182 protein-coding genes, 2 pseudogenes, 1 CRISPR repeat array and 1 riboswitch (1 of these 186 cut by a window edge) are annotated in these 230,686 nt (G+C 73.6%); of the genes and pseudogenes, 117 read left to right on the forward strand and 67 right to left on the reverse strand.

Annotated elements, in window-relative coordinates; genetic code table 11:
* Positions 1-141: 141 nt before the first annotated feature.
* From ACFY2K_RS03995 to ACFY2K_RS04020, 6 genes are all read left to right on the forward strand, one after another.
* Complete coding sequence (locus tag ACFY2K_RS03995) at positions 142-495, forward strand: hypothetical protein (protein ID WP_387709457.1); 354 nt, start codon at positions 142-144, stop codon at positions 493-495.
* Between the two features lie 149 nt (positions 496-644).
* Positions 645-1,961 (forward strand): helix-turn-helix domain-containing protein, encoded by a 1,317-nt coding sequence (locus ACFY2K_RS04000; protein WP_387709459.1) that lies wholly within the window; start codon positions 645-647, stop codon positions 1,959-1,961.
* Between the two features lie 103 nt (positions 1,962-2,064).
* Positions 2,065-2,271 carry a hypothetical protein gene (locus tag ACFY2K_RS04005; protein ID WP_387709461.1) on the forward strand — a complete coding sequence of 69 codons (207 nt, stop codon included), beginning with the start codon at positions 2,065-2,067 and terminating at the stop codon, positions 2,269-2,271.
* Positions 2,272-2,281: 10 nt separating this feature from the next.
* Positions 2,282-3,322 (forward strand): UDP-N-acetylmuramate dehydrogenase, encoded by a 1,041-nt coding sequence (locus ACFY2K_RS04010; protein ID WP_387709463.1) that lies wholly within the window; start codon positions 2,282-2,284, stop codon positions 3,320-3,322.
* A gap of 176 nt (positions 3,323-3,498) precedes the next feature.
* On the forward strand, positions 3,499-4,065 hold the full coding sequence (locus ACFY2K_RS04015) for a hypothetical protein (protein ID WP_387709464.1): 567 nt from the start codon (positions 3,499-3,501) through the stop codon (positions 4,063-4,065).
* A gap of 50 nt (positions 4,066-4,115) precedes the next feature.
* Positions 4,116-4,886, forward strand: a complete 771-nt coding sequence (locus ACFY2K_RS04020) for a hypothetical protein (RefSeq protein WP_387709466.1) — start codon at positions 4,116-4,118, stop codon at positions 4,884-4,886.
* A 437-nt stretch (positions 4,887-5,323) separates the two neighbouring features.
* On the opposite strand, the gene ACFY2K_RS04025 is transcribed toward ACFY2K_RS04020, so the two are convergent.
* The gene (locus ACFY2K_RS04025; RefSeq protein ID WP_387709468.1) at positions 5,324-6,691 is read right to left on the reverse strand and encodes a tyrosine-type recombinase/integrase; all 1,368 of its coding nucleotides are present in this window, start codon (positions 6,689-6,691) and stop codon (positions 5,324-5,326) included.
* A gap of 261 nt (positions 6,692-6,952) precedes the next feature.
* On the opposite strand from ACFY2K_RS04025, the gene ACFY2K_RS04030 reads away from it, so the two are divergent.
* The 5 genes from ACFY2K_RS04030 to ACFY2K_RS04050 all read left to right on the forward strand — a co-directional run bounded on the left by ACFY2K_RS04030 (position 6,953) and on the right by ACFY2K_RS04050 (position 14,395).
* A complete protein-coding gene (locus ACFY2K_RS04030; protein WP_387709470.1) occupies positions 6,953-10,234 on the forward strand; it encodes an AAA domain-containing protein in 3,282 nt (1,093 codons plus the stop codon).
* A gap of 1,277 nt (positions 10,235-11,511) precedes the next feature.
* Positions 11,512-11,727, forward strand: coding sequence for a hypothetical protein (locus ACFY2K_RS04035; protein WP_387709472.1), 216 nt, complete (start codon positions 11,512-11,514; stop codon positions 11,725-11,727).
* An 86-nt stretch (positions 11,728-11,813) separates the two neighbouring features.
* Positions 11,814-12,923, forward strand: a complete 1,110-nt coding sequence (locus ACFY2K_RS04040) for a helix-turn-helix domain-containing protein (RefSeq protein ID WP_387709474.1) — start codon at positions 11,814-11,816, stop codon at positions 12,921-12,923.
* Positions 12,920-13,357, forward strand: a complete 438-nt coding sequence (locus tag ACFY2K_RS04045) for a hypothetical protein (protein WP_387709476.1) — start codon at positions 12,920-12,922, stop codon at positions 13,355-13,357. Before ACFY2K_RS04040 ends, ACFY2K_RS04045 begins: the two co-directional genes overlap by 4 nt.
* 204 nt (positions 13,358-13,561) lie before the next feature.
* The gene (locus ACFY2K_RS04050; protein WP_387709711.1) at positions 13,562-14,395 is read left to right on the forward strand and encodes an SAM-dependent methyltransferase; all 834 of its coding nucleotides are present in this window, start codon (positions 13,562-13,564) and stop codon (positions 14,393-14,395) included.
* Here ACFY2K_RS04050 and ACFY2K_RS04055 read toward each other — a convergent pair.
* Complete coding sequence (locus ACFY2K_RS04055; protein ID WP_387709478.1) at positions 14,392-15,351, reverse strand: helix-turn-helix domain-containing protein; 960 nt, start codon at positions 15,349-15,351, stop codon at positions 14,392-14,394. The two genes, ACFY2K_RS04050 and ACFY2K_RS04055, sit on opposite strands and share 4 nt — an antisense overlap.
* Before the next feature lie 86 nt (positions 15,352-15,437).
* Positions 15,438-15,683 carry a DUF397 domain-containing protein gene (locus ACFY2K_RS04060; RefSeq protein WP_387709480.1) on the reverse strand — a complete coding sequence of 82 codons (246 nt, stop codon included), beginning with the start codon at positions 15,681-15,683 and terminating at the stop codon, positions 15,438-15,440.
* A gap of 67 nt (positions 15,684-15,750) precedes the next feature.
* Here ACFY2K_RS04060 and ACFY2K_RS04065 point away from each other — a divergent pair, with 67 nt between their 5' ends.
* Together ACFY2K_RS04065 and ACFY2K_RS04070 are read left to right on the forward strand one after the other, a co-directional pair.
* Positions 15,751-16,344 (forward strand): hypothetical protein, encoded by a 594-nt coding sequence (locus tag ACFY2K_RS04065; RefSeq protein ID WP_387709482.1) that lies wholly within the window; start codon positions 15,751-15,753, stop codon positions 16,342-16,344.
* A 194-nt stretch (positions 16,345-16,538) separates the two neighbouring features.
* Positions 16,539-17,222, forward strand: a complete 684-nt coding sequence (locus ACFY2K_RS04070) for a DUF1524 domain-containing protein (protein ID WP_387709713.1) — start codon at positions 16,539-16,541, stop codon at positions 17,220-17,222.
* Between the two features lie 876 nt (positions 17,223-18,098).
* Here ACFY2K_RS04070 and ACFY2K_RS04075 read toward each other — a convergent pair.
* The 4 genes from ACFY2K_RS04075 to ACFY2K_RS04090 are packed head-to-tail and all read right to left on the reverse strand — an operon-like array spanning position 18,099 to position 20,962.
* The gene (locus ACFY2K_RS04075) at positions 18,099-18,731 is read right to left on the reverse strand and encodes an SMI1/KNR4 family protein (RefSeq protein ID WP_387709484.1); all 633 of its coding nucleotides are present in this window, start codon (positions 18,729-18,731) and stop codon (positions 18,099-18,101) included.
* Between the two features lie 5 nt (positions 18,732-18,736).
* Complete coding sequence (locus ACFY2K_RS04080; RefSeq protein ID WP_387709486.1) at positions 18,737-19,555, reverse strand: hypothetical protein; 819 nt, start codon at positions 19,553-19,555, stop codon at positions 18,737-18,739.
* 19 nt (positions 19,556-19,574) lie between these two features.
* Positions 19,575-20,231: a hypothetical protein gene (locus ACFY2K_RS04085; RefSeq protein ID WP_387709488.1), complete on the reverse strand. Its 657-nt coding sequence runs from the start codon at positions 20,229-20,231 to the stop codon at positions 19,575-19,577.
* On the reverse strand, positions 20,228-20,962 hold the full coding sequence (locus tag ACFY2K_RS04090) for a hypothetical protein (RefSeq protein ID WP_387709490.1): 735 nt from the start codon (positions 20,960-20,962) through the stop codon (positions 20,228-20,230). Before ACFY2K_RS04090 ends, ACFY2K_RS04085 begins: the two co-directional genes overlap by 4 nt.
* Before the next feature lie 389 nt (positions 20,963-21,351).
* On the opposite strand from ACFY2K_RS04090, the gene ACFY2K_RS04095 reads away from it, so the two are divergent.
* The 9 genes from ACFY2K_RS04095 (at position 21,352) to cas2 (ending at position 31,193) form a co-directional block, all read left to right on the forward strand.
* Entirely contained in the window at positions 21,352-21,474 is a 123-nt protein-coding gene (locus ACFY2K_RS04095) for a hypothetical protein (RefSeq protein ID WP_387709491.1), read from the forward strand.
* Between the two features lie 1,564 nt (positions 21,475-23,038).
* The gene (cas6, locus tag ACFY2K_RS04100; RefSeq protein ID WP_387709493.1) at positions 23,039-23,830 is read left to right on the forward strand and encodes a CRISPR-associated endoribonuclease Cas6; all 792 of its coding nucleotides are present in this window, start codon (positions 23,039-23,041) and stop codon (positions 23,828-23,830) included.
* 86 nt (positions 23,831-23,916) lie between these two features.
* The gene (locus ACFY2K_RS04105) at positions 23,917-25,260 is read left to right on the forward strand and encodes a hypothetical protein (RefSeq protein ID WP_387709495.1); all 1,344 of its coding nucleotides are present in this window, start codon (positions 23,917-23,919) and stop codon (positions 25,258-25,260) included.
* Positions 25,261-26,322 (forward strand): type I-B CRISPR-associated protein Cas7/Cst2/DevR, encoded by a 1,062-nt coding sequence (gene cas7i, locus ACFY2K_RS04110; RefSeq protein WP_387709497.1) that lies wholly within the window; start codon positions 25,261-25,263, stop codon positions 26,320-26,322.
* Positions 26,319-27,050 (forward strand): CRISPR-associated protein Cas5, encoded by a 732-nt coding sequence (gene cas5 / locus ACFY2K_RS04115; RefSeq protein WP_387709499.1) that lies wholly within the window; start codon positions 26,319-26,321, stop codon positions 27,048-27,050. The genes cas7i and cas5 overlap by 4 nt, the downstream gene beginning before the upstream one ends.
* Positions 27,032-29,425: a CRISPR-associated helicase Cas3' gene (gene cas3 / locus ACFY2K_RS04120; RefSeq protein ID WP_387709500.1), complete on the forward strand. Its 2,394-nt coding sequence runs from the start codon at positions 27,032-27,034 to the stop codon at positions 29,423-29,425. The genes cas5 and cas3 overlap by 19 nt, the downstream gene beginning before the upstream one ends.
* Complete coding sequence (locus tag ACFY2K_RS04125) at positions 29,422-29,943, forward strand: CRISPR-associated protein Cas4 (RefSeq protein WP_387709502.1); 522 nt, start codon at positions 29,422-29,424, stop codon at positions 29,941-29,943. Before cas3 ends, ACFY2K_RS04125 begins: the two co-directional genes overlap by 4 nt.
* Complete coding sequence (gene cas1b / locus ACFY2K_RS04130; protein WP_387709503.1) at positions 29,943-30,923, forward strand: type I-B CRISPR-associated endonuclease Cas1b; 981 nt, start codon at positions 29,943-29,945, stop codon at positions 30,921-30,923. The genes ACFY2K_RS04125 and cas1b overlap by 1 nt, the downstream gene beginning before the upstream one ends.
* A gap of 6 nt (positions 30,924-30,929) precedes the next feature.
* On the forward strand, positions 30,930-31,193 hold the full coding sequence (cas2, locus tag ACFY2K_RS04135) for a CRISPR-associated endonuclease Cas2 (protein WP_387709505.1): 264 nt from the start codon (positions 30,930-30,932) through the stop codon (positions 31,191-31,193).
* A gap of 89 nt (positions 31,194-31,282) precedes the next feature.
* Positions 31,283-31,570: a CRISPR direct-repeat array (repeat unit 29 nt; unit sequence GGTGTGATCAGCCCTGGAGGGCTTGCATC).
* A 1,269-nt stretch (positions 31,571-32,839) separates the two neighbouring features.
* Here the strand turns inward: cas2 and ACFY2K_RS04140 are convergent.
* The 3 genes from ACFY2K_RS04140 to ACFY2K_RS04150 form a co-directional block, all read right to left on the reverse strand.
* On the reverse strand, positions 32,840-33,952 hold the full coding sequence (locus ACFY2K_RS04140) for a serine hydrolase domain-containing protein (RefSeq protein ID WP_380532900.1): 1,113 nt from the start codon (positions 33,950-33,952) through the stop codon (positions 32,840-32,842).
* 123 nt (positions 33,953-34,075) lie between these two features.
* Positions 34,076-35,242 carry a serine hydrolase domain-containing protein gene (locus ACFY2K_RS04145; protein WP_380639457.1) on the reverse strand — a complete coding sequence of 389 codons (1,167 nt, stop codon included), beginning with the start codon at positions 35,240-35,242 and terminating at the stop codon, positions 34,076-34,078.
* Between the two features lie 237 nt (positions 35,243-35,479).
* The gene (locus ACFY2K_RS04150) at positions 35,480-36,106 is read right to left on the reverse strand and encodes a TetR/AcrR family transcriptional regulator (protein ID WP_380532898.1); all 627 of its coding nucleotides are present in this window, start codon (positions 36,104-36,106) and stop codon (positions 35,480-35,482) included.
* 297 nt (positions 36,107-36,403) lie between these two features.
* Here ACFY2K_RS04150 and ACFY2K_RS04155 point away from each other — a divergent pair, with 297 nt between their 5' ends.
* Positions 36,404-36,904 (forward strand): PaaI family thioesterase, encoded by a 501-nt coding sequence (locus ACFY2K_RS04155; RefSeq protein ID WP_375887157.1) that lies wholly within the window; start codon positions 36,404-36,406, stop codon positions 36,902-36,904.
* A gap of 103 nt (positions 36,905-37,007) precedes the next feature.
* On the opposite strand, the gene ACFY2K_RS04160 is transcribed toward ACFY2K_RS04155, so the two are convergent.
* On the reverse strand, positions 37,008-37,589 hold the full coding sequence (locus tag ACFY2K_RS04160) for a TetR/AcrR family transcriptional regulator (protein ID WP_380523220.1): 582 nt from the start codon (positions 37,587-37,589) through the stop codon (positions 37,008-37,010).
* 185 nt (positions 37,590-37,774) lie between these two features.
* Positions 37,775-41,632, reverse strand: coding sequence for a type I polyketide synthase (locus tag ACFY2K_RS04165; RefSeq protein WP_387709507.1), 3,858 nt, complete (start codon positions 41,630-41,632; stop codon positions 37,775-37,777).
* 290 nt (positions 41,633-41,922) lie between these two features.
* Between ACFY2K_RS04165 and ACFY2K_RS04170 the strand changes: the two genes are divergently transcribed.
* The 23 genes from ACFY2K_RS04170 (at position 41,923) to ACFY2K_RS04280 (ending at position 66,904) form a co-directional block, all read left to right on the forward strand.
* A complete protein-coding gene (locus ACFY2K_RS04170) occupies positions 41,923-42,738 on the forward strand; it encodes an alpha/beta fold hydrolase (RefSeq protein ID WP_387709509.1) in 816 nt (271 codons plus the stop codon).
* A gap of 64 nt (positions 42,739-42,802) precedes the next feature.
* Positions 42,803-43,627: an oxidoreductase gene (locus ACFY2K_RS04175; RefSeq protein ID WP_380396542.1), complete on the forward strand. Its 825-nt coding sequence runs from the start codon at positions 42,803-42,805 to the stop codon at positions 43,625-43,627.
* Positions 43,628-43,656: 29 nt separating this feature from the next.
* The gene (locus ACFY2K_RS04180) at positions 43,657-44,895 is read left to right on the forward strand and encodes an MFS transporter (protein WP_380523217.1); all 1,239 of its coding nucleotides are present in this window, start codon (positions 43,657-43,659) and stop codon (positions 44,893-44,895) included.
* Positions 44,896-45,056: 161 nt separating this feature from the next.
* Entirely contained in the window at positions 45,057-45,539 is a 483-nt protein-coding gene (locus ACFY2K_RS04185) for a PPOX class F420-dependent oxidoreductase (RefSeq protein WP_375887171.1), read from the forward strand.
* A 34-nt stretch (positions 45,540-45,573) separates the two neighbouring features.
* Positions 45,574-46,719 carry an FAD-dependent monooxygenase gene (locus ACFY2K_RS04190; protein WP_375887173.1) on the forward strand — a complete coding sequence of 382 codons (1,146 nt, stop codon included), beginning with the start codon at positions 45,574-45,576 and terminating at the stop codon, positions 46,717-46,719.
* A 28-nt stretch (positions 46,720-46,747) separates the two neighbouring features.
* Positions 46,748-47,845, forward strand: a complete 1,098-nt coding sequence (locus tag ACFY2K_RS04195; RefSeq protein WP_380523215.1) for a phenazine biosynthesis protein — start codon at positions 46,748-46,750, stop codon at positions 47,843-47,845.
* Positions 47,846-49,198 carry an aldehyde dehydrogenase family protein gene (locus tag ACFY2K_RS04200; RefSeq protein WP_380586653.1) on the forward strand — a complete coding sequence of 451 codons (1,353 nt, stop codon included), beginning with the start codon at positions 47,846-47,848 and terminating at the stop codon, positions 49,196-49,198.
* A 41-nt stretch (positions 49,199-49,239) separates the two neighbouring features.
* Positions 49,240-50,442 carry an acyltransferase family protein gene (locus ACFY2K_RS04205; protein ID WP_380586656.1) on the forward strand — a complete coding sequence of 401 codons (1,203 nt, stop codon included), beginning with the start codon at positions 49,240-49,242 and terminating at the stop codon, positions 50,440-50,442.
* Positions 50,443-50,594: 152 nt separating this feature from the next.
* Entirely contained in the window at positions 50,595-51,110 is a 516-nt protein-coding gene (locus ACFY2K_RS04210) for a hypothetical protein (protein ID WP_380586659.1), read from the forward strand.
* A 46-nt stretch (positions 51,111-51,156) separates the two neighbouring features.
* On the forward strand, positions 51,157-52,389 hold the full coding sequence (locus tag ACFY2K_RS04215) for a 3-deoxy-7-phosphoheptulonate synthase (protein ID WP_380523211.1): 1,233 nt from the start codon (positions 51,157-51,159) through the stop codon (positions 52,387-52,389).
* A 131-nt stretch (positions 52,390-52,520) separates the two neighbouring features.
* On the forward strand, positions 52,521-53,051 hold the full coding sequence (locus ACFY2K_RS04220) for a hypothetical protein (protein ID WP_375887188.1): 531 nt from the start codon (positions 52,521-52,523) through the stop codon (positions 53,049-53,051).
* A complete protein-coding gene (locus ACFY2K_RS04225; RefSeq protein ID WP_387709513.1) occupies positions 53,038-54,741 on the forward strand; it encodes a GH3 auxin-responsive promoter family protein in 1,704 nt (567 codons plus the stop codon). The genes ACFY2K_RS04220 and ACFY2K_RS04225 overlap by 14 nt, the downstream gene beginning before the upstream one ends.
* 51 nt (positions 54,742-54,792) lie before the next feature.
* The gene (locus ACFY2K_RS04230; protein WP_375887194.1) at positions 54,793-55,650 is read left to right on the forward strand and encodes a class I SAM-dependent methyltransferase; all 858 of its coding nucleotides are present in this window, start codon (positions 54,793-54,795) and stop codon (positions 55,648-55,650) included.
* A 1-nt stretch (position 55,651) separates the two neighbouring features.
* Positions 55,652-57,097, forward strand: a complete 1,446-nt coding sequence (locus tag ACFY2K_RS04235; protein ID WP_387709515.1) for an FAD-dependent oxidoreductase — start codon at positions 55,652-55,654, stop codon at positions 57,095-57,097.
* Complete coding sequence (locus ACFY2K_RS04240; RefSeq protein WP_387709517.1) at positions 57,094-58,251, forward strand: hypothetical protein; 1,158 nt, start codon at positions 57,094-57,096, stop codon at positions 58,249-58,251. Before ACFY2K_RS04235 ends, ACFY2K_RS04240 begins: the two co-directional genes overlap by 4 nt.
* A gap of 32 nt (positions 58,252-58,283) precedes the next feature.
* Positions 58,284-59,003 carry a DUF6182 family protein gene (locus tag ACFY2K_RS04245; protein ID WP_375887202.1) on the forward strand — a complete coding sequence of 240 codons (720 nt, stop codon included), beginning with the start codon at positions 58,284-58,286 and terminating at the stop codon, positions 59,001-59,003.
* On the forward strand, positions 58,996-59,652 hold the full coding sequence (locus tag ACFY2K_RS04250; RefSeq protein WP_375887204.1) for a LysR substrate-binding domain-containing protein: 657 nt from the start codon (positions 58,996-58,998) through the stop codon (positions 59,650-59,652). Before ACFY2K_RS04245 ends, ACFY2K_RS04250 begins: the two co-directional genes overlap by 8 nt.
* A complete protein-coding gene (locus ACFY2K_RS04255) occupies positions 59,649-60,479 on the forward strand; it encodes an alpha/beta fold hydrolase (RefSeq protein ID WP_375887207.1) in 831 nt (276 codons plus the stop codon). Before ACFY2K_RS04250 ends, ACFY2K_RS04255 begins: the two co-directional genes overlap by 4 nt.
* A complete protein-coding gene (locus tag ACFY2K_RS04260) occupies positions 60,473-61,327 on the forward strand; it encodes a class I SAM-dependent methyltransferase (RefSeq protein WP_375887209.1) in 855 nt (284 codons plus the stop codon). Before ACFY2K_RS04255 ends, ACFY2K_RS04260 begins: the two co-directional genes overlap by 7 nt.
* A 45-nt stretch (positions 61,328-61,372) precedes the next feature.
* Positions 61,373-62,725: a cytochrome P450 gene (locus tag ACFY2K_RS04265; protein ID WP_387709520.1), complete on the forward strand. Its 1,353-nt coding sequence runs from the start codon at positions 61,373-61,375 to the stop codon at positions 62,723-62,725.
* Positions 62,726-62,760: 35 nt separating this feature from the next.
* Entirely contained in the window at positions 62,761-64,587 is a 1,827-nt protein-coding gene (locus ACFY2K_RS04270) for an AMP-dependent synthetase/ligase (protein WP_380523204.1), read from the forward strand.
* Between the two features lie 181 nt (positions 64,588-64,768).
* Positions 64,769-66,157, forward strand: coding sequence for an MFS transporter (locus ACFY2K_RS04275; RefSeq protein WP_387709715.1), 1,389 nt, complete (start codon positions 64,769-64,771; stop codon positions 66,155-66,157).
* Positions 66,158-66,244: 87 nt separating this feature from the next.
* Positions 66,245-66,904 (forward strand): LuxR C-terminal-related transcriptional regulator, encoded by a 660-nt coding sequence (locus ACFY2K_RS04280; RefSeq protein WP_375887218.1) that lies wholly within the window; start codon positions 66,245-66,247, stop codon positions 66,902-66,904.
* Here the strand turns inward: ACFY2K_RS04280 and ACFY2K_RS04285 are convergent.
* The 3 genes from ACFY2K_RS04285 to ACFY2K_RS04295 form a co-directional block, all read right to left on the reverse strand.
* Positions 66,858-68,414 (reverse strand): long-chain fatty acid--CoA ligase, encoded by a 1,557-nt coding sequence (locus tag ACFY2K_RS04285; RefSeq protein WP_380586670.1) that lies wholly within the window; start codon positions 68,412-68,414, stop codon positions 66,858-66,860. The genes ACFY2K_RS04280 and ACFY2K_RS04285 overlap by 47 nt on opposite strands.
* The gene (gene hemA, locus ACFY2K_RS04290) at positions 68,411-69,658 is read right to left on the reverse strand and encodes a 5-aminolevulinate synthase (protein WP_380523202.1); all 1,248 of its coding nucleotides are present in this window, start codon (positions 69,656-69,658) and stop codon (positions 68,411-68,413) included. The genes ACFY2K_RS04285 and hemA overlap by 4 nt, the downstream gene beginning before the upstream one ends.
* A gap of 86 nt (positions 69,659-69,744) precedes the next feature.
* A complete protein-coding gene (locus ACFY2K_RS04295; RefSeq protein ID WP_380523201.1) occupies positions 69,745-71,328 on the reverse strand; it encodes a class I adenylate-forming enzyme family protein in 1,584 nt (527 codons plus the stop codon).
* A gap of 567 nt (positions 71,329-71,895) precedes the next feature.
* Between ACFY2K_RS04295 and ACFY2K_RS04300 the strand changes: the two genes are divergently transcribed.
* The 11 genes from ACFY2K_RS04300 (at position 71,896) to ACFY2K_RS04350 (ending at position 85,572) form a co-directional block, all read left to right on the forward strand.
* Positions 71,896-73,236, forward strand: coding sequence for a KamA family radical SAM protein (locus ACFY2K_RS04300; protein ID WP_375887229.1), 1,341 nt, complete (start codon positions 71,896-71,898; stop codon positions 73,234-73,236).
* Positions 73,229-74,944, forward strand: coding sequence for a class I adenylate-forming enzyme family protein (locus ACFY2K_RS04305; protein ID WP_380523200.1), 1,716 nt, complete (start codon positions 73,229-73,231; stop codon positions 74,942-74,944). The genes ACFY2K_RS04300 and ACFY2K_RS04305 overlap by 8 nt, the downstream gene beginning before the upstream one ends.
* A 108-nt stretch (positions 74,945-75,052) precedes the next feature.
* Entirely contained in the window at positions 75,053-76,927 is a 1,875-nt protein-coding gene (locus ACFY2K_RS04310; protein WP_380523198.1) for an FAD/NAD(P)-binding protein, read from the forward strand.
* A gap of 103 nt (positions 76,928-77,030) precedes the next feature.
* Positions 77,031-78,485 carry an adenylosuccinate lyase family protein gene (locus ACFY2K_RS04315; protein WP_387709524.1) on the forward strand — a complete coding sequence of 485 codons (1,455 nt, stop codon included), beginning with the start codon at positions 77,031-77,033 and terminating at the stop codon, positions 78,483-78,485.
* A 10-nt stretch (positions 78,486-78,495) separates the two neighbouring features.
* Positions 78,496-79,764 carry an MFS transporter gene (locus ACFY2K_RS04320; protein WP_387709526.1) on the forward strand — a complete coding sequence of 423 codons (1,269 nt, stop codon included), beginning with the start codon at positions 78,496-78,498 and terminating at the stop codon, positions 79,762-79,764.
* A gap of 69 nt (positions 79,765-79,833) precedes the next feature.
* Complete coding sequence (locus ACFY2K_RS04325; RefSeq protein ID WP_387709528.1) at positions 79,834-81,381, forward strand: amino acid adenylation domain-containing protein; 1,548 nt, start codon at positions 79,834-79,836, stop codon at positions 81,379-81,381.
* Between the two features lie 16 nt (positions 81,382-81,397).
* Complete coding sequence (locus ACFY2K_RS04330; RefSeq protein ID WP_360237721.1) at positions 81,398-81,631, forward strand: phosphopantetheine-binding protein; 234 nt, start codon at positions 81,398-81,400, stop codon at positions 81,629-81,631.
* The gene (locus ACFY2K_RS04335) at positions 81,628-82,947 is read left to right on the forward strand and encodes a flavin monoamine oxidase family protein (RefSeq protein WP_387709530.1); all 1,320 of its coding nucleotides are present in this window, start codon (positions 81,628-81,630) and stop codon (positions 82,945-82,947) included. The genes ACFY2K_RS04330 and ACFY2K_RS04335 overlap by 4 nt, the downstream gene beginning before the upstream one ends.
* Positions 82,948-83,057: 110 nt before the next feature.
* A complete protein-coding gene (gene paaI, locus ACFY2K_RS04340) occupies positions 83,058-83,528 on the forward strand; it encodes a hydroxyphenylacetyl-CoA thioesterase PaaI (protein WP_380396569.1) in 471 nt (156 codons plus the stop codon).
* Positions 83,525-84,253: a TIGR03086 family metal-binding protein gene (locus ACFY2K_RS04345; protein ID WP_380523193.1), complete on the forward strand. Its 729-nt coding sequence runs from the start codon at positions 83,525-83,527 to the stop codon at positions 84,251-84,253. The genes paaI and ACFY2K_RS04345 overlap by 4 nt, the downstream gene beginning before the upstream one ends.
* On the forward strand, positions 84,250-85,572 hold the full coding sequence (locus ACFY2K_RS04350; protein WP_387709533.1) for an MFS transporter: 1,323 nt from the start codon (positions 84,250-84,252) through the stop codon (positions 85,570-85,572). The genes ACFY2K_RS04345 and ACFY2K_RS04350 overlap by 4 nt, the downstream gene beginning before the upstream one ends.
* Here the strand turns inward: ACFY2K_RS04350 and ACFY2K_RS04355 are convergent.
* A complete protein-coding gene (locus ACFY2K_RS04355) occupies positions 85,533-86,498 on the reverse strand; it encodes a LysR family transcriptional regulator (protein ID WP_375887250.1) in 966 nt (321 codons plus the stop codon). The two genes, ACFY2K_RS04350 and ACFY2K_RS04355, sit on opposite strands and share 40 nt — an antisense overlap.
* 406 nt (positions 86,499-86,904) lie before the next feature.
* Between ACFY2K_RS04355 and ACFY2K_RS04360 the strand changes: the two are divergent.
* The 3 genes and pseudogenes from ACFY2K_RS04360 to ACFY2K_RS04370 all read left to right on the forward strand — a co-directional run.
* Positions 86,905-98,198: pseudogene (locus tag ACFY2K_RS04360) on the forward strand (type I polyketide synthase); the annotation flags it as partial.
* 366 nt (positions 98,199-98,564) lie between these two features.
* Entirely contained in the window at positions 98,565-103,094 is a 4,530-nt protein-coding gene (locus ACFY2K_RS04365; protein WP_387709717.1) for an amino acid adenylation domain-containing protein, read from the forward strand.
* Positions 103,091-104,269 (forward strand): acyl-CoA dehydrogenase family protein, encoded by a 1,179-nt coding sequence (locus ACFY2K_RS04370; protein WP_380523188.1) that lies wholly within the window; start codon positions 103,091-103,093, stop codon positions 104,267-104,269. Before ACFY2K_RS04365 ends, ACFY2K_RS04370 begins: the two co-directional genes overlap by 4 nt.
* A gap of 70 nt (positions 104,270-104,339) precedes the next feature.
* Here the strand turns inward: ACFY2K_RS04370 and ACFY2K_RS04375 are convergent, their stop codons facing one another.
* Positions 104,340-104,918, reverse strand: coding sequence for a TetR/AcrR family transcriptional regulator (locus ACFY2K_RS04375; protein ID WP_375887262.1), 579 nt, complete (start codon positions 104,916-104,918; stop codon positions 104,340-104,342).
* Between the two features lie 88 nt (positions 104,919-105,006).
* On the opposite strand from ACFY2K_RS04375, the gene ACFY2K_RS04380 reads away from it, so the two are divergent.
* Positions 105,007-105,453 carry an anthrone oxygenase family protein gene (locus tag ACFY2K_RS04380; RefSeq protein WP_380586694.1) on the forward strand — a complete coding sequence of 149 codons (447 nt, stop codon included), beginning with the start codon at positions 105,007-105,009 and terminating at the stop codon, positions 105,451-105,453.
* Positions 105,454-105,516: 63 nt separating this feature from the next.
* Positions 105,517-105,957 carry a DUF4267 domain-containing protein gene (locus ACFY2K_RS04385; RefSeq protein WP_380523186.1) on the forward strand — a complete coding sequence of 147 codons (441 nt, stop codon included), beginning with the start codon at positions 105,517-105,519 and terminating at the stop codon, positions 105,955-105,957.
* Between the two features lie 75 nt (positions 105,958-106,032).
* On the opposite strand, the gene ACFY2K_RS04390 is transcribed toward ACFY2K_RS04385, so the two are convergent.
* The 9 genes from ACFY2K_RS04390 to ACFY2K_RS04430 all read right to left on the reverse strand — a co-directional run bounded on the left by ACFY2K_RS04390 (position 106,033) and on the right by ACFY2K_RS04430 (position 115,543).
* Positions 106,033-106,572, reverse strand: a complete 540-nt coding sequence (locus ACFY2K_RS04390; RefSeq protein WP_380523185.1) for a cysteine hydrolase family protein — start codon at positions 106,570-106,572, stop codon at positions 106,033-106,035.
* 44 nt (positions 106,573-106,616) lie between these two features.
* The gene (locus tag ACFY2K_RS04395; protein WP_380639487.1) at positions 106,617-107,645 is read right to left on the reverse strand and encodes a 3-oxoacyl-[acyl-carrier-protein] synthase III C-terminal domain-containing protein; all 1,029 of its coding nucleotides are present in this window, start codon (positions 107,643-107,645) and stop codon (positions 106,617-106,619) included.
* A gap of 50 nt (positions 107,646-107,695) precedes the next feature.
* Positions 107,696-109,336 (reverse strand): FAD-dependent monooxygenase, encoded by a 1,641-nt coding sequence (locus tag ACFY2K_RS04400; protein ID WP_380639489.1) that lies wholly within the window; start codon positions 109,334-109,336, stop codon positions 107,696-107,698.
* Positions 109,337-109,438: 102 nt separating this feature from the next.
* Positions 109,439-110,446, reverse strand: a complete 1,008-nt coding sequence (locus ACFY2K_RS04405; protein WP_375887277.1) for a 3-oxoacyl-ACP synthase III family protein — start codon at positions 110,444-110,446, stop codon at positions 109,439-109,441.
* A 223-nt stretch (positions 110,447-110,669) separates the two neighbouring features.
* Entirely contained in the window at positions 110,670-111,137 is a 468-nt protein-coding gene (locus ACFY2K_RS04410) for a MarR family winged helix-turn-helix transcriptional regulator (RefSeq protein WP_375887278.1), read from the reverse strand.
* Between the two features lie 67 nt (positions 111,138-111,204).
* Positions 111,205-111,690: a MarR family winged helix-turn-helix transcriptional regulator gene (locus ACFY2K_RS04415; protein ID WP_375887281.1), complete on the reverse strand. Its 486-nt coding sequence runs from the start codon at positions 111,688-111,690 to the stop codon at positions 111,205-111,207.
* A 102-nt stretch (positions 111,691-111,792) separates the two neighbouring features.
* Positions 111,793-112,764 (reverse strand): aldo/keto reductase, encoded by a 972-nt coding sequence (locus tag ACFY2K_RS04420; protein ID WP_387709538.1) that lies wholly within the window; start codon positions 112,762-112,764, stop codon positions 111,793-111,795.
* Between the two features lie 95 nt (positions 112,765-112,859).
* Positions 112,860-113,810, reverse strand: coding sequence for an aldo/keto reductase (locus tag ACFY2K_RS04425; RefSeq protein WP_375887286.1), 951 nt, complete (start codon positions 113,808-113,810; stop codon positions 112,860-112,862).
* Positions 113,811-113,980: 170 nt separating this feature from the next.
* On the reverse strand, positions 113,981-115,543 hold the full coding sequence (locus ACFY2K_RS04430) for an MFS transporter (protein WP_375887288.1): 1,563 nt from the start codon (positions 115,541-115,543) through the stop codon (positions 113,981-113,983).
* Between the two features lie 313 nt (positions 115,544-115,856).
* Here ACFY2K_RS04430 and ACFY2K_RS04435 point away from each other — a divergent pair, with 313 nt between their 5' ends.
* From ACFY2K_RS04435 to ACFY2K_RS04505, 15 genes are all read left to right on the forward strand, one after another.
* Positions 115,857-116,651, forward strand: a complete 795-nt coding sequence (locus ACFY2K_RS04435) for an AfsA-related hotdog domain-containing protein (protein WP_380586705.1) — start codon at positions 115,857-115,859, stop codon at positions 116,649-116,651.
* A 79-nt stretch (positions 116,652-116,730) separates the two neighbouring features.
* Complete coding sequence (locus ACFY2K_RS04440) at positions 116,731-117,420, forward strand: HAD family hydrolase (RefSeq protein ID WP_375887293.1); 690 nt, start codon at positions 116,731-116,733, stop codon at positions 117,418-117,420.
* Between the two features lie 283 nt (positions 117,421-117,703).
* Complete coding sequence (locus tag ACFY2K_RS04445) at positions 117,704-118,687, forward strand: zinc-binding alcohol dehydrogenase family protein (protein WP_380396587.1); 984 nt, start codon at positions 117,704-117,706, stop codon at positions 118,685-118,687.
* A gap of 376 nt (positions 118,688-119,063) precedes the next feature.
* A complete protein-coding gene (locus ACFY2K_RS04450) occupies positions 119,064-119,318 on the forward strand; it encodes a hypothetical protein (protein ID WP_375887298.1) in 255 nt (84 codons plus the stop codon).
* An 80-nt stretch (positions 119,319-119,398) separates the two neighbouring features.
* Positions 119,399-120,754: an LLM class flavin-dependent oxidoreductase gene (locus tag ACFY2K_RS04455; RefSeq protein ID WP_375887300.1), complete on the forward strand. Its 1,356-nt coding sequence runs from the start codon at positions 119,399-119,401 to the stop codon at positions 120,752-120,754.
* Between the two features lie 41 nt (positions 120,755-120,795).
* Complete coding sequence (locus tag ACFY2K_RS04460) at positions 120,796-121,965, forward strand: pyridoxal phosphate-dependent aminotransferase (protein WP_375887303.1); 1,170 nt, start codon at positions 120,796-120,798, stop codon at positions 121,963-121,965.
* Positions 121,955-122,920, forward strand: coding sequence for a 3-methyl-2-oxobutanoate hydroxymethyltransferase (locus ACFY2K_RS04465; RefSeq protein ID WP_380523180.1), 966 nt, complete (start codon positions 121,955-121,957; stop codon positions 122,918-122,920). The genes ACFY2K_RS04460 and ACFY2K_RS04465 overlap by 11 nt, the downstream gene beginning before the upstream one ends.
* Complete coding sequence (gene ectB / locus ACFY2K_RS04470) at positions 122,917-124,218, forward strand: diaminobutyrate--2-oxoglutarate transaminase (RefSeq protein WP_380523179.1); 1,302 nt, start codon at positions 122,917-122,919, stop codon at positions 124,216-124,218. The genes ACFY2K_RS04465 and ectB overlap by 4 nt, the downstream gene beginning before the upstream one ends.
* Positions 124,215-125,216 (forward strand): diiron oxygenase, encoded by a 1,002-nt coding sequence (locus tag ACFY2K_RS04475; protein ID WP_375887310.1) that lies wholly within the window; start codon positions 124,215-124,217, stop codon positions 125,214-125,216. Before ectB ends, ACFY2K_RS04475 begins: the two co-directional genes overlap by 4 nt.
* On the forward strand, positions 125,216-126,457 hold the full coding sequence (locus ACFY2K_RS04480) for an MFS transporter (RefSeq protein WP_380396591.1): 1,242 nt from the start codon (positions 125,216-125,218) through the stop codon (positions 126,455-126,457). Before ACFY2K_RS04475 ends, ACFY2K_RS04480 begins: the two co-directional genes overlap by 1 nt.
* Before the next feature lie 26 nt (positions 126,458-126,483).
* The gene (locus ACFY2K_RS04485; RefSeq protein WP_380523178.1) at positions 126,484-127,356 is read left to right on the forward strand and encodes an NAD(P)-dependent oxidoreductase; all 873 of its coding nucleotides are present in this window, start codon (positions 126,484-126,486) and stop codon (positions 127,354-127,356) included.
* Complete coding sequence (locus ACFY2K_RS04490; protein WP_380396593.1) at positions 127,353-128,666, forward strand: ATP-grasp domain-containing protein; 1,314 nt, start codon at positions 127,353-127,355, stop codon at positions 128,664-128,666. The genes ACFY2K_RS04485 and ACFY2K_RS04490 overlap by 4 nt, the downstream gene beginning before the upstream one ends.
* Complete coding sequence (locus tag ACFY2K_RS04495; RefSeq protein ID WP_375887320.1) at positions 128,663-129,151, forward strand: flavin reductase family protein; 489 nt, start codon at positions 128,663-128,665, stop codon at positions 129,149-129,151. The genes ACFY2K_RS04490 and ACFY2K_RS04495 overlap by 4 nt, the downstream gene beginning before the upstream one ends.
* A 98-nt stretch (positions 129,152-129,249) precedes the next feature.
* Positions 129,250-130,497 carry an acetyl-CoA carboxylase biotin carboxylase subunit family protein gene (locus ACFY2K_RS04500; RefSeq protein WP_387709545.1) on the forward strand — a complete coding sequence of 416 codons (1,248 nt, stop codon included), beginning with the start codon at positions 129,250-129,252 and terminating at the stop codon, positions 130,495-130,497.
* 6 nt (positions 130,498-130,503) lie between these two features.
* Positions 130,504-131,538, forward strand: a complete 1,035-nt coding sequence (locus tag ACFY2K_RS04505) for a ketopantoate reductase family protein (RefSeq protein ID WP_380523176.1) — start codon at positions 130,504-130,506, stop codon at positions 131,536-131,538.
* Positions 131,539-131,578: 40 nt separating this feature from the next.
* On the opposite strand, the gene ACFY2K_RS04510 is transcribed toward ACFY2K_RS04505, so the two are convergent.
* Positions 131,579-134,875: a BTAD domain-containing putative transcriptional regulator gene (locus tag ACFY2K_RS04510; RefSeq protein ID WP_387709547.1), complete on the reverse strand. Its 3,297-nt coding sequence runs from the start codon at positions 134,873-134,875 to the stop codon at positions 131,579-131,581.
* 457 nt (positions 134,876-135,332) lie between these two features.
* On the opposite strand from ACFY2K_RS04510, the gene ACFY2K_RS04515 reads away from it, so the two are divergent.
* The 3 genes from ACFY2K_RS04515 to ACFY2K_RS04525 are packed head-to-tail and all read left to right on the forward strand — an operon-like array spanning position 135,333 to position 138,263.
* A complete protein-coding gene (locus ACFY2K_RS04515; protein ID WP_387709719.1) occupies positions 135,333-136,724 on the forward strand; it encodes a diacylglycerol/lipid kinase family protein in 1,392 nt (463 codons plus the stop codon).
* Positions 136,721-137,266 (forward strand): phosphatase PAP2 family protein, encoded by a 546-nt coding sequence (locus ACFY2K_RS04520; protein WP_380586718.1) that lies wholly within the window; start codon positions 136,721-136,723, stop codon positions 137,264-137,266. Before ACFY2K_RS04515 ends, ACFY2K_RS04520 begins: the two co-directional genes overlap by 4 nt.
* 34 nt (positions 137,267-137,300) lie before the next feature.
* The gene (locus ACFY2K_RS04525) at positions 137,301-138,263 is read left to right on the forward strand and encodes an aldo/keto reductase (protein WP_387709549.1); all 963 of its coding nucleotides are present in this window, start codon (positions 137,301-137,303) and stop codon (positions 138,261-138,263) included.
* Positions 138,264-138,316: 53 nt separating this feature from the next.
* On the opposite strand, the gene ACFY2K_RS04530 is transcribed toward ACFY2K_RS04525, so the two are convergent.
* Positions 138,317-138,868: a hypothetical protein gene (locus ACFY2K_RS04530; RefSeq protein ID WP_387709551.1), complete on the reverse strand. Its 552-nt coding sequence runs from the start codon at positions 138,866-138,868 to the stop codon at positions 138,317-138,319.
* A gap of 278 nt (positions 138,869-139,146) precedes the next feature.
* Between ACFY2K_RS04530 and ACFY2K_RS04535 the strand changes: the two genes are divergently transcribed.
* From ACFY2K_RS04535 to ACFY2K_RS04560, 6 genes are all read left to right on the forward strand, one after another.
* Entirely contained in the window at positions 139,147-139,914 is a 768-nt protein-coding gene (locus ACFY2K_RS04535; protein WP_380526373.1) for an ABC transporter ATP-binding protein, read from the forward strand.
* Positions 139,899-141,845, forward strand: coding sequence for a hypothetical protein (locus ACFY2K_RS04540; protein ID WP_380590206.1), 1,947 nt, complete (start codon positions 139,899-139,901; stop codon positions 141,843-141,845). The genes ACFY2K_RS04535 and ACFY2K_RS04540 overlap by 16 nt, the downstream gene beginning before the upstream one ends.
* 133 nt (positions 141,846-141,978) lie before the next feature.
* Positions 141,979-143,295, forward strand: a complete 1,317-nt coding sequence (locus tag ACFY2K_RS04545) for a sensor histidine kinase (protein WP_387709554.1) — start codon at positions 141,979-141,981, stop codon at positions 143,293-143,295.
* Positions 143,259-143,915 carry a LuxR C-terminal-related transcriptional regulator gene (locus ACFY2K_RS04550; protein ID WP_380526367.1) on the forward strand — a complete coding sequence of 219 codons (657 nt, stop codon included), beginning with the start codon at positions 143,259-143,261 and terminating at the stop codon, positions 143,913-143,915. The genes ACFY2K_RS04545 and ACFY2K_RS04550 overlap by 37 nt, the downstream gene beginning before the upstream one ends.
* A gap of 106 nt (positions 143,916-144,021) precedes the next feature.
* Positions 144,022-144,465 (forward strand): ArsR/SmtB family transcription factor, encoded by a 444-nt coding sequence (locus ACFY2K_RS04555; protein WP_380526365.1) that lies wholly within the window; start codon positions 144,022-144,024, stop codon positions 144,463-144,465.
* 351 nt (positions 144,466-144,816) lie between these two features.
* On the forward strand, positions 144,817-145,047 hold the full coding sequence (locus ACFY2K_RS04560) for a hypothetical protein (RefSeq protein WP_387709556.1): 231 nt from the start codon (positions 144,817-144,819) through the stop codon (positions 145,045-145,047).
* A gap of 1 nt (position 145,048) precedes the next feature.
* On the opposite strand, the gene ACFY2K_RS04565 is transcribed toward ACFY2K_RS04560, so the two are convergent.
* From ACFY2K_RS04565 to ACFY2K_RS04610, 10 genes and pseudogenes are all read right to left on the reverse strand, one after another.
* Entirely contained in the window at positions 145,049-145,579 is a 531-nt protein-coding gene (locus ACFY2K_RS04565) for a nucleoside deaminase (protein WP_387709721.1), read from the reverse strand.
* A gap of 33 nt (positions 145,580-145,612) precedes the next feature.
* Positions 145,613-145,678 (reverse strand): annotated as a pseudogene (locus ACFY2K_RS04570) (twin-arginine translocation signal domain-containing protein); the annotation flags it as partial.
* Positions 145,679-145,729: 51 nt separating this feature from the next.
* Positions 145,730-147,145, reverse strand: coding sequence for a nitrate/sulfonate/bicarbonate ABC transporter ATP-binding protein (locus tag ACFY2K_RS04575; RefSeq protein ID WP_380590328.1), 1,416 nt, complete (start codon positions 147,143-147,145; stop codon positions 145,730-145,732).
* A gap of 11 nt (positions 147,146-147,156) precedes the next feature.
* A complete protein-coding gene (locus ACFY2K_RS04580; RefSeq protein WP_387709558.1) occupies positions 147,157-148,935 on the reverse strand; it encodes an ABC transporter permease in 1,779 nt (592 codons plus the stop codon).
* Between the two features lie 99 nt (positions 148,936-149,034).
* Positions 149,035-149,400: a glyoxalase gene (locus ACFY2K_RS04585; RefSeq protein WP_375894320.1), complete on the reverse strand. Its 366-nt coding sequence runs from the start codon at positions 149,398-149,400 to the stop codon at positions 149,035-149,037.
* A complete protein-coding gene (locus ACFY2K_RS04590; protein ID WP_380526357.1) occupies positions 149,397-149,879 on the reverse strand; it encodes a hypothetical protein in 483 nt (160 codons plus the stop codon). The genes ACFY2K_RS04585 and ACFY2K_RS04590 overlap by 4 nt, the downstream gene beginning before the upstream one ends.
* Positions 149,880-149,967: 88 nt before the next feature.
* Positions 149,968-150,381 (reverse strand): winged helix-turn-helix domain-containing protein, encoded by a 414-nt coding sequence (locus ACFY2K_RS04595; RefSeq protein ID WP_380526355.1) that lies wholly within the window; start codon positions 150,379-150,381, stop codon positions 149,968-149,970.
* A 35-nt stretch (positions 150,382-150,416) separates the two neighbouring features.
* Complete coding sequence (locus tag ACFY2K_RS04600; protein ID WP_380526354.1) at positions 150,417-150,677, reverse strand: hypothetical protein; 261 nt, start codon at positions 150,675-150,677, stop codon at positions 150,417-150,419.
* Between the two features lie 70 nt (positions 150,678-150,747).
* A complete protein-coding gene (locus ACFY2K_RS04605; protein WP_380526352.1) occupies positions 150,748-151,089 on the reverse strand; it encodes a hypothetical protein in 342 nt (113 codons plus the stop codon).
* A gap of 103 nt (positions 151,090-151,192) precedes the next feature.
* Positions 151,193-152,842 carry an NRAMP family divalent metal transporter gene (locus tag ACFY2K_RS04610; protein ID WP_387709562.1) on the reverse strand — a complete coding sequence of 550 codons (1,650 nt, stop codon included), beginning with the start codon at positions 152,840-152,842 and terminating at the stop codon, positions 151,193-151,195.
* Positions 152,843-153,203: 361 nt separating this feature from the next.
* Positions 153,204-153,381, reverse strand: a riboswitch (M-box (ykoK) riboswitch).
* A gap of 178 nt (positions 153,382-153,559) precedes the next feature.
* On the opposite strand from ACFY2K_RS04610, the gene ACFY2K_RS04615 reads away from it, so the two are divergent.
* Entirely contained in the window at positions 153,560-154,885 is a 1,326-nt protein-coding gene (locus ACFY2K_RS04615; protein WP_387709563.1) for a YhgE/Pip domain-containing protein, read from the forward strand.
* Between the two features lie 6 nt (positions 154,886-154,891).
* On the opposite strand, the gene ACFY2K_RS04620 is transcribed toward ACFY2K_RS04615, so the two are convergent.
* The 6 genes from ACFY2K_RS04620 to ACFY2K_RS04645 form a co-directional block, all read right to left on the reverse strand.
* Positions 154,892-157,210: an FdhF/YdeP family oxidoreductase gene (locus ACFY2K_RS04620; RefSeq protein WP_387709565.1), complete on the reverse strand. Its 2,319-nt coding sequence runs from the start codon at positions 157,208-157,210 to the stop codon at positions 154,892-154,894.
* 153 nt (positions 157,211-157,363) lie between these two features.
* Positions 157,364-158,281, reverse strand: coding sequence for a LysR family transcriptional regulator (locus ACFY2K_RS04625; RefSeq protein ID WP_387709567.1), 918 nt, complete (start codon positions 158,279-158,281; stop codon positions 157,364-157,366).
* On the reverse strand, positions 158,282-159,151 hold the full coding sequence (fdhD, locus tag ACFY2K_RS04630) for a formate dehydrogenase accessory sulfurtransferase FdhD (protein WP_380590226.1): 870 nt from the start codon (positions 159,149-159,151) through the stop codon (positions 158,282-158,284).
* Between the two features lie 59 nt (positions 159,152-159,210).
* On the reverse strand, positions 159,211-160,449 hold the full coding sequence (locus ACFY2K_RS04635) for an MFS transporter (RefSeq protein WP_387709569.1): 1,239 nt from the start codon (positions 160,447-160,449) through the stop codon (positions 159,211-159,213).
* A gap of 157 nt (positions 160,450-160,606) precedes the next feature.
* Positions 160,607-161,074, reverse strand: coding sequence for a GreA/GreB family elongation factor (locus ACFY2K_RS04640; protein WP_387709571.1), 468 nt, complete (start codon positions 161,072-161,074; stop codon positions 160,607-160,609).
* Positions 161,075-161,235: 161 nt separating this feature from the next.
* Positions 161,236-163,371 (reverse strand): UvrD-helicase domain-containing protein, encoded by a 2,136-nt coding sequence (locus tag ACFY2K_RS04645; RefSeq protein ID WP_387709723.1) that lies wholly within the window; start codon positions 163,369-163,371, stop codon positions 161,236-161,238.
* Positions 163,372-163,596: 225 nt separating this feature from the next.
* Between ACFY2K_RS04645 and ACFY2K_RS04650 the strand changes: the two genes are divergently transcribed.
* Positions 163,597-165,039: a glyceraldehyde-3-phosphate dehydrogenase gene (locus ACFY2K_RS04650; RefSeq protein ID WP_380396634.1), complete on the forward strand. Its 1,443-nt coding sequence runs from the start codon at positions 163,597-163,599 to the stop codon at positions 165,037-165,039.
* A 78-nt stretch (positions 165,040-165,117) separates the two neighbouring features.
* Here the strand turns inward: ACFY2K_RS04650 and ACFY2K_RS04655 are convergent, their stop codons facing one another.
* Both ACFY2K_RS04655 and ACFY2K_RS04660 read right to left on the reverse strand, forming a co-directional pair.
* Positions 165,118-165,663, reverse strand: coding sequence for a hypothetical protein (locus tag ACFY2K_RS04655; protein WP_375894283.1), 546 nt, complete (start codon positions 165,661-165,663; stop codon positions 165,118-165,120).
* A 411-nt stretch (positions 165,664-166,074) separates the two neighbouring features.
* Complete coding sequence (locus ACFY2K_RS04660) at positions 166,075-166,389, reverse strand: hypothetical protein (RefSeq protein ID WP_387709573.1); 315 nt, start codon at positions 166,387-166,389, stop codon at positions 166,075-166,077.
* A 222-nt stretch (positions 166,390-166,611) separates the two neighbouring features.
* Here ACFY2K_RS04660 and ACFY2K_RS04665 point away from each other — a divergent pair, with 222 nt between their 5' ends.
* From ACFY2K_RS04665 to ACFY2K_RS04675, 3 genes are read left to right on the forward strand one after another with little or no spacing between them, the layout of a single operon-like run.
* A complete protein-coding gene (locus ACFY2K_RS04665) occupies positions 166,612-167,664 on the forward strand; it encodes a hypothetical protein (protein ID WP_387709575.1) in 1,053 nt (350 codons plus the stop codon).
* Between the two features lie 54 nt (positions 167,665-167,718).
* Entirely contained in the window at positions 167,719-169,590 is a 1,872-nt protein-coding gene (locus ACFY2K_RS04670; protein ID WP_380526334.1) for an HSP90 family protein, read from the forward strand.
* Positions 169,590-172,523 (forward strand): hypothetical protein, encoded by a 2,934-nt coding sequence (locus ACFY2K_RS04675; protein WP_380526333.1) that lies wholly within the window; start codon positions 169,590-169,592, stop codon positions 172,521-172,523. The genes ACFY2K_RS04670 and ACFY2K_RS04675 overlap by 1 nt, the downstream gene beginning before the upstream one ends.
* Before the next feature lie 73 nt (positions 172,524-172,596).
* Here ACFY2K_RS04675 and ACFY2K_RS04680 read toward each other — a convergent pair whose 3' ends face one another.
* Positions 172,597-173,907: a carbohydrate-binding protein gene (locus ACFY2K_RS04680; protein ID WP_380524229.1), complete on the reverse strand. Its 1,311-nt coding sequence runs from the start codon at positions 173,905-173,907 to the stop codon at positions 172,597-172,599.
* A gap of 385 nt (positions 173,908-174,292) precedes the next feature.
* Between ACFY2K_RS04680 and ACFY2K_RS04685 the strand changes: the two genes are divergently transcribed.
* The 5 genes from ACFY2K_RS04685 (at position 174,293) to ACFY2K_RS04705 (ending at position 178,166) form a co-directional block, all read left to right on the forward strand.
* Positions 174,293-174,493: a hypothetical protein gene (locus ACFY2K_RS04685; protein WP_375894266.1), complete on the forward strand. Its 201-nt coding sequence runs from the start codon at positions 174,293-174,295 to the stop codon at positions 174,491-174,493.
* Between the two features lie 93 nt (positions 174,494-174,586).
* Positions 174,587-175,114 (forward strand): MauE/DoxX family redox-associated membrane protein, encoded by a 528-nt coding sequence (locus ACFY2K_RS04690; protein WP_375894263.1) that lies wholly within the window; start codon positions 174,587-174,589, stop codon positions 175,112-175,114.
* A 63-nt stretch (positions 175,115-175,177) separates the two neighbouring features.
* The gene (locus tag ACFY2K_RS04695) at positions 175,178-175,735 is read left to right on the forward strand and encodes a TlpA family protein disulfide reductase (protein ID WP_380524233.1); all 558 of its coding nucleotides are present in this window, start codon (positions 175,178-175,180) and stop codon (positions 175,733-175,735) included.
* Positions 175,732-177,633 (forward strand): ABC transporter ATP-binding protein, encoded by a 1,902-nt coding sequence (locus ACFY2K_RS04700; protein WP_387709578.1) that lies wholly within the window; start codon positions 175,732-175,734, stop codon positions 177,631-177,633. Before ACFY2K_RS04695 ends, ACFY2K_RS04700 begins: the two co-directional genes overlap by 4 nt.
* 17 nt (positions 177,634-177,650) lie before the next feature.
* Complete coding sequence (locus tag ACFY2K_RS04705) at positions 177,651-178,166, forward strand: S26 family signal peptidase (RefSeq protein WP_387709579.1); 516 nt, start codon at positions 177,651-177,653, stop codon at positions 178,164-178,166.
* Positions 178,167-178,218: 52 nt separating this feature from the next.
* On the opposite strand, the gene ACFY2K_RS04710 is transcribed toward ACFY2K_RS04705, so the two are convergent.
* Positions 178,219-179,115, reverse strand: coding sequence for a LysR family transcriptional regulator (locus ACFY2K_RS04710; protein WP_380524237.1), 897 nt, complete (start codon positions 179,113-179,115; stop codon positions 178,219-178,221).
* A gap of 126 nt (positions 179,116-179,241) precedes the next feature.
* Here ACFY2K_RS04710 and ACFY2K_RS04715 point away from each other — a divergent pair, with 126 nt between their 5' ends.
* The 8 genes from ACFY2K_RS04715 (at position 179,242) to ACFY2K_RS04750 (ending at position 187,478) form a co-directional block, all read left to right on the forward strand.
* On the forward strand, positions 179,242-180,219 hold the full coding sequence (locus tag ACFY2K_RS04715; RefSeq protein ID WP_380524239.1) for a DMT family transporter: 978 nt from the start codon (positions 179,242-179,244) through the stop codon (positions 180,217-180,219).
* A gap of 114 nt (positions 180,220-180,333) precedes the next feature.
* The gene (locus ACFY2K_RS04720; RefSeq protein WP_375894246.1) at positions 180,334-181,290 is read left to right on the forward strand and encodes a GNAT family N-acetyltransferase; all 957 of its coding nucleotides are present in this window, start codon (positions 180,334-180,336) and stop codon (positions 181,288-181,290) included.
* Entirely contained in the window at positions 181,283-182,071 is a 789-nt protein-coding gene (locus tag ACFY2K_RS04725; protein WP_380642767.1) for an aminotransferase class IV, read from the forward strand. Before ACFY2K_RS04720 ends, ACFY2K_RS04725 begins: the two co-directional genes overlap by 8 nt.
* A 249-nt stretch (positions 182,072-182,320) precedes the next feature.
* Entirely contained in the window at positions 182,321-182,794 is a 474-nt protein-coding gene (locus ACFY2K_RS04730) for a hypothetical protein (RefSeq protein WP_375894240.1), read from the forward strand.
* On the forward strand, positions 182,791-184,404 hold the full coding sequence (locus tag ACFY2K_RS04735; protein WP_380524245.1) for a multicopper oxidase family protein: 1,614 nt from the start codon (positions 182,791-182,793) through the stop codon (positions 184,402-184,404). The genes ACFY2K_RS04730 and ACFY2K_RS04735 overlap by 4 nt, the downstream gene beginning before the upstream one ends.
* Positions 184,405-184,571: 167 nt before the next feature.
* Positions 184,572-185,930, forward strand: coding sequence for a DUF2252 domain-containing protein (locus tag ACFY2K_RS04740; protein ID WP_387709582.1), 1,359 nt, complete (start codon positions 184,572-184,574; stop codon positions 185,928-185,930).
* A 129-nt stretch (positions 185,931-186,059) separates the two neighbouring features.
* Entirely contained in the window at positions 186,060-186,977 is a 918-nt protein-coding gene (locus tag ACFY2K_RS04745; RefSeq protein WP_380524248.1) for a DUF6891 domain-containing protein, read from the forward strand.
* Positions 186,978-187,019: 42 nt separating this feature from the next.
* On the forward strand, positions 187,020-187,478 hold the full coding sequence (locus ACFY2K_RS04750; RefSeq protein ID WP_375894226.1) for a hypothetical protein: 459 nt from the start codon (positions 187,020-187,022) through the stop codon (positions 187,476-187,478).
* A gap of 54 nt (positions 187,479-187,532) precedes the next feature.
* Here ACFY2K_RS04750 and ACFY2K_RS04755 read toward each other — a convergent pair whose 3' ends face one another.
* Both ACFY2K_RS04755 and ACFY2K_RS04760 read right to left on the reverse strand, forming a co-directional pair.
* Entirely contained in the window at positions 187,533-188,444 is a 912-nt protein-coding gene (locus ACFY2K_RS04755) for a diacylglycerol kinase (protein WP_375894223.1), read from the reverse strand.
* Complete coding sequence (locus ACFY2K_RS04760) at positions 188,441-190,063, reverse strand: FAD-binding oxidoreductase (RefSeq protein ID WP_387709585.1); 1,623 nt, start codon at positions 190,061-190,063, stop codon at positions 188,441-188,443. Before ACFY2K_RS04760 ends, ACFY2K_RS04755 begins: the two co-directional genes overlap by 4 nt.
* A gap of 20 nt (positions 190,064-190,083) precedes the next feature.
* Here ACFY2K_RS04760 and ACFY2K_RS04765 point away from each other — a divergent pair, with 20 nt between their 5' ends.
* Together ACFY2K_RS04765 and ACFY2K_RS04770 are read left to right on the forward strand one after the other, a co-directional pair.
* Positions 190,084-190,746, forward strand: coding sequence for a TetR/AcrR family transcriptional regulator (locus ACFY2K_RS04765; RefSeq protein ID WP_387709587.1), 663 nt, complete (start codon positions 190,084-190,086; stop codon positions 190,744-190,746).
* Positions 190,743-192,302, forward strand: a complete 1,560-nt coding sequence (locus tag ACFY2K_RS04770; RefSeq protein WP_387709589.1) for a glycerol-3-phosphate dehydrogenase/oxidase — start codon at positions 190,743-190,745, stop codon at positions 192,300-192,302. Before ACFY2K_RS04765 ends, ACFY2K_RS04770 begins: the two co-directional genes overlap by 4 nt.
* 34 nt (positions 192,303-192,336) lie before the next feature.
* On the opposite strand, the gene ACFY2K_RS04775 is transcribed toward ACFY2K_RS04770, so the two are convergent.
* Positions 192,337-192,753, reverse strand: a complete 417-nt coding sequence (locus tag ACFY2K_RS04775) for a hypothetical protein (RefSeq protein WP_387709591.1) — start codon at positions 192,751-192,753, stop codon at positions 192,337-192,339.
* Between the two features lie 84 nt (positions 192,754-192,837).
* A complete protein-coding gene (locus ACFY2K_RS04780) occupies positions 192,838-193,131 on the reverse strand; it encodes a hypothetical protein (protein ID WP_375894208.1) in 294 nt (97 codons plus the stop codon).
* A 435-nt stretch (positions 193,132-193,566) separates the two neighbouring features.
* On the opposite strand from ACFY2K_RS04780, the gene ACFY2K_RS04785 reads away from it, so the two are divergent.
* Positions 193,567-194,142 carry a TerD family protein gene (locus ACFY2K_RS04785; RefSeq protein WP_375894205.1) on the forward strand — a complete coding sequence of 192 codons (576 nt, stop codon included), beginning with the start codon at positions 193,567-193,569 and terminating at the stop codon, positions 194,140-194,142.
* 50 nt (positions 194,143-194,192) lie between these two features.
* On the opposite strand, the gene ACFY2K_RS04790 is transcribed toward ACFY2K_RS04785, so the two are convergent.
* Positions 194,193-195,449, reverse strand: coding sequence for an FAD-dependent monooxygenase (locus ACFY2K_RS04790; protein ID WP_380590316.1), 1,257 nt, complete (start codon positions 195,447-195,449; stop codon positions 194,193-194,195).
* A gap of 229 nt (positions 195,450-195,678) precedes the next feature.
* On the opposite strand from ACFY2K_RS04790, the gene ACFY2K_RS04795 reads away from it, so the two are divergent.
* The 3 genes from ACFY2K_RS04795 (at position 195,679) to ACFY2K_RS04805 (ending at position 199,312) form a co-directional block, all read left to right on the forward strand.
* Positions 195,679-197,721, forward strand: coding sequence for an FAD-dependent oxidoreductase (locus ACFY2K_RS04795; protein WP_387709594.1), 2,043 nt, complete (start codon positions 195,679-195,681; stop codon positions 197,719-197,721).
* 176 nt (positions 197,722-197,897) lie between these two features.
* Positions 197,898-198,635: a hypothetical protein gene (locus ACFY2K_RS04800; RefSeq protein WP_387709596.1), complete on the forward strand. Its 738-nt coding sequence runs from the start codon at positions 197,898-197,900 to the stop codon at positions 198,633-198,635.
* 188 nt (positions 198,636-198,823) lie between these two features.
* Positions 198,824-199,312 (forward strand): hypothetical protein, encoded by a 489-nt coding sequence (locus ACFY2K_RS04805; protein ID WP_387709598.1) that lies wholly within the window; start codon positions 198,824-198,826, stop codon positions 199,310-199,312.
* A gap of 79 nt (positions 199,313-199,391) precedes the next feature.
* Here ACFY2K_RS04805 and ACFY2K_RS04810 read toward each other — a convergent pair whose 3' ends face one another.
* Positions 199,392-199,778, reverse strand: a complete 387-nt coding sequence (locus ACFY2K_RS04810) for an HGxxPAAW family protein (RefSeq protein WP_387709599.1) — start codon at positions 199,776-199,778, stop codon at positions 199,392-199,394.
* Positions 199,779-199,878: 100 nt separating this feature from the next.
* Here ACFY2K_RS04810 and ACFY2K_RS04815 point away from each other — a divergent pair, with 100 nt between their 5' ends.
* A complete protein-coding gene (locus ACFY2K_RS04815) occupies positions 199,879-200,364 on the forward strand; it encodes a MarR family transcriptional regulator (RefSeq protein ID WP_380642660.1) in 486 nt (161 codons plus the stop codon).
* A gap of 88 nt (positions 200,365-200,452) precedes the next feature.
* Here the strand turns inward: ACFY2K_RS04815 and ACFY2K_RS04820 are convergent, their stop codons facing one another.
* The 7 genes from ACFY2K_RS04820 to ACFY2K_RS04850 all read right to left on the reverse strand — a co-directional run bounded on the left by ACFY2K_RS04820 (position 200,453) and on the right by ACFY2K_RS04850 (position 215,620).
* Positions 200,453-201,697, reverse strand: a complete 1,245-nt coding sequence (locus tag ACFY2K_RS04820) for an alpha/beta hydrolase family protein (protein WP_380642662.1) — start codon at positions 201,695-201,697, stop codon at positions 200,453-200,455.
* Positions 201,698-201,898: 201 nt separating this feature from the next.
* Positions 201,899-202,261 carry a hypothetical protein gene (locus tag ACFY2K_RS04825; RefSeq protein WP_375895463.1) on the reverse strand — a complete coding sequence of 121 codons (363 nt, stop codon included), beginning with the start codon at positions 202,259-202,261 and terminating at the stop codon, positions 201,899-201,901.
* A 187-nt stretch (positions 202,262-202,448) separates the two neighbouring features.
* On the reverse strand, positions 202,449-202,757 hold the full coding sequence (locus ACFY2K_RS04830) for a hypothetical protein (protein WP_387709602.1): 309 nt from the start codon (positions 202,755-202,757) through the stop codon (positions 202,449-202,451).
* A gap of 399 nt (positions 202,758-203,156) precedes the next feature.
* The gene (locus ACFY2K_RS04835) at positions 203,157-203,522 is read right to left on the reverse strand and encodes a hypothetical protein (protein WP_387709604.1); all 366 of its coding nucleotides are present in this window, start codon (positions 203,520-203,522) and stop codon (positions 203,157-203,159) included.
* An 80-nt stretch (positions 203,523-203,602) separates the two neighbouring features.
* Positions 203,603-204,037, reverse strand: coding sequence for a hypothetical protein (locus tag ACFY2K_RS04840; protein ID WP_387709606.1), 435 nt, complete (start codon positions 204,035-204,037; stop codon positions 203,603-203,605).
* Positions 204,038-204,137: 100 nt separating this feature from the next.
* Entirely contained in the window at positions 204,138-212,006 is a 7,869-nt protein-coding gene (locus tag ACFY2K_RS04845) for a ricin-type beta-trefoil lectin domain protein (protein ID WP_387709608.1), read from the reverse strand.
* A gap of 377 nt (positions 212,007-212,383) precedes the next feature.
* Positions 212,384-215,620, reverse strand: a complete 3,237-nt coding sequence (locus tag ACFY2K_RS04850; RefSeq protein WP_387709610.1) for a putative bifunctional diguanylate cyclase/phosphodiesterase — start codon at positions 215,618-215,620, stop codon at positions 212,384-212,386.
* Positions 215,621-215,875: 255 nt separating this feature from the next.
* Between ACFY2K_RS04850 and ACFY2K_RS04855 the strand changes: the two genes are divergently transcribed.
* The 3 genes from ACFY2K_RS04855 (at position 215,876) to ACFY2K_RS04865 (ending at position 221,667) form a co-directional block, all read left to right on the forward strand.
* Complete coding sequence (locus ACFY2K_RS04855; protein WP_380530790.1) at positions 215,876-219,130, forward strand: amino acid adenylation domain-containing protein; 3,255 nt, start codon at positions 215,876-215,878, stop codon at positions 219,128-219,130.
* The gene (locus ACFY2K_RS04860; protein WP_387709612.1) at positions 219,127-219,975 is read left to right on the forward strand and encodes a leucyl/phenylalanyl-tRNA--protein transferase; all 849 of its coding nucleotides are present in this window, start codon (positions 219,127-219,129) and stop codon (positions 219,973-219,975) included. Before ACFY2K_RS04855 ends, ACFY2K_RS04860 begins: the two co-directional genes overlap by 4 nt.
* Positions 219,976-220,053: 78 nt before the next feature.
* The gene (locus ACFY2K_RS04865) at positions 220,054-221,667 is read left to right on the forward strand and encodes a hypothetical protein (protein ID WP_387709614.1); all 1,614 of its coding nucleotides are present in this window, start codon (positions 220,054-220,056) and stop codon (positions 221,665-221,667) included.
* Positions 221,668-221,751: 84 nt separating this feature from the next.
* On the opposite strand, the gene ACFY2K_RS04870 is transcribed toward ACFY2K_RS04865, so the two are convergent.
* On the reverse strand, positions 221,752-222,981 hold the full coding sequence (locus ACFY2K_RS04870) for a serine hydrolase domain-containing protein (protein ID WP_380530793.1): 1,230 nt from the start codon (positions 222,979-222,981) through the stop codon (positions 221,752-221,754).
* Positions 222,982-223,252: 271 nt separating this feature from the next.
* Between ACFY2K_RS04870 and ACFY2K_RS04875 the strand changes: the two genes are divergently transcribed.
* Positions 223,253-223,996 carry a helix-turn-helix domain-containing protein gene (locus ACFY2K_RS04875; protein ID WP_387709616.1) on the forward strand — a complete coding sequence of 248 codons (744 nt, stop codon included), beginning with the start codon at positions 223,253-223,255 and terminating at the stop codon, positions 223,994-223,996.
* 3 nt (positions 223,997-223,999) lie between these two features.
* Here ACFY2K_RS04875 and ACFY2K_RS04880 read toward each other — a convergent pair whose 3' ends face one another.
* Both ACFY2K_RS04880 and ACFY2K_RS04885 read right to left on the reverse strand, forming a co-directional pair.
* Positions 224,000-224,209 (reverse strand): cold-shock protein, encoded by a 210-nt coding sequence (locus ACFY2K_RS04880; RefSeq protein WP_380642717.1) that lies wholly within the window; start codon positions 224,207-224,209, stop codon positions 224,000-224,002.
* Positions 224,210-224,487: 278 nt separating this feature from the next.
* On the reverse strand, positions 224,488-225,543 hold the full coding sequence (locus ACFY2K_RS04885) for a helix-turn-helix transcriptional regulator (RefSeq protein ID WP_380530784.1): 1,056 nt from the start codon (positions 225,541-225,543) through the stop codon (positions 224,488-224,490).
* Positions 225,544-225,818: 275 nt separating this feature from the next.
* Here ACFY2K_RS04885 and ACFY2K_RS04890 point away from each other — a divergent pair, with 275 nt between their 5' ends.
* Positions 225,819-227,105, forward strand: a complete 1,287-nt coding sequence (locus tag ACFY2K_RS04890) for a thioester domain-containing protein (protein WP_387709618.1) — start codon at positions 225,819-225,821, stop codon at positions 227,103-227,105.
* Between the two features lie 72 nt (positions 227,106-227,177).
* Here the strand turns inward: ACFY2K_RS04890 and ACFY2K_RS04895 are convergent, their stop codons facing one another.
* The gene (locus ACFY2K_RS04895; RefSeq protein ID WP_380587040.1) at positions 227,178-228,275 is read right to left on the reverse strand and encodes a trypsin-like serine peptidase; all 1,098 of its coding nucleotides are present in this window, start codon (positions 228,273-228,275) and stop codon (positions 227,178-227,180) included.
* A gap of 146 nt (positions 228,276-228,421) precedes the next feature.
* Here ACFY2K_RS04895 and ACFY2K_RS04900 point away from each other — a divergent pair, with 146 nt between their 5' ends.
* The gene (locus tag ACFY2K_RS04900) at positions 228,422-229,180 is read left to right on the forward strand and encodes a serine hydrolase (RefSeq protein WP_380523093.1); all 759 of its coding nucleotides are present in this window, start codon (positions 228,422-228,424) and stop codon (positions 229,178-229,180) included.
* 102 nt (positions 229,181-229,282) lie between these two features.
* Here the strand turns inward: ACFY2K_RS04900 and ACFY2K_RS04905 are convergent, their stop codons facing one another.
* Together ACFY2K_RS04905 and ACFY2K_RS04910 are read right to left on the reverse strand one after the other, a co-directional pair.
* Positions 229,283-229,702, reverse strand: coding sequence for a DUF2690 domain-containing protein (locus ACFY2K_RS04905; RefSeq protein ID WP_380523094.1), 420 nt, complete (start codon positions 229,700-229,702; stop codon positions 229,283-229,285).
* A 231-nt stretch (positions 229,703-229,933) separates the two neighbouring features.
* Positions 229,934-230,686, reverse strand: partial view of an FAD-dependent monooxygenase gene (locus ACFY2K_RS04910; protein ID WP_380587038.1) — the 3' portion only. The gene runs 381 nt beyond the window's last position; only the last 753 of its 1,134 coding nucleotides appear in the window; the start codon falls outside the window, past its right edge — the gene reads right to left on this strand; it ends in the stop codon at positions 229,934-229,936.

Consider the following 230,686-nt stretch of genomic DNA (forward strand, 5'->3'; position numbering starts at 1 on the left):
ACGCCCTCCCCGCCGCGGGCCGGGGGGCGCGCGGGCCCCCCCGCCGGGGCCGCCCCCGGCCCCCGCCGGGGGGGGGGGGGCGCCGCGCCCCCCCCCCGGCTCCACCCGTAAGGGCTCTTCGACCGCAACCAGGGGGACATCGTGCAGTACAGCAATCCGCAGCCCGAGCCCGACGAGGACCCGGCGCCGGCCGTCGCCGACCCCGCGACCGGGGAGGTGAGGGTCCTCGCCCGCCTGTGCGACACCTGCATCTACCGCCCGGGCAACCTGATGAACCTCGCCCCCGGCCGTGTGCGGCAGCTGGCCGCCGAGGCCCTCGCCGCCAACGGGCACATCGTCTGCCACTCGACCCTGCCCGCCCTCGCCCCGCCCGGCACGAAGGGCGCGGTCTGCCGCGGCTTCGCCAACGCCCACGGCAGCGCGATCTTCGCGCTGCGCGTCGGTGCCGCCTTCGGCCGCATCGTCGAGATGCCGCCGCCGGCCAAGCGGGCGTGAATCAGCCGGGCTGCCTGATGCCCGTGCACAACCGCGGTACACCAGGGGAGGGTTCGCAAGCCCGATCTGCCGAGAGGGCGTACAGGTACGCCGACCACTCGATACGGTGGCGTTCCGTAGCGGAACGGATACTGAACCCGGGGGCCAGTGTGAAGCCCAGCAGCATCACGTTCGGGAAGTTCATCGCGCTGCGCCGCACGGCGAAAGGCTGGACGCAACTGCGCCTGGCCCACGAGCTGAACCGCAGCGAGGACTGGATGTCCCAAGTCGAACGCGACATCCAACAGGTCAAGGACCTCGCGCTGCTGCGGCGCCTCGCCGAGGTGCTGGGCGGCGATATCGGCGAGCTGATGGCCCTGCCGCAGCCCGCTGCCGATCGGCCGAGATCCCGCGCCCGCAAGCCGGCCTCGGCTACGCTGGCGAGCACTTGCGCTGCCGAGGAGGACGATGTGCGACGCCGCCCGTTTCTGACCCTGGCGGCTACCGCCCTCTTCGCCTCTGCCACCGGCCAGGAGGCCGCGCACGCCGAGGAGAAGGCCCCACTCGGCGGGCTGGAGGACCTCCTGCTGTACGGAGCGGGCCGGATTCCGGCGCCCCGCAGCGAACCAACCCACGAGACGCTCGCCGCATCGCTCCTGACGTCCCGTCGCGAGTTCAAGGCAGCCCAGTACGACGCGCTCGCCGAAGCACTGCCGAGCCGAATCGCCGCCGCCCAACTGGTCGGCACCACCGAGGAGCGGGCCCGCAACGTCGCCCAGCTCTACAACATCGCGGTCCGGCTGTGCATCAAGATCGGCGACAACAACCTGGTGGCCATCACCGCCGACCGCGCGCTCACCGCCGCACGGGCCGGCGGCGACCCCCTCGTGGTCGCCGAGGCCCAGAGGATGGTCTCCAGCTCCTGGCGCCGCCAGGGCAGCCTGGCCCGCGCAACCGACATCGTCGTGATCGCCGCCGAGGAACTGCTCGCCGACAACACGGTGCCCGAGACCGCCCGACTGGCCCTCCGCGGAGACCTGTACGCCACCGCCGCCTACACCGCCGCCAAGTCCGGCGACCGCGCCTACGCGCACGCCCTGATCCGGGAAGCCGCGGACAGCGCCGCAGCCGCCGGCCGAACCTCCGGCCTGGTGGACGGCATCCAGGGCGTCGCCCTGCACGAGCTGTCCGTGCACTACGAACTCGGCGACGCCGGAAAGGCGATCGAACTGGCCTCCACGATCGACCCGGCCGCCCTACCGACCGCCGAGCGGCAGGCCCGCTTCTTCACCGACGTCGCCCGCGCGTTCGACCAGTGGGGCAAGCCCGAACAGTGCTTCAAGGCCCTGCTGGCCGCCGAGGAGGCCGCTCCACAGGAGATCCACCGAGGCGCCGTCCGGGGCCTGGCCGGCGGCCTGCTGAGGCACGACCGAAAGCTGCCCGGCGTCCGGGACTTCGCCGCCCGAGCAGGCGTGCAGATTGCCTGACCCGCAGCCGCACTACGGCCCGTAGCCCGACTACGGATCCGGCCCCCGGCCCGGCAGTTCACTGGGAACGTCCGCACCTCCCACCCGCTGCCGAAGGCCTCCCATGCCCCAGCACAGCACCCCCCTGAACGCCGCCCGCAGCCGGCACGCCGCCGCTCCGCACGGACGGTTCGACACCCTCCTCACCGGCCTGTGGGCCGCCCTGCACCTGCCGGTCATCGTGCTTCTCGCCTTCGCCGTTGACCACCAGGCCAGCACCGCCGCCCAGCCGCCCACGGCCGCCGCCGAGCCCGCCCAGCTCGCACCCTAGGAGAGCCCCCGTGCCCCGTCGCACCCTGGCCTCCCTCACCACCCTGCGCCTCGGCGGCCCCACCGGCGACACCCTGACCATCTCCGACCCCAGCCACTGGCCGGACCTCGTCCACACCATCAACCGCCGAGGCCACGAAACCCCCCTGACCCTCGGCCACGGCAGCAACGTCATCGCCTCGGACGCCGGACACCCCGGCACCGTCGCCGTCATCAACACCCGCGGCATCACCGCCGAGCGGGTGGACGACACCACGGTCGCCGTCACCGTGAACGCCGGCCACCCACTCACCGACCTCACCGCCTGGGCCGTCACCGAACACCTCGCAGGAATCGAATGCCTGGCCGGCATACCCGGAACCGCCGGGGCCGCCCCCGTCCAGAACGCCGGAGCGTACGGGCAGCAGATCTCCGACACCCTGCACCACCTGCACGCCTGGGACTGGCACGCCGGCCGCATGCGGACCATCCCCGCCCAGGAATGCCAACTGGGCCACCGCCACAGCCGCTTCAAGCAGGAACCCGGCCGCTGGACCATCCTGTCCACGACCCTCCACCTCACCCGCACCGACACCGCCGCACCCATCACCAGCCGACACCTCGCACGCGAACTCGGCATCCCGGTCGGCACCCGGCCCCCGCTCGCCGAGACCACCGCGGCCGTCCTCGCCAACCGCCACCACCGCGGGCTCCTCCTCCACCCGGACAGCCCCGACGCCCGGCAGATCGGCTCCGCCTTCCTCGACCCGCCCGTCACACCCGAACAGGCCGCCCGCTGGTCCGCAGCCGGCTGCCCCGTCCACACCGACCGCGACGGCCACTGGCGAGTAAGCGCCGGCTGGCTGCTCGAACTCATCGGCTGCCACCCGGGATACCGGATCACCGAGGGCATCCACTGCTCGCGGCGGCGCACCCTGGCCCTCACAGCCCGCGGCGAGACCACAGCCACGACCTTCGCCCAGGTCCTCGCCGACCTGGCGGCGCAGGTCGACGCCAACACCGGGATCAACCTGCGCCCTGAACCCGTCCGCGTCGGCCACTGGCCCACGTAGGACCCGCACCCGGCGGCACAGAGCCAGCGCGACGATCCAACCGCCCATCCTGCCAACCGACTTGGTGTGCCCATCCAGCGGGGGGTTGGAGAGGTTGGGTGGTGGTGGGGCTGCCAGCAGCCCCACCACCACCCAACCCGCTGCAGGGACCGAACCCTGTGTGACCGAAGGCCGCCATGCCCACACCACAACCGCAGCCCGCCACCGCCGAAACCGTCACGGCCGCCCGCGACCGACACCGCCAAGCCGCCGCCGACACCAACCTCGGCCCCACCGCCCGCCGCTACCACCAGCACGCCGCCTGCGGCTACCACTGGGCACTCCAAGCCCTCGACACCCCGACCGCCCGCCGCCACCTCGGCTACGCCCACGCCTACGCCGAACAGGCCGCCAACCACGCCCCGGCCACCACCAAGTGGACGCTCACCCTTCCCGGCCCGTTCTGCGACTGGCTGACCGAGAACGCGCTGCTGCCCGGCGACTTCACCGGCAACGAGCCCGCCGACCGGGTCCTGCTCGCCTACCGCGCCGGCATCCCGCACCGCATCGACGCCTCCAGCTGGAGCCTGACGATCCCGGCCCACGACCCGATGGCGATGCACGAACTCACCCAGCTCGCCCTGCGTTTCGTGCAGCACTGCTCGGACGACAACCCCCACACGCCCGCCCAGGCCCGCGCGGCAACCGCACTCACCGAGCGGGTCGCAGCCCTCGCCAACCGCATGCTCCACGCGACCAACTGACGCCCGGCCGTGCCGACACCGGCCCGGCCACGACCTCGCCCAGGACCACCATGCCGAACCCCCGACCGATCCTCGCGCCAACAGGACCCGCCCCCTACCGGCGCACCGACCCGGCCCGCGCCTACCAACAAGCGCTCCACCGCGAGGCCGAAGCCCAACAAGCCCTCGCCGTCACCGCCTACGAACTCCTCGCCGCCCAAGCCCGCACCCACGTCCCCGAGACCGCCGCCATCGAGTTCGAACCCACCCCCACCTCCGACCGCATCCGCGCCCTATGGGCCAACCCCCGCGACCACCGCTACCCGACCCCGCCGCTGCTGTGGCGGCGCGCCCCCACCCTGTCCTCCGAACCGCCCTGGCTGAGGAAAGCGGAACGACTGCTACCCACCGTGCTGCTCGGGGCGCACCTGCCCGCCACCGAGCTGGCCGGCCACCGGTGCCTCCTCAACCTTCCAGCCCCGGACGTGGCCGCAGCCCTTGCCTCCCGCACCCGCCGAGCCTTCCCGCAGGCGACCGCACTCCTGCTCAGCCTCGACGCCCGCCCGCGCAGCATCACCGTCCAAGTCGCCAACATCGTCGGCCCCGACGGCACCTCCCTGCATGCGATCCCCAACGAACACGCCTGGGCAGCGCCACCCGCCCAGGCGTGGTGGCGGCACAACAAAGGCCACGTCATCCGAGCGGTCCGCCACCTCTGGGCGCACCCCGACCACCGGGCCCGCCACTTCCAGGCCCAGGGCCACCACTCCCTGATGTGGAACCAGGGCCTGCAAGCACTCGTTCTACCCCCCATCCCGGCCCTCCCCGGACTGCACCCCTGACGGCCAGACGGGCCCGTAGGAGTCCTCTACGGGCCCGTACGCCGGCACCTTCGGCCAGGAGAATAGGGAGCGCTGCCCAACGGCTACACGGCGGTGTCCCTCGGTCTGCCCGGCACCGATCCTCGCGCGCTGCCACCACGGTGGCACGATGACGAGGGGCACGGACCAGCCCCTCGGGCAGGACGCCGGAACGCTGGTCGAGGACGCGTAGGCGCGCGCTCGGGAACGAGCTCTGCGGCGGGCAAGACGAACAGGGCGATGCTTTTAATCCGTAGGCCTGCCGATTTCATTCGGAGACCGCATTTCGGTCCGACGCCCTTTGTGACCTGGGCTTTCTTCCGCTTGCGGGGGTGCGACAGGGCGCGCGACTTGTTTTCGATGGGTCGTGAGTGGGTCGATCGTGGGGCATTGAGATTGAATGACGGACCGTCAAGTTCTTACGATGAGCTACGGATTGCTCTGTTGATCGAGGCTCCCGGATGGGCCTTCGTGCGCCGCTTGCGGGGCGTGGACTGGTATCGGATGCCGCGGGAGAGCTTTCGGGCCGCATCGATGACCACTCGGGCCGTAGCCTCGGCGCTGAGATGGGCCGTCTCGGGGAGGACCGACGTGTACGTGTCGGCGGTGGTCATGATCGTGGAATGTCCCAACTGGGCCTGGACAACCTTGAGGTCGGACCCACCGGTCAAGGCGAGACTTGCCGCACCATGACGCAGGTCATGGAGCCGGACAGGTGGAAGGCCACTCCTGCGCACCATATTCTGGAAGACGTGGCCGATGTAGTCCGGGCGCAGCGGACGTCCGCACGTGTCGGTGAATATGAAGTCGGACTCATTCCAGTCAGTTCCCGCTGCGAGTTTCTCCTCCTTTTGCTGATTACGGTGTGCGTTCAGCGCGTGGATGGTGCTTCTGTCGAGAGCGATCGTTCGCTCGCCGGCCCGTGTCTTGACGGGGCAGACCTCGAGCCGTCCGTTCTCCCGCTGTTGTAGTTGCCGGGCGACCGTGAGGGTGTGGCCCGAGGCGTCGAAGTCCGACCAGCGAAGCCCCGCGCCCTCCCCGCGGCGGAGACCGCGTAGGGCGTACAGGTGGTACAGGGCGTACAGCCGGTGATCGCTTGCGAACGCGAGGAACGCGGCGGTCTGGACGGGCGTCCACACGGCAACAGGCGGGCGCTCGCCCGTCCGCCTCCACTCCGCGACCCGGTTGTCCGTCCAAACGACCGGGTATGGTCGAGGCGCCCGCGGTAGGTCCAGGTAGCGAGCAGGGTTGGTGGCCAGCACGTCGCTGCGCACCGCGAGGTTCAGAGCAGCACGCAGTGTCGCCTGGACGCGGCGCAACGTGCCGGCGCTGACCGGCCTGCCGGTGCTCTGGTGTCGACGGACGATGGTGCTGAATGCCCGCTGGATCTTGTCGCTGTTCAGCTCGCAAAGCAGCTCGCGGCCGAGCAGCGGCACGAGGTACTGCTCCAAGTGCTGGCGGTAGCCGCGGGCGGTCGACGGTCGCAGATGCGGTTCGACGATGACGTACCAACGCTGCAGCCACTGCCCAGTCGTGAGGAGCCCACCTTCGCGGACGAGGTCCCCGTCTTGCAGTCGCCTGAGCGCCCGTTCGGCATCAGCCCGCGTGCGATAGCCGCCCCGACGCAGCCGGGAGCGGCGGTCATCGACGGCCGCTTGCCTCGGCATCGCGAGATACCAGGAGCCGTGGCCACGGCGGCCAAGGTAGGGGCAGAGGCTTCCGAGCTGCCGACCAGTGTGAGGATCCCGGCATCCGCATCGCTTGTAGATCGTTCCAGCGCCGCGCATGACGTCCTCCTTCGGGATTGTGGGTGGACGCATAGCCAGTGTGGACCTTCGCTCTCTGTGATGGTCTGCGCCCGGGCGTTGATCAGCGGGACCGTCGATGATTTGTGCGGCGTCGGAAGGTTCGGCGGCCTTCAGGGCCCCGCCCGCAGGATGAAGGGCCTCGAATCTTCGCAATGCTCCTACGACGAACCGTCCCCGGTGGTAGGACATAGGCGATCGAGGACACGCTCTGGGGGGACTGTGGGCTGGCGCGAGGAAACGTTGACGGCGCTCGAGTCCTGGCTCGCGATGGAGGGCGGCACTGGCCGGAAGCCCTACTGGCGGATTCTGGGCCGCGCCGTCGCCGCCGGCCCCGGCGAGTACGCCGTCGATATCCGCGGCCTCACCATCAACGCCGACCAGCTCCAAGCCGACAGCCTCCGCCTCGCAGGGCCGGACGAGAACACGGTCGAGGACGGCCACCCGGTCCTGGACGTCACCCACGACGGCACCGCCCTGCGTATTCGTGTGCCTGACTTCGCCGACCCCGAAGACCCGTGCCTGTGGCTCCACCAGCAACCCGCGACGTTCCTCATCAAGTCCCTGCGCGACGGCATCGCCGGCATCACCGACGACGGCCTGGCCGGCTTGCTGGCCCGCGGTGAACCCGGCGGGCGACTCTCAGCGCACGGGTTGCCCGCAGGCACTCTCCTGCCGGCCCAGGACCTCGCCTACCGTGCCTGCGTCGGTACCGGCCTGTGGCTCGTCTGGGGGCCGCCCGGCACGGGCAAGACCTCGGTCCTCAAGCGTGCCATCAGTGACCTGATCGTCACCGGAAAACGCGTGCTCCTGGTATCGGCGACGAACATCGCCGTCGATAACGCTCTCCTTGGCGTCGTGAAGGAACAGCGCCACTCTCCCGGGCAGCTCGTCCGCGTCGGCCCACCCCACCTGAAACAGATCGCCGACGACCCCCAGGTCTGCCTGCCCCTCATGGTGCGGGCGAAGCTCACCGCCATCGATGAGCAGCGCGAAGCCGTCGCCGCTGAACTCAGCGCTCAACAGCAGCGGGCCCGACAACTCGCGGTGCTCACCACGCGCCTCGCTGACTTCGACGCCGATCACTACATCCGGCAGCGTCGGCGTCTGGACGACCCGGCTCTGGCGGTGGAGCACCTCACCGCGCAACTCGCTACGTGGTCCGATCAGCACCGCGATCTGCAGCCCGTCCTCGCGCAGGCCGCGGACCGGGCCGAACAAGCCCGGAACCACCGCGACAGCGCCGCCGAGCACCGCGCGGCCTGGGCCCAAGTCGCCGCCTTGGAAGCCGAAGCTGTGGACGTTGAAGCGGCCGCCACCAGCGCCGAAGCTCGCGCTCTCCTCGCGCACCAGGAGCTGGCCGAGACACAGCAGGCCCTCGACGACCTCGAAGCCAAGAAGGGCCTGGCCAAACTCGCGGCGCGTTCCGCCATCGCCGCCGCGGAGAAGCACCGCGACGCCACTCTCGCACGCCACCAAGGCACCTTCGACAAAGCCCGGCAAGCCCGTGCCCTCGCCGACCGCCACCGCCTCCAGACCCACGCCACCGTCACCCGGCTCAGCCGGCAGATCCCGCTCACCCGGGACGCCCTGGCCGCCATCGACACCGAGCTGCACCAAGCCGACAACGCGTTGCGCCAGACCCGCGACGCCGAGGAGGATGCGGCCGCCCGGATCGTCCACCTCGACGAACAACTGCGCCTGACCCTCGCCGCATCCGAGGACGTCAAGAAGGCCGAACGCCGAGGACATCCGGCTACCCACCGCGAAGCCCAGGCCCTACAGTCCCAGGTCGCCGCGGACACCACCCGCCACCCCGCGCTGATCAAGCAGCACCGCGAACTCCACGAGCAGTACGAACGCCTGGCCCGCGACGCGCAAGGCCAGATCATCCGCGAGGCCCGCCTCGTCGCCACCACCCTCGCCAGATTCCGCACCAACCCGACCGTCTTCGAAGGCCCCTACGACGTCGTCCTCGTCGACGAGGTCGGCGCCGCCACCCTGCCCGAAGTACTCCTCGCCGTCGCCAAGGCCAAGACCACCGCGGTCCTCCTCGGCGACTTCATGCAGCTCGGCCCCGTGCTCCCCGAAGCCCTCAAAAGCAGCCAGCGCCCCGACATCCGACGCTGGCTCCTCACCGAGGTGTTCGACCACTGCCGCATCGACACCCCGGCCGCCGCCCGCGCCAACCCCGGATGCATCAGCCTCGACGTCCAGCACCGCTTCGGCCCCGACGTCATGGGCCTGGCCAACACCCTCGCCTACGACGGCCTGCTCACAGGCGGGCCCACCGTCCGCGCCCGAGCACGCGCCAAGGCACAGGACGACGCGGAAATCGTCATCGTCGACACCGACGGACTCGGAGGCCTCGCGCAGATCCACCGCCTCGGCCCCTCCAGCGGATGGTGGCCCGCCGGCCTCCTCCTCGCCCGAACCCTCGTGGAACTCCACCGCGCCGACGGAGACACCACCGGTATCGTCACCCCCTACGGAGCACAAGCGGAAGCCACGCTCGCAGCCCTGCGGGACATCGAAGGCGACTCCGGACTCCTCGCCGAAGTCGGCACCGCCCACCGCTTCCAAGGCCGTGAGTTCCCCGTCGTCATCTTCGACCTCGTCGAGGAGCAACACAGCCGCGGAATGTGGATGGCCCAGGCCTCACGGCGCCCAGGCAGCGGAGACTGGGCCAACAACGGCGTCCGCCTGTTCAACGTTGCCACCACCCGAGTGCAGAACCGCCTCTACCTCATCGGCAGTCGCAGCCGCATCATGGCTGCACCCTACGACACTGCCCTCGGGGCCGTCCGAGGGCTCGTCGAGGCAGGCGCAGTCCGCACCATCCGAGCCGCCAGCCTCGTCACCCCGCTCGCAGCCGAGGCCCCCGGGCTCGGCCCGGTCGGTGCCCGCCTCGCGGACATCCTCAGCCGGCACGTGGAGATCGCCGACGTCCAGGACGAGGTCGCCTTCTACAAGACCTTCGCCAACCACATCGCCGAGGCCAAGCACTCCCTCTGGATTTGGACCCCATGGGTCGCAAAGCGCGTACGGAGCCTGCTCCCCGCCCTGGAGGACGCCGTACGACGAGGCGTGCAGGTCACCGTATTCGTCCGGGACCAGAGCGACCAGAACCAGCAGAGGTTCACCGAGTACCTCGACCAACTCAAGGCCGTCACCCCCTCAGTGATCCCCGTCAACGTCATGCACCAGAAGATCGTCGTCATCGACGAGCAGACCGTGCTCCTCGGAAGTCTCAACGCCCTCTCCCAGAGCCACTCCCGCGAGATCATGCTGACCGTGCGAGGTACCCACTTCGCCCGCAAGATCCTCGAGCACGAGCACGCCGAGGACTTCGCCCGGCCTCCGAGATGCGCCGGCTGCCAGGGAGACCAGCTCGACCTCAGGCGAGGCAAGGCCGGCTGGTACTGGCGCTGCTACGACAGGGCGTGTCCCGCCCGCAAGGGCGACCGAGGGTGGACCGTGCCAGTGCAGCTCTCAACGGCCAGGCCCAAACGCGGAAGTCGCTGAACACAAGGCTCGCCGGCTGTCGCCGTCGGGGCATAGTCCTGGGCACCGCAGTAGTCCGCCTCTGGCGCCGTGCACTCACCGGGCCCCTGGCCAGCCAGGGTCATGGGTGGCCCAGGCACAGGGAGTTCGAGTGCAGCCGGCACTGCGACGGTCTCGTCCTGCTTGTCACTCGCTGGCCGGCTGCGGGTGGCCCTCAGCATGCTGCCGGGCCAGCTGACCCCTGCTGAGCGCAGACTGGCCCAAGCGCCGGGCGCATGGCGGCCGCGGCCATGCCGAAGCGGCTGACGGGCGGGGTTGTCAGTACCCCCAGCTAGGCTCGCAGGCCGAGACCGATAAGGGAGCTAGGTGTTCGGCAGCTCACTGACTTTCGACATGGTGCAGGACCCCTGTGTGCGGGCCACCGTCCACACGGACAAGGGCAAGAACGCCGCCGTCCGCAGCACGCCGAACGGCTCTCAGCCGCGGATCCGGGCCGCGGCGGCGATCAACGTACCGTTCTACGCGGGCGAGGCCGTCGAGTGGACCCGGCATCTCCTCCAGGCACCCGATGGCATCGCGCTGCTTCACCAGGCGCCGGACCATGCGGCACCGGGCCCGGGCTGCTGGGAGCACGATGAGGCCAAGGCCGCCGCAGACCCGTGGCGCACCGGGTCCCTGGAGCCGGCCGCCGCCACCGCGAGTGGCGGCGAGAAGGGCGAGGAGCGGGTTGGGCGATGGGAGTGCCGCAGGCTGGTCTACCGCTTCTACCCCAGGTGTCCGGTCCAGCCCTATGCCGGTGGGCGTGAGGCTGGCGGGGAGTGGGACAGAGACCGGATTCGTGTAGGGGTGCGAGGCTCCTCGGGGTACTGGTCGAAGCTTCCAAGTGGAAGACGGCGATCCACTAATTCCCATGCGGGAATCGCCGTTCACTCGAACGGGTTAATCGCACGCCGTCTTCGGTGTCGAAATCCGATCGGTTCCACTCGGCTCAAAGGGGGCAAAGTGGCGGAAATTCGGCCTTCTGTCGGATGCGGCGACCGCTTTGACGCGACCAGTGACCGACCTTGACCGTCCCCATGATGAGTGTGCAATTCGCATTGGACTGAGGGCAGTTGGCCAAACCCACGACCTGGACGCAACGGAGGGCGGGAACGTGTAGCGTCGCTCCTGTGAGCCGAAAGGCGCACAAAATCACAAGCGGAAAAGCGCCTCGGCGCGGGTCTGAACCACCCGCACCGAGGCCCTAGCGAGGAGTGCAAATGCAGCACCGCGCAATCACGGGGCGATGGAAGCGCCCCGTGATCATTCCCGACGCTATCAGCTGGTCGGCCGCCCGAGGCGGCTTCGTTTCCTGGGAGGTCACGGTCTCCCTGGGGGCGGCAGTGGCCTCGCTGACGGCCGTGTGCGTTGCGGTCGGAGCGGTGACGAAGCCCTGGGATGGGGTCGTCCTCGGTGGCTTCATTGCCGCGGCGAGCCGCACCAGGCTGGTCTACCGCCGCGTCCGTCTCCTCTGAGACAGCTCCTGGGGCCGGCGGGCGCTCCGCCGGCTCCAGGAGCCAGCGCCGCCGTCAGCGGCGGCCCTTTTCAGCGTGCCGCACCGGTGTCGATTCACCCGGAGCGGCGGGAGAAACTCGGGCAGGGACAGATGATCACATGGGAGTCGGTGCCGTGCGCGGTGTGCGAGCAGCCGTTCCGCAGGAGGGTCGGACGGCCGGGCCGCCCCCGCGTCTACTGCGGGCGCAGATGCCGACGCCTGAACCAGCAGGTTCGGGACGCGGCCAGGCGAGAGCCGAGGAAGATCGAACAGTGGGCCAGCCGGATCGCGGAGGACATGCTCGCGCTGGCCGGCGACCTGGTGGAGGCAGAGCAGGAACAGGCCCAGCTGGCGGTGCGCCTGCGGCTCGCACGGGACCTGGCCGCCAACGCGCAACACTTCATTGCCGCGGCCGTCCACGACGCCCGCACGGCGGGCCACTCCTGGAAGGCAGTGGGCGAGGCCGCAGGGGTGAGCGCCGACACCGCCCGCGCGCGGTGGGCCGAAGGAAAGGTCCTCCAGCAGCTTCAACGCCGGGAGCTGCGGCGGCCACCGGCCCCCCGCGCGGTGTCACCGACACCAGATGCACCAGGCGTACTGCGAGCACGCGCCACCCGGCGTGAACAGCTCGCGTCTGCACTGGCGACGCTCCACCGCCGCAGCGACGTCACTGTTCAGCGGGCGGCCGAGCTTGCCTGCTGCTCGCCGTCCTACGTGTCGCGAGTGCTCCTGGGTGAGCGCGTACCGTCCTGGCCGTTCGTCCACATGCTGGTGACGATCCTCGGCGGGAATCCGGCCGAGATCCGGCTGCTGTGGGAGGGCGCACACGGGCTGGCCCCGTCAGGCAGGCTCGCCGTCGGCGACGCCGCCGACCAGGTACTGGCTGCGCTGCGCGGACTCCACCTGGCAGCCGGCGAGCCGGACTTGCGTGACGAGGCCTACCGGGCGGTGCTGCGCGGAGATGTCGTACCCGCGTGGCCAGTGGTGAGCGCCATGGTCATCGCCCTCGGCGGACAGCCTGCCGATGTCCGTTCCGTATGGGAGAACCTCCACTACGCCGCACTGGCGTCGGCCCTCGACGACGCCTTGCCCTCTCACAGCACAGGCCGCCTCCCGCAGCAGGGGGAAGCCGGACACGTGCCCGACATGGGCGGGGACGGAGGAAACGGGCCGTGAACCTGGCGATCGGATACGCTGCCTTCGCCCAGCGCCATCGAACCCCATACCGGCGGTACGCGGCGTCACGGCTGAACAGTGACACACTCGGGGACCTGGTGGCCGAGCGCGTGCTGGACATCCTGTCCTGGCAATGGCCACAGGTGGTGGGAAGTGAGAGCCCAGCCGCCGAGGCGTGGGCGGTACTGCGACAGGAAGTCATGACCGCGCTGGGTCTGCACAGCAACTGCCCCGATGTGCTGCACCGCACCCTGTCGGCCGCCGCCGCCGACGCAGCGCTTCTGCACTACCGCCTCGGCATGAGGCTCACGGAAGCCGGCGTTCTCATGGGAACACCCGCTTCCTCGGTAGCTGCGCACCTCCTAGTGGCCGAGCGCGCCCTCCCGCCTTCCATCGCCGCCAGCCTCACGGCCTGCCACAGCCATTGGCCGTGATTCATTTCTCTCGCACGAGTCGGGGGTGGCGCGAGGTTTCGCACCTACGCCACCCCTTCGCTCATGTGCGCCCCTCTACTGCGCCATGGGTTCCACCGATCGAGTTCCTGACGGTCCATGACCTGGCGGATCTCCAACCTGGCTCTCTACGATGGCACTTCGACCGCCGGCTTCACGCTGGCCGCAGGCCGAAGGGGGCGCCGTATGGACAGTGAGAGAAAATACGAGGCACGCGATTTCGATCCCGACGAGCCCAGCGTCGCCAGGATGTACGACTACCTGCTCGGCGGCGTCCACCACTACCCCGCGGACCGGGCAGGCGTCGAACAACTGCTGATGATCGCACCCAGCACGGAAGCCGTCGCCAAGATCAACCGGGCCTTCCTCGGCCGGATCGTCCGCACGCTGGTGGAGGACTACGGCGTACGGCAGTTCCTGGACCACGGGTCGGGACTGCCGACGCAGCAGAACGTCCACCAGATCGCGCAGGCGATCCACCCCGACTGCAGGGTCGTCTACATCGACAACGACCCCATGGTGCTGGGAGCGGGCCGATCGCTGCTAGCCGAGAACGACAGGACGGCCGTGGTCCACGCGGACATGCGCGACACCGACGGGATCTTCTCCCACCCGGAGGTGGAACGACTCATCAAGCCCGGAGTCAAGACCGCAGCGCTCTTCGTCTCGGTGCTGCACTGCATCCGGGACGACAGCGACCCGAGCCCCGCCGAACTTGTCCGCTCCGTAGCGGACAGGCTTCCGCAGGACGCGGACAGCTACATGGTGATATCGCAACTCGTCAGCGACCGCCGCTACGTCAGGGACGGCATCACCCAGCTCATGGCGGAGCTGACCCACAACACCTGGGGACAGGTGCGCACGGCAGAGGAGGTACTGGCCTACTTCGACGGCATGGACATCCTGAATCCGGGCGTCGTGGAGGTCTCCAACTGGCGGCCCGCACAGACCGGACTGCGGCCCATCCAGAAGACCGACGAGTGGATCGAGTACGGCGGAGTGGCACATATCCGGCGCTAGCCGACGGGTGACCACCGACAGTCGAATGACACTTCGCCGCCGGCCCAGCCAATGGCCTTCTCAATGAGGCCAAGGCTGGCCCGGCGGTCCGCGACCTGCATCTTCAACCGGTCGAGCATGTACCGGTACGACTCGACCTCGGAGTCCTTGCTCACGTAGGAGGCGCCGTTCTGTATCTGCTCCACGTATACCACCTCCGCGGGCCCGGAAGGGTCGAAGCTTAGGTAGGTGAAGGCAGAACGTGGAGGGGTGACCCCGGATTCAATCGGCAGGATACGGACGTTGACCTGGTCGTCGGCCAGCTGCGCTTCGCGCAGACGGTGCAACTGGCCGAGCAGGACCTCCGCGCCGCCGATCCTGCGGTACAGCACGCTCTCATCCAGAAGAACGAGCAGCGCCGGCGGCTTCTCGCTACGCAGGATCCGCTGACGCTCCATTCGCTGCTGAACAAGGCGAGGAATGTCCTGCAGCTGGTTGGAGAGCTTCTTGTACCGTCCTCCGCGGATGATGGCTTCGGCGTATTCCGGGGTCTGCAGCAGGCCCGGCACCACCACCCCTTCCCAGATCTGGATGCGCGCCGCAGCGCCCTCGAGCCCGATCAGGCGCCGGAACCATCCAGGAGTCACGTCCGAGTACTCGCCGGCCCACGGTGCGGCGTCGACGTGCCGCAGCAGTTCCTCGATGTCGGCGATCTCGTCAGGGTCCTGCACTCCGTAGTACCTGACCAGCGACCACACGTCGGCGGCCGTCGGTGTGCACTCTCCCCTCTCCATCCGACTGATCTTCGAGACGGAGGCCCTAATCACAGGGGCGATCTCACGGATGGTCAACCCGTGGGCGTCGCGTTGGCGGCGCAGGTAGTTGCCGAGCACCTTGGCAGCAGCGGCTGGCGGAGCGCCGCCCAGACGGCGGTTCGGCGGATCCGGCAGGCTGCGGACGACCGGGTCGGCGGACATGCGGGACTCCCAGGAAAGCGACAACTCCGGTCACTATCCCACGCGTCGGGTTCCCGCATGCCCGCTGTTCTAAAATCGGACCGGCCTCACGCTCCAGCGGGGATCAGGTGATCGAAGGCGCCGGACTTGACGCCCTGGGCGAACGCCACGGCCTCCGCACCGGTGAAGACGAGCGCCGGCCCGCCGGGGAAGCGGGAGTTGCGGATGGCCAGGCCGCCCCCCGGGAGGGGCGCCAGCTCCACGCAGTCTCCCTGCTCCATGCTTTGCGGCGCCTTCACCCACACCGTGGGGATCGAGTCGCCGGGGACACCGTTGTCGAAGATTTCAGGCATGTCTGAGCTCCGTTCAGCCATGATATGAATAGCCCACAAATCGCCTCAGTGGGACGGAAGTTGGGCCATGCAATCCCATCTGCAATTGCATGCCGGGCGGGCTGGCGAAATACTAGTGGCGGACGAATCGAACGCGGTGTCCTCCGAACGGGTGCAGTTCAGTGGCGCCGAACGCGGGTTGGGTTCAGTCCCGCGGGGGAATGCCACCACGGGACGGCGGGAGAGGGCACTGATGAGCGAAACCCGCGAAGGCGACGGGCGCCTGTTCGACCTGGGGCTGGAAGCTGGGCTCGGCACCCCCTTATTCACAGCCTGCCGGATCCGCCACGAGCCCACTTCTCTGGTAGACCTGCGCAGATTCACTCGCCAAACTCTGGGGTTCTGGGGCCTGGGCGCCATCAGCGACGACACGGCCAGCGTCGCCACTGAACTTGCCCATCGCCTCGTTCCCGAACCGGGATTCCCCTTCGGCGCCACCACAGGTTGGGTCAGCCTGACCATCCTCGGAGGCCCCAACGCCACCCTGCTGTGCGTGGCAAGCGGCACACCAGGCAACCCGCCGTCGGCACCCCACTCCCACTCCGGCCGCATCCTCACCGCGCTCACCCGCAGCTGGGTGCACGCAACCGACGCCACCTGGGCCCGACTCCCGCTGCGGTGATCAACCCGAACCGCATCGAGCGACATGCCCGACACCACCAGCACTGCCAACGGACGACGGCTCACCGTCCACGGCATCCCGGCCTTGAAGCCCGCACTGCCGTCCGCACCAGGGTCAACGCTGAGCACGGCACGCCTACCCACAGGTGATGGTTCGTCTGCCGAGCGGTCCGAGCGGGTAAGCCCTACCGCATGATCACTTCTGTCTGGTGGCGCCGCAGCGCCACCACCGTCGCTGTCGTCGCGCTCGCCCTGATCCCCGCCGCCGCCCCGGCCACAGCCGCCACGGCCACCGCAACGCCGGCCCCGGCCGTCGCACCGCACCGTGCGCTGCCCGAACCGCCGCCCGCCGAGCAGGCCCGCGCCGAACTCGACCAGCTCATCGTCGAGGCCCCGCACAGCATGGACGGCTACTCCCGCACAAAGTTCCCGCACTGGATCACGCAGTACGGCACCTGCGACACCCGCGAGGTCGTCCTCAAGCGCGACGGCCAGGACGTCGTCCAAGACGATCAGTGCAGGGCCGTGGCCGGCACCTGGGTCAGCCCCTACGACGACAAGATCCTCACCAGCGCGTCCCAGGTCGACATCGACCACCTGGTGCCGCTTGCATCTTCGTGGAGGTCGGGCGCCGACACCTGGACCACCGACAAGCGCCGCGCCTTCGCCAACGACCTGACCCACAGCCAGCTGATTGCGGTCTCCGCCGCCTCCAACCGGGCCAAGGGCGACAAAGGCCCCGACGCCTGGCGACCCCCGTCCATCGCCTACTGGTGTACCTACAGTCGCGCCTGGACCGACATCAAGTACACCTACGGCCTCAGCGCCACCGAGACGGAGAAGAGCGCGCTGGCCGAGATGCTCGACACCTGCGCGTAGCAGTACCTGGCAGGCCCGTCCCGCGAGTCGACGGGCCTGCCACCTCAAAACGAGGGTATGGCGCAGCAGGGACCGGCCCGTTGAACGGGCGGTCGGGGACATGCTGCCGACGGCCGGCCACGGCGCTATCAACGCGGCCCAGCCCCGTCATATTCACGGGCACAGGTCTCAGTTGTGGAGCCCGCAGGAACCACAGAACAGGCGACCACAATCTGGTGCACCGGCGCGGATTCCAGAGGTACGTGGACTTGCGCCGGGGACTGTCATCCGAGGCCTGGAATTTGACTTCCCACTTAGTCGCCCAGCGCGATATTAACCACCCTCTGCCAATCTCCGGGCCGCAGATGCAAAAGGCTGGAGCAACACATTCCGGAATTGAGAGTGGCGTCACGCAACCGGGAGAGGGGAGTGGGTCGCCGGATCGGCCCGGACCGCGTGCTGCGCGCGGCCGACAAGGCCGGCAAAGCACGCTGCCGGCCGCAGGGAACTGCGCAGGCCGATCAGAGCGTCGACGCTCAGACACCTCACGAGGAGAACCTCCAGCTCGCGGCCGTCGATCAGGGGCCCGCCCTCGGCCTGTCAGCTCACATGATCACGCCGCCCGCTCCGACCGGGTTCCCGCAAAGCCCGTCGGCAGAACCCGGGACTGGCCTCTGCCCGCTGGCACCACCCGTCCCTCCGCACGCCCCCGTGGCACCTAGCAGCCGTCTATGCCTGCACCGCCGACCGCGCCCCGCGATGCCCTCCCCGCGCGGCGGCCCTACCGGCCTGTGGCGAGGTCCCCAGCCGGCGGCACCAAGGCCACGGATACACGTCGTGGGGCCGTCGGCGTTTGTGCCGGTGGCCCCACGACAGAACTGCTGGAAAGCTGCCCGACTACTCTGCGACTCCCAGCCGGAGAGTGCCGCCGTCAGGAAGACTGTGAATCTTCTGGGCGATCGGACCCCTGATCCGCATCGCCTCGCCCGCCTCCCGGACCACGATGTTTTCGAAGGAGTAGTCGCCGCCGGCAACGAAGAACTGGAGCGGCACCAGACGCTGGTCGGGAGCGAGGGCACCGTTCTGCTTCTGGAACTCGTAAGCGAAGGACGCGGTGGCGTTCACATCCGGGTCGCTCAGCAGCCACGCGGCCCAGTCGTGCAGACTTGCCCCAAGGTCCTCCGCCTCTGCGGTCTCGGGGTCGAATGCGACAACTCGCTCGCCGCCAACGATCGCGAACTGGGTGCCGAACAGATCCTGACCGAAGCAGAAAACATCGTCGGCCAGGCCCTCGTACGTGCTCTTCCACAGATCGTCCGAGTTCCACGACAGGAGGTCGGGCCCCAGCCCTTCCTCGCCGACCCGGAAGACCTGGACGCCGGCGTTGAACACGAAGAAACCGTTCATCCGGCCGAGCAGGACCCCGAGCTCGTGCAGCGGCCCGGCCTCGCGGCCGAAGTCGAGCTCAATAGCCGGGCCCATCGGGCCGCGGGCACGGCCGATCAACTGGTCCAGTGGGCTGTCGGACATCCGTTTCACTCCGCTGTTTGTGCTTCTGGGCCGATCGGCCTGGTCAGGTAATGGTCGCGCACCTTGTCGGTGACGACCAAACGAAGGGTCGGCTGGAGAACGGGCGCATCCGGAAGGGCGTCCCACTTGGCGAAAGGCCACCAGCGACTGTGCGCGGCCAGCATCATCCGCTCGCCGTGCTCGACCTCGCCGCGGGTCGCGTACCAGCCCGCCATCCACAGACAGATGGAGTACTGCTCGGGCTCCACCCCCGTGTCGGAGAGCAGTTGGTGCGCCCTTGCGAAGTCGTTCGTCTCACACAGAGCCTCCCACACCAGCCGCCGCTGCTTCCCCTCGAGGTCAAGGTAGTTCCGGTCAAGGAGCCCGGCCCCGATGACACCCTCGGGCGGCCGGACCGGGCCGCCCCAGTCACTGTGGCAAGGGAGAAGGGGCTCCGCGCCCTGCCGGGGCAGCTCCTGGGAAGTCCACTCAAGGTCCCTCCGCAGGTGGCGGCCGTCCGGGATGCGCTCAACACACGCTGCCAGCCGCGGTGCAGCCGGCTTATCCGCGTACACCTGGCCCGCGAGAAGCGCCGACCGGAACGGTACGGATTGATCACACAGCTCTCCTCCGAGCGGGCCATCGCTCTCGATCAGGGCCTGGGTCAGGCCGGCGGCCTGCGCGAACTCCCCTGTCCAGAAGAGCACCTGCACGGCCGCTGCCGCGGCCTCCCACACCGGCCCCCGGGCGCCGCCCTTCCTGGACGCAATCTCCAGCAGATCCGGAAGGTCAGCGACGAAGTTTCCCTTCCTTGCATCGGAAATAATCTTCTCGCTCTTATTCACGGCAGCCTCCAGCCTTCATCTAGATCACTTTTATTCTTACGCGCGTTCCGTCTTTCAATAGCTGTAGCGCGTTCCCCATCGTAGAGCCTGATCCGCCGTTGTCGGGGCCGTCGATATGCTTCACGCTAGCTCCGGTGCCACCTTCCTTGAACATGGCCGGAGGGTACTCATCACGCTGAGTCCCGCGACTGGTTCGAATTCCGCGCAGCGAGTCCTTGCGATTCTGCTTGGCGTTCGGCCGGTCGATCGTCATGACAGAAGGCAGCGGAGGGCCGGAGGTGTATGAATGCCCGCGCCAGATCATGCCCTTCTGGGCTTCCGCGATATGTTTCGCGGACTCCGGATACTTGGAGCTGTCAATCAAGTACTCAACATCGAAGTCACCCTTCACACCGACCGCCGAGGCGAGCTTGGTCCTCGCATCGTGCTGCTCCTTGAGTCGGAGCTGCGACCCCTCGCCGCCCTTCCCGGGATTCTTGGCGATCTTCTCAGCCAGCTCTATGATGTTGCGCTTGTGCGCCGCGTCGGCCGCAGCCACATTCTTCGCCACCTGCTTGGTGCCATGAGCGGCGTGGTGGTACATGTCGCTGACCGCCGCCGCGGCCTCCTTGCTGATCGTGACGCCGATCTTCTTGGCCGCGTCTTCCAGTGCCTTCGTTATCGGGTGGTGGCTCAACCGAAACTCACCGCCGCGGTCGCCGCCGTGAAGTCCTTGGCGTGACCTCGAACCGCATCCCCGTGACCCGTCATCTTGTCAGCCAGGGCCATAAGCTCGAGAGGGTTGATAGAGAACCCTTCGCCGGTGTCACTAACCAGATCCCCATCCACTCCGGCCAATGCCCTCTTCACGCCCGCGAAGACCAAGCCCTTGACGGCCTTCTCCACCTCTTTCTGGAGCGGCTCCGTGGCCTTGGTGATGAGGATCGCAATTATCTGCTCCTCAGCTTCCTTGATCATCTTACTGACAGCCCTTCGGGTTGCCGCCACGACAGCCGCATCAACGGCCGTCGCGAGGCCGAACGTCGCGACAGCCGCCACCGCCCCGGCCACCGCCTCGGCAGCAAGCACACCGAGCTCCGCGATCACTGCAAGCTTCATCGCGACAACGGCATCCGCAGCGACGTCAAGGGCGGTCGCTGATCCGTTGCATACAGCGACCAGCTCATGCAGGTGACCCTGAGTCATCTTCGACCAGCGGGCCACCATGTGCTCATACGACTTTGCCTGGTAATGCTGCGCCATGTCCTGGAGAGTGGCGGTCGCCGCAGCATGCGTGTGGTCGACGTTGGACGCGAACTTCCGAACATGGCCGGCGAACTCCCGCACCTTGTCCTCGTTGACGCTAGGCCACGGCAGCCCCAGCAGGTCCATGACCCAGACCAGCTCGCCCGGCAACTCGATAGCCATGATTCCCCCCTGAGAGCGACGCGCACGCAAAATCATGCCACGCTTACGCTGCGCTAACGGCATGTGCTGGCCTGCCCGCATTGCGGCGAGCGGCGCTACCGACGTCGGGGGCCGACATGGGGCAGTCTTCGACGGGCTCCTCTCGCACCTGGTCGAAAGCGCTGTGGCGGCCCCTGGCGCACACCTGCAGCCGATGCCTGCCAGCGCCGGTGAAGCTTAGGTTCGGCAGAGCGGCGATTGGGCCGTGGGACGAGACACCGAAGCCGATCTGATCGACCTCGGCAAGAGTCTGGTTCAAGCCCTCCAGGGCTGATGAGCACTTGAGGAGGACGGCGCCGCAGCCGCCGTTTGAGGCGGTGTTGCAAGCCGTCCAGGGCTGATGAGCACTCGTGCTGCACGAACCCTCGGGGCTGCTCGACTCGCCGTTGCAAGCCCTCCAGGGGCTGATGAGCACGATCCCGATGTGGGCGATCCGGGACGACAGCACCGTGTTGCAAGCCCTCCAGGGCTGATGAGCATCGGCGTGGCCCGGGGACTGCAGGGCCGGGACCTGTCCGGGTTGCAAGCCCTCCAGGGCTGATGAGCACTGGGCCTCCCTGACCGGTCGTCCACCATTCCTAACAGTTGCAAGCCCTAAAGGGCTGATGAGCACGCACCTGGACGCCGCCGAGGGCCTGCTCGGCCGGGCGTTGTAAGCCATCCAGGGCTGATGAGCACCACCGACTTCACCCAGCGTCGGGCCCGCGCAGGCCTGTTGCGAGCCCTCCAGGGCTGATGACCACAAGACGTCTACGACGGGCCGGTTCGGATCCTCGAAGGCAATCAGTTGCAAGCCCTCCAGGGCTGATGACCACCCCGGGAGCGAGGCGCCGAACGGGGCCGAGTAGCCGTTGCAAGCCCTCCGGGGCTGATGACCACGCGCGATCGCGGTCAGGCCGCCGTCCAGCGCCTGCGGTTGCCAGCCCTCCAGGGCTGATGAGCACGAGCCGGTGGACCGGACCGCCGGCGGCTGGCTGACGTTGCAAGCCCTCCAGGGCTGATGAGCATGCGGCCGCCTCGGCGCCCCCTACGCGAGCGTCATGGCGTTGCAAGCCCTCCAGGGGTGATGAGCACGACCGCGGTCGCGGCGTCGTGCTGGCAGCCGTGTTGCAAGTCCTCCAGGGCTGATGAGCACCCCGAAGGGCCGCATCAGTGGGGGTCTGGTCGCCGCGTTGCAAGCCCTCCAAGGCTGATGAGCACCGGCCTGGTCGACCATCGGGGCGCCGGTCCCGCTCTGTTGTAAGCCCTCCAGGGCTGATGAGCACGCGTGCACCACGCGTCGGCGTCGGGCTTCGAGGCGTGTTGCAAGCCCTCCAGAGCTGATGGGCACCGGAGACAAGCCCGCGCTGTCGCATGTGGTCATCACGTTGTAAGCCCTCCAGAGCTGATGAGCACAAGCCGAATCGGACATCACCGTCGCCGCCTCCGCCGGTTGCAAGCCCTCCAGAGCTGATGAGCACCGGCGTCGACCGCCGGCTCGACGGCGGCCGGTCCCACGTTGCAAGCCCTCCAGGGCTGATGAGCACCCAGGAGTGGCAGAACATCCGGGCCTCGCACCTCGGTTGCAAGCCCTCCAGAGCTGATGAGCACGTGTCGCCGGAGGAGGTGACGGTCAGGGTGTCGCGTTGCAAGCCCTCCAGAGCTGATGAGCACCCTGGGCCTGGACTCCCTGGTCCGCTCCGTCCTCACGTTGCAAGCCCTCCAGAGCTGATGAGCACGCGCTCTGTCAGTTCGATCGCGAGCGACGGACTCAATGTTGCAAGCCCTCCAGAGCTGATGAGCACCCGAGAGTAAAGCACCAGGTCGCCAGGTGTGGCGAGTGGCCGTGTGGTGGCTGTTCTGCAGCGACTGGCAGGTACTGCATCGTCGCAGGTCAGAGCGTTTGCCGAGAACCTTGCCCGTGGGTGCAGGCTGTTCTTGGCCTTGGTCCAGTGTCGCAGTGTGGTGGCGCACTTCGAATGTCTGTGCCGAGCGGGCCGCGATGACGGAAACGAGTCTCGAATGTGTAGCACATAGAGCCAATTATCGGCGCAATTAGTGAGAAAGCAGATGATTCTTCTCTGTGTCCAACTAGGTTTCTCTGGCGTGATGTTGGGCGAGTGCGGTGATCATTTTGAGTCCCTGGAGGGCGCGGTGCGGGTGAGAGTGGATGTCTCGCCGGATACGTCGAGCGTGCGCTGGGAGGACCTGCACGGGGCCGCGCGCGGAGTGGTGTATCAGTTGCTGAGCGGCCAGGACGAGGCCCTCGCCCAGGCCCTGCACGACAGCGGGTGGCAGGGGAAGCCGCTGAGGCCGGTGGGGGTGGCGGGGCCGCTGTTCGTGGGTGCGCCGCATCGCAAGGGTGTCTACACCACGTCGCGTGAGGGGTCGGTGTGGTTCGGGTCACCGGTCCCGGAGATCACCTCGGTGCTAGTGCGCGCACTCGCCTCGTGCGAGGAACTGGCCTGGGGCAAGACGCGGTTGAGGGTGAAGGGCCTGGCGATGGACATGGACGCCGTGGTGCCGGCGGGGGAGGGGCTGGTGGAGCTGGAGACGGTGACGCCGGTGGTGCTGAAACATGAGAGCCGGAACCTGTTGCCGGGCGACGAGCACTACCTGGACCGGTTGCAGCACAACCTGGCACACAAGGCGGATCTGCTGGGTCTTCCGGCGCCACGTGGTGTTCGGGTGCTGGAGGCCGGTCCGCGGCGGCGGTTCACCGTCCGAGGGGCGCCGCGGATCGGTGCCCGGGTGCGGATCGCGATGGAGGCCGACGGCCGGTTCGCGAACGCGCTCCGATCGTGGGGACTGGGCCTGGACACGATTCAGGGGTTCGGATGGGTGAGGTGAGCCCCCTTGCGGTGACGGGCCATCCGTTGCAGCGGGCCGGGGCATGGGCGGTCGCCGTCCTCGCCGGCCGCAACGATCCGAGACGGGTGAGCAAGGCCGACCTGGAGGCCGTGTCGGCCACCGTGGTGACGGACGTGGTCGCGGCGGCCACCGCATCCAAGGACTCCAGCCGCTACGACTGGTGGAAGGTGCTCTTCGCGCTGTACCCCAACTCGAAGGCGACGCACAGCAAGCGGACCTCTGACCCGAACGTGCTGAGGCCCGACGTCGAGAACCTGTTCGCCCGGGACCACCCCGAGGGGGGACGGGCGCTGCCCTGCACGTTCTGCGGCGCCGAGGCGACGGTGGTGTGGGCGAAGTCGAACCTGCCGCTGTTCGACACCAGCAAGGCCCTGAACTCGCTGCCGCCCGGTGTCGCCGGCTGGCCGGTGTGCCGGGGGTGCCGGATTGCGATGTGGTCCCTGCCCTACGGTGCCTGGGTCACTGCCGGCTCCGCGACCGTGCTGTCCTGCGAGAACGACACCGCGCAGCGGGACTTCGCCCGGCGCAACGTGCGGCGTGCCCGCCTCGTGATGCACGCCGGCTTCACCGGCATGCAGGCGACGGCCCGGCCCGAGACGGTGGTCCTGGCGGCCCTGCGGGACGCGACCGAGGGCCTGTGCGCGACCACGCTGTGGAGCTTCAAGAACGACAACCAGGACCCCTGGTTGCGCGTCACCCGCACCCGCCGCGCCGTACCCGCGTTCCTGGCCACCGTGGACGGCAACGCGCCGCTGCGCCGCGGCTGGCACCTGCTGCGGCGGTCCCTGACCCGCTGCGACACCCAGGGCCGGATCGTCGCGGGCGGGGCGGGTGAGGCGGCGCGGTTGTTGTTCGAGGCCGAGGACGGCCGGAGCAGGCCGCTGCTGGGGCAGCTGCACCGTCTCCTCGCGGACACCGACGGCGCCTGGAGCGCCGGTGACCGTGAGGCGCTAGCCCGGCTCGCTTTCACCTATGCCGAGGAGGTCTTCGGAATGGAAACGGATCTGGAACCGGTGGCGACGCTGATCGCCGACTGGATCGCGAGGGGCACCAGTCCGCGCGGGCGGCTGGCGGAGTACCGCAACGCCGCGCTCAACGACTACAAGCTCGGCACGCTCCTGGTCCAGGCCTACACGCGTCTTCAACTGGACGGCAGCAAGACGCCGCTGGCGGGACCGGATCTGTGGAAGCCGCTGATCCAGCGCCAGCCGCGCGCCTGGGAGCAGCGGATGCTGCTGTTCGCGCAGGTGTCGGTGTTGCTGCAGCAGCGCGGTGTCGCGATCGGCGCCAAGGAGGCGGACCCGCGGCAGGAACGTGAGATCGAGGAGCTCGCGGAGCGGCCGGCGTTCGCCGGTGACGGCGAGGACGAGTACGACGGCTACGGCGACTACGAGATGGGGCAGGCGTAAATGGCTTACCTGGCAGGCATGATGGTGCTCTCGGTGAACGCGGGCGCGCCGAACAACGGGCGGGGCGAGGAGACGATGTCCCGCGTGAAGTTCGCGCGGATCAGGGGCCGCAAGCACCCGTACGTGTCCGCGCAGGCGGCGCGCCGCTGGATCCGGGAGACGATGGTCGAGCGCGGCTCGGTGCCCTCCCCGGTCACCCGGGTCGGCAAGGCCCAGGGCAAGGCGCAGAAGGCCAACACCCAGGCCGACCCCGTCCGCTTCGCCGACGACGACCTGTTCGGCTACATGCGCACCGGCGCGAAGAAGGACGACGCCGCGACGACGCTGCGCGACAGCCCGTTCATGCTCGGCACCCTGATGTCCGTGGAACCGGTCTTCCCGACCGAGGACTTCGGCGTGATGTCCCGCGGGGTGACCGAGCCCGTCCTGCACGGACACGAGTTCTACACCGCTGACCTGGCGGCGCCCTTCCTGCTGGACGTCCCGCGGATCGGCACCTTCACCCTGCCCGGAGCGGACGGCGTGGGCCGGCCGAACTACCTCACCCCGGAGCAGGCCCTCCAGGTGGCCGAGGCCGCGGCCCGCGGGGCCTCGACCGTCCACTTCCGCGACCAGCCAGCCGTGCGGCTGCCGCTGGAGGAGCGGCGCAGGCGCGCCGCGCTGCTGCCGGAGGCGCTCGCTCACCTGAGCGGCGGCGCGAAGCAGGCCCTGCACTACGGCGACCGTGTCCCCTCGCTGATGGTCCTGGCCCCGTTCCAGGGTGGCATCAACCCGCTGGGCAACGTCATCGGCGCCGACCCCGACAGCGGGGTGCGGGTGCGCGGAGACGTACTCGTCAAGGAACTCGACGCCTGGGCAGGCGAATGGCAGGCCCCCGTACGCATCGGATGGCGCCCCGGATTCCGTGACCAGGCCCGCGAGGACTTCGAGAAGCAGTGCGCGCGCGAGCTGGCGGATGGCACCATCGTCATCGACCACCCCCGCACGATCCTGCTCCAGCTGGCGGCCGACCTGCGCGAAGGACGGCTGGACGGCTGGTTCGACGACCCGGCGCAGGCATGACGTCGGCGCCGAACACGGTCCCGCCGGCCACGAGAGGGCCGGTCGAGGCCCTGCGGGCCACGTTCCACGCACCCGTCGCCTCGTTCAGGGACCCGCTGTTCCCCGGGATCACCCGCATCCTGCCGGTACCGCCGCCCTCCACCGTCCGCGGCATGCTCGCCGCCGCCACCGGCGCGCCCGCCGAACGCCTCGCTCTGGGAATGGCCGCGTGGGCGGACGGCCACGGTGTCGACACCGAGACCTACCACCCCATCGCCGCCGACGGCAGCAACCCCGCCGCCGGCGGCCGGGTCCAGGCCGGGAAAGGAGGAACGACCGCCAAGGACCGGCCCTTCCTCGCCGACGTCCACCTGACCCTGTGGATCCCCGAACCGGACGCCACCCGCCTCACCCAGGCGCTACGCCGGCCCCGCCACGGCCTGCGCCTGGGCCGCTCCCAGGACCTCGTCCACCTCACGGGGATCGCGCACGTCCTGCTCGTGCCCGCCGAGCGGGCGGTCGTCGGCCACGCGCTCGCCCCTCTCGACGGGCACGACCTGCCCGCCGCCCACACCCACCGCCTCGCCGACACCGTCTCCACCGACCGACTCACCACCACCTGGTCCGACTACCTGTGGTGCGACGAACCCACCACCACCGCGGCCTCCGTCCGCCACGCCTACCGCGAAGCACCCATCGACCCGGCCCTGCACGAGGACACCCAAGCCGTATGGCTCCTGACCCCCTGACCCCACCACCACGACGACGCGCCCTCACCGACCTGCGCGCCAAGTCCCTGCCCCGCGAGGACCCCGAACGCCTCACCGCCCACCTGCGCACCGTCCACGACACCGTCGCCCAGCTCGAAGCGCGCATCGCCACCGCCGGCATCATCACCACGGAGCCCCTCTTCTGGGCCCAGGTGCGCGCCGCGGCACTCCTGCACGACGCGGGAAAGATCGCCGAGAGCTTCCAACGACAGCTCGAACCCGGCGCCGAACCGTGGGGAGAGCGCCACGAAGTCCTCTCCCTCGCCTACGTCGACCTCCTGGCTCCGGCCGCGGCATGGAGCGCCCAGGAACGGCTGCTGATCGCCACCCTCGTCGCCGCCCACCACCGGCCGCTCCACGCCGCGTCCTCCCTCGGCGGCGGCAAGCCCGCCCTGGCCCGCCTCTACAACACCAGCACCCGCTGGGACCAGGCATTCGGCCGCACACCCGGCCCCGACAGCACGCCACAGGTGCCGCGCGGCCTGCACCAGGAACTCCTCGCCTGGCTGGCCGGGTTCCTCTGGACCGAACCGGTGCCGCCCGTCCCGGGCGACCCTACGGTCGCCGACCGCGCCCGCCTCCTCCTCGACGAAGTCCTCACCGCCTGGAGAGAACCCGCCAAAGCCCACACCGGCCTGATCGCCGTCCTCGCCCAGGGCGCGCTCACCCTCGCCGACCACGCCGGCTCCGCCCACGTGGACCTCCAGACCCACATGCCGTTGCCCCTGGACTACCTCGCCCGCCTGCCGTACACACCGCACCGCCACCAGCGGCAGGCCGCCGACACCAACGGGCACCTGGTCCTCATCGCCCCCACCGGCAGCGGCAAGACCGAAGCCGGACTCGCCTGGGCAGCCCGCCAGCTCGCCACCATGCCCGGGCTGCCCCGCCTCGTGTGGACCCTGCCCTACCGGGCTTCCCTCAACGCCGCCCGCAACCGCTTCGAGCGCACCCTCCAACCAGCCGCCGGCCAACAGCGCCCCGACATCGGACTCCTCCACGGAGCCCTCGCCCGCACCCTCCTCACCGAAGCCCTCGAAGACGACTGCTGCGGCCCCACCAACGCCGACGCCCGCAAGGCCCGCGCCCGCGCAGGCGCCATGCGCCTGTTCACCCAACGCCTACGCGTCGCCACCCCCCACCAACTCCTCGCCGCCGCCATCGCCGGCCCCACCCACTCCTCCGTCCTCCTCGAACAGGCCAACGCCCTCTTCGTCCTCGACGAACTCCACGCCTACGACCCCGAAACCTTCGGCCGCCTCTGCGCAGCCATGCGCCTGTGGGAACAACTCGGCAGCAGCATCGCCGTCCTGTCCGCCACCCTCGCCCCACCCCTGCTCGCCATCGTCGAGGACAGCCTCCACCAGCCAGTCACCTGCCACCGAGCCGCACCCGGCACCGCCCCCGTCCGACACCACCTCGTCATCGACGACCTGCCCCTCACCGACCCCGACAGCCTCGAACACCTCGAAACCTGGCTCAGCGAGGGCTACAGCGTCCTGGTCGTCACCAACACCGTCGCCACCGCCCAGCACCTGTTCACCACGCTCGCCGACCACGCCCGCCACACACGACCCGACGACCCCGATACGGCACTACTGCTCCACTCCCGCTTCAAGAACCAGGACCGCGACACCATCGAGACCCGCCTGCTGGCCCGCCACCCCGAACGCCAGCCCGGCGAAGCGCGTCACCGCGGCGGCCTCGTCGTCTCCACCCAGACAGTCGAAGTGTCCCTGCAACTGGACTTCGACCGCGGCGCGGTCGACAACGCGCCCATCGAGGCCGTCGCCCAGCGCGCCGGACGCGTCAACCGCCGAGGCCTCCACCCCGACGGCGCCGTCGAGTTCCGCGTCCACCGCACCGACAGCCACCGCCCCTACGACCCCGGCGCCGTCGACGCCGCCTGGTCCGCCCTCACTACCCTGGTCGCCGAAGGCGCCACCACCCTCAGCGAACAGGACATCGACCGCCTCCTCGAACTCGCCTACGACACCGACTGGGGCCGTGAATGGGAAACCAGGGCCCGGCAAGCCCGCGACGGCTTCACCACCGAGTTCCTCACCTTCACCGACCCCTTCCACGACCGCACCGAGCACGCCAAGACCCTCGGTGAACGCTTCGACACCGTCGAAGTCCTCCACCGCGACGACGAAGACGAATACCGCCGCCTCGCCGTCGGCAAGAACGCCGACCCCCTCCTCGCCGCCGGCCTGCTCATCCCCCTGCCCTACAGCCAGTTGAAGCAGTACAACGCCACCTTCGACCGCGCCCTTGGTATCCACCTCATCGACGGCCAGTACGACCCCGTCCTCGGCCTTCGCCCACCCACCGAGCCGGAGACCATCCTGTGAAACCCATCCCCACCAACCCGCCCGACGACGACCAGGGCCTCGGCGGCGTCCACATCAAGTACCTCCGCCACTGCCCACGCCAACTCTGGCTCTACACACGCGGCTACCGGCCCGAGGGCCGCAGCGACCTCGTCGCCTTCGGGGAGGTCGTCAGCGAGACAACCTTCACCCGCCGCCGGGACGTCGACCTCGGCGAAGCCCGCATCGACTGGGTCACCGCCGGCGCCGTCGTCCACGAAACCAAGTCCTCCCGCACCCCCTCACCCGCCCACGACGCCCAAGTCCGCCACTACTGCCTGCTCCTCGACCGACGGGGCGTCAACGTCCGCGGCGGCATCGTCCACTACCCCCTCATCCGCCGCACCACCGACATCCCCTGGAACGAGCAGGCACGAGAGGAAGCCGAGACAGCCGAGGACGAAGCCCGCGCCGTCATCGCCGCCGCCACCGCCCCCGACCGCCAGACCCGCGCCGCCTGCCGCGGCTGCTCCTACCTCGACTACTGCTGGGGAACCTGATGCCCGCCGCCGGCCGCACCTACTGGCTCACCGAACCCTGCCGCATCCGCCGCGAAGACAACAGCATCCGCATCGAACGACCCGACGGCAGCCCCGTCCGCATCCCCATCACCGACATCCGCGACCTCGTCACCTTCGACCACGTCGACCTCAACACCTCCGTCCTCTCCCTCCTCAGCCGCCACGGCGTCACCGTCCACGTCCTCGACCACTACGGCAACCACGCCGGACACTTCGCACCCGCCGAAGCCATGGCCTCCGCCACCGTCGTCCGCCGACAAGTCGAGATCACCGGCGACCCCGCACAACGCCTCCCCATCGCCCGCGCACTCCTCCTCGCCACCGCCGAGAACCTGAACTGGGCCCTCGACACCGACCTCCTCGACCCGGCACTCAAAACCCTGCGCACCGCCCTGCCGGACTGCCACGAAACCGACGAACTCATGGGACAAGAAGGCAACTTCCGCCGCACCGCCTGGGCCGCCCTCGACACCCTCCTCCCCGCCTGGCTCCGCCTCAACGGACGCACCCGCCGACCACCCACCAACGCCGGCAACGCCTTCATCAGCTACCTCAACGCCCTCGTCTACGCACGCGTCCTCACCGCCCTGCGCAGCACCCCGCTCCACCCCGCCATCGGCTTCCTGCACAGTGACACCGACCGCCGCCGCAACACCCTCGCCCTCGACCTCGCCGAACCCTTCAAACCCCTGTTCGCCGAACGCCTCCTGCGGCGCGCCGCCAGCCAGAAACACCTCAAACCCAGCGACTTCGAGACCGAGGTCGGCCGCGCCGCCCTCAGCACGGACGGCCGCAAGAAGATCGCCGCCCTCGTCCGCGACGAACTCGCCACGACGGTGTACCACCGCACGCTCAAGCGGCAGGTCAGCTACGAGGAACTCATCCACCTCGAAGCGCTCAAACTCGTCCGGCTCTGCCTGGAGGACACCCCGTACAAGCCCTTCCGGCCCTGGTGGTAACCGCCCATGTTCGTCATCCTGGTCTACGACACCGCCGCCGAACGCAACCCCAAGGTCCTGAAAACCTGCCGCAAGTACCTTCACTGGACCCAGCGCAGCGTCTTCCACGGAGAACTCACCGCAGCCCAGTACCGCGCCCTCACCCACACCCTCAACACCGTCATCGACCCCACCTACGACAGCATCGTCACCTACACCGCCCGCTCCCCGGACATGATCGACACCACCACCCTCGGCGCCACCCCCGGCGGGCCGGGCGACATCCTCTGACCAGTGCCACTGCAGTACTGGCCAGTTGCCGCACCCTCAAGATCCACGATGACGCTCACAGCAAGCGTGACCTGGGACTTTACCCTCGGGGTGTGATCAGCCCTGGAGGGCTTGCATCCGGTCCTGGGCCTGATGAAGTGCGGGAAGATCTGGTGGTGTGATCAGCCCTGGAGGGCTTGCATCGCAGGTCACATCCCCGGCTTCGTCACCGACCACCGCGGTGTGATCAGCCCTGGAGGGCTTGCATCGACAACGGGGCACGATGAACGAGGGTCGGGGTCTGGTCTTGATCAGCCCTGGAGGGTTTACAACTGCAGGTCGATGGTGGCGCCCTGGCCGACCGCTGGCGTCGTGATCAGCCCTGGAGGGTTTACAACAGAATCTGGTAGGTGCGGGCCCACCGGCAGGAGTTGCGGTCGTGTCAGGCAGGGCAACAAGGGCTTCGGTCGTGATCCGCCCTGGAGGGCTTGCAACAAGGTCTCGAAGCGGGCCGACTCGGAGAGCGCGTCGGCCGTGATCAACTCTGGAGGGCTTGCAACTGGTCCTGGCGGCCCGCTTGACGGCCATATGGCGGCGAATTGCCATCAGTCCTGGAGGGATTGCAACTTGTAGGCGTAGGTGTTGCCTTCAATCGCGAGCATGCCGCGATCAGCCCTGGAGGGCTGGCAACGCTATCTGCTCCTCGGTAAGGCCGAGTTCCAGCAGCGGTCGTGATCAGCCTTGGAGGGCTTGCAACCTGCCCCGTGGTCCGGCCAGCGGACGTACGAGTACTGCGGTGATCAGCCCTGGAGGGCTCGCAACACCACCAGAGACAGCTCCTGGAGATCAGGGGTGCTGGCCATGATCAGCCCTGGAGGGCTCGCAACCCGCGCACGCTGCCCCCTGGAACTGTCCTGACTACCGCCGTGATCAGCCCTGGAGGGCTCGCAACACCGACATCCAAGCGAAGAGGGGATTGCTGAGGCAAGCCGTGAGCCGACGGCAGCCAAAGGGAGACTTGGGGGACTTGCTGGGGACCACGCGTCGTTCACCACCGCCTTTGAGGTGCCTTTCGGTGAACGAACAGAGCGGGCTGTCTACGGTCTGACGTGCAGCGATGGCTATCCCCGGGCGACTGGGGGTCAAGGGGTCGCAGGTTCAAATCCTGTCGTCCCGACAGTGATGTCGGAGCCCCGCTGACTGGACGGAAGTCCGGGTCGGCGGGGCTTTTGCCGTTTCCGGTGTGCTGGAGGTCGTGGCGGCGCAGGTGTTCGAAGCCGAGCGTGACCACTGCTTCGTTCCAGTGCGTCGCGTTCGGCAGGGCGGCGGTGGTGATCCGTCCGCCCGCGGTCCGGTGAACGGGCGCGGCATCGGGGTGGGAGTGTGAGGAACCCGGGCGCCATAGACGTTCGCGCGGGAGCCCCCGTCGGGGCTCCCGCGCGGCCTGCCTCGTTGGTCCGGTGGGTCGGAGCCAGCCTCTGTGGGCGGCTTTGATCCCGGCTTCGAAGCGGCTGGCGGCGCCCAGGCGTTCCATGATCGAGGCCATGTGGCGGCCGATGGCGCGTGAGGAGACGCCGAGGCGCTGGCCCGCCGCGTCGTCGGTGATGCCGGAGCTGATCACCGGCAACTGGTGAACCGGGCGGCCGGGGGAGTTAGGCCGGGGTGGGTCAGTGGCAGAGGGCTGTGTCCAGGGCGGTGGACATGTGGTGGGCGGCGTCGTCGGAGGGGACGGTGGTGACGGTGATGTTGGCGGCGCGGCCGTCGTCGGTGACGGCGCCGCGGGAGCGGTAGCCGACGATGGTGCCGCCGTGGCCCCAGGCCAGGCCGCCGCAGGAGAGGGGGCGGCTCTGGAGGCCGAGGCCGTAGCGGACGCCCGGGCCGAGGGGGTCGGCGGGGACGGTGGTGCGCATCTGGGCGAGTTGGGCCGGGGGGAGGAGGCGGCCGGCGAGGAGGGCGGTGAAGAAGGTGTTGAGGTCGGTGTTGGTGGAGACGATCGCTCCGGCCGCCCAGGCCATGGAGGTGTCCATGTCGGTGTAGTCGACCGGGGGCGCGTCCGGCAGGCTGAGGTAGCCGTGGGGGTGGGCCTCGTGGACGGTGGTGTCGCCGGGGGTGGGGAAGTAGGTGTGGCGCAGGCCGATGCGGTCGATGACGCGCTTGGTGATCTCCTCGCCGACGGGTCGTCCGGTGACCTTCTGGACGAGGAGCCCGGCGACCAGGTAGTTGGTGTTGTTGTACTCGAAGCTGGTGCCCGGAGCGAAGTGGGCCTTCTGGGCGAGGGCGCCGTCGAGGAGCTCGCGGGGCTCGAAGTAGCGGAACTGGATGGGGATGAAGTCCGCGAGGGCCGGGGCGGCCATGTACTCGGGCAGGCCGCTGGTGTGCTGGAGCAACTGCCGGACGGTGATGGTGTGTCCGTCGATGCCGTCGCCGCGGAGCAGGCCCGGGAGGTAGGTCTCGACGGGCTCGTCGAGGCCGATCTTCCCCTCGGCGACGAGTTGGAGGACGACGACGGCGGTGAAGGTCTTGGTGTTGCTGCCGGCGCGGATCTGGCCGTCGACGGGGGGCTTGGCGCCGGTGGCGAGGTTGCCGACGCCGGCGGTGTAGGTGCGGGTGCGGCCGTCGCGGCCCTTGACGGAGGCGAGTGCGGCGGGCAGGCCGTCGTCCTTGACCAGGGCGTTGAGGCTCTGCTGGACGGTGTCCGGCTTGCCGCTCGCGAAGGCCGCGCTGGGTGCCAGCGCGCCGGCCGCCAGGGCGCCGGCGGCCACGGCCGTCACGACCGCGATCGTCCGGTGCCGGCCGGGTCGGTGTCGGCCGGGTCGACGGGAAGGTGGGACGTGGCTGTGCTGGATGTGCTCGTTCACTGGGGAACTCCTCTGCCGAAGGGGGGAATTGCCGGGTGTGCGAGGTCAGCGGCAGAGGGCCGCGTCGACCGTGGCCTCGATGTGCTTCCCGGCCTCGTCGCCCGGGATCGCCGTCACCGCGATGTTGAAGGCGCGGCCGTCGTCGGTGACGCCCCCGGAGGTCCGGTAGCCGGGGATGGTGCCGCCGTGGCCCCAGGCGAGGCCGCCGCAGGGGAGCGGCTTGCTCTGGAGGCCCAGGCCGTAGCGGACGCCCGGGCCGAGGAGTTCGGCGGGGACGGTGGTGCGCATCTGGGCGAGCTGGGCCGCGGGCAGGAGGCGGCCGCCGAGGAGTGCGGAGAAGAACGAGTTGAGGTCGGTGTTGGTGGAGACGATCGCCCCGGCCGCCCAACCCCAGGACGGGTCCAGCTCCGTGTAGTCGCGGAGCGAGCCGTCGGCCTCCCGGTTGTAGCCCTGGGGGTGGGCCTCGTGGACGGTGGTGTCGCCGGGGGTGGGGAAGTAGGTGTGGCGCAGGCCGATGCGGTCGATGACGCGCTTGGTGACCTCCTCGCCGAGCGGCCGCCCGGTGACCTTCTGGATGATCAGGCCGGCCAGCAGGTAGTTGGTGTTGCAGTACTCCCAGCTGGAGCCCGGGGCGAAGTGGGCCTTCTGGGCCAGGGCCGCGTCGAGGAGCTCGCGCGGTTCGTAGTACCGCTTCGGGCTGGTGAGGATGGCGCCCTTGTCCACGTACTCGGGCAGGCCGCTGGTGTGCTGGAGCAGCTGGCGGACGGTGATGGTGTGTCCGTCGATGCCGTCGCCGCGCACCAGGCCCGGGAGGTAGGTCTCGACGGGCTCGTCGAGGCCGACCTTGCCCTCGGCGACGAGTTGGAGGACGACGACGGCGGTGAAGGTCTTGGTGTTGCTGGCGGCGCGCACCTGGCCGTCGACGGGGGGCTTGGCGCCGGTGGCGAGGTTGCCGACGCCGGCGGTGTAGGTGCGGGTGCGGCCGTCGCGGCCCTTGACGGAGGCGAGTGCGGCGGGCAGGCCGTCGTCCTTGACCAGCGAGTTCAGGCTCTGCTGGACGGTGTCCGGCCTGCCGCCCGCGAAGGCCGCGTTCGGTGCCAGTGCGCCGGCCGCCAGGACACCGGCGGCCACGGCGGTCACGACCGCCGCCGCCCGGTGCCGGCCGGGTCGGCGGGAGCGCTGGACGCGGCTGTGCGGTGTGTTCTCGTACACGGAGGAACCCCTCTGAACGGACCGTGCCGGTGATTTCCGGCCTGGGTCAAGAGGACCATTCAGAGGTGGGGGAGTTCGTCCGCGCCCAGGACGAGACCGAACCCGGGAGTCGGCTCCGGGAGGCGCCCCCGGGCAGGACCGTGCTCCTGGCCCGGGGCGGGGACCGGACCACCCGCCGCGATCGGCGGGGGTGGGCCGGCGGCGGTGGATCAGCGGGGGCGGATCAGCCGGGACGGATCAGTGGGCGTCGGTGAGGATGCTGGGGAGGACCGTGTCCAGGACGCGCTGGAGTTCGAGCCTCAGGTCCGTACCCTTGAGGTCGTCGCGGCGCAGTCGGAACAGGGCGCCGAGGTAGGCGTCGCGCAGGAGGTGGCCGACCTGGAGGGGGTCGGTGCCGGGGCGGATCCGGCCCTTGGCGAGGCCGGCCCGGATCACGTCCGCGAACACCTCGGCGGTGTAGGGGTGTTCGGTGATCGGCAGGCCTGCCCGGACCCAGCACATCAGCATGACCTGGTTGAGTTCGGCCGGCTCCTCGTCGTTGATGTCGACGAGGGCCGTCATGCACCGTGCGAGGGCTCTACTGACGTCCACTTCCGCGAGCGCCTCCTGCTGGAGCTTGTCCTCCAGCCGCTCTCTGCGGCGGTTGCTCCAGGTGGTGATGAGCTCTTCCTTGTGCTGGAAGTGGTTGAAGAAGGTGCCCCGGGCGACGTCGGCGCGTTCGGTGATGTCGTCGATCGTGGTCTGCTCGAACCCCTTCTCGGCGAAGAGGCTCAGGGCGGCCGAGAAGATACGTTCCCTCATCCGCTGCTTGTTGCGCTCCCGGCGGCCCGTCGGGACAAGTGCGACGGAGGCTTCGTCGGCCATGCGTTCTCCTGTGGGGTGAGGGTGTCAGTTCCTGAGGTCCTGCTCCACGGGTGGGGAGCTCCTCGGTCACCGGTACGGCATCCGAACGAGCCCGCGGAGGGCTGGGTCGGCCCTTGCATAACTTATACTAGGATTTAAGTTTAGAGTCACATGCCAGGTTCATGTCGGTCGGGGCCGCGGCGCCGCACACTTTCTGACGGCGAGACGTCAATCACAGTGCAGCGATGGACAGATGGGGCAAACTACAGTCCTACGAGCGACCCTTTCCCGACCCCATCGCCGATCGGAGCCGCACCCATGGGTGAGCAGACCCAGACGCAGACCATGCCGCGCACGGCGGCGATCCCGCCTGAGGTCCTCAGCCGTTTCGCCGACGGCGGCGTGGACCTGGAGGCGATGTTCGCCTCCGGGCACCTCGGCAACCGCATGGGCATCGTGCTGGTCGAGGCCACCGCCGACCGGGTGGTGGCCACCATGCCGGTCGAGGGCAACACCCAGCCCTACGGCCTGCTGCACGGCGGCGCCTCGGCCGTCCTGGCGGAACACGTGGGCTCGATCGGTGCGACCCTCCACGCCGGCCCCGAGCGGGTGGCGGTCGGGGTGGAGCTGAGCTGCACCCACCACCGGGGGATGCGCGAGGGGGTGGTCACCGGCACGGCGACTCCCGTCCACCGCGGCCGCAGCACGGCGACCTACGAGGTCGTCATCACCGACGACCAGGGCCGCCGGGTCTGCACCTCGCGGCTGACCTGTCTGATCCGGGACGTGGCCCCGCGCGGGACGGGCGCGTCGGACTGACGGTCCGTCACCTCGGATCCACCGACTTCGAAGGCGCCGCCCGGCGATCGGGCGGCGCCTTCGGCGTCGTGGGTGGGCCCATCGGTGAGTCGTGCGCAGACGGCTACCTCGCGCGGCCGGCGACGGGGCTGTCGTGGACGATGCTGGGCAGCAGGAAGTCCACGATGCGCTGCAGCTCCGCGGCCAGGCCGTCGTCCTTCAGGTCGCCGCGGCACCACCGGAACAGCGCGCCCAGGTAGGCGTCCCGCAGGAGGTACCCCACCTGCATCGGGTCCACGCCGGACCTGATCCTGCCCTCCGCCAGTCCGGCCCGGATCACGTCGGCGAACACCTCGGCCGTGCGCGGCGGTTCGGTGATCGGCAGGCCCGCCCGCACCCACGAGGTGAGCATGACCCGGTTGAACTCCGGCTCCTCCTCCTCGTTGATCTCGACGAGTGCCGTCATGCAGCGCCCGAGGGCGACGCACAGCTCGTCGTTCGAGGGCGTCCTCTGGCGCATCTTCTCCTCGAATCGCGATTGGCGCTGGCTGCTCCAGGTGGTGACGAGCTCTTCCTTGTGCTGGAAGTGGTTGAAGAACGTGCCGCGCGCGACGTCGGCGCGCTCCGTGATGTCGTCGACCTTCGTCTGCTCGAAGCCCTTCTCGGCGAAGAGGCTCAGGGCGGCGGAGAAGATTCGTTCCCTCATCCGCTGCTTGTTGCGTTCGCGGCGGCCCGTGGCAACGGGCGCAAGAGGGGGTTCAGCAGCATACATACGTTCTCCAGCGACAAGGGAGTGGACCTTGTAACCATCTGTAGCGCGGCCCGTACGGCCGGGCCCGGTCCTCCTCTGCGGAGTTATACCAGAAGTTAACTTTGATGCGTAGTATTCGTTTAAACCTCAGTCGATTCCAGTAGCCGACCGATGGTCTCCTGACCGAGCAGGCGCCCCACGGGCAGGTCGATGCCCATGGCGGTCCGGATGCGCTGCCGCAGCCGGACGGCGGTGATGGAGTCGAGGCCCAGCTCGCGCAACGGCCGTCGGCGGTCGATGCGTTCGGGGGTGGTGCCGAGCAGCGCCGCGGCGTGCGTCAGCACGGCCGCCTCGCGGTCGGCGGCCGGCGCGGGGGCAGGAACGGTGGCGGGGACGGAGGCGGCCTCAGCTGCCGATGCGGTCGCGGTCGCGGGCGCATGCCCGGGCCCGGCCTCCGGTGCCACCGTGCCGGTCAGCCGCAGGAGTTGGACCCCGTGCAGCTCCGCCAGCACGTGGTCCCCGTCGTCCGTGTGCAGCACGACGTCCGCGCGGACGACGGAGTCGCCGGACGCCGTGCCCTCCGCCACCGGCCGGAGCGCGGCCGAGCTCCACACCGGCTTCGCCAGGGCGGTCGCGTCACCGTGCACCGTCACGGCGTCGATGCCGACGGCCAGGTAGCTGTGGCTCGTGCCGTCCGGACCGCCGCGGGGCAGCACGGCGAGCAGCGGCTGCAGCGGCACCTCCCAGGCCGCGGGGTGCCCGGGGGCCGGCAGGTGCATCCGGGCCACCGCGAGGCCCGGGCGCCGCCAGAGCCGGCGGACGCCCGCGAGTTCGTCGGGGACGTCGTAGCCGTACCCCCGGACCTCGTCGTAGAAGTCCGGCCCGGGCAGGTACTCGCCGCACTGCGCCAGCAGCGCGTCCAGGCTCCGGGGCGAGGCGCCGCCCCCGGGCGGGGAGGAGGTGACGCGGGCCGTCAGGCAGGTCAGGGCCGGTTCGCCGGCCGATCCCGGGCCGACGACCTGGACGGTCGCGAGGTGGTCGGCGCCCTCGGGCCGCAGCCGGACCCGCAGGGTGGCGCCGAGTGCCTGTCTGCGGTCGACCAGCTCCCCGGTCAGGGTGACGTCCACCAGGCGGTGCTGCCCGCCGAGTTCGGAGCGCGCCGCGCTCAGCACGGCGTCGACGTACAGCATCGGCGGGACGACGGCCGTGCCGCGGAACGACACCCCCAACGCCTCGATGTCCAGCGGCCGTTCGTAGGTGAAGCCGGTGGCCGCCGGGAGGGCGGCCGGGTCCCGCAGGTGCTCGTCGTCCCAGGGGTAGCGGGGCAGCGGCACGGGGCGGACCGCGCCCCGGAACCACCGGGTGAAGTCGAGGCCGGCGCCGGCGGCGTGCAGGCGGCCGGCCGCGCGGGCGAGTTCGGCGCCCTCGTGCTCCCTGCGGCGCAGCGAGGCGACGGTGAAGGCCGGGGCGCCGAGCGCCTCCAGGGTCTCCTCCACGGCCGAGGTCAGCAGCGGGTGCGGGCTGATCTCCAGGAAGACGCTCTCGTCCTGCTTCGCCAGCCGCGCCACGGCACCGGCGAACCGCACCGGGCGGCGCAGGTTGTCCATCCAGTACCCGGCGTCGAGGGCCGTCCCGGGGACGGGCTCGGCGCGCACGGTGGAGTGCAGCGGCAGCGAGGTGCCGCGCGGGGCGAGGTCGGCGAGGGCGTCGAGCAGTTCGGACCGCAGCGGGTCCATGTCGGGGGAGTGGGAGGCCACGCTGACGTTGACGAACCGGGCCAGTCGGCCGCGCTCCGTCAGGCCCTCGGCGAGCCTGGTGAGGTGCTGCGGATCCCCGGCGAGGACGGTGGAGTGCGGCGAGTTCTCCACCGCGACGCACAGCGCGTCGGGGTAGCGGGCGGCGATCCGCTCGGCCTCGTCCGGGGACAGGTCGGTGGCCAGCATCCGCCCCCGGCCGCCGAGTCGGGCCATCAGCCGGCTGCGGCGGCAGATGACGGCGGCGGCGTCGCGCACCGACAGGGCGCCGGTGATCACGGCTGCGGCCGCCTCGCCCATGCTGTGCCCGACGCATGCGGAGGGGCTGACGCCGAGGTCCTGCCAGAGGGCGGCCAGCGACACCTCCATCGCCCACAGGGCCGGCTGGACGACGTCGATGTAGGTGGGGAACTCCTCCTGCTCGCGGTTCAGCAGCTCGACGACGGACCAGCCCAGTTCGGCCCGGACCGCCGCGTCGCACTCGGCCATGCGCTCGCGGAAGGCGGGGAAGTCCGCCAGCAGCCGGCGCCCCATGCCCGGCCACTGCGCGCCCTGCCCGGGCAGGACGAACACCGTCCGCCGCTGCGGGCCGAAGCCGGCCTCGCCGCGTCCGCCGTCGGCGATCTCCTCGCCGGCCGCCAGTGCCTCCAGCCGGTCGGCGAGCTGCTCGTGGCTGTCGCCGATCGCCCACATCCGGTACGGGTGGTGGTCGCGGCGCAGCGCGGCCGCGGCGCAGACGTCGCGCAGGGGCTCCCGGTGGCCCGCGCCGCCGGGCCGCAGGTGGCGGGCGTAGGCGGTCGCGAGCCGTTCCAGGGACCGCTGGGAGCGGGCGCTGAACACCAGCAGTTCGGGGCGCCCGTCCGTCGCGGCGTCCGCACCGGAGGCCGAGGCGACCGAGGCGGCCGAAGCGACCGAGGCGTCCGCCGCGGCGGCCTCGGCGGGGTAAGGGCTCAGGACGACATGGGCGTTGGTCCCCGACAGGCCGAAGGAGCTGACCCCGAGGTAGGTGTCGTCGCCGTCCCCGAGGGGTTCGTTCTCGGTGACCACGCGGACCGGGGAGTCCGGGGCGGCGATCAGCGGGTGCGGACTGTTCAGATGGAGCGAGGCCGGGATGACGCCGTGGCGGGCGATCAGGACGGTCTTGATCAGCCCCGCCATGCCGGCGGCCGCCTCGGCGTGGCCGATGTTGCTCTTCACCGAGCCGGTCCGCAGCGGCCGCCCCGGGGCGCGGGCCGGGCCGGCCGCCGCGGCCAGCGCGGACAGTTCCACCGTGTCGCCGACGGCGGTGCCGGTGCCGTGCGCCTCCACGTAGCCGAGGCGGGCCGGGGATATCCCGGCGCTGCGGCAGGCCTCGCGGACCATCTCGACCTGGCCCGGGACGGAGGGCTTGACCAGCAGTCCGCTGCTGCGCCCGTCGTTGTTCACCGCGCTGCCGGCCAGCACCGCCAGGACCGGGTCGCCGTCGCGCCGGGCGTCCGCGAGGCGCTTGAGCAGCACCACGCCGACGCCGTCGCTGCGCACGAAGCCGTCGGCGTCGGCGTCGCCGAAGGCGCAGTGCCCCTCCGGCGAGAGCATGCCCGCCTGCGAGTAGGCGACGGCGTCCCGGGGGGAGAGGACGATGTTGGCGCCGCCGACGACGGCGAGATCGCTCTCCCCGGTGAGCAGGCTCTGCCGGGCCATGTGCACCGCGACCAGGGAGGAGGAGCAGGCGGTGTCCAGCACGATGCTGGGGCCGCGCAGGTCCAGCGCGTAGGAGATGCGCCCGGAGGCCATCGAGCGCAGCTGGCTGCCGACGGTGCGCCAGATGTCCTGGTCGGTCAGCGGCCGGTGCTCGTCGCCGTACTCGGCGGTGGCCTGGCCGACGAAGACGCCGGTCCGGCTGCCGGCCAGGGCGGAGGGGCGGATGCCGGCGTCCTCCAGCGCCTCCCAGACGACCTGGAGCAGGACGCGGTGCTGGGGGTCGATGGCGCGGGCCTCGGCGGGCGAGATGCCGAAGAAGCCGGGGTCGAAGGCGAAGGGGTCGTCGATGAACCCGCCCTTCGCGGAGATGGACTTGCCCGGGGTGGCCGGGTCGGGGGAGTGGTGGGCGGCCGCGTCGTACCTGTCGCCGGGAATCGCCGTGACGCTGTCGGCATTGCCGATCAGGTGCTCCCAGAACTCGTCGGCGTTCGAGGCGCCGGGGAACCTGCATCCCAGGCCGATGACGGCGATCGAGCGGTCGGACGCTACTTCGGGCTGATCCATGGGGCGTACCTGCCTTCATGTACGAGCGAAGCATCGGTGCTACAGAAGTGATAGTCGTTCAATCATTGATGCAAGGTCAAGATTGAACCCGCGCCGCCTAGTTGCATCGCTGGCCACCGAATGGGCCCCTCACCTGCGCCGCTCCGCCGTCGGGCGGTCGCGCGGCGCCTCCGGGTGTGGTCCAGATCGCTCGCTTACTTGGCTTTCAGTAAAAAGTGATACTTGCATCCAACCTCGACTCATGGTCCCATCTTGTCCGGTAGTCGACCAATCCTGAGGAGGCACCTGACATGCCGAGCACGGGGATACGGATCAGCGGCGGCGACGCCGAGGTGGCGTACAGCATCGAAGGCAGCGGGCCGGCCCTGGTCCTGGTGCACGGCACCGGAACCCGCGGAGCCGCCTGGGCCCAGCAGGTCGAGGAGCTGAGGGGGAAGTTCACCGTCGTCACCCCGGACCTGTCCGGCTCCGGTGACACGGTCGACCACGGCGGGCCGCTGACCCTGGGCGACCTGGTCGCGGAGGTGCTGGCGGTGGCCGACCACGCCGGCCTGGACACCTTCCACCTCGCCGGCCACTCCCTCGGCGCCGTGGTGGCGCTGCGCCTCGCGGCCGAGCACCCCGAGCGGGTGCGCTCGGTCGTCTCGCACGCCGGCTGGGCGTACACCGACGAGCGGATGACGGCCGACTTCCGCTACTCGCTCGACCTGCTGCGCACCGACGCGGAGTTGGGCACCGCGCTGGTCCCGCAGATGTTCCCGCTGGCCACCCTCGGCCCCTGCTACTGGGAGGCGACGAACGAGGCGGAGCACGGGAAGCTCGTCCGGCAGATCGCCGACAACTTCCAGCCCGGCACCGCGCGGCAGTTCGAGGTCGGCCTCACCGTCGACCTGCGTCCGCTGCTCGGCGCCGTCGTCGCGCCGGCGCTGGTGTTCGCCAGCGTGCACGACCGCGTCTGCGGAGCCAACCAGCAGCTGCTGCTGCGCGAGGGCATACCCGGTGCCGTCTACGCGGAGATCGAGACCGGCCACAACGCGCTGGCGGAGGACCCCGAGGGGTTCGCCGCGGTGCTCGGCCCGTTCCTCGCGCAGCACACCGGCACCTGAGAACCACACCCGCTGGTCCCGGCCCGTCGGGCCGCCGCAACACACCGATAGTTGGAGGAAGTTCATGTCCGTTTGGCTGATCACCGGCAGCTCCCGTGGCCTCGGCCTGCACATCGCCCGGGAGGCGCTGGCCAGCGGTCACCAGGTCGTCGCGACGGCGCGTGACACGGAGGTCGTGCGTGCGGCGCTCGGCGACGCCGGCGGCGAGGTGCTGTACCTGCCGCTCGACGTGACCGACGAGCAGCAGGCGCAGGAGGTCGCGCGGGCCGCGTACGAGCGCTTCGGCCGGATCGACGTCCTGGTGAACAACGCCGGCCGGGGGCTGCTCGGCGCCGTCGAGGAGGCCTCGGACGCCGAGGCGCGCGCGGTCTACGACATCAACGTCTTCGGCCTGCTCGCCGTCACCCGGGCGGTGCTGCCGTACATGCGCCGGGAGCGGTCCGGCCGGATCCTCAACATCAGCTCCGTCGGCGGGTTCACGGCCGGCTCGGGCTGGGGCATCTACAACAGCACCAAGTTCGCCGTCGAGGGCCTCAGCGAGGCCCTGCGGGCCGACCTCGCCCCGCTCGGCATCCACGTCACGATCATCGAGCCCGGGGTCTTCCGCACCGACTTCCTGGACGCCTCCTCGCTGCACAGCACCACCCCGATCGACGACTACGCGCAGACCGTCGGCAAGACCCGCGACTGGGCGGTGGACAACAACCACCAGCAGCCCGGTGACCCGGTCAAGGCCGCCCGCGCGATCGTCACCGTGGCCGCGTCGGACGCGCCCCCGGTGCGCCTGCCGCTCGGCGCGGACTGCGTCGCCCGGGTCGAGAGCAAGCTCGAGACCGTCGCCAAGGAGCTCGACACCTGGCGGGAGCTCGCGCTGGACACCGCCATCTGATCAACCGTCTCCGGAGAAGGAGGACCCCGATGAGCTCGGCGAGTTCGGCGGGGCGGGTGGACCCTCGGGTCTGGCTGCTCGCGCTGGGAACGTTCGCAACCGGTACCGACCTGTTCATCGTCGCCGGCCTGCTGCCGGCGGTGGGGCGGGACCTGCACCTCTCGACGGCACTCGCGGGCCAGACGTCCACCGCGTTCGCCGCCACCTACGCGGTGGGAGCGCCGATCCTGGCCGGGCTCACCGCCAAGTTCCGGCGCAAGCCGCTGCTCATCGGGGTCATGCTCGTCTTCGGACTCGGCAACCTCCTGTCGGCCGTCTCGGCCAACTTCACCGTGCTGCTGATCAGCCGGGTGATCACCGGCGCGGGCGCCGCCCTGTACTCGGCCAACGCCTCCGCGGTGGCCGCCCGGATCAGCCCGCCCGAGGTGCGCGGCCGGGCGCTGGCCATCGTCTACGCGGGCATGACCAGCGCCATCGCCTTCGGGGTGCCGATCGGCAACTGGATCGGCGAACTCTCTTCCTGGCGCTGGGCGTTCGGCCTGGTCGCGGTGCTCGCGGCCGTGACCGTGGCCGGCATCCAGTTCTTCCTGCCGGACGTGCCCACCGGCCCCGGCGCCACCGTCCGGGAGCGGATGGCCGCGATCCGGATCCCGCAGGCCCCCACGCACCTGCTGGTGACGGCGCTGTGGACGGCGGGCACGTTCACCGTCTACACCTACCTCGGCTCCATCCTGGAGCAGGTCACCGGGCTGTCGGCCGGCCAGCAGTCCTGGGTCCTGCTGCTCTTCGGCGTCGGCAGCTTCGGCGGGGTCTTCGTCGGGGGCCGGCTGGCCGACCGCTTCGGCTCGGTCGTCGGCCTCTCGATCACCATCACCGCGCTGGGCCTCTGGCTCGTGGTGCTCACCCCGACCCTCCAGTGGCCGCTGGTCGCGGCGCTCGCCGTCGGCGTGTGGGGCCTGGTGCACTGGCCCAGCTTCCCGCTGCTGCTGCACCGGGCCCTGGGCATCGGCGGGGACCGCGGCGACATGCTCCTGGCGCTGAACAACAGCGCCGTCTACGTGGGCCAGATGACCGCCGCCGCGGTCGGCGGACTGCTCGCCGACGCGGACATGCTCCGCTGGAACCCCCTGGCCGGCGCCGGCTTCGAGCTGCTGGCCGGCCTCGCCCTCGTCGTCAGCGTGGGAGCGCTGCGCCGCAACCGCAAGCGCCCGCAGCCGGTGGCCGCGCCCACGGACGCGGAGGAGTCCAGCCCCGCGCTGCGGGGCTGAACCGCGCCGCGCGGCATCGTCCACGGCCGTACCGCCGTCCACCGCCGTCCATCACCTCCAGTACCTCCAGCACCGTCCACCGCCGTACCACCGGCGGCCGGGCGCCGACGAAGGAAGCGCGTCCCGAACGAAGGAACCCCATCCCGCAGGAAGGACACAGCATGTCTTCTCACCAGGAGATGGAAGTCGAGACGGGTCACCGCCTCGCCCCGGAGGTCCGCGCCCTCGCGGACGGACCCAACTTCGCCGCCCTGACCACCCTGATGCGCGACGGAACCCCGCAGACCCAGGTCGTCTGGGTCTCCACCCGGGGTGAGTACCTCGCCCTCAACAGCGAGGTGGGGCGGCAGAAGGTGCGCAACCTGCGCCGCGACCCGCGGGCCACCGTCACCATCTGGCAGCAGGACGACCCGCTGAACTTCGCCGAGATCCGCGGCCGGGTGGTCGAGGAGGTCCTCGGCACCGAGGCCCGCGAGCACATCGACGAGCTGTCCCGCAAGTACCTGGGCGGCCCCTTCGCCGAGGAGTTCATCGCCTCGGACCGCGTGCTGCTGCTCGTCGCCCCCGACCGGCAGCTCGTCCGCGACCACGCGCGCTGGGTGGCGGGCCTGCCCCAGCCCCAGCAACAGCAACAGCACCAGTGACCGCTAACCGTCCACCCATGCGTGAGGAGTCACAGTGAAGCGCCGCATCCTGATCATCGGAGGGGGCATCGGCGGTCTCGCCGCCGGAGCCGCACTCGGACAGCAGGGCATCGACACCACCGTCGTCGAGATCCAGTCGGAGAACCTCGTCGCCGGCGTCGGCATCAACATCCCGGGCAACGCGCTGCGGGCCCTGAGGCAGCTCGGCCTGCTCGACGAGGTCCTCGGCCACGGCTTCACCTTCGACCGCGTCGACTTCCACGACTCCGCCTCCCGGCTGCTGCTCGCGCTGCGGTCGAAGCTCGGGGTCGACGGCGTGCCCGCCAACTGCGCCATCCAGCGCAAGGACCTGGCCCGGATCCTGGAGAAGGCCTGCGTCGACGTGGGCACGGTGATCCGCTACGGCACCTCGGTGGAGAAGATGAGCACCACCGCCGACGGCGGGGTCGAGACCGTCCTCACCGACGGCAGCACCGAGCACTACGACCTGGTGGTCGCGTTCGACGGGATCCGCTCCTCCTTCCGCAAGGCGGCCCTCGGCATCGAGCCCCGGTTCACCGGCTACTCGGTGTGGCGGGTGGCCCTCGAACGGCACCCCGAGGTCACCCGGAACATGTACTTCCAGGGCATGGGCACCAAGGCAGGGCTCTTCCCGCTCAATACGGATGTCATGTACCTGTTGCACGTGACGCCCGAGCCGGGCAACCCGCGCCACGCGCGGGAGGACTTCCACGGCCACCTCACCCAGCGGCTGGCCGGCTACACCGGCCTGATCGGCGAACTGCGCGACCGCATCAAGCCGGACGACGACATCGTGTACGCGCCGATCGAGGAGGTGCTCCTCCCGCTGCCCTGGTACCAGGACGGGCTGCTGCTGCTCGGCGACGCCGCCCACGCGATGGCGCCGCACCGCACCCAGGGCGCGGCCATGGCCATCGAGGACGCCGCCGTGCTCGGCGAGACGCTCGGCCGGGACGGCGACCTGCGCGAGCTGCTGGCCGAGTTCCAGGACCGCCGCTTCGTCCGCGCCAAGATCGCCCAGGACGCCTCCCGCAACATCCTCCTGTCCGAGATGAACACCACCGACCAGGCGTCCCTGGACCGGCAGCTCGACTTCATCCGGAACGGCCTGGAAGCCGTCGCCCACCAGGTGGACGACGCGCTCAACCAGCCGATCTGACGCCGCACCGCTCCGAAGGGACGAACGCGTGACCAGCACCCCCGCCCCCCTGCCCGACCCGCACCGCCCACCCCTCGGGGCGGCCGACTTCGACGCCCACGTCCGCGCCCTGATGGCCTGGCACTTCGACGACCGCACCGGCTCGCCGTTCTGGCTCGCCCGCCGCGCGGACCTGGGCTTCGACCCGCGCACCGATGTCGCCGGCGCGGCCGACCTGCTCCGCTTCCCCGACGTCAGCCGCGAACTGCGCACCGTCCCGGCGGCCGACCTGATACCCCGGGGCGCCGCACCGGGCCAGGTCTTCCGGGTCTACGAGTCCGGCGGCACCACCGGCGCCCCCAAGCGGATCGTCGACGGCAACTACCGCTCCCGGATGGGCGCCTGGACCAGGCGGCTGCTGACCGAGCACGGCGTGCCCGCGACCGGCGACTGGCTGCACCTGGGCCCCACCGGCCCGCACGTGGTGGCCTTCGACACCTCCCGCTACGCCGAGCCCGCCGGCGGCCTGTGCTACACCGTCGACCTCGACCCGCGCTGGGTCAAGCGCCTGCTCGGCTCCGGCCGGCAGCAGGAGGCCGACGACTACATCGACCACCTCCTCGACCAGGCCCGCGAGGTCCTGCTGAGCCAGCCGGTGCGGGTGCTGAGCACCACGCCCCCGCTGATCGAGGCCATCTGCGCCCGGCCGGAGCTGCACGAACTGGTGGCCTCCCGGGTCGGGGCGATCATCTGGGCCGGCACCTCGTTCAGCCCGGAGAGCCTGCGCGTGGTGCGGGAGGACTTCTTCCCCGACGCCCGCCTGGTGGGGATCTACGGGAACAGCCTGATGGGCGTGGCCCCGCAGCGGGTCCGGACGCCCGAGGACGTCCACGCCTGCGTCTTCGAGCCCTTCGCCGAGACCACCCGCCTGGACCTGGTGGACGAGGACGGCGAGCCGGTCGGCTACGGCGAGCGCGGCCGGGTCAGACTGCACCTGGTCAGCGAGGAGATGTTCCTGCCCAACGTGCTGGAGCGGGACACCGCCGTGCGGGTCCGGCCGACCTCGGACGGCGGCGTCGACGGCCTCGCGGAGGTGACCAGCGTGGCGACCTTCGAGGACGCCGACGTCGTCGAGGGGGTGTACTGAGTGCTCGTCATCGACCCGCTGGTCGCCGGTGAGCACCGGCCGAGCGCCGACCGCACCGTCCTGACCGACGTGCACGGCGAACCGCTCGCGGACGTCGGCCTCGCCCCCCGGCTCGCCGCCCAGGCCGCCGTCAACCGGCTGCGCCGCGACGCCGACGGCCTGCCCCCCGAGCCGGAGGTGTTCCGTACGGCCGCGCGGCTGTTCGCCACCGCCGAACTGGACGGCGAGAGCGCCGACGCGTACGTGCGCCACACCGTGCGCGGCACCGGCCTGGCCTCCACCACCGTCCGGCGCGGCCTGGCGGACATGGCCGCCGAGATCGAGGAACTGCCCGCCACCACCGCGGCGGAGCTGCCCGCCGCCCGGCTGACGCCGACCCACCGCGTCCACCGGGCGCCGGCGGGCCGGCTCTTCACCGCCGTGATGGCCAGCAACCACCCGCTGCCGCACGCCACTTGGGTGCAGCCGCTGCACCACGGCTACAGCGTCGTCGTGCGGCCCGGCAGCCGCGACCCGTTCACCCCGCGCCGGCTGGCGGCCGCCCTGCTGGCGGCCGGGCTGGCGCCGGAGAAGCTGGCCCTGCTGCCCAGCCCGCACGCCGTCGGCTCGTTCCTGCTGAACGCCGCCGACCGCGGCATCATCTACGGCAACGAGCAGGCGGTGAGCGACTGGAGCGACCGCGCCCGGGTCGCCACCCGCGGCCCGGGGCGCTCCCGGGCCCTGCTGGACCTGCCGCTGACCGACGCCCTGCTGGACCACCTGGCCACCAGTGCGGCCTTCGACGGCGGGACCCGCTGCACCAACCTCTCGGCCGTCCTGACCAGCAACGACGTCCACGACACCGCGGCCGCCCTGGCCGGACGGCTGGCGCACCTGCCGGTGCTGCCCGCCGCCGACCCGGAGAGCGTGCTGCTCGTCGTCGGGCGCGAGCGCGCCGACGGGCTGCGCCGGCAGATGGCCAAGCTGGCCACCGAACTCACCGACCACAGCACGCCGTTGTACGGTGAGGACTTCCTGGTCGACCTCGGCGACGGCTCCTTCCTGCCGCGCCCCGTGGTCCTCGCCGCCGACCGCGCGGACCACCCGGCCGTCGGCACCGAGCTGGCCTTCCCGTTCGTCGTGGTCGCCCCCTGGAGCCCGGCCGACGGCATCGCCCCGCTGCGGCCCTCGCTGGTGCTCAACCTGCTGACCGAGAACGCCGCGATCACCGGACAGGCGCTGCTCGACCCGGCCGTCCGGAAGATCACCGACGGCGCCGTCCTCCCCTGGGAGCTGGTGCCGGGCATGCCGCACGACGGCAACTACACCGAGTTCCTGCTGGACGCCAAGGGCGTAGTCACACCGGCCGGGTGACCCGGTCGCCGTCCCCCACCCCACCGTCGGGAGTCTTCACCATGTCCAGTCCGACCGGGACACCCGTGCCCGCGTCCGCGCGCTTCGCACGGCTGCCCTCCCTGACCGGCATGCGGTTCTTCGCCGCGTTCATGGTCTTCCTCTTCCACTCGACCCTGCCGCCGTACACGCCGTTCACGGGCGGCACCGCCGTATCCGTCACGCACGCCGTCAGCAAGGCGGGCTGGCTGGGCGTCGGGTTCTTCTTCGTCCTCAGCGGCTTCGTGCTGACCTGGTCGGCCCGCCCGGGGGACAGGCCCCGGCAGTTCTGGCGGCGCCGGTTCATGAAGATCTACCCGAACCACGTGGTGACCTTCTTCATCGCGCTGGCGCTGTTCGCCTACATGAAGGCCACCTGGACGGCGGGGATCTCCAACCTCTTCCTGCTGCACACCTGGATCCCGGACGCCAAGGTCTTCCAGAGCATCAACCCGCCCGCCTGGTCGCTCTCCGTCGAGGCCGTCTTCTACCTGTGCTTCCCGCTGCTGCACCGGGCGATCCAGCGGATCCGGCCGGAGCGGCTGTGGCTGTGGGTGGGCATCCTGGCCGCCGCCGTGGTCGCCGTCCCCGCCGTCGCGTACGCGGTCCTGCCGGACTCCCCGGCCATGCCGCTGAAGTTCGAGGCCTCGGTGTGGCAGTACTGGTTCGTGTGGCAGCTGCCGCCGTTCCGGATCCTGGAGTTCGCGGTGGGCATCCTGATGGCCCGGATCGTCATGACCGGCCGCTGGATCAAGTTCCCGGTCCTGCCGGCGCTGGCGCTGGTCGCCGTCGCCTACGTGGTCGAGCTGAAGTGGGTGCCGTGGCTGTACGCGATGAGCGCGGTGACGCTGATCCCGGTCGCCCTGCTGATCGCCGCGATGGCCAGCACCGACATCGCGGGCCGGCCCTCGTTCCTGCGCAAGCGGGTCTTCGTCTGGCTCGGTGAGGTCTCGTTCGCCTTCTACCTGGTCCACGACATCACCGTGCACGTCTTCGTCGACCGCTTCGGCCTCAGCGCGTCGCACAGCGCCCCGGTCGCGGCCGGGATCCTCGCCAGTGAAGTGCTGATCAGCGTCTTCTTCTCCTGGCTGCTGTTCATCGGCGTCGAGCAGCCGCTGATGAAGCGCTTCGCGCGCGGCCGTCCGGCGCAGCCGAGCGGCGCCGCAGGCGGTGCCGGCAGCGCCGAGCCCGACGGCCGGCCGGCCGAAGCGGTGCGGACGCACTGACGCCCGCGCCACCCCCCTGAACCGGGGTGGTCGCGCCACGCCCCCCGGCGCGGCCACCCCCTCCCTTCCCCGCCCTTCCCTTCCCCTCGCCCCGGCGCGACCGCAGGACGCTCCCCCCTCCGGCAGACCGACAACAGCCCAGGAGACCGATGATGAGCCCCCTCCAGCCGACCGCCGAACTGAGCGCCAGCACCCGGATGCTGCTGGCCTGCGACGGTTCCACCACCCTGCTCCTGCAAGCCCTCACCGGCCACGACCTGTCGATCCGGGTCGACGCCCAGGGCGACACCCCGGCCGGCCGCCTCCCGGACGGCATCCGCTCCGCGCTCGGACTCGCGGACTCCGCCGTCGTCCTGGAGCGCCGCTCCTGCCTGGTGACCCCCGAGCAGGAGGTGGTCAGCATCAACCGGGTGGTGTTCGACGGGGCCGCCCGCAGCCGGATGGGCGTGCCCGACGCGCTCACCCCGATCGGCCTCCAGCTCCGCGACCAGCAGGTGCACCAGCACCGCGAACAGCTGTCCACCGGACTCATGCGCTGGCGGGACAGCCTCACCGAGCAGTGGGTGGACTCCGCCTTCAAGGAGTACGTCATCCACTACGCCGCCGGCGGACAGGCCTACGTGCACGAGCAGTTCAACCCGCACATGGTCCAGCTCGCGAACGACTGAGACCCGTCACCGCCTGATCGCCCTTCACCACAGCGAAGGAACTGTCATGCCCCAGGCTCTCGCGACCGCCGAACAGGCGGCCCGCACCCCGCACTCGCACGCCGGAGACCAGACCGGCTGGCGCTTCTACCGGGCGGCCCAGCAGCCGTCCTGGGCCGATCCGGCCCGGCGCGACGAGGTCTGCGCCGACCTCTCCGGCCGTCCCGTCCTCACCCGGCTGCCCGACCTGCTCCAGCTGCGCCGCGAGCTGGCCGGCGTCGCGGCCGGCGACGCCCACGTGCTCCAGGCCGGCGACTGCGCGGAGGACTTCGCGGAGTGCACGGCCGAGCACGCGGTCCGCAAGGAGCGCGCCCTCGTGCGCCTCGCCGACACCGTCGCGGTCTCGACCGGGATCCCGGTCGTCCGGATCGGCCGGATCGCGGGCCAGTTCGCCAAGCCCCGGTCCGCGCCCACCGAGGACGTCGACGGCCGCCCGCTGCCGGCCTTCCGCGGCCACATCGTCAACTCCGAGGCCCCGGACGCGGCGGCCCGCAGACACGACCCCGAGCGCATGCTGCGCGCCTACCGGGCCGCCAAGACGGTGGCCGACGCCATCGAGGGGCGGCACGACCGCAGTCCGGCGATCGGACGGCGCACCTGGATCAGCCACGAAGCCCTGGTGATGGACTACGAGACGGCCCTGGTGCGGTTCGACGAGTCCGCGGGCGGCTGGTTCCTGGGCTCCACCCACCTCCCGTGGATCGGCGAGCGCACCCGGCACAGCGAGGGCGCGCACGTGCGCCTGCTGGCCGACGTGATGAACCCGGTGGCCTGCAAGGTGAGCGGCAAGGCCGAGGTGCAGGACCTGCTCGACGTGGTCGGGCGCCTCGACCCCGAGCGCGAGCCCGGCCGGCTGACGCTGATCTCCCGGTTCGGCAAGGACGACGTGCGCACCCGCCTGCCGGCCCTCGCCCAGGCCGTCAAGAACGCCGGACACCCCGTCGTCTGGCTCTGCGACCCGATGCACGGCAACACCTACAAGGCCTCGAACGGCATCAAGACCCGGCGCCTGGACGACGTCTGCGACGAGATCCGGGGCTTCGTCTCCGCCCTGCGCGGCGTCGGGATCCGCCCCGGCGGCCTGCACCTGGAGACCGCCGCCGACGACGTCACCGAGTGCGTGGGCGCGAACGTGCCGGACGAGGCGGCCCTGACGGCGCGCTACACCAGCCTCTGCGACCCCCGGCTCAACCCGGTGCAGGCCTCCCTGGCCGTCGACGCCTTCCTGTCGGCCCTGTAGCGAGGAGGACTCCCATCGACTTCGACGGCGGGCACCCGCCCTTCTGCGTCCTCCTCGGCCCCGACTACTCGGGCAAGTCCTCGGCCCTCGACCGACTCGCCCGGACCGAGCCCCGGTGGCAGTTCCTCTCCGTGGACGACACCCGGCTCGCCCCCGAGCACGAGCTCATCGGCCGGCTGCGCCGCAACGTCGTCAAGGACGTGGCGCCGCACCCGGGCGTCTGGTCCCCGGACTTCTTCGCCACGCTCGTGCAGACCGCCGTCGTCCACCTGCGCGACCAACTGCTGCGCGCCGACGCCGGGACCCCCGTCGTCGTCGACTCCTACTACTACAAGCTGCTGGCCAAGTGCCGCCTCGCCGGAGCGGGGGACAGCCCCCTGCTCGACTGGTGGCGCACCTTCCCCCGGCCGATCCGGGTGGTCTACCTCGACGTGCCGCCCGGGACGACCTGGGAGCGCAGCCGGCAGGGCGCCGACCTCAACGTCCTGGAGCACTACGGCCCGCAGCCGGACCCGGCCGGCTTCCGGCGGTACCAGAGCGACCTGGCCAAGGTCATGCGGGACGAGATCCAGGACCTGCCGGTCACCGTCATCGAGGAACTGGACCGCCCGGAGCTCACCGCGGCCGCGATCCGGGAGGTGGTCACCTATGAGTTCTGCTGAGGCCTGGTCCGACCCCGTCCGGCTGCGGCGCTACCGCGAGCGGGTGTTCGCCGAACGGCGGGGCCTGCGGGCCGCGTTCACCGACCCGGCCGGGAGCCAGCGGCAGGTGCTGACCGACCTGCTGGAGTTCAACGCGGGCACGGAGTACGGGAAGCGGCACGGCTTCGCCCGGATCCGCACCCTCGACGAGTACCGCGGGGCCGTCCCGGTGCAGACCTACGCCGACCTCGAACCGTGGATCGAACGGGCCGCGGCCGGCGAGCGGAACGTCCTGACCGCCGACCACCCCGCCGTGTTCTTCACCAGCAGCGGCAGCACCGGCGCCCACAAGAAGATCCCGGTCACCCCCCGCTTCATGCGCACCACCTTCTTCCCCTTCTACTACGCCGCGTGGGCGCCGCTCATCGAGCACTTCCCGGAGGTCCTGGAGTCCCCCGGGGCGGTGCTGAACCTCAAGCACGACCCCGTCGCGGCCCCGCCCACCACGGCCTCCGGGCGCCCCCACGTCGGCGCCAGCCAGGTCGACTTCGGGACCGCCTTCGGGGAGCCGCTGTCCGCGGAGCCCGGCACCGGCGCCCCCTGGGCGACCCTCCCGGTGCCCGTCGCGGCGGACCGGCACGCGGAGAAGATGTACCTGCGGCTGCGCCTCGCGGTCGAGAGCGACGTCCGCTGCGTCATCGGCATCAACCCGGCGATGGTCGCCGCCCTGCCGTACCAGCTGAACCTGTGGTGGCCCCGGATCGTCCGGGAGGTCCGGGACGGCACCCTCGGCGGCCTGCCGCACCGCGCCCCCGACCCCGCCCGGGCCGCCGAACTGGAGCGCCTAGCTGAGCGGCACGGCACCGTGCGCCCGTGCCACGTCTGGCCCCGGATGCGCGCCCTGTTCTGCTGGACCACCGGGGTGGCCTCGCTGTACCTCCCGCGGCTGCGCGAGGAGTACGGCCCCGGCGTGGTGGCCCTGCCCGCCCCCGTGGCCGCCTCCGAGGGCCCGGTGGGCGTCGCCCTCGACCGGCACGGCCGGGCGGGCAGCCTGGTGGCGAACGCCGCGGTGTACGAGTTCGCCGACGCCGACCGGGACCTCGGCCCCGACACCGCCACCCTCCGGCCGCACGAACTGGAGCCGGACCGCGACTACCACGTGGTGTTCAGCCACGTCGGCGGGCTCTACCGGTACGCGGTGGGCGACGTCGTCCGGGTCGTCGACCACCAGGACGGCGTGCCGCGCCTGGAGTACGCCGGCCGGGCGAACCGCTCCGACCACGCCGGTGAGCGGCTGCGCGACGCCCAGGTGACCAGGGCGCTGCACGGCGCGCTGGACGCCACCGGCCTCGAACTGCGCAACGTCGCCTGCCGGGTCGCCGGAGCCCCGCACCGCTCCCCGGGCTACGAGTTCGCCGTCGCCCCGCGCACCCCGTGGCGCCCGGAGGAGTCCGAGCGCTTCACCGACCTCCTCGACCGGGCCCTCCAGCGGCAGTCGGCCGACTACCGCACGGCGCGCGGCCGGGGCCGGCTGGCCGCCCCGACCCTCCTGGGGCTCGACCCCGACGCCTTCCTGCGCGACTGGCAGGCCCGGGTCGAGAGCGGCATCCGCCCCACCCAGGTCAAGGACCGGCTGTTCAGACAGGACCCGCAGGAGTGGGCCCGGCTGACCGGACAGGGCCCCGAAGGACACGGCACAGCAGCCCCCTGAGCCGGCGACGAGCCGCCGCGGGCCTGCGCACCCACCAACCGGAGGACCGACATGACCGCTTCACTGGACGCCGTCGAACGCACCGCGCTCCTCACCGCCGCCCTGCGCGCCGCCGAGAGCAAGCGCCCGGACCGGCTGTACGAGGACCCGTACGCCGCCGCCCTCGCCGGGGACATCGGTCCCGAACTGCTCGCCGAGGTGATCCGCGCGACCTTCCCGCCGGGCCGCGAGCGCACCATCCCGAGCACCCCCGACTACAACGCGATCCGCACCCGGTTCTTCGACGACTACCTCCGGGCGGCGGCCGAGGACCAGGACACCACCCAGATCGTGCTGGCCCCGGCCGGCATGGACTCCCGCGCCTACCGGCTGGACTGGCCCGAGCGGGTGCGCTGGTTCGAGGTCGACCGGCCGGCCGTGCTCGCCCACAAGGCCGAGCGGCTCGGGGCGACCGAGCCGCGCACCGACCACCGGACGGTCGCCGTCGACCTCACCGAGCCCGACTGGGAGGCCCGCCTGGAGGCCGCCGGGTACGACCCCGCCGTCCCCTCCACCTGGCTGCTCGAAGGGCTCCTCTACTACGTCCCCGCGCCCGACGCCCACCGCGTCCTGGAGCGGGTGGCCGCGATCTCGGCCCCCGGCAGCCGGATCGCCGCCGACATCGTCAACGCGGCCGCCCTGACCCTGCCCCACATGCGCGGCCTGCTCGACGTGTTCAGCGGCTGGGGCTGCCCCTGGCTGTTCGGCACGGACGAGCCGGAGGAGCTCTTCGACCGGCACGGCTTCGACGTGCGGGCGACCCAGCCCGGCGAGGCGGGCGCCGACTTCGGGCGCTGGCCCGACCCGGTGCCGCCGCGCAGCGAGCGCGACGTGCGGCGGGTCTTCTTCGTCCACGGGCGGCGGCGCTGACATGCCGACCGCAGTGATCGTCGGCGGAAGCGTCGCCGGGCTGGCGAGCGCGCTCGCCCTGTCCGGGACCGGGTACCGCGTGCTGGTCCTGGAGCGCGCCCCGGGACCGCCGCAGTGGTCCACCGCGGATCCCGGCTCCGGGTGGCGGCGCCCGACCGCGCCCCAGGGCCTCCAGTCGCACACCCTCACCTCGCTCGGCGTCCGCGTCCTGCGCGAACGCGCACCGCGGCTGCTGGCCGACGCCGGGGCCGCGGGCGCGACGGTCCTCGACCTCACCCGGGCGCTGCCCGCCGACGCCGCCGACAGCGCCCCGGAGCCCGGCGACGGCGACCTGGTCGCGCTCGGCTGCCGCCGCTCCACCCTGGAGCTGCTGCTGCACCGGACGGTCAGCGACACGCCCGACGTCACCGTCCGGCACGACACCACCGTCACCGGCCTCGAACTCCACCCCGGGCACCGGGGCGTGGCGGCCGTCGTCACCGGCGCGGGCGAGCGGGTGCGCGCCGACATCGTGGTGGACGCGACCGGGCGCCGGGCGCTGTCCCGCCGCTGGCTGCACGACGCCGGCATCCCGGTGACCGCCGACCGCACCAGCGCGTCCGGGCTGGTCGGCCACACCCGCTTCTACCGGCTGCGGGGCCGTGCCCTGCCGGGGCCGCTCAACCGCGGCCACGGCGTCGGGGACGTCTACGACCACTACGCGGGCGTGCTGCACCCCGGCGACGACGGCACCTTCTCCATCGCCCTCGGCTCCCTGCCGGGCGACCGCGTCCTCCAGGCCGGCCTGCGCACCCGCACCGGGTTCACCGCGGCCGCCCGCGCCACCCCGGGCCTCGCCCCCTGGCTGGAGGACGGCGTCAGCTCCCCGATCTCGCCGGTACGGGTCATCTCCAGCCCGCCCAACACCCTGCGCGGGGCGGCCGGCCCGCGGCAGGTCCCCGTCCCGGGCCTCTTCCAGGTCGGCGACGCCGCCTGCATCACCAACCCGCTCTTCGGCCGCGGCATGTCGCTCGCCCTCGACCACGCCTTCCGGCTCGCCGACCTGCTGGCCGAGCAGCCCGACGTCGACGCCGCGCAGCGCCTGGCCGTCGCCCGGATGACCCACGAGCTGTTCCTACCCTGGTACGAGCAGGCCGCCGGGGCCGACCGGCTGCGCAGCGCCCGCTGGCAGGCCGCCGTCGACGGCCGCCCCGCCGTGCCGGTGCCGCCCACCGGCGGGCTGCCCTCCGGCGCGGAGATCGCCGCCGCGGCCCGCACCGACGGCACGGTCTGGCGGGGGCTCACCCGGATGCTGATGACCCTGCGCACGCCCGCGCAGCTGTTCGCCGACGACAAGTTCCTGGCCCGGGTCCGGCAGGCGGCCCCCGCCGGCCCCGCGCCGACCCCGCCGCCCGGCCGGGACGAGCTCCTGCGCCGGGTCACCGCGACAGAAGGGACTCGCGCATGACGACGACCCTCCCGGTGGCGGGCCCCCGCCCGCGACCGGACGCGGCGGACCGCCCCCGGGTGCTCCTCGCGCCCGTCACCATCACCCCGTCCAAGCCGCTCACGCCGAGCCACCTCAAGGGGCTGCTGTGGACGGACGTGATGTACCGGGCCACCCGCCCCCTCGCGGACGTCGCCTACCGCTACAGCCACACCACCTACCACGCCACCGAACAGACCCTGGGCTTCTGGGAGTTCCTCGACCGCAGCCGGGGCGCCACCGACTACGGCGACCTCACCGAGGAGCGGATCGGCGAGCTGTACGTCGCCTTCCGCGCGGCCGAGCGCGCCCCCGCGCAGGCCCTGCTCCCGTACGCCGAGGCGGTCGAACGCGGCTGGGTGCACCCGGTGGGCACCCGCGTCCTCCAGCTGTGGTCCGGGCACTACGCGGCCCTCGGCCTGCACGACCCGGGACTGCTGCGGCACCAGCCGCCCGGCCTGGGCCTGGACGCCGTCCTCGACCGGCTCACCGCGCTCGGCATGTGCCTGGACCAGCGCGAGGTCGGCGGCCCCGTCTACCTGGACCTCACCCGCTTCGGACTGCCGCTGCGCCGGCTGGTCACCGCGGACGGGCGGCCGAACTACCTGGCCTGCGCCCTGCGGGAACTCATCCCGCTCGCCCCGGACTTCGACGAGCTGGTGCTCCTCTACGACCACGAACTCGACTCCGACTACCAGCAGTTGGAGCGGGTGCTGAGCGAGTTCGGCCCGCGCGTGCGGCGGGTGCCGGTCGGCCGGGTGCCCATCGAGGGCCGGATCCGCTCCGCGCGGCAGGGCGGCTGGCGGGGGCTGCACGCCGGGACGCTGATCGACGCCGCCCGCGCCGAGCACCACGAGGACGCCGTACGCCTGGGCATGCGGCTGTACTTCATCGCCGTGCTCGGCCCCGGCCGGCAGCAGTCGTTCCGCTCCGACCTGCTGGCGCAGTGCCTCCGGCGGGCCGAACGCCTGCTGGAGGAGGCCGGTCCGGAGGCGGACGCCGCGGCGCTCCGGGAGCAGCTGGTACAGCACCGGAAGGACCACGTGTACGTCAACCCCTACCGGCTGACCTCCCACCTCCTCGGCAGGCGCCGCGCCGCGCCCGCCGAGGACCTGCTGCAGGCGGTGTTCCTGTGAGCGCCGGGGCCGCCTCCACCACGCAGGACTGCTTGCGCGAACAGGAGGCGATGCGGATCCGCGCGGCCCGTCCCGACCTCGCCGCCCGGCACGACCTGACCTCGTACGACGGCCTGACCGCCGCCCGCGGCGACATCACCGCGGAGGGCGACACGGGCAGTTCGGTCGTGGTGGTGCTCAAGGCCTTCGACCTGGCCCGGTGGGTGCGCGACACCTGCGTCTTCGCCCTCGGCGTCGAACCCCGGCAGGCGGCGGACTGGCGGACCTCCTTCACCCGCACCGTCTTCCTCGCCGGCAACCCGGAGCAGTTGCGCGAGCGGTTCCGCTTCGCGCACACCGCCGCCGACGGCTCCGCGGCCTGGACCGCGCCCGGGCCCGCCGCCCGGACCTCCGCGCTGCGCAGGCTGCTCAAGGCCTTCGACGCGCCCGCCCGGCTGCCGGACCGGCCGGACACCCTGGTCGAGATCCCCGGCGGGCCCCACCCGCCGGGCCGGCCGCGGGCCCGCCGCGACCTGTACGTCGCCACCGCGGAGTGCACCATCTCGGAGGCCCTGGTGCACGTCAACCACGTGCTGGCGGAAGCCGTCCTGGACGGCCACATCGCGCCCGGCGACCACCTGGTGGTGCACCAGGTGCCCCGGATCGTCGGGGCCCCCGCGCACCTGGTCACCGTGCGCGTGACCACCGAGAAGCACCTTCCCGGACGGCTCAAGGCGGCCGCCGGACTGACCGAGGAGGCACGCGTTGCCTGAGCAGACCCCCACCCCCGAGCGGATCCCGACGGCCGGGAACCCCCCGACCGTCCGGTTCGGCTACCACGGCTCCACCGAGGTGGTGGACCGCATCGTCCGGCTCGCCGGCCGTGAGCGGGCCGACGTGCGGCTGGTCGAGTACGACATCGCCGACCCGTTCCGCGGCGTCCGGGCGGGCGAACTCGACGTGATGATCGTGAAGTTCGGCATCCACGAACCCGACCTGGTCACCAGCCGGGTGCTCACCGAGGACGCCCGCGCGGTGGTCGTCGGCTCCGGGCACCCGCTGGCCGGCCGGGCGTCGGTCTCCATCGAGGAGCTCGCCGACTACGACGCCTTCGCCCCGCCCGGGGACTTCCCCGCGTACGTGTGGGACGACGTGGTACCGGCGCGCACGCCCGCCGGGCGGCCCATCCGCCGGGTGCGCCGGGTGCGCACCGTCCCGGAGATGATGCGCACGGTCGCCGCCGGCGACGCCGTGCACATCTCGCTGGTCTCGCTCGCCGACCTCGCGCCGCCCGGCATCGCGGTGGTGCCGATCCACGACCTGCCGCCCGCCCCGGTCACCCTGGCGTGGGTCCGCGGCGCCGAGGTCCACGACCACGTGCGGGAGTTCATCACCACGGCCGAGGCGGAGGCCTCCCGGTGACCGTGACCGCCCCCCGGACACCCGCCACCCGTAGGCCCGGCGCCCGCACGCCCGTCGTCCTGCTGCACGCGCTCTCCCTGCACGCCTCGATGTGGGCGGCCCAGGAGCGCGCCCTGCGCGCCCTGGGGCGCACCGTCCTGGCCGTCGACCAGCGCGGTTTCGGATCGGCCCCGCTCGGCGACGCCCCGCCCTCGCTCGACGTGGTCGCCGACGACCTGGCCCGCACGCTCGACGGGCACGGCCTGGACCGGGTCGTCCTGGCCGGATCGTCCATGGGCGGCTACGCGGCGATGGCGTTCCTGCGCCGCCACCCCGACCGGGTCGCCGGGCTCGCCCTGCTCTCCGCCCGCGCCACCGCCGACGACCCCGAGGACGCCGCCCAGCGGCTCCGCTTCGCGGAACTGGTCCAGGACCCGGCCCACCGGCCCGTGCTGGTGGAGCGGGTCACCCCGCTGCTGCTCGCCGACTCCACCTGCGCCGAGCGCCCCGACCTGCTCGCCCGGGTCCTCGCCGACGCGCGCGCCGCCGACCCCGCCGCGCTGGCCTGGGCCCAGCGGGCGATCGCGGCCCGCCCCGACTCCACCGACGTCCTGCGGGCGGCCCGGGTGCCCGCCCTGGTGATCGCCGGCGCGCAGGACGCCCTGGTCGCCCCGGAGGAGTCCCGGTACGTCGCGGACGCGCTGCCGCAGGGGCGCCTGATCACCCTCACCCGCACGGGCCACCTCCAGCCTCTGGAGGCCCCCGAGGCGGTCACCGACGCCCTCCGCGGCCTGCTGGCCGAGGTCGACGCCACGGCGGACGCCCGGAGCGGGGCCCGGGCGTGCTGACCGAGGACCACGAGGCCTGGGGGCACACCTCCTCGACCGGCCTCGGCTTCACCCACCACGCCATCGTCGACGCGCACTTCCGCGCCTGCGAGGAGACCTATCTGGACCTGCTCGGCCGGGCCGGCCTGCGCCCCGGACAGCACGTCCTGGACGCGGGCTGCGGCCCCGGCGACTTCCTGCCGCACCTCGCCGCGCTGGTCGGCGCAGGCGGCCGGATCACGGCCGTCGACCTGGCCGAGGAGAACGCCGCGCTCGCCGCCGAGCGCGCGGCCGCCTGGCGGCTGCCCTGCCCCACCGAGGTCCGCACGGCGGACCTGCTGGACCTGCCCTTCCCGGACGACGGCTTCGACGCCGTCTGGTGCGCCAACACCGTCCAGTACCTCGACGACGACGAACTCGACCGGGCGCTCGCGGAGCTGATCCGGGTCGTCCGCCCCGGCGGCACCGTCGCGGTCAAGGACCTGGACGCCCACCTGATCACCGCCCGGCCCGCCGACCCCTACCTGTTCACCGACTTCTTCCGCGCCGCGGGCGCGCGCCCCGGCTACGCCCGGCAACTCCTGCGCACCCGCGAGCTCCAGCGGCACCTCAGGAGCGCCGGGCTCACCGGGGTGCGCGGGCGGACCGTCCTGATCGAGCACCACGCCCCCCTGGCCCCCGCCGCCCAGGACTTCTACAAGGCCGCGTGCGCGCAACTGGCCGGGCAGGCCCTGGCCCTCGGCCTCGACGACGGGTGGCGGCGGTTCGCCGACCCGGCCGACCCCGCCCACCCGCTGGACGACCCCGACGGCTACGTCAGCGAGGGCAACGTGCTCGCCGTCGGCACCGTGCCCGGCGCTTCCCACTGACCGCGGAACCCGCCGCCCAGGCAACGACGAGGAGCCCGTAGCACCATGCCAGCGACCACCACCGCCCCCTGCCCGCCGGCCCCCGGCCGGGTACCCGTCCTGGGCCACGTGCCCGCACTGCTGCGCCGGCCGCTGTCCTTCTTCGAGTCCACCAGGACCGGGGACCCGCTGGTGCGGGTCGGGTTCGGGCCCGTCGGCCTGTACCTGGCCAACGACCCGGCCCTGGTGCACCGCATCCAGGTCGACACCGCGGCCTTCGAACGCGGCCGCTTCTTCGACGTCCTGGCCGGGCACTTCGGGAACCCGCCGATCGCCTCCGACGGCGCGGGCCACCGGCACCAGCGGCGCACCCTCCAGCCCGCGTTCAGCCGCACCAGCGTGCGCGACCACACCGGGGCCATCGTCGAGGAGGCGCAGCGGCGCTTCGGCGCCTGGCGGCCCGGCACGCCGGTCCGGGCGGACGAGGAGGTCTCCGACTTCGTCGCCGCCGTGGTGCTGCGCTCCCTGTTCGGCGCGGACCTCGCCCCGGCCGTGGTGCGCGACATCCGGCACACCCTCAGCCTGATCTCGGGCAAGCTGCTCGCCGGGACCGTCTTCCCCGAGGCCCTGACGACCCTGCCGACCCCCGCCAACCGGCGCTTCCAGGCCGCCATGGGCCGCTTCCACGCCGTCATCGACGCGCTGATCCGGGACCGGCGGGCCAACCCCGGCCCGGTGCCCGACGTGCTCGACATCCTGCTGAAGGCGACCCACCCGGACACCGGCCGCCCCTTCACCGACCACGAGATCCGCGGCGAGGCCCTGATCCTGGTCTTCGCCGGCCTGGAGACCACCAGCACCACGCTGACCTGGGCGGTCTTCGAGACGGCCGTCCGGCCCGAGGTCCAGCAGCGGCTGCACGACGAGGCCGCCCGCGTCCTGGACGGTCGGCCGCTCGGCTACGACCGGGTCAGGGAGCTCTCGTACACCCGCAAGGTCGTGGACGAGACGCTGCGGCTGCACGCGCCGATGCTCTCCACCCGGCGCGCCCGGCACGACGTCGTCCTCGCCGGAACCCTCGTCCCGGCCGGCGCGGAGGTCGGCTACAGCCCGCGCGCCGTGCACCGCAACCCGGCCGTCTACCCGGACCCGCACCGCTTCGACCCGGAGCGCGCCGCGGCCGACCCCGAGCAGGCCCCGCCGCCCGGCGCCTACGTCCCCTGGGGCGTCGGAGCGCACCGCTGCATCGGGGAGCACCTCGCCGCGACCACGATGACCGTCGCCCTGGCCACCCTCGCCGCCCGCTGGCAGCTGCGCATCGCGCCCGGCGCCCGGATCCGGATGGCGACGAGCTCCCTGCCGTACCCGCGCAGCCTCCCCCTGGTGGTGCGCGCGCGCGGCCGCGACGGTGCCGAGTGACCCAGGAACGACCCCCGCAACCGAAGGAGCCCGCCGTGGCATCGGCGACACCGCCCCGACCGTCCGTCGACACCGGGGACCTGACGATCACCCGGCTGCTGCGCCGCAACGCCCGCGCCTTCCCCGGCCGTCCCGCGCTCACCGGCGGCACCGGCCCCGACGCCACCACCCGGACCTGGTCGCAGCTGCGCGCCGAGACCGCCGCGCTCGCCCACGGCCTTGCCGGGCTCGGCCTGTCCCGCGGCGAGCGGGTGCTGATCGCGATGTCCAAGCGGCCCGAGCACTGGATCACCGACCTGGCCGCCGTCCACCTCGGCGCGCTGGCCTGCACCCCCTACGACACGCTGAGCACCGAACAGCTGCGCTTCGTGGCCCGGCACAGCGCGGCCACCGTCGTGGTCCTGGAGGGCGCCGAGCAACTGCGGCGCTGGCAGCCGGTGCTGACGGAAATGCAGGGGCTGCGCGCGGTCGTGCTGGTGGAGCCGGCGGCCGTCCCCGCGGGTGACCCGCGGTACGTCACGTACGCCGAGCTGACCCGCGAACTGCCCGACGAGCGCGCCTTCGACGAGCTGACCGACACCGCGACGCCCGACACGCCCCTGACCGTCGTCTACACCTCGGGCACCACCGGCGACCCCAAGGGCGTGGTGCTCTCGCACCGCAACGTCATCCACGAGTCGATGATGCAGGACCGCCTCGTCCCCGTGCCCGCGCACCCGCGCACGATCGCCCACCTGCCGCTGGCGCACATCGCCGAGCGGGTGCTGGGCATCTACATGCCGATCTGTAACGCGGGCCACGTCACCATCTGCGACGACCCGGCCCAACTGGCCTCCGCCCTGCGGGCGGTGCGCCCGCACGCGCTCTTCGGCGTGCCGCGGGTGTGGGAGAAGCTGGCGGTCGCGGCGCGCGCCCGGCTCGCGGCGCTGCCGCCCGCGGAGGCCGCGGCCGTCGACGAGGCGCGGGAGACCGCCGTCGAGGTGTACCGGCTGCGGTCGGCCGGGCGGTCGGTCCCGAACGAACTTGCTTCCCAGTATGAAAAGTTGGACGATGTCGTGCTGCAGCCGCTGCGAGCCGCCATCGGGCTCGACGACTGTCACCGCGCCCTCAGCGGCGCGGCGCCCATTCCCACCGCCGTGCTCGAGTTCCTGGCCGGGCTCGGGCTCTCCGTCTACGAGGTGTGGGGGCTCAGCGAAACCACTGGGGCCGCCACCGTCAGTACGCCGGAGGTCTTCGCGCTCGGCGCGGTCGGCCGTCCGGGGCCCGGTATCGAGATCCGGACCGGTGCCGACGGCGAGCTGTTCCTGCGCGGCCCCGTGGTGTGCGCGGGCTACCTGCGCGCCGACGGCGGCCTCGACCCCGCCACCGACGCCGACGGCTGGCTGCCCACGGGCGACGTCGGCGCCGTGGACGACCGCGGCCTGGTCACCATCACCGACCGCAAGAAGGAGCTGATCATCACCGCAGGGGGCAAGAACATCGCCCCGACCAGACTGGAATCCCTGCTGCGCGCCCACCCGTTGATCGGCCAGGCCGCCGCCATCGGCGACCGCCGACGGTACGTCACCGCGCTGCTCGTCCTGGACGAGGACGCCCTGCCCACCTGGGCGCGGGCCAACGGGGTCGACGCGGCGGAGCTGGCCGACCCGGCCCGCCACCCGGCCGTCCGGGCCGCCCTCGACCAGGCCGTCGCCGAGGCCAACGCCGTCCTCGCCCGGGTCGAACAGATCAAGAAGTACCGCCTGCTGCCCGGCCCGTGGACGCCGGAGAGCGGTGAGCTGACGCCGAAGCTCAGCCTGCGCCGGACGGCGATAGCCGAGCTGCACGCGGACGCCATCGAGTCGATGTACGGCGCGGACTGACCCGGCTCCGCCCCCGCCCGACCGGCCGAGCACCCGAGCACCTGACCACCCGTCCGACCCCGACCCTTCCTTCCCCGCGTCCCAGAACCCCGACTCTCGATAAGGAGCCACCCCTGTGTCCGACGGGATCCGTCCCCACAACAGGGTCGCCCTACTCGCCGTGACCTGCATCGGGCAGTTCATGGTCCTCCTCAACAACACCATCACCAGCGCGGCGCTGCCGGACATGCAGAAGCGCCTGGACACGACCCTGACCGGGCTGCAGTGGATCGTGAACGCCTATGTGCTCGCGGTGGCGATGCTGCTGCTGGCCGGCGGCGTCTTCGCGGACCGCTTCGGCGGCAAGCGCGTCTTCCTGGGCGGCATGGCGGTGTTCACGCTCGCCTCGCTGGCGTGCTGCCTGTCCGCCTCGGTCGGCTGGCTGCTGGCCGCCCGCATCCTCCAGGGCATCGGGGCCGCGGCGCTCAGCCCCGCCAGCCTCGCGCTGCTCGCCTCCGGCTACCCCGCACCGGGGGACCGGGTGAAGGCGATCGGCCAGTGGGCCACGTTCAGCGGGATCGGCCTCGCGGTCGGGCCCGCGGCCGGCGGCCTGCTGGTGCAGGCCTTCGACTGGCGTGCCATCTTCCTGATCAACATCCCCATCGGCGTGGTGACGCTGATCGTGGGCGCGCGTATCCTTCCGGACCGGCGCAACCCCGAAGCGCCCCCGCTCGACGTGCCCGGCCAGGTGCTGGCGCTCCTGGTCGTCGGCACGCTGGCCTTCGGACTCACCGAGGCCGGTGACAAGGGCTGGACGGCGCCGCTGATCCTGTCCTGCTTCGCCGCGTCGGTCGTCCTGCTGGTGCTGTTCCTGGTCGTCGAGGCCCGCTCGGCCAGGCCGATGCTGCCGCTGCGCCTGTTCCGGCTGCGGCTGTTCACCGTCTCCAACGCGGCGATGATCGTGGTCGGCTTCGGTCTGATGGGCTCGGGCTTCTTCTTCACCCAGTTCTTCGCCACCGTGCAGGGCCACTCGGTGCTGCGCTCGGCGATGGAGACGCTGCCGTGCACGCTCGCGATGGTGGTGTGCAGCCCGTACGCCGCCCGGATCGCCGCGCGGTTCGGCTTCCGCAGCGTCGTCACCGTGGGCCTGGTCCTGGCCGGGGCCGGGCTGGTGACGATGGCCGCCGTGCACACGGACACGCCGTACCTGAACGTGTGGTGGCGCCTGGCGGTCACCGGTGTCGGCTTCGGCCTCACCATGTCCCCGCTGACCGGGGCGGCCATCTCCTCGGTCAGTGTCCAGGAGGGCGGCCTCGCCTCGGGGATCAGCAGCACCACGCGGCAGATCGGCGCGGTCTTCGGGGTCGCGGTGCTCGGCGCCATCGTGCGCACGCGCCAGGAGCACGGTGCCTCCTACAGCAGCGGTCTGAACACCGCGTTCCTCACCGCCGGGGTCGTCACCCTGGTGAGCGCCGTGTTCACCGGCCTCTGGCTGGTGCGGCAGCAGGCCCCCGCGGCCGTCGTCCCGCAGAGCGTCCCGACGGCCGCTCCCCGGCCCGAGGGCGAGCCGGTGCTGACCGACCGGTCCTGACAAGCAAGGAGGGTGGCCGCCCCGTCCGGGGCGGCCACCCTCGCACGACCCGAGGCCCCACCCTCGTACGCACAGGAGAAGGAGATCATGCACCTTCCGACGCTTCCGTCCTCGCCGGGCCTCACCGTGGCCCTGGCGGTCCGCAAGGACATCCACCGCTACGGGCTCGAAGGGATGCTGCACTCCCTGGAGTCGATCGCGAGCATCTTCAGCTACCCGACCGTCGCCGACGCCGCGGAGGCGGCGCCGAAGCTGTCGCCGGACCTCCTGCTCACCTCCGCGGCCGAGCTGGCGGAGGCCCCGGACGCGGCGCCGGCCCGGCGGCTGCGCGACCACGACGTGCGGCTGGTGGTCCTGGTCGGCCCCGAGGAGCGGATGACCCCGGCCTGGGCCCCGCACGTGCACGGCTTCGTGGACCGGTCGGCCCTCCACCTCAGCCTGCTGCGGGAGGCGGTCGCCGACGTGTCCGCCGGGCGCTTCCACGTGTCGGCGAGCCTGGCGCGGCGCCTGCTGGTGCCCGCCGACCCCGGCCCCGCGGTCGCGCTGACGGCGCGGGAGACCCAGGTCCTGGAACTGGTCGCGGGCGGCCTGAGCAACAAGCAGGCCGCCCGCGCACTGGGCATCTCGGAGAACGGTGTCAAGCGGCTGATGGGGAACATCCTCGCCAAGCTCAACAGCCCCAACCGCACCCTCGCCGTGGTCAGGGCGATGGAACTCGGCCTGCTGGCGAAGCCAGCAGCAGCGTGACCAGCTCGCGCTTGAGGACCTTGCCGCTGGGGCCGAGCGGCAGCCGCTCGACGAACTCCACCCGGCGCGGCCGCTTGTAGCCGGTCAACTCCCGGCGGGCCAACTCGTCGAGTCCGTCCACGAGTTCGGGGTCGGTGCCGAAGCCGTCCCGGCGCACCACGACGGCGCAGACCTGTTCGCCGCGGGCCGGATCGGGGACACCCACCACCGCGATCTGCTCGACGCCCGGGTGGCGCAGCAGCACGTCCTCGACCTCGCGCGGGTAGACGTTGTAGCCGCCCTGGATGATCACGTCCTTCTTCCGGTCCACCAGCGTGAGGTAGCCGTCCGGTGCCAGGCGCCCGAGGTCCCCGGACCGGAACCAGCCGTCCACCAGCACCTCGGCGGTGGCCTTCGGCAGGCCGAGGTAGCCGGCCATCACGTTGTGGCCCCGGACGACGACCTCGCCCACCTCGCCCACGGGCAGCAGTTCGACGCGGCCCTCCAGGTCGGCGCGGGCGACGGCCACCTCCACACCGGTGACCGGCAGCCCGACGGTGCCGGGCCGCGGCGGCGTCCCCGGGTGGTTGTACGAGACGCAGGGCGAGGTCTCGGTCAGGCCGTACCCCTCGTACACCTCGCAGCCGAGGACGGTCCGCACCTGGTTGAGGACGGGCACGGCCAGGGCGGATCCGCCGCTGTAGGCGCGCCGCAGCCGGTGCGCGGGCGCGCCCGCGGCCACCGCCTCCAGCAGCGCGTGGTACATGGTCGGCACGCCCATGAAGACGGTGCAGCCGTGGCGCGCCATCTCCTGGAGGGCCTGCTCGGCGGCGAACCGGGGCGCCAGGACGAGGGTGGCGCCGGCCAGGAAGCAGGTGCCCATGACGCAGACCTGCCCGAAGGTGTGCGACAGCGGCAGGCACCCGTAGAGCACGTCGTCGTCCTGGACCCCGAACGGGGAGACGGCGGTCACCTCGATGTTGGTGACGACGTTGCGGTGGGTGAGCATCGCGCCCTTGGGGCGGCCCGTGGTGCCCGAGGTGTAGAGGATCGCCGCCAGGTCGTCCGGGGCGACCGCCACGTGCCCGTCGACCGGCTGCCCCGGGTGGGGGGCGTCCAGGTCGATCCCGCCGGAGCGGTCGTCCGCCACGGTGAACAGCGCGATCCCGGCGGCCGAGGCGGCCGGCCCGCCCTGCCCGACGACGGTGCCCTCGCAGACCAGGGCGCGCGCGTCGCAGTCCTTGAGGACGAACTCCACCTCGGCGGTGCGGGACTGCGCGTTCATCGGCACCACGACCGCGCCCAGGGCCAGGACCCCGTAGTACGCGGCCGGGAAGCGGGGGGAGTTGGGCAGGAGCAGGACCACCCGGTCGCCGGGGCCGACGCCGTGGTGGCGCAGCACCGCGGCGTACTGGCGGGCCCGGTCCCACAGCTGCCCGTAGGTGACGACGGTGTCGTCCTGGACCAGGGCCGGACGGTCCGGCCGCCGTGCCGCCGTATCGGCGAGCACGGCGGCCAGGGAGCGGGTCACACAAGCTCCTTCGCGGTGGTGTGCCCGGCCGCGCGGTCGGAGGCGGTGGCGATCCCCAGCTCCTGCCAGATGCCCGCCAGGGCCTCGGCGAACTTCTCCACGTCGGCCTCCGTGTGGGTCGCCGACGGGGCGATCCGCAGGAGCTCCTCGCCCGCCCGGACGCTGGGGGCGTTGATGGCCTGGACGTACAGCTTGTGCCGGTCCAGGAGGAGCGCCGAGGCCTCCTTGCACAGGGCGTCGTCGCCGACCAGCGCCGAGACGATGTGCGAGTCGGGCGACAGGAACGGCACGTCGGCCTCCTGGAGCAGCCGGTGCAGCAGCTGGGCGTTGCGGGCCAGGCTCTCCCGCTCGGCGTCGGAGCCGCGCAGGTGGCGCACCGCGGCCAGGGCGCCTGCCGCGGTCGCGGGCGGCAGCGAGGTGGTGAAGACGAACGCCCGCGACATCGTGCGCACCGCGTCGACCAGGTCCTGCGGCCCGGCGATGTAGCCGCCGGCGGTGCCGAGGCCCTTGGCGAGGGTGCCCATGATGACGTCGAACCGGTGGGCGATGCCCTCACGGGCGGCGATGCCCGCGCCCTCGGGGCCGTACATGCCGATGGCGTGCACCTCGTCGAGGAAGGTGGTCGCGCCGTACTGCTCGGCCAGGTCGGCGATCTCGGCGAGCGGCGCCACGTCACCGGACATGGAGTACACCGACTCCAGCACGATCAGCTTGGGCGCCTCCGGGTCGGTCTCCGCGAGGAGTTCGGCCAGGTGCGCGACGTCGTTGTGGCGGAAGATGCGCTTCTGGGCGCCGCTGCGCCGCAGGCCGTCGATCATCGACGCGTGGTTCAGCTCGTCGGAGAAGACGACGGTGCCCTTGGGGTTGCCCGCGATCACCGCGAGCGCGCCGTCGTTGGCGGTGTAGCCGGAGGCGAAGAGCAGCGCCGCGTCCTTGCGGTGCCAGTCCGCGAGTTCGCGCTCCAGCTCCACGTGGCGGTGGTTGGTGCCGCCGATGTTGCGGGAGCCGCCGGAGCCGGCGCCGAACCGGGCCACGGCGTCGTGGACGGCGGCCAGGACGGAGGGGTGCTGTCCCATCCCGAGGTAGTCGTTGCTGCACCAGACGGTGATCTCGTTCTCCTCGTCCGCGGTGCGGGCGATCGCGCTGGGGAAGTTGCCGGCGCGGCGGCCGATCTCCAGGAAGGTGCGGGTGCGGCGCTGCTCCTCGGTGAGCTGCTGGGTGAAGTAGTCGAGGTGCCGGGGCATGGGAGTTCCTCTCGTTCGACACGACGTGAAAGTGGCTTGATCAGTACGGGGGTTGACCGGTACGGGAGTCGGGCCGGCGCGGTGCCTCAGGCGGTGGCGGCGGCGCTGTACTCGCGCAGCCGCGCCTTGTCGGGCTTGCCGGTCGGGTTCATGGGGAGTTCGTCGAGCACCAGGACCAGCTCGGGGGCCAGGGCCGGCGAGAGGTCGGCGCTGATGTGCTTGCGCACCGTCTCGGGGTCGACGGGCGTGCCGGGGCGGCAGGTCAGGGCGGCGTGGAGGTGCTCGGTGCCGTCGGCGTCGCGCACTCCGTAGACGGCCGCGAGGGCGACGCCGGGGACGGTCAGCAACTCGCGTTCGACCACGGCCGGGTAGATCTTCACCCCGTCGACCTTGACCACGTCGGAGACCCGGTCGAGCAGGTGGAGGTGGCCGCGGTCGTCGCGGTAGCCGATGTCGCCGGTGCGGTACCAGCCGTCGCGCAGCACGCCGGCGTCCAGGGCCGGGTCGAGGTAGCCGTCCATGAGCTGCGGGGAGCGCATCCGGATCTCGCCGACCTGGCCGTCGGCCAGCCGCACCCCGGTGTCCGGGTCCCACACCTCCAGCTCGACCTCGGGGAAGACCCGGCCGACCGTGGCGGCCAGGCCGGCGTCGGCGTGCCCGGCCGGGTCGAGGTAGCTGATCCGGCCGCTCTCCGTGGTGCCGTAGAGCTGCAGCAGGATCGGGCCGAACACCTCGTGCGCGGCGGCGAGGCGGCTGGGCGCCGCCGACGTCCCGCTGTAGCTCAGGCTCCGCAGGCCGGCCAGTCCGGCCGACCAGGCGTCGCGGTGGCCCAGGTCGTCGATGTGGTCGAGCAGCCGGTACAGCTGGGTGGTGGCCATGAAGGTGCGGGTGACGCGGTGCTCGACGACGGCGCGCACCACCTGCCGCGCGTCGAACTCCGGCAGCAGCACGACGCTGCCGCCCACCGCCAGGGCGCCGTCGACCAGGAGCCCGGCGCTGTGGCTCAGCGGGGTGCTGAACAGCGCCGTGATCTCGGGGGCCTCCGCGGGGGTGTCGACCGCGATCCGCACGGTGCCCTCCCAGGACCGCAGCGACTTGCGGATCCCCTTGGGGCGACCGGTGCTGCCGCTGGTGAACATGATGACCGCCAGGTCGTCGGGCTCCCCGCACGCCGGGGCGACGGCCCCGGGGTCGTCGGTGGGCGCCGTCCCGGCGGACCCGTCCTGTCCGGGGCCGACCAGGACCGCGCCGGAGCGCTCGGCCAGTTCGGCGGCCCGCGCCGCGCTGGTCCGGTCGGCGTACAGCACGCTCGCCCCGGTGTCCCGCACGATGCCGAGCTGGTCGGCGAGCGGCAGCATGGCCGTGCTGGTGCCCGGGTTGGTGGAGCGCAGGTAGCAGACCGCGGCGCCGGCCAGGTGGGCGGCGTGCCGCACGCCGAGCATGTCCGGGCTGTTGGGCGCGGTGAGCACGGCGACCACGGTGCCGCGCCCGACGCCGTTCGCCCGCAGGGTGCGGTAGGTGCCGGTGACGGCCCGCAGGTAGTCCGCCGCGGTCAGTTCCGTACCCGGGTAGCGCAGCACCACCTTGTCGGGGTGCGCCGCCAGCGCCTCCAGCACCTCGGGCACGTAGCCGCCCGCGTCCGACCACCAGGCCCCGCCCGCAGTCACCATGCCGCCCTCTCCTCACCGCCCCGCCGAACCCGGCGGCCAGCCGTTGACCTGACACCTGGAGTCTTCTGGTCGCCGACGGCGCGGAACAGGCGTGTTCGGGCAGGTCGGTGGTGCGCCCGGGCGGGCTGTACTACGGGGGTACCCGAACGGGTAGGCCACCCGGTGGCGGCGGCCGCACTGTCCGTCAGGAGCTCCCCGGGAGGGCGGGAGTGGGCGAATGTGAACAGTATGTGCTGTCGCTCACGGAGGGGGGAGCGGCGCAGAACCGCTGACCTGCAACGATCTGGTGGGCTGATGGATCGATTCGGGAATCGTGCTTGATCGCCGCTCCCGGACGGCGCAGGATCAATCCCGGCAAGGCACCGAGCTGTGCCGTGACACGGGGGATTGAGCGAGCCGTATCTCCTCGGCTCCGAGCGACTTTCACTCACTTTCCTGACGGGATTTCCGACGGGCGGCTTCGGGCCGCTCCTTCCCATGTCACGACCGCGCCGGTTTTTCCCACTACACCGATGTTGCGGGGGAAGTGTGTTGCAACAGCCTTACTCATATCGGTACAGAGCCCTGGTGGAGCCCGACTGGCGGAGGATCCCCGGTTGGCGCGAGGTGACCGAGCAGGAGTGGCACGATCCGCAGTGGCAGCGTGTGCACTGCGTGAAGAACGTCCGCCAGCTCCGGGCGGCCTACGGCGACCTGCTGTCCGAGGAGTTCTACCTCGACGTGGAGCGCGACCAGGCGGAGCGGGCGACCATGTCGCTGCTGCTGCCGCCGTACGTGCTCAGCATGATGGTGCCGCACGCCGAACCGGACGCCGAGAGCATGTACGCGGACCCGGTGCGCCGGCACATGCTGCCGGTGTTCTCCGACCGGGACCCGGAGTGGCCCTCGCACCCCTACGCCTCGCGGGACTCGCTGCACGAGGCGGAGATGTGGGTGGTCGAGGGACTGACCCACCGTTACCCGACCAAGGTGCTGGCCGAGTTGGTCTCCACCTGCCCCCAGTACTGCGGGCACTGCACCCGGATGGACCTGGTCGGCAACTCGACGCCGCAGATCCTCAAGTTGAAGTTCACGGTCAAGCAGGCCGACCGCCACGACGCCATGCTGGACTACCTGCGCCGGACGCCGTCCGTCCGCGACGTGGTGGTCTCCGGCGGCGACGTGGCCAACGTGCCGTGGCCCCGGCTGGAGTCCTTCGTCTCGGCGCTGCTGGAGCTGGACCACATCCGGGACATCCGGCTGGCCTCCAAGGCGCTGATGGACCTGCCGCAGCACTGGCTCAGCGACGACGCCCAGCGCACCATGGGCCGACTGGCCGCCACCGCGCGCGAGCGCGGCGTCAGCCTGGCCGTGCACACCCACACCAACTCCGCGCAGCAGGTGACCCCGCTGAACGCGCGGGCCGCCCGGAGCATGCTCGACCTCGGTGTGCGCGACGTGCGCAACCAGGGCGTCATGCTGCGCGGGGTCAACGACACCCCCGAGTCGCTGCTCGACCTGTGCTTCGCGCTGCTCGACGGCGCCGGGGTGATGCCGTACTACTTCTACCTCTGCGACATGATCCCGAACGCCGAGCACTGGCGCCTCGCCCTGTGGGAGACCCAGGCGTTGCAGCAGGCGGTCATGGGGTACCTGCCGGGCTTCGCCACGCCCCGGCTGGTCTGCGACGTGCCGTTCGTCGGCAAGCGCTGGGTGCACCAGACCGAGCACTACGACCGTGAGCGCGGCATCTCGTACTGGTCCAAGAACTACGTGACCTCACTGGAACAGGACGACCCGTACGCGCTCGCCAAGTCGTACGAGTACTACGACCCGATCCAGACCCTCGGCGAGGCGGGGCGCGAGTGGTGGCGCTCCCACGTCGCAGTGTCGGAAACCGTCCCGAGCACCAGGAGCTCCCATGAGTGACCTCAGCCCCATCGCGCCGCTCCCGGTGCGGCAGAAGTTCCTGGTCGATCCCGACCTGGGGGCCGGCAACTTCCTGGAGTACGCCCTCAAGTACAACCCGAACACCGACGTGCCGCTGGTCTACAGCCACCGGACGGACGAGCGCGGGCAGGTCGCGCTGCGCGGGTACAGCCTGAACGAGCTGGCGGCCATCCGCGACCAGTACGCCCGCTGGTACTGGGCGAACGGCGTGCGGCCCGGCGAGCCGGTCGCGCTCTACATCGCCGAGGGCCTCCAGCCGATCCTGCACTTCCTGGCGCTCACCGCGCTCGGCGCCGTCCCGGCGCTGGTCAACGACGCGATGCCGATCGCGACGGCCAAGCGCTACCTGGACCACGTCGGCGTGGTCGGCCTGGTCGCGGACGACCCGCGGCTGATCTCGGCGGCCTACAAGCCCGGGCAGCCGCGGCCCCGGTTCATCGTGCCGTCCGCGGAGATCCGCGCGCACGACCCCGAGTCGGGCACGCTCCCGGACGTCTACCCGTTCCGGCACGCCGCCGAGGACGTGGTGGGGCTGATCCACTCCTCCGGCACCACCGGCACCCCCAAGTCCACCATGGTGGCCCACCGCCAGTTCTGGGTCGGCAAGGAGACGCGCATGGTGCGCTTCCCGGCCGAGCCGTACGACCGGCTGCTGTCGCTGATGCCGCACACCCACGCCGGCGGTCTCAGCTACCTGCTCACCACGATCCTGCTGGGCCTGCCCACCCTGACCATGGGCGACTGGCGGCGCACCGCGGTGGAGCCGGTGATGAAGGCCTTCCAGCCCACCATGGTCGCCTCGTTCGCCCGCACCTTCGTCGAACTCGCCACCGGCGAGGCCCCGGTGGAGGCCGCCGCCAAGGTGCACACCTGGTTCAACACCGGCGACTCGGCGCACTTCGGCCACATCCGCCGGCTGGTGCGGCTCGGTGAGCGGCCCTCCGGCCTGATCCAGCCCTGGCTGCTCCCCGAGGGCGCCGCCGGCCAGGCGGTGCTGCCCGGCTCCCGGTTCGTCGACGGCCTGGGCTCCTCCGAGATGGGCATGGCGCTGTTCGGGCAGGTCACCACCCCGGAGACGCCCCGCGACGACCGCTGCGTCGGCCTGCCGGTCGAGGTGGTCGAGCACGCCGCCGTCCTGGACGACGACGGCAACGAGGTGCCGGACGGCACGGTCGGCTACCTCGCGGTCAAGACCCCGTCCCGCACCCCCGGTTACTGGAACGACCCGGAGCTGACCAGCAGCTTCGAGCTGGCCGGCTACTGGCTGACCGGCGACATCGCCCGCCGCACCGAGGACGGCCGGTTCTACCACCTGGACCGCACGGTCGACGTGATCAACACCGCCGCGGGCCCGGTCTACAGCCTCCCGCTGGAGGAGGTGCTGATCGCCGACTGCGAGGACCTGGTGATGGACTGTTCGGTCATCGGCGTGCCCGGCGCGCTCGGTGACGGCCAGCAGCCGATCGCCGTGGTCCGGCTCCAGCAGGGCGCGCTCGGCACCGACCCGGCCAGGATCCTCGACGCGGCGAACAAGGCCATGGCGGCGGCCGGCCTGGCCGAGCTGGCCGCGGTCTTCGTGGCCGAGCAGGAGGGCGACTTCCCGACCGGCCCCACCGGCAAGGTGCTCAAGCGCGAGCTGCGCACCCGCTACGCCACCGCGCTGACGGCCGATGCCGCCCAGCAGTAGTCCGGCTCCACCTCCACTCCTTCACGGCTACCAGGAAGAGCTATGTCAGGAGAGAAGCAGACACGTGTGATCGGCGTCATCGGTGCCGGTCCCCGGGGGCTCTCCGTCGTGGAACGGTTAACCGTCAACGCGACGGAGGGCGGCCACCCGGTCGTGATCCACGTGGTGGATCCGTTCGTCGGCAGCGGCGGTCGGGTCTGGGACATCACGCAGCCGACCGAACTGCTGATGAACACGGTGGCGTCGCAGGTCACCATGTTCACCGACCCGAGCGTCACCTGCGAAGGCCCGATACGTCCGGGACCGAGCCTGTACGAGTGGGCGAAGCTGGACATCGAGCTGGCGCCCCTGGAGTACCCGGGGTGGGTGAGCGAGGAGGCCGCGGAGCTCGGCCCGGACTCCTACCCCTCCCGGGCCTTCTACGGCCACTACCTGGTCTGGGTGCTCGACCGCCTGATCAGCACGGCCCCCGACCACGTCTCGATCCGGCTGCACCGCAACACCGCGGTCAGCCTGACCGAGGCCGAGGACGGTTCGCAGATCGTCACCCTGGACGACGGCAGCGGACTGCTGCTGGACAGCGTCGTCCTGGCCCAGGGGCACCTGGACATGCCGCCGAGCGCGGGCGAACTGGGCCTGGAGGGCTACGCCCGGGCCCAGGGCCTCGGCTACCTGCCGCCGACCAACCCGGCCGAGGCGGACCTGGACTTCGTCGCCCCCGGCCAGCCGGTCGCGCTGCGGGGACTGGGGCTCAACTTCTTCGACTACCTGACGCTGCTGACCGCCGGCCGCGGCGGCACCTTCGTCCGGGAGGGCGAGCGGCTGCGCTACCGCCCGTCCGGCCGGGAGCCGTTGATGTACGCCGGCTCCCGGCGCGGCATCCCGTACCACGCGCGCGGCGAGAACCAGAAGGGCGCCTTCGGCCGCCACTGGCCGGGCTCCCGCACCATGGAACGGATCAACGTGCTGCGCGAGCAGCGCCGGCTGGGCGCGGAGGTCGAGTTCACCCGGCACATCTGGCCGCTGGTCGACCGCGAGGTCACCGGGGTCTACTACCACGCGCTGATCTCCGAGCGGCGCGGCGGCGAGCAGGCCGACGCCTTCCTGCGGGAGTACGGCGACCGGCCGCCGGGCGCGGACGACGAGGAGCTGCTCGGCCGGTTCGGCCTCGGGCCGGCCGACCGCTGGGACTGGGACGCGATCGCCCGGCCGTACGGGGAGCGCAAGTTCCTCGGCCGGGTCGAGTTCCAGGACTGGCTGCTCGGCCACCTGCGGCAGGACCTGGTGGAGGCCCGGCGCGGCAACGTCGGCGGGGCGCTGAAAGCGGCCCTGGACGTCATGCGCGACCTGCGCAACGAGGTCCGCCTGCTGGTCGACCACGCCGGGATCACCGGCGAGTCCTACCGCGACGAGCTGCAGTCCTGGTACACCCCGCTCAACGCCTACGTCTCGATCGGTCCGCCGCCCAGACGGATCGAGGAGCTGATCGCCCTGGTCGAGGCGGGCGTGGTGACCATGCTCGCCCCCGGCATGCGGGTCACGCCCGCACCGGCGGGGGCCGGGTTCACCGTCGACTCCACGTCCGTCCCGGGCGGGGAGGTCGAGGTGACCGCGCTGATCGAGGCGCGGCTGCCCGAGGTGGACATCCGGACCACCGAGGACCCGCTGGTCCGCAACCTGGTGGACCGCCGGGCCTGCCGGCCGTACCTGATCCCCACCGGCACCGACGGGCACGTCGAGACCGGCGGGCTGACGGTCACCGAGCGCCCGTACCGGCTGGTCGACGCGGCGGGCCGGGTGCACCCGTACCGCTACGCCTTCGGGGTGCCGACCGAGACGGTGCACTGGGCGACCGCGGCCGGGATCCGGCCCGGGGTCGACTCGGTGATCCTCGGCGACGCCGACGCGATCGCCCGGGCCTGCCTGTCGGCCGAACCGGGCCAGCGCTCGCCGTCGGCGGCGCGGGTGCGGGTCACCCTCTGAGCGCCGGGCTCCACCGCACCACCCGGTGGCCCCGGCCGCCGGTCGTACCGACAAGTTCCTTGAGAAAGTCCTGAGTTGAACCATCCAGAAGGAGGACCGCGCAGTGCCCGAACAGGCCGCGTCCGATTCGACCGTACGCCGACCGAGCGGCAGTGACCGCGCACCGGTGAGCGTCGACGCCGGACTGCTCTCACCGGTCTGGGCGGGCACCGACGCGCTCCGAACCCTGGGCGACGAGGCATGGGTCGCCGCGATGCTGGAGACCGAGGTCGCGCTGGCCCGTGCCCAGGCGTCCCTCGGCGTGATACCCGCCGACACGGCGGGAGCGATCGCCGAGGGCGCCGCGAGAGCCCGGATCGACGTCGCCGAGCTGGCCGCCGAGGCCCGCGGCGCCGCCAACCCGGTCGTCGTCCTGGTCCGGGAGCTGACGGCGGCGGTCGCCGCCGTCGACCCCGCCGCCGCCGGGTACGTGCACCTCGGCAGCACCAGCCAGGACATCCTGGACTCGGCCGCGATGCTGCTCGGCGCGAGAGTGCTGGCGGACATCCGGCAGAACCTCTCCCGGGTGGCCGCGGCGCTGGCGAAGCTCGCCGACGAGCACCGCACCACCCCGATGGCCGCCCGCACCCTGGCCCAGCACGCCGTGCCCACCACCTTCGGGTTGAAGGCGGCCGGCTGGCTGGACTCGGTGCTGGACACCCTCGAGCGGGTCGACCGCACCGTCGCCCTGCTGCCGGCCCAACTGGGCGGCGCGGCCGGCACGATGGCGGCCTACCAGGAGTACGCCAGGGCCACCCCGGCCGACCGGCCCGGCCACGGGATCGAGCTCGCGGCGCGCTTCGCCGCCGAACTCGGCCTGCGCGAGCCCTCCGCCCCCTGGCACAGCCTGCGCGTCCCGCTGAACGACCTCGGCTGGGTGCTCAGTTCCGTCACCGGGACGCTGGGGAAGTTCGCCCTGGACGTCCAGGGGATGTCCCGCACCGAGGTCGGCGAGGTCGCCGAACCGGCCGCCGCAGGCCGCGGCGTCTCCTCGGCGATGCCCCAGAAGCGCAACCCGGTGCTGGCCACCCTCATCATGGCGGCCGCGCGTCAACTGCCCGCCCACGCGCTGATCCTGGCCCAGAGCATGGTGGCCGAGGACGAGCGGGCGCCCGGCGCCTGGCACGCCGAGTGGCAGCCGCTGCGCGAGGCGCTGCGGCTGGCCTCGGGCGCGGCCTACACGGCCGTGGAGCTCGCCGAGGGCCTGGAGGTCTTCCCGGAGCGGATGCGGGAGAACCTGGCGCTCACCGGCGGCTCGATCGTCTCCGAGCGGCTGAACGTCGCCCTCGCCCCGCTGCTGGGCAAGGCCGAGGCGAAGAAGCTGCTGGCCGAGTGCGCCCGCCGGTCCGCCTCCGGTACTGCCTCGTTCACCGAGGTGATGGAGGCCCGCTCGGACCTGGTGGCCAAGCTGCCGGCCGGCGTCACCGTCCAGGACCTGCTGGCCCCCGAGGGCTACCTGGGTGCCGCCGAACAGCTGGTGGACCGCGTGCTGCGGCGCCACCAGGAGAACCACGCGTGAAGGAGCCAGCATGAGTGACCACCTCTCCCCGGCGGTGCGCCCCCGCGGGCTGCACGGCCCGGTGGCGTTCTGGCTGATCGCCACCACCCAGTGCCTGCTGCTGTTCGCCTCCAGCGCGCCGTCCCCGCTCTACGTGGTCTACCAGGCGAAGTGGGGCTTCTCCTCGATCACCCTGACCGAGGTGTTCGCGGCCTACGCGATCGCGCTGCTGGTCGCGCTGCTCGTGGTCGGCGGACTGTCCGACTACATCGGCCGCAAGCCGGTGCTGCTCGGCGCGCTCGTCGTCGAGGTGGCCAGCATGGCGCTGTTCATCCGCGCCGACGGCGTCGCCTGGCTGATGGCCGCCCGGATCGCCCAGGGCCTGGCCACCGGCGCCGCGACCGGGGCGACCAGCGCCGCGATGCTGGACCTCGCCCCGCAGCACCGGCCCCGGCTCGGCCCGCTGGTCAACAGCGCCGCGCCGATCGTCGGCCTGGCGCTGGGCGCGCTCGGCGCGGGCCTGCTGGTCCAGTACGCGCCGCACCCGCAGACCCTGGTGTACGCCCTGCTGCTCGCGGCCTTCGTGCTCTGCGCGCTGGGCGTCCCCGCGCTCGCCGAGACCTCGCCGCGCCGGCCGGGCGCGGTGGCCTCGCTGATGCCGCGGACGGGCATCCCGCGCGAGGCCAGGCCGATGTTCCTGGTGGTGGTGCCCTGCCTGTTCGCGGTCTGGGCGCTGGGCGGCCTCTACATGTCGCTCGGCCCGTCGATCGCGGCCGGCATCCTGCACATCTCCAACCACGTCATCGGCGGCCTGGTCATCTTCGCGCTGACCGGGACGGGGGCGGTCGGCTCGCTGCTGCGCCGCAACCACCCGCCGCGGCAGACCATGACCCTCGGCTTCGTGGCCTTCTTCGTCGGGGTCGGCGCCACCCTGGGCGCCCTGGCCACGGCCTCCACCCCGCTGTTCTTCGTCGGCACGGTGATCGCCGGGTACGGCTTCGGGACGGGCTTCCTGAGCGCCTTCCAGACCGTCGGGCCGCTCGCCGGACCGGAGGTCCGCGCCGAACTGATCGCCAGCATGTACGTCGTCTGCTACCTGGGGTTCAGCCTGCCGGCCGTCGCCGCCGGGGTGGCCGTGGGCCACATCGGGTTGAAGTCCACCGCGACGGTGTACGGCATCGCCGTGATGGTGCTCGCGGTGGCCGCCACCGCCGGTCTCCAGGTGCAGCAGCGCAAGGAGCGGCGCCGGCAGCGCGACGGGAGCGAGCCGGTGCCCGTCTCCGGGTCGGCGCGCCGTTGACCGACCGTCCACGCGCCCCGCTCACGTCCAGGTTCACGTCCAGGTTCACGTCTACCCGAGGTGCTTCCCATGACTGACGACAACCGGCCGGCCGGCTACGACCCGGCCGAGGTGGACGTCCTCCGCCGGTTCCTGCTCACCGCCCGGCGCGACCCGGACGCCGTCGCCGTCGTCGACGACACGTCGACCGTGACGTACGGCGAACTGGAGCGCCGGGTACGGCGGATCGCCGCCCGGCTCGGCGCGGACCGCGGCACGGTGGCCGTGCTGACCTCCCGCTCCGCGGACACCGTGGCGGCGCTGCTCGGCGTGCTCGCGGCCGGCGGCACCTACTGCCCGATCGACCCGGCGTTCCCGCCGGAGCGCACGGCCGCGCTGCTGGCGGCCGCCGGGGTCCGCGTCGCGATCGCCGCGGACCCCGGGCGGCTGCCCGCCGGGGTGCCGGTGCTGGACCCGTCCGACGCCGCGGGCAGCGAGGAGCCCGAGGACTTCCCGGAAGGCCGGCTGCCCGAGCCCGACCCGGCCGCCCCCGCCTACCTGCTCTTCACCTCGGGCTCCACCGGGCAGCCCAAGCCGGTGGTCACCCCGCGGCGGGCGATCGGCGCCTCGGTGGCCTCGCTGGCCACCCTGTTCGCGGTCGCCCCCGGTGACCGGGTGCTCCAGTTCGCCTCGCTCAACTGGGACACCTGCTTCGAGGAGATCCTGCCCGCGCTCACCGTCGGCGCGACCCTGGTCTTCGACGCGGACGCCTACTCGGCCTCCTTCCCGCGCTTCCTGCGGATGGTCGAGCGGCACCGGATCACCCTGCTGGACCTGCCCACGGCGTTCTGGCACGAGTTCGTCCACCACCTGACCGAGGAGCGGGCCGCCCTGCCGGAGAGCCTGCGCACCGTCGTCATCGGCGGCGAGGCGGCCCGGCCGGCCCGGATCGACGACTGGTGCGCGCTGCCCGGCGCCGACGCCGTCCGCCTGGTCAACACCTACGGCTGCACCGAGACCACCCTGGTCACCCACGCGATCGACCTGCACGGACCGCTCGCCGGCCCGGCCGTCGCCGCGGGGGCCGCCCGGGTCGTCCCGATCGGCCGGGCGCTGCCGCACGTCCGGGAGCAGATCGGCGAGGACGGCGAGCTGCTGATCGGCGGGGACGGGCTGGCGCTCGGCTACCGGGGCCTGCCGGAGGTCACCGCCGAGCGGTTCGCCGAACTCGACCTGCCCGGCGCGCCGGGGCGCTACTTCCGCACCGGCGACCGGGTCCGCCGGGAGCCGGACGGCGTCCTCGTCCACCAGGGCCGCCTGGACGACGAGCTCAAGGTCCGCGGCATCCGGGTCAGCCCGGGCGAGGTCGAGGCGCAGATCTGCGCCCACCCGGACGTGGCGGCCGCCGCCGCCACCGGCGCCGCGCTGGGCGACCACACCGTCCTGGTCGCCTATGTGACACCCCGTCCGCACGCCGACGCCGACACCCTCGCGGCCGGGCTCGCCCGGTACCTGCGCACGTCGGGCCCCAGCCACCTCGTACCGTCCCGGATCACCGTCGTGCCCGAACTCGTCCTCACCGCGAGCGGCAAGGTCGACCGGCGCCGGACCCACCAGATGTACACAACCAGCAACTGACGCAAGGAGAATGACCGTGTCCACCGTTGGTACCGTCGACAGCGTGATCGGCATCTTCGGCCGGGTCCTGGAATCCGACCAGGTGACCGCCGACTCGGACTTCTTCGACCTGGGCGGGGACTCCCTGCTCGCCACCCGGGTGCTCAGCGGGGTCGCCCGCGAGTTCGGCGCGGAGTTCGGCATCGCCGAGTTCATCGACGCCCCGACCCCGGCCGCCCTGGCCAAGCTGATCGAAGGTGCGGCCCGATGAGCGTCATCGTTGTCGGAGCCGGCCTGGCCGGACTCACCGCCGCCACCGAACTGGCCGCCAGAGGCGTCGAGGTGACCGTCCTGGAGGCCCGCGACCGGGTCGGCGGCCGCACCCACGGCCTGGAGGTCGCCCCCGGCCAGTGGGCCGACGCGGGCGCCGCCTACCTCGGCGAGCGCCACACCGAGCTCAAGGCGCTGATCGAGCGCCTCGGCCTGGCCACCGCGCCCACCACCATGGTCGGCCGGAGCCGGTTCTCCCTGGGCGGCGACCCGGAGAGCACCGACGGCCGCTTCCCGCCGCTCAGCCCGATCGCCCTCGGCGAGATGTTCGACCTGCTGGACGAGGTCACCAAGGCGGTCCGCGCGGACGCCCCGCACCTCACCCCGGACGCGGAGCGGCTGGACCGGCTCACCGTGGCCGAGTGGATCGAGCAGAACGTCCAGCACCCCGACGCCCGGCTGTTCTTCCCGCTGTTCCTCGGCGAGATGATGGCCGCCGACCCGGCCGACGTGTCGGTGCTGCACATGGCCTTCTACCTGAACTCCGGCGGCGGCATCCGCTACCTCAACGCCTTCCAGGGCGGCGCCCAGGAGGAGCGGGTCGACGGCGGCGCGCACCGGCTGAGCGAGCTGCTGGCCGACAAGCTCGGCGACCGGGTGCTGCTCTCCCGGCCGGTGCGCCTGGTCGAGCAGATCGGCGACCGGGTCCGGGTGCACACCGACCAGGGCGTGCACGAGGGCGACAGCGTGGTCATCGCGCTGCCGCCGCTGCTGGCCGACACCGTCGAGTTCCGGCCGGAGCTGCCCGCGCCGCGGTCGAGCGAGGTCACCGCGCGGGGCTGCGCCGTCAAGGTCCACCTGATCCACCCCAAGCCGCTCTGGCGCGACCACGGGCTGTCCGGCTGGTCGGTCAGCTCCGACGGGCCGCTGCTGTCCACCGTGGACGACTCGCCCCCCGGCGAGGGCGTCGGCATCCTGACCGGCTTCGTCACCGGCAGCGAGGCCAAGACCTTCGCGGCCCTGCCCGCCGAGGAGCAGCGCAGCGCCGTCCTGGCCCAGGCCCGGCGGCTCTTCCCGCAGCTGCCCGAGCCGATCGGCTACCACGTCACCGACTGGGTCAACGAGGAGTACAGCCGCGGCTGCTACGCCGCGCTGTTCGGGCCGGGCGACTGGCTGGCCCAGGGCCCGCAGCTGACCGAGCCGTTCGGCCGGGTGCACTGGGCCGGCACGGAGACCAGCACCGAGTTCTTCGGCCTGATGGAGGGCGCGATCCGCTCGGGCCTGCGGGCGGCGGAGGAGATCGCTCCGGCCGGCTGACCGGCCCCGAGCGACTGATATATCGTCACATCGCTGTGGTGGGTGCCGGTACCGATCGCGGTACCGGCACCCACCCGCGCCCAGGACCCGACAGCCCCAGGAGCCCACCCATGACCAGTGATTCGGCGGCGTCGGAGGCGGAGGCCACCGCCCGGCGCTGCGCGGAGGCCATGTACGCCGACGACCGGACCTGCCAGTCGCTCGGCATCACCATCGACCAGGTCGGCCCCGGCCGCGCCACCGCGCACCTCAAGCTCGCCGACACCATGGTGAACGGCCACGGCACGGCGCACGGCGGGTACCTGTTCCTGCTCGCCGACGCGGCCTTCGCCTACGCCTGCAACACCCACGACGTCGCCACCGTGGCCCAGGCGGCCCAGGTGACCTTCCTGCGCCCGGCCTCGGCCGGGGACGAGCTGGCCGCCGAGGCGGTGGAGCGCTCCCGGTTCGGCCGCAGCGGGATCTACGACGTCACGGTGCGCCGGGCGGACGGCAAGGTGATCGCCGAGTTCCGCGGCCAGAGCCAGTCGCTGCCGGGGCAGCGCGTCACGTCGTCCGGCCCGCAGTCGAAGGACAGGTGATCCCCATCGACACCGCACCCGACACCACCGCACCCGACACCACCGCGCCCGACACCACCGCACCCGACATCCGGCCCTGGGACCGGCGGGCGCTCCGGATCACCGAGGAGATCGTCGACCGGGTCGAGGCCACCGACCTCGACCGGCCGACCCCCTGCTCGGAGTGGACGCTGCACAAGCTGCTGGCCCACATGATCGGCCAGAACCACGGCTTCGCCGCCGCCGCCGAAGGCGTGCGGACCGAGCGCGCCGACTGGGCGGACCGCGAGTTCGGCGACGACTGGGCCGGTGCCTTCCGGGACTCCTCGGCCCGGGTCGCCCGGGCCTTCGCCCGGGAGGGCGTGCTGGACACCGAGTTCTGGCTGCCCGAGGTGCGCGGCGGACAGATGTTCCCGGCCCGTACGGCGATCGGCTTCCACTTCGTCGACTACGTGGTGCACGGCTGGGACGTGGCCGCCGCGATCGGGGTGCCCGCCGCGTACGAGGCGGAACTGCTCGACGCGGTGCTCCCGTACGTCGAGGAGGTGCCGGACGGGAGCAACCGGCTCCAGCCCGGGTCCTCCTTCCGGCCGGGGCTGGCCACCGGCAGCACCGACCGGCTGGACCGGATCCTGGCGATGCTCGGACGCTCGCCCCGCTGGCCGGTCGAAGCGGGCGAACCGGCCGACGCGGGCGCACCGCTGTCCGGCTCCGCGGAGCCGGGGGAGCCGGGCGCCGGGGCGTGACCCGCGCGCGCAACCTCCCCCTGCTGCTGGCCGCGACCTTCGCCGTCTTCTCCGACTACGCGCCGTTGCTCTCGGTGGTGCCGCTCTGGTCCGCGACCGGGGGCTCCTCGGGCGTCGGCGCCGGGGCGGCCACCGGGGTGACCATGGGCGCGGGCATCCTGGTGCAGCTGTGCATGGGCCGGCTGGTCCCGGCGCTCGGTCTGCGCCGGCTGCTGGTGACCGGCTCCCTGCTGCTCAGCCTGCCGACGGCGGCCTACCTGCTGTCGCCCGCGCTCGGGTGGGTGCTGGCCGTCTCGGCCGTCCGGGGCGCGGGGTTCGGCATGGCCGCCGTGGCGGGCAGCGCGCTGGCCGCCGAACTGGCCCCGCCGGGCCGGCGGGCCGCGGTGGTCGGCTGGTACGGGGCCGCCGCGGGGCTCCCGCAGGTGGTCTGCCTGCCGCTGGGGGTGTGGTGCGCGCAGACCTTCGGCTTCCCGGTGGTGTTCCTGGGGGCGACGGTGCTGGGCGGGCTCGCGGTACCGCTCGCGTGGGCGCTGGTGGTGCCGGCCGCGGTGCCTGCCGCGGCGCCTGCCGACGGGCCTGCTGCGGTGGAGCCGTCCGGGGTGGAGCCCGCGGCGGTGGCGGCGTCCGGGCCGGTGCCGACGGCTCCACCGCACCCGCCGGCCGGCGGATTCGCCCCGCTGGTCGGCCTGTTGGCGCTGCTGGCCGCGAGTGCGGCCGCGGTGGGCGGCGTCACCTCGTTCGTGGCCTTCGCGCTGCCGGCCCCGGGAGCGGCGGCGGTGGTGCTGTTCGCGCTGTCCGCCGCGATGATCCTGGGCCGGCTGGCGGCGGGCGGGCTCGCCGACCGGTTCGGCGAGGGCCGCACGCTGGTCCCGGCGGTGATCGCCGCGGCCCTCGGCACGGGCGGCATCGCCGCGGCGGTGCTGCTCACCGCTGCGGCGACGGTCCCGGCGGCCCTGGCGGCCGCGGTCTGCGGGGCGGGGTTCGGGGCGTTGCAGAACGAGACCCTGGTGCTGGTGTTCGCCCGGACCGGACCGGCCCGTCGCGGCATGGCCAGCACCGCTTGGAACATGGCGTACGACGTGGGCACCGGGGCCGGCTCCCTCCTGGTCGGTGTCGCCTCCCGGCTGGTCGGGGTGGGTGGGGCCTTCCTGCTGTCGGCCGTCGCGATGGCCGCGGTGCTGCCCGCGGCGCGGGCGCGGCCCGGGCGGCCCCGGTCGGGTCGGGTGCCGCCGGGGGAGTCGCGGCCCGGCCCCGCGCGGCCCGGCCCCTCGCAGCCCGGTCAGGCCGACGCGGGGACCGGGACCCGTCGGCGGACCTGACCGGGAACGGTGGCGTCCGCCAGTCGGGCCGCGCAGTCCGCGATCGCCCGGATCCGGGCGTTCTCCTCGGCGGTGCGCCAGATCAGCGCCACCGGCGCCGGTGGCAGGTCGTGGATCGCGACGAACGCCACGTCCGGCTGGGCGTAGTAGCGGGCCACCGACTCCGCCAGCGGCGCGACCCCCTTCCCGGCGGCCACCAGGGACAGGATCTCCTGGCAGGTCTGCACCTCCTGCCCCCGGCGCAGCACGTGCCCGGAGGGCGTCGCCACCGGCAGGTGGAAGTCCCGCCAGTAGTCGGGCGCGGTGTTCGCCAGGGCGAACACCGTCTCGCGCGCGATCTCCTCGATCGAGATCGACTGCCGCCCGGCGACCGGGTGGTCCAGGGCGACCGCCAGCATCCGCGACTCCAGGCCGATCACCGGCCCGACCGTGATGTCCGGCTCCTCGATCGGCAGCCGCACCACCAGGGCGTCCACCTCGCCCCGGCGCAGCGGGCCGAGCAGGTCGCTGCAGGCCACCTCGTGCAGGGTGATGTCGCACTCCGGCGCGTACGCCTGCCCGGCGCGTATCAGGCCCGCCGCGTACGATCCGCCGGCCGCGCCGGTGAAGCCCAGCCGCAGCTGTCCGTCGACGCCGCAGGCCTGGGCCACCGTCTCGGAGTACGCGGCGGTCATCTCCTGGTAGAGCGGCTTCAACCGGTCGACCAGGCCCACCCCCAGCTTGGTCAGCCTGACCTGACGGCTGGTCCGCTCGAACAGCTGGCCGCCGATGCGCTGCTCCACGTCCCGCAGCGTCTGGCTGACCCTGGACTGCGACACGCGCAGTCTCTTGGCGGCCTGCCCGAAGTGCAGTTCCTCCCCGAGTGTCAACAGTGTCCGTACCTCGCGCAGATCCAGCACCGGAACCGCCCCCTCCCGAATAGACATGTCTGCCTCAACAGATCGCACGGTCCTTACAATGCCGCATGACCAGCCGCCTGTTCGGGTAATCCCCAGTCTCCCGGACCCGGAAGCGTCGGTTCACGCAGTGGCCGGATTCGTGCGGTGGCGGCCGACTTCCGGCCCGGCGGCCCCCGACCCGACGGCCCGGGCGCGTCCATTCCTGGCAGTTCCGATACTCGATGAGGTGTTGATGCGACTAAGGATGCTGATACTCTGTCGATCACGCAGACAGCTCAGGGGTGCATGCCGACTACGGGGAACGGGTCGGCGGGGGCCGGGGCTGGACCGGGTGACGGTGCATCAGGCCACTTGAGGGAGTGGCCCGTTGTGCCGTGCCCGGTCGCCTGCGGTCCGACTGTCCGGGGTTCACGGGGGTGCATCGATGCAGGGCATGGCTGGGCGCGAAGCGGACGGTCTCCCGCCCCGGGCGGTCGCGGTGGTCGGGATCGGCTGCCGCTTCCCGCAGGCGGACGGGCCGGAGGCGTTCTGGCGGCTGCTGCGCGCCGGCGGGGACGCGGTCACCGAGCGCCCCGGCGACCGGGGGCCGGCCCGCGGCGGCTTCCTCGACCGGGTGGACGGCTTCGACCCGGAGTTCTTCGGCATCTCCCGCCGCGAGGCCGTCGCGATGGACCCGCAGCAGCGGTTGGCGCTCGAACTGGCCTGGGAGGCCCTGGAGGACGCCAGGACCGGACCGGCCGGGCTCGCCGGCAGCCGGACCGGCGTGTTCCTCGGCGTGATCGCCGACGACTACGCCGCGCTGCTGCACGGCCTCGGCCCCGAGGCGGTCACCGGGCACACCCTGACCGGACTGCAGCGCGGGGTGACCGCCAACCGGATCTCCTACGCGCTGGGCCTGCACGGGCCGAGCCTGGTGGTCGACACCGGGCAGTCCTCCTCGCTGACCGCCGTGCACCTGGCCTGCGCCAGCCTGCGCAGCGGTGAGTCCGAACTCGCGCTGGCCGGCGGGGTGAGCCTGATCCTGGCGCCGCAGAGCACCCTGGCCCTGGAGCGCGCCGGGACGCTCTCGCCCGCCGGGCGCTGCCACACCTTCGACGCCCGCGCCGACGGCTACGTCCGCGGCGAGGGCGGCGGGATCGTCGTCCTCAAACCGCTGGAGGCCGCCGTCCGGGACGGCGACCGGATCCACGCCGTCATCCGCGGCAGCGCCCTGAACAACGACGGGGCCACCGAGACGCTGCCCACCCCCGGCCGGGCCTCGCAGCGGCGGGTGCTGCTCGCGGCCTGCGCCGACGCGGGCGTCGAGCCGGGCGAGGTCCAGTACGTCGAACTGCACGGCTCGGGCACCCGGGCCGGGGACCCGGTCGAGGCCGCCGCGCTCGGCGCGGCGCTGGGCACCGCCCGGGCGGCGGGCGACCCGTTGCTGGTCGGATCGGTCAAGACCAACATCGGCCACCTGGAGGGCGCGGCCGGGATCGCCGGGCTCATCAAGGCCGTGCTGTGCGTCGGCGCGCGCGAACTCGTGCCCAGCCTGAACCACACCGGGCCCGGCGGGCGGATCCCGCTGGACGACCTCAACCTGGCGGTCAACACCGGGCTCCGGGACTGGCCGGCGCCCGAGCGGCCGCTGCTCGCCGGGGTCAGCTCCTTCGGCATCGGCGGCACCAACTGCCACGTGCTGCTGGCCGACTGGCGCGCGGGCGAGCCCGCGCCGGCGGGCGGCGGGGGCGCGGCCGGGGCGCTGCCCTGGGTGCTCTCGGGGCGGGACGAACCCGCGCTGCGGGACCAGGCGGAGCGGCTTCGGGCCCGGGTGACGGAGCGCCCGGAGCTCGGACCGGCCTCGGTGGGCCGCTCGCTGGCCCTCACCCGCAGCACCTTCGAACAGCGCTGCGTCGTCGTCGCGCACGACCGGGACGCCTTCCTCGCCGCCCTGGCGGCACGGGCGGCCGGGCAGCCGTCGGCGGCCGTGGTCGAGGGCCGGCACGACGGGCCGCCGGTCCGTCCGGTCTTCGTCTTCCCCGGCCAGGGCTCGCAGTGGGCCGGCATGGCGGCGGAACTGCTCGACGGATCGCCGGTCTTCGCCGAACGGATCGACGCCTGCGCGCAGGCCCTCCGCCCGTACGTGGACTGGTCGTTGACGGACGTGCTGCGCGGCGCCGAGGGAGCGCCGGCCCTGGCGGGCGACGAGGTGATCCAGCCCGCACTGTGGGCGGTGATGGTGTCGCTGGCCGCGCTGTGGCGCTCGGCCGGGGTGGAGCCCGCCGCCGTGGTGGCCCACTCCCAGGGCGAGATCGCCGCCGCCACCGCCGTGGGCGCGCTGTCGCTGGCGGACGGCGCGCGGATCGTCGCGCTGCGCAGCCGGGCGCTGAACCGGATCGCCGGTCGGGGCGGACTGCTGTCCGTCGAACTGCCCTCCGGGGAGGTCGGGTCGGACCTCGCGGCGGTGCACCCGGCGCTGTCGGTCGCGGCCGTCAACGGCCCCGCGCACACCGTGGTGGCCGGCCCGGCCGACGCGCTCGACGCGCTGGCCGCCCACTACGGGCCGCGGGTGCGCACCCGCCGGGTGCCGATCGACTACGCCTCGCACAGCGCGGCCGTCGAGGTCCTGCGGGAGGAGCTGCTCGCCGCCTTCGCCGGGGTCGCCCCGCGCGCCGTCGACGTGCCGTTCCACTCCACCGTCACGGCGGCGCCCGTGGACACCGCGGAGCTGGACGCCCACTACTGGTACCGCAACCTGCGCGAGCCGGTGCGCTTCGGGCCGGCCGTCGAGCGGCTGCTGGACGCGGGCCACACCGCCTTCCTGGAGATCAGCCCGCACCCGGTGCTGGCGCTGGGCCTCCGGCAGGCGGTCGACGCGCGCGGCGGCGCGGGCGCGGTGCTCGGCACGCTCCGGCGCGGGCGCGGGGACCGCCGCCGCTTCCTCACGGCGGCGGCCGAGGCCTTCGTCCGGGGCGTCGCGGTGGACTGGGCGGCGCTGCTGCCCGGCACGGCGCCGCTGGTCGACCTGCCGACGTACCCGTTCCAGCGGCGCTCCTGCTGGCCGGCGGGGCTGCCGGGGGCGACGCCGCAGGAGAGCGGGGGCACGGCGGACGCACCCGTAGCGCAGGCTCCCGTCACGCCGCAGGACCCCGTCGCACCGCAGGCCCCCGCCGTGGACCAGCGGGCGCTGCTGGAGCTGGTCCGGAGCCACACCGCCGTGGTGCTGGACGCCGGCTCGGCCGCCGAGGTCCGGCTCGGCCGGACCTTCCGGGAACTGGGCCTGGACTCCGCCATGGCGCTCGAACTGCGCGACCGGCTGTCGGCCGCGACCGGCCTGGCACTGGAGAGCACCGTCCTGTACGACCACCCCAGCCCGGCCGCCCTGGCCGGCGCGATCGGGGCGCTCCGGGCCGGCCCGGAGCCGGTGGCGCAGCCCCCGGAGGCAGCCGTGACCGCTGCGCCGGGGACCGACGCGGCGCCGGAGCCGGACGAGGACGACCCGGTGGTCATCGTCGGCATGGCCTGCCGCTACCCCGGCGGGGTGCGCTCGCCGGAGGACCTGTGGCGCCTGGTCGACACCGGGACGGACGCCACCGGGGACTTCCCGGACGACCGCGGCTGGGACCTGGCCGCGCTCTTCCACCCGGACCAGGAGCGGACCGGGACCTCGTACGTCCGCCGGGGCGGCTTCGTCCGGGAGGCGCCGGACTTCGACGCGGAGTTCTTCGGGATCAGCCCCCGCGAGGCCCTCGCCATGGACCCGCAGCAGCGGCTCCTGCTGGAGGTCGCCTGGGAGGCCCTGGAGCGCGCCGGGATCGACCCGACGGCGCTTGCGGGCAGCCGGACCGGCGTGTTCGCCGGTGCGATGCACGCCGACTACGGGCCCGGCATGGAGACGGCCGGCCCCGGCGTCGCCGGGCACCTGCTGACCGGCACCAGCGTGAGCGTGGTCTCCGGCCGGATCGCCTACCTGCTCGGCCTGAACGGCCCCGCGCTGACCGTGGACACCGCCTGCTCGGCCTCGCTGGTGGCGCTGCACCAGGCGGTGCGCTCGGTGCGCTCCGGGGAGTGCACGCTCGCCCTGGCCGGCGGCGTCACCGTGATGGCCACCCCCGGCATGTTCGTCGAGCTCTCCCGCCAGCGGGTGCTGGCCGCCGACGGCCGCTGCAAGGCGTTCTCCGCGCAGGCGGACGGCACCGGCTGGGGCGAGGGCGCCGGGATGGTGGTGGTCGAGCGGCTCTCCGCCGCCCGCCGCCACGGCCACCCGGTGCTGGCGGTCGTCGCGGGCAGCGCCGTCAACTCCGACGGCGCCTCCAACGGGCTGTCCGCGCCGAACGGCCTCGCCCAGCAGCGCGTCATCGAGGACGCCCTCGCCGACGCCGGACTCACCCCGCGCCAGGTCGACGCCGTCGAGGCGCACGGCACCGGCACCGCGCTGGGCGACCCGATCGAGGCGAACGCCCTGCTCGCCACCTACGGTCAGGACCGGGACGGGCGGCGGCCGCTGTGGCTGGGCTCGCTCAAGTCCAACATCGGGCACGCCCAGGCGGCGGCCGGCGTCGGCGGCGTGATCAAGATGGTGCAGGCGATCCGGCACGCCACCCTGCCCGCGACCCTGCACGTCGACCGGCCGTCCCCGCACGTGGACTGGACGGCCGGAGCGGTGGCCCTGCTCGACCGGGCCCGGCCCTGGCCGCGGACCGGCGGGCCCCGGCGCGGCGGCGTCTCCTCCTTCGGGATCAGCGGCACCAACGCACACGTCATCCTCACCGAGCCGCCCGTCGTCGCGGCCGGAACCGAGGCCGGAACCGACGCCGGGACCGAGGCCGGAACCGACGCCGGGACCGACGCCGGAACCGCGGAGCAGCCGCAGCGCCCGCCGGTGGTGCCGGTGGTGCTGTCCGCCCGCACCCCCGAGGCGCTGCGCGAGCAGGCCCGGCGGCTGGCCGCCGCCCCGCTCGACCCGACCGCGGCCGCACCGGCCCTGACCGCCCGTACGGCCTTCGACGAGCGCGCCGTGGTGATCGCCGCCGACCGCGCCGAGGCCGACCGGGCGCTGGACGCCCTGGCCCGCGGCGAGGAGAACCGCGCCGTCGTCACCGGCCGGGCCGGTGAGCCCGGGCGGACCGTCCTGGTCTTCCCCGGCCAGGGCGGCCAGTGGCAGGGGATGGCGGCGGCGCTCGCCGCCGAGAGCCCGGTCTTCGCGGCCCGGCTGGCCGAGTGCGAGCGGGCGCTCGCGCCGTACGTGGACTGGTCGTTGGCGGACGTCCTGGCCGGGGCGCCGCTGCTGGACCGGATCGACGTCGTGCAGCCCGCGCTGTGGGCCGTGATGGTGTCGCTGGCCGAACTGTGGCGCGCCGCCGGGGTCGTCCCGGACGCCGTGGTCGGCCACTCCCAGGGCGAGATCGCCGCCGCCGTGGTGGCCGGGGCGCTCTCGCTGGAGGACGGCGCCCGCGCCATCGCGCTGCGCAGCAGCGTGGCGATCGAGCTGATGGGCAAGGGCGCGATGGCCGTCGTCCCGCTGCCCGCCGCGCGGGTGCGGGAACGGCTCGTCGAGCCGCTGGCCGTCGCCGCGGTCAACGGCCCCGGCAGTACGGCCGTGGCCGGGCCGCCGGCGGCGATCGCCGAACTGGTCGACGGCTACCGGGCAGAGGGCGTCGAGGCCCGGGTGATCCCGGCGGCCTTCGCCTCGCACTGCCCGGCGGTCGAACCGATCCGGGAACGGATCCTGGCCGGCCTGGCGCCGCTGACCCCGCGCGGCGGCGGCACGGCGCTGATGTCCTCGGTCACCGCCGACTGGCAGGACGGCGCCGGGCTCGACGCCTCCTACTGGTACGCCAACCTGCGGCACACCGTGCGCTTCCAGGAGGCCGTCGAGGCGCTGATCGCCGCCGGCCACACCACCTTCGTCGAGGTCGGCCCGCACCCGGTGCTGGTCGCCAGCATCGGCCGGATCCTGGAGGAGGCCGGGGTCGAGGGGACGGTGACGGGCTCGCTGCGCCGCGAGGACGGCGGACTGCGCCGCTTCCTCACCTCCGCCGCCGAGGCCCACGTCCGGGGCCTGCCGATCGCCTGGGACCGGCTCACCGGCACCGGTACCGGCACCGCCGCCGACCGCCCCGAGCTGCCCACCTACCCCTTCCAGGGGCGCCGCTACTGGCTCACCGCCACCGCCGGACCGACCGGCACCGCCGGCCTCGGCCAGGCCCCGGCCGACCACCCGCTGCTCGGCGCGGCCGTCGAACTCGGCGACGGCGAAACGGTGTTCACCGGACGGCTGGCGACCCGCAGCCACCCCTGGCTGGCCGACCACGCCCTCGCCGGTGCGGTCGTGCTGCCCGGCAGCGCCTTCCTGGACCTGGCCCTGCACGCGGGTGCCCGGTCCGGGGCGGCCCGGATCGAGGAACTGACCGTCACCGCACCGCTGGTGCTGCCCGCGGACGGCGCCGTCGACCTGCGGGTCCGGATCACCGGCGCGGATGGCGCCGGGCTGCGGACCTGCCGGATCTCCGGCCGGGCGACCGGCGGGGAGTGGACCGAGCACGCCACCGGCACCCTCGGGGCCGCTGGAGCCGTACCGTTCGAGGAGGCCGGGGAGGCCGGGGAGTGGCCGCCGACCGGCGCCGTGCCGGTGCCGCCGGAGCGCGCGTACCAGGACCTCGCCCTGCACGGCCACGCGTACGGGCCGGTGTTCCAGGGACTGCGGGCCGCCTGGCGGCGCGACGGCGAACGGTTCGCCGAGGCCGTCCTGCCCGAGCCGGCCGCCGGGGCCGCCGGGGCCCACCACCTGCACCCCGCCCTGCTCGACGCAGCCCTGCACGGGCTGATCGCCGACGCGCTGGGGCAGCACGGGCGGCGCACCCAGCCGCTGCGCTGGCGCGGCGTGTCGCTGACCGGCGGTGGTGGCCCGACGGCCCTGCGGGTGCACGCGGTGCGCGCCGCGGGCGGAGGCCTCCGGCTGACCCTGCGGGACGCCTCGGGGGCGGCGGTGGGGCTGGTCGAGTCGGTCGAGCTGTGCCCGGTCGCGGAGACCGGCGGCTCGGTCGATCCCGAAGCCGCCGCGCGGGACTCGCTGTTCGCGCTCGGCTGGGAGCAACTGGGATTTCTCGAAAGCGATCTGACGGAACATCATGCACCCGTTCCGTGGGACGCCCTCGATCTGGAGGCGCTGTGCACGGCGGCCGGGCCGCCCGCACACGTCCTGGTGGACTGTCCGGCGGGTGCGGACGGGACCGATCCGGCGACGGCGGCCCGTACCGTGACCCGCCGGACGCGGGACCTGCTCGGCCGCTGGCTGGCCGAGGAGCGGCTCGCCGGGGCCCGGCTGGTGCTGGTGACCCGCGGGGCGGTCGCCGTCCGAGGCGGCGAGACCGTCCGGGACCTCGCCCAGGCGGCGGCCTGGGGGCTGGTGCGGACGGCCCAGGTCGAGCACCCGGGCCGGTTCGTCCTGGTCGACCTCGGGCCGGAGACGGCCGGGGTCCCGGCCGAGGCGCTGACGCCGGAGGAGCACCAGCTGGCCGCCCGGGACGGATCCGTCCTGGTGCCCCGGCTGCGATCCGCAGCGGGGGAGCGCGCGTTGACGGTCCCGAAGGACGCGGTGGACTGGCGGCTGGACCTCTCCGGGCCCGGCACCCTCGACGCCCTGGAGCTGCGCCCCTGCCCCGAGGCCGCCGCCGCACCGGGCCCCGGCCTGGTCCGGATCGCGGTCCGCGCCGCCGGGCTCACCTTCCACGACGTCCTGGGCGCGCTGGACCTGCACGCCGGGGACCCGGGCCCGCTCGGGCTGGAGGGCGCGGGCGTGGTCACCGCGACCGGCCCCGGGGTCACCGGGCTGACCGTCGGCGACCGGGTGATGGGCCTGTTCCCCGCCGCCCTCGGCACCGTCGCCCACGCCGACCACCGCACCCTGGTGCGGATCCCCGAGGGCTGGTCCTTCACCCGGGCCGCCGCCGTGCCGGTCGCCCACCTGGCCGCCCTGCACGCCCTGGTCGACCTGGGCGGGGTGCGCGCGGGCGACGCCGTGCTGATCCACGCCGGGGCGGGCGGTGTCGGCACGGCCGCCGTCCAACTCGCCCGGCACCTGGGCGCGGAGGTCTTCGCGACCGCCGCCCCCGCCAAGTGGCCCGCCCTGCGCGCCCTCGGGCTGGACGACGCCCACCTGGCCTCCTCCCGTGAGCCCGGCTTCGGCGCGCGCTTCGCCGAACTCCCCTCCGGCGCTCGGGGGATGGCGTTCGTCCTGAACTCGCTGACCGGTGCGGCCGTCGACGAGTCCCTGCGGTCGCTGCGCCCCGGCGGCCTGCTGGTCGAACTCGGCCGGGCCGACCGGCGCGACCCCGCCGAGGTGGCCGCCGCCCACCCCGGGGCCCGCTACCGGGCGATGAACCTGCTGGAGCTGCCGCCCGAGCACCTCGGCCGGCTGCTGCGCCGGGTGGTCGAGCTGTTCGCCGAGGGCGCGTTCGGCCGGGCGCCGGTGACCGACCTGGACGTGCGGCGCGCACCCGAGGCCTTCGGGCTGCTGAGCCGGGGCGGGCACGTCGGCAAGGTCGTGCTGACCGTGCCGCCGGTCCTCGACCCGGACGGGACCGTCCTGATCACCGGCGGCACGGGCGCCATCGGCCGGGCCCTCGCCCGGCACCTGGTCACCGCCCACGGCGCCCGACGGCTGCTGCTGGCCGGACGGCGCGGCGCGGACGCGCCCGGCGCGGCCGAACTCGCCGCCGAACTGGCGGAGTCGGGCGCCGAGGTGCGGTTCGCCGCGGTCGACGTCGCCGACCGGGCCGCGGTGGCCGCGATGATCGCCGCCGTCCCCGAGCGGCACCCGCTGACCGCCGTGGTCCACGCCGCGGGCGTGGTGGACGACGCCCCGATCACCTCGCTCACCCCCGACCGGATCGACCGGGTGATGCGGACCAAGGCCGACGGCGCCTGGCACCTGCACGAGTTGACCGCCGGCCACCCGCTCACCGCCTTCGTGCTGATCTCCTCCGTGATGGCGACGCTCGGCGGCGCCGGGCAGGGCGGCTACACCGCCGCCAACGCCTTCCTGGACGCGCTCGCCCGGCACCGCCGCACCCAGGGCCTGCCCGGGCTCGCCCTCGGCTGGGGCCTGTGGGACGACCCGGACGGCATGCTCGGCGGGCTCGGCGCCGCCGACCGCGCCCGCTTCGCCCGGGCCGGACTGGTCGCGATGGCGCCCGAGCTCGGCCTCGCCCTGCTGGACGCGGCGCTGCCGTCCCCGCACGCCGCCCTGCTGCCCGCCCGGCTGGACCGCGCGGCGCTGCGCGAGCTCGGCGGCGACCTGCCGCCGGTGCTGCGCTCCGTCCTGGCCGCCGCCGGGCCGCAGCGGCCCGGGAACGCCCCCGGGCGGCGCGACCGGCCGCTGCGGGAGGAGCTGGCCGGGCTGGGCGCCGAGGAACGCGCGGAGCTGCTCGCCGAGTTGATCCGCACCCAGACGGCCGCCGTCCTGGGCTGCCGGCCCGAGGCCGTCCCGGCCGACCGGCCGTTCGGCGAGCTCGGCTTCGACTCGCTCACCTCGGTCGAGTTCCGCAACCGGCTCGGCGCGGCGACGGAGGTCAAGCTGCCCGTCACCCTGCTGTTCGAGGCGCCGACGCTGCCGGAGCTGGTCGCGGTGCTGGACGCCGCGCTCGCACCGGCCGAGGCCGCCGAACCGGAACCCGTGACGGCGCCGGCGGAACCGCAGGTGGCGGCGGAGCCGGCCGACCCGGCGGAGGACGTGGCGGCGCTGATCGAGGCCGCCACCGCCGAGGAGCTGTTCGCCTTCATCGACGCCCAGCTGACCTGACACCGCCCCCACCCCCCACCGGCCACCCCCACCCTCCCCGCAAGGACCGATCCGTCATGGCATCAGCAGCAGTGACACCGGCAGCCGACGAGAAGCTGCTCGGCTACCTCAAGCGCCTCACCGTCGACCTGCACCAGGCCCGCGAGCGCCTGCGCGAACTGGAGGAGGGGCCGCAGGAGCCGATCGCGATCGTCGGCATGGCCTGCCGCTACCCGGGCGGCATCGACTCGCCCGAGGCCCTGTGGCGGCTGCTGGCCTCCGAGGGGGAGACCGTCGGCGCGTTCCCCCGCGACCGCGGCTGGGCGGAGGGCCTGCACGACCCCGCCGGCGGGGGCCCGAGCCTGACCGGCTCCGGCGGCTTCCTGCCCGACGCGGCCGACTTCGACGCGGCCTTCTTCGGCATCAGCCCGCGCGAGGCGCTCGCCATGGACCCGCAGCAGCGGCTGCTGCTGGAGACCGCCTGGCGGGCCTTCGAGGACGCCGGGATCGACCCGGAGTCGGTGCGCGACAGCGAGACCGGGGTGTTCACCGGGCTGTCCTGCCTGGACTACGGGCAGGGGCGCGGCGAGGTGCCCGAGGAGGCGGAGGGCTTCCTGACCACCGGCTCGGTGGGCGGCGCCGCCGCCGGCCGGATCTCGTACACGCTGGGCCTGCGCGGCCCCTCGCTGACCGTGGAGACGGCCTGTTCGTCCTCCCTGGTGGCGCTGCACCTGGCCGTGCAGTCGCTGCGCCGCGGCGAGTGCGCGATGGCGCTGGCGGGCGGCGCGACGGTGATGGCCACCCCGCAGCTGTTCACCGAGTTCACCCGGATGCAGGGGCTGTCGCCGGACGGCCGATGTCGCCCGTTCTCCGCGCAGGCCGCGGGCAGCGGGCTCGCCGAGGGCGTGGGCGTGCTGCTGGTGGAGCGGCTGTCGGACGCCCGGCGGCTTGGCCACCCCGTGCTGGCCGTGGTGCGCGGCAGCGCGGTGAACCAGGACGGCGCCAGCAACGGCTTCACCGCGCCCAGCGGCTCGGCCCAACAGCGGGTCGTCCGGCAGGCGTTGGCCGACGCCCGGCTCTCGCCCGGCGACGTCCAGGTGGTGGAGGCGAGCAGCACCGGCACCCCGCTCGGCGACCCGATCGAGGCCCGCGCCCTGCTGGCCGCCTACGGGCGCGACCGCGACCCCGGGCAGCCGCTGCGGCTCGGCTCGCTCAAGCCCAACATCGGGCACACCCAGGCGGCGGCGGGCGTCGCCGGGGTGATCAAGACCGTGCTGTCGATGCGGTACGGCCGGCTCCCCGCCACCCTGCACGTCGCCGAGCCCACCCCGCACGTCGACTGGTCGGCGGGCGCGGTCGAGCTGGTCGCGGAGGCGAGCGACTGGCCGCCGAGCGCGGGGCCCCGGCGGGCCGGGGTGTCCTCGCAGGGCATCACCGGCACCAACGCCCACGTGATCATCGAGGAGGCCCCGGCGGCCGCCCCCGGCGACGGCGCGGAGGCGGCGCCGGACCGTCCGGAGCTGCTCACCCTGTCGGCGAAGACACCGGCCGCCCTCGCCGAACTCGCCGTCCGCTACGCCGAGTCGCTCGACTCCGGGCTCGCCGACCGGTCGCTCGCGGAGATCTGCCGGACCACCGGCCTCGGGCGGGCGCACTTCCCGCACCGGCTCACCGCCGTCGCCTCCTCCACCGCCGAGCTGCGCGGGCTGCTCGCCCGGACCGGCCCGGACGGGGAACGGCCCGCCGGGGTCCGCCGCGGGGCCCGCACCCCGGAGGGCGGGCGCGGACCGGTGTTCCTGTTCACCGGCGGCCCGGCGGGGCGGTTCGCCGACGCGGCGGCCGAGTTGGCCGCGACCGAGCCGGTCTTCCGCAGCGCCCTGGAGCGGTGCGCCGAGCAGCCCGGCGACCGGCCCTCGGCGTCCGCCGTCCAGTACGCGCTGGCCGAGCTGTGGCGGTCCTGGGGCGTGCAGCCCGCCGCCGTCCTCGGGCACGGCGCCGAGGGCGAGGCGGTGGCCGCCCGCGTCGCGGGCACGGCGAGCCCGGCCGCCACCGGTACCGCCGCTACCGCCGCCGAGGCGGACCGGCGGTTCGCCGAGGGCCTCGCCGCGCTGCTGCGCGAGGGGCACCGCGCCTTCGTGGTGCTCGGCCCCGCCTCCCCGCTCCTCGACCGGGCCCGGGCAGACGCCGGGGACGCCGGGGACGCCGGGTTCCTGCCGTCGCTGCGCGCGGGGGAGGAGGCCCGCCGCACCCTGCTGGACGGTCTGGGCGCGCTGTACGTCCGGGGTGCCCGGATCGACTGGGCGCGGGTGCACGGCGAGCCCGTCGGCCCGCCCGTGCCGCTGCCCGGCTACCCGTTCCAGCGCGAGCGCTACTGGCTGTGGAACGGCGGCCCCCGGCCGGAGGGGGCACCGGCGCACAGTGGCGGGCCGCTGGTCGCCCAGGTGCGGCTGGTCGGCGCCGACGGCGCGCCGGTGGCCCTGGCCGAGGGCGTACGACTGGAGGCGGTGCCGAGCGCCGCCGCGCGGCCGGAGCGGGCCGAACCGGGGCAGGCCGTAGCAGAGCGGGCCGTAGCGGGGGAGGCCGTACCCGGGGACCAGGACGTCGACGTCGCCGCGCTGGTGGTCGGCATCGTCGGCCGGGCGCGCGGCGCGGCCGTCACCGGCGAGGACCTGCACCGACCGCTGCGCAGCCTGGGCGCCGACTCGCTGATCGCGATGGACATCCGGCAGACCCTCGCCCGGCGGCTCGGCGTCGACCTCCCGCTGCCCGAACTGCTGGACGGCCGGAGCGTGGCCGAACTCGCGCAGCGCGTCCGGGCCTCGTACGGCGCCGCCGCCACCGCCACCGCCCTGGCGGAGCGGCCCGGTGCGGCGCTGGTCGCCGACCCGGCGGCCCGGTACGAGCCGTTCCCGCTCACCGACCTCCAGCAGGCCTACCTGGTCGGCCGGACGGACGCCTTCGAGCTGGGCAACGTCGCCACCTCCTTCCTGGTCGAGCTCGACCTGACCGACACCGACCTCGACCGGCTCGCCGCCGCCCTGCGGCAGCTGATCGACCGCCACGACATGCTCCGCGCGGTGGTCTCCCGGGACGGGTACCAGCGGGTGCTCGCCGAGGTCCCCGCGTACCGGATCGCCACCGCCGACCTGCGGACCCTCGACGGGGCCGAGCGGGCGGAGCGCCTCGCCGCGACCCACCGGGAGCTGCGCGACCGGGTGTTCGACACCGAGGCCTGGCCGCTGTTCGACGTCCGGGCGACCCTGCTGGACGAGCGCACCACCCGGCTGCACCTCACCTTCGACGCGCTGATCGTCGACGGCCGCAGCTCCGGCGTGCTGTTCCGGGAGTGGGCGCAGGCCTACCGCGACGGCGCCCCCGCGACGCCCGCCCCCGGCGTCAGCTACCGCGACTACGTGCTCGCCGCCGCCCGCACGGACGCCGAGCGGCGCGAAGAGTCGCTCGCCTACTGGCAGGCCCGCCTCGCCACCCTGCCGTCCGCGCCCCGGCTGCCGCTGCGCCCCGGGGCGGCACCGCGGCGGCCGGTGTTCACCCACCGCACGGACCGGATCGAGCCCGCGGCCTGGCAGCGCTTCCGGGCGAACGCCGACGCGGCGGGCGTCTCGCCCTCGGCGGCCCTGTGCGCCGCGTACGCGCAGGTGCTGGGCGCCTGGAGCGAGTCGCCGCGCTTCACGCTCAACCTGCTGGCGTTCCACCGGCGGCCGCTGCACGAGGACGTCGCCCGGATCCTCGGCAACCTCAGCGCGACCACCCTGCTGGAGGTCGACGCCGCCCCCGCCGAGTCCTTCGCCACCGGCGCCCTGCGGCTCCAGCACCAGTTGCTGACCGACCTCGACCACGGCTACGTCAGCGGCGTCGAGGTGCTGCGCGAGCTCAACCGCACCCGGGCCGGGACGGGCCTGGCGAGCATGCCCGTGGTGTTCACCAGCACCATCGGCTTCTCGGCGCAGGACGCCTCCGGTGAGGGCGGCGGCGCCCTCACGGCGCTGACCGCGCTCGGCCGCTCCGGCCGGCTGGCCTCCAGCTCGGTCCGCACCCCGCAGGTCTGGCTCGACCACCAGGCTCTGGAGGAGGCCGGTGAACTGGTCCTGAACTGGGACGTGGTCGAGGAGGTGTTCCCCGACGGCGTGGTCGACGGCATGTGGGAGGCCTACCGGGAACTGGTCCGGGAGCTGTGCGGCGAGGGGGCGTGGCGCCGACCGGCGGCCGTGCCCGTGCCCGCCGCCGACCTGGCCCTGCGACGGGCCGCCAACGCCACCGACGCCCCCGTCCCGGCCGAGCTGCTGCACGACGGCTTCCTGCGGCAGGCCGCGGCCCGGCCCACCGCCCCCGCCGTCATCACCGCCGACCGGACGCTGAGCTACGGCGAGCTGGACCGCCGCTCCGACCGGATCGCCCGCCGGCTGATCGCGCACGGAGCGGGCCCGGGCGTGCCGGTCGGCATCGTGACGGACAAGGGCTGGGAGCAGGTGGTCGCCGCGCTGGGCGTCCTCAAGGCCGGCGCCGCCTACGTGCCGGTGGACGCCGCGATGCCGGCCCGCCGGCTGCGGATGATCGTCGAGACCGCCGGCATCGGGCTGGTCCTGACCCGCTCGGCGCTCGCGGAGACCCTCGAACTGCCGGACGGCACAAAGCTGGTGAACGTGGACACCGAGCCGGAGGAGGACGGCTCCGGCGAGCCGCTGCCGCCCTCCCCGGCCCGGCCCGAGGACCTCGCGTACGTCATCTTCACCTCGGGCTCCACCGGCGTGCCCAAGGGCGTGATGATCGAGCACACCGGCGCCGTCAACACCCTCCGGGACGTCAACGACCGGTACGGCGTGAGCGCCGAGGACCGCGTCCTCGCCCTGTCCGCGCTCAACTTCGACCTCTCCGTCTACGACGTCTTCGGCCTGCTCGCGGCCGGCGGCGCCCTCGTCCTGCCCGACGAGGCCGCGCGGCGCGAACCGGCCGCCTGGCTGGAGCTGGCCGAACGGCACCGGGTGACGCTCTGGAACAGCGTCCCCGCGCTGATGGAGATGTTCACCGACCACCTGCGGGCCGTCGGCGGCACGCCCCCGCTGCGCCTGGTGCTGCTGAGCGGTGACTGGATCCCCGTCACCCTCCCCGAGAGCGTCGCCGAGCTGCTGCCCGGCGCCCGCGTCCACGCCCTGGGCGGCGCGACCGAGGCGTCCGTCTGGTCGATCCAGCACCCGGTCGAGCGGACGGACCGGGAGCGGGCGAGCATCCCGTACGGCCGGCCGATGCGCAACCAGCGCTTCCACGTGCTGGACGAGGCGCTGCGCCCGCGCCCGGCCCTCGTCCCCGGCGACCTGTACATCGCCGGCACCGGCCTGGCCCGCGGCTACCTCGGCGACGAGGCCAGGACCCGCGCCGCCTTCCCGCACCACCCGGTCACCGGCGAGCGGCTCTACCGCACCGGCGACCTCGGCCGCTACCTGCCGGACGGCGAGATCGAGTTCCTGGGCCGCGCGGACTTCCAGGTGAAGGTCCAGGGGCACCGGATCGAGCTCGGCGAGGTCGAGGCCGCGCTGCTGCGCCGACCGGGCGTCCGGGCGGCCGCCGCGGTGGCCGAGGGCGAGCCGGGCGGGCCCCGGCGGCTGCTCGGGTACGTGGTGGGCGACGCCGCGTCGGCCGAGCTCCCGGAGGAGGAACTGCGGGCGGCGCTCGGCCGGGAACTGCCCGGCTACATGGTGCCCGCCCGGATCGTCCGGCTGGACGAACTACCGCTGACCGACAACGGCAAGGTGGACCGCCGACGCCTGCCCGCGCCCGAGCGGACGGCCCCGCGCACCGCCGCGACCATCCCGCCGCGCGACGCGGTCGAACGTCAACTCACCCGAATCTGGGCCGAGTTCTTCCCGAATGCGGCCACCCGGGAGCTCGGCGTCACCGAGAACTTCTTCGACCTCGGCGGCGACTCGATGCTCGCGGTGCGGATGATGGCCCGGATCCACCGGGACACCGGCCGCTCGCTCCCCGTCGCCACCCTGCTCGCCCGCCCGACCGTCGAGTCGCTCGCCGAGGTGCTGCGCGAACGGCCCGCCGACGAGGGCCGGGCGGCGCTCGTCCCGATCCGGGCCACCGGCAGCCGGCCGCCGCTGTTCCTGATCCACCCGGTCGGCGGCGACGTGCTCTGCTACGCGGGGCTCGCCGCCCTGCTGGACCCGGACCAGCCCGTGCACGCGCTCCAGTACCCCGACCCCGAACCCGCTCCGACCGTGGCCGAGCTGGCCGCCCACTACGCCGACGCGATCACCGAGCGCTTCCCCGACGGCCCGTACCGGCTCGGCGGCTGGTCCATGGGCGGCGTGCTCGCCCTGGAGGCCGCCGCGCTGCTCACCGCCCGCGGCGCCACCGTCGAACTCGTCGCGGCCGTCGACCTGTTGGAGCCGCCCGGCCCGGCCGGGTCGCAGTCCGACGCCGACCTGCTCGCCCGGTTCGCCCGCGACCTCGCCGGGCTGGCCGGACGCGACTGGAACCCCGGCCCGGAGGCCTTCGAACCCACCGGCGAACGCACCCCGACCGAGGAACTGCTCACCCGGGCCCGGCGGGCCGCCGTCCTCCCGGACGACGTCGACCCCGCCACCCTGGACCGGCTCGCCGGCCGCTTCCTGCACCTCAGCCGCGCCCTGGCCGGGCACCGGCCCACCCCGTACCGGGGCCGGGTCCGGCTGCTGCGCGCCATGGACGGCGCCACCACCGGCACCACCCGCCGGTGGCTGGACCTGCTCGGCGACGCGGCCGAGGCCGTCGACCTGCCCGGCGACCACTACACCGTCATGCGCCCGCCGCACCTCCCCGCCCTGGCGGCCGAGCTCGACAAGGTGCTGGGCGACCTGTGACCGACACCCGCCGGCCGGACCGGCCGAGCTTGGAGGACGAGCGGATGACCGTCGTCGAACTGCCGCCCCGGGCCCCCGGATCGGGGCCCACCGCCGGTGACGTACTGGACCGGGTCCGGGCCTTCGCCGCGACCCTGCCGGCCCGCGCGCCGGAGGTGGAGCGGCGGGGGCGGATCCCGGCCGACCTGCTCGACGGCCTCAGGGCCACCGGGCTGCTGCGCGCCGCCCTGCCGCCCGCCCTGGGCGGGGTCGAGCTGACCGCGCCGCAACTCACCCGGGCCGTCGACCTGTTGGCCGAGGGCGACGCCTCGGTCGCCTGGTGCGCCGCCGTCGCGCTCAACGCCTCGCTCGCGGTGGTCTCGCTGCCCGCCGAGGTGTTCGCCGAGCTGTTCCCGGACCCGGACCTGATCACCGCCACGGTGCTGCCGCCGCTCGGCCGGGCCGTCCGGCACGACGGCGGGTACCTGCTGTCCGGCCGGTGGACGTACGCCAGCGGGATCACCCACGCCGACCGGCTGCTGGCCGGGTTCCTGACCCCCGACGGCACCCCGCGGGTCGCCGTCCTCCGCACCGCGGACGTCCGGGTGCTCGACACCTGGCACACCACCGGGCTGCGCGGCACCGGCTCCCACGACGTCGAGGTCGCCGACCTGTTCGTCCCGGACCGGCACACCTTCGCGCCCCCGGCGGCCGGCGCCCCGCAGCCGCTCCACCTGCGCGCCGACAACCTCGCCCTCAAGATGGCCGGCATCCCGCTCGGCATCGCCCGCTCCGCGCTGGCCTGCGCCCGGGAGCTGCTCACCGCCCGCGGCCCCGCCCTGCCCAGGGCCTCCGCCCCGGCCGACCTGGCCCACGCGGAGGCCCTGATCGGCGCCGCCGACGCCTACGTCTACACCACCCTGGACCGGGCCTGGGCCGCCCAGGCCGCGGGCCGAGCCCCGGAGCGCGGCACCGCCGCCCTCGCCCGCCAGTACGCCCACCGCGCCTGCCGGGAGGCCGTCCAGCACCTCTACGACCTGGTCGGCTCCGCGGCCGTCTACACCGAGCGCACCCCGCTCGACCGCTGCCTGCGCGACGTCATCACGGCCGGCCGGCACGTCGCCTCCGCCGAACGCGTCCTCGACGCCGTCGGCGAGCTCCGCCTCGGCGGCGACCCGTCCTCGCCCCACCTCTGACCCGCGGACCGATGGACCGGGCGCCGTCCTCCGGACGGCGCCCGGCGGTGGTTCGGAGCCCGGCGGCGGTTCAGAGCACGGCGAGCCGGTCCACCAGGAGCTGCACCCGGCGCCCGGTGTCCTCCGGGGGCAGGCGCCGGGCCCTGGTCAGGGTGGCCTGTCCGTGCAGGGCGGCCCAGAACACCTCGGTGAACAGGCCCGGGTCCACGCCCTCCCCGGCGACGTCGGCGAGGGTCTCCAGCAGGGCGGCGAAGCCGTCCTTCAACGGTTCGGGAGTGTCCTCCTCGGCGAAGGCCAGGCCGCCGTCGAGCTGGAACAGGGCGTCGTAGACCGCCGGGTTGCGGGCGGCGAAGTCGAGGTAGGTGCGGGCCAGGGCGGTGACCCGGGCGCGTGGGCCGTCCGCGGCGCGGGTCGCGGCCCGCAGTGCCGCGGCCATCTCGGTGACGCCCTCCAGGGCGACGGCACCGATGATCTCCCGCTTGCCGCGGAAGTGGCTGTAGAGGACGGGCTGGCTGTACTCGATGCGCTCGGCGAGCCGGCGGGTGGTGACCGCCTCCCAGCCCTGCTGCTCGGCGAGTTCACGGGCCGTCGCCACGATGAGGCGCTCACGTTCCGCCCGCTCGCGCTGCTTTCGTTCCTGTACCGACATGACTCGATCCTAGCACCGCTAGACATTCAAGCGGCAGCAGGTCTAGCATCGACATGTCAGCTAGCAGCGCTAGATACCAGGGGGAATCATGCTCGCCGCACTCAAGGTCCTCACCACCGTGGAACTCGGCGTGATGGTGGGGGTGGAGTTCGCCGTCGCCGTCGTCCTCAACCGGATCCTCAAGGCGCTCCCCGAGGACGCCGGCCAGCTCGGCCGCGCCCACGGGGGGCGGATGCTCGGCGCCGTGATGCCGTTCTGGTACATCGGCTCGCTCGTCCTGGTCGCGGTCTGGGCCGTCGCCGACCGGCACCACCACGGCACCTGGCTCCTCGTCACCGCCGGCGCGCTGCTGATCGTCAGCGTGCTGATGTCGGTCCTGCTGCTCGTCCCGATCAACAACCGGAGCAAGACCTGGACCCCGGAGAACCGCCCCGCGGACTGGCAAGAGCAGTCGGACCGCTGGGACCGCTACCACTACGCCCGGGTCGCCGTGATCGTCGCCGCCTTCGCCCTGCTGGTCGCCGCCCTCGTCTGAGCCCGCAGGCCCGACTCCGGCACGCCCGACTCCGGCACGCCCGACTTCCGCAAGGAGACCCCGATGTCCCTCAAGACCGTGAACACCGCCCTGACCACCGCGGGCATCCTCTTCGTCCTCTGGTTCGGACTGACCTTCGTGCTGGCCCCCGGGACCATCGCGCCGACCTTCGGCCTGCCGAGCTGGCCCGCCGGCGACGGCGGCGGCTTCCTGGTCCTCAAGGGCGTCCGCGACGTCGCGAACGCCCTGATCCTGGGGGTGCTGCTGCTGACCGGTCAGCGCCGCGCCCTGGCCTGGGTCCTGCTGGCCGGGTCCGTCGTCCCGTTCGGCGACATGGCCACCGTGCTCGCCCACCACGGCTCCGCCGGGGCCGCGTTCGGCGTCCACGGCCCGACGGGGGTGGCGATGGTCGTCATCGGCCTGCTGACCCTGTGGGAGACGCGCCGGCTGTCCGGTGCCCCGACGTCCGCCCCGGTTCCCGCCCCGGTCCGCGCCGCGGCCTGAGCGTGGGAGCGCGCGGAGCCCCCGCCCGGGGAAGGTCCCGGGCGGGGGCTCGATGGTGCCGGTGCGTGGGGGCGCTCAGGCCGCGGGGGTGAGCAGGGGGTCGGTGCGGGTGAGGGTGACGCCCATGCGGTGGAAGGCGTCGACGGCGGCGGTGTGGCCCTGGGGGGAGAGGGCGGCGACGGCGTCCTCGACGACGGTGGTGGGGTAGCCGAGGTTGACGGCGGTGCGGACGGTCTCGCCGACGCCGTACTCGGTGGCGATGCCCGCGATGACCAGGTCGGTGGCGCCGAGGCGGTTGAGCCGGTCGGCGAGGTCGGTGCCGGCGAAGGCGTCGATGCCGTACTTGGTGACCACCTCGTTGCCGGGGCGGGCGGCGACCTCGGGGGCGAAGCGGTTGAAGGCGGAGTCGGGGCCGCCGTCGCTGCCGTCCATCCGGGCGTAGCGGACCAGGACGACGGGCCGGCCGGCGGCCTCGAAGGCGGTCTTGAGCCGGGCGGCGGAGCGGACCACCTCGGGGCCGCTGAGCGGGGCGACCGGGCGGCTGACGATCCACTGCTGGAGGTCGACCAGCACCAGGACGGTGCCGGGGGTGAGGGCGGCGGGGGAGTTGGGCATCGGGGTTCCTCGGTGGTCGGTCGTGACGGGTGGCGGCCGGTCGCTCACTCGGCGGCGACGAGCAGGGCGGTCCAGGTGAAGCCGGCACCGGCGCTCAGCAGGATGGCGATCCGGCCGGGTTCGAGCAAGCCGCGGGTGTGCAGGTGGGCCAGGCCGGCGGCGGCGTCGCCCGCGCCCAGGTGGCCGGTGCGGGTGCCCAGGTCGAGCACCTCGACGCCGGTGAGCCCGAGGCGCTCGACGGCCGGGAGGTAGGCGGTCTCCAGGACGGTGCGGCCGAGCCGGGGGAGCAGCAGGTGGCCGAGCCGGGGGTCGTCCGGGGCGAGGCCGGCGTCGGCGAGGGCGCCGCGGACGGCCCGGGCCACGCCCTCGCCCGCGGTGGCGGCGAAGTGCGGGCCGAGGCCGTCGCCGAGGAAGGCCTTCTTGGTGCGCCGGATGTCGAGGGTCTCGCCGTTGGCGCGGGGCGCGGGGGAGAAGGCGTCGTGGCCGCGGTGCATGGACTCCAGGTCGGGGGCGGCGGCGGTGTGCGCGGCGAGCAGCCGGTACGGGCCGCGCTCGCGGTCCAGCACGAGCGCGGTCGCGCCGTCCCCGTAGGCGACCCCGTAGTCGCCCTGCCAGCGGTCGAAGCCGGGGGCGGCGAAGCGGTCGCCGGTGGTGACCAGGGCCCGTTCCAGGGCCGGGTCGGCGGCCAGCCGGACGGCCGCCAGCTCGACCGCGGTGGCCCCGCCGTTGCACATCTGCTGGACGCCGAGCGGCACCGCCCGTACGGCGCCCGCGTGTTGGGCGACGTAGTGGGCGGGGGACCAGAAGTCGTGCCCCTGGTGGTAGATCCAGGCGTGGACGACCAGGCCGACGGACTCGGGCGGGCAGCCGGCCTCGCCGATCGCCTTGGCGGCGGCGAGGACGGCCATCTCGGGGCCCGAGGGGCCGTCGCTGACGGGCAGTTCGAGGTAGCCGTCCTTGGCGGCGTTCTCGGCGGTGACCCGCCCCCCGGCGACCGCCGCTGCCGCGGTGTCCGTGGTCGGGGGGAGCCAGTCGACCACGGCGGCGATCCGGGGCGGTGGGTCGAAGCGCATCGGGGCGGTCCTCAGGGGTAGGGGTCGGCGGGCGGGGCCAACGGGCGGGATCAGCGGGCGGGGTGGTGCAGGGCCTCGTCCAGCAGGGCGGTGACCCGGTGCGCCTCGTGCAGCGGGAGCCGGGCGTGGACGTGCTGGTCGGGGCGGACCAGCACCACGGAGCCGCGGCCGGACCCGCGGCCGGCGGTGCGGCCGGACGACCCGCGGGCGGGGTCGGGCTCGGCCGGTGCGCCGTCGTGCAGGGTGCCGGTGGCGTCCAGCACCCGGACGTCCAGCAGCCCGGGGTGGCGCTTCTCGGCCTGCTCCAGGGCGCGGGCGACCCGCGGCGGCAGGGCGGTTCCGGGCAGTTCGACCAGCAGGGTGTGCTGGAGGTCGGAGACGGCCTCGCGCAGCGACAGCCGGCGGCCGAGCCGGCGGTCCCAGACCTGCCGGTCGGGGGTGAGCGCCCCGGGCACGAAGCGGTGGCCCCAGAGCTTCCAGCTGCGCAGCCTGGTCTCCCGGCCCTCGCCGTAGACGGTGCGCAGGCCGGCCAGCCAGGGGATGTAGTCGAGGTCGAACAGGCCGAACCGGGAGGCGGCCGCGGCGGCCCGGTCGCGGGCGGTGACCTGGGCGGGCTTGCGCAGCAGCCAGGCGCGGGTCTGCAGGTCGGCCTGGCGGACGACGGCGCGGGCGACCTGGGTGCGCTCGGTGTGGTAGCTGTCGAGCAGCGGTGCGCCGGCCTCGCCGCGCCAGACCAGGGCGAGCTTCCAGGCGAGGTTCTGGGCGTCGGTGACACCGGTGTTGAGGCCCTGGCCGCCGGCCGGGCTGTGGATGTGGGCGGCGTCGCCGACCAGGAACACCCGGCCCTCGCGGTAGCGCTCGGCGTGCCGGGCGTGCACCGCGAAGGTGCTGGTCCAGGCCGAGTCGCGGAGGGTGAGGCCGCCCGGGCCGCGCTCGTCCACGACCTGCTGCATCAGCTCCAGGGTGGCGTCCTCGGGGGCGAGGCCGGGCGGGAGCGAGGTGAAGACCCGGGAGCGGCCGCCGGGCAGTCCGATGATCACCAGCACGCCGCGCGAGGAGCAGAAGTAGTGGGCGGCGTCGTGCTTGAGCGGGCCGTCCACGTAGGCGTCGACCAGCATGAAGGTGTTGGGGTAGGTGAGGCCCTCGAAGCTGAGGCCGAGCAGCTCCCGGACGGTGCTGCCGGCCCCGTCGCAGCCGAGGACGTACGCGTACTCGGCGCGCCGCTCGGTGCCGTCGGCGCCGCGCAGCACGGCGACCACGTGGTCGGGGTGCTGCTCCAGCCCGGTGAGCGCGGTGCCGCGTTCGACCTCGCCGCCGAGCCGGGTGACGGCGGCGCCGAGCAGGTCCTCGATCTCGGGCTGGGGGAGGATCACCGGCTGGGCGCGACCGGTCAGGTCGAGCGTGGCGATCGGGCGGCCCTCGGAGTAGTAGTGGAAGGCGTCGACCGGCAGGCTGCGGTCGGCGGTGCCGGCCGGGTCGGCGAGCCGGCGCAGCACCTCCAGGGTGCGCGGCCAGACCAGCAGGGCCTTGGTGAGCGGGGAGGGGGCCGGGGCTCGGTCGACCAGGTGGATGTCGACGCCGCGGCGCAGCAGTTCGGCCGCGGAGGTGAGTCCGACCGGGCCGGCGCCGACGATCAGGACGGGCCGTCTGCCGGTGGGGCGGGGGGCGGTGGGGTCGGCGCTGCTGGTCACGTCTCTTCTCTCGTACGGGTGTCGGGCGGGTGCCGGGCCGGTTGCGGTGCGGGCCCCGTCGTCGTCAGGGGAGGTCGTTCGGGGGCGGGCGGTGCGCCTGGACTACGCGGCGGCGTGCCAGCGCAGCAGGCTGCTGCCGATCGACATGCCGCCGCCGAAGCCGGAGAGCAGCACCAGTTCGCCGTCGCGCAGGGCGCCGGCGCGGTTCGCGGCGTCGAGGGTGATCGGGACGGAGGCGGCGCCGGTGTTGCCGTACTCGGCGACGGTGAGGTGGGTGCGGGCGCGCTCCAGGCCGAGCGAGGGCAGGATCTCGGCCAGCATCTGGCCGTTGGCCTGGTGCGGCACGAAGTGGTCGACCTCGGTGCCGGTGCGGTCGGCCCGGCGGAGCAGCTCCTTGACCGTGAGCGGCAGCCGGTCGGTGACGAACTCGCGGACCTCGCGGCCGTTCATGGCGAACCAGTGGTCGCCCTCGGCCAGGCTCTCGGGCGAGGCCGGTCTACGGCTGCCGCCGGCCGGGACCCGGATGGTGCGGTGGTGCCGGCCGAAGGTCTCCAGCAGGGAGGTCTCGATGCCGTAGCCGGCCGGGACGGGGCCGAGCACGACGGCGCCGGCGCCGTCGCCGAACAGGATCGCGGTGCGGCGGTCGGTGGGGTCGATGATCCGGGAGTAGACGTCGGCGCCGATCACCAGCGCGTGGCCGCCGTCGGCGATCAGGCGGTGGGCGGTGTGCAGGGCGAAGGCGAAGCCGCTGCAGACCGAGTTCAGGTCGAAGGCGGCGGCCTGCTCGGCGCCGATCAGGTCCTGCACGATGGCGGCCGTGGCGGGCTGCGGGTGGTCGGGCGTGGAGGTGGCCACGACGATGTGGTCGAGCTGGCCGGGGCGGATCCCGGCGTCGGCGAGGGCGGCCCGGGCGGCGTGCGCGGCGAGGTCGGAGGTGGCCTCGCCCTCGGCGGCGTAGCGCCGCTCGCTGATGCCGGTCTTGCGGTGGATCCACTCGGCGGTCACGCCGGCCCGGGAGCCGACCAGGGTGTTGTCGACGGCGTTCGCGGGCAGGTGCGACCCGGTGCCGAGGATGCCGATGGACGACGCGTGCTGCTGCGCTGTCTGCATGATCGATACAGTATCAGAGGCCTGACTTAGGTCAATGCCTTGTCCAGTATCGCAATGTTAATGAATGGGTGGACCATAGGCTGTGTCCGAAGCATGAGGCCTCCGGAGCGTGGGGCGTCCGACCCCGGACATGGGAAAGGCCGCCCCCTCGACGCCCCGGGTGGTGATCGGGCGTCCAGGGGGCGGCCTTCCGCCCCGTACTGCGGTGCTGCCGCGGTGCGGCTCAGTCGGTCTTGCGCAGAGCCGCCGCCGAGCGCTCCAGCAGCTCGCGCAGCTGGGCCTGCTCGGTGTCGTCGAAGGCGTCGGTGAGCCGCTTCTCGACCCCGCGGGCCAAGGTGTCGGCCTTCTTCGCCAGTGTGCGGCCGGAGCGGGTGAGCTTGGCCACGAGCACCTTCTGGTGCACGCTCGACGTCTCACGGGTGATGAGGCCCTTGTTCTCCAGATTGGTCAGGATCGTGGTCATGGTCTGCGGCGTGACCATGCACTCCCGGGCCAGCTGCGCCCCGGACATTCCGGAGGACTGCTGGAGCACGAGCAGGGTCACGTACTGCGGAACCGTCAGGTCGACGGTGCGCAGCGCGCGGGTCTTCTCGCCGATCAGCGCCTGCTCGGCCCGCTTGATGGCATGGCCCAGGCGGTCGTGGAAATCGAGCGGAGCTGAGTTCGGCTGGTTGGAGCTGTTTTCGGTCACAGTGATCGCATCCCTGGCTGCCCCCCACGGCGGATTATTCGGACTTTAAGGTACATCAGTGGGCTGATCAGTCGCTACGTACGAACTGATTCGGGCCAACCGGGTCGGCTTCCGGTACGGACACCGCTGCCACGGCGCGCCGCAACAGTGAGCGGAAAACCACCACCTCCTCCGCCAGGAACGAGCTGACCAGCCGTTGTTCGGCCGTGTGCTCGGCCGCCTCGCCCCGGACCGTCAGGGCCCGGCCCTCCTCGGTCAGCCGCGCGGTGAAGACGTGCGAGTGGACCGAGGAGACCTGCCGGCGGACCAGCCCGCGCCCCTCCAGGGAGGCGAGCCGGGTGGCCATGGTCTGCGGCGTGACCAGGCAGTGCCGGGCCAGCTGGGCCCCGGACGCGTCCGGGTGCTCGGCCAGTACCCGGAGGGTCAGGTACTGCGGCACGGTCAGGCCGACCGTGCGCAGCGCCCGGCCGCGCGCGGCCATCATGGTCTGCTCGCACTGCTTGAGGAGGTGTCCCAGCCTTCGGGAGGGGACGTCCTGGTCGGGGGGAGCCACGGGGCCTCCTCGGTGGTCGGAACCTGAACTGCTACTCAGAACCTTAATACTTCGTAGAGCCCTGATTGACAACTCGGAAAACGAACTCGTCTGCGGGGCAAGTCAGTAGCGGGTTCCGACCGGAGCCGGGAGGGAGTCCAACGCGGCCAGATCATCGGCGCTCAGCAGGACCTCGGCGGCCGCGGCGTTCTGCTCGATGTGGAGCCGGCGGGTGCTGCCGGGGATCGGCACGACGTGCTCGCCCTGGGCCAGCGTCCAGGCCAGGGCGACCTGGGCGGGGGTGGCGCCGTTGCGGGTGGCGACCTCCTGGATGCCGTCCGAGATCCGCTGGTTCTGCGCCCGCGCCTCCTCCTGGAAGCGCGGCAGCCGGGCCCGGAAGTCGTCCTGGTCCGGCGCGTTCTCGCCGTCGAAGCGGCCGGCCAGGAAGCCCCGGCCGAGCGGGGAGAACGGGACGAAGGCGGCGCCGTTGGCCTTGCACCAGGGCAGCACCTCGGCCAGCGGGTCCCGGCTCCACACCGACAGTTCGGACTGCACGGCGCCGACCGGGGCGATCGCGTGCGCCGCGTCCAGCTGGCCGGCGGAGACCTCGCACAGGCCCAACTGCACGATCTTGCCCGCCTGCTGGAGCTCGGCCAGGGCGCCCCAGCTCTCCACCAGCGGGACCCTCGGGTCGACCCGGTGCAGGTAGTAGACGTCGATCCGGTCGGTGCCCAGTCGGCGCAGCGAGCCCTCCACCGCGGCGCGCAGGTGCTCCGGCCGGCCGTCGGCGGACACCTGCACCGAGCCGAGGTGGGACTCCGGGCCGGCCTTGAGGCCGCCCTTGGTGGCGAGCACGACCTGCTCGCGCAGCCCGCCGCGGAGTGCCTCGCCGAGCAACTCCTCGTTGGTGAAGGGGCCGTAGAGGTCCGCGGTGTCGAGCAGGGTGATGCCGAGGTCGACGGCGTGCCGGATGGCGCCGATCGACTCCTCGGTGCTCTGCAGCTGGGAGGTGTACACCCAGTTCATCCCCATGCAGCCGAGGCCGATCGGGCCGACGGCGGGTCCCTCGGCGCCCAGGGTGCGCTGCTGTGCCATGGAAGGTCTCTCCTCGTGGTTGGTGCGGGTCGGGGGGTGGGGCGTGGGGGCGGGGGTGGTGGAGCGGGCTGGGGAGGAGCGCGGGTGACGGGGTGTCAGTAGCGCGAGCCGACCGGGGCCGGCGCGGAGTCCAGCTCGGTCAGGTCGGCGTCGGACAGTCGCAGGTCGGCCGCGCCGGCGTTCTCGGCGAGGTGGCCGATCCGCTTGGTGCCGGGGATCGGGACGACCTGCTCGCCCTGGGCGAGGGTCCAGGCCAGGGCGACCTGCCCCGGGGTGGCGCCGTGCCGTTCGGCGACCCGCCGCAGGGTCTCGACGATGGCGAGGTTGGCGGCGAAGGCCTCCCGGGCGAAGCGCGGGTTGGCGGTGCGGTAGTCGTCCGGCGCGAAGGCGTCCGGGCTGGTGTAGCCGCCGGTGAGGAAGCCGCGGCCGAGCGGGGAGTACGGGACGAAGGCGGCGCCGTGGGCCGAGCACCAGGGCAGCACGTCGGCGAGCACCTCCCGGCTCCACAGCGACAGTTCGGTCTGGACGGCGGCGACCGGGTGGACGGCCTGCGCGGCCGCCAGCTCCTCGACGCCGACCTCGGAGAGGCCGATGCCGCGGACCAGGCCGGCCTCGACCAGTTCGGCCATCGCGCCCCAGGACTCGGCCAGCGGGACGTCCGGGTCCACCCGGTGCAGGTAGTACAGGTCGACGTGGTCGGTGCCGAGGCGCTTGAGCGAGGCGCGGATCGAGGCGTGGATGTGCTCGGGGCGGCCGTTGCGGTACATCGGCCGGTCCGGCTCCTGGACCAGCCCGACCTTGGTGGCCAGGACGGCCCGCTCCCGGCGGCCGGCCAGTGCCCGGCCGAGCAACTCCTCGTTGCTGTGCGGGCCGTAGACGTCCGCGGTGTCGATCAGGTTCATGCCCTGGTCGAGGGCGTGGTGGACGACCTCGACCGAGGCGGCCTCGTCGTAGCCGCCGGTGGTGTAGAAGTCGGTCATCCCCATGCAGCCGAGGCCGATGGCTCCGACGTCGAGGCCGGTGGGGCCGAGCTGGCGGCTGTGCATGATCTCTTCCTTCGCGGTGGTTCGGGGGTGCGGCGGGCGGCAGCGGGTGCAGCGGGTGGCGGAGGTGCGGGAGGTACGGAGGCGGAGCGGTCCGGGCGGGGCGGCGGGTTCACCGCGCCCCTCCCGGACCGGTCGCTCGGGTCTGGCCGTCAGGCCGGTCGAGGCGGGCGTCAGCGCCCGGCGCCGACCGGCTCCGGGGCCTGCTCGGCCTCCGGGGCGGTCACCGCGGAGGCGGCGGCCTTGCGGTCACGGAGCATCACGGCGATCAGCGGGGCGCTGAGCGCGGCCACGCCGGCCAGGATCCACAGCACGGTGCGCAGCGCGTCGGTGTAGCCGTCGGCGAGGAAGGTGTGGAAGGCCTGGCGGCCGGCCTCGGCGACACCGGACTCCGGGTCGGCCAGGTTGCCCTGGGCGACCTTGGCGGCGAGGCCGTCCGGGTTGCCGGTGAAGCCGCTGCCGTAGGAGTCGAGGTTCTCGGAGACGTTGGAGCTGACCAGGCTGACCAGGACGGAGCCCATGCCGGCGATGGCGATCGCCTCGCTGGCCAGGCGCATGGTGTTGAACATGCCCGCGGCCATGCCGGCCCGCTCCGGCGGGACGGAGCCGATCGCGGCGCCGTCCAGCAGGCCGAAGGAGATGCCGACGCCGGTGCCGATGATCAGGAACGGACCGATCAGGCCGGCCACGCCGATGCCCGGGTGGATGGTGGTGAGCCAGGCGGCGCCGCCGGCGACCAGCAGCAGGCTGACGGCCAGCAGGGTGCGGACCGAGATCTTCTGGGCGAGGCGACCGGCGATGATCGGGAAGACCAGCACGGGGGCGGTGAGCAGCAGCATCACGGCGCCGGCCTCGGAGCTGCTGAACCGGTTGGCGCCCATGAAGTAGGAGGGCAGGAAGACCAGCAGGCAGACGAAGCCGAAGGCGAGCGCGACGGGGACGAAGCAGATCGCGACGAAGCGGCCCTGGGTGAACAGGGAGATGTCGAACATCGGGCGCTCCTGGCGCAGTTCGACGATCACGAAGAGCGCGAGCAGCAGCACGAAGCCGGCCAGCAGGCCGAGCACGACGGGGCTGGTCCAGCCCTGCTGGGGGCCCTCGACCATGGCGAGGGTGACCAGCGCGAGGCTGGTGGTGAAGGTGACGGTGCCGCCCCAGTCGACGCCGCGGGCGCCCGGGTCACGGGACTCGGTGATCCGCGGCAGGGCCAGCAGCAGGGCCAGGTCGATCGCCGCGTGCAGCAGGAAGACCGAGCGCCAGCCGAAGGAGGAGACCAGCAGGCCGGAGGTGGAGGGGCCGAGGGCGAGTCCGACGCCGAAGGAGGACCCGAGGACGCCGAAGGCCTTGGCCTGGGCGGGCCCGGAGAAGGTGGTGGCGAGCACCGCGCTGCCGGCGGTGAGCACCGCGGCGGCGGCCGCGCCGGCCAGCAGGCGGGCGCCGTCCAGCAGGTAGATGTTGCTGCTCAGGCCGCTGACCAGGGAGCAGAGGCCGAAGAGCGTGATGCCGATGCCCAGCATTCTGCGGCGGCCGACCAGGTCGGCGATGGCGCCGCAGGCGAGCATGAAGCTGGCGAAGGTCAGGTTGTAGCCGTTGACCACCCACTGGAGCGGTCCGAGGCCCGCGCCCAGGTCGGTGGCGATCTTCGGCAGGGCCACCGAGGCGCCGGTGAGCGAGGCGGGGAGCAGCCCGCCGGCGATGCACACCGCGGCGAGCGTGGTGCGTGGGTAGCTCTTCATGGGTCGAGGACTCCGATGTCGAAGGTGTCGATGAGTTCGATTAGCAGCAAGAACCCTGGTCGGTATCAGGGTTCTTACTCATGGCAGAGGACGCTATAGGTTCGCCGTGGCGGCCGTCAAGGCGGTCGGTTGACCTTGCATCGGGATTCTTGAGGAAGTCTTGATATGAGACAGGGTCGTAAGCTGTCTACGAATGCTGATACTGTCCTGGGCAGCTGGCCTCCCGTCAGGAAGGCGGGAGAGGGCTGCAATTCAGCCTTTTGCCTGTTCAGAGACGCGCGCCACGCGCACTTCATGTGATGGGGGCATTGACATGACGCATCGGACCGAGGTTCTGTACCTGGTCGGCGACCGCTTCGGCGCTCTGGCCACGAACGACGGAGTGGCCACCGCGGGTGGGTTCGTCAAGGAGCTGCGGGCGGGGCGCTACAGTGACCCCGAGCTCCGCCTGACGCTGATCAACGGTCAGGGCATGAGCTCGTACGAGTGGGACTGGGTGGCCCGTGAGATCACCCGCTACGGTGCGGCCGACCGCATCTCGGTGCCCGGGCTGCAGCCGAGCCTGGCCTACCGGGACGAGGCGCACAAGCACCGCGAGCAGAACGTCCTGATCGCCGGCCTGCGCCAGATCGACGCGCTGCGCTACCAGGCGGACCTGAGACTGGACAACGACAACGAACTGCTCCTGGACCACACCACCGGCCAGCACATCCAGGGCATGATCATCATCGAGGCGGCGCGGCAGATGTTCCTGGCCGTCACCGAGCGGTTCTACGCCTCGGCCTGGCCGGAGCGGCAGTACTACTACGTGATCAAGAGCTTCGACACGGACTTCGAGAACTTCCTGTTCCCGCTGGACGCCACCGTCGACTACGAGATCCTCAGCGCGAGCATCGACAACCCCGAGCGGCTGTCCTTCGGCGTCGAGATCGCCGTCCACCAGGGCGGCGCCCGCGCCTCGCTGTCCCGGGTCGAGTTCACCGCCTTCGAGAGCGACGTCATCTCGCAGAAGGAGGGCAAGCGCGCGGCCCGCACCGTCGAGCAGGTCCGCCTCGCCCGCACCGAGCAGGAGCGGGAGGGCGAGCTGGTCGTCGTCGGCTCGCGCTGACCCACCCCACCCGGCCCGACCGGCCGCGGACTCATCCCGGACGGACCCCGGACGCCATGACGAACCCCAGGAGCACCCAGTGACCCGCCCGACCGGCCCCGCGGCCTTCTTCGACGTCGACGAGACCTTGATCAACGTCAAGAGCATGTTCGACTTCCTGGCCTTCCGGTACCGGGTCGAGGGCCGCCCGGAGTCCGACTACGCGCGGGACCACGGCGCCCTCCGCCGGCTGGCGGACGGCGGCGTGCCGCGCGAGGAGGTCAACCGGGCGTACTACCGGCTGTTCACCGGCGTGCGGGAGGCCGACCTCGCCGAGCAGGGCGAGCAGTGGTTCCGGCAGCGGACCGGGGAGGGGGAGCTCTTCCACGCCCCCGCCCTGGCCGCCTTCCGTCGGCACACCGAGCAGGGCCACCACACCGTCCTGGTCTCCGGGTCCTTCCCCGGCTGCCTGGACCCGATCGCCCGGTACGTCGACGCCGGCACCGTCCTGTGCAGCCGCCCGCTGGTGGCCGACGGGATCCTCACCGGTGAACTGGAGCGGCCGATGATCGGCGCGGCCAAGGCCGTCGCCGCCCGCGAGCTGCTCGACCGGGGCGGCTTCGACCCGCGGGAGTGCCACGCCTACGGCGACCACTCCTCCGACCTCGACCTGCTCCGACTCGTCGGCCACCCCACGGTGGTGGGCGACGACCCGGTGCTGACCGAGCACGCCGACCGCGGGGGCTGGAGCCGGCTGCCCGGCCTCGGCCACGGCGCGGCGCAGCACTGACCGACCGACCGTCCCACCCCCCGGCGCCCGCCCGGGTCCCCCCGGCCCGGGCGGGCGCCCCCCGACCGACCCGGTCCGCTGTTCGGCGGCTCGACGCGCCCCGCAAGGGCGCGAAGCGGCTCGAAGCGGACCGGCCCGGTCCACCGAAGTACCCCGCCGTGAGCGGAAGTTCACGCAGTACCCGGCAGTTCACGCGGTGCGCCGCGGTCCACGCGGCTCGCCGCGGCGCCGGCAGACCAGTAGCAGCAGCAGTTCGACAGCACAGCAGCCAGGAGGCATTCCCATGCGCGCCATTCGTTTCGACAGCTACGGCGGCCCCGAGGTCCTGACCCTCGTCGAGGTGGAGATCCCCGAGCCCGGTGCGGGCGAGGTGTCGATCGACGTGGAGTACGCGGGCGTCAACTTCGCCGAGGTGATGTTCCGCCGCGGCCAGTTCCAGCCCGGCACCCCGCACGTCCCCGGCCTGGAGGTCACCGGGACCGTCCGCGCCGTCGGCGAGGGCGTCACCAACCTGCGCCCCGGCCAGCGGGTCTCCGCGATCACCCTGGCCGGCGGCGGCTACGCCGAGGTCGCGGTGGCCCGCGAGCGGCTGACCGTCGCCCTCGACGGCGAGCTGGACGCCATCCCCGGCCCGGTCGCGGCCGCCTTCCCCTGCAACCTGCCGGTCTCCTGGGCGATCCTGCACGACGTGGCCCGGGTCCGCGAGGGCGAGAGCGTCCTGGTGCTGGCCGGCGCCGGCGGCGTGGGCAGCGGCGCCGCGCAGATCGCCCGCAACCTGGGCGCCGGCGCCGTCTACGGCGCGGTGAGCACCGCCGACAAGGCCGCGTTCGCCAAGGAGAAGTTCGGCTACGACGAGGTGTTCACCTACGACGAGCTGGAGGAGCGCCTCGCCGAGGTGACCGGCGGCCGCGGCGTCGACATCCTGCTGGACTCCATCGGCGGCCCGCTGCGCGCCAAGGCCCTGGACCTGCTGGCCCCGCTCGGCCGCCACGTGGTCTTCGGCAACGCCTCGCAGCAGGACCACACCTACGAGGCCAACCAGATGTGGTACACCGCCAAGACGGTGGCCGGCTACAACATCGGCGGCCTCGCCGACCAGCAGCCCGACCTGGTCCACGGCCACCTGGTGGAGGCCGCCCGCCAGCTCGCCACCGGCGCCGTCCGGATCGAGACCACCGAACTCGCCCTGGAGGAGGCCGTCAAGGCGCACGAGATCCTGGAGGCCCGCGGCTCCACCGGCAAGCTCGTCCTGCGCGTCAAGGCCTGACACCCGGCCGCCCGTACCAAGATCCAAGAGACAGGCCCCGAGGGCCGCCTCCGCCATCCGGCGGGGGCGGCCCTTCGGCGTTCCCGCACGCGCGTTCCCGTCCGCGAGCCCGGCCGGAAGCCCGTCCGAAGGCCCCGCCCGGAGGCTCACGCGGAACCGCCGTCCCGGGGGCCGTGAGCGCAACCCCCTTCTGGAGTCCTTCTGATCGCCTTTCGACACTCGGGCCGCGGCGGAGGCCCCGTGAAAGGTGGTTGGAAAGCGCACCGGTCTGGACTGGTCCCAGCCGGGGCCGCCCGGCGGAACCGGACCGGGACCACACCCCGGGCCGGGCGAAGGCGCACGACAGCACAGCGAACAGCACATGGGGGAGAGCGCAATGACGAAGACCCGGATCATGATCCGCACCGTGCTCGGCCTGGCGGCCGGCGCGATGGCGGTCGGGGTGGTCCTGGCGGTCGCCGGCCCGGGCAGCGGGTCGGTCGACGACACCCACTGGGGCATGGCGCACTCCTCGGCCGACACCCACTGGGGTGCACCGGTGCCGGTCGCGGACGACACCCACTGGGGCGCGCCGGTCACCGACGACACCCACTGGGGTGTGACCGGGCCGGAGTTCGCCCCCGGCGAGTGAACGACCGGCGAGTGAACGACGGGCGAGTGAACGACCCGCGGGGTCGGGACCGATCGTCAACGGACAGGGAGGAAAAGGTCATGGGCGGGACACGCCGGATGATGAAGCTGGGGGCGTTCATGCTCGTCCCCGGGTACCACGTCGCCTCCTGGCGGCACCCGGCGGCGCGGGCCGACGGCGGCCTGGACTTCGGCCACTACCGGGACCTGGTGCGCACGGCCGAGCGGGCCAAGTTCGACATGTTCTTCGTCGCGGACGGCGTCGGCATCCGCACGCCGTACCAGGACGCCGACGAACTCAGCCGCTGGGGACGGTTCCTGCAGTTCGACCCGATCACCCTGCTGTCCGCGCTCTCGGTGCACACCGAGCGGATCGGCCTGGCCGCGACCGCCTCGACCACCTACAACGAGCCGTTCCACCTGGCCCGCAAGTTCGCCTCGATCGACCACCTGAGCGCGGGCCGGGCGGCCTGGAACATCGTCACCTCGGTGACCGACGCCGAGGCCCGCAACTTCAACCGGGACTCCCAGCCGGACCACGGCGCCCGCTACCACCGGGCCCGCGAGTTCATGGAGGTGGTCACCGGGCTGTGGGACAGCTGGGAGGACGACGCCTTCCTCTTCGACAAGGACGGCGGGCAGTTCTTCCGGCCCGAGAAGCTGCACGTCCTCGGCCACAAGGGCGAGCACTTCTCGGTCGCCGGCCCGCTCAACGTGTCCCGCCCGCCGCAGGGCTACCCGGTGCTGATCCAGGCCGGCGCCTCCGCCGACGGCCAGGACTTCGCGGCCCGGTGGGCCGAGGTGATCTTCACCGCCAGCCAGACCCTGGAGGAGGGGCAGGCCTTCTACCGGGCGATGGGCGAGCAGGTCCGGGCGCACGGGCGCGACCCGGAGCAGGTGAAGATCATGCCGGGGCTGTTCCCGGTGGTCGGCCGCACCCGCGCCGAGGCCGAGGACAAGTACGCCGTACTTCAGGAACTCGTCGACCCGGTGGTCGGGTTCGGCCTGCTCACCCAGCTGCTCGGCGACGTCGACGTCTCCGGCAGCCCGGTGGACGGCCCGCTGCCCGAACTGCCCGAGACCCAGGGCAGCACCAGTCGGCAGCGGCTGGTCTACGACAAGGCGCGGCGCGAGGGGCTGACCATCAAGCAGCTCTACCAGTCCGTCTCCGGCGGCCGCGGCCACCGGGTGCTGATCGGCACCCCGGAGGAGATCGCGGACGCGATGGAGGAGTGGTTCACCGGCGGCGCGGCCGACGGCTACAACGTGATGCCGCCGGTGCTGCCGGACGGCCTGACCGACTTCGCCGACCTCGTCGTCCCCGAACTCCAGCGCCGCGGCCTGTTCCGCACCGAGTACGAGGGCACCACGCTGCGCGAGAACCTCGGCCTGGACCGCCCCGCCCACGGCGCCGCCGCCCGCGCCGAGAACGTCTGAACAGCTCGCACGTCATCCGAGAACCCGAGGAGCATCCGAGCATGCCGTCACTGGCACGAGACCTCAGAGAGATTCCCCCCTCGCCCCTGGTCCAGGTCGAGGAACTGCTCAGCCGCAGCGGCGACCTGGCCCCGATCGGCCTGCACCAGGGCAAGACGGTCTTCGAGCCCTGCGCCCGCCCCCGGCCGTGGAACGCCGAGGAGTTCGCCACCGCCGCCCACCAGCACGCCCCGCCCGGCGGCGTCCGACAACTGCGCGAGGCCTTCGCCGAGCACCTGGCGGCCCGCCGCGGCAGCCCGGTCGAGCCCGCGCAGGTGCTGGTCAGCAACGGCGGCACCCACGCCATCTCGGTGCTGCTGCACGCGATCCTGGGCCAGGGCGACGAGGTGCTGGTGCTGTCCCCGCAGTGGCTGTTCGCGACCGGCCTGGTGTGGGCGGCCGGCGGGGTGCCGCGCGAGGTGCCGGTCTTCCTGGAGCTCAGCGCCGACGCCGACTTCGACTTCCTGTCGGTGATCGAGCGGGCGGTGACCGACCGCACCCGGGCGATCTACTTCAACAACCCCAACAACCCGACCGGCTACCGGCTCAGCGAGGCCCAGCTGGCGGCGCTCACCGAGCTGGCCGAGCGGCACGACCTGTGGCTGATCGCCGACAACGCCTACGAGAACTACGACTTCACCCGGACCGGCTTCGTCGACCCGGCCACCGTCGGGCGGGCCGCCGAGCGCACCTTCTCGGTGTACAGCTGCAGCAAGACCTACGCGATGCCGGGCGCCCGGGTGGGCTTCCTGGTCTCGCCGCCCGGCCTGGCCGAGGCGCTCACCAAGTGGTCCCTGCACTCGCTCTACTCGGTCTCCACCGCGGCCCAGTTCGCCGCGTACGAGGCGCTGCGCACCCCGGCCGAGGAGCTCACCCGCCGCCGCGACCGGGCCGCCGCGGCCTGGTGGCTCGCGGACTCCAAGCTGGAGGTCCCGCACACCGCGGTCTCCGGCGGGCTGTACACCTTCCTCGACCTGGCCGCCTACGGCGACGGCGAACGCTTCGTCCGCCGCTGCGCCGAACTGGGCGTGGGACTGGCCCCCGGCCGGGTGTTCGGCGCCCACTGCGCCGACTGGGCCCGGCTCTGCTTCACCGCCGCCACGCCGCCGCTGGTGGCGGAGGCGATCGACCGCATCAACAAGATCTACGGGGAGGGCATCGATGAGCACTGACACGGTGGTCCTGGAGCATTCCGGCCTGGCTCCGTTCCTGCGCCGCTACGACGCGCCGTCGCGCGTCGGCCTCAAGGTCAACGCCTACCGGGGCTACGAGGTGGAGGGCCTGGCCCGGGCGCTGGAGGCGCCCGAACTGGCCGACTGCCCGCTGGAGTGCGTGATGGTCGGCGACTCCTACTTCATGACCCACCTGGGCCGCCCGAGCACCGCGCTGGCCGACGACGCCGAGCGCGAGTGGGCGATGGCCACCCTGACCGGGCTGGTCGCCGAGGTGCGCGAGGCGATCGACGCGCACTTCCCGGCCCACCGCCGGCCCTTCCTGCTGGCCGACCTGCCGGACGGCGCGACCGCGAGCCCCGCGGCCGCCCTCGCCGCCGGCGAGCGGTTCCGGGCGGCGGGCGCCGACGCGGTGAAGGTCGAGCTGGCCGGCGACGGCGACCTCGACTGCCTGGAGGCGCTCGCGCGGACCGGCGGCACCACCCTCGGCCACCTCGGCTACACCCCGCAGCGCGGCGAGCTGAGCCGGCACGGCGACAGCGTCGAGGACGCGGAGCGGATGTTCGCCCAGGCCCGCCGGGTGCGGGACGCGGGCGCGGCCGGCCTGATCGTCGAGATGGTCAGCGAGCCCGTCAACCGGGCGCTGAGCCGCCCGCACGCCGCCGGCATCCCGCTGTACTCGGTGTTCAGCGGCCGGGCCGAGTGGGGCGGACAGAGCCTCAACGTCTGGGACGCGGTGGTCCGCCCGGCCCGCGGCGGCCGGTTCTTCCCGCCGACCGCGGTGATCGAGGCCGCCGAGGCCCCGACCCGCTACACCCCGGACCTGATCGCGGACCGCCTGCGCGAGCTGATCGGGCTCACCCTGGACGGCAGCTTCCCGCTGTCGCCGCGCACCGTCCTGACCCCCGAGGAGACCGAGCGGATCTCCGCGACCGAGCCCTGGAGCGCCCGATGACGACCACCACCCTGCCCACCGGCCCCTCCTCCGGCACCGAGGTCTTCGACCAGCTGGAGTCCGCGATCCGCACCTACTGCCGGCGCTTCCCGGCGGTCTTCACCCGGGCCAGCGGGCACCGGATGTGGGACGAGGACGGCCGCGAGTACCTGGACTTCCTGTCCGGTGCCGGCGCGCTGAACTACGGTCACAACCCGGCCGACGCCCGCCAGGCGCTGGTGGACTACCTGCTCGCGGACGGTCCGGTGCACGGGCTGGACCTGCACACCGGCGCCAAGCGCCGCTTCCTGGAGCGCTTCCAGGAGGTCGTGCTGGCCCCGCGCGGCCTCTCCTACCGGGTCCAGTTCACCGGCCCGACCGGCACCAACGCGATCGAGTCCGCGTTCAAGACGGCCCGCCGGGTCACCGGCCGCACCGACATCGTCGCCTTCACCGGCGGCTTCCACGGCCTCTCGCTCGGCGCGCTCGCCGCCTCCGCCACCGCCTTCAAGCGCGACGCGGCCGGCGTCCCGCTGGGCAACGTGGTGCGGATGCCGTACGAGGGCTTCGCCGGCGAGGGCGTCGACACCATCGACTACCTGACCCGGATGCTGGACGACCCGGGCAGCGGCATGGACAAGCCCGCGGCCTTCGTGGTGGAGACCGTGCAGGGCGAGGGCGGCCTGGCCACCGCGACCCCCGAGTGGCTGCGCCGGCTGGCGCAGGTCGCCCGGGAGCGGGACATCCTGCTGATCGTCGACGACATCCAGGCCGGCTGCGGCCGGACCGGCACCTTCTTCAGCTTCGAGGAGTCCGGCATCACCCCGGACCTGGTGTGCCTGTCCAAGTCGATCAGCGGCTACGGGCTGCCGATGGCGCTGGTGCTGGTCAAGCCGGAGCTGGACCAGCTCGGCCCGGGCGAGCACAGCGGCACCTTCCGCGGCAACAACCTGGCCTTCGTCACCGCCGCCGCCGTCCTGGACCACTGGGCCGACCCGGCGTTCACCGAGGGCCTGGCCGCCCGGGTGAAGGTGCTGGACGGCCTGCTGGCCGACCTCGCCCGGCGCTTCGCCGCGCTCGGCTGCACCCCGCGCGGCCGGGGCCTGATCCGCGGCCTCGGCTTCACCGACCCCGCCCTCGCGGACAAGGTCTCGCGCGCCGCGTTCGCCGCCGGGCTGCTGGTGGAGACCACCGGTGCGCGCGGCCAGGTGCTCAAGATCATGCCGCCGATCGTGCTCGCCGAGGACCGGCTGACGCACGGCATCACGCTGCTCGCCGACGTCATCGACGCGGTGTCCCGCAAGGAGGAGGACCGATGACCGATCTGCTGCACGACCTCGACACCCCCGGCGCCCCGGAGGCCGCGGACGGGCCCGACGACCACGCCCACGGCATCGACGAGACGGTGCTGCGCCGGCTCGCCGCTTCCTGGCCGCGCCGCGCCACCGTCCGCACCGACCTGGACCGGATCACCGACCCCGACCCCGCGGAGTACGACGCCGCGCTGCCCGACTACCCTGAGCGGCTGCTGCCCTTCGCCGAGCACCCGCTCTGGCTGGCCGCCACCCCGGAGCAGCGGCGGACCGTGCAGACGCTGGCCTGGCTGGTCTACAACGAGCGGGTCATCGCGGCCGAGGAGTACGTCGCCAACCCGACCTTCGCGATGATCATGCACGGCGTCTTCCCCGGCGCCGACGGCGTGCACACCAAGCGGGCGGTGCAGCAGACCCACGTCGACGAGGTGTGGCACACCTACATGCACATGGTCGCCATGCAGCGCACCCGGGAGCTGCGCGAGGTGACCGCCGAGCCGGCCTACCCGCACACCGTCACCTACCGGCGGCTGCTGGAGGCCGAGGCCAAGGTCTCCGAGAAGTGGGAGCGCGACCTCCTCAAGCTGGTCTGGACGACCGTCTCGGAGATCAGCGTCAACGCCTACCTGGAGCTGCTCTCCCGGGACGAGACCGTCCAGCCGCTGCACGCGCTGGTGCCCCGGCTGCACGCCCGCGACGAGTCCGCCCACTCCTCCGTGATGGTCGAGGTCGCCAAGGGCCTCTACACCCACCTGAACAAGGAGCAGCAGCGGGCCTTCGTCGGCGCCCTGCCCGAGGCCCTGAACGCCTTCGTCGCCCAGGACTTCGCCGTCTGGCCCGGCATCCTCAAGCACGCCGGGTTCGAGAAGGCCGACGAGATCGTCGAGGACTGCCGGCGGGCCGCGGGCAGCAACCTGCTGGTGCGCGACTTCTCCGGCATCCGCCGGATCGTGCGCGAGATGGAGCTGACCGAACTGGTCGACTTCGACTTCGGGGTCGAGTGATGCGGCGGCCGGTCGGTCTGCGGGAGCTCTCCGCCGAAGGGCGCCGACTGGCCCTGGCCGCACTCGTCCAGTCCCTGGGCATCGGCCTGTTCACGGCCAGCTCGATCGCCTGGTTCACCCGGCACGTCGGGCTGTCCGCCAACCAGGTGGCGACCGGCCTCGCGGTGGCCGGCGCCGCCGCCCTGGCCGGCTCGCTGCTGGCCGGGGTGCTCGCCGACCGGCACGGCGCCCGGCGGGTGCTCGCCACCGTGTACGCGGGGCGCGGACTCTGCTTCCTCGCCTTCGCGTTCGTGACGGACCTCTGGCAGTACCTGCTGGTCACCCTCTTCTCGGTGGCCTTCGACCGGGCCGGCCCGCCGGTGCTCCAGGCCCTGGTCGCGGCCGCGCTGCCGCAGCAGCGCGACCGCAGCCGGCTGCTCGGCCTGGTCAACGTGGTGCGCAACATCGGCCTGGGGCTCGGCGCCATGGCCGGCGGGGTGACGCTCACCCTCGACACCGTCGAGGCGTACCGGATCACCATGGTGCTGATCACCGCGGCGTTCCTGGGCGGCGCCGTCCTGGTCCTGCGGGTGCCCGCCCCGCCCCGACCGGCCGCCGCCGCCACCCCCGTCGGCGGCGGCCCCCGGGCCCTGCCGGACCGCCACTACCTGGCGCTGACCGGCCTGAACTTCCTGTTGTCCTTCTTCGACGTGCTGCTGCTGGTGGCGATGCCGGTCTGGGTGCTGGACCACACCACCGCCCCGCACGCCACCGTGTCGGTGCTGTACGCGCTCAACACCGTCCTGGTGGTGGTCGCCCAGCTGCCGGTGAGCCGGCTCGCCGACGAGGTGCGGCGCAGCAGCCGGATGCTGCTGTGGGGCGGGATCGCGCTGGCCGCCTGCAGCCTGTGCTTCGCCGCGGCGGGCGCGGTGCACGGCGCGGCGTCCGTCCTGATGCTGGTGCTGGCGATCGTGGCGCTGTCGGTGGGCGAGGTGGTCAGCACCTCGGCCACCTGGAGCCTGTCCATCGAGCTCGCCCCGCCCGAGGCGCGCGGCCGCTACCTGGCCGTGTTCGGCCTCGGCCTGGCCGGCCAGCGGGTGCTCGGACCGGTGGTGGTCACCGGGCTGCTGCTCGGCTCCGGCGCGGTCGGCTGGATCGGCGCGGCCGCGGTGTTCGCGCTGACCGGCGCCGCGGCGGAGCGGGTCGCGCTCGCCGGGCACGCCAAACTACCCGCCCGGGAAACCGAATTGACGACAACGTGATGGATGCGAACGTAGGGAGACCGACCATGCGGATCGGATTCGCCGGACTCGGGACGATGGGCGGCGGCATGTGCCGGCGCCTGGCCGAGGCCGGTTTCGAGGTGGCGGCCTTCGACCTGGACGCCGCCGCAGCCGAACGGGCGGCCGAGCAGAGCGGCATCACCGCCGCGGCCGCGCCCGCCGGCCTGGCCGCGCCGGTCGTGGTCACCATGCTGCCGGACGGCGCCGCCGTCCGGGCCGTCGCCGAGCAGCTGCTGCCGGCCATGGCGGCCGGCTCGGTGCTGGTCGACACCGGCTCCAGCGACCCGGCCGACACCCGGGAACTGCGCGAACTGGCCGCCCGGTACGGCGTGCACGTGGTGGACGCCCCGGTCTCCGGCAGCCCGGCGGCGGCCCGCGGCGGCGAGCTGACCCTGATGGCGGCCGGCGACCCGCAGGCCCTCGACCTGGCCGAGCCGGCGCTCACCGCCCTCGGCCGGGTGTACCGGGTCGGCCCGTCCGGCGCCGGCCACGCGTTGAAGGCGCTGAACAACCTGCTGTCCTCGGTCAGCCTCGCCGCCACCGCCGAAGTCCTGCTCGCGGGGCAGGCGTTCGGCCTCGAACCGGCCGTCATGCTGGAGGTGGTGAACGCCTCCACCGGCCGCAACCACGCCTCCGAGACCAAGTTCCCGGCGCACGTGCTGACCGGCACCTTCGACTCCGGCTTCGCCCTGCGGCTGATGCTCAAGGACCTGCGGATCGCCGACCGGCTGCTGGCGGACGCCGGCGGCCGCTCCGACCTGGGCCGGGCCTGCCGGGCGCTCTGGGAGGACGCCCGGGAGAAGCTGCCGGAGCAGGCCGACAACGTCGAGCTGGTCCGCTGGCTGGAGTCCGAGGCCGGACGGGAGCTGCGGTCATGAGCGAGCGCACCAGCCCCGCCGAGGGCGCGCCCGCGCCGCGGATCGCCGTGATCGGCGGCACCCCCGCCACCCTGCGCAAGGTGCGCGCCGCGGGCTTCGAGATCGTCTGGGTGTACGGGCCGCAGGAGCTGGACCCGGCCGGCCTGGCGCACGTCGCCGAGGCCTACCTGACGGACTACCGGGAGCCCGCCGCCGTCGCCGAACTGCTCGCCACCGTGCACCGGTCCCGCCCGCTGGTCCGGGTGGTCTCGATCATCGAGGACGGCCTGGAGCCGGCCGCCGCCGCGACCACCCGGCTCGGCCTGCCCGGCAACGGGCTGGACCTCGTCCAGGTGCTCCAGGACAAGCTGGCCTTCCGCACCCTGCTCGCCGAGCGCGGCGTGGACGCCGTCGCGGCCCGGATCGGGCACGGCACCGAGGACATCCGCGCCTTCGTGGCCGAGCACGGCCCGACCGTGATCAAGCCGCGCTACGGCTCCGGCAGCCTCGGGGTGCGCTTCGTCGAGGACCTCGCCGCCGTCGACGAGGCGGGCGCCTGGGCGGCCGGCTTCGGACTGCACTCCTTCCTGATGGAGCAGTTCCTGTCGGGCACCGAGATCAGCGTGGAGACCTTCAGCTACGCCGGCCGGCACGTGGTGCTCGCCTTCACGGCCAAGGAGAAGCTCGCCTCCTTCGTCGAGGTCGGCCACACCCAGCCCGCCCCGCTGGAGGACGCCACCGCCCGCCGGGTCGAGGACCTGGTCTTCGCGATGCTCGACACCGTCGGCCTGGCCGACGGCCCCGCGCACACCGAGGTGATCCTCACCGAACAGGGCCCCCGGCTGGTCGAGTCGCACAGCCGGCGCGGCGGGGACCGGATCACCGACCTGGTGAAGGAGGTCTACGGGATCGACACCGACGCCCTGGCCTTCCTCTGGTACGCCGGGCGCACCGACCCGGTCCGGCCCGGGGAGCCGTCCTGCGGCGCCTCGATCCGCTTCCTGACCGCCGAACCCGGCGTGGTCGCCTCGGTCGAGGGCCTGGACGGGGTGCTCGCCGACCCGGCGGTCGTCGACGCCTCGGTGAGCGTCGCCCCGGGCGACACCGTGGTGCCGATCGCCTGGTCCTACGACCGCTGCGGCCTGGTGCTGGCCCGCGGCCGGGACGGCCGGGACGCGGCCGAGCGGGCGAGCGCCCTCGCCGCCCGGATCGCGATCCGGACCGCGCCCGCCGAGACCGGCCCGCCGGCCCGCACCCTGGCCACCATCGCGGCCCGCCCGGACCGGCTGGTCGGCGCCGCCCCGGCCCCCGGCCCGGGGGCCGCCGAGTGAGCGTCGACGCCAAGGAACTGCGCGCCGCGCTGCGCCCGCACGCGGCCGGGATCGCGGTGCTCACCGCGCCCGGGCCGGTCGGGGTGACGATCACCTCCTTCACCTCGGTCAGCGCCAGCCCGGCCCTGGTCTCCTTCGCCCTGGCGGAGACGTCCAGCACCTGGCCGCGGGTCCGGGACAGCGAGTGGTTCGGCGTCCAGATCCTCGGCGCCCACCAGCAGGAGCTGGCCCGGCTGTTCGCCACCCCGGGCGCCGACCGCTTCGGCCCGGACACCCGCTGGCACCCCGGGCCGCACCAGGTCCCGCTGCTCGACGGCTGCCTGAGCTGGCTGGTCTGCACCCGGCACGACGTCCGCACCCTGGGCGACCACCACGTGGTCACGGCCGCCGTCACGGAGGTCCGCCGGGGCGCGCCGGGCGACAGCCTGGTCCACCTGCACGGCGTGATGCAGCCGGTGGACCAGCCCGCCCTGGCCAGGAGCTGACCCCGGCGCGGGAGTTGACCTCGGCGCGGGAGTTGACCCCGTCGGGAGTTGACCCCGGCCGGGAGCCGGCCCCCGCCCACCATCCGACTGGAGGAGCAATGGAGACGGAAGCACGACCGCCGCAGCAGCCGGCCACCGGGGCGACCGCCCCGCACGCCCTGGTGCTGGTGGACAGCGACCACGCCGACACCCCGTACGACGTCTGGGCGGCCGAACTCGGCGTCCGGCTGACCCTGCTGGTCTCCGAGGAGAAGTACCCGCAGTACGCCCACCTGCCGGCCGCCCGGTCGATCTCCGGCTACCACGGCGGCAGTGAACTGGAGCGGGTGGCCATGGAGTTGGCCGACCAGGACTTCGCCGCGGTGATCGCCCGCGGCGAGCGGGACGTGCTGCGGGCCGCCCGGCTGCGCGAGCTGCTCGGCCTGCCCGGCCAGCACTGGGACAGCGCCCTGGCCTTCCGCGACAAGGTCCTGATGAAGACGATGCTGCGCGAGAAGGGCCTGGACGTACCGGAGTTCGCGCCGGTGCGGGTCGCCCTCGACCTGTTCGGCTTCCTCCGCGAGCACGGCTACCCGGTGGTGGTGAAGCCCGCCCTGGGCTCCGGCTCCAAGGGCACCGTGGTGCTGCGCGACGAGGCCGACCTCACCGAACTGCTCGCCGGGGGCCTGCCCGAGCACGCCGAGGTGGAGCGCTTCGTCGACGGCCGGATGTACGTCGTCGACGGCCTGGTCGCCGAGGGCCGGTTGGCCGCCGTGTTCGTCTCGCACTACCTCAACGACTGCCTCACCTTCCACTCCGGCGGCTACCTCGGCTCGGCCCAGATGAACCGCGGCGAGCCGCTGGTGGAGCGCCTGATCGAGTACGCCGAGACGGTGCTGGCGGTGCTCCCGACGCCGGACTGCACCAACTTCCACCTGGAGGTCTTCCTCACCCCCGACGACCGCCTGGTGCTCTGCGAGGTCGCCAGCCGGACCGGCGGGGCCCGCACCACCGGGGCGATCCGCGCCGCCACCGGCTTCGACCTGGACCAGCGCTGGTTCGCCGCCCAGCTCGGCGAGCGGATCCCCCGGGCCGAGGAGCTGCGGGCCGTGCCGCCGGGCGGCTCCGGCGGCTGGGTGCTGTTCTACCCCGGGCAGGGCCGGCTGACCGGGCTGCCGCAGGACCCGCCGTCCTTCGTGGTCGAGGAGCGGATCAAGGGCACGGTCGGACACCGCTACCACGGCGGCGAGAAGTCCGGGGACTACCTCGGCGGCTATGTGATCATTGGCCGGGACGCGGACGAAATCGCCGCCAACGCCGATGAGTTGGCCGCGTGGTACGCGAACGGGATCAGCTGGGAGGAGTAGGAGTCGATGGACGAGCGGTACATCGTGATCGGCGCCGGGGCGGTCGGCGGCGTGGTCGGCGCGCGGCTGCACCGGGCCGGGCGGCAGGTGGTCCTGGTCGCGCGCGGCGAGCACGGCGCGGCGCTGCGCGAGCACGGGCTGACCGTGCACGGCCCGGCGGGGGCGGACACCGCCCGGATCCCGGTGGCCGCCGGTCCGCAGGAGGTCGAGCTGCGCGAGGGCGACGTCCTGCTGCTGGCCGTCAAGACCCAGGACACCGCGGCCGCGCTGGCCGACTGGGCCGACCGCCCGGTCGGCCCGGCCGGTGCGCGGGCCGGCGCCCGGCTGCCGCTGGTCTGCCTCCAGAACGGGGTGGAGAACGAGCGGCTGGCGCTGCGGCACTTCCGCCGGGTGTACGGCGCCATGGTCGTGCTGCCGGCCGCCTTCCTCACCCCGGGCGAGGTGCGCACCTGGTGCGGGCCGCGCACCGGCGCCCTCGCCCTGGGCCGCTACCCGGACGGCGCCGACGACACCGTCCGGCAGATCGCCGCCGACCTCACCGCGGCCGACTTCCGGGCCGAGGTGGTCGAGGACGTGCTGCGCTGGAAGTACGGCAAGCTGGTCGACAACCTGGCCAACGCCGTCGACGCGCTGTGCGGGCAGCGGCCCGGGGCCGAATCCGCGGAGCTGGCCGTCCGGGCGCGGGCCGAGGCCGTCGCGGTGCTGGAGCGTTCGGGCATCGCGTTCGCGACGCCCGAGGAGCTGACCGAACTGCGCCTCGGCGCGGTCGAGCGCCGGCCGTCGGACCCGGGGGCCGGGCACGGCTCGACCTGGCAGAGCCTCAAGCGGGGCGGCCGGTCCGCCGAGGTGGACTACCTGAACGGGGAGGTCGTGCTGCTGGGGCGCGGCTGCGGGGTGCCGACGCCCGTCAACGAGCTGCTCCAGGAGCTGGTGCACCGCTGGGTGCGGGAGCGCCGCGAGCCCGGCAGCCTGGCCGTGGCGGAGCTGGCCGAGCTGATCGGGCGGGCGGCGGACGAACAGCCCCTCGCGGCAGGACAGTAGGCAGGGCAGTAGGCAGGACGGGCCGGGCGGTGGTCCGCCGTCAGCAGCGGTCCGGGCGGCTCCCCAGGCGCAGCGCCGGTCCGGCCTCGGCGGCCGGTTCGGGGCTGCGCCGCGACTCGGCCAGCAGGTCCTCGGTGCGCTCCAGCCAGGGCTTGGAACCGAGTTCGGTGAACAGCGTCCGGCAGGCCTTGAGGTGCCCGGCGGCCTGGGCGCGGTCGGCCCGGCGGAGCGCGATCTCGGCCAGCGCGTAGCGCGAGCGGCCCTCCACGGCCCGCTCGCCGACCTGCCGGGACAGCTCCAGCGCCCGGGTCAGGGTGTCCACCGCGCCGTCCAGCCGGCCCTCCCGGCGGTGCACCGTGCCGAGGCCGTGCAGCGCGTAGGCCTCGCCGATCCGGTCGCCGCCGGCCCGGACGATCCGCAGCACCTCCCGCAGGGCGTCCTCGGCCAGGTCCGTCCGCTCGGCCGACAGGTGCAGCTCGGCGAAGCGTTGCAGCACCTGGGCCTCCACCCGGACGCAGTGCTCCGCCCGGCAGATCACCAGGGCCTGTTCCAGCAGGGTGCGGGCCTGCTCGGGCCGGCCCGCCGTCATCCACCAGCCGGCCAGGCTGCGCAGGATGTGGGCCTCGCCGATCCGGTCGCCGACCAGCCGCATCACGGTCAGCGCCTCGTCGTACTTCTCCCGCATCGCCAGGTCGTCGCCGCGCACCCCGTCCAGGAAGGCGTCGTTGCGCAGCACCAGGGCCCGGCCGTGGTCGTGCCCGGCCGCCTCGAACAGCTCCCGGGCGAGCGCGAAGTGCTCCTGGGCCTGCTCGTGCCGGGTCTGGAACATGTGCAGGGTCCCGAGCGAGTAGAGCATCGCGGCCCGGCCGACCGTGTTGCCCGCCCGGACGGCCGCCTCCTGGGCCAGCCGGGAGGTCTCCTCCCAGTCGTCGAAGTGCCCCTTGGCCTCGAACAGGGTGACCGAGGTGAGCGCGAGGTCCCAGCAGAGTTCGTCCAGCCCGGCCGCGGCGGCCTGCCGTACGGCCGTCACCAGGGCCAGCCGCTCGGTGTCCCAGCCGTCCACCCCGGTCCCGGCCGCGCCGGAGCGGCCCTCCAGCGGCGGCCGCCAGCGTTCGGCCGTGCCGTGGATGACGGTGTAGTCGCCGCCGTACTCCCGGCGGTGGGCGTCCTCGGCCAGGGCCAGCCAGCCGCCCAGCATCCGGGTCAGCGCGGCCTCCCGCTCGGCCGCGTCCTCGGTGGCCACCAGCTGCTCGTGGGCGTAGGCGCGGACCAGGTCGTGGAAGCGGTAGCGCGGCCCCGGCTGGTTCGGGTACTGGACGATGTCCATCACCTGGGCCTCGACCAGCAGGTCGAGGGTGTCCTCGGCGGTGTACGGATCGCAGTCCAGCAGCGCCGCCGCGATCCAGGCGGGCGCGTCCGGCAGCTGGACCAGGGAGAACAGCCGGAACAGCCGCTGCGCCGAGGGCGGCAGGGCGCGGTAGGTGAGGCTGATGGTGGAGCGCAGTTCGAGGCCGTGGTGGCTGAGCTCGTCCAGCCGGCGGCGCTCGTTGCGCAGCCGCCGGACCAGCCGCTCCACCGGCCAGTGCGGGTGCGAGGCCAGTCGGGCGCCGGCGATCCGCAGCGCCAGCGGCAGCCCGTCGCACAGGTGCACCAGCTCGACGGCGGTGTCCAGTTCGGCCTGGACCCGCGGTCTGCCGATGATCCCGGCGAGCAGGTCCAGCGCGTTGGACATGTCGAACACCTCGACGTCCACCCGGTGGATCCCCGGGACGCGGGACAGCCGGACCCGGCTGGTCGCGAGCACCGCGCAGCTCGCGCTGCCCGGCAGCAGCGGCGTCACCTGCTCCGCGCTGGTCACCCCGTCCAGGACCACCAGGACCCGGCTGTCGGCCAGCCGGCTGCGGTACATCTCGGCCCGCTCCTGGGGGTCCTCCGGTATCGCCTTGGCCGGCACCCCGACCGCCCGCAGGAAGCGGGCGAGCAGCGTCCCGGTCCGGCCCTCGCCGCCCTCGCCGGGGGCGCCCGGCTCGGTGGTCGGGGTGTGCAGGTCGGCGTAGAGGTGGCCGTCCGGGAAGTGGGCGCCGGCCTCGTGCGCGGCGCGCACCGCCAGCGCGGACTTGCCGACCCCGCCCGGGCCGCAGATGTTGACGATCGGCACCGCGTAGCCGGGGGCCTGGGTGCCGGCGTAGGGCACGATCAGCTTCTTGATCTCGTCGAGCTGGCTCCGGCGGCCGATGAAGTCGCTGATGCTGGCCGGGAGTTGGCGGGGGGTGAGGCGGAAGGCGGCCTCGGCGGCGGGGTGTGCCGGGTGCGTGGTGAGGGTGGCCTGGACGGTGTGGGTGGTGTGGGTGGCCTGGCCGGTGTGGACGAGGTGGCCGGGGTTGCCGGGGTGCGCGGCGGCGGCGGGAGCCGTGGGCGCGGGCGGGGGAGCGGAGCCCGGGTCCGCCGTGCCCCGGTCGGCGGGCGGCGGCGACAGCGGCGCCACGGACACCAGGGGCACCGGGGGTACGGGCGCCGGTGCGGGGGCGAGCGACGGTGCGGCCGGGTCGGCGGCGGCGTGCCGGGCGTGCCCGTCGCGGTGCCCCGGCAGGTCCAGTCCGGGGGACTGGCACAGGATCGCCCGCTCCAGTTCCCGCAGCTCCTGGCCCGGCTCGATGCCGATCTCCTCCACCAGGGCCCGGCGCGCCCGCTGGAACGCCTCCAGCGCGTCCGCCTGCCGGCCCGAGCGGTACAGCGCCAGCATCAGGTGCCCGTACAGCCGCTCCCGGAGCGGGTGGCGGGCGGTCAGCGAGGCGAGTTCGGCGCCCAGCTCGCCGTGCCGGCCGAGCAGCAGGTCCAGCCGGACGCGTTCCTCCAGGACGGTCAGCCGCCGGTCGTCCAGGTGGGTCGCGGCCCGCTGGGCCAGCTCGCCGGGCACCCCGTCCAGCGCCGGTCCGCGCCACAGGGCCAGCGCCTCGCGCATGGTGGCGGCCGCCCGTTCGACGCGGCCCGCGCCGCCCTCCTCCCGGGCGAGCGCGACCAGCCGCTCGAACTCCAGGCCGTCCACGTCGGCGGGCTCCAGCTCCAGCGCGTAGCCGGGGGAGCGGGTGGTGATCGCCTCCGGTCGGCCGGCCTGGGTGAAACGTTTGCGCAGGGTGGAGACGGCGACCTGGATCTGTCCGCGGGCCGTGGTCGGCGGTGCGTCCCCCCACACGGCGTCGATCAGCTGTTCGGTGGAGACGGTCCGGTCGACGTTCAGTCCGAGCATCGCCAGGACCACCCGCTGCCGCGGGCCCCCCAGGTCCAGCGAGCGCCCCTCATGGACCAGTTCGACCGACCCCAGCAGCCGTAGCAGCATGCCTTCCTCCCCGTCAACCGAAACGCGCTCAGCGTATTGGTATACACCAGATTCCCCCGTGGACACTACAGTCACAGCATTAACCGGACAGTCCGTGCGGGAGGTTTCTGTACGCCCGGCGAATTCTCGCCATAACCCCCGCGCTATCGTACGTGATCCTGGGCTGACCATGGCTGACGCAGATGCTTCGTACACGTGCTGGCTTCGTCGGGGCGTCCGGACGGATTCTCCGGGGCGGGGCCCCGGCGGGCGGCCCCGGAATTGTTTTTGGACATTCGGGAGCGGCCCGCCGGGCCCCTGAACCGGCCGCGCCGCACGGCCCGTTCGACGCGCCCCGAACGGGCCCTCAGGTTACGGTGACCGGACCGGACGGGGCCGAACGGAGGAGGGCGGGCCGATGGCGAGCGGGTCGAGGTCGACGGCGGGCGGGTCGACGGGGAGCGGGTCGGTGAAGGGTATGGCGGACGTGGAGGGTGCGGGGGACGTGGCGGACGTGGTGGACCGGCGCCGACCGCGCCGACTCGCGCGGCTCGCCCTGTTGTGCGCACTGGCCGCCGTGGTCGTGCTCGCCTTCACCGGCCCGCACGGGCCGCTGGTGCTGCTCGCCGAGTTCGTCGGCCTGGTGGTCACCGCCGTCGGCGTCTGGTGGGCGATCACCCGGCGGGCCCGGTGGCGGCTGATCGGCGCGCTGCTGGCCGTCGCCGCGCCGGCCGCCGGCGTCCTGCTCGCCTATGACGCCGGGGTGCTGGCGCTCACGGTGGCCGCCGTGGCCCTCTGGCTCGCCGCCCTCGCGTGCGGCCGCGCCGCGCTGCGCGCCGCCCGGCCGCCGCGCCCGATGCCCGCCCGGGAGACCCCGCCGCCGCGGCAGCCCGTCCTGATCATGAACCCGAAGTCCGGCGGCGGGAAGGTCGAACGCTTCGACCTGGTCCGGCGTGCCGAGGAACTGGGCGCCCGGGTGGTGCTGCTGGACACCTCCGCCGAGCAGGACGTCGCCGAACTCGCCCGCCGGGCGATCGCCGACGGCGCCGACCTGCTCGGCGTGGCCGGCGGCGACGGCACCCAGGCCCTGGTCGCGGCCGTCGCCGCCGAACACGGCCTGCCGTTCCTGGTCGTCTCCGCCGGGACCCGCAACCACTTCGCGATGGACCTCGGCCTCGACCGCACCGACCCCGCCACCTGCCTCGACGCCCTCCGCGACGGCGTCGAACTCACCGTCGACCTGGGCCGGGTCGGCGACCGGACCTTCGTCAACACCGTCTCCTTCGGCGCCTACGCCGAGATCGTGCAGAGCCCCGAGTACCGCGACGCCAAGACCGCCACCGCCCTCGGCGCCCTGCCCGACCTGCTGACCGGCGAGGCCGGGCCCACGCTCACCGCCCGCGCCGACGGGCACCGCATCGACGCCCCGCAGGCCCTGCTCGTCAGCAACAACCCGTACGCCGCCCCCGACCCCGTCGACCTCGGCCGCCGCCCCCGGCTGGACGAGGGCCTGCTGGGCGTGGTCGGCGTCCGGGTCGACGGCGCCGCCCAGGCCGCCGAACTCGTCCTGCTCGGCGAGCGGGCCGCCGCACTGACCCTGCTCTCGGCACGGCAGGTCACCGTGCACGCCGACGTCCCCGAGATCGCCGTCGCCGTCGACGGCGAGGCGCTGACCCTGCCGACCCCGGTGGTCTGCACCCTGCGGCACCGCGCCCTGCGGGTCCGCGTCCCGCGCGAGCGCCCCGGCGCCGACCCGGCCCAGCGGCCCCACGCCCACCCGCTGGACTGGCGCGACGTCACCCGGCTGGCCCTGTCCGGGGCGGGCACGCACCCGGCGCAGGCCGCCCGGCCCTCCGGGGGCCACCGGTGACCGGCCCGGTCCTGCGCGACCTCACCGCACTCGACGCGGCGCTCTACGCCGCCGTCGCCGCCACCGACACCCCCGCCCTCGACTCCGCCCTGCGCACCCTCTCCGCGGCCGCCGACCACTCGAAGATCAACCTCTCCGTCGCCGCCGCCCTGGCCCTCGTCCCCGGCCGCTGCCGCCGCGCCGGGCTCACCGGCGCGGCCGCCGTCGCCCTCGCCTCCTTCACCGCCAACGTCCTCGGCAAGCAGCTGGTCCGCCGGCCCCGCCCGGACCGGGAGGCCGCCCGGGTGGTGCTGGGCCGGCACGTCCCGATGCCGGCCAGCGCCTCCTTCCCCTCCGGCCACACCGCCTCCGCCTTCGCCCTGGCCACCGCCGTCGGCACCCTGCTGCCCGCCACCGCCGCCCCGCTCGGCCTGCTCGCCGCCGCCGTCGGCTACTCCCGGGTGCACACCGGCGTCCACTACCCGGGCGACGTCCTGGCCGGCGCCCTGCTGGGCAGCACCTGCGCCGGGATCGTGCTCGCGGCCGGGCGGCGGACGCCGTAGGGTCGATCCTTCGGACCAGGGGAGGGGACCACCGATGCTGCACCACAGCCTGGGAGTTGACGGACCGAAGGTCAGCGCGCTGTGCCTCGGCGCGATGACCTTCGGCACCACCGTCGACGAGCGGACCGCCACCGCGATCCTCGACCGGTTCACCGAGGCCGGCGGGAGTTTCATCGACACCGCGAACAACTACGCGTTCTGGGCCCCCGGCGGCACCGGCCACGAGAGCGAGGAACTCCTCGGCCGCTGGACCGCCCGCCGCCGCAACCGCGACCGGCTCGTCCTCGCCACCAAGGCGGGCGCCCGTCCCGTCCCCGGACTGCCCTACCCCGAACACCTCGAAGGCCTCTCCGCCCCCGCCCTGCGCAGCGCGGCCGAGGGCAGCCTGCGCCGGCTCGGCACGGACCGGATCGACCTCTACTACGCCCACGTCACGGACCCGGCCACCCCCGTCGAGGAGACCATGGGCGCCTTCGCCGGCCTGGTCGCCGACGGCAAGGTCACCGCCCTCGGCTGCAGCAACCACCGCGCCGCCGACCTCGCCGCGGCCAACGACCTCGCCGACGCGCGCGGCTGGCCCGGCTACCGGTGCGTCCAGCAGCGCCACAGCCACCTCCAGCCCCGGCCCGGCGCGGACCTCGGCATCCAGCGGCACGCCGACCGGGCCCTGCTGGCCCACCTCGCGGACCGGCCGGACCTCACTCTGCTCGCCTACTCGCCGCTCCTCGGCGGCTCCTACACCCGCCCCGACCGCCCCCTGCGCGAGGAGTACCGCTGGCCGGGGACGGACGCCCGGCTCGCGGCCCTGGCCGAGGTCGCGCAGGAGACCGGCGCCACCGTCAACCAGGTCGTCCTGGCCTGGCTGATCGGGCACCCCGTCCCCACCGTCCCGGTGATCGGCGCCGGCTCGGTCGCCCACCTGGAGGAGAGCCTGGCCGCCCTGGACCTGGTCCTCGACGCGGACCAGCGCCACCGCCTGGACACCGCGGGCAGCTGACCGGCGCAGCTGGGCCGCAGTGACCCGTGCCGGGCCGCCGGGCCGCCGGGCCGTCAGTGCCGCCCGGTCCCCGTGGCGGGGCGCCGCACCGAGAACGTCCACCGCCGCGGGCCGGCCGGGCTGCCCCCGGCACCCGTCGCACGGGGCCCGTGCACCCGGCGGCGGGCCTGCTCGGCGAGCCCGCGGGTGTCCGCGGTGGTCCGGTCGAGGGCGGTCGCGACCAGGTCGACGGGCAGGCGGAACACCTCGTGCAGCACGAAGGCGACCCGCTCGGCCGGGGCCAGCGCCTCCAGCGCGGCCAGCAGCGCGGGCCCGACCGACCCGTCCGACGGCACCGGGCGCGCGGGCCCGGCCACCGCCTCCGGCGCCCGCCGCGGCCGGGCCTCCCGCGCACCCAGCAGGCCCAGGCAGACCCGCCCGGTCACCGTGGCCAACCACTCGGCGAGGTCCGCCACCTCCTCCGGATCGATCCGGCCGAGCCTGACCCACACCTCCCGCACCGCGACCTCCGCCTCCGCGTGCGAGCCCAGCAGCGGGTACGCGAGGGCCCGCATCCGCGGCCGCAGGTGCTCGAACTGGCCTGCCTGCCGGTCCTGCTCGGGCACGGTCGCACTCCTCGGCTCCGGAGGGTTCGTCACCGACCGGTACCCGGCCGTGGCTGGACCTTACTCGGAGAAGCAGGTTGATCACACCGGGTGGTGCCGGAGCAAAATCGGCGACAGCTCCGGGGCGGGGTACCGCGGTTTCGCCTGCCGGGTGGGGGTGGGTGGGGCCAGGCCCACCCCTGCTCGGGGGGCAGGTGGATTCTGCGGGCGGGGCGGTGTCCCTAGATTCGGTCACGAGCCGCCTCCGGGGCGGGTGGTGGTGGGACGGGGAGGTCGTCGTGCGGGGATCGGTGCAGCCGGCGCTGCGGTTGGTGGGGCTGCGGAAGCGGTTCGGGGCGCACGTGGCCGTGGACGGGGTGGACCTGCTGGTGCCGAGCGGGTCGTTCTACGGGCTGGTCGGGCCGAACGGCGCCGGGAAGACGACCGCGCTGTCGATGGCGGTCGGGCTGCTGCGGCCGGACGCCGGGAGTTCGGCGGTCCTCGGGGTCGACGTGTGGAGCGACCCGGTGCGGGCCAAGGCGCTGGTGGGGGTGCTGCCGGACGGGATGATGCTGCCGGAGCGGCTGAGCGGGCCCGAAGTGCTGCACTACCTGGGGCGGTTGCGCGGGCTGCCGGGGGCGACGGTGGACGCGCGGGCGGCGGAGCTGCTGGCCGTGCTGGAGCTGGACGGGGCCGGGGACACCCCGGTGATCGACTACTCGACCGGGATGCGCAAGAAGATCGGTCTGGCGACGGCGCTGCTGCACGCGCCGCGGCTGCTGGTGCTGGACGAGCCGTTCGAGGCGGTCGACCCGGTGTCGGCGGCGACGATCCGGGCGATCCTGCGGCGCTTCGTCGCCTCGGGCGGGTCGGTGGTGTTCTCCAGTCACGTGATGGCGCTGGTGGAGCAGCTCTGCGACCACGTCGGTGTGATCGCCGGGGGCCGGGTGCTGGCGGCCGGGCCGGTGGCGGAGGTGCGGGCCGGGCGGGGGCTGGAGGACGTCTTCGTCGAGCTGGTCGGCGCCCGTACCGGCGGGGAGGAGGGGCTGTCGTGGCTGGCGTCGTGAAGTCCGGGGGCGTGCCGGATCCCGGGGGCGTGCCGAACCCCGTCGTCGTCCTGACCGGGATGAAGCTGGCCGTGCTGCGGCGGTCGATGTCCGGCCCGCGGGCGGCGAGCCTGATCGCGGGCGGGGTGTGCGGCGGCCTGGTGGCGGTGGGCACGGCCCTGCTGGGCCTGGTGGACTTCCCGGCGCCGGAGGCCGGGGTGGGCACGATCGCCCTGGTGCTGCTGGTCTGGACGGTCGGCTGGGCGGTCGGGCCGACCCTCACCGGCGGGGACCCGACCCTGCGGCTGTCGTACTTCGCGCTGGTGCCCCAGCCTCCGCGCCGGCTGGCGCTGGGCCTGCTGGCCGCCTCGTTCGTCGGCGTCACCCCGGCGGTCGCCCTGGTCGCCTTCGCCGTGCTGGTGGTGTTCGGCGCCGGGCTGGGGCCGCTGCCCGCGCTGGTGGCGGTGCCCGCCATGCTGCTCCAGCTGCTGTTCGTGGTGGTGCTCGCCAAGCTCGGCGTGCAGGGCCTGGGCCGGGTGGCCCGGTCGCGGCTGGGCTGGGAGCTGTCGGCGCTGCTGGTCGGCCTGGTCTGCGGGTTCCTGAACACCGGCTGGTTCGGGATCGCCTTCTTCTTCAAGCTGCTGGGCGGCCACTGGGCGCCGACCATCGGCACGGTGGTGCGCGTCCTGCCCTCCGGCTGGTCGGTGGTCGCCGTGGACGCCGCCCGGCGCTCCGACTGGGTCCTGGTCGGCGCCTGCCTCGGCGGACTGCTCGCCCTGTGCGGGCTGCTGTTCGCCGCCTGGACGGCCCTGCTGGCCCGGCAGTTGGTGCGCGGTACGGCGGGGGGCGGACGGCCCGCCGGCCGTCGGCGCGGCCGCCCGCGGCTCCTCCCGGACACCCCCGGGGCCGCCGTTCTCGGCAAGGAGCTGCGCCTGTGGGCGCGCGACCCGCGCCGGGCCCGCTTCCTGCGGATCGCCCTGTGGACCGGCCTGTTCACCGGCCTGCTGCCGGTGCTCGGCGGCTTCCCGACCGTACTGCCGTGGACGGGCGTGGTCACGGCGCTGTACGCCGGTGCGCTCGGCTCCAGCCTGTACGGGCTGGACGCCGGCGCCCTCTGGCTGACCCTGGTCGCCCCCGGCGCCGAGCGGATCGACGTCCGGGCCCGGCAGCTGGCCTGGCTGCTGCTGGTCGGCCCGGCCGCGCTGCTGCTCACCGTCGCCGGGACGGTGGCCGTCCCGAACGGCTGGGCCTGGCCCTGGCTGCTGGCCGCCCTGCCGGCGGTGCTCGGTGCGGGCGCGGGGCTGGTGCCGCTGATGTCGCTGCTCGGCCCGGCGCCGTTCCCGGACCGGCCGGGCGGCAACCCGCTGGACGGATTCAGCGACGAGAGCGGCGACCAGGTCCGGATGCAGAGCCTCGCCGTCCTGCTGCTCCAGCTGTTCGCCGCGCTGCCGGCCACCGGCGTGGTGCTGGCCGGGACGCTGCTGCACAGCGCACCGCTGCGCTGGGGCGGCACGGCGGTCGGCCTGGCCACCGGGCTGCTGTTCGCCGGGTGGATGGGCCGGGCGGCCCGGCGCCGACTGGAGACCCGCGGGCCGGAACTGCTGGACGTGATGCGCAAGGGCGTCCGCCGGAAGGCCGGCTCGGCGGACCGCTCGCCGCGGGAGCAGGACCTGCTGGACCAGCTCTCCCGCCGCCGGACCGCGGTCGCCGGGCTGCTGGTGACGGCCGGGGTGCTGAGCACGGCCCCGCAGGGCGCAGTGGCGCTGGCCATGTCGCTGCTCGCGCCGGCCAACCGGAGCTGGTTCCTGGCCCTGTACCTGCCGCCCGCCTGGCAGGTGCCGGTCGCGACGGGGTTCATCCTGCTGGGCTCGGTGTGCTTCGTGGGGGTGTACCGGCTGATCCGCGCCAAGCAGGCGGCCGAGCGGGCGGCCGAGGGCGTAACGGGGGGCTGAGCCGGGCCCGTTGCGGGGCTGCCATCATGATCGTCCAGCACAGCACAGCACAGCACAGCCGCAGGGCAGCACAGCAGGACACCGCACAGCAGGACACCGCACAGAACCGTCGAGCCGACCGGAGGCCCACCCCGTGAGCACCCCGCAGTCCCGAGGCGCCGAGGCGCTGCGCACCGCCCTCCTGGCGCTCGGTCGCCTCGCCGTCCTCACCCTGCTGATCCCGGTCGGCGCGGTGATGGGCGTGCTCTTCGTGGTCTCGTTCCTGCTCTGGGTCGGCGCCGGGCTGGTCCCGTTGTTCCCGGTGACGACCCGGGTGGTCCGCTCCGCCGCCACGGCCGCCCGCTGGGCCTCCGGCCACTGGTCGCAGGTGCCCGTACCGGTGCCGTACGTGCCGCGCCCGGCGCTGGAACGCACCCTGCACGGCTGGTACTGGACCGGCCACGACTACCACAAGAACCGCTGGTTCGCGGGCTTCGCGCTCAAGCTCCGCTGGCTCTGGAACGACCCGGCGACCTGGCGGGACGCCGCCTGGCTGCTGGTCGACCCGCTGGTCGGCGGCGCCGTCGCGGCCGCGCCCGTCCTGCTGACCGGCTACGGCCTGTACGGGCTGGCGCAGCCCGTACTGCCCGAACCCGGCCCCGGCTACAGCCTGTTGCCGCTGCCCGGGCTGCTCGGACCGCTGCTCGGCCTGGTCCTGGTGGCCGCCGGACTCGCCCTCGCCGGGCCCGCACTGCACCTGCACGGCCGCTGGACCCGTACCCTGCTCGGCCCCACCGAGCGCTCCCGGCTGGCCCATCGGGTCGAGCAGCTCACCGAGATCCGGCTGGACGCCACCGAGGCCCAGGCCGCCGAGCTGCGCCGGATCGAACGGGACCTGCACGACGGCGCCCAGGCCCGGCTGGTCGCCGTCAGCCTGCGGCTCGGCGCGGTGGTACCGCTGATCGACCGGGACCCGGAGAAGGCGAAGCAGGTGGTGACGGACGCCCAGGAGAACGTCACCCAGGCCCTCCAGGAGCTGCGCGACCTGGTGCGCGGCATCCACCCGCCGGTGCTCGCCGAACGCGGCCTCGCCGAAGGGATCCGGGCGCTCGCGCTGGACGTGCCGTTGAAGGTCGAGGTCCGGGCCGAACTGCCCGGACGGGCGGAGGCGCCGGTGGAGTCGGCGATGTACTTCGCGGTCAGCGAGGCGCTCACCAACGCGGTCAAGCACGGCGACGCCCGGCACGCCGGGGTGGAGCTCACCCACGCCGCCGGACTGCTCCGCGCCGAGGTCTTCGACGACGGCCGGGGCGGCGCCGACCCGGAGGGCGGCAGCGGCCTGCGGGGCATCCAGCGCAGGCTGGCGGTGTTCGACGGTACGCTCACGCTGACCAGCCCCCCGGGGGGCCCAACCAGGCTGATCATGGAGCTACCGTGCGTGTTGTCCTCGCCGAGGACCTCGTCCTGCTGAGGGACGGACTCGAACTCCTGCTGAGCGCCCACGGCCACGACATCGTCGCGGCCGTGGAGAGCGGGCCGGAACTGTCCGCCGCGCTCGCCGAGCACCGCCCCGACATCGCCGTGGTCGACGTCCGGCTGCCCCCCACCTACTCCGACGAGGGCCTCCAGGCCGCGCTGGCGGCCCGCCGCGAACAGCCCGGACTGCCGGTGCTGGTGCTCTCCCAGCACGTCGAGCAGCTCTACGCCCGGGAGCTGATCGCCGACGGCGCGGGCGGCGTCGGCTACCTGCTCAAGGACCGGGTCTCCAAGGCCGACCAGTTCGTCGACGCCGTCCACACCGTCGCCGCCGGCGGCACCGTCATGGACCCCCAGGTGATCACCCGCCTGCTGGCCCGCAACGCCTACGACGAGCCGCTCGCGATGCTGACCCCGCGCGAACGCGACGTGCTCGAGATGATGGCCGAGGGCCGTTCCAACGCCGCGATCGCCCTGCGGCTCCACTTCAGCGAGGGCGCGGTCAGCAAGCACACCTCCAACATCTTCGCCAAGCTCGGCCTCGGCGCCTCCGACGACGACAACCGCCGCGTCCTGGCGGTACTCGCCTACCTGAACGGAACCCGCGCGGAGTAGGGCACCGGAAGTCGGCGGGGCCGACTTCTGCTGCTGGGGCCGTACTGCCGGGGTGGGGGTGCTTGCCGGGGGTGGGGGCCGGGGCGGGCGTCGGTACGATCGGCGTATGGGTGGTGCGAAGGACGAGGCCTGGGACGCGGATGCGGCCGAGCGGGCGGTGGCGGTGTTGAAGGCGGTGGCCGACCCGTCGCGGTACCGGTTGCTGTGGGCGTTGAGCCGCCGGGAGCTGCCGGTCAGCGAGCTGGCCGAGCTGTTGGGCGCGCACGTGGCGGCCACCTCGCAGCACCTGGCGAAGCTGCGGGCGGCGGGTCTGGTGGTGGCCCGCCGGGAGGGTACGCGGATCTTCTACCGCGCCACCGAGGTGCGCGGGCTGCTGACCGAGGCGGCCGTGATCGCCAACGACCTGCCGGACCGCAGCGGTGGTGGCGGTGGTGTCGGCGGCGCGGCCGCGGCCGCCGGCACGGCGGAGCAGCCCTTCGGCCGGGCCGCCCGGGCCGCCCGCGCCGTCCGGGGGGTGCGCGGCCGCCCGGCGGCCGGTCCGACGGGCTGAGCCGGGGCCGGTCCGGGTTGTGCCGGAGCCTGTCCGGGTTGTGCTGAGCATGCCCAATTGGTCTGGACCACTGGCCGGAACGCGCGGGTCTCCCCGCCCTCGCCCCACCGGGTGACCGCTCCGCCCCGGGGGCCTGCGGGGCGGGGGAGGGTGCGGTCCTTCGCCGACGGACCGAGGGCTGGGGCCGTCGCGCCCCGGGAGTCCGCCGCCCAGGCGGCCCCGGCGGCTTCCGGCCGAATTGGTCTCGACCATTGCCCTCCGTCCGCCGGTGCACGAGGCTGCTGCGCACCGGGCACCGGATCATCACGACCGGAGCCCTCGCCACCGGAACAGGAAGGCAGCAACACACCCATGCGCAAAGCGATTTCGACCCTGAGTCTGACCGGACTACTGGCCGCCGGCGCGCTGCTGGCCGCGCCCTCCGCGCAGGCTGCCAGTTTCGTCTACATCGGCATGTACCCGAGCGGTGCCGCGTGCGACGCGGCCGGCAAGGACTACGTGGCCCGGGGTGAGGCGATCACCTACTTCTGCGACGTCGCCCCGACCACCGCCCGGCTCTCGATCGTGCCTTCCTGGCGATAAGTCAGATCCCTTGACTGAAAGGCCCGGTGGCCTCCCCGCCACCGGGCCCGCCACCACCACCGCGGATGACCTGGGCGCGGCGGAACAGCTCGTCCGTCTCGTCGGCCAGCACCCCGCCCAGCAGCAGTCGCGGGTGGTAGAAGGAGTCGGCGGCCTTGGCCACGTCGACGGCGGACAGGTCGATCTGGTCCAGGCCGGTGCGGCGCAGCCCCTCGATCGAGGTGGCCCAGACGACCTGGCCGATGCCGGCCCAGGCGCAGGCGCTCATGCACATGGGGCAGGGTTCGGCGGTGGTGTACAGGGAGGTGCCCGCCCACTCGGGACTGCCGTAGGGCTGCCCGAAGTCGTCGATGGCGACCATCTCGCCGTGGTGGGTCGGACCGTCCTGCGCCGCGTTGACGCCCCGGGCCACCACCTCGCCCGAGCGCACCAGCACCGCCCCGAAGGGGTAGCGCTCGTTCCTGCGCCCCTCCTCGATCGCCGCCGCCATGAAGCGCTCGTGGTCCCTGCGCGCGGTGGCCGGTGTCGCCACCGCCGCTCCTGCCGCTCCTGCCGCTCCTGCCGGGCCGATCGCGCCCGCCGCGCCCACCGCTCCTGCTGCGCCAAGAAAGTGACGCCTGTTCAACACCACGCTGTGCTCCGTCCAGTCGGCGTACGGGGGTTCCGGAGCATTCTCCCCGCCCTACGCCTCCTCCGACCGGTATTCCTGCCGGGCCGCGTCGTAGCCGAACAGGCCCGCGTAGCGGCCCCAGTCGGTGGCGGTCTCCAGCTGCCGGTCGACCTGTTCGCTGGTGTAGTGGTGGGCGAGGAGGTCGCGGAAGAAGCCGGCCCGGGCGGTGGCGCCGGGTTCGCCGCCGAGGCTGTTGGCGATCAGCTTGACCAGCGGGACGTCGAGGGCGGCGCCGGCGAAGAGGGCGCGGGAGTCCTGGACGTCGGCGTGGGCGAAGGCGGTGCCGTCCTCGGTGAGCAGGAGGTCGTCGCCGTGGATCTCGGCGAAGCCGAGCAGGTCGAGGGCGTCGACCTGGGGGAGCATGTCGTCGATGTCGAGGCCGAGTTGGTCGGCGAGGTCGGCGAGGTCGCAGCGGCCGGCGCGGTGGGCGATCATCTCGGCCAGGCCGGAGAGGCCGTCCACGCTGGCGCTGGGCAGCGGGGTGTTGGCGACGGTCCGGCGGTCGGGGCGGTCCGGGGCCGCGGGGTCCGGGTCCGTGCGGTCCGGTTCGGTGGGGCCGGGCTCGGTACGGTCCGGCTCGGGGCGCCCGGCCGCCCGGGGGTCCTTGGGCCGGCCGGTCATGATCCGGTAGACCCGGTCGACGAGTTCGTCGAAGGCGGCGGAGTCGCGGTCGCGCGGGCGTTCCAGGTCGACGTCGACGGTCTCCCGGATGGTGCCGTACGGGCGGGAGCCGAGGACGACGACGCGGTCGGCCATCAGCACGGCCTCCTCGATGTTGTGGGTGACCAGGACGACGGCGCGGGTGGGGAACTGGCCGGACTCCCACAGTTCCAGGAGTTCGCCGCGCAGGTTCTCGGCGGTGAGCACGTCGAGCGCGGAGAACGGTTCGTCCATCATCAGCACGTCGGGTTCGACGACCAGGGCCCGGGCGAAGCCGACGCGTTGGCGCATGCCGCCGGAGAGCTCCTTGGGGTAGGCGTTCTCGAAGCCGGTGAGGCCGATCAGGTCGATGGCCTGGTCGGCGGCGCGGGCCCGCTCGCGCGGGGGCACCCCGCGGGCCTCCAGGCCCAGTTCGACGTTCTGCCGGACGGTCAGCCAGGGCAGCAGGGCGAAGGTCTGGAAGACGAGCGCGGTGCCGGGGTTGGCGCCGGTGAGGGGGGTGCCGCGGTAGCGGACGGTGCCGGAGCTGGGCGGCAGCAGGCCGGCCAGGCAGCGCAGCAGGGTGGACTTGCCGGAGCCGGAGCGGCCGAGCAGGGCGACGATCTCGCCGGCCCGGACGGTGAGGTCGATCCCGGAGAGCACCGGGAGTTCGCCGTCGGCGCCGGCGTAGGACTTGGTGAGGCCGACGGTCTCCAGCAGGGTCGCGCCGTCCGCCACGGCGGGCTGGGTGACGGCGGGGGCGGGGCGGGAGGAGAACGGGAAGCGCATCGGGGGGAACCTCATTGGAGCGAGTAACGGCGTTCGGCCAGGCGGTACAACCGGCGCCAGACCAGGCGGTTGAGGGCGACGACGTACAGGCTCATCACCGCGACCCCGGCGAGCAGGTGCGGGTGGTCGCCGCGTTCGGTGGCGCCGGCGATGTACGCGCCGAGGCCGGTGGCGGTGAGGGTGGTGCCGCCGAAGGTGACCACCTCGGAGACGATGGAGGCGTTCCAGGCGCCGCCGGAGGCGGTGATGCCGCCGGTGACGTACGCCGGGAAGATGCCGGGGACGATGAGCCGCCGCCAGCGCTGCAGGCCGCGCACGCCGAGGTTGTCCATGGCCTCGCGCAGGTCGCTGGGGATGGCCATGGCGCCGGCGATGGCGTTGAACAGGATGTACCACTGGGCGCCGAGGGCCATCAGCAGCACGCCGCCGAGGTCGATCGACAGGCCGGTGCGCAGCAGCAGCCAGACCACCAGCGGGAACAGGAAGTTGGCGGGGAAGCTGGCGAGCACCTGGACCAGCGGCTGGGCGATCCTGGTCAGCCGGGGGGAGAAGCCGATCCGCACGCCGATCGGCACCCAGACGACGGTGGCGACCGCGACCAGCACCACCACCCGGGCCAGGGTGGCGAGGCCGAGCAGCAGGGGCTCGCCGAAGACGCCGAGGCCGGTGGTGCCGGCGAGGTAGCGGCCGAGGTCGACCAGGCCCCAGAGCACGATGCCGCCGGAGACGACGGCGAAGAGGAGGTCGCCGGTGCGCTGCCGGGCGCGGCTGACCGCGAGCGGCCGGTCGTCGGTGCCGAAGACCCGTCCGGCCCGGTCCAGGGCCCGGCCGAGGGGCCGCAGCACCCGGCCGAGCAGGCCGGGCAGCCGGGAGCGGCGCAGCAGGGCGAGCACGACGGAGCGCTGCACCTCGGTGGCCTCGGACTGCTCGTTCTTGAAGCGTTCGGCCCAGGCGGTGAGCGGCCGCCAGAACAGGAAGTTCACGCCGATGACCAGGACGGCCATGGTGGCGATCGCCCAGCCGACCCGGCCGAGGTCGCCGGCGGCGATGGCGGCGCCCGCGTAGGAGCCGACCCCGGGCAGGGCGTAGCGCTGGTTGTCGACGCTGATCGCCTCGGAGGCGACCAGGAAGAACCAGCCGCCGCCGAAGCTGAGCATGCCGTTCCAGACCAGGCCGATCATGCCGGAGGGCAGTTCGACCTTCCGGAACCGCATCCACCGGCTGAACCGGAAGGAGCGGGACAGCTCGTCGAGTTCGCGCGGCAGCGAGACCAGTGAGTGGTAGAAGCCGAAGGTCATGTTCCACGCCTGGGACGTGAAGATGGCGAACACGGCCGCGCACTCCAGGCCGAGCTCGGAGCCGGGGAACAGGGCGAGGAAGCCGGTGACGGCGACGGTCAGGAAGGCGAGCACCGGCACCGACTGGAGGATGTCCAGCGCGGGGATCAGCACCCGTTCCAGCCGGCGGCTGCGGGCGGCGGCGTAGGCGTAGCCGAAGGTGAAGCCGACCGAGAGGACCAGCGCCGCGAACATCCGCAGCAGCGAGCGCGCGGCGTCGTACGGCAGCCGGGCCGGGTCGGTGTCCACGGCGGCGTCGCGCGCGGTGGAGAACCGTACGGTGGTGCCCTGTCCGACCCGCAGTGCGAGGTAGAGCAGGACCAGGACGGCGGCGGCCACGACCACGTCCGCCCAGCCCGCCCGGGGGGCCCGGCCCGCCCGGGACGGGCGGCCCGCGGTCCGGGGCGGCAGCGGGCCCCGGGACGGGCCCGGGGCGGACTTCGGGAAGGACATGACGGGGACCTCCGGCGCAAACCCGGGCAGTCTGCTCCCTTCTGACGTCCGTACGCAAATGGACCGGTGTTTCGGTCCGGTGCTCAGGCCGGAGGGGGCCTACGCGGTTTCGACGAACTCCAGCAGGTTGCCGACCGGGTCGGTGGTGTAGAAGCGGCGCCGGGGCGGGAGGCTGTCGTCCCAGACGACCTGGGCGCCGAGTCCGGCGAGGCGTTCGGCAAAGTCCTCGATCTCGCAGACCGCCATCCCGGGGTGGGCCTTGACACTGGGGCGGAAGCGCTCCTCGATGCCGAGGTAGAGCCGGACCCGGCCGCCGTCGGCGGCGAACCAGCAGCCGCCGCGGCCGGTCAGCGGCTGGGGCTTGGGGATCTCGGCCATCTGCAGGACGTCGCCGTAGAAGGCGCGCAGCAGGGGCTCGCTGCCGGGTGGCGCGGAGAGCTGGACGTGGTCGAGGGCCGTGATCACTTCGGCTTCCTCTCGGAGGGGTCGGACGGGGTGGACGTGGCGTGCTGCCGGGCCGCGGTGACCAGCAGCCGGGCGGTCGGGGTGGGCAGGCCGAGGTGGTGGGCGATCCACTGGGGGTCGTGCCCGTGGGTGGCGAACACCCAGGCGGTGTAGAGCCGGTTGAGGCCGGGGGCGTCGGGGCCGAGCAGGAGCGGGCGGACCTGCTCCATCGGGAAGCCCTCCAGCGAGCGGGCGCTGAACCACTGGGCGTCGTCCTCCGGGGCGGGAGGTGCGGCCAGGCCCGCCCGCTGCCGGCTGTGGGCCAGCAGCAGGGCGAGCAGCAGCCCGACGGCCGAGCCGCCGATGAGCACGCCGGAGAGGAACAGGCGCAGCGGAGCGGGCGCGGCGCCGAGGGCGGCGACCTGGAGGGCGAGGAGGAGCACGGCGACGCAGAGCGCCGTACCTCGGCTCGTCCAGGGGAACAGGGCGGTCCGGGTCATGCGGTGTCCTCCTCCGGTTGGTGTCGGCGCTGTCGGTGGTGCCACTGGTGCTGTCGGTGGTGCCACTGGCGCTGCGGCGGGGCCGGCCTCAGGCGGCGCGGACCAGCCGGGGGTCGTACTTGTAGCCGATCTGCCGGACGGTGGCGATCGCCTCCCGGTGGCCGGGGCCGAGCTTGCGGCGGATCCGGGCGATGTGGGTGGCGATGGTGCGGGTGTCGCCGGTGTCCGGCCGGCCCCAGACGGACTCCATCAGCTGGCGGCGGGAGTGCACCCGCAGCGGGTTGCCGACCAGGTGGGCGAGGAGTTCGAACTCCAGGTACGGCAGGTCGAGGTGCTGGCCGTCGACGGTGACGGTGCGCTGCTCCTGGTCGACCACCAGGCCGGCCGAGTCGAGGACGGGCCGCGGGCCGGGGACGGTCCGGGCGGCGGGGACGGCCCGCAGGGCGGGGGCGGCGGTGTGGTCCGAGAAGATGGCGTCGAGCCTGCGGTAGCGCACGGCCATGGCGGATGCTCCTTCGGCTGGTGGGGTCGGTCGGGTCAGTGGCCGGGGTGCCAGGAGGCTTCCAGTCGGGCCGTCCCGTCCGGGCCGGTGACGGAGTGCCAGCTGGCCCGCATCCGGGTGGGCCGGTCGTTCGGAAGTCCCGGGGCCGGGCTCGGGGCCGGGGCGCCGACGGCGCGCAGCACGGTGTTGTCGAGCGGGCTGGCGGCCAGCCGTCGGCCCACCGCGGCGAGGGCGGCGCGCAGTCGGCCGCGATCGGTGGACGGGAGGGCGGGCTGGAAAGCGGCAACGATGGACATGGCTGGTCACCTCCGTGACAGGACAGGCAAGATCTGAACAAGTGCGCCGGTGCGCAGGGGAGTTGATGATTCAGGCAGCGGCGGGCGCGGGCGTGGTCGCGGCGGCGGCCCGGTGACGGGCGGCGGCGAGGGCGATCCGGTGCGCGGCGGCCGGCGGAAGGTCCGCGGTGGGGGTCCCCCCGGCCGGAGGCTGGGGGAGGGCGAGCCAGTCCGGGCGGTGGCCCTGGCGGGCCAGCAGGTAGGCCAGGTGGACACGGGGCTCGTACGCGGAGGCCGGGGTGTTGCGGGTGCCCGAGCGGGGGCAGCTGCCGGGGTCGTCGAGGCGGTAGGCGCGCTCGACGCCGTCGTGCAGGGCGAGTCGGACGCTGGGGCAGTGGTGGAAGAGGTGGTGGAAGGGGGTGGTGGTGCGCATGGCCGTACTGCCTTCCTTACCCCGGGTGCGGGGTGGTCGAGGGTTCCGGGGCGGGGCCGGGGGCGGCGGGCCGTGGTGTGCGGCGCCGCCCCCGGCGTCCGGGTCAGTGGTTCAGTGCGGTCTGCACGATCTTGACGATCACCATCACCATCGCGACCAGCAGGTAGACGCGCAGGGCGCCCATGCCGAGCTTGCGGGTGGTGGACATCACCGGCTTCTCCAGGGTCTCCAGCGGGGGCATCCGCCAGTTCTCCCGGCCGGTGCGGTCGATCGGGTCCTCCTTGGTGCCGCGGCGGCCGGAGAGGAAGGAGTACCCGGCGACCAGGACGCCCGCCACCCCGCAGCCGGCCATGATCCGCAGGATCGCGTCCGAGCTGATGTCCGGCCAGACGACGGCCGCGGTGAGGATCAGCGACAGCGTGACCAGCACGCCGACCACGGCGGCGGTGAAGGCGTTGGTCTTGGGACCGTTCACCCAGGGGCCGAGCACCGCCTTGTCGTTGCAGAGCAGCAGCAGGAAGACGGTGGCGGAGGGCAGCAGCACCCCGGCCAGCACCTGGACGAACTGGGTCATCAGGCCCTGCATGTAGCCGGTGGACAGCAGGGTGATGGCGGCCGCGGCGATCACCAGGCCCGCGTAGATGCCGTAGAAGCCCTTGGCGCCCTTGACCCCGCGGTGCAGCGAGTGCTTGATGCCGAAGACGTCGCCGATGGCGTAGGCGGTGGAGAGCGAGACGGCGAAGGCGCCGATGATCGAGGCGTCCAGCAGGGCGATGGCGAACAGCACGCCCGCCAGGTGGCCGGCCTTGTCCTCGATGCCCTTGGCGACGGCCCCGGCGTCGGAGAACCGGCCGAAGCCGTCGGTGCCCGCGAAGGCGGCGGCGGTGAAGCCCATCATGGCGGCGGCGCCGATGATCACGATCGCGATGCCGATCCAGAGGTCGGCCTTCTCGTACTTCATGAAGCGCGGGGTGATCCGCTTGTCGATGACGTACGACTGCTGGAAGAACAGCTGCCAGGGGGCGACGGTGGTGCCGACGATCGAGATGATCACCAGCATGACCGCGGCCAACTCGCCCGCGCCGCCCGGCATCTGCGGCACCACGAAGTCGTGGGCCATCTGCGAGGTCTTCGGGTGGACCATGAAGTAGATCGGCACCAGCAGCAGCGAGCCTATGCACAGGGTCACCGCGACCCGCTCGAAGCGCTGGAAGGAGCCGGTGAAGGCCGAGGCGATGATGATCGCCGCCGCCAGCACCACCGAGGCGACCTTGGGCAGGCCCAGGTAGCCGGCCGCGAGCGTCACGCCGATGAACTCGGTGACCAGGGTGAGGGCGTTGAGCAGGAAGAGGTCGATGACGCTGAACGCGCCCCAGAACTTGCCGAAGCGCTCCAGGATCAGCCGGGCGTGGCCGACACCGGTGACCGCGCCCAGGCGCAGCACCATCTCCTGGTTGACGTACAGCACGGGCACCAGCATCAGCAGCGTCCACAGCAGCTGGGTGCCGTAGTTCTGGCCGGCCTGGCCGTAGGTGGAGAAGGCACCGGCGTCGTTGTCGCCGACCATCACGATCAGGCCGGGGCCGACGATCGCCAGCAGGGTCTTGAGTCTTGCCGACAGGCCTTGGCGCGGTGCGTCGTCATCGAGCTTGATGGTGCCGAGCGCACCCTTGATGTCGCCGACGTGGGCGTCGTCCAGTACGGCCGAACGCTGCTTCTGCGGCTTGGAGTTGAGTGTGGCGTTGGTGGTCATGACGTTCCTCCCGTGGACCCCGGGACAGGCGGGGTGATGGGGGCGCGCAGCAGTAATTCCCCCTGCGTGCGGGCACGGCGCACCGGCCCGCGGCGGGGCGGTGCCCGGGCGGGCACGGCGGAGCCGCGTGCGTGCTGGCGAACGGTGCGACGACGTCGCCGCCATGACGTGACGGTGCGTCAGTTGTACGCGCAGGGAAGGTTGTTACCGCGTGCCGGAGGTGTACGAGGACAGGCGGGGGCAGGGGCTACTGTGGCCCGGACTACTGCAATCCATGTCTCTCGCCTCCTCCCGGTCGACGCACCCCGTGGTGCGTGTCATCGACACGGCAAGGAGTTCACCGGCGCGCGCGACTGCCACCGGTTCACCCCAACTCGTCAGAGCTTTGGCACTCCACGGCGTGTCCAACCCGTTCGGGTCGGAAGCCACTTCGGATCAACCCTTAGGTCGGGAAGATCTGTCCTAACCCTGGGCGTCTCTCGACGTCGTCGGATCAGTGGCCTGTGTCCGTGAAGAAGCCTCACCGAACGAGGTGCCTTCTTCAAACCTCCAGAAGCATAGACCGACGGAAGCGCGATACTTGCGCACTTGGTAGAACCTTTACCTTTCGCGAGGCGTGACGTCCGTCCGGGTGACGCGGGTTTGAGCGCCACGTGACGACGGAACGACTTCCCGCCGGATCCGTACCCGCACACGCACACGCAGCTGAGGGGTGGCATGGCGACCGCAGGCTCCCAGACCGCAGGACCTCCGGGGGCTCCCCGGCGGGCGAGGGCGCTGGCACTCGCCCGGCGCCCGAAGCTCTGGCTCTTCCCCGGCGTCCTGTGCGCCCTGGTGGCCGCGCTGCTCTCGCTGCTCTACCTGGGCGGCATCGTCAACCCGACCGGGCACCTGCACCGGCTGCCGATCGCCCTGGTGAACGCCGACCAGGCCCCGCCCCCGCCCGGCCAGCCGGTCAACCTCGGCACCCAGCTGACCCGCGCCGTGGTGGCCGGGACCCCGGACGACACCGTCCGCTGGCGCCAGACCGACGACGCGGGCGCCCGTGACCTGCTCGCCGCCGGCAAGGTCTACGGCGTGCTGCTCGTCCCCGCCGACTTCACCGCCACCGTCACCGCGCTCGCCGCCGGCCGGGCCACCCACCGGCCCACCCTCACCGTCCTCACCAACCCCGGCCTGGGCAGCCTCGGCTCCTCGATCGCCGCCCAGATCGCCCAGAACGCCGCCCACCAGGCCTCGGTCGCGGCCGGACAGCGGCTGCTGGCCGCCGTACCGGCCCAGGGCGGCCCGGGCGCCCAGGGGCCGGACACCGGCGCCACCGCCCGGCTGCTGCTCGCCGACCCGTTCGCCGTCGCCACCCAGGTCGGCCACCCGATCGGCAGCCACAGCGGCCTCGGCCTGAGCGCCTTCTACTTCACCCTGCTCGCCGTGCTGACCGGCTTCATCGGCGGCAACATCATCCACAACGGCGTCGACACCGCGCTCGGCTACAGCGACAGCGAGATCGGCCCCTGGCACACCCGCCGCCCGACCGTCCCGGTCAGCCGCACCCAGACCCTGCTGCTCAAGATGCTGATGACCGCCGGGATCATGCTGGTCACCACCTCCCTGGTGCTGCTCTGCACGGCCGGGATCCTCGGCATGGACGCCCCGCACCAGGCCCTGCTGTGGGTGTTCGCCTACTGCGCCAGCCTCGCCGTCGGCCTCGGCGTGCAGGCGATCAACGCCGCGTTCGGCGGGATCGGGCAGCTGGTGTCCATGTTCGTGTTCATCGCGCTCGCCCTGCCGTCCTCCGGGGCGACCGTCCCGCTCCAGGCGGTGCCCGGCTTCTACCGCTTCCTGGCCGTCTTCGAGCCGATGCGGCAGCTGAGCGACGGCATCCGGGCGATCCTCTTCTTCGACGCCCGCTCGGACGCCGGACTGGCCCGCGGCTGGGTCATGATCGCCATCGGGGTGGCGCTGGCCCTGGCCTTCGGCTTCGGGATGACCCGCTACTACGACCGCAAGGGCCTGCACCGCTGGACGCCCCAGCCCTCGGAGTAGGCCGGTCTAGCTCTTCGTCACGGTCACCTTGAGGTGCTTCATGATCGGCTGGTCGCTCTGGGTGCTGTGGTCGCCGATCGCGCACAGCACGTTCAGCTCCGGCATGTACCCGGCCGCGCAGCCGCGCGGGATGTCGTACGGGACGGCCAGGTAGCCGTGCACCGAGCGGGTGGAGCCGTCCCGGGCGGTGCTGGTGACGTCCACCGGGTCGAACTCGGCGATGCCGCGCTCGCGCATGTCGTCCCGGTTGAGGAAGACCAGGGTGCGCAGGTTCTGCACGCCCCGGTAGCGGTCGTCGTCCGAGTAGATGGTGGTGTTCCACTGGTCGTGCGAGCGCATCGTGCCGAGCGCCAGGGTGCCGGGCGCGGGGACGACGTCGGGCAGCGCGGCGGCGGAGAACTCGGCCTTGCCGGAAGGGGTGAGGAAGACCAGTTCGCGGGCGGGCTGCTTGATCCGGAAGCCCAGCGGCAGCCGCACCCGGCGGTTGAAGTCCTCGAAGCCGTCCAGGACTTCGGCCATGGTGTCGCGGATCCGGTCGTAGTCCTCGATGTACCACTCCCACGGGGTGGGGCTGTCCGGCAGGGCCGCGCGGGCCATCCCGGCGACGATCGCCGGCTCGGAGAGCAGGTGCGGTGAGGCCGGGCGCTTCATGCCGGCCGACAGGTGCACCATGCTCATCGAGTCCTCGACCGAGGTGGACTGCACCCCGGCGCGCTGGTGGTCCTTCTCGGTCCGGCCGAGGCAGGGCAGGATCAGCGCCCGGCGGCCGTGCACCAGGTGGCTGCGGTTCAGCTTGGTGCTCACCTGGACGGTCAACTCGCAGGTGCGCAGGGCCTGGTAGGTGTAGGGGGAGTCCGGGGCGGCGAGCGCGAAGTTGCCGCCCATGCCGACGAAGACGGTCACCTCGCCGCGCCGCATCGCCTCGATCGTCCCGACCGTGTCCAGGCCGTGGGCGCGCGGCGGGTCGATCCGGCAGACCGCGCCGAGCCGGTCCAGGAAGGCGTCGGCCGGCCGGTGGTCGATCCCGCAGGTGCGGTTGCCCTGCACGTTGCTGTGCCCGCGCACCGGCGAGGGCCCGGCCCCCTCCCGGCCCAGGTTGCCGCGCAGCAGCAGCAGGTTGACGATCTCCCGCACGGTGTCCACCCCGTGCTCGTGCTGGGTGACGCCCAGGCACCAGCTGAAGATCGAGCGGTCCGCCTCGCGGTAGACCCGCGCCGCCTTGAGGATCTCCGCCCGGCCCAGCCCGCTCTGGCGCTCCAGCTCCGCCCAGGGCGTCTGCTCGCAGACGCGCCGGTAGGCCGCGAAGCCGCTGGTGTGCCGCTCGATGAAGAGCCGGTCCAGTGCCCCGTCGTCGGCCGCCGACTGCTCCAGGAGCGCCTTCGCCATGCCGCGCAGCAGCGCCATGTCGCCGCCGATCCGCGGCTGGAGGTTGAGCGTGCTGGTGCGGGTCGCCCGGTTCAGCGCCATGTCGGTGAAGTCGTGCGGGATGATCGTCCGGGTCGCCGCCGCCTCGACCAGCGGGTTGACGTGCACGATCTGCGCGCCGCGCCGGAAGGCCTCGGCGAGCGAGGTGAGCATCCGGGGCGCGTTGGAGGCCGCGTTGACACCCAGGATGAACAGCGCGTCGGTGACCTCCCAGTCCTTGAGGTCGACCGTCCCCTTCCCGGTGCCCAGCGCCGCCTGGAGGGCCCGTCCACTGGCCTCGTGGCACATGTTGGAGCAGTCGGGGAGGTTGTTGGTGCCCAGCTCGCGGGCCATCAGCTGGTACAGGAAGGTCGCCTCGTTGCCGAGCCGGCCGGAGGTGTAGAACGCCGCCCGGTTCGGGTCGTCCAGCCCCCGCAGGGTGCGGCCGACCAGGTCGAACGCGTCCTTCCAGCCGATCGGCAGGTAGTGGTCGGTGTCCGGGTCGTAGACCATCGGCTCGGTGAGCCGGCCCTGGTCCTCCAGGGCGAAGTCGCTCCAGTCGGACAGCTCGGTCACCGAGTGCGCGGCGAAGAACTCCCGGCCGACCCGCTTGCGGGTCATCTCCCAGGTGACGTGCTTGATGCCGTTCTCGCAGATGTCCAGGTGCAGGCCCTTGGTGTCGTCCGGCCAGGCGCAGCCCGGGCAGTCGAAGCCGCCGTTCTCGTGGTTCATCCGCATGACGGCCCGCGGGCCGTCCAGGTACGCCCCCTCGCGGGCCATGAAACGGGTGACGCTCTTCGCCGCGCCCCAGCCGGCGGCGGGGTGGTGGTACGGCGCGTAGCGGGGCGGCGCGGCGGGGGAGGGGCCGACCTCCTCCGGCCGCTGCGGGGCGGCGGTGGCTTCGTCGTCGGAGGTGGTCACGGTGCTCGCCTTCCGTCGCGCGGCTGGGTCACTCGGGGTCCGGGTCGACGCTACGCCGGGCCGTCGGCCCCCGCGCGTCGACCGCTACGGCTCCCGAGCACCGACCGTTACGGCTCCCGCGCGTCGACCGTTGCGGCTCCCGCGCGTCGACAGCTACGCCTTCGGCAGGGCGCCCAGCACCCCGGCCAGGTCCGTCCGCCGGGCCACCTCCCGCAGGGCGCGGGCCATCACCGACCCCGGCTCCCGGGCCGCGGTCACCAGCCCGATCGGCGTGCTGTGCACCGGCTCCACCAGCGGGACGGCCCGCATCCCGGGCGGCACCCCGAACACGTGCAGCCAGGCGTACGGCACCACGCTCGCCCAGTGGCCGGTGCGCACGTGCGCGAACAGCGAGCCCACCGAGTCCGTCTCCACCCGGGGCGCCGGCGCCAGTCCGAGGCCCGCGAAGACCCCATCCAGCACCCGGCGGCCCTGCATGCCCGGGTGCAGCAGGCACAGCGGCAGCCGGGAGGCCTCCGTCCAGGTGGCGTGCGGCTGCCCGGCGAGACCGTCGGCGGGGCCGGTCAGCAGGACGTACCGCTCCTCGTACAGCGGGACGGTGCGCACGCCCTCGGTGCCCTGCTCCGGGAGGTAGCTGAGGCCCGCGTTGATCTCGAAGTCCCGTACCTGGCGCAGGAGTTCATCGGCGCGCAGGTCGGTGGACAGCTCCACGGCGGCCAGCGGGTGGGCGGTGCAGAACGGTCCGGTGAGCAGCGGGACGGCCCCCGAGGCGGTCGGCACCGAGCCGATCCGCAGCCGTCCGCTCAGCCCGGTGCGCAGCGCGTCCACCTCGTCGCGCAGGGCGTCCCGGTCGGCCAGGATGCGCTGCGCCCACCGCACGATCCGCTCGCCCTCGGGGGTCAGGCCCTCGTACGCCCGGCCGCGCCGCACCAGCAGCACCCCCAGTTCGTCCTCCAGCTTGCGCAGCGCCTCGGACAGCGCCGGCTGGGAGACCCGGCAGGCCTGGGCGGCGCGGGCGAAGTGCCGCTCGCGGGCCAGGGCGACCAGGTACTCGAGCTGGCGGAACAGCATCTACTCGGCCTCGGCCTCGGCGGCGTGCCCGGCCTCGGTCGGGTCGGTCAGGTCGATCCGGTCGGTGCGGGTGTACACGTTCATCGAGTCGCCGCGCAGGAAGCCGACCAGGGTCAGCCCGCTCTCCTCGGCCAGGTCCACCGCCAGCGAGGACGGCGCGGAGACGGCGGCGAGCGCGGGGATGCCGGCCATCACCGCCTTCTGCACCAGCTCGAAGGAGGCCCGGCCGCTGACCATCAGCACCGTGCCCCGGGCCGGCAGCAGGCCCTCGCGCAGCGCGTGGCCGACCACCTTGTCCACCGCGTTGTGCCGCCCCACGTCCTCGCGCAGGCAGAGCAGCCGCCCCTGGGCGTCGAACAGCCCGGCCGCGTGCAGGCCGCCGGTGCTGTCGAAGACCTTCTGGGCGGCGCGCAGCCGGTCCGGCAGCGCGGACAGCAGCTCGGGGGTGATCCGCAGCCCGTCCGCCGCGACGCTCCACGGCGCGGTGGTGCGCACCGCGTCCAGGCTGGCCTTGCCGCACAGGCCGCAGGAGGAGGTGGTGTAGAAGTTGCGCTCCAGCGAGGCGTCCGGGGCGGGCACACCGGCCGCGAGCACCACGTCCACCACGTTGTAGGTGTTGCCGCCGTCGGCGGTGGCCCCGGCGCAGTAGCGGATCCCGGCCAGGTGGTCGGCGGCGTGCAGCACGCCCTCGCTGACCAGGAAGCCGGCCGCGAGGTCGAAGTCGCTGCCGGGGGTGCGCATGGTCACCGTCAGCGGACGGCCGCCGACCCGGATCTCCATCGGCTCCTCGGCGGCCAGGGTGTCGGGGCGGTGCGAGGGCACGCCCTTGCGCAGCCGCAGCACCCTGCGGGGTACGGTCACTCGGCCCATGGTCGTCGGCTCCTCGGGTGGGTCGCGGGTCGCGGGTCGTGGGTCGGCCTCGCGGCCGGTCAGGTCTGTACGGATGAATCCTCGCGCGTTTCCGGGCCGGCCGGGTGCCCGGGCAGGTGGCGGCGGCTGTGCGCGCCGGTGACCGCCAGGCAGAGCACGCCGACGGCGGCCATGCCGACCAGCAGCGCCGGGTAGGACGCGCGCCCGGCCGTGCCGGCCAGCAGCAGCGGGGTGAGGAAGCCGCTGGAGGTGGTGCTCTGGTAGAGCGCGGCGGAGGTCGGTCCGGCGGGGTTGCGTCCGGTGGCGCCTCCGGCGCTGCGGGCGGTGAGCCGCTCCACCTCGTGCAGGCCCGCGCCGAGGGTCAGTCCGTACCCGGTGCCGAGCACGACGGCGGCCGCCAGCACCAGCCCCACCGAGTCGCGGTCGGCGGCCAGCGCGCCGAGCAGCAGTCCGGCGATCACCGTCGCCATCGCGGTGAGGGTGGCCCGGGCGCTGCCCGCGTCGTCCAGCCGGGCCGCGAAGGGCTGGGCGAGCACCCCCATGGCGAGCGTCAGGGCCGCCACCAGACCGCTGAACAGCGGTGCGTAGCCCGGCAGATGGTGGGCGACCAGCGGCGGCAGCACAACGTAGCCGACGGTCGCGGCGCCCAGCACGGCGGGGCTGGCGGGCAGCACGACGTAGCGGAACCGGGGGTGCTGCACGGCCGCGCGGTGGTGCTCCGCGGGCCGGACCGGGCGGCCCACCGGCGCCGCGTCCGGGAGCCGGCCGGTGGCCCGCAGGACCAGCAGACAGGCCGCGGCGTGGGCGAGACAGGGCACGAGGGTCGGACCGGGCAGCCACTCCGAGAGGACGCCGGAGGCCAGCGCACCGGCCGAGAAGCCGATCCCGGTGGCGTACATCGCGCGGCGCGCGGCGGCCACCGGCGACACCCCGGGGGCGGAGAGCTCCCGCAGCCAGGTCGTCCCGGCCGGGAACACCAGCCCGGCCGCGAAGCCGGTCGCCAGCCGGGCGGCGTACCCGGTGGGCTCGTCGCCCAGCGCCAGCAGCGCGCTGGCGGCCGCCGACAGGGCGAGCCCGGCCCGCACCGTGCGCCGGCGCCCGTACCGGTCCGCGGCCGGGCCGCCCAGCAGCAGCCCGGGCACCAGCCCGACCAGGTACACCGAGAACATCCCGGCCAGCGACACCGGCGACCAGTGCGTGTGCGCCCGGTAGACGCTCGCCAGCGCGGTGAACTGGTTCGCTCCCCAGGCGGCGACCGCCACGGCGGCCGCGGCCGGTATCCAGCGGGCGGTGCGCACGTGCGGGGTCTCCTCGGACGGTTCGCTCGGACGGGGAATCCGGCGGCGGTGGGCCGCCCGTCCAGTGTCCTGTCCGGCATCGTCGCAGGTCAAAGAGGTCGTACCAGTCGTCCGATCGGCGCGGCCTATCGAACGGGACGACCCCCGACGGCCCCGGTCAGCCGCCGCCGCCCACCGCCAGCACGACCGCGCTCGCCGCGCCGCCCGGCGTCTCGTAGTTCACCGTCTCCCCGGCGTGGCGGCCCAGCAGCGCCTTCCCGAGCGGGCTGTCGTACGTCACCAGGGTCAGCTCGCGCTCCTCGGCCAGCTCGGAGATCTCGACGGTCTCCTGCTCGCCGTCGGAGAACCGCACGGTGACCGTCGACCCCACCCCGATCACGTCCGTGGACGGCGCCCCGGCCACCTCGGCCTCCCGCAGCCGCCCCTCCAGCTCGACGATCCGCCGGTCCAGCCGCGTCACGTCCGAGGCCCGCTGCAACTCGTCCGCCGCGTCGGCGCGGTCCCCCACCGGATCCTCCCCGCGCAGGGTCGCGGCCACCTCCCCCCGCTCCGCCCGCAGCTGCGCCAACTCCTCCTGCACGGCACGCAGCCCCTCGGCACTGATCGGTTCCGGCCCACCGCTCATCGCACGCTCCCGGGTCTCTGAGGGAACACCCAAACACCGGTCGCCTCTCATTACCCCACCCCACCGAAGCCCGGGCAAATCCTCGGCGGACGCGGGCCGGGACGCGCGACGGGACGCAGGCCGGGACGCGCGACGGGGCACCGGCCCGGCCCGGCCGGGGGTCAGCGGGTGAGCAGTTCGGCCGGGACGACCGGTTCGAGGAAGCGGCTGGCGGCGCCGTGCCAGGAGACGGCGAGGGCCTCGCGGGCGCGGGTGCAGGCCACGAACAGCAGGTTCAGCTCACCGTTGAGGTCCTCCCGGTGCTGCTGCGGGTCGGTGTCCTCCGGGGTGAGCGCGTTGCCGTTGGGCACCATGGCGTCGCCGACGCCCACCACGGCGACGCAACGGAACTCCAGCCCCTTCATCCGGTGCATGGTGCCGATCCGCACGCCGGGGGCCGGCGCGCTGCCGAGCAGGTGGGCCGGGGTGCCGGCCTGCTCCAGCGCCCGGGCCGTGTCGCGGCCGAGTTGGGCGGTGCGGGTGGCGACGCCGATGTCCTCCGGGCCGACCCCCGAGGCGGTCCACGCCTCGATCCGGGCGACCAGGGCCCGGAGCTCCTCGTCCTGGTCGGCGTGGCCGCGCGCCTCGGGCTGGGCGCCGTGCAGGGTCGAGTGGTAGCCGGCCAGCGACTCCTCGCCGCCGTCCAGGTCGTCCGGGCGTTCGCCGGTGAGCAGTGAGGCGGCCCAGCTCAGGATCTCCTGCGTGGTGCGGTAGTTGACGCGCAGTCGGGAGGAGCGGCCGACCACCTGGATGCCGAGCGAGCGCAGCGAGACCTTGTTGCCGTAGATCCGCTGGTGGGGGTCGCCGGCCAGGAACAGGTCGTCCGGTCCGGGGGCGGCGAGTGCGCGCAGGAAGCGCCACTGCGCGGGGTGGAGGTCCTGCGCCTCGTCGACCACCACGTGCCGGAACGGGCGTTCGTCCCGTTCGTCGAGGGACCGGGCGGCGTGCGCGCAGACCTGGAGGAAGGTCCGCTCCCCGCTCTGCCGCAGCTCCTCCTCGAACGCGGCCACCGTGCGCCACAGTTGGGCGCGTTGCAGCGGGCCGAGCGCGGTGCCCCGGCCGGTCCGGGGGGCCTTGAGGTACTGCTCGGGGCTCTCGATCGCCTGGGCCAGGACGACCTGCCGCCACTCCTGGTCCAGGAAGACGTCGGTGAAGTCGACCCCGAGCCGCTGCCCGACCCGGCGCCAACGTGCCAGCACCGCCCGCTGGTTGAACAGGATCTTCAACGGGGCGCCGCCGAGCGAGCGGCGCAGCACCTCGTTCGCCAGGGCGTCGACGGTGACCACCCGGACCTTGGCCCGGATCCGCCCGTCGGTGATCAACAGGCCCAGGCAGCGATCCAGTTCGGCGGCGAGGTCCTTGGTGTAGGTGGTGAGCAGCACCGACCCGTCGGGGGCGTCGGCGGGCAGCCGGCGGGCCAGGTGGTAGGCCCGGTGCAGGGCGACCACGGTCTTGCCGGTCCCGGGGCCGCCGGTGACCCGGGCCGGGCCCTGGTACGAACCCCGGTAGGCGATCCGGTACTGGGCCGGGTGCAGGAAGATCCGCCAGGCGTCGAAGGGGCGCTCCAGGATCTCCTGGAGCTCCTCGGGCCCGGACACCAGGGCGACCCGGCCGCGGGCGTGGGCCATCGCCGAGACCAGTTCGTCCCCGGGGCGCCCGGTGCCCGCCGGGTCCGCCGCCCGCGCGTACGCCTGGACGATCTCGCGGTCGATCTCGGCCGGTTCCATCCCGCTGGCCAGGCCGATCAGCACGTCGAACTGCTGCTCCGGCAGGACCCGGTGGAGCGCCTCCAGGTGCGCCTCGTCGGGCAGCAGGCGGATGATCGGCAGGATCTCCTCCTCGATGCCCAGGCTGCGCAGGACCTTGTCGGAGCGGTCGGCGAAGAGCCGCTGGGGTTCGTCCGAGGCCCGGGCCCGCAGTGAGGCGGAGGCGCGCTCCAGGGCGACGTCGTTGCGGATCTCGACGCCCTGGGTGGCGGCGTTCACCGAGGCGCGGTGCTTGAGCGCCCAGTCGTTGGCCTTGTCGTGGGGGAGCACCTTGAGCAGCAGGTAGCCGTCGCCCCGGTCGGCCTTGAGGACGACCCCGCGCCAGAAGTCGGTGATCCGGATGGTCCGGATGCGCGGGTCCCGCTGGTGGGTGAGCTTCTCCAGGTGGGTGCCGGCGTGGGTGGCCCCGGTGAACTTCTCGAAGGTCTCGAAGACCCGCCGCTGCACCGACCGCTCCAGTGCCGCGAACTCCATCAGGAAGTCCCGGTGCATCCCCAACGTCGCCACCCGGGCCCCCTCACGCCTCTGTCCGGATCTTCGGTGTGCCCACTCTACTGGGGGACTTGGAGGTGGCGGTGGTCACCTCCGGGGGCGGGGAGGCGGGGGAAAGCGCAGGTCGCAGGGGTGGGGCGGAGCGGCGGGGGAGGGACCGGCCGTCGGGCCGGAAGCGGGCGAAGCTACCATGTGCGCAACACCCTCAGCTCGAAAGATGGACTTGTGACTGTCAACGACGACGTGTTCACGGACTGGAAGAACCGCGAGGAGATCGCGGAGTCGATGATCCCGATCATCGGGCGACTGCACCGGGAGAAGGACGTCACCGTCCTGCTCCACAGCCGTTCCCTGGTGAACAAGTCGGTGGTCAGCATCCTCAAGACGCACCGCTTCGCCCGGCAGATAGCCGGCGAGGAGCTCTCGGTCACCGAGACGATGCCGTTCCTGGACGCCCTGACCACCCTGGACCTCGGCCCCTCGCAGATCGACCTGGCGATGCTCGCCTCGGCCTACCGGGCGGACGACCGGGGCCTGTCGGTGGCGGAGTTCACCGCCCAGGCCGTCGCCGGTGCCACCGGTGCCAACAAGCTGGAGCGCCGGTCCGCGCAGGACGTCGTGCTGTACGGGTTCGGCCGCATCGGCCGGCTGGTCGCGCGGCTGCTGATCGAGAAGGCCTCGGGCAACGGCCTGCGGCTCAAGGCCATCGTCGTGCGCAACGGCGGCGGCGACGACCTGGTCAAGCGCGCCTCGCTGCTGCGCCGGGACTCGATCCACGGCCAGTTCCAGGGCACGATCACCGTCGACGAGGCGAACAACAAGATCGTCGTCAACGGCAACGAGATCACGGTGATCTACTCCAACGACCCGAGCGAGGTCGACTACACGGAGTACGGGATCAAGGACGCGATCCTGATCGACAACACCGGCCGGTGGCGTGACCGCGAGGGCCTGTCCAAGCACCTGCGCCCCGGCATCGCCAAGGTCGTGCTGACCGCCCCGGGCAAGGGCGACGTCCCGAACATCGTGCACGGCGTCAACCACGACATGATCAAGCCGGACGAGCAGATCATCTCCTGCGCCTCCTGCACCACCAACGCGATCGTCCCGCCGCTCAAGGCGATGGAGGACGAGTACGGCGTCGTGCGCGGCCACGTCGAGACCGTCCACTCGTTCACCAACGACCAGAACCTGTTGGACAACTACCACAAGGCCGACCGTCGCGGCCGCTCGGCGCCGCTGAACATGGTGATCACCGAGACCGGTGCCGCCTCGGCCGTCGCCAAGGCGCTGCCGGACCTCAAGGCGAAGATCACCGGCAGCTCGATCCGGGTGCCCGTTCCGGACGTGTCCATCGCGATCCTGAACCTCCAGCTCAAGCGGGAGACCACCCGCGAGGAGGTGCTGGACCACCTGCGCGAGATCTCGCTGACCTCGCCGCTCAAGCGGCAGATCGACTTCACCGACTCGCCCGACGCGGTGTCCAGCGACTTCATCGGGTCGCGGCACGCCTCGATCGTGGACGCCGGTGCGACCAAGGTCGACGGCGACAACGCGATCCTCTACCTGTGGTACGACAACGAGTTCGGCTACTCGTGCCAGGTGGTCCGGGTCGTGCAGTACATCTCGGGCGTCGAGTACCCGACGTTCCCGGTGTCGGCGGGCTGATCCGGCGGTTGACCGGTTTCGACGGGGCGGTGACCTTCTGGTCGCCGCCCCGTCGGCGTCGGGGTGGGGGAGGGGCCGTCAGGCCTTGGCCAGCCCCGCGTCCGGGACCTTGCCCGACTGCGCCTGCTCGATCCGGTTGACCAGCATCACGGCGAACCGCCGGGCGGCGGGCAGGTCCACCGGCCCGCCCTCGGTGGTCACGCTCGCCACCACGGTGCCCGAGCGCACCACGATGCTCACGCCGTCACCGTCCGCCAGCGGCCCCACGAAGGCCTGGCTCTCGCTGCCCACCGCCGGAGCCTCGACCTTCTTGAACGGCCCGACCGGGTAGGAGGCGTACGTCTCCTTCGCCCGGCTCTTCGCGGCGTCCCGGCTGGGCAGGGTCTCCACCAGGAAGCGGGTCACCAGGTCCCCCGAGGAGAACCGGACCGACCCGCTGAGCGGCTTGCCGCTGCACGGGGCCGAGGCCGTGCAGGTCACGGCGTGGTCGGCGGTGTCGACCTTGCGCTTCTCCTCCTGCCACCCGGCCATCGCCTTGGCGTCCGGCAGCACCTGCCCGACCACCTTGTCGTCCAGCAGCGGAGCCTCCAGGTCCGCGCTGGGCGCCGCCGCCGGCGCCGTCACCCCGCCGCCCGCCCCGGCCGCGGGCGCCGAGGCCCCGGCGGACCCACCCGGTGAGGGGGCCCCGGCCGCCGTCGGTGCCGACGCCGTACCGCCCGGGGCCGACGCCGTGCCACTCGGGACGGCAGCGCCCGCAGCCGTCGAACCGGGCGTCCCCGCAGCCCCCTTGGCCGCCTCCGACCCTCCGGACGAACACCCCGCCAGCACCCCGGCCAACACTCCGGCCGCCACCACGACGGTGACCCGCCGACCACCCATCCCCATGCGCCCACTCCCTTACGGCTGTCCGTGAACCCTCAAGATAGCGACCCCCCTGCACACGAACGGCCCCGGCCCGGGTCTCACGAGCCACCCCCGGCCCCACGACAACGCGGCGAGGTGCGTGCCCCGGCGTCGCGCGCCCGGCGGGAATCGTCAGACACGCCCCAGGGCGAGCAGGGTGTCCAGGGCGCAGTGGGGTACCAGCCAGCCGGGCAGCGGGCCGGTCGGGCCGGTCGCGGTGGCGCAGGCGGCGGTGAGGGCGGCCTCGGCGGCGAGCAGGCCGTCGGCGAGGACGAAGGCGACGCCGTCCACCGCGTCCGGTCCGACCAGGATCCGGGTGTGCTCGATCCGGGCCCCGGCGGGCAGGCCGCGGGTCAGCCCGTCCCGGACGGCCTCGGGGGAGGGCGGGTGCGGGGCCGGGCGGTCGGGGCGGTCCGGGGCGCGGAGGTGGAAGCGAATGGCGTGCACGTGACCCAGCCTGACGGATCGTCGGCGCCGACGGCACCCAGCCCGCTGTCAGAAAACTGTCAGGCAGCAAGATGTCACCCGTTCCCGGGCTCCGGCGCCCCCGGCTCCGGGCGGCGCTGGGCTGGGCAAACGGATGTCGGTCGGCCGTGATATGTACTCACCTGGGGCGGTCACTGTGCGGCCGTGCGATTGATGCCGATGATGTTCGAGGGGGCCACACACATGCCGCTGTTCCGACGCCGCTCGGGCGGGGAGGGCGAGCCCGGCGCGCAGGACCGCGCCGGTCGGCGCGGGTTCGGGCTGGGCCGGCGGGCCGCCTCGGCGGCGTCCGGGCCGGCCGCCGGCCCGGGGTCGGCGCCGCGGCTCGACCCGGCGTTCGGCGACGAGTCCGTGCGGGTGCTGCTCGGGCAGGCCGCCGCCGGGGACTGGACGGCGCTGCGCCCCGCGCTGGCCGCCGCGACCGGCGCCGAGCTGACCTTCCTGGTCGGCGCGGTCTCCGACGTCGCCGGGGTCGAGCAGTGGACGGCCCGCGCGGTGGCGGACGCCCCCGGCGACGCGCTGCCGCTGCTGCTCTCCGGCGCCCGGCACGTCACCTGGGCCTGGGAGGCGCGCAGCGGCGCCCGGGCCCAGCACGTCGGCGAGGAGCAGTGGAAGCTGTTCCACCAGCGGCTGGACGTCGCCGAGGAGCAGCTGCTGGAGGTCGCCGAGCGGGAGCCCGGCTGGCTCGCCCCCTGGTTCTTCCTGCAGATCAGCGCGCGCGGCGCCTCGCTCGGCGAGGAGGTCGCCACCGCCCGCTTCGAGGCGGCGGTGCGCCGGGAGCCGGGGCACCCGGGCTCGCACCGCCAGCGCCTGCAGCAGCTGTCCGCCAAGTGGGGCGGCTCGCACGACGCCATGCACGGGTTCGCCCGCTCCTCGATGCTGGCCGCCCCCGAGGGCAGCCCGCTGGGCGAGCTGGTGGCGCTCGCCCACCTGGAGCGCTGGCTGGACCTGCCGGACGGCGAGGACCACGCCTACCTGTCCGGCCCCGCCGTGGTGGCCGAGTTGCAGGAGGCCGCGTTCCGCTCCGTCCTCCACCCGGACTTCGTCCCGGACCGCGGCTGGCAGTCGAGCTTCAACACCTTCGCGATGGCCTTCTCGCTCGCCGACCAGCGCAAGACGGCGCGGCTGCTGTTCGACGCGCTGGACGGCACGGTCACCGAGTCGCCCTGGCACTACCTGGCCGGCGACCCGGTCAAGGCCTTCCGCGCCCACCGGGACCGCTGCGCCGCGTACTGACCCGCGCCCCCCGTACGTCACCCCTTCCGCATTCCGCGACCGAAAGAGCCTCCGGTGTCCCCAACCGACAACCCGACGAGTGCGCACACCTTCCAGGTGGACCTGCGCGGCCTGGTGGACCTGCTCTCCCACCACCTCTACTCCAGCCCGCGGGTCTACCTGCGCGAGCTGCTGCAGAACGCGGTGGACGCGATCTCCGCCCGCCGCGCCCTCGACCCCGGGGCGCCGGCCGCCATCACCGTCCGGGCCGACGACGGGCTGTCCGTCACCGACACCGGCATCGGCCTGACCGAGCAGGACGTCCACACCTTCCTCGCCACCATCGGCCGCAGCTCCAAGCGCGACGCCGACGGCGGGCTGGACGGCGACGGCCTGGCCCGGGCCCGCGGCGACTTCATCGGCCAGTTCGGCATCGGCCTGCTGGCCTGCTTCGTGGTCGCCGACGAGATCACCGTGGTCACCCGGCACGCGGGCAGCCCGGACGCGCCGGTGATCGAGTGGCGCGGCCTGTCCGACGGCAGCTACACCATCCGCACCCTGCCCGCCTCGGCCAAGCCCGAGCCGGGCACCACCGTCACCCTCGCCCCGCGCGCCGACGCCGCCGAGTGGACCCGCCCCGCCCGGGTGCTCACCCTGGCCCGGGACTTCGGCAGCCTGCTGCGCCACGACGTCACCGTGATCGACGCCGACGGCACCGAGCACGCGGTCAACCGCACCCCGCCGTGGGCCGAGCGGCACGGCTCCCCGCTGGCCCGGCGCGACGCGCTCGCCGAGTACTGCCGGAGCACCTTCGACTTCGTCCCGCTCGACACCATCGAGCTGGACCTCCCGCTGGTCGGCCTGCGCGGCGTCGCGTACGTGCTGCCCGACGCCGCCCCGCCCTCGCGCCGCCACGGCCACCGGGTGCACCTCAAGGGCATGCTGCTCTCCGACCAGGCCGACGAACTGCTGCCGGACTGGGCGTTCTTCGTCCGCTGCGTGGTGGACACCGACGGGCTGCGCCCGACCGCCTCGCGCGAGGGCCTGTACGCCGACGAGACGCTGGCCGCCGTCCGCGACGCGCTCGGCGCCCGGATCCGCGACTGGCTCACCGGCCTGTCCGCGAGCGACCCGGCGCTGCTGCACCGCTTCCTCTCCGTGCACCACCTGGCCGTCAAGGAACTCGCCCGCTACGACGACGAGTTGCTGCGGATGATGCTGCCCTGGCTGCCGTTCGAGACCACCGACGGCAACGTCACCCTGGACGAGTTCGCGCGCAGCCACCCGGTGGTGCTGGTGACCCGTACGGTCGAGGAGTTCCGCCAGGTCGCCCCGGTCGCCGGCGCGGCCGGGCTCGGCGTGGTCAACGGCGGCTACACCTACGACCGGGACCTGGTCCACCGGCTGCCCGAGATACGCCCCGGCGTCTCCGTCTCCGACCTCGACCCGGGCACCGTCACCGCGCACCTGGACACCGTCGACCCGGCCGCCGAACTGGCCGCCGCCACCTTCCTGGCGATCGCCCGCGAGGTGGTCGGCCGGTTCGACTGCGACGTCGCCCTGCGCAGCTTCCACCCGACCAACGCACCCGCCCTGCTGCTCGACAACCGGGAGGCCCGGCACGAGCGCACCCGCGCCCAACTCGCGGACGAGGCCGACGGGTTGTGGGCGGACATCCTGGGCTCGCTGCGCGCCGAGGCGCCCCGCGCCCAGCTGGTGCTGAACCACCTCAACCCGCTGGTGCGCCGCGCCGCCGGCGTCACCGACCACGACCTGGCCGTCACCGCCGTGGAGGCGCTGTACGGGCAGGCCGTGCTGATGACCCGCCGCCCGCTCAAGGCCAGCGAGTCGGCGCTGCTGAACCGTTCGTTCATCAGCCTGCTCGACCACGCGATGCTCGGCCACGAGGCGGCCGGCCCGGACCACGACGGCCCGAAGGGGGCGTGATGCTGGACACCCCCGGCGCGGTGATGGCCGCGCTGCGCGAGAACGACGCCCGCCCGTACGGCCGCACCCGCACCGTCACGGCCGAGGAACTCGTCGACGCCGCCGAGCAGTTCGAGGACACCGAGGTCCGCTCGATGGCCCTGCTCGAACTCATGGAGGCCTACGAGTACGACGGCGAGAGCAACAAGAGCCCGGTCGTCTTCGCCCGCATCCTCAAGCTGTGGGACCAGGACCCGGACGGCTTCGGCGACTGGGCCGCGCAGCAGGTGTTCTGGCGCTTCAAGTGGGTGGCCGGCTCGCTGCGGGACAACCCGGACGTCCCGCTGCCCGCCGTCGAGCGCTGGCTCACCGAACTGCGCGACCGCTACCGGGCGGCCGGCCACGGCCTCCAGCCGTACTACGCCCAGCGCTACCACCTGGCCCGGCACACCGGCGTCGGGGTCCAGGACGCCTACGAGCTGTGGACGGCCCGCCCGCGCACCGAGCTGAGCAACTGCCACGCCTGCGAGACCCGCGCCCGCGCCCGGCACTTCCTCGACCTCGGCGAGGACGCCCGCGCCCTGGAGACCCTCGTCCCGGTGCTGAGCGGCCGCAGCAGCTGCGCCGAGGAGCCCTGCCTCAGCCAGTCCGTCGCGCTGCTGCCGCTGCTGCGCCTGGGCCGCCTCGACGAGGCCCGCTCCACCCACCTCACCGGCTACCGCGCGGCCCGCGGCAAGGCCTCCATGCTGGCGGCGGTGGCCCGGCACATCGAGTTCTGCGCGCTGTCCGGCAACGAGCCGCGCGGGCTGGAGCTGCTCGCCGAGAACCGCGACCTGTTCGCGGTCACCGGTGAGCCCGGCGCCCGGCTGGACTTCCTGACCGGCGTCGAGGTGCTGATCGCCGGCCTGGCCGCGGCCGGCCACGGCGAGCTCGCGGTCAGCGGCCCGGCCGGCCGCGGCTGGACGGTCGACACCCTGCTCGCCCACCTGCGCACCGAGGCCGACGCCCTGGCCGCCCGCTTCGACGCCCGCAACGGCACCGACACGGTCGGCGCCGCCCGGCGGGCCCGGCTGGCCGTCCAGCCGCTGCTGGCCGAGCCGCTGGCACTGGGCGTACGGGCGGTCGCCGCACCGGAGTTGGCGGGCGCGGCCCCGGCCGTGGCCCCCGCGCCGCGGCGCACCGTCGAGGCCGTACCGGAGGACTTCGCCGCCCTGGTGCTGCGCGCCCGCGAGCTGGAGCTGCTCGGCCACCCGGACGGCGACCGGCTGTGGAAGCGGGTCGCCGAGCGGGCCGCCGCCGCGGACTTCACCCACCCGGAGCACGCCGAACTCGGCGGCCCGGAGCGGCTGCGCGCCGAACTCGCCGAGCAGCGCGCCCACGAGGCGCTGCAACGGGACGACCACGCCGAGGGCGCGGCCGGCCTGCTGGCGGCCGCCGAACTGTTCGAGCGGGCCGGGCTGCCCGGCCCGGCCCTGATGGTCCGCACCCGGACGCTGATCGTCGAACTCGGCGAGGTCGAGGGCGCGGTGGCCGACTGGCCGGCGCTGGACGCCGCGTCGGCCCGGGCCGAGGAACTGCACGCCACGGGCGACATGACGGACGACGACTACCTGATCGTCCTGCAGTCGCTCGCCTACGCCGCCCACCACGACCTGGTCGAGGCGCTGCCCGAGCCGTCCGCCGGGACGACCGCGCGCTTCGAGGCGGCCGTCGGCGGCTACCGGCGCGCGGCCGTCGAGCTGGGCTCGGCCCGCCGGGCCGCGACCTCCCGGCAGTACCTCGCCGACGCCGCCGCCCGGCAGGGCCGGTCGGCCGAGGCGGCGGCCGAACTGCGCGAGGTGCTGGCCCAGTTGGAGGCGGCCGAACTGCCCTGGCACACCCCGCGGGTGCTCGGCCTGCTCGGCCAGGTGCTGCTCCAGGGCGGCGAGCCCGGCGAGGCGGTCGAGGTGTTCCACCGGGCGCTGGCCGAGGCCGTGCGCTGGGGCGACGACGCCTACCCGTACGCGCCGACGTACATGCTGCTCGGCCACGCGGCCATGCAGGTCGAGGACTTCGGCGGGGCGGTCCGGGCGCTGTCCGAGGCCGCCGCGCGCTTCGACCGGCTGGGCGCCGGGGCGGTCGAGGACGCCGCCCGGGTACGGCTGCAGCTCGCCGACGTGCTGCGCGGCACCGGCCGGGACGCCGACGCGGTGGCCGTGCTGGAGTCCGTCCTGGACGCCTCGGCCTCGACCGCCGGCCTGGACGCCCGGATGGTCGCCCAGGCCCGGCTGGACCTCGCCCGGGGCCTGGTCGAGCTGGAGGAGTACCGGGACGCCGCCGAGGAGTACCTGCGGCTGGCCGAGCTGGTCGCCGACTGGGAGGACCAGGAGACCCACACCATGGTCGCCTGCGAGGCGGCGCTGACGCTGGCCCGGGCGGGCAGCTGGGACGCCGCCGAGGCCGCCCTCGGGCGGGCCCGGGAGGCGCACGAGGAGGCTCCGCAGGTCGACCAACTGGCATCGACCCTGCGGGAGTTGGCCCAGCTCACGGTGTGCGAGCGGGGCGGCCCGGAGTGGCTGGACGCCGCGCTCGCCCTGCTGGCCGAGGCCGACGCGCTGGGCGAGGCCGCCGAGCGGGGCGGGCAGCAGTACACCGCCTGGTACCTGCGCGGCGGTTCGCACTACGCCCGGGCGCGCTGCCTGGCCGTCGCCGACCGCTTCGAGGAGGCGCTCGCCGAGGCCGAGCGGGCCGTCGAGGTCTACGGCGAGCAGGGCGAACCGGCCGGGGCGCCGCAGCCGGAGTCGCTGCGGGCCGAGTCGGTCCGGCTGGCCGCGCTGATCGAGGGCGGCGACCTCGACCGCCCGAAGGCCGCGGTGCAGCGGCTGACCGCAGCGATCGCCCGCGCCGAGGCGGCCGGCCTGACCGAGGCGCCGCGGGTGCTCGCCGAGCTGCGGGGGCGGATCGCGGGCGACTGAGCCGGGGCGTCACCGGCAGCGGAAGAGGGGCGGGCGTCCAGGACGCCCGCCCCTCACCGCTGTTCCGGCGGGGTCAGCAGGGGCCGTCGTCGCCCCAGACGCCCCACTGGCCGCTGGCGCTCGGTACCTCGTTCAGCGTCCACCACTTGGCGTGGTAGTTGTGGCCGTTGTACGAGACCTTGGCGCCCGCGGTGTACGTGGTGCTCGCGCTCCATGCCGGGGCGGTGCAGGTGCCCGGGTTGCCGGTGGGGCTGCCGGTCGGCGTGCCCGGGCCGGTGGGCGGGGTGGTCGGGGGCGTGGTCGGCGGGGTGGTGGGCGGGGTCGCCCCGGCGAACTTCACGGTGTACTTGGTGAAGTCCCAGTCGCTCTGCGCCACGCTGGAGCAGGAGCCGGACAGGCCCGGGTCCACCGGCCCGGTGCACTGGCGGTCCCGGTTCACCGACCAGAAGGTGTAGCGGGCCAGGCCGTGCGCGGTGGCGAAGTCCAGCACGCTCTGGAAGTCGGCCTGGCGGAAGTACTCGGCGGCGTCGGTGCGGCCGTTCATCATCGACACGCCCTCGTGGGCGTACGCGGTGGCCTCGCTCCAGCCGAAGGTGGTCTGCAGGATCTGGTTGAACTTCACCAGCGCGTCGGTCTGCGCCGCGGCGCCGTTGAAGCCGCCGTCGAACGGCATGATCGAGTAGTTGTTCGGCGTGAAGCCCTGCGACTTGGCCTCGTTGAGCATCTGGGTGCCGAACCAGCCGGTGCCGGCGTTGGTCCCGGCCGTGGTGATCGAGACGTACAGGCCGGGGTTGTTCTGCTGGAGGATCCGGGCCGCGCCGATCTCGTTGTGGATGGCGGCGGTGTTCTCGTACTCCGGCTCCTCCAGGTCGAAGTCGATCGCCTTGAGGCCGTACTTGGTGATGACCTGCTGGTACCCGGCGGCGGTCGCCTCCGGGGTGCCGCAGACCTGGCCGAGCTTGGTGCCGCCGTACCCGCCGACCGACACCGAGACGTCCCCGCCCTTGCCGCGGATGGTCTGGATGACGGCGGGCATGGCGGTGTCGGAGTCGATCGAGGAGGTGCCGCCCCAGGCGGGCGAACAGTTGTTGCCCTGGGCGAGGACGAAGGCCAGCTGGAAGGCCTTCTGGCCGGTGGCGTCCATCACGGCGGCGGCGTCCGGCGGGCTGTTGTCCTCGGGCATCAGGTACGGCGCCGAGGCGTACCAGTTGCTGCCCAGGCCGGCGGCGGTGGTGCCGGTGGTGGAGGCGGAGGCCGGGCCGGTGCCGGCCAGGGCGGCGAAGCCGCCGGCGACCAGGCCGAGCACGCCGGCCACGGCGAGGGCGGCCCGGGATCTGCGGGTGGTCGGTGCGGTGCGTGGCTGTGGGGGAAGTACGCGGTGCATCGGGGGGCCTTTCCGGGAGGCATGCGTGGGGGAGGGCCCGTGCGCGCCGGAGGTGGGGGTGGCGCGGGCAGGCCGAACTGTCCCGGGGCGTGGGGTGGTTGCCCAGAGCTCCCACTGGTATAGACCTTTCCCGGAGGGTCGGTCAAGGGTCCGGTCGAGGGCCCGGCCGGGCGGGGGGCGGGCGCGGGTGTGGCGGAGGCGCGACGCAGGCGTGACGGCGGCGGAGCGGGACCGCGGAAAGGGAATCGGCTCGTCCGGATCAAAGCTCGATGATCCTCGAATTTGGTCTAGACAGGTTCTCGAACGGTCGGTTAGCTTTCGGACCACGAGATCTCGTGGGTAACCGCACAGCCTCTCCAGTCCACCTTCCCGAGCGGAGGAAAAAATGGTTCAGGCGATTCTCAACCTGGTCGACCGGGCGGTTTCCGGCGGACGCAAGGCGCAGGCCGCCGACGCGTATTGCCAGTGCCCGGCCGGCACCACCACCAACTGCGTCGGCGAGACGCTCTACGTCCGGGAGTGCTGCTCCTGGAACTGTGCCGTCGCCCCCAGCTGCATCACCTACGCGATCGTGGGCGGCTGCTGACCCGACCGGCTCGGCCGACTGATCCGGCCGGCTGACACACGGCCGCCGGTGTCCCCGCCCTGCGTCGGCGGGGGCACCGGCGGAGGGGGAGTCATGACCGCATACCTCTTGCTCGGCTGCCGCGCCGTCATCGCGGTGGTGTTCGCCCGATCCGCCTGGGCCAAGCTCCGCGCCCGCCGCGACTTCCGGTCCGCGCTGCGCGCGATGGCCGTCCTGCCACCCCGGCTGACCGGCGCCGCGGCGATCGGCGTACCGCTCGCCGAAGCCCTCCTCGCCCTGCTGGTCTGGGTGCCCGCACCCGTCACCAGCTGGGCCTTCGCCGCGACCGGCGGACTGATCGCGCTCTTCGCCGCCGTGCTGGTCCGGCTGCTGCGGCAGGGCGCCGACGTCTCCTGCCCCTGCTTCGGGGCCTCCGGCGTACCCGTCACCCGGGCGCACGTGGCGCGCAACCTGGTGCTGCTCGCCGTCGCCGCGGCGGGCCTCGTCGCGGGCGCCGCACCCGACCCCGGCAGCGGTCCGGGCACGGCCGGGGCGGCGGTGGTGCTGCTGGCCGCCGGCTTCCTGAGTGCCCTGATCATCGCCACGGACACCCTGATCGAGCTCTTCTCGACGGCCCGCTGAGCCGCCGCACCGAGTCACCACCTCCCCGCATCCCCGCAATCCGGAACGAGGCGCGAAACCGTCATGTCCACGCTTTTCATCGTCCTCATCGGCGGCATTTCCCTGGTCAATCTGATGCTGACCCTGGCGCTCGCCCGGAAAATCAACAACAACGGTTCGTCGACCTCCTTCGGAAATGTCCGGGTCGGTGTTTCCATGCCCGAGAACCGACTTCCCGACGGCACCCCGGTACCGGAATTCCGGGCGGTTTCGGAAACGGACGGAGAAGTCACCCGGGCGGACCTCGCCGGGGCGCCGGCGGTGGTCGGCTTCTTCTCCGGCAGCTGCGGACCCTGTCTGGAGCAGGCCCCCGACTTCGTCAAGGCGGTCACCGGCTTCCCCGGCGGCCGCGGGCGGGTCCTGGCCGTGGTCAAGGGCAGCGGCCCGGTGGTCGCCGAACTGCGCACCCTGCTGGAGCCGGTGGCCCGGGTGGTGGTGGAGCCCGCCGGAGCCCAGCCCGGCTCCACCGCCGAGGCGTTCGGAATCGTCCGCTGGCCCAGCTACGTCGACGTCTCCGCCGACGGCCGGATCACCAACCACCTCGCCCCGGGCGAGCTCGTCCTCCCGACCGCCGCGCGATGAGCACCCCCTGGTCCGCCGACCCCGGGGCCGAGCCGCCCGGGGCCGGCCGGGCCCTGCGCTCGGCCCTGGCCGCCTGCGCGCTGGCCTGGCGCTCCGGCCGGGCGGCCCTGCTGCTCTCCCTGCTCTGCGGGGTGACGGCCGGTCTGCTGCCCGCCGTCGCCGCCCTGCTGGTGAGCCGGCTGTTCGACCAGCTCGGCGGCGCCGCCCCCGGCTCGCCGCCCGGCCCGACCCCCGGCCCGGCCGCCGGCTCGCTGACCGGCACCTGCCTGCTGCTGATCGCGGCCGGTCTCGGCCTGGCGCTCGCCCCCGCGCTCAGCGAGTACACCCGCGCCCGCTCCGGGCGGGCGATCCGGCTGCGGGTGCAGGAGGAGCTGTTCCAGGCCGTCAACCGGCTGCCCGGGCTGCGTCCCTTCGAGGACCCGCGGTTCCAGGACCGCCTGCGGCTCGCCCAGCAGGCCGGCGGCGCCGCCCCGGACATCCTGGTCGGCGCGGCCTTCGGCAGCCTCCAAGCGCTGATCACCGTGCTCGGCTTCCTCGGCACCGTCTTCGTCGTCGGCCCGCTGCTCGGCCTGCTCACCCTGCTGCTCACCCTGCCCCTGGTGCGCAGCCAGCTGGCGGCCGGGCGCCGCCGGGCCGCCGTCCTCGGCGAGACCATGGCCCGCAGCCGCCGCCAGTCCTTCTACGGCAGCCTGATCGCCGACGTCGACGCGGTGAAGGAGATCCGGCTCTTCGGCCTCCAGGACTTCCTGCGCGGGCGCGCCCGGCGCGAACTGCTGGCCGTCAACGGCGCGGAGGAGCGGACCGACCGGCAGAACCTCGCCCGCCGGCTGCCCGCCTCGCTGCTCGGCGTCGGCGTCTACGCGCTCGGCCTGCTGTGGGCGGTGCGCGCCGCCCGGCACGGCGAACTCTCCCTCGGCCAGGTCTCGATGTGCCTGGCCGCGGTGGCCGGCATCCAGACCGGCGTCGGCCAGCTCGCCGCCGGCGGCGCCTCCGCCTACCAGGCCGCCCTCACCTTCGACCACTACCGGGCGCTCGGCCAGGCCCCGCCCGACCTCACCCCGGCCGCCGACCCGCGCACGCCCGGTGCGCTCACCGGCACCGTCGAGTTCCAGGACGTCTGGTTCCGCTACCACCAGGACGCGCCGTGGATCCTGCGGGGCGTGGACCTGACCCTGCGGGCCGGCGCCGTCACCGCCCTGGTCGGCCTCAACGGCGCGGGCAAGAGCACCCTGGTCAAGCTGCTGTGCCGGCTCTACGACCCGGACCGCGGCCGGATCCTCTGGGACGGCGTCGACATCCGCGCCTTCCGGCCCGAGGAGTACCGGCAGCGGATCGGCGTCGTCTTCCAGGACTACTGCCGCTACGACCTGACGGCGGGCGAGAACATCGGCCTCGGCCGGCTCGCCCACCTCGACGACCCGGACCGGATCACCGCCGCCGCCCGCGCGGCCGGCATCCACGAGCGGGTGCAGCGCCTCGACGGCGGCTACGGCGCCCTGCTCAGCCGGATCTTCCTGCCGGAGGGGACGGACGCCGGCTGGGGCCGCTCCCTCTCCGGCGGGGAGTGGCAACGGCTCGCCGTGGCGCGGGCGTTCATGCGACGCGACGCCGACCTGATGATCCTGGACGAACCCAGCGCCGGGCTCGACGCCGCCGCCGAACAGGAACTCCACGACAATCTGCGGGAGTTGCGCCGGGACACCGGCAGCCTGGTGATCTCGCACCGGCTGAGCACGGTGCGCGAGGCCGACCTGATCGTGGTGCTCGGCGCGGGGCGGGTGGTCGAGGAGGGGACGCACCGGGCGCTGATGGCGCGCGGCGGCCCGTACGCGGAACTGTTCACGCTGCAGGCGTCCGGCTACCAGGACGCCGCCGTACCGGCCCCGTCGGCCGGCTGACCGGAGGAGGCGGAGCGATGCGGCTGTTCCTGGTGCTCGCCCTCGCGGGGCTCGCCGCCGCGGCGGCCGGACTGGTGCTGCTGCGCACCGCGCTGTCCGTGGTCGTGGTGGCGGGGCCGAGCATGAGCCCGGCGCTGCGGCCCGGGCAGCGGGTCCTGGTCCTGCGGCGCGGCCTGGCCCGGCTGCGGGCGGGGCGGATCGTGGTGGTCGCCCCGGCCGGGCTCGCCGCCAGGGGTGGCGGGCCGGTGGGCGGCGGGCTGGCGGGTGACGGCCCGGTGGGCGGTGGTCCGGCGGGTGACGGCCCGGCGGCCGCCCGGCCCGCCCGGCTGCTGGTGAAGCGGCTGGCCGCGCTGCCCGGGGAGCCGGTGCCGCCGCCGGTCCGCCCGGTGCTCCCGGCCGGCACCGTGCCGGGCGGGCACGTGGTGCTGCTGGGCGACAACCCGGATTTCAGCACCGACTCCCGGCTGTGGGGCGCGGTGCCCGCGGACCGCGTGGTCGGGGTGGTCCTCGACCGGGTGCGGCTGCGGGGCTGAGCGGCGGCCCGGCCAGGTTCGCTCGGGCCGGGTTCGCTCGGGCCGGGTTCGCTCAGGCCGGTGCGGTCACCGTCGGGAGCAGGCCGGCCCGCACCCCGGCGAGCAGCCCGCCGACCGCCGGGGACCAGGGGCGCCCGGTCGGCCCGGTGAGGGTGAGGGTGCGGTGCACGGCGGGCCGGATCGGCACCAGGACGCACTCCGGCGGCAGCATGGTCACGGCCAGCGCGGGCATCACCGAGACGCCGACGCCCGCGTGGACCATGCCGATCAGGGTGTTGAGGTCGCGGATCCGGTGCCGGGGCGTGAAGCGGGTGCCGGCCCGCCGGTAGGCCTCCCGGATGTGGCGCTCGCAGCCGCCCTCCGAGAGCAGGAAGTCGTCGTCCTCCAACTCGCCGACGTGGACGGTCGGCCGGCCGGCCAGCGGGTGGTCCCGGCGCAGCAGCGCGTGCATCGAGTCGGCGCCGAGCGCGACCGCGCCGGGCGGCAGCGGCCCGGCGTCGACCAGGACGGCGGCGTCCACCGTGCCCGCCTCCAGCCACGTGGTCAGTTCGACGTCCTCGCCCTCGAAGACCCGCACGGTGACCTGGGGGTGCGCCGCCTTCCAGTCCCGCAGCAGCCCGGGCAGCAGGGCCTGGCAGACCGTGGTCGGCGCGGCCAGCCGCACGGTGCCGGTGAGGCCGCCGCAGTGCCGGGTCGCGATGGTGCGGACGGCCGCCGCGGAGGCGACGGCGGTGCGGGCGTGCGGCAGCACCTGCTCGCCGAGCGGGGTGGGGCGGCAGGGGGCGCCGCGCCGCAGCACGGGGGCGCCGAGCGCGCGTTCCAGGGCGGCGACGGCGTGCGAGACGGCGGACTGGCTGATGCCCAGTTCGTCGGCGGCCGCGCCGAAGCCGCCGGTGTCGGCGACCGCGACCAGCGCCCTGAGCTGGGCCAGGTTGACCTCCGGTGCCATGAGACTTCCTTATCCCCCAAGCATCGTCACTTGTTGGACTCATGTTCCGTCGGTGGGCCACCCTCTGTCCAGAACGCGGGAACGGGCCGCGCGGCGGACACGGGAACGGACGGGGAGGTGGTCGGGGTGCGGCGCTGGTGGCCGGGCTTCGTGGCACTGTCGGCGATCTGGGGCGCCAGCTTCGCCCTGATCAAGGTGGCGGTCGACGCGGGGGTGCCGCCGGTGTGGGTGGCGCTGTGGCGCAGCCTGCTGGGCGCCGCCACGCTCTGGGCGGTCCTGCTGCTGCGCGGCGAGCGGGCCCCGCGCGACCGGGCCCTGTGGGGCCACTCGGCGGTCGTCGCGGTGCTGCTCAACACGGTGCCGTTCACCCTGTTCTCGTTCGGCGAGACCAGGGTGAGCTCGGTGCTCGCCGGAGTGCTGAACGCGACCACCCCGCTGTTCACCCTGCTGTTCACGGTGCTCACCGTCCCCGAGGAGCGCCACCCGGGAGCCCGCCGGCTGGCCGGCCTCGGGCTCGGCTTCGTCGGCGTGCTCACCGTGCTCGGGGTGTGGCGCGGCCTCGGCCCGGGGGCGGGCGCCGGCGCCCTCGCCTGCCTGGCCGCCGCGTGCTGCTACGGCGCGGGCTTCGCCTACCTGCGCCGCTTCCTGTCCGGCCGCCCGGAGTCGGTCACCACCCTCTCCGCCGTCCAGATCACCTGCGCCACCGCCGAACTGGCCCTGGTCGCCCCGCTCGCCGCCGGCGCCCCGCACTGGCCGGGCGGGTCGGCGGCCACCGCCCTGCTGGTGCTCGGCGCGCTCGGCACCGGGCTCGCGTACCTGCTCAACCTCGGCCTGGTCCGCACCGCCGGGACGGCCGTGGCCTCCGCCGTCACCTACGTCATGCCGCTCTGGTCCACCGCGCTGGGCGCCGCCCTGCTCGCGGAGCCGGTCGGCTGGAACGCCCTGGCGGGCGGCGTCCTGGTGATCGCCGCCGTCGCCCTCACCCGCCCGCCCAGGACCCCGGCGGCCGCGCCCGCCCCGTCGGGCACCCCCGCCCCGTCGGGCCGGGCCGTCCGGACTACCAGCGCGGCGCCGGGCGGGGCGACCCGCCGCCCGGCCGGGTGACTCCGGCCGCTCCACCCCCTGCGCCCTGGGCCTCGGCCCCGCCGCGCGGTCGGGCTGACGTTCGGTGGCCGGTGGATTACGGGTCGTGCCCGGAGGGCCGCTAGGGTGGCCCCCGTGGTGAGGTCGTGGGATGCGGCGGTCGAGCGGGCGCAGGACCGGTTGGCGGCGGGGGTGCGGTTGCGGGCCGTCGCCGACGGGGAGGAACGGCGGTTCGCCCGTTGGGACTTGGCGTCCCTGCTGGAGGGCGGTCCGGGCGAGCTGGTGGACCCGGACGGGCTGGACCTGCCCGCCGAACGGGCCTGGCGGGAGCGGCTGGGGGAGAGCGGCCGGGACTGGCCGGGCGGTGAGCTGTACCGGCGCCGCTACTGGATCCTGGACGCGCGGGGCGAGGTCGCCGGGACGGTCGCGGTGGACAACTGGACCAAGGGCCCGAGCCAGCTCGCGGTGTCCTCCCTCTACCTGCGGCCGCAGGCGCGCGGGCAGGGGCTGGCCGCCGCCGCGCTGGACGAGGTGTACGCGGCGGCCACCGCCGAGGGCCTGCCGGGCTTCCGGCTGGAGGCGCACTGGGGCTGGCAGTCGGCGGTCCGCTACTACCTGCGCCGCGGGCTGTGGGTGGTGGGCTGGAAGCGCTCGCTGTCGTTCGCCCGGATGCCCCAACTCCCCTCGCACCGGGTGCGGGAGGAGGACGGACGGCTGCTCCTGCTGGTCGCGGACCGGCAGCGCGGCTGGGTGCCGATACTGGCCGCAGGGCAGGAGGGCCGCTGGCTGCGGCTGGACGAGACGGCGCACTACCGGGGCTGTGACGGCTGGGTGCACGAGTACGCCCGGTCGACGCTGGCGCTGTACCTGGCGCTGGCGGGCCGGCCGCTGGTGCGCGGACCGCAGTGGTGGGCGGAGGCCTGGCGCTGGGCGGAGGCGGGCGAGCCGGAGGGCCTGGCGGCCAGGATCGAGGAGTTCGAGCGGACCGAGCGGGCGGCGGGCCGTGCCGTGGCCGGGCCGTACCGCCCGGTGGTGCTGCCGGAGGCGCCACCGCTGGTGTCGCCGCGGCTGGCAGACTCGGGGGATGGCTGAGATCGAGATCGACGGCGCGCCCGCGGACCCGGCGCGGCTCGCCGCGCTGGGACTGCTCAACTACGGGCACTTCACCACCCTGCGGGTCGAGGCGGGCGCTGTCCGCGGTCTGGAGCTGCACCTGGACCGGCTGGTCCGGGACTGCCGGGTGCTGTTCGCCGCCGAGCTGGACCGGGCGGTGGTCCGGGAGCGGATCCGTGCGGCGCTGCCGTCCGACGGCGGGCCGGGGATCGTCCGGGTGACCTGCTACGACCCGGCGCTCGGCCTGGAGCGCCCCGCCGCCCCGGCCGCCCCCGTCCTGCTGGTGACCGCCCGCCCGGTCGGCGCCGCGCAACCGGCCCCGCTACGGGTGCGCACGGTGGCCCACCGGCGGGAGCTGCCGGCGGTGAAGCACGTCGGCCTGTTCGGCCTGGTGCACCACCGCCGCGCGGCCCAACTCGCGGGATACGACGACGTGTTGCTGACCGACGGGGACGGCCTGGTGACCGAGGGGGCGACCTGGAACGTCGCCTTCCTGGCGGGGGAGCGGCTGGTGCTGCCCGCCGGCCCCGCGCTGCCCGGCGTCACCGAGGCGCTGCTGAGCGGTGCGTACGACGGTCCGCGGTCCCGCGAGCCGGTCCGCGTCGACGAGCTGGCGCGCTTCGACGCGGCCTTCGCGCTGAACGCGGGCGTCGGCCTGCGGCCGCTCGCCGCCGTCGACGGCACCGCCTTCGACCCGGACCACCCGCTGCTCGCCGACCTGCGCGCCGCCTACCTCGGGATCGCCGCCGACCCGGTGTAGGCGTCGGGCGGGTGCAGGCGCCGGGTGGGCGCGGACGGCGGTTCGACGTGGGCGGCGGGCCGGGGCGGACCGGGGGGCCGGGGCGGGCCGTACGAGCGGATCGCCCGAACGGGTGACAAACCTCGGGTGAACCGGTGCAAAGGCGCGGCCGACCTGCCCAAAACCCTTGGGTGCGGCCGTTTGTGAGGTGAGATCAGCTACGCTCTCGCCCGCCCCGCCCGAGCCGTCGAAGCAGAGAGTAGCCACCCCATGAGCAGTCCTCCTGCCGCCCCCGCGCCCCGTTGGCCGCTGGTCCTCCTGCGCGCCACCGCCACCACGCTGGCGCTGCTGGCCCTGCTCCAGGCCATGCTCGCCGGCAGCTTCCTCAACGGCACCTACGACTCCCTCAAGGACCACGAGGACAACGCCATGCTGCTGGCCACCGTGGTGGTGCTCCAGCTGGTGGCGGCCGCGCTGGTGCTCCGGCCCGGCGGCGGGCCGCGCTGGCCGCTGTGGACCACCGCCCTGCTCGCCGTCGCCGTGACCGGCCAGATCGGCGCGGGCTACGCCCGGTCGATCGGGCTGCACGTCACCCTCGGCGTGCTGCTGGTCAGCGGCATCCTGTTCGGCCTGGTCGGCGCCTGGCGGCTGCCGCTGCCCGCCCGGGCGGCCCTGCCCGAGCCGGGCCCGGACGGCGGCGGACGGCTGCCGCGCCCCGGCGGGCCGGTGGCGGTGGAGCGGTGAACCGCCGCCGGTTCCTCGGCCTCGGCGCCTCCGTGCTCGGTGCGGGCGCGGTGGCCGCCGTCGCCGTGCCGTCGGCGGCGTACCTGTTCGCGGAGGGCCGCCCCGGGCGGCTGCTCGGCAGCGACCTGGCCCTGCCCGCGGCCTTCCAGGTCCCGCTGCCGGTGCCGGCCGTGCTCCAGCCGGTGCGCAGCGACGACGGCGGCGACCACTACGAGATCACCCAGCAGGTCGCGAAGCTGGAGATCCTGCCCGGGGTGCGGACCGAGGCCTGGACCTACGGCGGGACCTTCCCCGGTCCGACGGTGGTCACCCGCTCCGGCCGGGCCGCGGTGGTCAAGCACCGCAACCAGCTGCCGGTGCCCTCGGTGGTCCACCTGCACGGCGGGCACACCCCGGCGGACAGCGACGGCTACCCGGTCGACCTGCTGCTGCCGGTCGGCTCCCCCGACCCCGCCGCCTCCGCGATGGACGGCATGGCGGGGATGGCGGGGATGGCGGGCATGGCGGGAACGCCGGGGATGGCGGGGATGCGGCACATGAGCGGCCACACCCTGGTCGGCGAGCGCACCCACACCTACCCGGGCAAGCAGCGCGCCGCCACCCTCTGGTACCACGACCACCGGATGGGCTTCACCGGCCCCGGCGTCTGGCGCGGCCTGGCCGGGTTCCACCTCGTCCAGGACGACGAGGAGGCCGCCCTGCCTCTGCCCCGCGGCGAACGCGACCTCCCGCTGATGCTCGCCGACCGCTCCTTCGCCGCCGACGGCTCCTTCAAGTACCCGGCCGCGGACGCCTCGTCGACCAAGCCGGGCGTCACCAACGACTTCATGAACGGCGTCCTCGGCGACGTCATCCTGGTCAACGGCGCCCCGTGGCCGCGCCTGGACGTCGACCGCGCGCACTACCGGCTGCGCCTGCTCAACGCCTCCAACTGCCGGCTCTACCGGCTCGAACTGGACCCGCAGCCCGCCGGCGGCGACGCGCTGGTCCAGATCGGCTCCGACGGCGGACTGCTCGCCGCCCCGGTCACCCACGACGGGATCGAGATCGCCCCGGCCGAGCGCTTCGACGTGGTCGTCGACTTCTCCCGCTACCAGCCGGGCACCCAGGTCCGCCTGGTCAACCGCTTCGGCAGCGGGCGGACCACCGAGGTGATGCGCTTCGACGTCTCCTCCCGGGCGGTGGACGACGGCGCCACGGTGCCCGACAAGCTGTCCACCGTCGAGCAGTTGGACCCGGCCGCGGTCGTCGCCACCCGCGACTTCGCCTTCCGGCGCAGCGGCGGCGACGGCTGGACGATCAACGGCGACCCGTACGAGCCCGGGCGCAGCCTCGCCGCCCCCGCCCTCGGCCGGGTCGAGCGCTGGCGCTTCTCCACCGACGTGCACCACCCCGTGCACGTCCACCTCGACCCCTTCCAGGTGGTCGCGCGCAACGGCAAGGGCCCGGGCCCGTGGGACGCGGGCTGGAAGGACACCGTGGACCTGCGGCCGGCCGAGACGGTGGAGGTGCTGGTGCGGTTCGGCGACTACGCGGGGACGTACATGCTGCACTGCCACAACCTGGAGCACGAGGACATGGCGATGATGGCGGACTTCACGGTGGGCTGAGCCCTCCCCGCCCCGCCCCGCCCCGCTGGGGTGTCCCTGTTCCCCCCGGTTCGTTCCGGCTCCTCCGTTCGGCCCAGTGCCGGAGGGCGCGCGCCGCGCCCTCCGGCACGCTGGTCCCAGCGCCGCGCCGACGGGTGCGGCCGCCGGGTGACGGACGGAGCCGCCGCATGACCACCCCCGCCGAACGCCGCCGTACCGGCCGGGCCGCCCGTGAACGGGTCTCCCGCTCCGAGCACGGCCGGTGGATCCCGGCCGCGGACCGGCCCGACCCGCTCGGCCTGCTGGAGGCCCAGGGCGCGGACCGGGTCGCCCGGCTGCTGCCGATCCGCTACGGGCGGATGGCCGACAGCCCGTTCGGCTACCTGCGCGGCGCCGCCGCCGTGATGGCCGCCGACCTCGGGGCCGTCCCCGACACCGGGCTGACCGTCCAACTCTGCGGCGACGCCCACCTGTTGAACTTCGGGGTGTACGCCTCGCCGGAACGCGCGCTGCTCTTCGACGTCAACGACTTCGACGAGACCCACCCCGGGCCCTTCGAGTGGGACGTCAAACGCCTCGCCGCCAGCATCGCGGTCGCCGCCCGGGACCGCGGCCAGGACGACGACCGCGCCCGGCGCGCCGCCCGCACCGCCGTCCTGGGCTACGCCGCGGCGATGCGCCGGCTGGCCGGCCTCGGCGAACTCGACGTCTGGTACAGCCGGATCGACACCGCCGACCTGCTGGCGCTGGTCCGCAGGACCAAGCGGCGCAAGGCCGTCGAGGCCGGCCTCGACCGCGCCCGGCGCCGCACCAGCCTCCAGGCCTTCGGCAAGCTCACCGAGGAGCGCGACGGCCGGCGCCGGATCGTCAGTGTGCCGCCGCTGGTCGAGGAGCTGGAGCGGAGCGAACTGCGCGGCGTCGGCAAGGTGTTCAGCGACTACCGGGCCACCCTCGCCGAGGACCGGAGGGTCCTGCTCGACCGGTACCGCTTCGTCGACGCGGCGATGAAGGTGGTCGGCGTCGGCAGCGTCGGCACCCGCTGCTACATCGTCCTGCTGGAGGGCCGGGACACCCGCGACCCGCTGTTCCTGCAGCTCAAGGAGGCCGGCCGGTCGGTGCTGGAGGACCACCTGCCGCCCACCCGGCTGGAGGCCGAGGTCGCCGCCCACCACGGCGGGCGCCGGGTGGTCACCGGGCAGCACCTGATGCAGGCCGCCAGCGACATCTTCCTCGGCTGGACCACCGGCCCCGCCGGGCGGCACTTCTACGGCCGCCAACTGCGCGACATGAAGGGCTCGGTGGAGGTCGACACGATGACCGCGTCCGGCCTGCGCGCCTACGCCGACCTGTGCGGGCGCGCCCTCGCCCGGGCCCACGCCCGCACCGGCGACCGCCTCGCCGTCGCCGGCTACCTGGGCGGCGCCGACACCTTCGCCGACGCCGTCGCCGACTTCGCCCTGCACTACGCGGACCGGACGGCGGCCGACCACCGGGAACTGGTCGAGGCGATCGCCTCGGGCCGGATCAGGGCCACGCGGGGGGTGTGAGGGCGAAGAGGCCGCCCGGCCCGACATCGGCCACCTCCGGGGCGGGATCGTGTTCCGGGTCCGCGACCGACCCTTTCGGGCTGTCGGGCTGTCGGATTCGGTGTCAGTGGGGTGTGCCAGGGTGACCGCATGCTGGCGATCACGGTGCAGACGAACGACGAGCGGCTCCCGAGGGTGACCGCGGACGAACTGGCGGGGTTGGTCCGGCGCATCGGCGCCGGGGCCGACACCTTCCTCGTCGTGCAGCGGATACCGGACCTGCCGGACGTCTACATCCAGGTGTGGCACAAGGCGGGTGGCCACTACGCGCTGGAGCACCGCGACGGCTCCGCCGCCCGGCACTTCGAGGTGCGGGTGGACGGGCCGGAGGCCGTGGTCGCGGCGATGACGGGCTGGGCACGGCACGAGCCGGGCTGGGGCGAGGGCCTGGCCTGGGCGCCGCTGGACTTCGGTCCGGCGCCCGAGCCGGTGCCCGCGCCGGAGCTGGCGGCCGAGGAGCGGCGGCAGTTGGAGGAGCAGCTGCGGCTGACCCTCGCCGGCGGCTACACCGACCGTGCCCGGCTGGCCGAGCAGGCCGAGGAGTACCTGGTGTCGGGCGACCGCCGCCCGCTCTCCCGGGCCCAGGCCGAGCAACTCGCCGACCGGCTCTGGCTGGAGCGGGTCGGCGTGCAGAGCGGCTGGATCGGCGAGACGGATCCGGAGCGCCTCGCCCGGGCCTTCGCCGCGCTGGAGGCGGGCGGCATCACGGCGCGGGAGGACTTCGCCTGCTGCCGTTCCTGCGGGGAGGCGGAGATCGGCGCGGCCGGGGTGCCGGAGGCCCGGGGCTTCGTCTACTTCCACTCCCAGTGCACCGAGTCGGCCGCCGCCGGCCGCGGCCTGTCCCTGCTCTACGGCGGCTTCGACGGCTCCGCGGCGACCACCGCGGCCGTCGGCCGGGAGGTGGTGGCCGCCCTCGCGGCCGTCGGCCTGCCGGCGGTGTGGAGCGGCGACCCGTCCGACGCGATCGAGGTACGCCCGCTGCTCTGGCGCCGCCGCCTGGTCGGCTGACCACGGACGGAGCCGACCACGGACGGAGGGGAGGACCGAACGATGAGCGCTGATGTGCTGTCGGTGATCCCGACCGACCCGTACTGGCAGCCGGACGCGGCGGCGGCCGAGCGGGCCCGGGCGCTGGCGGCCGAGTTCCTCGGCGAGGACGACGGCGCCGAGCCGGAGTCGACCTGGCACGAGCGCACGACCCTGGTCGACTGCGGCGCGAACCTGGAGCGGATCGGCTGCCCGCACTGCGGCGGCGCCGTCCCGCTGGGGTGGTGGTCCGAGCTGATGGAGGAGCACGCCGAGGGCGGCTTCGCGACGCTCGCCGTGACGGTGCCCTGCTGCGGTGCGGCGACGACCCTGGACGCCCTGGACCACGACTGGCCGTGCGGCTTCGCCCGTTTCGAGCTGGAGGTGTGGGACCCGGAGCGACCCTGGTTCACCGAGGCCCAGGCGGCGGCCCTGGCCACCGCCCTCGGCCACCCGGTCCGGCAGATCAGGGCGCATCTGTGACGACGGGCCCGTGGGCCCCGGGCGGCCGCCGCCGCCCGGGGGGTTCCGGGGGCCTCAGGGCACCAGCAGGTGCAGGGCCTCGGGTCGGACCGTGACGTCGGCGGGGAGGGCGGTGATGAACTCGCCGTCGGCGTAGGCGGTGATGCCGGGGGACTCGATCCGCAGGGAGGCGGTGCGCAGGGTGGTGACCTCCGGGTGGCTGGTGTGGGTGCCCTTGAAGAGGGTGGGGAAGAAGCGGGCGATCCGCAGCCGGGGCATGGCGTCGACGAGGGTGACGTCGAGCAGGCCGTCGTCGGGGAGGGCGGCGGGGCAGATCAGCATGCCGCCGCCGTAGCTGCGGGTGTTGCCGACGGCGGCGAGGGTGAGGTCGCGTTCGATGACGGTGCCGTCGGCGAGGGTGATCCGGAACGGCAGCGGTTTCAGGTTGGCGAACTCGGCGAGGATGGCGAGGTTGTAGCGCATCCGGCCGCGCGGCCAGCGCAGCCGGTTGGCGCGGTCGCTGACCAGCGAGTCGAAGCCGCTGGCGAGGACGGAGCCGTACCAGCGCACGGAGCCGTCCGGGCCGGTGATCCGGCCGAGGTCGACGGCGCGGGTGCGGCCGGCGGCGATGACGTCGGCGGCGGCTTCGGGGTCGCCGATGGGCAGGCCGTACTCGCGGGCGTGGTCGTTGCCGGTGCCGGCGGGTATGACGCCGAGCGGGACGGCGGTGTCGGCCAGGGCCTGGAGGGCGAGGTTGATCATGCCGTCGCCGCCGACCACGGCCACCGCGTCGGCCCCGCCGGCCGCCGCCTCGCGGGCGAGGCGGACGGCGTCGTCGGCGGAGCGCCCGGCCTGCGGGTCGACCTCGATGCCGAGGGCGCGCAGCCGGGCGACGGCCCGGTGGGCGGCGGGTTCGGCGTGGCCGGTGCCCGCCGCCGGGTTGGTGAGAACGGTGACCCTGCGGATGACGGTTCTCGGCGCGGTCACGGGATCAGCTTGCCGGGGTTGAGGATGCCCGCCGGGTCGAGTTCGGCCTTGACGGCGCGCAGGACGCGCACGCCGAGGTCGCCGATCTCGTCGGTCATCCAGGGCCGGTGGTCGGCGCCGACCGCGTGGTGGTGGGTGATGGTGCCGCCCGCGCCGAGGATGGCGTCGCCGGCGGCCTGCTTGGCGTTGCCCCAGCGGGTGAGCGGGTCCTCGCCGAGGGCGGAGACGACGGTGAAGTAGAGCGAGGCGCCGGTCGGGTAGACGTGCGAGATGTGGCACAGCACGAGCGAGCCGGGCAGGGCGGTGGTGAGGGCCTCGGTGACGGCGGCGCGCAGGCCGGCGAGCCGGCTCCAGTCGGTGGCCGTCTCCAGGGTCTCGCAGAGCGCGCCGGCGTTGAGCAGCGAGTCGCGCAGGTAGGGCGCGTTGAACCGGCCGTGCTCCCAGGCCCGGGCGGGCGCTTCGCCGAGCGAGGTGCCACCGGCGGCGAGCAGGACGGCGCGGGTGAGGTCGTGCCGGGCGGCGACCTGTTCGGCGGTGCCCTCGAAGACGGTGACGGCGAGGCAGCCGCTGACGGCGGGGGCGCCGCCGATCTGCTCCGTGAGGGCGAGGTTGATCATGGTCTCGGCCTCGTCGGAGAGCCGGATCACGGTGGGGCCGGTGCCCTGCTGCTCGACGGCGCGCAGCGCCGCCGCCCCGGTGGCGAAGTCGGGGAAGCTCCACGCCTCGTACGCCTTGACGGCGGGCAGCGGGTGCACGCGCAGGCGCACGGCGGTGATGACGCCGAGGGTGCCCTCGGAGCCGAGGAAGAGCTGGCGCAGGTCGGGGCCCGCGGCGGAGGCGGGGGCGCGGCCGAGGTCGAGCGTCCCGCTGGGGGTGACCACGCGCAGGCCGCGGACCATGTCGTCGAAGCGCCCGTGGCCGGCCGAGTCCTGGCCGGAGGAGCGGGTGGCGGCGAAGCCGCCGATGGTGGCGTACCGGAAGCTCTGCGGGTAGTGGCCGAGCTCCCAGCCGCGCTCGGCGAGCAGGGCCTCGGCGGCGGGGCCGGTGAGGCCGGCGCCGAGCACGGCCTCGCCGGAGGTCTCGTCCAGGTCGAGGAGCCGGTCGAGGCGGCGCAGGTCGAGGGAGACGACGGCCCGCAGGCCGCCGCGCTCGGGGTCGAGCCCGCCGACCACGCTGGTGCCGCCGCCGAACGGGACGACGGCGAGGCGGCGCTCGGCGCAGACGGCGAGGACGGCGGCGATCTCCTGCTCGCTGCCGGGCAGCAGGACGGCGTCGGGCGCGTCCTGCTCGGCGCGGCTGCGGCGGCGCAGCAGGTCGGGGGTGGACTTGCCGCCGGCCCGGGGCAGCCGGTCGGCGTCGGCGGTGCTGACGTGCTCCCCGCCGACGGCGGCGGCGAGCGCCGCGACGTCCTCGGCGGTGGCCCGGGTGGGGCGCAGCACGACCTCGGCGGCGCTCGGCCCGGGGGCGGCGTCGCCGGTGACGCCGAGGGCGGCGGCGAGCAGTCCCTTGATGTCCGCGGACAGCTCCTTGGCGAGGGCCGGGTCGCCCCAGGCGTTCCACTTCATCGGGGGGAGCGGCAGCGCGGCTGCGGCCGCTCCCGCTTGCGTCTCAGGTGCCATGCGTTACAGTTTCACACATCATGTCAAGTAGTAACGCCACGGCCGGAGCGCCGCGCAGTACCGATGACGCGATCCTGGACGCCGCCGCCGACCTGGTCGTGCACCTCGGCGTCCGCCGCACCCAGCTGGCCGAGATCGCGCGCCGCGCCGGGGTCAGCCGCCCGACCGTCTACCGGCGCTGGCCGGACGTCCAGGCGGTGATCGGGGCGCTGCTCACCCGCGAGATCATGGCCACCCTGGAGAGCACCTCGCTGGGCGTACCCGACCGGGGGACCCCGGGGGACCGCGGGACCGCCGTGGACCGGGAGACCTCCGTGGACCAGGAGGTTTTTGCGGGCCGGGAGGCCTTCGTGGACCAGGTGGTCGAGGTCGCCGTCCGGCTGCGCGACCACCCCGTGCTCGGCGCCCTGCTCCACTCCGACGACTCCGACCTGCTGCTCCAGTACGTGGTGGAGCGGCTCGGCGAGAGCCAGCGCGGCCTGCTGGAGGCGCTGCGCACCGGTATCGCCCTCGGCCAGGCCGACGGTTCGGTCCGGGCCGGGGAGCCGACCGAGCTGGCCGCCATGGTCCTGCTGATCGCCCAGTCCACCGTCCAGTCGCACCGCATGGTCGCCTCCCTGCTGCCCGAGGCGGCCTGGCGGCGCGAACTGGCCAGAGCGCTGAACGGATACCTCGCGCCATGACCTCCAAGGCCGACCGCTTCGCCGGCACCGCCCAGCTCAACGGCGTCCGACGGACGCACGAACTCGACGCGCTCGCCGCCGACCCGCGGATCGACCTGCTGGTGATCGGCGGCGGGGTGACCGGCGCCGGGGTGGCGCTGGACGCCGCCGCCCGCGGACTGCGGACCGTCCTCGTCGAGGCCCGCGACCTGGCCTTCGGGACCAGCCGCTGGAGCTCCAAGCTGGTGCACGGCGGCCTGCGCTACCTCGCCTCCGGGCGGGTCAAGGTCGCCCGGGAGAGCGCCGTCGAGCGCGGCGTGCTGATGACCCGCACCGCCCCGCACCTGGTCCGCGCGCTGCCCCAACTGGTGCCGCTGCTCCCGGACCTGCTGCGCCCGGGCCAGGCCGCGCTGATCCGCGCGGGCTTCCACGCCGGGGACGCGCTGCGGCTGAGCGCCGGGACCCCGGGCGCCCTGCTGCCCCGGGTCCGCCGGATCGACGCGGCCCGGACCAGGCAGCTGGTGCCGGGCGTGCGGACCGACGGCCTGCGCGGCGCGCTGGTCGCCAATGACGGCCAACTCGTCGACGACGCCCGGCTGGTGGTCGCGCTGGCGCGCACCGCCGCGCAGTACGGGGCGAGCGTGCTGACCCGGGTGCGGGCCGAGTCCGTCACCGGGACCTCCGCCGAGCTGGTCGACGCGCTCAGCGGTCAGTCGGTGACCGTCACCGCGGGCGCGGTGGTCAACGCCACCGGGGTGTGGGCCGGCGAGGTGGACACCTCGATCAAGCTGCGCCCCAGCCGGGGCACCCACCTGCTGGTGGACGCCGCGACCCTCGGGTACCCGGTGGCCGCGCTCACCGTGCCGGTGCCCGGCTCCACCAGCCGCTTCGTCTTCGCGCTGCCGCAGCAGCTCGGCCGGGTCGCCGTCGGCCTGACCGACGAGGACGCCCCGGGCCCGGTCCCGGACGAGCCGCAGCCCACCGAGGCCGAGCTGGACTTCCTCCTCGACACCGTCAACGCGGCCCTCGCCACCGCGCTGACCAGGGCGGACGTACGCGGCGCCTACGCCGGGCTGCGCCCGCTGATCGACACCGGGGGCGGGAACACCGCCGACATCTCCCGGGAGCACGCGGTGCTGGAGTCCCCGTCCGGGGTGATCACCGTGGTCGGCGGCAAGCTCACCACCTACCGGCGGATGGCCGAGGACGCGGTGGACACCGCCGTCCGGCTGCGCGGCCTGCCCGCCCGCACCTGCTGGACGGCCCGGCTGCCGCTGGTCGGCGCCCCCGGCCACCGGGACAGCCGCCCGCTGCCGATCCAGGGGGTGCCCGCCTCGCTGGTCGCCCGGCACGGCGGACTGTCCCACGAGGTCATGGCGGCGGGGGAGTCGGCGCCGGTGGCGGAGGGCCTCGACGTGACCCGCGCCGAGATCGCGTACGCGGTCACCCACGAGGGCGCGCTGGACGCCGCCGACGTGCTGCACCGGCGGACCAGGATCGGGCTGGTGGCGGAGGACGCCGAACGGGCCCGGAAGGCGGTCGAGGAGATCGTCGGGGAACTCGCCGCCGCGGAGTAGCGGGGCAGCGGGGTGTCGGGGACGCGCTGGGCGTTCAGCCGCCCTGGGGGAAGGGAGCGAGGTCCGGCTCGACCCAGGCGGTGCGGGCCCGGTCGCCGGCCAGGGTCTCCGGTCGGTAGTGGCGGGCGAGCAGATCACGGTCGAGCAGCTCGGGGTGGTGCGCGCAGAACTCCTCGAAGTCGGCCGCGCCGCCCTCGGCGTGGCGGGCCACCAGCTCGACCCAGGCCCTGGTCATGGTGACGTGGAACCTCTGCGGCGCCCCGGCCTTCGTGGCGGTGCGGCGGATGCCCTCGCCGACCAGGTCGAGCGCGGCGGCGGCGCCGTGCCGGCGGACGGCGAGCCAGGTGAGCCGGACGTGCTGCGGGTGGCCGAAGCGTTCGGCGCCGGCCATCACCTCGCGCAGCAGCTCGTCGAAGGCGTCGGGGGCGGCGGGGGCGGTGGGGGAGGTCATCGGGAGGCCTTCGGGCGGGCGGCGGTGGACGGGGGATTGTAGTGTTCCACGGCATTCCTCCGCACATGCCCCTTGTGGGCCGGATCAGCGCGCGGTGTGCTCCGGCATCGGGTGTTCGGCGCCCGCCAACTCCAGCACGCAGGCCAGCGGGTGCTCCGCCCGGCCCGTCCGGTCCAGTCGGACGGCCAGGGGCCGCGGCGGTTCCTCGGCGAGTTGCCCGGACAGCGTCAGCGGGTAGCCGCCGTGGCCGTGGGTGCGGTGGAAGGCGCACTCCTTGCCGTCCACCAGCAGTTCGGTCTCGGTGATCCAGCCGGAGCGGACGTTGACGGTGACCGAGTGTCCGTCCCGGTCGAGGTGGAAGCTGTACCGCTGGCGCATGGAAACCTCCCGCGAGGGGCCTCGGAACGGGGACGGCCAAGGGGATCCACCGCCAGTCTAGGGCCTGTCTCTTGGATTCTGCCGGGTCAGGCCGCGGCGTTGGGGTGCGTGCATCGCAAGGCGGAGGAGGGAGCCACTGCGGAGCATTGGTGACCGACGACAACGCGGCGAGGTGCGTGCCCCGGCGTCGCGGACCCGGCAGAATCCAAGAGACAGGCCCTTTGGTCGGACGTATCCTCTCGGCGCTCCGGCCGGTACCGTGATCGGGGTTCGGAGTTCGGAGTTCGCAGGGACCGGGCGGTGGGGATCGGGGGGCGATCGGTTCCCGCCGCGGCCCCTGAGAAATCCCCGGGGCGGGGCCCGCCTGCAGGCGGATTCTCGTGATCTCTACAGTGTTGTAGATTCGTCCGCAGGGAGAGATCCGAGGAGGGCATTGTGGGAGTTTCGCTGGCCAAGGGCGGCAACGTCTCGCTGAGCAAGGAGGCGCCCGGACTGAGCGCCGTGATCGTGGGTCTCGGTTGGGACGTCCGCACCACCACCGGAGCCGACTACGACCTGGACGCCAGCGCGCTGCTCTGCAACGCGCTCGGGAAGGTGGTCTCGGACCAGCACTTCGTCTTCTTCAACAACCTCCGCAGCCCCGAGGGTTCGGTCGAGCACAGCGGCGACAACCTGACCGGTGGCGGCGACGGCGACGACGAGCAGATCAAGATCGACCTGGACCGGGTGCCGGCCGACGTCGCCAAGGTGGTCTTCCCGGTGTCGATCTACGACGCCGACGCCCGGCTGCAGAACTTCGGCCAGGTCCGCAACGCCTTCATCCGGGTCGTCAACCAGGCCAACGGCCAGGAGATCGCCCGCTACGACCTCACCGAGGACGCCTCGACCGAGACCGCGATGGTCTTCGGCGAGCTGTACCGCAACGGGGCCGAGTGGAAGTTCCGCGCCATCGGCCAGGGGTACGCCTCCGGTCTGCGCGGCATCGCCACCGACTACGGCGTGAACGTCTGATCGTCTGAAAGCCTTCGGGGCCGGTGCGGCCCCTGCCCGGGCGGGTCGGCTCAGCCGGCCCGCCCGAGCGCGTGCCCGCCGAACCCCGGGCCGCCGCTGAGCTGGCCCTGCCACCAGTCGGCCATCGCCGCTCCGTCCATGACCGACCAGTCCGGCGCCGCGGTGACCTGGGCCCGGCCCAGTGACCGGCCCAGGTCCACCAACTCCCGCCCGGCCGGGGTCCGTTCCCGGTCGTACGCGGCCAGCAGCGGCCCCCAGGAGCGGCCGCCGAGCCGCCGCCCGGCCAGCTCGAAGGCGTGGGCGTCCTGCAGAGCCTTCACCGCGCCGCTGGTGTTGTGCGGGCGGACGACGGTCGCCGCGTCCCCGCCGATCAGCAGGCGTCCGGCGGTGCGGTACGGGACCGCCAGGTCGTAGACGGGCTGCAGCAGGGTCCGTTCGCGCGGGGTCCGCGCGATCACGGCGGCCCAGTACGGGGGCAGCTGGCGTGCGGCGAACTCCCGCATGCCGTCGAGCTGTTCGTCGCTGAGGGCGCCGGCGGCGACGGCCGTCGGGCCGTCCAGGCGCAGCCAGTCCGGGGTGGGTGCGTAGAAGACCCAGTTCACCAGGGTGCTGCCGGGGGCGAGCCCGGGGATGCGGTAGAGCACGACCTGGCCGCCGGGGTAGCAGACGGTGGCGCACTCCTCCTCCGGCCAGGCCGCCGCCCCGCCGGGCAGGTCGTCCAGCAGCGCGGCGTCGTAACTGCCGCGCCAGCACACGTAACCGGCGTACTCGGGCGCGGCCTCCGGGCAGACTGCGGCCCGGACCACCGAGCGGTAGCCGTCCGCGCCGATCACCAGGTCGTACGGGGTGCGGGTGCCGTCGGCCTGTTCCGTCCAGGCGCCGCCGCGGTCGCCGCCGACGGCGGTCACGGTGGTGCCCGGCCGGTACTCCACGGCCTCCGGGGTCCGCTCGCGCAGGGTCTGCCAGAGCACCGCCCAGTGGTGCGAGTGGAACGGGAACGGCTGGACCCAGAGCGGCCGTCCGCGGCCGTCCGGTCCACCGGCCCCGCCGGTCCCGCCGGCCGGCCCCCGGGTGACCCAGCGCCGCACGGTGAGCCGGTGGCGGCGGGTGTCCGGGGGTACGTGGCCGGCGTCGACCAGTTCGGCGAAGCGGTCGTTGTGGGTGCAGATCCCCAGGCCGCGGTCCTCCAGCCGTCCCGGGCTGCGTTCCAGCACCACGACCCGTTCGGCGCCCAGCCGGGCCGCCGCCCCCGCGAAGGCGCTTCCGGCGATGCTGCCACCGACCACGGCCACCGAGCCACCCCGCACGGGCGTCCCCTTCCACGAGCCCCGTGAGGCCGGGAAGGGTCTTCCGGGCCCTTTGCGCAGGGAGTCGACGATACGCGGCGCGGCGCGAGTGCGGAGGGTAATGCGGCCGTTACGGCGGAGCTGCCGGTTGCCGGGCTATGCAACTAGTTGCATAGCCCGGCGAACGTCCCCTACTCTGCGGTAACAATCCGGGAGACCCTCCCGCCGGCCGCCCCCACAGGAGACGTCGATGAGCTCGACCCCCGGCAGCAGCCGCTACCCGCACCTGCTCAGCCCGCTCGACCTCGGTTTCACCACCCTGCCCAACCGGGTGATCATGGGCTCGATGCACGTCGGCCTGGAGGAGGCCCCCGGCGGCTACCAGCGGATGGCCGCGTTCTACGCCGAACGGGCCCGCGGCGGCGTCGGCCTGATCGTCACCGGCGGCATCGCCCCCAACGAGGCCGGCCGCCCCTGGGACGGCGGCGCCATGCTGACCACCGAGGCGGAGGCCGACGAGCACCGGGTGGTCACCGACGCCGTGCACGCCGAGGGCGGGAAGATCGCCCTCCAGATCCTGCACTTCGGCCGCTACGCCTACCACCGCGACCTCGTCGCCCCCAGCGCCCTCCAGGCCCCGATCAGCCCCTTCGTGCCCAACGAGCTCACCGCCGAGCAGGTCGAGCAGACCGTCGAGGACTTCGCCCGCTGCGCCGAACTCGCCCGCCGGGCCGGCTACGACGGCGTCGAGATCATGGGCTCCGAGGGCTACCTGATCAACGAGTTCGTGGTCGCCGCCACCAACCACCGCACGGACGAGTGGGGCGGCCCCTACGAGCGGCGGATGCGCTTCCCGGTCGAGATCGTCCGCCGGGTCCGCGAGCGGGTCGGCGAGGACTTCATCATCGTCTACCGGCTCTCCATGCTCGACCTGGTCCCCGGCGGCTCCACCCTCGACGAGGTCGTCCAGCTGGCCCAGGCCGTCGAGGCCGCCGGCGCGACCGTCATCAACACCGGCATCGGCTGGCACGAGGCCCGCATCCCCACCATCGCCACCTCCGTCCCGCGCGGCGCCTTCGCCTGGGTCACCCAGCGGGTGATGGGCGAGGTCGGCATCCCGCTGGTCGCCACCAACCGCATCAACACCCCCGAGATCGCCGAGCAGTTGCTCGCCGACGGCAAGGCCGACCTGGTGTCGATGGCCCGCCCGCTGCTCGCCGACGCCGACTTCGTCGTCAAGGCCCGCGAGGACCGCGCCGACTCCATCAACACCTGCATCGGCTGCAACCAGGCCTGCCTGGACCACACCTTCAACCTCCAGATCACCTCCTGCCTGGTCAACCCGCGGGCCTGCCACGAGACCGAACTCGTCCTCGGCCCCACCGCGCTGCGCAAGTCCATCGCCGTGGTCGGGGCCGGACCGGCCGGCCTCGCGTTCGCCGTCTCCGCCGCCGAACGCGGCCACGACGTCACGCTGCACGACGCCGCCGACACCGTCGGCGGGCAGCTGAACATCGCCCGGCTGATCCCCGGCAAGGAGGAGTTCGGCGAGACGCTGCGCTACTACCGCACCCGGCTGGCCGAGTTGGGCGTCACCCAGCGCCTCGGCGCCCTCGTCGGCGCCGAGCAGCTCGCCGCCGAGGGCTACGACGAGATCGTCCTCGCCACCGGTGTCACGCCCCGAACTCCCGCCGACATCCCGGGAATCGACCACCCCAGCGTGCTCGGCTACCTGGACGTGCTGCGCGACGGCGCCCCCGTCGGCGACCGCGTCGCCATCCTCGGCGCCGGCGGCATCGGCTTCGACGTCGCCGAGTTCCTCACCGACCAGGGCGACGAGGCCAGCCTCAACCCGCCCGTGTTCCAGGCCAAGTGGGGCATCGACCCGGAGTACCGCGAGCGCGGCGGCCTGCGCCCGCCGGTCAGGCCGACGCCCCCGCGCAGCGTCCACCTGCTCCAGCGCAAGGTCGGCAAGGTCGGCGCCGGACTCGGCAAGACCACCGGCTGGATCCACCGCACCGAACTCAAGCACCGCGGCGTGGTGATGGTCGCCGGCGCGAGCTACGACCTGATCGACGACGCCGGACTGCACTACACCGTCGACGGCGAACGCCAACTCCTGCCCGTGGACACCGTGGTGCTCTGCACCGGCCAGGAACCGCGCCGCGACCTGGAGGCGGCGCTGCGCGAACGCGGCCTGTCCGTGCACGTCATCGGCGGCGCGGACGTGGCCGCCGAACTGGACGCCAAGCGGGCCATCAAGCAGGGCACGGAACTGGCCGCCACCCTCTGACGCCGGGTGGCCGGGGGGCTACCCGGCGTACCGGGACCCGCGGCGCCGCGCCGCGGGCCCCGGTGCCCCCCCGCATCTGTACTGACCTGCGGTGATGCGTGCCCCGCGCGCCCGGCCCGGGCCCCGGTGCGACACTGGTGCCCTGTCCCTGCCCGACCTCTCGACCGGGGGCCCGCATGTCCCTCCCGAGGCCTCTCCACGCCCTCGCCGCCGCCGTCCTCGTCGCGGCGGCCGCCCTGGGCCCGACCGCCGCCGCGAGCGCCGCCGCTCCCACGCCGGGGCTGCCCTCCGCCGACCAGCTGAGAGCCGCGCTGCTCACCGCGAACGACCTCGGCCCCGGCTACACCGAGGCCCCCGCCAGCGGCAGCCCGGGCCCGAGCGAGAACCCCACCCCCGTCCGCGGCTGCGACGCCCTCAACGCCCTGATCAACATGCACGCCACCGCCCCCGGCCCCGCCACCCCGCACGCCGTGACCGAACTCGACGGCCCGGACGGCGGCAACCCGATGGTGACCGAGGCCCTCACCGCCGAGGACCCGGCCAGGCTCGCCACCGACTTCGCCACCGCCACCGACGCGTTCAGGACCTGCCACACCATCACCTTCAACGCCGGCACCGACGCCTCCGTGACCTTCACCGTCACCCCCGTCACCCTCGGCGACCGCCAGGACGCGCCCGCCGTCCGTCTCGACGGCACCCTCGCGGGCGTCCAGCTCAGCGCCTACCTCGGCATCGAACGGTTCGGCACCGTCGGCATGGCCTACGGCTTCTTCCAACGCCAGGCCGCCGACCCCCAAGCCGCCTCCGTGCAGTACCGCACCGCCGTCGCCAAGGTCGAACGCACCCTCGGCACCACCGCGGGCACCACCACCCCACCCACCGCCCCCGCCACCACCCGGGGCATGTCGGTCTGACCGCCCGGGCCTGCCCGGAACGGCCGGCCCCCGGGAGCAACAGCGGTGCCCCGCCCGGAAGTCCGGGCGGGGCACCGCTGTCGGTGGGACGGCTGCGGCCGGGAGGACGCCCCTGGAGGAGTTCGACGATCTGGTCGGGGGAATGGACCGGACGAATTCCGCTGTCCGGTACTGATCAGGGAGCAACGGTGGACGGTTCGAAGGCCGATCAAGATCTTTGGGCGCTGGTCGTGGCGGCCGAACAGCAGATGGCGAGGGCGCGCGCGGACTTCTACCGGAACGCTGGTTCGCGCCAGGACGTGCTGGCGGCTGCGCTTCGAGGGTCGACCTGGGAACGGGGGGCGGCGCTGGCGTTCCTGCGGAGTCTCCCGGACGATGTGGTCCCGTTGCTCGGGCAGTTGGTCGACGTCTCGATGTCGGTCAAGTGGGCGTCCGCAGCCAAGCGGGCGATTGCGGGTGGGAATCCGGCGGCGGTGAGGCCGGCGGTGCGGCGGCTCGTGGAGGAGCGGCTGCCGGCCGCCGATGCCGACGATTGGCGCCGACTGGTCGAGTTGCTCGACTTCCTGGGCGATCGGGAAGGGGTCCGGGAGCTGGTCGCGCAGGCCGCGACGAACGGCGACCCGGAAATCCGTGAGGTGGGCGAGGACTTCTCGGAGGGGTCGGAGGGGAGCGTGTGACGCCACCCATCGCTACCCGGGGCATGTCGGTCCGACTGTTCCGGGAAGCCTCGCCCCGGCGGCTCGGCCCGGGCGGACCTCAGGCGTTGGCGCGGGCCCGGGGGCGGCCGGGTGCGGGGGTGGGTGTCCCGGGGGTGGGTGCCGCGGTGGTGGCCGGGTGGGGGTGGCGGCGGGCGAGGCGGCAGCCGAGGCAGTGGGGGTGGCCGCCGTTGCGGGCGGTGGGGTCGGGGGTGCGCCAGTGGCGGAGGTGGGGTGGGCGCGGGCCGGTGGGTTTGCCCCAGCCGGCGAGGTGGAGCAGCCAGGCGGCGAGTGCGCCGAGGGCGGTGAGGGCTGCGCCGGCCCAGAGCCCGGGGGGCGAGCCGAGGACGAGGGCCGTGCCGGCGACGGCGAAGCCCGCGGTGGCGAGGGCGGAGCCGGTCCAGCCGGCGACGGTGTGTCCCATGTCGTGGTCACCGTGGGCGCTCATGGATCCTCCTGTGGTGTGAGATGGACGGGTGGCGGTGGACGGCCGGTACCGGTCCGTTTATCTCACGAGATAAGTAACTTAGATGCTAAGGAGATCCTGGGTGAAGGGCAAGCCGCGCCCCCGGGCGACGCCCGAGCAGGCGCTGTACGCGATGGACCGGATGATCGCGTTGGCCCAGTTCGGCCAGCAGGACATCGCCGCCCGGCTCGGGCTCAACGTGACCGACCTGACCTGCCTCGGCTTCGTCATCGAGGCCGCCCTGGCCGGTGAGTCCCTGGCCGCCGGCGACCTCGCCGAGCGCGCCCAGCTGACCACCGGGGCCGTGACCGGCGTCCTCAACCGGCTGGAGAAGGCCGGGTACGCGAGCCGGGAGGCCGACCCCGGCGACCGCCGGCGGGTGCGGGTGGTGATGGCGGACGACGCGCAGCAGCGCATCCTCCAGGTCTACGGACCGTTCTACGAGCGGATCGGCGCGCTGTTCGCCGACTACACGCCGGAGGAGACCGCGGTGATCGCCGACTGGTTCACCCGGGCGCGGGGCGTGCTCGCGGAGTCCCTGGACGAGATCCGGGCCGGGACGCCGTAGTGCGGCGTCCCGGCCCGGTGGTCCCGGTCCGGTGGTCCCGGTCCCCGGTGGGCGGCCGCACCCCCGTGGCGGCCGCCCGTCCTGCTCGTCAGGGGAGGAACCTGACCTCCGGGAACGTCGGCGAGGGCCCGTCGAGGAGGGCGCTGCGGCGGTGGCGGAGGTGGGCGTCGAAGAAGGCGAGCGGGTAGGACTGCTGGATGCGGGTGGAGCGGTCGGCGGGGAGGGTGCCGACCATCTGCTGGATCTGCTCGACGGGGATGCCGAGCAGCGCGCCGAGTTGGGGCATCAGGACGGCCGCGTCCTCGTAGGAGTTGTGGCGGACGCCGTCGGCCTGGATGTTGAGGTGCCAGCCGCGCAGGTGGTTCCAGAAGGTGACGGCGTCCGGGTTCCGGTCGCGGCCGAACTCGGCGGTGATCATCATGAACGGCCGGTCCAGGTCGGTGACGGTGATCGCCGCCATCGGACCGTCGATGGCCAGGCCGGCCCGGACGCGGCGGTCGGCCATGAGGACGGCGGCGGTGGCCGAACCCCCCTTGGACCAGCCGAACATGCCGACGTCGAGCGGGTCGGGGGCGCCGAGGAGGCCCTCGGGAAGTGCCTTCCCGTCGACGTCGGGGTTGCGCCCGGCGGCGAGTTCCTCGATGCAGTCCAGGACGAAGCGGGCGTCGGCGGCGCAGTCGTTCGGGCCGATCCTGGGGGCGCCCTCGATCCACGGGGTGAGCACCCGGCCGTCGGGGAACTCGGTGAACGCGTCCCAGGTGTGGTCGACGGTGACCACGACGTAGCCGTGGCTGGCGAGTTCCTGGACGATGACGGTGTTGACGGCCCGGTGGGCGTGGGCGCCGTGCGAGTAGACGACGACGGGCAGCCGGTGGCCGGCGCGGTGGCCCGGGCGGTGGACGGGTGCGCCCTGGCGGGCGGCGGTGAGCGGGGCGGCGCTGAGCGGGACCTTGTAGCCGGCGTCGTCCAGGAACGCCTTGAGGGCGCCGTCGCTCAGCCAGGGGGCGAGCGGGAGTTCCTCGGCCGCTCGGGCGGGGTACCAGACGCTGGCCATCAGCTCGCGGTACCGGCCGGGGCCGGCGAACGGGTCCGGCCGGGAGGTGTCGCGCAGGTGCAGGGCGACCGTGCCGATGCGGTGCGGGCCGGTGGGCGCGGGCAGGGTGAGCCGGCCGGGCGTCGGGCTGCCCGGGGTCGGGCCGCCCGGAGTGGTGGGGGCATCGGCCCGGGCGGTGGAGGCCAGACCGAGCGGGGCGGCGGCGCCCAGGGCCAGCGCGGTGCCCAGCATGCGACGGCGGGTCAGTCCGGTGGGGCCGGTGAACGGCGTGGTGTCCATGCGGAGGACGCTGTCACGGGGCGCGGGGGAGCGGCATCAGCCCGCCGGTTGATCTCCGGGCAGGGCGCATTGGTCCACGGGTTTACATCCCCGGGCTGATGCGCGGGCGAGGCCGGAACGTGCCGGAGCCCGGGCGCACGGTGGGTCTCCGTGCGCCCGGGCTCCGGGGTGTCGATCAGCTCTTCCGCCGTGCGGGGAGGCTCAGTTGAGGACCACGACGTCGGTGCGCATCGGCAGCGAACTGCCCCAGGCGATGTCGATCTTGAAGGTCACGATCCCGTTGCCGGGGGCGATGCTCGACACCTGGAAGGCGGCGGCGCCCACGAAGCGGTTCCCGTTGGAGTCGATCTCGGAGGCGGTGATCACGACGGTGGAGTCGATCCCGATGACGTTCCAGGACAGCTGGAGGTTGAACGTCCCGTGCGAGGGGGTCCAGGTCCACCAGGCCCGGTTCACGGTGCCGACGTTGCCGCCGATCGCCGCGAGGTCCTGGCCGTGGCCGGTGGGCTGCGAGTGGCCCGCGATCTGCGGGATCTCGGAGGCGGAGGATTCGACTGCGGTCATGGCGTCACTCCTTGCGCCGGGAGAGCCCCCACGAGCTCTCCGGATGCTTCGAGTGTCGGTCAGTGTGCGGAGCTTCGACAATCACTCGTGAGAGTGAACTCACCTGGAATGTCGGCGAGTTGGCGTGCACAGCGGTCAGGTTTCATTGGGAGGTGTCGACTCGTTGGGGCGGGCGGATTCCTTGGCGCTATTCGCCCGGGACGATGCTCCGGTGCTCCTCGCCGGTGTCGAAGTACCGGTCCAGATAGGCGTCCCCGTCCAGCCCGCTGTCCCGCAGCAACGAGAACACCTCGTCCCTGTCGCCCGGCCGCCCGTCGGTGGCCAGCCGGTACGACTGCGCGAAGTCGAGGTGGCGGACCCCGTTGTCGCTCGCGTAGCGGCGGGCCTCCTCGTCCGCCCGCGCGATCGCCTCCTCCGTGGACTCCGCCCGCCACAGCGTCAACCGCTCCTCGTAGCAGCGCCCCCCCGAGGCCTCCCAGCGGAACACGCACCGCACCGCGTACCAGTCCTTCTTCGTCGCTGCTATGCCCTCTCCCTCCCCGATCTGCCGAACCCCGCCGTGGATGTGCGGGCCGGGTCACTTCTGCTTCTTGACGTCCTCGATGAAGCTCCGGATGCCGTCGATGGTCGCGACCCAGCCGAGGACGGAGGCGAGCCCCCGGCCGATGGCGAGGAGGGCGGAAACGATGAACTCCATGATGTCCTTCAGTGGTGGTGCTGGGTTCCGGCCGTTCCGGCGCCCGGTGAGGGTGAGCTTCGGGTGCTCGCCGAGCCGGAAGCCCAGCAGTGCGGTGTCGTTGTGGAGGGCCAGGTACCGGCTGCCGGCGCCTGGAGGTCGATGGTGTGCAGCGGCGGGGACCAGGGGTCCAAGCCGATGAATCGGGCGTGCATCTCGTCAATTTCCTTGTGCGTGTGCCGTCCGGCGGCCCGGGAGGAGCCTGCGGAACCACCCCGCCCGGGTTTCGGATTCCCGCCCCGACCGGGTCAGTTCCGGATAGGCGTCGTCGGGTCGGTTGTGTCCGGTGTCGAGATCCTCGCCGCCCGGGGTGGACACCCAGCCGTGGGCGGCCCAGACCGATATGCCGTCGTTCGTCACCTGGACGGTGAAGGGGAATTCGGCGGCGGACGGCTCCTTGCTGTGCACGACGAACGTGTCGCCGGGCTCCATCCAGAAGTCGCTGCCCTCGGGTTCGAGCATCATTTCCGTGCGCCGGTCACTGCGGTTCTCGATCGCGACCTTGAATTCCACCAGGTGCTCCATTGCGCCAGTTTCGCATGGCACGGTCCGGAAGTGCTCCGGAATCTCAGCGAGTTCAGTGATGGCAGTGGGCGAGCGCCGTCTCAGGCCTCGCGCGCGGCGACCCGAATCCTTTCGATGTCGGCGACCAGGGCTTCCACCCGCTTGTTCACCTTCGACCCCCAGCCGTAACCGGCCAGCAACGGCAGCTGGTCGGACTTTCCGCCGACGAGCACCAGTGCGGGGAGGTCGGAGGAGAAGAGCGTGCCCGGGAGCGTGGCGCACTCCACCCTCTCGATCTCGGACCATTCGTACGACCGTGCCCGGAGCAGTCCCGAGTACTTCAGTCCCTTCGGTCCGAAGGAAACCCCGTACATCGGAGCACGAACTGTCAGGAACAGTGCGGGAACTCCGGTGAGGACGATCGGGATCAGGTCGTCGACCCGGTTGGCGAACGCGGCCGTGGAGATTGCGACCAGGGCGCACACGATCCCGATCAGGAAGTAGACGACTGCCCAGGGACTGCGCCGTTTCTGCATGGTGTTACCCCTGTCACGTTGTGCGCCGGGGCGCCGTCCGGAGATCGGACGGCGCCCCGACAGGTTGGCTCAGCGGATCAATGCCCACTGATCGAACAATCTAGAAGTGGAACGGCTTGAAGAAGAAATTCAGCACCGCGGGAACCAGAGTGGCGAGCGTGTAGCCGCCGAACACCGGTTGGATGGAACTCTTCGGCGCCACCGGGCTCGTCCGGAGGCTCCAGACCGGCTTGCTCCAGGGCTTGAACGCCCGCCGGGTCTCCCGCCAGCGGGACCAGCCGCCGAGCGCGGCGTTACGGCCGGCGGCCGAAATGCCGAAACTCATCGCGGTGAAGATGCCGTCCGCGGCGTTGGCACGCCACGTACGACGCCAGCCGCCGCCTTCGGAGGCGCGCTGCTGGGCCCGGACGCCGTACGCGGCGCCCTGCATACCGGCACAGGCCGCCCAGCCGACGGCGGGGACCAGGCAACCGGCGGTGGCCCCGACGGTGGCGATGGTACCCCGGTTGTCCTTGACGAACTTGCCGACCGCCTTGGCCTGCCGGGCGCCCCGGCAGGACCCGTTCGGGTTCTTGCCGATCAGGCAGACCCGACCGTCGAGGTCGTAGTTGTTGATCGGGTCGCCGAAGCCGTACTCGTAGGCGTTGGCGCTCCCGCCCGCGACCGGGTCGGTGGACAGGAAGCGTCCCGTGGCCGGGTTGTAGAGGCGGACGCCCATCAGGACCAGGCCGTCCTGGGCCTCGGCGGAGCGCTGCTTGCCGCCGAGCCATCCGTAGCGGGTGGCGGGCTGGCCGGCTGCCGCGTTGCCGTACTCGTCGGCATCGAGGAGGACCGGCTTGGTCAGGGCGGTGTCGGTGGTCAGGACGACCGAGCCGAACAGGTTGGTGAGGTGGAGCTTGGTCTCGCCCTTGTCCGTGACCGTGGCGGCGAGGTCGCCGCCTGAGCCCGGGACGTAACGGGTCCAGGCGCCGGTGGCGGGGTCCTCGATGATCCAGCGCGGGCTGTCGCCCTCGTCACCGTAGTGGTTGAGCTTGGTGGCGGTGGTGGCCCAGCTGCCGTCGGCCTGCTTCTTGGCGGTGCTGCTGCCGTTGAGGCGGCCGATCGGGTCGAGGGTCCAGGTCTGCCGGGTGTCGGCGGTCTCCTGGGAAGCGACCAGATCATTGACCCGGTAGCCGATCGAGGTGCCGGCCGGGGTCTTCACCGTGCGGCCGAACGCGTCGTACTGGTAGCCGGGGTCGGTGATCCGGTCGGCGCTGTCGTAGGTGGACGTGGTGGTCGTGGCGCCGGCGGTGGTGCAGCTGCCATCGCCGGCCGGTCCGGAGACCGCCTTGGCCGTGCGGTTGTAGTGGTTGTCGTAGGTGTAGACCCGGGTGGTGCAGCCGCTGCCCGTGCTGCCGTGCTCCGCCTTGACCAGGCGGCCGAGGCGGTCGTAGCCGTAGCTCTTGCTGCCGGTGCCGGTGCTGTCCTTGACGACCTGGCCCTGGGTGGAGACCTCGTTGGTCTGCGACCAGACCACCGCGCCGTCGGAGGCCCGGGTGTAGCTGCGGGCGACAGCCTTGCCGGAGGCATTGAGGGTGTCCTTGCGGACGATGCCGCCGGGGTAGGTCTGCTCGACGAGCTGCCCGTCCGGGCTGTACTTGGCGGTGAACTCGCCGGCCTTGCTGTCGGTCACCGAGGTGAGCAGGCCGCGGGGTTCCTTGGCCCGGTCGTAGGTGAAGGACAGTGCGCCGGTGGGGTCGGTGACCTTGACCGGCTTGCCGAACTTGTCGTACTCGGTGGTGGTGGTTGCGCCGTCGCCGTCGGTGTAGGAGACGGTGCGCCCGAGGGCGTCGCGGACCGTGGTGACCGACTGGCCGCCCGTGGTGACCTTGACGGGCCCGCCGGTGGCGGGGTCGTACGTCGTGTCGGACTTCGGCAGGGCCGTGCCCTCGTCACCGGTCGTCTCGGTGGAGAGCGGACGGTCGACCTCGTCGTACACCGTCACGGTCTTGCGGTTCTTGCCGGCGTTGGTCTCGACGACCTCCTCCGGCTTGCCGCCGCGCGAGTACCGGGTGACCTGCTTGCTCGGCAGGGTGGTCGGCATCCGTGCGGAGTCCGCGCCGGTGACGGCCGCGCCCGGGGAGGTGCTGCAGACCAGGCCGGCCCACTCCGGGCGGTTGGCGCAGGCCGGGGCGGCCGGGTTGGCGCCGGCCGTGTAGTACGCGGTCTTCACGGTGCCGGCGTCCGCGGCGTCGTTGCCCGGGACCCGGGTTTCGACGGTGCGGCCCTGGGCGTCGTAGCTCGTGGTGCTGGTGAGCTTGGCGCCGAGCGCGTCGGTGGTGGCCGAGGTGGGCTTCTTCAGTGCCCAGCCGGAGGTGCCGCCGATCGGGGTGCCGTACCCGTTCTTGGTGACGCGCAGCTCCACGTCGTCGGCGTAGCCGTCGATGCGGGCGCCGTCGGTGGCGGTGGTGACCAGGTGGTAGGTCTGGCCGTCGGGCTTGCCTTCGTCGTAGGTGTTGGTGTTGTGGTCCCGGGCGACGACCGGGGTGCCGGCCGGGAGGGTCGGGTTGACGGTGGTCTTGGTCAACGTGACGGTGTCGACGCCGGTGTGGAAGCGCTCGCCGCCGCTGGCGGTATTGGTGTTGACCAGGGTGAGCTTGAGCTCGTGGTCGCCACGTGCGAGGTGCACCGACTGGCCGACGGTGAACGGGGCGATCGCGGCGGTCGCACTGTAGGTGTCGATCGGCTGGCCGACGTTCTGGCCGTTGATCGCCCACTGGACGACGCCGTGGTCGCTGTTCTTGGTGAGCTGGCCGGAGAGGACGTAGTCGCCCTCCTCGGGGACGCTGACCCGCATGCTGTCGAACGCGCCCGCCGCTGTGCCGCGGACGGCCAGCTGGGCGCCGCCGGACCAGGTCAGGCCACAGCAGTCGTTGTCGACCTGGACCTTGGTGTTGGTGCCGAGCTGCGGGAGCTTCTCGGCCTCTGCGGTCACGGCGACCGGGGCGGTCTGGCCGTTCACCTGCTCGGCGAGCGCCGCGCGGTAGACCGGGCCGAGGGTGTCCGCCACGTCCAGCCCGTCGGCCGTGTAGACGGTCCGCGAGTCCAGCAGACGGGCGCGGGCTGCCGAGTCGGCGGGCAGGTTCAGCTCGGCCGCGTACTTGTCGGCGTCCGGGAGGGTGCCGAGCGCGATGGAGCGGTTGGTGGCCTCCAGGGTCCGCACGGCGTGGCCGTAGCGGTCGTACTCCTTGGTGTCGATGTCACCGCCGGGGGTGACGGACGGAGTGGCGATGTTGACCTCGTTGCCGGAGGCGTTGAGGTAGTGGACGCTGGCGGGCTTGTAGCCGTCCGGGCCGGGCTTGGCAGCCGTGGCCGTGCTGGTGCCCGGGTCGTCCTCGGGGTCGAAGACGGCGGTGGCGTCGGTGGGGGCGTCGGTCTGCGCCCACTTGGCCACGTCCGGGCCCGACATCTCGTACGGGCCACCGGCGCCGCGGGTCAGCGGCACGTCGTAGACGACGGTGGTGGCGGTCTCCCCGGTGACCTGGTCCTTGGAGCCCTGCGCCAGCGCGGCGCGCCGCACCTTGAGCAGGCGACCCGGGTCCTGGTCGGTGGCGGCCTTGCCGTAGTCGAAGTTCCACGGCAGTGCACCGGCCGGGGTGGCCCGCGTGAGGTGCCCGGCGTCGTCGTAGCCGTAGGTGGTCTTCAACGGGCTGGCCAGGCGCGGGTTCCAGGCCTCGGCCAGGCGGCCCCGGCTGTCGTACGCGTAGTGGGCGACCTCGACCGCCTCCTGCTTGGAGGTGGCCGGGTTCCACGACCAGGCCTTCACGGCGCGCACCCGGTCCAGGTAGTCACCCGGGGTGGTCGCGGTGGCCGTGGTCACCTTGGCGTAGTCGTACTCCAGGACCTTGCAACCGCGTGGCAGCGGGTCCACCGTGCAGCCGTTGGTGTCGTCCACGCCCGGCTCGACCGCCGGGATGACGCGCTTGACCAGCGAGCGGCCGTCGGTGGTGTCGTACTGGAACCGGGTCGTCGAGCTGGCCTCCGGGCCGGTCTCGCTGACCACCTGGTAGATGTTCGAACCGGCCTGGCGGGCGAAGACGGTCTTGGAGCCGTCCAGCTCGGTCAGCTCGTAGGTGGTGCCGGCGGTCTGGACGTCCCAGACCTGGTTCGGGCCCGCCCAGCAGGCCCAGATCGTGCCGCCCTGGTAGGCGTCCAGGCACTTGCCCGAGTGACGGTTCACCACCGTGTTGTCGGGGCGGACCTCCCACTGCTGGTTGTCGCCGCCGTTGCAACCCCACAGCGCGAGCGGGGTGTTGTCGTTGAGCTGGCCCCACGGGTTGTCCAGGCAGTAGCCCAGCACCCGCAGGGTGAGGTCGTCGCCGCGGGTCCACTGCTGGTTGGTGCCACCGGTGCACGGAGCGGACTGCAGCCGCGCGCCGTTGCCGGCGGCGCCGTTCGGCACCTCCAGGCACTGGCCCGAGGTGGAGAGCACGACCGCGCCGGACTTGGCCGGGACGGCCTTCAGCGTCAGGGACTCGGCGCCGGGCTCCGGGAAGAACGTTCCGTCGTTGCCCTTGGCGAAGGTCAGCGAGCTGTCGTCGTTGCCCTTGATCTCGACCAGGTCGGACTGCGGGAAGGAGAGCGAACGCAGCTCCGACCCGGTGCCCGCGTCGGGGCCGCCGGCCCACTGCGGGCCGAAGGGGGCGACGAGCTCCTTGAGCGACAGGTCGTCGAAGAAGACCTCCTTGCCGCTGCCGCCCGCGTTGCCGTTGTAGAGGCGGAACCAGGCCTCGGTGGCGTCGGCCGGGACGACCATGTCGACGGTCAGCTGCTGCCAGCCGTCGGTGAAGGACGCCTTCGGCGAAGCGGTCTCGCCGTAGCCGGCCGGGGTGCGGTAGACGCCGACCATCCGCAGGCCGCGGTTGGCCAGCGGGTTGTCCAGGCCGGTGGCACCGGGGACGTAGATCCAGCCGGTCAGCCGGTAGGTGCGGCCGGGCTTCATGCCCTGGCCCAGGGTGTACTCGGGGCCGAGCGCGGCGAAGGAGTCCCAGCCGGAGGCGGCCGGGGTGATCAGCAGCGAGTCGGTCGAGCTGTCGTGGCCGCGCGCCGTGGAGCGGGTGACCGTGGCCTGACCCGGGGTGAAGCCCGTGGTGTCGGTGCCGATCTGACGCTGGTTGACGCTGAGGCGCTCGCCCTGGGGCTGCCAGCCGCGCGCGAGGTCGCGCGAGGAGGCGGTACGGCTCACCGACATGCCGAACTCGCCGGCATCGGTGGTGCTGGTGGTGTAGTCACCGGTGAGCAGGTTCACCGTGCCCGGGCCCACCGCGGTGGTGGCCGCGCCGTCGGCGTTGCGGTCCACCGTCATGGTGTTCCAGACGGTGGTGTAGCCGTTGCCGGAGCCGTCCTCGGGGAACAGCACGGCCCGGACCTGGACGACGCCGCCGACCTGGCCGAGGGTGTCGAGCACGTTCCAGTTGGCGTGCGGGCCGAGGTCCGCGAGGCGCGGCTTGTCCTCGGTGACCGGGGTGTTGTCCGCCTTGGTGAGGTTGGTGCGCGGGACGTTGTACTCGGTGGCCCCGGGGCCGCGGCGGTACTGGTAGACGACTCGCTTGAACTGGGTCTGGGCGTCGACGGAGAGCTTGACGCGCTTGGCCGACTGGGTGCCGTTGACCGGCGAGCTGATGCCCGCCTGGCCGACCTGGAACACGTACGTCGCCGGCGGGGACAGGTTGCCCGCACGGTCCTTGGACTGCACGCTGAGCACGCGCCGGCCCTCGGTGGTCGGCGTGATCGACGTGGTCAGGGCGCCGGTAGCGGCGACGGTCACCGGGGTGCCGCCGTCCAGGGTGTAGACGTAGGCCGCGGTGTCGTCGGTGCCCGGGGCGGGCGAGAAGGTGAACGAACCCGCCTGGTTGGCGGTGCCGTGCCAGAGGCCGTCGGCCGGGTAGTCGGCCGAACTCACGAACGGCGTACCGGGCTTGACGGTGTCGACGACGAAGCTCGTGCCGACCCAGCCGGACATGGACCGCTCGTCCGCGACCCGTGCCCAGATCGCGTACGACGCGCCCTCGTCGAGCTTGGCGATGCCGAGGTCGGCCGGGGTGATCTGCGCGTAGGTGTTCGCCGGGACCTTGCGGTAGATGCCGGTCTGGTACGAACCGTTGCGCCACAGGTCGAAGTTGACCCCGACCTCGCCGCCGTCCGGATCGGCCGCGAGGACCTGGAACCGGGGCGTCGCCGAGTTGGTGTAGCGCGGGCTGCCCTGCTGCGACGGCAGCACGTCGACCACGGAGGGCGTCGGCGGGACCGAGTTGTAGGTCACCGAGATGAAGGGCGGCCAGTTGCCCTCGGCGGAGCTGAACCGCTTCCAGGACAGGCTGCTGGACTCGTCGGCCGCCTTGAGGGCGAAGCCGTACTCGTTGTAGCCGTACCCGGAGAAGTACCGGATCATTTCGGTGACGTCGGCCTTGGCCCAGAAGTTGCCGGCGCTGTCGTAGCAGTCGTGGTTGTCACCGTCGCCCGCCACGTCGTACGTGTCGTTCGAGGTGGCCCACTTGCGCTCCATGGCCGGCTGGTTGCCCCAGCGGGTCCACCAGGCGGCGCCGGGCGCGTTCCAGACCTCCCACTGCTTCGGGGTGCAGGACGAGGAGTGGTAGTTGGCGACGTTGAGGGTGGCGCCCAGGATCTGCTTGCCGTTGAACGAGCCGCCCGGGATGGTCAGGAAGGACCTGGCCACGACCTTGCCGTCGTAGCTGCCCAGCTTGAGGTCGGTCGACGCGGAGGCGTCGATGTTCTCGTTGGTCTGGACGTAGGTGTCGAAGGTCGTGCCGACGTCCACCACCGGGTCGATGGTGACCGGGAACGTGGTGTTCCGGTCCGCCAGGAAGGCGGCGTCCGGGGTGAACACCAGCTCGGTGTCGGCGCCCTGGCCGCGCAGCTGCATCGTCACCGCGCCGCGGTTCAGGTGCTCCTGGGAGGCCGGGTCGACGGTGGCGTCCCACATCACCGGGGCCGGGATGCGGACGACGGTCCTGCCGTTCGGCTTGTCGAGCAGCTGGATCGAACCGTCCTGCTGCGGGGCGACGGTGAGGCCGGTGGTGTCGAGCGGGATCGTCACGGTGCCGGTCTGCGCGACGGCGGCGCGGTCCTTGACGATCAGGAACTGCTCGAAGCCGGTCCGGGTGGCCTCCAGGACCAGGTCGACGCCGGGGCGGGCGTCGACGTAGGTGGCCTTGTTGCCGTCCAGCTTGGGCTTGGGCAGCTTGCCGAGCCAGCCGAACTTGACCTCCTGCTCACCGGTGCCGATCTTGACCAGCTCGCGCTCGGCGGGCTTGGCGTCGGTGGGCTGTGGGGCGGCCGGCTGAGGAGCCGCGGCCGGGGCCGCGGCGGCGCGGGCGCCGTTGCGGGAGGCCCGGGTCGGGTCGGCCGACGCGGAGGCGGACGGGGACGCCGACGGGGACGCCGAGGGCGAGGCCGAGGCACTCGCGGAGGGCGTCGGGGTGGGAGCCGTCGTGGGCGTCGCGGTGGATCCGGAGGTCGGCTGAGCGGTCGTCGGAGCCGCCGTCGGGGCCGTGGTCGGAACCGCCGTCGGTGCGGTCGTCGGAGTGGCCCCCGGCAGGCTGTCGCCCACCGTCACCCCGGCGTCGCCGCCCTCGAAGACGACCCCGCCCGGGTGGGCCTTCGGCGTGACCTTGCCGTCGGGCGTCTGCACCAGGCTGGTGTCGACGGGCACCCAGGCATCGCCGGACTTCATCCGGATCGGCCCGGTGGACCGGTCGGAGGTGAGGGTGCCGTCGGGGTTCGCCCACAGGGTGGTGAACTCGGTGCGGGCGCCGGTGACTTCGATCCGCCGCTTCTGGAGCCGGGCGGACAGCAGCGCGGACGCCTCGTCGGGCGCCTCGGTGGTGGGCTCGACCGGGGGGACGGCGGGAGTGGGCGCGGCGACCGCGGGGGTCGCCGCGATCGCGTCCACCGCGACGCCGGCCTGCACCAGTAGACCGAGCGTCAGGATCGCGGCTATTCGCCGTGTCCTGCGCGTGGAGAAGGCCCCGTCCGTGGAACCGGACGAGGCCAGAGACCGTCGTGACATCAAGACTCTCTCAAGAGATTGCCATTGTTGGTAAAGGCTTCTTCGAAGCCGAACGACAATCTCTCATTCCTGATAGATCCCTGATGACCAGCCGGGATGAAGATTCCGTAACGGATCGCCTACGTGCGGTACTGGTTAGTGGTGATTTGCCGGAAAAAGGACGATCTATTGAGCGGGCGTCAGAGGGTTTCGGCGACGAACTCGGATTGTTGTTTGCTGGTACTTTTCTGGGACATTGCCTTGTTGACGGGGTATCTGATGACGCCGGCTCGTCCGCTTCAGGCCGGCTCGAAGGTGGTGCGCCGGACCAGGGCGCGGGCCTGGGCGCCGTCCATGGGGTGGGCGAAGAGGTAGCCCTGGCCCAGGGGGCAGCCCATGGCGGCGAGCAGGTCGCGTTGGTCGGGGTGTTCGATGCCCTCGGCGATGACCTGGACGCCGAGGGTGTCGGCGATCCGGGTGATGCCCTCGACCAGGGCGTACTGCTGGGCGGAGAGGCCGAGCCCGTCGATGAAGGACTTGTCGATCTTCAGCAGGGAGATCGGGAACTCCCGCAAGTAGGAGAGCGAGGAGTAGCCGGTGCCGAAGTCGTCGATGGCGAGGCCGATGCCGAGGTCGCCGAGGACGGCCATGTCGGCGCGCAGCCGGTCGTCGCGGCGCATCAGGACGGATTCGGTGAGTTCCAGGACGAGGGTGCGCGGGTCGATGCCGGAGGTGTCCAGGGCGTGCCGGACCACGTCGACGAAGCCGGCGTCGCGGAACTGGCGGGCGGAGACGTTGACGTTGACGCGCAGCGGGGGGCGGCCGGTGGCGGAGCGGGCGGCGGAGCTCGCGGAGTGCCAGGCGGCGGCCTCCTCGGCGGCGCGTTCGAGGACCCAGGCCCCGAGCGGGACGATCTGGCCGCTCTCCTCGGCGAGGGCGATGAACTCGTCGGGCAGCACCATGCCGCGCTGGTCGTGCGGCCAGCGGACGAGGGCCTCGAAGGCCACCAGGTCGCCCGTGCGCAGGTCGACGATCGGCTGGTAGTACAGCTGGAAGGCCGATTCGGCGATGGCGGAGTCCAGGTTCTCGTTCATCTCGTGCCGCTCCACCATCCCGGTCTGCAGGGCGGGCCGGTAGTGGCACCACTGGCGGCGGCCGGCCGCCTTCGCCGAGTAGAGCGCGAGGTCGGCGTGGGCCAGCAGCTCGGCGGAGTCCACGCTGTCCTCGGTGGTGGACACCCCGATGCTGGCGCTGACCCGGACGGCGCCGGCGCTGAGCTTGAACGGTTCGGTGAACACCGCGAGCACGCCGGCCGCGATGGTGTCCACGTCGCTCGGGCACGACGCGTCCTCGACCAGGACGGCGAACTCGTCGCCGCCGAGCCGGGCCGCGGTGTCGGAGCTGCGCAGCGCGGTGGAGACCCGCAGCGAGACGGCGACCAGCAGTTCGTCGCCGACCGCGTGGCCCTGGGTGTCGTTGACCACCTTGAAGTCGTCCAGGTCGATGAACAGCACCCCGGTGACGGCGCCGCTGCGCTCGCCGCGGGAGAGCGCGTGGCCGACCCGGTCCTGGAACAGCACCCGGTTGGCGAGGCCGGTCAGCGAGTCGTGGAAGGCCCGGTGGGTCAGCTCGCGCTCCATCTGGCGCTGCTCGGTGACGTCGCGCAGGGTGAGCACCAGGCCGCCGACGGTCGGGTCGTCGCGCAGGTCGGTGTAGCGGACCTCGGCCTCGATCGGGGTGCGGTCCTGGCGCAGCAAGCGCCAGTGCTCGCGCGGCTGGTCGCCGCGGGGCGGCTCGGCGGAGCCGCGCATCCGGGCCAGCGCGCCGCCGACCTCCCGGCTGTCCTCGGGCGGGACGAGGTCGGTCAGCCGGGTGCCGTTCAGGTCAGGGTGGCCCAGGACGCGCTCCGCGGAGGAGGAGGCGTAGCGGATGCCGTCGTCGGCGTCCAGGATCAGGATGACGTCGCTGGCGTTCTGCACCAGGGCGCGGAAGTACAGCTCGCTGTTGCGGCGGGTGACCTCCTGGCTCAGCACCACGCGCTCCACGGCCAGGGCGGCCTGGGCGGCGAGGATCTCCAGCGAGCCCCAGAGGCTGGTCAGTTCCTGCTCGGTGCCGGTGACGACCAGGGCGCCGATGAGCGGGTCGCCGGAGGGGCGTTCGGCCAGCATCAGCGGGCTGACCAGGGCGGCGGGCATGCCGCCGAGGTGAGCGGGGAGGTCGTCGGAGCCGACGGGCAGCAGGCGGGTCTCGCGGTGGGCGGCGAGGCGGGCGAGGGCTTCGCCGTGCTCGTCGTGGTCGCGCTGGGCGTCGCGGTCGTCCCGGTCGTCCCGGTCGTCGTGGTCACGCCGGTCGTCCCGGTCGTCCCGGTCGTGCCCGGTGGTCGGCGAGGCGGCGTCCCGGCGGTCGTCCTTGTGGTTGCCGGCCCGGCGGACGTGCAGCACCCCTGATTCGGTGACCGCGAGCAGGGCGACGTGCCCCCGCTCGGCGGGCATCAGGGTCGCGGCGGCGGACTGGACGGCGTCGGCGACCTCCGCCACGGTGACGGCGGCGGTCAGCCGCGCGCCCGCCTCGCGCAGCGTCCGCTCCCGGGCCACCGCCTCGCGGCGGGCGACCACCACCACGGCCAGCCGGGCCAGCACCAGCAGGTAGAGCAGGGCGGAGAAGGCGCCGATCACGCCCGCGTTGCTGGTGTTCCCGGCCAGGGACTCGATGATCAGCATGCCGGGAGCGATCAGCGAGGCGAGGGTCAGCAGGGTGAGCCGGCCGGCGGAGAGGTCCGGCTGCTGGGTGGGGACGGGCCGGGTCAGCTCGACCATCGAGGGGTGCAGGGCGGCCGCGCCCCAGGCGGTGTAGAAGGCGGCCCAGCCGAGTTCGACCCCGGTGCCGATCCGCCAGGTGCCGTGCAGCTGGATCAGCCCGTAGAGGATGTCGGAGGTGAGCAGGCCCAGGGCGCCGACGGTGAGCAGTTGCAGCGAGCGGGAGTTGCCGCCGCGCGGGGTCAACAGCCGTAGCAGCAGGGCGAGGACGACCACGTCGCCGAGCGGGTAGGCGATCGAGACGGCCTTCTGGATCCAGCTGAGGTCCGGGTTCCGGGCGTACGGGAGGATCAGGTAGATCCAGACCAGCAGGGCCAGGCCGAGGGTGATGATCAGGGCGTCCAGCAGGCCGGCGCGGTCCTGGCGGGCGGTGCGCCAGCGGATGAAGCCGACCAGGCCGACCGCGTAGAGCAGGAACTCGGCCAGGTAGAAGCCGTCGGCGACGGACGGGAACGGGTTGTTCAGGTGCAGGATGTCGAGCTGCAGGGCCTGGACCGCCTCGCCGGTGGTGAAGCTGAGGTTGGCCAGTGCCAGGACGTACCAGGACGTCGGGTGGCGGGGTCGGTTGAGCCGGACGCCGACCACCACGGCGGCGACGCCGCCGAGGCCCATGCCCGTCCACCAGATGATCCGCAGCCCGGGGTCGGCGAAGTAGATGCCGGTGAACAGCACCATCCAGAGCAGGTAACAGACCATCAGGCGTTGTCGCCGGCGAGTCAACGAGGCTACCTCCTCCGCGACACCACCCCGCCGGTCGGGCGGGGGAGTTCGGGCGAGGGCGGGTCTTGCGGACGGCCCTCCGGGGCCGGTCGGCCCACGGGGGAGAGGCGTCCGGCGGGCTGTGCGACGGACGTTGTAGGAGTCCCCTGAGTGCGTATAGTCGGAAATGTCGCACCTCCCAGCATTCTGCCGCTTCAGCACGAGGTCAAGCCGGTGGACGACGCAGTCGACAGCGCACGGGGCGTACGCGCGGATGTGAGGTCCGGGCGTCACGCCGTGGTACGGAACGACGACGGCCAGTACGCGCTCTGGCCGGGGGACTTGACCCTGCCCGACGGGTGGCGCCAGGTGTACGGGCCGGACGGGCGGGAGCAGTGCCGGGCCTGGGTGGAGCGGAACGGGTCGGCCGCGCCGCGGCGCGGCGCCGCCGGTGCCCGGGCCGGCTTCGCGGACACCGTGCACGGACTGTTCCGCACCCGGGCCGCGCACGACCCGTCGGCGGTCGCCGTGGTGAGCGAGGAGGGCACGCTGAGCTACCGCGCGCTGGACGCGCACAGTGACCGGCTGGCGGCCGAGCTGCGGGCCCGGGGGGTGGGGCCGGAGCAGGTGGTGCCGGTCTGCCTGGGGCGCGGGGTGGAGCTGGTGGTGGCCTGGCTGGGGGTGCTCAAGGCGGGCGGGGCCTTCCTGCCGCTGGACCCGGCGCACCCGCAGCGGCGGCTCGCGGGGCTGGTGGCGGACTCGGGGGCGCGGGTGGCGGTCACGGACGGGCACGGGTTCGACGGGGTGGAGCGGGTGGGGGTGGACATCGGCGGTCCGGTGCCGGCCGGGGCGGAGCACGGCGCCACCGACCTCGCCACCCCCGACGACCTCGCCTACCTGATCTACACCTCCGGCACCACCGGCCGGCCCAAGGGCGTCCCGGTCACCCACCGTTCACTGCTGTTCACCCTCGACCGGGTGGTCGGCGCCTACGACCTCGCCCCCGGCGAGCGGGTGCTCCAGCTGGCCGCACTCGGCGCCGACACCGCGCTGGAGCAGGTGTTCTCGGCGCTGCTCGCCGGGGCGACGGTGGTGCTCGGCGGCCGCGACACCTGGGCGCCGACCGAACTGGTCCGCCGGCTGCCCGGGCTCGGCCTGGCGGTCGCCGACTTCACACCCGCGTACTGGCACCACGTGCTCGACCTGCTGCCGCCCGGCGGACCGGCCCCGGCCGGGCTGCGGCTGGTGGTGGTCGGCGGGGACGTGGTGCACGCCGACGACTGCCTGGCCTGCGCGGAGCGGCTGCCGGGCGTACGGCTGCTCAACGCCTACGGCGTGACGGAGGCGGCCGTCACCTCCCTGCACTGCGAACTCACCCCCGGGCTGCTGGACTCCCCGGCCGCCCACGTGCCGATCGGCCGCCCGCTGCCGGGGGTGCGGGTGCACGTGCTGGACGGGCGGCTGCGCCCGGTACGGCCCGGCGAGCGGGGGGAGATCCACCTGGGCGGGCCGGGCCTGGCCCGCGGCTACTGGGGGCAGGCCGGGCTCACCGCCGAATCGTTCCCGCCCGACCCGTACGCGCCGCTGCCCGGCGAGCGGATGTACCGCACCGGCGACGCCGGGCGCTGGCGTGCCGACGGGCAGCTGGAACTCCTCGGGCGCTTCGACGACCAGGTGAAGGTGCGCGGCCACCGGGTCGACCCGGCCGAGATCGAGGCGGTGCTGGCCGGCCACCCGGCGGTGCGGCAGGCCCGGGTCGCGGCCGACGGCAGCGCTCCGGACGGCAGCCGCCTGCTCGTCGCGTACTACACGCTCGGTGACCGGGCGGAGCGGCCGGAGGGGCTGCGGGCGTTCCTCGCGGAGCGGCTGCCGGAGTACCTCGTCCCGGCGGAGTACGTCGCACTGGAGGCCATGCCGCTCACGGCGGCGGGGAAGATCGACCGGCGCGCGCTGCCGCAGGCCCCGGTCCGGGCCGACGTGCCGGCCGTGTCCGCAGGCGAACCGGTCCCGGGCGAACCGGTCCCGGGCGAACCGGTCCCGGGCCGAGCGGCCCCGGGCCGAGCGGGCGAGGGGGAGCCGAGCGCCGTCGAGGCCGCCGTCGGCCACCTCTGGGCGGAACTGCTCGGCGCCGAACTCGTCCGCCCCGACGACGACTTCTTCGCCCTCGGCGGCACCTCGCTGCTCGCCATGGAGATGCTCGCCCGGGCCCGGATGATGTTCGGCCTGGACGTCGGCCACGTCCGCACCCTCACCCGGGCGCTGCTGCGTTCGCCCGTGCTGCGCGACTTCACCGCCGCCCTCCAGGCCGCCCGCAGCGGCACCGCCCCGGGGGAGGCCGCCGTCGACTGGCAGGCCGAGGCCCGGCTCACCCACCCCGTCGGCCAGTCCTGGAGCCCCGCGCCCTCCCGGGCCGAACCCGCCGAGATCCTGCTCACCGGAGCGACCGGCTTCTGCGGCGCCCACCTGCTGCACGAACTGCTCGCCACCACCGGGGCGCGGATCCACTGCCTGGTCCGCGCGCCGGACCAGGAACACGCCTTGGAACGGCTACGCGCCACCCAGCAGCGGTTCCTGCGGCACGACCTGGCGGACGCCCGGGTGGTTCCGCTGGTCGGCGACCTGGCCGCCGAGCGACTCGGTCTGACGGAGCCTCAGTTCGACTGGCTGGCCCGACACCTGGACGCGGTGTACCACCTCGGCGGGCTGGTCAACTTCCTCTACCCGTACCACCAGCTGCGCGCGCCCAACGTCGACGGCACCCGGGAGGTGGTCCGGCTCGCCGGACACAGCCGGGGCGTGCCCGTGCACTACCTCTCCACCCTCGCCGTGCTGGCCGGGTTCGGCGCGGCCGGCGTCCGCGAGGTCACCGAGCGCACGCCGCTGGCCCACCCCGAACGGCTCGGCGTGGGCTACGTGGAGAGCAAGTGGGTCGCCGAACAGCTGCTGCACAACGCGGCCGCGAGCGGACTGCCGGTCACCGTGCTGCGCACCAACGACGTCACCGGGGACCTCGCCACCGGGGTGATGAACACCGGCACCGAACTCTGCGCGCTGATCAAGTACTTCGCCGACAGCGGCAGCTGCCCGGACGTCCGGCTGCCGCTGGACTTCGTGCCGGCCGACCGCTTCGCCCGGGCGGTCGCCCACATCGCCGCGCACGCGCCCGCCGACGGCGAGGTCTACCACCTCACCTCGCCGAACCCGGCCGGGCTCCCCGAACTCGCCGACCGGCTCCGGGCGCGCGGCCACCGGATCGCCGAACTCCCGTACCGGCACTGGGTGCAACGGCTGGTCCGGTTCGCCGCCGGACACCCCACCCACCCCGTCACGCCGTTCGTGCCGCTGTTCGTCGACCGGGCGCCGGGCTCCCGGCTGTCCATCAGCGAGCTGTACTTCCAGCCGGTGTTCCCCCGCTTCGACCGGCTCAACACGGAAGCCGCCCTGGACGGCAGCGGCATCGAACTGCCGGACGTGGACGCCGGGTTGCTGGACCACTACCTGGCGCGGCTGACCGACGAGGGATTCCTGTGACCCGGACGGTGCCGGACTTCGACGCCCTCGACCTCCACCGCGCGCCGACGGAGGGGCCGGTGGCCTTCGGCGGGGTGCTCGGGCCGCAGACGCTGCTGTCGGCCTACCGGCGCGGACTGTTCCCGCTGCCCGCCGCCGACGACTACGCGGCCGCCTACAACGAGGCGCTGCACGGGGACGCCGTCGAGGCCGGTGAGGTGGCCCTGCTGCCCGGCGGGGAGGACCCGTACGCGCTGGCGTGGTGGTCACCCGACCCGAGGCCGGTGCTGCGGCCCGGCGCCGTCCGGCTGCCCCGCCGGCTCGCCCGGCGGCTGCGCGCCGCGGGCGGCGCGGACGGCGAGGGCGGTGCGGGCGGTGCGGGCGGTGCGGGCGGTGCGGGCGGTGCGAGTGGTGTCCCGGAGTGGTGGACGACTGCGGACCGGGCCTTCGGCGCGGTCCTCGCGGCCTGCGCCGAGGGGCGCCAACCCGCCTGGCTCACCGAGGAGTTACGGTCCGTGCTGGTCGAGCTGCACCGGCTCGGCGCGGCGCACAGCGTCGAGGTGTGGGAGGGCGGGGAGCTGATCGGCGGGGTCTTCGGGGTGGCCGTCGGGGCGGCGCTCAGCCTGGACTCGATGTTCCACCGCCGCCCGGACGCCGCCCGGATCGCCGTCGCCGACCTCGGGGCCCGGTTCGGCGCCGCGGGTGGGCGGCTGCTCGACGCCCAGTGGGACGGGCCGTACGTGCGCAGCCTCGGGGCCGAGCCGACCGGGCGCTCCCGCTATCTCGGGGAGCTCGCCGCGGCGGTCGGGGGCCTCGCGGCGGGTACACTGCCGGACGGTCGACTGCCTGTCGCGCGGCTGGTCTGACCTGCGGTTTCAGGGTGCCGGGGGATTCCGTTGGCCTGTCTTCGACAAACTTATTCCTCGTCAGTAACATGACGCCGCGTGTTCAAACCCTCGATAGGCCGGGCCGCGCCCGCAGCCCTGCTCACCCTCATCCTCGCCGGAACGGCCGCGTGCGGGCCCACCGGCTCCGGCGGCACCCCGCAGGCCGCCGTCGAACCGGCCGCCGCCACCAGCACCGCCGACACCGGCGCCACCACCGCCGGGGGCGGCCCGGCGGGCGGCGCCCCCGGCTCCGGCGCGCCCCGCGCCCGGGCCGGTGCCGCCTCCGCCCGTCCGACGCCGACCGCCGGCTCCGGCACCGGCAACGTGACGGTGGCGCCGGCCGGCGACCAGCAGGCCGCCATCGGCACCCCGGGCAAGGACGGCGGCGCGGTCACGGCCGCGACCAAGGCCCTCCAGCTCACCGCGTACGACCCGGGGAAGGGCACGGCCGTGCTCACCGCCGGTGGCGCGAGCGCGGCCCCGAGCACCTCGCCGAGCACCCCGTCGAGCGCTTCGCCGAGCGCTTCGTCGAGTGCCGTACCGACCCCTGCGCCGAGCACGAGCGCGACCCCGTCGGGCACCGCAACGACCGCCGCCACCACGACCGCCGCGGCCGCCGCCGTGCAGCCCGGCCAGCTGCTCGCCAGCCCGCCCACCGCCGCCGCCCCGCAGGGCGCCCTGGTCGCCGTCACCGGCGCCACCCCGGGAGCGGGCAACACCGTCAACCTCACCACCCGGCCCGCCACCCTCACCGAACTCCTCGGTGGCACCGAGGCGGACGGCCAGGTGCCGATCGACGTGCACGGCATCCAGGTGACCCCGCTGGTCAAGGACCTCAAGGCCACCGCCGGCATCGACGGCAACGGCCTGAAGGCCGACGCCTCCGGCACCCTGGGGATCGACGTCAAGGCCCCCGTCCCGCTGCCCGAGGGCGCGAGCCTGGACGCCTCCGGCTCCCTCCAGCTGCACCCGGCCGTCCACTTCGCCTACCACGGCGCGCAGGCCACCAGCCCGCGCACCGCCTCGATCGGCTTCGACCTGGGCGCCCAGGCGCACTGGAAGGTCACCGGCGACGTCGCCCGCAACACCGGCGCGGCCCCGATCCGGGTCCCCTTCGCCAAGCTGCAGGCCAGCCCGGTGCTGACCGTCGCGGGCCTGCCCGTCGTCGTCAACCTCGGCCTCACCTGCTACCTGGAGGTCAGCGCCGACGGCCAGGTCCACCTGGAGACCGAGCAGGACGCCACCGGCACCTGGGCCGTGCGCGCCGACTACACCGGCGGCAAGGGCTGGACCCCGGTCACCAGCGCCGACACCAAGGTGTCCCCGGTTCACGTCCGCCTCAACGGCAAGGCGTCCGTCCGCGCGGCCCTCGGCGTCGAGGCCAGCGTCGGCCTCTACGACACCGTCGGTGTCCAGGCCGCTGTCGCCCCCTACCTCAGCGCCAAGGCCGACGGCTCCCTCGCCGTCGACCTCCCCGGCAAGGGGCCCGAGGTGAAGGGCAGTTGGGCCCTGGTCGGCGGCGTCGACCTGAACGGCGCGCTGACCGCCCACCTCAAGATCTTCGGCACCCCGCTCTTCGAGAAGAGCCTGCCCTTCCCACCGTTCCACAAGGAGTGGCCCCTGCTGACCGGCTCGGCCACCCTCCCGGCCCCGAAGCCCAGCAGTAGCTGAGCCCGCCCGGAACACCTTGAGGAGTGGGAAGTCGGCGGGTCCGACCTCCCACTCCTCCTGCACACGGGCACCGGTGCCGGTGCGTCAGTCCTCGACGGCCTGGTAGACCGTCGTCCAGAAGTCGTGGATCAGTCGCGCCGAGTGCGGTACGGACATCCCGACCTGGGTGAGGAGGAGGCCGACGACCCCGTTCTCCGGGTCGGCGTACGTCGAGGTGCCGCTGCCGCCGTCCCAGCCGAACTGGCCGACCGGCGCGTAGTCGCCGCGGTAGCTGCGCACCGCCATCCCGAAGCCCCAACCGCCGTGCTGCCCCTGGCCGTACGACAGGTGGACGTTGTCGCGGGCCAGTGCGGTCCGGGCGGCGGTCTGCTCGGGGGAGAGGCGGTTGGTGGTCATCAGCTCGACCGCCGGACGGGACAGGACCCGCTCGCTCCCGTGCATCCCGTGGTTCAGCAGCATCCGGAAGTAGGCGTGGTAGTCGTCGGCGGTGGAGGCCAGGCCGCCACCGCCGCCCGGGAACGCCGGAGGGCTGCTCCACCGTCCGTCCGCGGGCTCGTCCCAGACGGTGAACTCCCCGCTCCGCGGGTCGGGGGCGTAGAGCGGGGGCAGCCGGTCGAGCTTGTCGGCCGGCACGTGGAACCCGGTGTCCGACATGCCCAGCGGGTCGAGGACGCGTTCGCGCAGGACCTCCTCGAACGGACGCCCCGTGACCCGGGCGACGAGCACACCGAGCAGGTCACTGGCGATGTGGTACTGCCAGCCCTCGCCGGGCTGGTGCATCAGCGGGAGCGTGCCGAGGCGGCGCAGCCACTCGTCGGGCTCGGGCATCGGCACCGGCAGATCGGGCGTGAGCCCCTGCTCGAAGACCGCGTTCATGATCGGCGTGCCCAGCGCGGTCAGATCCATGCCGAGCCCGAAGGTGCTGGTCAGCACGTCGCGCACGGTGATCGGCCGCTTGGCCGCGACCGTGTCGTCCAGCGGGCCGTCGGGTCGCTTGAGCACCCGCCGGTCGGCGAGCTCCGGCAGCCACTGCTCCACCAGGTCGTCCAGCCGCAGTTCACAGGTGTCGAGCAGGGCCACCGCGGCCGCCACCGAGACCGGCTTGGACGTCGAGGCCATCCGGAAGACCGTGTCCCGGCGCATCGGGGCGCCCCCGCCGTGCTCCATCGTCCCGAGCGCTTCGACGTGCGCCTCCCCGCCCCGGCTCACGAGGGCGACGACCCCCGGGATCCGGCCGGAGTCCACGTGGCGCGCCAGCACGTCGTGCACCCGGCGCAGTCCCGCTTCCGAGAAGCCGCTGTTGCTCCTGGCCATGACCATGGTGGATCTCCCCCTGCATGAGTGTTCGGTGATTGCTGAACAATGTCGAAGCTACATTGCGTTCAGAAAATCGTCAACGACGTTGGAGTGGCAAGATTGGCTGCAAATGCTGGGAAGTGAGGGCCTTCATTGCAATGGCTATGGCGCTGAATGCAATGGATGACGGGAGTGGGCATTGCAATGGGGTGGCGGTGAACGCATACTGCGGAGCGGAACCGCGCGGAGTGCGCGGAGTGTGCGGACGGACGGGAAGGAGCGGCAGCTGATGCCCGGAGGCAGGCTCACCGACGAGGAGCGCCGGACCATCGCCGAGGGGCTGGCCGAAGGCCTCGGCTACGGCGGGATCGGGCGACGGCTCGGGCGCCCGGCCTCGACCGTCCTGCGGGAGGTCACCCGCAACGGCGGTCCCGAGGACTACCGGGCCGACCAGGCGCAGGAGTCCACCCGGGACCGCGCGCGCCGCCGGAGGCCGGAGCGTCCGCCGGAGCCGGCGGCTCCCGACGACGGTGGCGGGCGCGATCCCCGGCAGCTCCGGGAGTTCGAGGAGTTCTTCACCGCGCTGCTCGAACGGCAGGGGCTGCCCAGGATGGCGGCCCGCGTGCTGGCCTGCCTGTGCGTCGCCGACTCCGGTGCCGCCACCGCCGCGGAGCTGGTCGGCCGCCTCCGGGTCAGCCCGGCCTCCGTCTCCTCCGCCGTCAACTTCCTCGAACAGCAGGGGATGGTCCGGCGCGAGCGCACACCCGGCGAACGCCGCGAGCGCTACGTCATGGGCGACGACATCTGGCTCCGCTCCGCCCTCGCCGCGCTGCGGATGAACGAGGAACTGATCGCGGCGACGCGGCGCGGGGCGGAGGTCCTCGGTCCGGCCACCCCGGCGGGTGCCCGCTTCGACGCCTCTGCGGAGTTCCTGCTGCTGATGAGCGAGGCCCTGCACCTGGTGCTGGAGCGCTGGAACGGGCGACGGGGGGAGGAGTGGGAAGTCGGCCCCGCCGACTTCCCGCTCCGGTGATCCTCAGCCGAACGGGATGACGTCGACGGCCTGCGGACCCTTGGGGCCCTGTACCACCTGGTACTCGACCCGCTCGCCCTCTCTCAGGCTCAGGAAGCCGCTGCCGACAACGGACGAGTAGTGGACGAAGATGTCCGGGCCGGGGACGTCCGGCGTGATGAAGCCGTACCCCTTCTCGGTGCTGAACCACTTCACGGTGCCGAGGTTGACCAGGGCGCGCTGGCTCCGGGCGGACGGCGCGGCCGCCGCCCATCCCGGGGCGGCGGCCGCCAGCAGGGTGCCGAGGGCGAGCAGGGGAACGCACACCAGGGCTGCCGTGCGGGCACGAGGGGTGGGACGGGTCATCGCAGGTCTCCTGTCGGGGTCCGGGGTCCGGGGTCCGGTCCGGGTGTCCGGGGAGCCGAGGCCGGGTCCGACCGGCTCCGCGGCCATGGTCGGGCGCGCTGCGGTCCGCTGCCCGGCGGCTGTGCGCCGAGTAGCCGTACGTACGGTCAGATCCAGTTCCGGTTCCGGGCGGCCAGCGCGGCCTGGAAGCGGTTCGGGGCGTCCAGGCGGCGCATCAGTGCGGCGACGTGGCCGCGGTAGGTCCGCAGCGACATGTCCAGGGCGCGGGCGCCGGCCTCGTCCTTGTCGACCCGGGCCATGGTCCGCAGCACCTCCCGCTCGACCCCGCTCGGCAGCCGCTCCCCGATGCCGCAGGACTGCGACCAGCGGCGCTCGAACAGGGCCAACAGGTGGGACAGCAGGCCCGGTTGGCGGATGACCAGGGCGCCCCGGGTGATGTCCTGCGGGTCGGTGGCCACCAGGGCGGTGCGGCGGTCGAAGACCACCATCCGTTCCAGCGGTGCGGCGGTGCCGCGGACCTCGGCGCCCTGTTCGGCCAGTTCGGTCGCGAAGCGGCTGATCCGGTGGCTGTCGAGGGCGCTGGCGTGCAGGATGGTCCGCATCCGCAGGCCGCGCCGCAGGTACTTGAGGTCGGAGGCCCGGACGGCGTCGAGGGCGGCGGAGATGATCGGCCCCGGGTGGGTGGTGAGCCGTTCCTCGCGGGCGAAGAACGACAACTCGTCGACGCAGGCGATCACTTGGTCGATGCCCTCGACGTACCGGAGCTCGCCGCTCGCCCCCTGCCGCCCCGCCCGCTGCCTCCCCGCCCGCTGGTCCTCCAGCAGGCCGTCCACCAGGTGGCGAGCGGAGACGACCCGCCGGATCTCGTCCTGGAGCCCGTCGAGCCGGCGCCGGGCCAGCCGTTCGACGGCGGCCTGCGGGTCGACGCCGTCGAAGGCGGGTCGGCCGCGCACGGCGGTCGCCAGGCCGAGCTCGCGGAGCCCGGTCACGGCGGCCCGGGCGGCGTCGTGGTCGAGTCCGCAGGCGAGGGCGATCGCGGCGATTCCGATGCCGGGGGAGCGCAGGAGCAGCCGGTAGACCGACTCCTCCCGGGCGCTGACGCCCAGTACTGCCAGTGCGTTGCCTTCCACGCGGGTGCCCTCGGAGATCGTCGGAGCGGAGACGGCGGCCCGGGTCGGGGCGCCGCAGGAGAGAGCGTCCAACAGTCGCCGGGGGCTCCCCAGGGACCTCCGCCCCGATCGGGCGGGACCAACGTCCCGGGGGTCGCAGGAAGTTGCAGCCGAGTGGTGCAGGCAGTGCCGGTCGGAACCGGGCGTCGGCCGGGCCGGGCGCCGCTAGGTTCGTTCGTGTCCGCAGGGGCAGGCCCGGGACCGCTCGCCGTGGTTGCGGATGCCGGTCGGGTGGGCCGCCGAGCCATAGGCCGGGCCTATGGGTGCATAGAGCGGGCCCCGGAACTCACACAGGAGAAGAACCAGCAGTGAAGTGGAAGCACGCAGTTCGTGCGGCGGCCGCCGTGCTCGCGACCGGAGTGCTGGCGGTCGGGGGGCTCGCGCCGACGGAGGCCGCCGGTGCGGACGGGCCCGCTGTTCACCCCGCGCACGTGTCGGCCAGCAAGCTCGTCGGCCGTGGTGAGTTCGTGTCCTTCGGCGACAGCGAGGGGGACGGGGCCGAAGGAGGCCTGATGGAGCTGAGGACCTTGGATCCTCCGACCGTCGTGTTCGGCTACTCCCTCGACGCCCGGGGCACGATGAAACTCGGTTCGCCGTACGAGGTGGGCCGGACGTCCGACGTGCCGACGTTGAAGGGCCGGGCCGGGAAGGTCAGTTGGATCATGCAGCACGGGTACCCGTCGGTCACCGCCGGTGAGCTCGGGAAACTCGTGCAGGGCGAGCTCACGGCGTCGCAGGCAGCCGTGGCGACCCAGGCCGCCATCTGGCGCCTCACCAACAACGTCAAGGGGGTCGTGAACAGCCCCGTGCCCGACAGGCTCGTCGACTACCTCGTCTCGCACGCCGTCGATGTCGAGGAACCGGCCGCTCCGCTGGCCCTCGTTCCCGGCACGGTGACCGGGAGCGCCGGGTCGCTGCTCGGGCCGATCACGGTCACCACCACCGGCGATCAGGCTGCCGGGCTCCTCGACCCGGCAGCGGTCGCGGCCGGTGTCGTGCTCACCGACCGGGCGGGCAACGTCCTCTCGGACGGCGACGGCGCGTTGATCCGCCCGGCCGGAAACGGTGACCCGCTCTTCGTGAAGGTCCCGGCGGGCGCGAAGCCGGGCAGCGGAACCGTCAGCGTGGCGGGGCTGGTGCCGGCCCGGGCGGGCCTGGTGGTCGTCAGTCCGGACAGCGAGCCCGTGATCCTCGCAGGCCTCAACAAAGTTCACACCATCACGCGAGCGGCGGTGAGTTGGACCGCGGCCACCTCCTCGCCCTCGCCCACGTCCTCGCCGGTGCCCACCTCCTCGCCGTCCCCGACCACGACCCCGAGCGACTCGGCGAGCCCGACGGCAACACCGACCACGACGTCCGGCCCGAGCCCGAGCGCGAGCCCGAGTGCGACGTCCGGTCCGAGTGCCACGTCGGGCCCGAGCCGGAGCCCGGCCCCGAGCGGGAGCCCCTCGGCGACCCCTGGGGGGGCACTCGCCTCCACCGGGGCCGGGGACGGCGTCGGGTTCGCGGCCGCGGCCGGTATCGGGCTGCTCCTGGTCGGCGGTGTGCTGGTCCTGCTCCACGAGCGCCGTCGGCGCCGCCGTAACGGCGCCTGAGCGCGGGGCGCCCCGGAGTGGGAAGTCGGCCGGTCCGACCTCCCACTCCAGTCCGCTGTCCTCCCGTACGGCTCAGCCGTCGGCCCGGGCGCCCTGGGCGGCCTGGTACAGCGGTTTGGTGATCGCGGAGGTGAACTGCGGGCCGACCAGGTGCCGGGTGCACAAGGGAGTGCCGCGCTCGCAGACCTGGCCCGAGGAGTCGAAGAAGCCCGCCTGGGTGTTGTCGCCCACCACGGTGCCGATCCCGGCGGACGGGTCGAAGTCGGCGATGCGGGGACCGCCGCTGGAGCCGCCGCCCATGACGCAGGGGGCGCCCCACAGGCCCCGGGGCTCCGGGTGGTCCTTGGTGCCGGGGTACTCGAGGGTCTGCCCGGTGCAGTGGGCGAGCCTGGCCCCGGTGAACTCGGGCAGGCCCGAGCGCGCGGGATCGCCCGAGGACTCCCGCGGATAGCCGAACTGGTGGACCGTGGCGTTGCCCGGCCGGTCGAAGCCGATCCGCTGTGCGGCGCCGACGGCGTCCTGGACGCGCCGGCCCTCGGCGTTGCGGTTCAGGACCAGGAACGCCTGGTCGTAGGCGTCGAACCGCAGGCCGTTCTGCTGGTCGTCGAGCAGCCAGGTGGTGTCGGCGATCCCGGCCCGGGCGACGAACTTGCCGTACGGGGCGAGGCCGTCGTGGTAGCCGGGGACGAACATCTCGTTCGACAGCCACTCGTTGTTGTCACCGAGGAGGTCGGTGCTGTTGACGCAGTGCGCCGCCGTGACGACGGTGCTGCGGTTCGCGCTGTTCACGACGGTCGCGGTGCAGCTCTCGTCCTCACCGTGGTTGGTGAAGAAGAGCCTGCCCACTGTTCTGCTCAGGGTGTCGGACCCGGTCCACGGGCCGCCGTCCGGGCCGCTCCTGGGCGGGTTGCCGGAGGACGGCTGGTTCAGGGCGGCCATCCGTTCCGGGGTCCAGTACGCCAGGACGGCCTGCTGCTGCGCGGCCGTGACCGCCGACGGGTGGACGGCGACCCGGCTCGTGGCGGCGCCGGTCGCCGGGTCGGCCGTCGCGCCGTCCACCGGGTCGGCTGCGGCGGGTGCGGCCAGCGCGAGCCCGGCCGCCAACACGGCGGTCGTCAGGGCGAGGTGAGTGCGTGTCCGGTTCCTGGTCCGGTCATGTGTGGGTGACATGGACGGCACTGTAGGAACGGGAGGTCAGGTTCACGTCCGGGGAGCGTCTCATCCGTCCATCGATCACGTCAGGTTCCGCCGGAGAGCGTCTCGTTCGTGTATCGGCGGTCACCGGTTCCGGGGCGGACATCCCCTACTCTTCCTCCATGCTGTCTGTGGTGGTGGCCCCCTGGGCGGGCGACGCGGAGCCGGTCCTGCTGCGCGCGCCGGACGAACTGCACGACGCCGCGAGCACGATGAAGGTCGCGGTCCTGGCGGCGCTGGCCCGCGGCGGGGTGGACCTCGACGCCGAGGTGCCGGTGGTGAACCGCTTCGAGTCCGTCGTCGGCGGGGAGTTCGGCAACGATCCCGACTGGGACAGCGATCCGCTGCCCTGGGAACTGCTGGGCACCCACGTGCCGCTGCGGCTGCTGGCCGAGCGGATGATCACCCACTCCTCCAACCTGGCCACCAACCTCTGCCTGGCCCGCACCGACCAGCGGACGGTGGCCGAGGTGTGGCGCCGGGCGGGGGCCACCCGCAGCTCCAGCCCGCGCGGGATCGAGGACTACGCGGCGCGCGCGGCGGGCGTGCACAACCGGGTGAGCGCCCGTGACCTGGTCCGCCTGCTGCACTCGCTCGCCGACGAGCCGGAGTTGCTGGCGCTGCTGGAACGCAACGACTACCGGGTCGACCTCGCGGCCGGTGTCCCGCCGGGCACCCGGATCGCGTTCAAGAACGGTTGGGTGCCCGGCGCCCGGCACTGCGTCGGCCTGGTCCACCCGTACGACTGCCCGCCCTACCTGATCGCCGTCTGCTACACCGGCCCGCTCGCCGACGGCACCGACCGCACCGACCCGGCGGCCCGCCTGCTGGCCCGGATCTCGCGGGCGGTCTGGCAGCGGCGCAAGGAGATCACCCGCTGATCGCGGGCATCGGCGTGCCGTCCGGTTTTCCAGGCGGCGACGATCCGGTAGTCCCAGCCGCGGTCCCCGTCAGGGGGACCGCGGCGCGCGGGTCGGGTCGGGTCAGGACCAGAGGGTGGAGGAGGCCATGGTGCCGTCGGGCCGGTAGTCGGCGGCGTAGGCGTAGATGTCGGCGTCGTTGACCATCGCGGTGTAGACCGTCCCGCCCGAGCTGCCGGCGGTGACGGTCCGCTCCTCGTTGTTGGTGTTGCGGACGACGTACTTGTGGCCCGCGCTGGTGCCCTTCATCCGGGCCCAGACGGCGCGGCAGGTGCGGCTGTAGCGCAGTTCGACGCCGGTGTCGGCGGTCAGCAGCGTGGTGGCGTCGTTCTGGCAGACGGTGCTCGCCGGGTCCAGGCCGGTGCAGCTGGCCGCGTAGCAGGTGGTCGCGGCCGAGGCGGGGGCCGAGCCGAGCGCGATGCCGGACAGGGCCAGGGCCAGGGTCGAGCCGATCATCGCTGCCTTGCGGGTGATGGGGCGCATCGTGTGTTCCTCGTCCTCGGGTGCTGGATCCGTACGGGGCCCGACTATCCGGCCCGGACCCGGTGTCCCGCTACGCCTTGGGATCCCCGGGACGTCCCGTCCCCGTCCAGGGATCGCACCCGGGAACCGCGTCCGAGGACAGGACCCGGGACAGCGGCCGAGGAGCGCGAACGGCCGCGCCCCGCCGGACGGTTCCGGCAGGGCACGGGGTCACGACGCGAGGCGACCGGCTCAGTACGGCTTGACGAGGACGTGCGCGGCGCCCGGGATGCCGATCTTGAGCAGCTCGTCCTCCTCCGGGGTGGTCGGCGTGCCGGTCTCCTGCTTGAGGACGGCGCGGGACAGCGACTGCACCCACATGGCGCGCGGGCGGCGGCGCGCCTCCCAGGCGGTGAGGGCGGCCGGGACGTCGGACGCCGCGTCGAGGCTCTCGGCGAGGACGAGGGCGTCCTCGACGGCCATCGCGGCGCCCTGGGCGAGGTGCGGGGTGGAGGCGTGGGCGGCGTCGCCGGCGAGGACGACGCGGCCGACGTGCCAGGGCTCCTCGACGGTGACCTGGGAGATCCGGGAGTAGACCACGGCGGCCGGGTCGGTGACCTGGGCGAGGGCCTCGGCGATGGGGCCGCCGAAGCCGGCCAGCCGCTCGTGGAGCTGCTCGTGGGCGCGCTCCGGGTCCGGGCGGAAGTCCTCGGCCTCGGCGAACACCGAGCCCAGGTACATGAGTTCCTCGCTGATCGGGGTGAGCAGCGCCTTGGCCTTCAGGTTGCCGGCGGACATCACCACGCCCTTGACCTCGGGCGAACGCGGCAGGGTGACGCGCCAGTTGGCGAAGCCGGTGTACTCGGGGGCGTACCGGTCGCCGTACAGGTGCCGGCGCAGCGGCGAGCCGATGCCGTCGAAGCCGACGACCAGGTCGTAGCGGCCGCCGTGGCCGTCGGTGAGGGTGACGTCGACCCCGGTGCCGTCGTCGGTGAGCTCCGAGAT

This window comes from Kitasatospora sp. NPDC001309 (assembly GCF_042896295.1).
GTDB lineage: Bacteria > Actinomycetota > Actinomycetes > Streptomycetales > Streptomycetaceae > Kitasatospora.

Bases quoted from the DNA above. Each gene is read 5' to 3' on its own strand.
- ACFY2K_RS04005 (WP_387709461.1), top strand. From the start codon at position 2,065: ATGCCCCAGCACAGCACCCCCCTGAACGCCGCCCGCAGCCGGCACGCC.
- ACFY2K_RS04015 (WP_387709464.1), top strand. From the start codon at position 3,499: ATGCCCACACCACAACCGCAGCCCGCCACCGCCGAAACCGTCACGGCC.
- ACFY2K_RS04020 (WP_387709466.1), top strand. From the start codon at position 4,116: ATGCCGAACCCCCGACCGATCCTCGCGCCAACAGGACCCGCCCCCTAC.
- ACFY2K_RS04025 (WP_387709468.1), bottom strand. From the start codon at position 6,691: ATGCGCGGCGCTGGAACGATCTACAAGCGATGCGGATGCCGGGATCCT.
- ACFY2K_RS04050 (WP_387709711.1), top strand. From the start codon at position 13,562: ATGGACAGTGAGAGAAAATACGAGGCACGCGATTTCGATCCCGACGAG.
- ACFY2K_RS04055 (WP_387709478.1), bottom strand. From the start codon at position 15,351: ATGTCCGCCGACCCGGTCGTCCGCAGCCTGCCGGATCCGCCGAACCGC.
- ACFY2K_RS04060 (WP_387709480.1), bottom strand. From the start codon at position 15,683: ATGCCTGAAATCTTCGACAACGGTGTCCCCGGCGACTCGATCCCCACG.
- ACFY2K_RS04065 (WP_387709482.1), top strand. From the start codon at position 15,751: ATGCAATCCCATCTGCAATTGCATGCCGGGCGGGCTGGCGAAATACTA.
- ACFY2K_RS04075 (WP_387709484.1), bottom strand. From the start codon at position 18,731: ATGTCCGACAGCCCACTGGACCAGTTGATCGGCCGTGCCCGCGGCCCG.
- ACFY2K_RS04090 (WP_387709490.1), bottom strand. From the start codon at position 20,962: ATGGCTATCGAGTTGCCGGGCGAGCTGGTCTGGGTCATGGACCTGCTG.
- cas7i (WP_387709497.1), top strand. From the start codon at position 25,261: ATGGCTTACCTGGCAGGCATGATGGTGCTCTCGGTGAACGCGGGCGCG.
- cas5 (WP_387709499.1), top strand. From the start codon at position 26,319: ATGACGTCGGCGCCGAACACGGTCCCGCCGGCCACGAGAGGGCCGGTC.
- cas3 (WP_387709500.1), top strand. From the start codon at position 27,032: ATGGCTCCTGACCCCCTGACCCCACCACCACGACGACGCGCCCTCACC.
- cas1b (WP_387709503.1), top strand. From the start codon at position 29,943: ATGCCCGCCGCCGGCCGCACCTACTGGCTCACCGAACCCTGCCGCATC.
- cas2 (WP_387709505.1), top strand. From the start codon at position 30,930: ATGTTCGTCATCCTGGTCTACGACACCGCCGCCGAACGCAACCCCAAG.
- ACFY2K_RS04150 (WP_380532898.1), bottom strand. From the start codon at position 36,106: ATGGCCGACGAAGCCTCCGTCGCACTTGTCCCGACGGGCCGCCGGGAG.
- ACFY2K_RS04155 (WP_375887157.1), top strand. From the start codon at position 36,404: ATGGGTGAGCAGACCCAGACGCAGACCATGCCGCGCACGGCGGCGATC.
- ACFY2K_RS04160 (WP_380523220.1), bottom strand. From the start codon at position 37,589: ATGAGGGAACGAATCTTCTCCGCCGCCCTGAGCCTCTTCGCCGAGAAG.
- ACFY2K_RS04165 (WP_387709507.1), bottom strand. From the start codon at position 41,632: ATGGATCAGCCCGAAGTAGCGTCCGACCGCTCGATCGCCGTCATCGGC.
- ACFY2K_RS04170 (WP_387709509.1), top strand. From the start codon at position 41,923: ATGCCGAGCACGGGGATACGGATCAGCGGCGGCGACGCCGAGGTGGCG.
- ACFY2K_RS04175 (WP_380396542.1), top strand. From the start codon at position 42,803: ATGTCCGTTTGGCTGATCACCGGCAGCTCCCGTGGCCTCGGCCTGCAC.
- ACFY2K_RS04180 (WP_380523217.1), top strand. From the start codon at position 43,657: ATGAGCTCGGCGAGTTCGGCGGGGCGGGTGGACCCTCGGGTCTGGCTG.
- ACFY2K_RS04185 (WP_375887171.1), top strand. From the start codon at position 45,057: ATGTCTTCTCACCAGGAGATGGAAGTCGAGACGGGTCACCGCCTCGCC.
- ACFY2K_RS04205 (WP_380586656.1), top strand. From the start codon at position 49,240: ATGTCCAGTCCGACCGGGACACCCGTGCCCGCGTCCGCGCGCTTCGCA.
- ACFY2K_RS04210 (WP_380586659.1), top strand. From the start codon at position 50,595: ATGAGCCCCCTCCAGCCGACCGCCGAACTGAGCGCCAGCACCCGGATG.
- ACFY2K_RS04215 (WP_380523211.1), top strand. From the start codon at position 51,157: ATGCCCCAGGCTCTCGCGACCGCCGAACAGGCGGCCCGCACCCCGCAC.
- ACFY2K_RS04225 (WP_387709513.1), top strand. From the start codon at position 53,038: ATGAGTTCTGCTGAGGCCTGGTCCGACCCCGTCCGGCTGCGGCGCTAC.
- ACFY2K_RS04230 (WP_375887194.1), top strand. From the start codon at position 54,793: ATGACCGCTTCACTGGACGCCGTCGAACGCACCGCGCTCCTCACCGCC.
- ACFY2K_RS04235 (WP_387709515.1), top strand. From the start codon at position 55,652: ATGCCGACCGCAGTGATCGTCGGCGGAAGCGTCGCCGGGCTGGCGAGC.
- ACFY2K_RS04240 (WP_387709517.1), top strand. From the start codon at position 57,094: ATGACGACGACCCTCCCGGTGGCGGGCCCCCGCCCGCGACCGGACGCG.
- ACFY2K_RS04265 (WP_387709520.1), top strand. From the start codon at position 61,373: ATGCCAGCGACCACCACCGCCCCCTGCCCGCCGGCCCCCGGCCGGGTA.
- ACFY2K_RS04275 (WP_387709715.1), top strand. From the start codon at position 64,769: ATGGTCCTCCTCAACAACACCATCACCAGCGCGGCGCTGCCGGACATG.
- ACFY2K_RS04280 (WP_375887218.1), top strand. From the start codon at position 66,245: ATGCACCTTCCGACGCTTCCGTCCTCGCCGGGCCTCACCGTGGCCCTG.
- hemA (WP_380523202.1), bottom strand. From the start codon at position 69,658: ATGCCCCGGCACCTCGACTACTTCACCCAGCAGCTCACCGAGGAGCAG.
- ACFY2K_RS04295 (WP_380523201.1), bottom strand. From the start codon at position 71,328: ATGGTGACTGCGGGCGGGGCCTGGTGGTCGGACGCGGGCGGCTACGTG.
- ACFY2K_RS04305 (WP_380523200.1), top strand. From the start codon at position 73,229: ATGAGTGACCTCAGCCCCATCGCGCCGCTCCCGGTGCGGCAGAAGTTC.
- ACFY2K_RS04320 (WP_387709526.1), top strand. From the start codon at position 78,496: ATGAGTGACCACCTCTCCCCGGCGGTGCGCCCCCGCGGGCTGCACGGC.
- ACFY2K_RS04325 (WP_387709528.1), top strand. From the start codon at position 79,834: ATGACTGACGACAACCGGCCGGCCGGCTACGACCCGGCCGAGGTGGAC.
- ACFY2K_RS04335 (WP_387709530.1), top strand. From the start codon at position 81,628: ATGAGCGTCATCGTTGTCGGAGCCGGCCTGGCCGGACTCACCGCCGCC.
- paaI (WP_380396569.1), top strand. From the start codon at position 83,058: ATGACCAGTGATTCGGCGGCGTCGGAGGCGGAGGCCACCGCCCGGCGC.
- ACFY2K_RS04355 (WP_375887250.1), bottom strand. From the start codon at position 86,498: ATGTCTATTCGGGAGGGGGCGGTTCCGGTGCTGGATCTGCGCGAGGTA.
- ACFY2K_RS04375 (WP_375887262.1), bottom strand. From the start codon at position 104,918: ATGTCGGTACAGGAACGAAAGCAGCGCGAGCGGGCGGAACGTGAGCGC.
- ACFY2K_RS04380 (WP_380586694.1), top strand. From the start codon at position 105,007: ATGCTCGCCGCACTCAAGGTCCTCACCACCGTGGAACTCGGCGTGATG.
- ACFY2K_RS04385 (WP_380523186.1), top strand. From the start codon at position 105,517: ATGTCCCTCAAGACCGTGAACACCGCCCTGACCACCGCGGGCATCCTC.
- ACFY2K_RS04390 (WP_380523185.1), bottom strand. From the start codon at position 106,572: ATGCCCAACTCCCCCGCCGCCCTCACCCCCGGCACCGTCCTGGTGCTG.
- ACFY2K_RS04395 (WP_380639487.1), bottom strand. From the start codon at position 107,645: ATGCGCTTCGACCCACCGCCCCGGATCGCCGCCGTGGTCGACTGGCTC.
- ACFY2K_RS04405 (WP_375887277.1), bottom strand. From the start codon at position 110,446: ATGCAGACAGCGCAGCAGCACGCGTCGTCCATCGGCATCCTCGGCACC.
- ACFY2K_RS04420 (WP_387709538.1), bottom strand. From the start codon at position 112,764: ATGGCACAGCAGCGCACCCTGGGCGCCGAGGGACCCGCCGTCGGCCCG.
- ACFY2K_RS04425 (WP_375887286.1), bottom strand. From the start codon at position 113,810: ATGCACAGCCGCCAGCTCGGCCCCACCGGCCTCGACGTCGGAGCCATC.
- ACFY2K_RS04430 (WP_375887288.1), bottom strand. From the start codon at position 115,543: ATGAAGAGCTACCCACGCACCACGCTCGCCGCGGTGTGCATCGCCGGC.
- ACFY2K_RS04435 (WP_380586705.1), top strand. From the start codon at position 115,857: ATGACGCATCGGACCGAGGTTCTGTACCTGGTCGGCGACCGCTTCGGC.
- ACFY2K_RS04445 (WP_380396587.1), top strand. From the start codon at position 117,704: ATGCGCGCCATTCGTTTCGACAGCTACGGCGGCCCCGAGGTCCTGACC.
- ACFY2K_RS04450 (WP_375887298.1), top strand. From the start codon at position 119,064: ATGACGAAGACCCGGATCATGATCCGCACCGTGCTCGGCCTGGCGGCC.
- ACFY2K_RS04455 (WP_375887300.1), top strand. From the start codon at position 119,399: ATGGGCGGGACACGCCGGATGATGAAGCTGGGGGCGTTCATGCTCGTC.
- ACFY2K_RS04460 (WP_375887303.1), top strand. From the start codon at position 120,796: ATGCCGTCACTGGCACGAGACCTCAGAGAGATTCCCCCCTCGCCCCTG.
- ACFY2K_RS04465 (WP_380523180.1), top strand. From the start codon at position 121,955: ATGAGCACTGACACGGTGGTCCTGGAGCATTCCGGCCTGGCTCCGTTC.
- ectB (WP_380523179.1), top strand. From the start codon at position 122,917: ATGACGACCACCACCCTGCCCACCGGCCCCTCCTCCGGCACCGAGGTC.
- ACFY2K_RS04475 (WP_375887310.1), top strand. From the start codon at position 124,215: ATGACCGATCTGCTGCACGACCTCGACACCCCCGGCGCCCCGGAGGCC.
- ACFY2K_RS04480 (WP_380396591.1), top strand. From the start codon at position 125,216: ATGCGGCGGCCGGTCGGTCTGCGGGAGCTCTCCGCCGAAGGGCGCCGA.
- ACFY2K_RS04485 (WP_380523178.1), top strand. From the start codon at position 126,484: ATGCGGATCGGATTCGCCGGACTCGGGACGATGGGCGGCGGCATGTGC.
- ACFY2K_RS04490 (WP_380396593.1), top strand. From the start codon at position 127,353: ATGAGCGAGCGCACCAGCCCCGCCGAGGGCGCGCCCGCGCCGCGGATC.
- ACFY2K_RS04500 (WP_387709545.1), top strand. From the start codon at position 129,250: ATGGAGACGGAAGCACGACCGCCGCAGCAGCCGGCCACCGGGGCGACC.
- ACFY2K_RS04505 (WP_380523176.1), top strand. From the start codon at position 130,504: ATGGACGAGCGGTACATCGTGATCGGCGCCGGGGCGGTCGGCGGCGTG.
- ACFY2K_RS04510 (WP_387709547.1), bottom strand. From the start codon at position 134,875: ATGCTGCTACGGCTGCTGGGGTCGGTCGAACTGGTCCATGAGGGGCGC.
- ACFY2K_RS04515 (WP_387709719.1), top strand. From the start codon at position 135,333: ATGGCGGACGTGGAGGGTGCGGGGGACGTGGCGGACGTGGTGGACCGG.
- ACFY2K_RS04525 (WP_387709549.1), top strand. From the start codon at position 137,301: ATGCTGCACCACAGCCTGGGAGTTGACGGACCGAAGGTCAGCGCGCTG.
- ACFY2K_RS04555 (WP_380526365.1), top strand. From the start codon at position 144,022: ATGGGTGGTGCGAAGGACGAGGCCTGGGACGCGGATGCGGCCGAGCGG.
- ACFY2K_RS04560 (WP_387709556.1), top strand. From the start codon at position 144,817: ATGCGCAAAGCGATTTCGACCCTGAGTCTGACCGGACTACTGGCCGCC.
- ACFY2K_RS04575 (WP_380590328.1), bottom strand. From the start codon at position 147,145: ATGCGCTTCCCGTTCTCCTCCCGCCCCGCCCCCGCCGTCACCCAGCCC.
- ACFY2K_RS04580 (WP_387709558.1), bottom strand. From the start codon at position 148,935: ATGTCCTTCCCGAAGTCCGCCCCGGGCCCGTCCCGGGGCCCGCTGCCG.
- ACFY2K_RS04590 (WP_380526357.1), bottom strand. From the start codon at position 149,879: ATGACCCGGACCGCCCTGTTCCCCTGGACGAGCCGAGGTACGGCGCTC.
- ACFY2K_RS04595 (WP_380526355.1), bottom strand. From the start codon at position 150,381: ATGGCCGTGCGCTACCGCAGGCTCGACGCCATCTTCTCGGACCACACC.
- ACFY2K_RS04600 (WP_380526354.1), bottom strand. From the start codon at position 150,677: ATGTCCATCGTTGCCGCTTTCCAGCCCGCCCTCCCGTCCACCGATCGC.
- ACFY2K_RS04605 (WP_380526352.1), bottom strand. From the start codon at position 151,089: ATGCGCACCACCACCCCCTTCCACCACCTCTTCCACCACTGCCCCAGC.
- ACFY2K_RS04610 (WP_387709562.1), bottom strand. From the start codon at position 152,842: ATGACCACCAACGCCACACTCAACTCCAAGCCGCAGAAGCAGCGTTCG.
- ACFY2K_RS04615 (WP_387709563.1), top strand. From the start codon at position 153,560: ATGGCGACCGCAGGCTCCCAGACCGCAGGACCTCCGGGGGCTCCCCGG.
- ACFY2K_RS04625 (WP_387709567.1), bottom strand. From the start codon at position 158,281: ATGCTGTTCCGCCAGCTCGAGTACCTGGTCGCCCTGGCCCGCGAGCGG.
- fdhD (WP_380590226.1), bottom strand. From the start codon at position 159,151: ATGGGCCGAGTGACCGTACCCCGCAGGGTGCTGCGGCTGCGCAAGGGC.
- ACFY2K_RS04640 (WP_387709571.1), bottom strand. From the start codon at position 161,074: ATGAGCGGTGGGCCGGAACCGATCAGTGCCGAGGGGCTGCGTGCCGTG.
- ACFY2K_RS04645 (WP_387709723.1), bottom strand. From the start codon at position 163,371: ATGCACCGGGACTTCCTGATGGAGTTCGCGGCACTGGAGCGGTCGGTG.
- ACFY2K_RS04665 (WP_387709575.1), top strand. From the start codon at position 166,612: ATGCCGCTGTTCCGACGCCGCTCGGGCGGGGAGGGCGAGCCCGGCGCG.
- ACFY2K_RS04675 (WP_380526333.1), top strand. From the start codon at position 169,590: ATGCTGGACACCCCCGGCGCGGTGATGGCCGCGCTGCGCGAGAACGAC.
- ACFY2K_RS04680 (WP_380524229.1), bottom strand. From the start codon at position 173,907: ATGCACCGCGTACTTCCCCCACAGCCACGCACCGCACCGACCACCCGC.
- ACFY2K_RS04685 (WP_375894266.1), top strand. From the start codon at position 174,293: ATGGTTCAGGCGATTCTCAACCTGGTCGACCGGGCGGTTTCCGGCGGA.
- ACFY2K_RS04690 (WP_375894263.1), top strand. From the start codon at position 174,587: ATGACCGCATACCTCTTGCTCGGCTGCCGCGCCGTCATCGCGGTGGTG.
- ACFY2K_RS04695 (WP_380524233.1), top strand. From the start codon at position 175,178: ATGTCCACGCTTTTCATCGTCCTCATCGGCGGCATTTCCCTGGTCAAT.
- ACFY2K_RS04700 (WP_387709578.1), top strand. From the start codon at position 175,732: ATGAGCACCCCCTGGTCCGCCGACCCCGGGGCCGAGCCGCCCGGGGCC.
- ACFY2K_RS04705 (WP_387709579.1), top strand. From the start codon at position 177,651: ATGCGGCTGTTCCTGGTGCTCGCCCTCGCGGGGCTCGCCGCCGCGGCG.
- ACFY2K_RS04710 (WP_380524237.1), bottom strand. From the start codon at position 179,115: ATGGCACCGGAGGTCAACCTGGCCCAGCTCAGGGCGCTGGTCGCGGTC.
- ACFY2K_RS04725 (WP_380642767.1), top strand. From the start codon at position 181,283: ATGGCTGAGATCGAGATCGACGGCGCGCCCGCGGACCCGGCGCGGCTC.
- ACFY2K_RS04730 (WP_375894240.1), top strand. From the start codon at position 182,321: ATGAGCAGTCCTCCTGCCGCCCCCGCGCCCCGTTGGCCGCTGGTCCTC.
- ACFY2K_RS04740 (WP_387709582.1), top strand. From the start codon at position 184,572: ATGACCACCCCCGCCGAACGCCGCCGTACCGGCCGGGCCGCCCGTGAA.
- ACFY2K_RS04745 (WP_380524248.1), top strand. From the start codon at position 186,060: ATGCTGGCGATCACGGTGCAGACGAACGACGAGCGGCTCCCGAGGGTG.
- ACFY2K_RS04750 (WP_375894226.1), top strand. From the start codon at position 187,020: ATGAGCGCTGATGTGCTGTCGGTGATCCCGACCGACCCGTACTGGCAG.
- ACFY2K_RS04760 (WP_387709585.1), bottom strand. From the start codon at position 190,063: ATGGCACCTGAGACGCAAGCGGGAGCGGCCGCAGCCGCGCTGCCGCTC.
- ACFY2K_RS04765 (WP_387709587.1), top strand. From the start codon at position 190,084: ATGTCAAGTAGTAACGCCACGGCCGGAGCGCCGCGCAGTACCGATGAC.
- ACFY2K_RS04770 (WP_387709589.1), top strand. From the start codon at position 190,743: ATGACCTCCAAGGCCGACCGCTTCGCCGGCACCGCCCAGCTCAACGGC.
- ACFY2K_RS04775 (WP_387709591.1), bottom strand. From the start codon at position 192,753: ATGACCTCCCCCACCGCCCCCGCCGCCCCCGACGCCTTCGACGAGCTG.
- ACFY2K_RS04780 (WP_375894208.1), bottom strand. From the start codon at position 193,131: ATGCGCCAGCGGTACAGCTTCCACCTCGACCGGGACGGACACTCGGTC.
- ACFY2K_RS04795 (WP_387709594.1), top strand. From the start codon at position 195,679: ATGAGCTCGACCCCCGGCAGCAGCCGCTACCCGCACCTGCTCAGCCCG.
- ACFY2K_RS04800 (WP_387709596.1), top strand. From the start codon at position 197,898: ATGTCCCTCCCGAGGCCTCTCCACGCCCTCGCCGCCGCCGTCCTCGTC.
- ACFY2K_RS04810 (WP_387709599.1), bottom strand. From the start codon at position 199,778: ATGAGCGCCCACGGTGACCACGACATGGGACACACCGTCGCCGGCTGG.
- ACFY2K_RS04820 (WP_380642662.1), bottom strand. From the start codon at position 201,697: ATGGACACCACGCCGTTCACCGGCCCCACCGGACTGACCCGCCGTCGC.
- ACFY2K_RS04825 (WP_375895463.1), bottom strand. From the start codon at position 202,261: ATGACCGCAGTCGAATCCTCCGCCTCCGAGATCCCGCAGATCGCGGGC.
- ACFY2K_RS04835 (WP_387709604.1), bottom strand. From the start codon at position 203,522: ATGGAGCACCTGGTGGAATTCAAGGTCGCGATCGAGAACCGCAGTGAC.
- ACFY2K_RS04840 (WP_387709606.1), bottom strand. From the start codon at position 204,037: ATGCAGAAACGGCGCAGTCCCTGGGCAGTCGTCTACTTCCTGATCGGG.
- ACFY2K_RS04870 (WP_380530793.1), bottom strand. From the start codon at position 222,981: ATGGCCAGGAGCAACAGCGGCTTCTCGGAAGCGGGACTGCGCCGGGTG.
- ACFY2K_RS04875 (WP_387709616.1), top strand. From the start codon at position 223,253: ATGCCCGGAGGCAGGCTCACCGACGAGGAGCGCCGGACCATCGCCGAG.
- ACFY2K_RS04895 (WP_380587040.1), bottom strand. From the start codon at position 228,275: ATGTCACCCACACATGACCGGACCAGGAACCGGACACGCACTCACCTC.
- ACFY2K_RS04900 (WP_380523093.1), top strand. From the start codon at position 228,422: ATGCTGTCTGTGGTGGTGGCCCCCTGGGCGGGCGACGCGGAGCCGGTC.
- ACFY2K_RS04905 (WP_380523094.1), bottom strand. From the start codon at position 229,702: ATGCGCCCCATCACCCGCAAGGCAGCGATGATCGGCTCGACCCTGGCC.